Genomic DNA, 230,686 nt, shown 5'->3' on the forward strand with positions numbered 1-230,686 from the left:
TCTTTTTGGCCTTGCTCACAATGTTCAGTTTCTCAAACAAAATGGGCCCCAGCTGCTTGGGCGACGAAACATTAAATTCTTCGCCAGCCAGTTCAATAATTTCTTTTTCGAGCGCAATGATTTGCGTGCGTAATTGATCTGCAAACACATCCAGCTCTTTCGTATTCAGGCTTACTCCGGTCATTTCCATGTCGGCCAAAACCGGAATAAGTGGCATTTCAATTTCTTCGAAAACCGGGCGAACACCCGTTTTATCCAAATCCGGATCGAGGGCCAGCTTCAGCTGCAAGGTCAGGTCAGCATCTTCGCAGGCATAGTCTTTCAGCTTGTCCACCGGCACCTGACGCATGGTTTGTTGCTTCTTCCCTTTCTTGCCAATCAGGCTTTCGGTTTCCACCTTCTGGTAGCCCAGGTAAGTCTCGCACAGATAATCGAGGTTGTGCCGCAATTCGGGCTGAATAAGGTAATGCGCTATCATGGTATCGTAAAGCGGACCGCGAACCTCTACCCCATAATGTTTCAGCATCAGGATATCGTACTTGATGTTTTGCCCGATTTTACGCACGTTTTCATCCTCAAAAACCAGGCGGAATTCTTCCACCACCTTTTGGGCTTCTTCGCGTTTGCGCGGCAGCGTTACACAGTAAGCTTCCCCTTTTTTAAAGGCAAACGACAAACATACCAGCTCAGCCGAATGGGTGTCCAGCCCGGTGGTTTCCGTGTCGAAACAAAACTCTTCCTGTACCGATAACTCAGCGCGGAGGCTGGCCCGTTGCATCGCATTTTCAACCAGGAAATACTGGTGCGGCGTATTCTCAAGATTGTTTAAGTCTTTTCGCATAACCGGTTCGGTGCCTTGGCTTCCGCCAAACAAGGTTCCTTGTTCAAAACTGGCCTGAGCCGGCTTTTCGGGTACCCCCAGCTTTTGAGCCATCGTACGAAACTCCAGCTCGTTGTAGATATCGCGCAGCACCTCCAAGTTAGGAGCATCTTTGGTCAGTGACTTTTCATCAAAGTCAACCGGAACATCCAGCACAATGGTGGCCAGCTTACGCGACAGGCGCACCTGCTCTTCATGGTTCTCCAGGTTTTCCTTCTGCTTCCCTTTCAGCTCGTTAATGTGCTCGTAAATGCCGTCGATGGAATGATAGGCCGAAATGAGTTTCATGGCCGTTTTCGGGCCAATACCAGGGCATCCGGGAATGTTATCGGCCGAGTCGCCCATCAGGCCCAGAATATCGATTACCTGCTCCGGTGTTTCAACCTCAAACTTCTCCTTCACTTGCTCCACTCCCCACACTTCCACATCGTTACCGGCACGTCCGGGTTTATACATGAAAATATTGTCGGAAACCAGTTGCGCATAATCCTTGTCCGGAGTCATCATAAAAACCTGGTAACCGGCTTTTTCGCCTTTCTTGGCCAGGGTGCCAATCACATCGTCGGCTTCAAAACCTTCTTTTTCCAGAATCGGAATGTTATAGGCTTCAATAATCTTCCGAACCCAGGGAATGGCTTTGCGAATGTCTTCGGGCATCTCATCACGCGTGCCTTTGTATTCATCAAACAGCTCGTGCCGGAAAGTGGGCGCATGCACATCGAAAACCACGGCAATGTGCGTGGGGTTTTCCTTGTTCAGCAACTGCTCCAGCGAGTTGACAAACCCCAGCATGGTAGAAGTGTTTAGCCCCTTCGAGTTGAAGCGCGGATTTTTGATGAACGCGAAATACGAACGGTAAATCAACGCGTAGGCATCGAGTAGAAAAAGTCGGTTATTTTGTTCATTCTGTTCAGGCATGTTGCTATTTTTTAAGGGTTATCGGAAGCGAACCACTCGGCAAACGAGTTCTTGGTTTCATACAGCCGAACACTAAATAATTCAAGATGTTCAGGCAAAATATGCTTAAGCTTATCAGCAATAAAAATAACCATATTTTCCGTTGTTGGCTGAAAATTAACCAAGTGCTGCCGCCTATACAGCTCGCCCAGCTCGCTTAGCTTATTGTGGGCCGCCACATTGTTGAGCATGATGGAGTGATCCAAGGGCTCGACAATATGCTTTTCAACCAGCTTTTTCAACACACTAAAATCCATTACCATCCCGTCTTTGGGGTCGCCTGCCTTGTACAATGGTTCTCCCATAATGGTCACCTGCAGCTTATAAGAATGCCCGTGCAGGTTACTGCACAGCCCATCGTAATTGGTCAGGGCATGAGACATTTCAAACCCAAATTGCTTGCTTACTCTGATTTTTGTCATCGATAAATATTAATGCCGCGAAATTAAGAACTTCCAGTCAATAAACGAAAAAAGCCGGCTTTCCGCCGGCTTTTAAACTATCGTAGTTTTCATCCATTATTCTCCGCAAGTACAGCGTTCCAGGCAATCCACCACCTGGCTTAACACATCATGTTTCAGGTAGTAAAACGTGTTTTTACCTTCACGACGTGAACACAAAACACCTTTATCTTTCAAGATACCCAAATGATGGGAAGTCGTGGATTGTTCAATCCCCAAAAGCTCATGAATTTGCGTAACGGTCAATTTCTTGCCTCCTTCCAGGTGTTTCAATATGGCAATCCGCATGGGATGTGCAATTGCTTTCAGCATATTGGCGGCCATTTCCAACCGGTCGGGGTCTATTTCCTGAATCTTTATCATGTTGTTTTCTAATTACAAATGCAAATATATAAATATTTAATATTCAAGTGAAATAAAAGTTTCGGAATAGCCCCATTTTAGAAAGAATACAAATATCCCTCAGCCAGCCAGCCATGAACAAATCCAGTTGAAATTTGTGTTAGACGGAGACATTCAAGCAAAAACTTAATTAATTTACTATTTTTGAACCGTTCCAAAATCAAACAGATGACTTCTTTGGATATCATTAAAGCCCCCATACAAACTGAGTTGGAAGCCTTTGAAGATTACTTCAAGGCAACAATCCAAAGTGATATCCCCTTTTTATCACTCATCATCAATTACCTTTTGCGAAAGAAGGGCAAGCAAATGCGCCCGATGTTCGTTTTTCTGGCGGCCAAAATGAATGGTGACTTCAATGAATCCACCAACATGGCGGCCTCATCCATTGAGCTTTTGCACACCGCCACCCTGGTGCACGACGATGTGGTGGACGAATCGTATGAGCGACGCGGAAGCTTCTCCATCAATGCGTTGTGGAAGAACAAACTGGCCGTGCTGGTGGGCGACTACATTCTGGCCAAAGGCATGCTGCTGAACATCGACAACAAAAAATACAATTTCCTGCATTTAATCAGCCGTTCGGTTAAAGACATGAGCGAAGGCGAGATTTTACAGATGCGCAAAAGCCGCAAACTCGATATTGATTACGATACCTACTTCGAAATTATTGAAAAGAAAACCGCTTCGCTGATTGCCACCAGTATGGCTATTGGGGCTGCTTCGGTTACCGACGACGAAACGGTGGTTGAAAAAATGTTCCGGATTGGAATTGACGCGGGAATTGCCTTCCAGATTAAGGATGATATTTTCGACTACCAGGCCAAGGGCTTGCTGGGCAAACCCACCGGAAATGACATCAAGGAGAAGAAGATTACTCTCCCCTTGCTTTATGTGCTGAGTAACTCGGACGACAAGGAAAAACGCCGGATTTTGCACGAGGTGAAGCGCAAAAACAAAAACACCGCCAAGGTGCAGGAACTGGTTAAGCTGGTGGTGGAACGCGGCGGACTGGATTATGCCACCGAGCAAATGAATTACTACCGCGACCGCGCCATTACGGCCATCAACGAATTCCCAGAATCGGACTCCCGCACCGCGCTGATCGAGCTGGTAAACTACGTAACTACCCGAAAAAAGTAGGGTCGCACAATCGGTTTTTTGGATTTTCGGATTGCTGGATTTGAAGAGCCAAGACAGAACAGATGGCTTTCCCTTCGCCTATGCCTGCGCCTTATCTTCCAAAAACAAGGAGCGGCCAGCGAGTCTTCTGAATTGAAATACATTTTTCCTAACCGCAAAGGCGCAAAGAGAACCGCGAAGAAAAGAAGGCACGAAGCTAGCAAAACCTAACTCCCCAACTTCACCGCCAGGTGAAAAGGACGGCCTAGGAGGCTTTCGAGCTAAAAAACACGCTGTTAACCGCAAAGCAAGGTACTCAGAAACATGAGTTCAGATGCAAGACTACGGCTGAGCCTCCCCGCTACCGCACGATTGTATCGTGTGGTATTTCCAGCTAGCCTTAACCACGCGATACAATCGCGCGGGAGCAACAATTGGGCTTGATGCAACAGGAAACCAAGATTCTGAAACAAGTTCAGAATGACGCTCCGGTTGGGGCGGTTTGGTTGGACTACGAGGCTTTCGAGCTAAAAAACACGCTGTTAACCGCAAAGTAAGGTACTCAGAAACATGAGTTCCGATGCAAGACTACGGCTGAGCCTCAGCGAGCACCCCAAAAAATGAAAATGACTCAAAAACTTTTGAAAAAGCAGGCTTATGATCAGCTTGTTTTGCTATCTTGCCTCTTGCTGCCGCTGAATTAGATTGTGTGGCGTTTCAAACTAGCCTTAGCAGGAACCCATAAGCAGTAATTGGAGAAAGCCCCCAAAAGATTAAGTTTAATTAGTAAAAAGAAAAAGATGACAAAACAATTTTTGACAATCGCTTTAGTTGCAATGGTATTAATGACAGCTTGCAATCAAAAAACAATTAAAGAAAACCCAGGAAAAACAAAAACCGAAACAATAACAACGGATTCGGAAAACATCATAAGCCAATCACTGACTGATAAAAATGGCAACACACTTAAAATGACTTTTGACAATGCAAAAGATATTGTAACCGTAGATTTTGAGGGAGAAAAGACAGAGCTTATCAGAAAAAGAGCGGCATCTGGTATTTGGTATGCAAATGACAGATTTGAATTGAGAGGGAAAGGCAACGACATACAATTTAGGAAAGATGGGAAACTGATTTTCGAACATCAGGACAACTAGAGCAAGGAGCGATAACCTTTAGAAACATACAAAGGAAGGATAAGCCCGAGCCGATGCAGCGATTACCAAAAAACAAACCCACCAGTGAGAACCGGCGGGTTTATTTTCATAGAAAATGAGGATATTTCACCTTATTAGTTCGGACTTAAGGCTTCTTCTTTCGGATTTCGGCGGGCTAACATATTCGCGTAGTAATTTCGTCCGGCGTTGATTAAATCCAGGGCCTCTTCAAACAACGGAGTGCCTTGGGCCTTAGCCATGGCCAACACGTAATTGCAGAAATCCCGATAGGTTTGAAAGGTTTCCCGGCGGATGATCTTCATATCGTAATCTTCCGTTTGGGCTTCGGTTTGAATACGCTGACCAAACAACACTTTAAAAGCTTCATTGTCGGCCTTTAAACGCGTAATATAGCGCTCCATGTTTAGGGTACTGACATGCGCCGCAGCCGTTGGTTCTTCTAAATCGCTGATCAATTTGTCAATGGCAATCGTTTCGGCTTCGTAATTCAGGTTGGGCAAATTTCTAAAGTTTTTGAAAATCAGGTTCAGGCTACGGCTGGCAGCCACTTCCTCCGGGTCGTCCGAAAGGGCATAAAGGGCCAAACATCGCCGGCAGGCCTGGTTCGACTTATCGCGTTTGGTATCGGCATTGGCAATATTCAGGGTTATTTCACTCGCCCTGATCTGTGCCATGGCCTTCTCGAACAAATCACTATGATCACTTAACTTACTCATGTAGTTGTTAAATGGCCCATCGGTCATCAGGGCCTGATCAATCGTTCCCAAATCGGCTAAGTGCCGGTTAACTAATTGGCCTGCTTCGAGGTTCGAAAGCGCAGAAACGCGCAAAGATTCTAGAAAATGTTTCATCGTTAGGTCGTTTTATGTTTATAATTAACTACAAGTTATGACCTTCTGATGAAATAAAAAACATTTCTACTGATAAATTGCCTTTTTAAAGCTGCCTTTTCTACTGAAAATCAAGCCAAACACCCGATGCAAACCACGGCTTAGCCGACTTGCCATTTTTTGACTCCGGCCGAGCCTCAGCTAAGCCCAAACCAATTAAAAACACCCTGGCTGAGCCTCAGCTGAGCAGAACTGAAACAAAAACAAGCTGGCTGAGCCTCAGCTAAGCAAAACCGGAACAAAAACAGCCCGGCTGAGCCTCAGCTGGACAGAACTCAATAAAAAACAAGCCAGCTGAGCCTCGGCTGAGCAGAACTGAACCTCAGGCAACTTTTCTGAGCCTCAGCCAGCACCCCAAAAAATGAAAATGACTCAAAAACTTTTGAAAAAGTGAGCTTATGATCAGTTTGTTTTGCTAAATTGGCTCTTGCTGAGGTTGAATTAGATAGTGTGGCACTACTGGTTAGCTTTAAACAGGCGAAGCAAGTACACGGGAGCGTTGAGTAACTATTAATAAGATATAAGTGTCGCACATACATACGTTGCGGTAATGTCAGAAAAATTATGAGAAACTTATCGAAAATAGAAAAAGAAATTATTAAGAATATAAATGCTCATAAGTCGGGCAATATGCTTACAGGCTTGTTAGGCTGTATTGCTAAAGAGATGATCATTGAGGTTAATAAAATAACAAGAGTCGTTACTGCGACAGCACTAAACTCAGAATTGTTAAGTGGTGCAGGAGAAAAAGAGCTTGAAGATTTCTTTTTTAAACGAATATACTTTATCAATACACTTTTTACGCTTTTGACATATTTGGAAAAGGAGGGGTATATTGTTACTTACACTTTGTCAAATAAGCATCCAGACTCCCGGTTAATTGGTGAATCCGATTCGATACATCAATTTAAAACCCAAGGTGCACAAGCTGGCAGGTATAATTTTGACAATGATTTCATTATTAATTCCTTTATAAATTATCGAGATTCATTAATTGTAAGTACGGAAGAACTGAGGCTCTTTGAAAAGAATAAATTTAAAACCAAAGAAGAAAAGCGATTTAGAATAAACGTGAGAATATCAATAGCTGCAATTATTGTGGCATTTCTAATGGGACTATTCGGTTTACTTGCATCAATAGAAAATCAAGGTAAACCTTTAAAAATAAATCAAGCTCAAATTGACTCAATAGCAGTACGATTAGACCGAATAATAAAAAATCAAAAAAAGATAGAAAGACACTATCGCCAATCAAGTAGAAGGTCCCTGCTAGAAAAGCCGGGAAGCGCCTCTCACCTCCCGCTGCCGCACGATTCTGAAACAAGTTCAGAATGACGCTCTGGGTAGGGCGGTTCGGTTGGCCGACGAGGCTTTTGAGCTAGAAAACATTCTTTTAACCGCAAAGGCGCAAAGAAAGGAAGCCAAGAACCAAGACTGAACGAATGGCTTTCTCTTCGCCTGTGCCTATGCCCTAGCCTTTTTAATTCAAGCCCTCGTTACAAAGACGAATCCTTAAGTTTCACCCCAATGCCCGGCCAGTCATTCAAGACCACCTTACCATCCACCACCTGAACACCTTCAAAGGGATCGTTGGCGATAAGGAGGTTGCCATCCAGGTCGGCCCAGTCTACCCGGGGCGACAATTGGGCCGCAGCAGATACGGCGCAGGAAGTTTCAGTCATGCAGCCCATCATCACTTTCAGGTCGAGTGCTTTGGCCAGGTTAATCATTTTGTGGGCCTCGCGCATTCCCGTGCATTTCATCAGCTTGATGTTAATGCCGGCATACACCCCGTGCGCTTTTTGAACATCATCCAACCGCTGCAAAGCCTCATCGGCAATGGTTGGTAGCGGACTGTGCTGCGTTAGCCAGGCCATATCGTCCAGCGCCGTTTTGGGCATCGGCTGCTCAACAAAGACCACCCCTTTTTCCTTCAGCCAATAGATCATATCCAAGGCAGCTTGCCGGTCGTGCCAGCCTTGGTTCACATCCACACACAAGGGCACGTCCGTCACTTCACGGATGGTTTCAATCATCGCCTTATCGTTGTCGCGCCCCAGCTTCACTTTCAGAATTTTATAGGGTGCCGCCTCCTTCACCTTCTGGAGAACCACCTCGCGGCTGTCAATCCCAATGGTAAATGAAGTATTGGGTGTCAGCGCCGGATCGTAACCCCAGATTTTATACCAGGGCCGCCCCATCAACTTCCCGAGCAGATCATGCAAAGCGATATCCACCGAGGCTTTGGCGGCACAATTTCCTGCTGCTGCCTCATCCACATAGTCCAGTATCTTTTCCACCTGAAAAGGGTCTTTAAACTGCGCCAAATCGAGCGAGGCTAAAAAGCGGGTGGCTGTTTCATGACTTTCACCCAAATACGGGGGCATGGAAGCTTCGCCGTAGCCTGTAACACCATCATACTCCAGCTCCGTCAGCATCACCGGCGTGGTTATGCGTGAACTTCCTGCCAGGGTAAACGCATGCTTCAGCGTCAACTCAAAAGGCTTAAAGCGCAATTGCAAGCCCCGGGCAACGGATTGGTTCTTCTTTGGATTCATGGTCGCTGCTGTTTTAAATCCGGACAGCCCCAAAACGGTAGCCAATCCGGTGGTACGAATAAAATTCCGTCGGTTGTGTTTCATAATTGTTCAGTTATACCAGGGATGATCCCTGACAAGGGTAATTTGCGTTGTTCCCAAGGCATTGAATACCCGGCATGCGGAAACCAGATCATCTTTTCGCGCCGCATCAAAATTGGCATGCTCCGGGTTCAGACTATTGATTTTCACCCTTCCGGACGCATGAATATAGTGGTCATTCTCCAGGTACAAAGCGACATGGGTAATCCGCTCTTTACTGGCCCCAAAAAACAACAGATCGCCCGGCTCAAAACGCGTGGAATCCGTCAATGGCAAAACTTGGCCATAGCGGGCTTGTTGCGAAGCATCGCGGGCCAGAATAAGGCCTTGCGACAAGTAGGCGGTCTTGATCAGTCCCGAGCAATCGACGCCTTTAGCGGAGGTGCCGCCCCATAGATAAGGCCGCCCCAACAAGCTTTTGGCGGTAGCTATAACCGCCTCAACCTGCGGCTGATCAACGGCCCATTGTTCAAAGGTCATCCAGTCAGCTATTTTGACAAAGCCCTGGCGTCCATCGGGCAATTCAACCTGCCAATAACCGTTTTGCTTGCCAAGGCCCTTCACCATACATCCCAGCACCAAGTCGGACACCGGGTCGCTCAATTCATCCGCATCGCTATAAACCGTTCCGCTAATTTCCGTAAAAACGAGGCGGGTGCTCTTGATCCCGGCCTTTAATTCCTTGTTTGTTAGTCGTTGTAAGCTGCTTCCCGTTATCCAGCCCACATACTGGTCGGGCGTTTGAATCAGGTACCAGCTGCCCTTCCGGTCGAGCAAAGCAACCGGGGTGCCCATAATTGCCTGCGAAACCATTTCAGCAGCAAAAGAAGGTCGTTTCCGAATGGGGCTAACCGACAGGTTTGTTACCGCCCAGGTGTGCTCGCCCAACTCAGCAGCCGGAAGCTGCTTCAGCGAGTCAATCACCGAGAGTCCCAGCACTTCCAGGCTGTCCAGAAGCGCCCGATGCGCCTCAACAACATTGGTTTTACCACGAAGGACCACCTGCCCCGCTTCCTGCCGGGCTTCTACCTCGAACACCGCCACCCGATGATCAGGCACAAAGTGCTTGTCCACATTCAGCACTATCCGGTTAACCGGCTCCTTTAACGGCTCAACCATGCAACCTGCCCCAATACCCAGGCAGACAATCCAAAGGAAAACGAAACGCAGCATTTTAGTCATTTCAAATTCTTAAGTTATTCTCAGACTCCCTTAAAGTTACACCCTCTGCTTTAAGAAAACAAAGCCTTTGCAGCCCCAGCGGTGCGTAAGGTACGTACTCGGTGTCAGCTTAGCCTAATCGTATTCTAAACAAGCGACCTTGCCGTCAAGCACCGAAACCAATACCCGGTTTTTTCCCACAGGCAGCACATGGTTAATCAAGGCATGCGACACTTTGTACTTCCAAAGCACCTGGTGGCTCGTTTTATCGATGGCGCAAACCACTCCTTCCGTAGTAGGCACAAACACCACATTTCCATCCTCCGTGATGGGTGAAGGGGCTATTTCGTAGCCCAAATCTGCCTGGCATTCCCAAGCCAGCTCCTGGGTATCAGCAGCCGTATAAAAAGCATTCACATTGCCTTCGTACATGCTTTTGATGTACACCCACTGGCCATCCTCCGAAATCCCAATAGACTCGCGACAACTGTATTCGCCCGAGTCCCAGATTTCCTCACCTGTTTCGGCATTCAGGGCAGTCATGCGGCGGTCGGGAGCCACAATAAAGATTTTATTGTTGGCTGCAACAGGCCATACAACCGCCGGCGATAACATGCGATTAGTGTATTTCTCCCGCTTCCAGATCAGCTTCCCAGTCAGGGCATCCAAGGCATAGAAAGTATTGCCCCACGAGCCAAAATAAACCCGGTTTTGATAAACCAGCGGACGGCACTCCACAAAGTTTCTCACTTGGTCAAACTGCCAGTTCAGTTCACCTGTCATCAGATCGATCGACCGAAAAACTCCTTCGGAAGAGCCAATAAAAACAGACTTACCGTCAATGGCCGGAGAGGCCACAATTCCTTTGCCCGTGGAAAATGCCCATTCCTGTTTCCCCGTTTTCAGGTTTAAACAGTAAATCTTCTGGTCAGTGGAAGCACACACAACCCTGTTTTGCGCAATGTCCGGAGTGGAGTATACCTTGCCTCCGGTAGAAAAGCTCCAGATAAGCTTCCCGTTTCGAATGTCACGCGCTACAATTTTACCGGATGTTGTGCCATACACGGCATAATTCTCTGATCGGCTAAGCCCCGTCCCTATGTCGCTGTCATCCTGAATTTCCCAACGGCTTTTCACCCTTGATAATTGCTGATTAGACATATAGTCTGGCCGCGGGTAAGAAGTCGTATCCTTACTGAAATAATGATTTTGAAGAGGCACCCAACACCATACAGGATGTGTTTTACCTCCCGGCGTACGTTCGGCATAAAACAAGGTATCGCGCGTAATGGTTGCTATATTATAGCCGCCGGTATCGCTTTGGGCACGCAAATTCGAGCGGCTCATAACTCCCGGGATTCCTTCAAAATTGTACAATTTATTCTGATGCCCGTGCCCCAAAAGTGTTGCCTGAATATTGCGGGTTTTGAATTTATCGATTAAAACATGCCAATTGGAAAGTGATTCGTTGAGTGGGTAATGGTTAATCGAAATAATGGGCTGATCCGGCCTGGCCATATTCGTCAAAACCGAATCCAGAAACACCACTTGCTCGCGCGGCACCAAACCGGGTGCCATGCGCATGTTTGGGCCACTGGCTGTACCGATAAACAAATATCCTCCTTGTTCAAAAGCAAACTCTTCGCAGCCAAACACCTCCACAAAGCTGTTGTTCCCACTTTCCGACCATTTCGAGTCGTGATTGCCCGGCACGATGTACCAGGGTTTAGTCAGCTTATCCAAAATACGCTTAGCCAGCTCCAGTTCGTCATCAGATCCAAACTCGGTAATATCACCGGATAGAATCACAAAATCAAGGCTATCCTGCCGGTTAATGTCGTCCACTGTTCGTTCCAGGTCTTCTGCAGCGTTGGTTCCTCCAATATGCGTATCCGTAATATGTGCAAAATGCAGTGCTTGCGCCCAGCTAAAAACCGTAGTCAGACAGAGCAGCAACAGAAAATAAATTCGCTTCATCATTTCAATTGGCTTTATCAAAAGAAAGACCCACCGGATGAAAAATCCAGTGAGTCTTTCAAAGTTCTTTTAATCGCTTATTCCCAACCCGGAGTTTGACTCAGGGTGTATCCTTTATCCATATACTCACTGATCTGGGCATTGCCCACAGGAGCCAGGTAAACCCGGTCAGTAAAAGGATCGCGGTCTGAAACATTCTCAGGAACATAGTAGCCAACCATCTCGGCCGCGTTGGAGCCATTGTAGGTTACAACAGTTCCATCAGCTGTTTCAACACGCAGAACACCTTCTTTTTCTTCAACCAGCCACTCAGGGAAATCGGCTTCAAAATCAATCCAAGGGCCGCGAAGAATATCCGGATTATCGGCACCACTCATATAGTCGATCTTATTCCAGCGCTTAATATCCAGCAGGCGCGAATGCTCATAGACAAACTCCATTCGGCGTTCGCGGCGAATTTCCCAAATCAGTGCTGACACATCAGCATCTCTTGCCGGGTCATCAGGCAACTCGGCCAGAAGTAGTGGTGCAGTTTGCTGAATGCCCTTCTCAATGGCTACTGCGTCCAATGGACGACTGCGAATTGCATTAATCGACACATCCAAGTCGGCTTGAGTAACCGCTGCTCCTCCCATGGTTGCAAGCTCTGCTTTGGCTTCAATCCAGTTTAAAACCACTTCACCCAAACGCATCACAGGCGCATCATTGGTGTTGGTGTTTGATCCATACATCGAAGGATAAGTTGATCCATAATAAGTAACCCCTACCCGATCAATAAACTTGCAAGCATACAGCAAGGTGCTCGACTCTTTTTTGGGCGCATCCCAAAAAGTAGCTTCAAAACGAGGATCGCGCGTGGCTGCCAGATTTTGAATGCTGAGTTCATCGGCATTGGGAACTGCCGACAGCTGATACGGCTTGCCATCGGTACAGATAAATGCTTTGGCCAAAGAAAGGTTAGGCGCATTATACTGTCCTTCTGTTAGGTTGGAATAGGATGCAACATGGTGAGTAATCCCAATTGAAGCATCGTAATGCCGGAACAGGATCACTTCTTTATTCCCGGCCAAATCCTGAGATCCAAACAAAGAACGGAAATCGCTTGTAAAAGAATACATACCGGAAGACATGACAAAGTCGGCAGCATCAGCAGCCAGCTCCAGATACTTGCTTGCTTTTTCCGTATTGTTCAGGTGGTATTTCTGCCAGGTTCCTTCAAACAACATCAGGCGCGAAATGAAACTCGCCGCAATGTAACGGTTCAGGTATTGTGCATTACCGTCCGAAGTACGCATATTATCCATCACATACACAAAATCATCATAAACCTGATCCATCACAAAGGTCCGGTCGTCCCGGTCCTTGTATAGCTCATCCAGGTTCGAATCATTGATCACTTCGCCATAGTAAGGCACATCGCCAAACACACTCACCAGCCGGCTGTATTCAAATCCCCGGAAGAAACGAGCTGCAGCAGTCCAATGCTGGAAAGTCTCTTCGCTCAGCTCAACTCCGGCTTCCTGCATCGCTGCAATTCGCTCCATAAAGACATTGGCTTTACGCACCCAGGCAAAGTTCCAGGTAGGCCCGGCGTAGCTATTCATCATCGATACTACCTCGTCATCATCAGCCCGGGAAGAAGGCGCCTGAGTTTCAAAGCTCCCCAGCTTGCCGGTGGATGAGAAATCATCTGAAAAATAGTAACCACGTAATGGCGCATAGGCACTTCCCCATCCCGAGTTGTACCCCACAAAATAGTTGGAGTAAAAGCCATTGGAGAATAATCGGAGGTTGTTCTCTGTTGTCCAGTAGGTATCATCGTTCATCTCGGTTAAGGAAGACCTATCCAGGAAATCATCACAGGCTCCCAGCACAAGTATAACCAAGGGTAAAATAAGTAATATCTGTTTTTTCATAACTGTTTCGTTTTAGAAGTTCAACTGAACGCCAACCGACGCACTTTTAAAGGTAGGCGTACCCACTCCGGTACGGCCCAAATTGTAGTTCGAACTGTTCCACATGGAATAACCGGCAATTTCTTCCGGATCAATCGGCAGATCACGCAAGTTATCCTTGGTGAAGAAGTTTTCCAGCGCCACATAAACGCGCAGGCTTTTCAGATACATTTTGCTCACCAGGTTCTCCGGAAGGCTGTAACCAACCGTAATATTTTTCACCCTTAGGTAAGACATGTCAAGCAAGTAGCGGCTTTGCGGAACCATGTTTAAAGAAGTGCTGCTCCCAGCCAGGTTATAGGGAGCCGGGTAGAACGCATCGGTCCGGTCTTCTCTCCAGAAATCGCCGGCAATGGCCAGCGGCATAGCACCGTCAGAGGCTTGAAATCCGGGGATAGCCAGGAAGCCACTTCCCCATACATCGCGTTTGCCTACTCCCTGAATAAATACAGACAAGTCGAATCCTTTATAGTCAGCGCCCAAGCGCAAACCATATTCGTAGCGAGGAGTGCTGTTTCCAATCACTTTCAGATCTCCGTGATCATCTGTTAAGCGATTTCCTGCATTAATTTCACCATCACCATTCAGGTCTTTAAATTTCACATCGCCAGGGCCAAACCGGAAGTTACCCGATTGGATATAGCCTTGCGTTGCCGCTTCTGAGTCCGACAGCTGATTAATCGTATAACCATCTTCTGTTACCGTAGTGACCAGGTCTCCGTTGCTATCATACACAAAGTCATCTTTCTGGTACAGCCGGTCGGTCTCGTAGCCCCAAATTTCGCCGTAGGTTTTTCCAACATACCAAGAGTTGATACTGGTAGTTGATCCATACTTGGTAATTTTCGTTTTGGCATCGGCCAGAGTTGCAACTACGTTAATGCCCAGGCCATTTTTAAACCGGTGGTTGTAATCCAGCTGGACTTCGAAACCATTGGTTCGGAGTGAACCAAAATTGCCTTTAGGAGCACTGGTTCCGTAAGTTACCGGCAAACCTTCCTGAGGCACAATCATGTTTTCCGTATCGCGACGATACCAGTCGAAGGTAAGGCCAAGTTTATTGTCAACAAAACGAGCATCGAAGCCCAGGTCGAGTGTTGTAATATCCTGCCAGGTAATGGAAGAAGACACCGATGTTGGGGTGCCGAATTCATAAAGCCGTGCGCCACTAATTACCCAACTGTTGTAACCGCCACTCATCGTTGGAATGTACAAGGAGTTGCTGACCGACTGGTCACCGATTGATCCCCAGGATCCCCTAAATTTCAACGAGCTAAGCGCTGGCTGCAGGGCCTCCATCCAAGGTTCTTCACTTACACGCCATCCGGCAGAAAATGAAGGGAACCACTGCCATTGCAGGTAAGAAGGAAATTTGGAAGTTCCGTCGTAGCGAAGGTTAGCTTCAAACAAATATTTTTCCTTGAAATTATAGTTTACACGCCCGAAAAATCCGAGTTGAGACTCCCAATATTCACTTCCGCCTGCCGTTTGTGTCCCGGTTGCCAAATCAAACTGCGGATTCTCATAATCCACCAGTTCCAGGCGTTGCGAGTAGTTTGACCCCAATTCATAGCCCACACGGTTCAAACCCAACATGAAGTTGAAGGCATGGATCTCATTAATATCCAAATCATAAGTGGTACTTAAATTGATGGTATTCCATTTCCGGTTTCGGGCATAGCGGTAAACCCGGTCAGGGTTTGAGCCCACACCTGTATAGGTCATCATATTCAATTCGTAGGCGGCCATAGCTCCCGGAGCAGTTGAAGAAACGGGTTGCCCGGCATCATTCACATAAATCCGGTTTCCGCTTTCATCATACTTAGGAATTCCTGCCGACCAGCTGTTGCGGGCCGTATAGCGTGTTCCCGGATTTTTGTTGATGTATTCCTCATTGGCATGTGTGTAATCGAAATTGATATTCCAATCTTCAAGCGGAGTTAAAACAAAACCTCCGTTTAAGCTGGTATAATTGGTTTCCTGGAAAGCCGTATTGGCCTGTTGCACTTCTGAAACCGGGCTCCGGATGGGATCTCCGTCTTCCGTAGAGAGCGGATAGATTGGGCTCCAACGGTAAAGATACAACCAAGGGTCAGCAGTTGTTGAAGCTGTGGCAAACGGATAACGCTTAACCCGCTTGGAAAAGATTGTTCCTCCATGGACCTTCAGAAAGCTATTCACTTGCGTACCAACACGCACCGAGCCATTGTAACGTTTAAAACCATCCTCTTTGGCTGGCTTCAGCATACCTGTTTGATCCAGGTAACCAAAACCAATGTTGTAATCCGTAGCTCCTGATTTACCACTCACCGACAAGTTATGTTGCTGCGTAGGTGTCCACTCCTTAATCATGTAGTCGTACGGATCATAGGTACGAAGTCCCAATTTGCGGTTATCCGCATCAACATACCAATCGCGTCCATATAGCATCGGATCACCTGTTCCTACTTGATCTCCCCACGTTTCTTCCCAAGCTTTGGCCTTTTCATAACTATCTCTGGTTACTTTCCAGAAAGCTCCTATTGAAGTGGCACCAACACGCTCCATGGCCAGCACCGAGTACTCCAAAGCATCAACTCCGGCCATTTCTATTTTCTTCGAAATATTCTGGAAGGACAGGTTGCCGGAATATGAAACATTAACGCTTTCCGTTTTGGCTCCCTTTTTGGTGTTAATAAGAATAACTCCAAAAGCCCCTTTTGATCCGTAAATTGAAGCTGAAGCGGCATCTTTCAAAATAGAAATCGATTCAATATCATCAGGATTAACCAATTGAATGGAAGGAATTTCTACGTTATCCAGCAAAATCAAAGGGGATGAACCTCCTTCTAAAGAACCAAGTTGTCCACGAATTTTCAAAATCGGGTCAGAACCAACCTCTCCACTGGGAACAACCACGTTCAACCCAGGAGTCGATCCCTGCAATCCACGCCCGACATCGGCAATGGGTCTTGCTTCCAACACCTTGGTATCCACCGAAGCAACAGCACCGGTAAGGTTCGCTTTCTTTTGTGTGCCATAGCCCACTACCACAACTTCAGTCAAATCCTCAACTGAAGCTTCTAATTCAATATTGATCGTTGAAGCATTGCCAACCGTAACTTCCTGCGGTTGCATTCCAATAAAGCTAACTTGAAGAACTGCACCTTGCTGCACAGAAAGGCTATACCGACCATCAACGTCAGTCACCGTACCCTGGGTGGTTCCTTTTACCACCAACGATACGCCGGGAAGAGGTTCGTTGGTCGATTTGCTGCGGACTTCTCCACTAATCGACCGGGTTTGTGCCTGGGTGAGCTGTATCACCAAACACAGAAGAAAGATAAGTAATAAGCTTTTTTTCATAATACAAGAGATTTTGAAAAGTTAATGTAATCAGAAGAATAATTCCTAAGATTAATAGTTTAGTAGAGCACATAAGACAAGGATCATATAGTGAGCACTTTAAATAAAGATGCTAATCAGTCAGGACGACACAAAATCAACTTCACCATCTTTTAATTGCCAACTAAGTTATGAAATATTATTCAATTGGTAAGATGTAATACATGTTATTGAGCAAGTTCATCGTAAAAAATCTGAAGGAGGTCTGTTCGAACATTCATTCGACCTAATAAATTGCCTTCGCGACTGGGGTAAACCCTATTGCTCAAGAAGATATAAACCAGTTGACTTTCGGGGTCGGCCCAAACAAAAGTGCCGGTAAACCCGGAGTGTCCAAAGCTTGCAGGGCTGGCTCCGATACAAGGATAAGCGGCATCGGGCGTTAACTCCCGGTTGTTGAGTAAGGGCTTATCAAAGCCCAGCCCCCGTCGGTTGTCATTTTCCGGAAATTGCACACGGGTAAACTCCTGCATTGTTTGAGACTGCAGATATTGGTATCCGCCGTATGTGCCCATCTGCAAATACATCTGCATCAGCTTGGCCAGGTCGTTGGCCGTGCCAAACAAACCCGCATTTCCGGATACGCCACCCAGCACAGCCGCTGCTTCATCATGCACCGTGCCGTGTATCTGACGTTTGCGGTAGTACTGATCGTATTCTGCAGGCACAATTTCGTTTACTGAAAACTTTTCAAGCGGGTTGTAGGTCAAGCGGCCAGCCCCCAGGCGCTGATAATAGTTTTGATCCAGAAAATCGACGTAATTCTGGCCGGTTAGCCGCTGAGTCAATTTTGGTATGACCAAAAACGAAAGTCCGCTGTACACATACTTACCTGGTTCATTCAGGCTGGACTTCCGAATGGTGCGATACATTTTCTTTGTAAACTTTTCATTCAGAAACAAGCCCGGAGCCACCTCCAGAGTATAATCCTTCTGCTTCTGAAAGGAATACCAACGCGGTTTCAAGCTGCCATCGTCCACGGTTTCAGTCCAAAAGTTCAGGTAGGGTATCAATCCTGCCTGATGCGCCAGAATTTCCCGCCAACTCAGTGCTTCTTTATTGGAACGATGGAACAAACGTTTTTGCCAGTCGGGCCAGGCCTTTGAGAACGGCTCATCCAAATCAATCAGTCCATCATCGGTCATTTTCAAGACAGCTGCCAGCGCGCCGGTAATTTTGGTCACCGAAGCCAAATCATACAAATCGTTTTCCCGCACAGGCACCAGTTGTTCATAGGTGTGGTACCCATAGATTTTATTGAAAATTACTTTCCCGTCCTTGGCAGCCAACACGCTGCAGCCCGGAGTGGCCTTTTTGACGATGGCTTCTCTCACCAAAGAATCAATGCGCCTATTCAGCCGGCTGCTGTTAAAACCCACTTCCTCCGGAATGGTATACTTCAGACGAATCGGTTCAAGAATGGTCAAACCATCGCCTGCCGCGTAATAGTCTCCCAGGCTAACCGGCAACTTCCCGGACGAGCTAATGCCGCCAAAAATTAACTGAGCCGCGAGCTCCTGCACCAGTGAATCATTCTGATAAGCCATAATCAGGCCTTTGGGTGCCTGAAAGTTCTTCACCTCAGCCAAGGCATAAGGACTGGAGAAGAATACCTCAATGGACTTTTTATCACTGGCCAGGTAGTTCAGCAAAGCTTCTGTCTGTCCGCTTAATCCATAGGGACGTTCCGGTCTGGTGCGCTGCATGTTGCCCACCTGCATCGAACGCCTTGTCTTACTTTCATACAAGTGAAGGCCTGCCACCACCAGGTTAAAGTCCTGCAACTGCTCCTTTACGGCTTCCAGCTCCTCTTTTGAAAAATGCTCCGGAAGAAAAAAATCGTGGATCTCCGTGTATTTCGCCAACATCTTCTGGAAAGGCGTCACCGGGGTACTTCCCACCGTCAGGCAGGCTATGCGAAGGGTATCGAGCCGCATCAGCGGAATCAGCTCCTGGCTGTTTTCAAGCAAAGTAAGCGACGACTCAATCACTTTCCGCTTTACCAATTCGGTTTGCGGGGCATTCAGGTCCTCAAGCAAACCATGCGGATCAACCGGCTCCAGTTGATCAAGTCCGGCCCAACGCTTAGCTGCCAAAACACGCCGGCATTTGCTGTTCACTTCTTCCCAACTAAGATTCCCCTGCTCAATTGCCCGTTTAATGCCTGCTATCGCCTGCTCGATGTCTTTCGGAAACTCCACCACATCATTGCCTGCTTTTAGTGCCAGTGCTTCTATCTCGCCCGGCGCACCATAGGTATTTGCCCCGGCCATGTTCATGGCATCAGTAACAACTAAGCCATCGTATTGCCATTCATCACGCAAAACTCCTTGAATAATGCGGGCAGACAAGCTTGAAGGAATTCCCTTCAACGTATCCAGTTGCGGAACATTCAGGTGAGCCGTCATCACGCCTGCAATCCCTGCATCGGCCAACCGACGAAAAGGAAATAGCTCAACAGAGTCGAGTCGTTCACGTGAATAAGGAACCAGCGGAAGGCTGTAGTGCGAGTCAGTTTGGGTGTCGCCATGCCCAGGGAAATGCTTGGCTACTGCCAAAATACCATTCTCCTGCAAGCCCTGCATATACGCCAAACTGAAGTCGGCCACACGTTGCGGAGATTCACCAAAAGAACGCATCCCAATAATCGGATTCAACGGCTGCGTGTTGCTGTCGGCAACAGGCCCGAAGCTCATTTGCACACCCAGCCGTTTCATCTGCCGGGCCATCTCTTTCCCGACTTCCCTTATCAATTCAGGATCATCCGATGCGCCCAACATCATATTGTATGGGAAAGCAATAACTCCTGGAAGCCGCATTCCTACCCCCCACTCTGCATCCATGGCAATCATCAGAGGCGTTTGAGCAACCGATTGGTACAAGTTGGTTAAACGAGCTTGCTTAACCGGGTCGCCGGTGAAAAAAATAGCTCCGCCGAGGTTATATTTTTCAATCAGTTCTGCAACTTCAAATTGTTTCTCCAGGTCTGCGTTGGCTGCCGTGTTAATCCAAACCAGCTGTCCGATGCGCTGTTCGGGTGTCAGCGATTGAAACACAGAGTCAACCCAATGGTCCTGCAGCAAGGCATTCATCACAAACTGAGCCTGTGCTTTTACCGCAAGAAGAATGAAAAGCAAGCTAAAAAAGAGAATCCGTTTCATACCGAAAGCTGTTTTGGTTTCCGCAATTTAATCATTAAACCTTGATGAATATTTTCTTCTTGTAAAGCACATAGCCTATAAACCAGAAGAAAACAATGTGGGTAAGGGCAAACAGGAGCGACCCGTTCAAAGGGCCAGCCAATGGAACAAAAACCTCTTGATAAAGCCAGCTGTAAGCATTTTGCATTTCGCCATTCCGGCCTTCCCAACGAATAATCCGGCTGATGGTAATGGCCCACAAGCCAGACAGCGCGAAGATAAACAAGGGGTTCATGCCGAATACTACAAAAAAGGAGGTCCACTTCTGATAATGCTTCAAGTCGATAATCCAGACCAACACACCCAGGAAAATACTGGCCAGCCCTCCCGTATAAAGCACATACGAGCTTGTCCAAAGGGCCTTGTTGATTGGGAAAAACTGTCCCCAGACCAATCCGCCGATCACCCCTGCAATGCCCCAAAGCACCAATTGTTTGGGTACTTGCAATTTTTCATGCTGCTTGATTAGCGAACCGGCCAAGTAACCCAGTATTGCCGTTACAATAGCCGGCAATGTACTCAACAAACCCTCCGGATCGAAAGGAATACCAAAGCCCCGGTACAGGTGTTGCTCACCCAGAATCATTCGGTCAAACGGGATGGTGGCATTGCTCTCCAGACTGTATGGGTCACCCGTTCCCATAAAATATATTATTCCCCAGTAAACCAACAAAATAATGCCTCCTATGTATGGCAGGTACTTCTTTTGAACCGATAAGACAATCAAGGAGGCGAACCCATAAACCAGTGCAATCCGCTGCAGTACGCCCATAATCCGCAACTGAGAAAAATCCTTACTCCACTGCGGAAAAGAATTCAGGAACAAGCCGATGGCAAAGATCAACACCGTTCGCCGACTCAGGCGCACCAGCGACTCCCTGTTCAGCTGATTGCCGTATTTTGAAAAAGAGAAAAACATGGATACCCCAACCACAAACAGGAAAAATGGAAAGACCAAATCGGTGGGCGTACATCCATGCCAGGCTGCATGGCGCAAAGGAGCATAGATATGCGACCAGCTGCCGGGAGTATTCACGGTTATCATCGCAGCAATCGTAATGCCGCGGAGCACATCAAGTGCGAGGTAGCGTTGCGTTGTTTTCATTTGTATGTTTTTTTGTCAACAAGAGTAATCCAATAAACGTAAGTAAGCCATTCAGCAGCAAAAGTTCAAATCCAAATTGGTAGCCACCCAGCCAGCTTTCCGAATTGCGGTCAATCACCAAAGATAACACAGGCGACAGCAAGCCTACAATAGGAACATAGCGATCCTTCACCTGTCGTTTGGTCAGAATTCCGAAAGTAAACAAACCCAGCAAGGGACCATAGGTGTACCCAGCCACCCGAAACACAGCAGTCACCACACTTTCGTCGTTAATGATACGGAAGAGGACTATAACCAGGAAAACCAGCAATGAAAAGGCAATGTGCACCTTAAAACGAGTGGCTTTGCTATTATTCGCCTCAGCATCAATATTTAGAAAATCAATGCAAAACGAAGTTGTCAGCGCCGTCAGGGCGGAGTCGGCACTAGAGTAGGCTGCAGCCAGAATACCAAGCAAAAACAGTGCTCCGGCCAATGGCCCAAAATATTGCATCGCCAACATCGGAAAAAGGTCATCGCTACGCTCGGGTATAGCCAGCCCTTTTTGCTGCACGAAAAAATAGAGCATTACGCCGAGGCACAGAAAAAGCAGGTTGGCAATGATAAAAGCCAGGCTAAACCAATAAATATTCTTCTGAGCATCCTGCTGCGTTTTGCAGGTCAGGTTTTTCTGCATCATATTCTGATCCAATCCATTGATCGTGATCACGATCCCCAAACCAGCCAGAAACTGCTTGAAAAAGTTGGTTTTCGACTGCCAATCCCAATCGAAGATCCGGCTGTACGGATGATTGGCCACTGTTTCCACCAAGCCCCCGGCACTCAGGTCCAGTTGTTCCGAAATAACCCAAATGGTCATCCCTACGGCCCCTAAAATAAAAAGTGTCTGTAAGGAGTCGGTCCACACAACCGTCTTAATTCCGGCCCGGTGCGTATAAATCCAGATTAATAGCAGGGTGAGCAAAACCGTCAACCAGAAAGGAATACCCAGCGCATCGAAAAAAGCCAGTTGAAGCACACCAGCCGCCAGGTAAAGCCGAAAAGAGGCTCCAATGGTTTGAGAAAGCAGGAAAAAGAAAGCTCCTGTTTTGTATGAACGAAGGCCAAAACGCTGATCGAGATAAGTATAGATGGAAACGAGCCGAAGCTTGTAATACAGAGGAATTAAAACCAATGCAATGATCCAGTAACCGACAAAGTTGCCTAGCAAAAACTGCAAATACGTCCAGCCCGTGTTGCCCACCTCGCCCGGCACCGAAATAAAAGTCACCCCCGAAATGGTAGAACCAATCATGCCAAAGGCCACCAAGTACCACGGAGACCGGCGATTTCCCGTAAAAAAAGTATCGTTGCTGGCATTTCTTGAGGTCAGGTAAGAAATCACCATCAACAAGCCAAAAAACAAAAGAATAACAGTCAGAATCAGCGAATTAGTCATAGTATAAATTCAGCATAAAAAATTTCAACCCTACATCCTCATCACAAACGGCTTGGCTGGTAGCCTTTATTGGTCAGGAAATCCAAAAGTTCATCCAGATGATGATAAAACTTATCGGTTCGTTCAGCAGCTGTTCCCAGATGAATCAAAATAACAGCCCCATTAAGTCCGGCCAGTTGATCGTTTTCAAAGCTTTTCAGGTCATTTAGAATCCTTTCTGACGATCGGTAGTTTTTCATGTCAGGAGTTGTGTAATCTGCGTTGGTGCGTATCCCCGGTGTAAAATTAACCACTTGTAAACCCAGCTGCTTACTCCAGTTGACAATGGCTTCATTGTACCATTCGTAAGGCGCCAAAAAGTAAGGTGCTTCGGATGGATCAATGCCCAGCTCGGCCATTTTATGATAGTTGGCTACCAGATCCTTTTCAAACACTTCGCGCGTTACCAGCAGTGAGTCGCGTTTCTCCCAGTCAGCGTAAAGCAAATGCTTATCCGAATGGGCCCCCAGATAATGGCCATCCTTCATCAACCGGGCAATTAATTTCTGGTTATCCTGATTTTCATAAAAGTCTCCGGTAAAGAAGAAGGAAGCCTCCTGGTTGTGTTTCTTCAAGGTTTTAGCAATCAGCTCGCAGCCATCGTTGTAGTCATGTGCGGAGAAAATCAGGTAAACCTTCCGGCTCGTGGTATCCATCCGCACCAATGCCCCCTGAGTGTCTTTTACCACCCGGCTCATGGTTTGGCCTTTTTGCCCCTCAACTTCCAGCGAAGAAAATAAAAAGCTCAAGCTCGCCGTGCCATCCATGGTCGGTTCATTCGATGAGTAATCGCCAATATCATCATGATAAACGGCTTTCCCCTTCTGGAAATTGGCATATTCATCCGGTTCCAAAAGCTGAATCCCACGCAGACTCTCGTAAATCGATCGGTAAACCGGTCCATCCACCAGCCCGCCAGTGGTGGTTTCATGCATCAGAACCGTGATGGAAGAATGCGGTTTTTCCGGGTAATCACCTCCCTCAGGAAGTCCGCAGATCATACTTGTCCCCCAGGGATTACAGCCTAAAAGCCAGTCGACCAGGGCCGCTTCAAGCGTTGCGAAAGTCTCATCGCCACTGAGCTGACGGTACAGCCGGGCCTGAGTAGCTGCCCCGGCTACAAAATTGTTGGAACACCACTGAAAAGGAATTCCAAGCTGAAAAGGATCATTGCCTGCAAAGTGCTTTAAATGGCTCAGTCCTTGTTTCATCAGGGCCAGAAATTGCTCGGAAGTGGATTCATTGGCGGATTGTGCCAGCAAAGCATGTCCCAAGTTAACAAACGGGTAGTACTGGTAATGCCTTGCCCGATGCAAAGCCATCCAGGGGGTAACCGGTTCCAGCGCACCCCAGTAACGCGCCTGTTGCTGATAGTCATCCTTACCAGACAATTGGTAAAGCGAAGCTGCTGCCAACTCCATATCATCGATGTAATTTTCCTCTTCATAGAAATAAGGAGAAACCATGCAGGCTGTTTGACACACCCCAGGATCAGAAAGTGCAAAAGTCCAGGCGTCTTCAGCCTTTTGGTGTATCACCTCAGCCAACTGAGGGTCTATATCGTCAAACAACTGAGCGCCCAATGCAAACGCCGAAGCATACTTGGCAGCCGTAGAAGCCACCCCAGTACTCCGATTTTTATGTTTTCCCAAGCCTTGTGGTTTTCCGGTAACAAAATACACCGGACGTGCTTTCCCCAGCCCATAGCTAACCGTATCCTTGTTGGGCAGACGATACCCTCTATGATCGCGATCATCAGCAATTTGGTTGTACATCTCATCTTTTGCCGGATTCATTTTCAAAAGCCACTCCAGCCCCCAGCGCGCTTCGTCCAAAATATCAGGTATTCCATTAGCTCCGGCTAAGCCATTGGCCTGGTATTTATCGCCAAAAGCCTCCGGATTTTGCTGGTAGGCAAATAGCATCTGGTAGGTTGCATTGGCTGAAGTCGTTAAATATTGCAGGTAATCAGAGGCGTCATGCCAGCCACCGGTCACGTCAATCTGCTCGCCGGAACGGGTCGGATGATCGACAATAACACCATCGTGTAAGTGGCAAGAGTCATTTAAAAACGGGTTGAAACCACAACGTTGCTGACGCATGTAGTTCAGCACAAAGTCGGCCGTTCCATCGTAAACATCGTTTCCAATGCGAAAGGAAGGCGATTGCGCTGCTCCTGCCTGAACAAAGAAACCACCGGCTTCCTGGAAAGCTGAAAAATCGAGCCGGTAGGCAGACTGCATCCCCCAAAGCGAGGCATCTGCAATTTCAGCCGAAGCTTCATAAACTTTCTCTCCGGAAATTTTGTCATACAACTCAAACTTATCGATTATAAGCTCCTCAGGGCTCAACAAAACAGCTGTTTTAAATGCCTTGGGAAGATAGCCCAGTTGATTGATACGAATAACAGGCTGTGCCGAAAGCCTTAAAGCCCCACAAAATACAAAGAATACAAGGAGCGTAATTAGCTTATAGTTCATATGTCAGGTTTTTAAAGAAAACTTTTGATCCTTGGACGGCTCAAAAACTCCAGTTAGGTTTCTCCTTCAAAAATAAGTTTTTAATCACACAAAAGCAAAATCTGTAATACATCTTATAACTTTCTTTATTATGAACCAAAATTCCTTATATTTGCTTCATGATTCGATTAATTGCTGATAGTGGATCAACCAAGACCGATTGGTTGCTGACAGGTAAGGTTTCCAAAGAGCTGGCCTTTCAAACGAAAGGAATTAATCCGTTCTTCAGAACCAGTGAAGATATCTATGAAGAACTTCGCGAAAAATTGCTTCTTCCCGCCGGAACCAGTGTAGACAAAATCGAGTTCTACGGGGCAGGCATTATCAACCAGGAACGAGGCGATGTTATCAAAAAAGCCCTTGAACGGCTATTCCCCAATGTTTCAATAGAAACAGCCAGCGATGCTTTGGGTGCAGCCCGGGCATTATTTGGCACCGAAGCCGGAATCGCCTGCATTGTGGGCACGGGCTCCAACAGCTGCCTGTACGATGGTCAGAAAATCGTTAGCGGCATTCCTCCGCTAGGCTTCATTCTTGGAGATGAATTTAGCGGGGCGGTACTCGGAAAAAAACTGTTGGGCGACTATTTCAAAAACATCATGCCTGCCGATTGTAAAAAACTGTTTGAAAGCGAATTTTCACTCGATCAGGCAGAAGTATTGACACGAGTCTATCGGACCGAACGGCCAAACAAGTACCTGGCTGGCTTTGCTCCTTTCCTATCCAGGCACCTGGCAGTCCCCTACTGCCACAGGCTGGTGACAACGAGCGCCAAAGAGTTTTTTGAACGCAATATCCTTCAGCTGCCCGAAGCCGGAAATTATCCACTTGGCTTTGTGGGCTCTGTGGCCTGGCACTTCAAGCCAATCATTGATGAATTGGCTCAAGCTTATGGGTTTCCGACACCAATCATTCTGAAGGGGCCCATCGATAAGTTGAAAGAGTATCATGAACATACCGAAGAATAAACTTGAAAAGATGACAATAGAAAGTGTAACTGAAGCCGATTCGCATTACAACAACCTCGAAGAAATGGATGTCAGGCAACTGCTTGATAATATTCATCAAGAAGACCAAAAGGTACTTCCTGCCGTGCAAAAAACCATTCCTCAAATTGAGAAGCTGGTGACACAAACCGTGGAACGGATGACCAAAGGAGGACGTCTTTTTTATGTTGGCGCCGGCACCAGCGGACGTTTAGGCATTCTGGATGCTTCAGAAATTCCTCCAACTTATGGCGTTGGCTATGATTTGGTTATTGGAATGATTGCCGGTGGAGACCAGGCTATTCGAAAAGCGGTTGAAGCTGCTGAGGACAACGAAGAGTTGGGCTGGCAAGAGCTTCAAAATTACAAGGTCACCCCGCTGGACACGGTGATTGGCATTGCAGCGTCAGGCCGTACGCCTTATGTCATCGGAGCGGTGAAGCAAGCACGCAAACATGGATTGCTGACCGGCTGTGTTACCAACAATCCCAACAGCGAACTGGCCAAACAAGTAGATATTCCCATTGAAGCTATTGTTGGACCAGAGTTTGTTACGGGTAGCACACGCATGAAATCAGGCACTTCTCAAAAGCTGATTCTGAATATGATTACCACCACGCTCATGATCAAACTGGGACGTGTAAAAGGAAATAAAATGGTAAACATGCAGCTGACCAACCAAAAACTCATTGCACGAGGCACCCGCATGATCATGGACGAGCTGGGCTACGACGAAGCCAAGGCCAGACGCTTATTGCTCTTGCATGGTTCGGTCAACAAAGCACTGGAGGCCAGCAAAGAGCACTAATCCTGTTCGGGAATTTTCATGAACTTATTATAAACCTGCATATTCCGATCCAGGTGGGCTTGCATTTTTTCGTAAGCCCGCTCGGCATCGCGCTCGCGTATGGCGTTTACAATTTCTTTGTGATAACCCAAGGTAATTTCCTTTTCACCCTCAATATTGGCATAAATAAAATTCCGCATGCGAGGCAGCAGGTTGTGTACCGGTTCCATGGTTACAATCACAAACGGGTTTCCGGTAGCCCGGGCCACATTTAAATGAAACTTATTGTCCATGTCTGATTCCAGCTGGGTATTGTCCGGATCGCAGGCTGCAAAATCAATCAGGTTTTGCTCCAGATTAGCCAGGTCCTCATCTTTCCGGTTCAAAGCAGCCATTTTTGCAATTTCCGGTTCAAAAGCCAGACGCAACTCAATGATCTGACTAATCAGGTTCATGTCAAATTTCAAGTCGTAATACAGGTTCAGCGAGTCAATGGCATCTTTCATGTTGATCTTTTTCACGACCATGCCACTCCCCTTTCTGATTTCGATCAACCCCCGGGCACTTAAGCGCCGCAAGGCTTCGCGAAGCGCTGTTCGACTCACGGCAAACATCTCACAAAGCTCCCTCTCTGAAGGCAACTTAGAACCAATCGGAAGTTTCTTTTCCCGAATAGCCCGTTCGATATTCCGCTCAATTTTTTGACTTAAAGTTTGTGTCGTACCAATCTTTTTAAAAATATCATTCATGGCGTTTTGCATTTCCAAAGCATTGTGCAAGATAGCACAAATAAGCGAGTATCAGGCCTGATTTTTTTCACCTATGGTTCTTTTGACTTTCAAGTTTATGAAGCAGAAAAGCCCGGTTCAGGCCCTGAAAAAGGTCAAATACACATTCGGAATTAAAAAAGTGCAGCCCAATTTCAGCAATTGGTCACACCAGAAAGAAACGGTATTTGCAAGCCAAGTGGATCTCCCGGTTGCATTCTGCAGGCAGTCAATCTCCGTCAAAGTCAGGCTTTCCATTTCTGGAATTCCATCGAATTCGGTAACTTCGCAGGATAAAAAATTGAAGTACTATGTTTTCAGGAATCGTTGAAGAATACGGCGTAGTTAAAGCCATTGAAAAAGAGCAGGAAAATTATCATTTTACACTGACCTGTTCATTTGTTGACGAATTGAAAGTCGATCAAAGTGTATCGCACAACGGTGTTTGTCTGACTGTTGTGAAAGTGGACAATGAGGCGAAAACCTACACGGTAACAGCCATCAAGGAAACCCTGTTAAAAACCAATCTGGGCTATTGGGAAGTCGGATCAAAAGTTAACCTGGAACGTAGCATGATGATGAACGGACGCCTGGACGGACACATTGTTCAGGGGCACGTTGACCAGACTGCAACCTGCACCAAGGTGGAAGAAGCCGATGGCAGCTGGTATTTCACATTCGAATACGAATTCGACAAGCAAAAAGCACAGCAAGGTTACATGACGGTGGAAAAAGGGTCGGTTACAGTGAATGGCGTAAGTCTTACGGTAGTCAATTCGAAAGACAACTCCTTCCAGGTGGCAATCATTCCCTACACCTACGCAGAAACCAATTTTCACACCTTCAATCCCGGCACTGTTATCAACCTTGAATTCGATATTATTGGCAAGTACCTGGCTAAATTGGCTAGCTTCAACTAGCCAGCATCAAGCCTTAAAAAAATACAGGAAGTTATGTTGAAGCGAACTTCACGATAACTTCCTGTTTTCTTTCCTTTTAAAACCTCAGAAATCACTAGGCATGAAATACCAGTAAGGGGGTTTTTAGGTGAAACACCATTTTACGGGCAATACTCGGGTTAAAAATCCGTGTAATCATGTTTCGTTTATGAGTCGTTAAGGACAAAATATCAATGTCCTTTTCCTGAATGTATTTTTCCAGGTCAACCAACACGTCATTGCCAGTCATAATCTGACAGGTCAGCGAGTCATCCGGGTACTTTTTCTTCAACACTTTCCGCATACTTTTCATCCGGGCTTCGCTCAGCTCCTTGTATTCCTCATCGCCAATGTGCAGGCAGGTTACTTCGGTGTTAAAGGGTTTTAGCAGCCCCAGTAACTTATCAATGGCATGAAAGTCCTTATCATCAAAATTGGTGGCATAAACCACTTTTTTAACCGACGATAAATTCAACAAAGGCGCCTTTTCGGGAATTACCAAAACAGGAACCTTCGCCTTGTAAATCACCCCTGCCGTTGTACTTCCCATCACGGCATCCAGCTCATTCGAGGGTCCCTTAATACCCATAACAATCATCCGTGGAGGATGAAGTTCCGTGTAAGCCAGGATGTCTTCTTCCGGATAGCCCATCTTGATAATTTGTTCCATTTTTAATGCATCCCAGACTTCCTGCCCAACCTGTTCCAGCAGCTTTTTCTGAAACCGCGCAAACTCCTCGTGCACATATTCTTCCCGCTCCTTCAGGTGATCGTAAAGACCGGCATCGAAAGCCATTACATCGGAATACGGAATGGTAAAATAATCAGGCTGAGGAATGACATGGTAAAATACCACGCCGGAGTTCAGTTTTCGGGCAATTTCAAATGCCATTGCCGCCGCCTTTAAAGAGTAGCTGGAAAAATCAACAGGAATGAGGATAAAATCTTCCGGCTTTTTATAGTCTTCATCAATCTTACCCAACACTTTATCCAAAACCGGATACGCCTTACTCGCATCTTTGGCATTAATACGCACTTTTACCCCGGAAGCCACCGCCCCCTGAATCAAATTCACATTCTCCAGAGAACATTCAATTCCTTTGGCTTCGAGCATCGACCGCAAAACCTCTGCGGTAGCGTAAGGCAACATGGCAATAGTGATAATTTTTTCTTCCATAATAAATCTCTTTTATGAACATTAGCCCTGTTTTATTTTTCGGAATTTGTGACGTTTTAGTTTCAAAAATTTATCAGAATCTTACGAAAGCTATTCTTAAACATCAAGTAGAGGGAGGTGCCGGAATCTATAATGGGCTACAAACAAATTCCGTGTTCTCCTGTTGTCTTTATTGACATAAAACAATACCTTTAATCAGTTAATTCTGCGGTTTAATAGAATTGAGATTCAAGTTTTACCTGCCGCAAATTAAACGTCAAACGGATGAGAAAAACAGCACTGATCACAGGAGCATCAAAACGTATTGGCAAGGCCTTGGCCCAGCATCTGGCATCACGCGGCTGGAATATCGCGCTTCATTACAATACTTCGGCTGACGCTGCCCAAAAGCTTCAACAGGAATTAAACCAACAGTTTAGCGAAGCTTGTTTCCGTATTTTCAAGGCCGACCTATCCAATGAAGAAGAAGTTCAACAGCTCATTCCTGCCGTGCTCGCTGAATTTTCAACGCTTGATTTATTAATCAACAATGCTTCTGTTTTTGAACCTTCGAGCATCAAGTCCACATCAATGGATTTGTTTCATCGTCAGCTGGCGGTCAATTTCCAAGCTCCTTTTATCCTGAGCCGCGATTTGGCAAACAAGGGTCAGGAAGCTTTGATCATTAACTTTGTTGACACCCGAATAACAAGCAACAAATCTAATTTTGCGGCCTACTCCCTGTCCAAAAAAGCCCTTTGGGAACTGACCAAGATGACAGCACTGGAGTTTGCTCCACACATCCGCGTCAACGCGATTGCACCGGGCGTAAGCTTAGCTCCCGAAGACAAGGATGAGGATTACTTGTGGAAGCTGGCTCAAGCCATCCCCATGCAAAAGCCCGGCGGACTAGCTCCTATTTTGCAAAGCCTCGACTTCATCATAGAAAACACGCATTTAACCGGCCAACTGCTTTTTGCTGATGGCGGTGAAAACCTGGGAAAAAACGAATAAAACTATGGCACGAATACGCGTAAAAGACCTCTTAATACGAACCTATATTGGGTTTAACCCCGAAGAACTGGTCAACAAGCAAGATGTAGTAATCAACCTCGAAATTGAGGTGGACATTCCGGTAGAAGCGCTGGAGTCGGACGAGCCGGATGGCATTTACGACTACAAGCTGATTACCAAGCGAATCATTGCTTTTGTGCAGGAAGGACGTTTCAAGCTGCTGGAAGCCTTGACCAAAAATCTGCTGCAATTAATTATGGAAGACGAACGTGTTCGCCACGCCAAAGTAGAAGTAGATAAACCTCATGCCCTGCGGTTTGCCGAATCGGTCTCTTTTGAAATGGAAGCCCAGCGATGAACACCTGCATAATTGGCATCGGATCGAATATTGACGCGGAAAGAAACATTGCACAAGCCCTGCAGCTGATCGGGAAATCCTGTACCATTTTACAAACATCGACCATGCTAAAAACCAAGCCCATTGGCTACACTGCACAGAGTGATTTTACAAATGGAGCCGTTAAAATTGAAACCAACTGGTCGCAAGAGGAGTTAAACCTATACCTGAAGGAAGTTGAAGATCAACTTGGACGCGATCGGACTCAACACAAATACGGTCCCCGAACCATTGATTTGGATCTTATGGTGTGGAACGGCCAGCTCATTGATCAGGATTATTACACGCGTGATTTCCTGCGCCAATCGGCTGCTGAACTGGGATTTCATGCATCAAACAAAGAATAAACTTAAATTAAACGATCAACGATGAATCAAAAATATTACCGTTTCCTATTCGCCCTTTTTCTGGCACTTCTCCTTATTTCCTGTGGAAAAAACGACGATCCTACACCTACTGAAACGTCCTTTGTCTTCCTCGAATCAGAAAAACAGCTTGGCACCATTACCCAAAATTCGGCCCAGCTTTTGTTTAATTTGCTGGCCGCACAGTTCGATGATGACGGTACCATGGACAATGAAGTCAGCTCGGGCGCGCAAGTGTACAAGGTAACTTACAACACCACTTTCGAGGACGATCCGCTGCTGGTTTCCGGCTTAATTTCCGTTCCGGACAAGCCGGGCAACTACCCGGTAATTAGTTTCCAAAACGGCACGAATGTGGAATACAGCAAAGCCCCAACGGTGGATGAATCCAACGAACTTTTTCTGGTTCTCAAAAATTTCGCTGCGCTGGGGTTTATTGTGGTTATCCCCGACTCCCCAGGTTTTGGTGAGTCCACCCAGGTTTTTCACCCCTACCTTGAAAAAGACAACACCTTGCCCAGCCTGGTTGACTTGCTCAAGGCAACCCGTGAATTTGTCAGCCAGGAGCATATTTCGGCCTCACTTAACGAAGATTTATACCTGATGGGCTACTCACAAGGCGGATGGTCAACCATGCAGCTGAAACACGAAATTGAGCAAAACGGCCTGGAAGATTACCAGCTGAAAGCCACTACCTGTGGTGCCGGCCCGTATAATTTAAACCTGTTGAATGAACTGATTGTGGAACAAGACAGCTACCCCATGCCCTATTTTTTGGCTTACCTCATGCAAGCCTACCACGTTCACAACAAATACCCCAATCCGCTGAATGAAATCTTTGCTGATCAATATGCGGCCAAAATTCCGGAACTTTTCAACGGAGTTACCCCCGGAAATGCAATCAATGACGAGCTTACCACCCAGGTTGAAGACTTGTTTCAAGCCGGTTTTCGCACAGGCTATGCCACCGATGCCCAATACATGTCGATCCAAACTGCCCTAACGCAAAACAGCGTACAGCCGTGGAAAACAACAAGCCCTACCCGACTTTTCCATGGCGAAGCCGACACCTACGTGCCTCTTCAACTTTCGGTTCAGATGCATGAGGGATTTAAAGCTTTAAATGTGAGTGACGATCTGATTAAGCTGGTTAAACTTCCCGGAGCCGATCATCAATCTGCCATTTTACCTTTTGGCGTTGCTTCCATCAATTGGTTTATCGACCTCAAAAACAAGTAAGCAAAACTGACATTTTTAATACTTTTTGACGGGTCAAAATCCTATTTTTGCTTGTATGTCAACACCTGATGTACAAGCAAAAACAGACCAATTCAAAAACATCAAAAACCGTGATGCTTTTCATTTCCAGTTCATTTAACTGATATTAATGTAATCTTTAACTTCAAATGAATTGAGAAATGGATTTACCTTTTGCTGAAAACTATAAAATAAAAATGGTAGAGCCCATCTACCGAAGCACCCGTGAAGAACGGGAACAATGGATTCATCAGGCGCATTACAATTTATTCAACCTAAAAAGTGACCAGGTTTTTATTGACCTGCTGACCGATAGTGGCACCGGCGCCATGAGCGACCGCCAATGGGGGGCCTTAATGACCGGAGACGAAAGTTACGCCGGATCATCATCCTATTTTCACCTCAAGGAAAAAGTCAAAACAATCTTTGGATTCGACTACTTTTTACCTGTCCACCAAGGACGAGCGGCCGAAAATGTGCTGTTTTCGGTTCTGGTGAAAGAAGGCCAGCTGGTGCCGGGAAACTCCCACTTTGATACGACCAAAGGACACATTGAATTTCGAAAGGCCAAAGCCATAGACTGCACCATTGATGAAGCTTTTGACACCAACGGACCCCATCCTTTCAAAGGCAATATTTCAATTGACAAACTGACTCACGTGTTGGAAGAACATCCACGCGAGCAGATTCCCATGATCATTGTTACCCTTACCTGCAACAGCTCAGGCGGGCAGCCCGTATCTATGGAAAACCTCCGCCAAATCCGTGAGCTTGCTGATCAATACCAGGTTCCGGTGATTTTCGACTCTGCCCGTTTTGCTGAAAATGCCTGGTTTATTCAGAACCGGGAGGCGGGTTACCAAAACAAAAGCATTCGCGAAATTGTAAGCGAAATGTATCAATATGCCGATGGGATGACCATGAGCAGTAAAAAGGATGGGATTGTAAATATCGGCGGTATTTTGGCTATACGCCACAAAGATTGGCACCAGCAAGCTACGGTTTACAACATCATGTACGAAGGTTTTATCACCTACGGAGGGATGGCCGGACGCGACATGAATGCACTGGCCATCGGGCTGGAAGAAGTCACCAACGGAGATTACCTCGAAAACCGCATTCGCCAGGTTCATTACCTGGGTAACCAACTGATTAAAATGGGCATTCCGGTTCAGAAACCACTGGGCGGACATGCTGTCTTTGTGGATGCCAAGCGCTTCCTGCAACAGGTTCCGAAGGAAGAGTACATTGCACAAACCCTTGCGGTTGAGCTGTATTTGGAAGCCGGAGTGAGAGGTGTGGAAGTGGGCACTTTGCTGGCCGACCGTGATCCGGTAACCAAAGAAAACCGTTATCCAAAGCTGGAATTCTTGCGACTGGCCATTCCGCGTCGGACGTATACCAATAACCACATGGATGTTGTAGCAGCCGGATTGAAAAACATTTTGGATCGACGGGACCAAATCACCAGAGGCTTCCGGATTGCGGAAGAAGCCCCCATTATGCGCCATTTTACGGTAAAACTGGAACGAAGCTAAGAACACTTTGATAACTGCCTTTTCCAAAGCAAAAACCACTAAAACAAATAGCCTGGTTGGGAGGAAAGTCCTGATCAGGCTTATTTTTTCAGAAGTTTAAACGCGTGTCTCCATTCATTGTGCTGAAAACCCGGAATACACCAAAGCATGCAAAGTGGTTCAATCGCTCGGGCAGCCTCAGCTTTTCCCATATCAGCAATCTCCCAGCCAAAAAGGTCAAGCACTTCTTTTACCTGATTTTTAGAGTTTTCATTGTTTCCACAAATGAACATGGTCGGTTTGCCGCCCTCAAACTCCGGGTTCACCATGAACTCATTCCCCACACAACTGAATGCTTTGACAAAGTGAATCCGCGAATACTTCTCCTGCAGGTGCTCCATCAGCGAAAAATTCATCTTGGTGAAGAAATGCAAAACGCCATGAACCGGCTGATCATCACTAATCGGATTGCAGGTATCAATCACTGTTTTTCCATGCAAAGTAGCCGCTCCGGCCAGGTCGAGCACAAACTCCACCGCACTGCCTTTAACGGCCAAAACAACCAGGTCGCCAAAGTGAGCTGCATCTGAAAAGGAACCAACGGAGGCTTTTTCTCCGGCTTGTTTTAACCAATGGGCTAGCCGAAGTCTGTCGCGCGTTCCCACTTTTACCTCATAACCATATTTTAAAAAGCCGTCAGCCAATGTCCGGCCCACGCTTCCTGATCCTAAAATACCGACTTGTTTTCTCATGGCACTTCACCTAAATAATTAATACTGATTACGTTATTACTGATACGCTATATTTCTGAATTTGGTTTTCGCCATTACAGGAAGATTTGTACCTTCAAATGAAATTTAGAACCCCATGTTGAGACCCGAATATTTGCAGCCGGGAGACCGGATCCGAATTGTAGCCCCTGCAGGAAAAGTAGTGAAAGAGAAAATACTGGACGGCGTGAATTTACTCCGCCAGCAAGGTTTTGAGGTAATCCTGGGCGATCATGTTTTTGATGCTCATTTTCAGTTTGCCGCAACCGACCAAAACCGCCTGAATGACTTGCAGCAAGCCCTGGACGACCCGCATTGCAAAGCGATCATCTGTGCCCGCGGAGGCTATGGCACCATACGCCTGATTGACCAGATCGACCTGTCTGCTTTTCGCAAGCACCCGAAATGGCTGGTAGGCTTTAGTGACATTACCTCCCTGCACGCCCGGCTTCAACAGGAAGGCTTTTGCAGCATACACGGGGCCATGCCCGCCTTATACCTGAAAGATAATCAATCGACTGAGAGCTTTAACGAACTGGTGAAAACCCTGACAGGTAAACTTCCGGCGACAACCGTTGCCAACCACCCTTTTAACCGGACTGGGCAAACCTCCGGAACACTTATTGGCGGCAACCTGTCCATTCTTTACAGCTTGCTGGGCACTCCGCTCGAACCTCAAACCGAGGGCCGTATTTTATTTATTGAAGACGTGTCGGAATACCTCTATCACCTTGACCGGATGATGCACAGCCTTAAGCTGGCAGGAAGACTAAGCCAGCTGAACGGCCTAATAGTAGGCGGTTTCACCGAAATGAAAGACAATGATTCACCCTTTGGGCAAACAGCGCGGGAAATCATTCGTGACGTGCTGAAAGACGAGCACTTCCCTGTATGTTTTGATTTTCCGGCCGGTCATATTGAACGCAATTTACCACTTGTTTTTGGTGCCAATTATGAGTTAAGGGTTGACACAAAAAAGGCCGTACTGACCACCACATAAAAAAGAGGCTGTCCAAAAGGTCGCTTTAGCATGTAAAACTGTCATTGCGAGTGAAACAGAGCAATCTTATGAATAAGAGATTGCTTCAGTCGTTCCTCCTTCGCAATGACGAAGAATTATACTTTTTAGACACCTTCTTTTATCTAGGTCGTCAATGGGTTCGCTTCAGGGTTGTCCTCCGGCTTGTTTCGTCGTTTTTCCACCCACAAGTAAATCGTTGGAAGCACCAGCAGGGTCAGCAAGGTGGAGGTGATTAAACCGCCGATAACCACCGTTGCCAAGGGCCGCTGAACTTCTGATCCCGGCCCCGAGTTAAAGGCCATGGGAATAAAGCCCAAACTGGCCACCAGAGCAGTCATTAAAACCGGTCGCAAGCGATCTACCGCCCCGGTAATGACCGTTTCCTTAAGCGATTTTTTAGTCTCCTTACGCACTTCATTGATATGATCAAGCAGCACAATGCCGTTGAGCACCGCCACGCCAAACAGCGCAACAAATCCAATACTTGCTGAAACCGACAGATACAGGCCTCTCACCCACAAAAGAAAAACTCCACCAGACAAGGCAAATGGCAGGTTCAGCAAGATGATCATGGCATAACGCATGTTGCCAAAATTAAGGTACAGCAAACCAATAATGATAAACAAAGAAAGCGGCACAACCAGCAAGAGGTGGTTCATGGCCCGGCGCTGATTTTCAAATGTTCCACCGTATTCGATAAAATAGCCCGGCGAAACAACAGCCTTTTCACGAATGGCTTCCTGCAACTGGCCTACGTAACTTCCGATGTCCATGTTTTTTATATTAACACCCACAATCAGGCGACGCCAGCCATTCTCACGCTGAATCTCGCGTGGCCCTTCCTGTGCAATGATCTGACTGACCCGCTTCAACGGTATCGACTGACCATTAGCCAGATAAACCGGAATTTCCTGAATCTGCTGCAATTGCTGACGGATGTCTTCCGGGTAACGAACCAGAATGTCAAAGCGCCGCTGGCCTTCATATACTTGACCGGCCACTTGTCCGCCAATCCCGGCCTCAATAACTTGCTGCACTTCATCAACATTCAAACCAAATGAAGCCACGGCTTCGCGGTCAATAGCAATGGTTAAGTAAGGTTGTCCGATGGCCTGCTCCACAAAAAAGTTATCTGTGCCATCCAGGCCAGCCACCACCTGCGAAATAGACTCACCAATCCGATTCAGTTCTTCCAGGTCTTCACCATAAATCTTCACGGCCAGGTCCGATTTCACCCCACTGGTCAGCTCATCCACCCGCATGGCTATGGGTTGGGTAAAGTTGTAAGCCAGCCCGGGTTCTGTTTTCAGGTAAGGCTCAATTTCAGCAATAATGTCCTGTTTGGTAATTCCACGACGCCATTCATCAGGGTTTTTCAGCACCACCCACACATCGGTTTGATGAACGCCCATCCAATCGTTGGCTAAATCGGAACGTCCGGTTTTGGGAACCACCGTTTGAATTTCCGGAATATTTTTCATGAGCTGACCACCCAGCCAGTTGGCATTTTCAATGGATTCTTCGAGCGTAACGGAAGGCATTCGCACTTGTTCCACCAAAATAGAACCTTCTTCGAGCTCAGGTAAAAACTCACTTCCCAGTCGTACCATCACCACCATGGAAAGGCCAAAAACCGCAAGCGCCACGCTTAGTACCAAAACGCGCTTTTGAATGTTGCGCTCCAAGAACCGCTGATAAATGGGTTGCAACCAGTTAATCAGCCAGTTTTTTCGGGGCTTGACACCTCGTTTGAAAATCAAGGCTGAAACCGAGGGAATAAACACCAGTGCCAACAGCAACGATCCCAACACTGCGGCAGCCACCGTTATGGCCATCGGCCGGTATAAAATGCCTTCCATTCCGCTGAAGGTCATGATGGGCACATACACCATCAGAATAATAAGTACGCCAAAAAAGATGGGGCGAACCACTTGCCGGGCCGCCTTGATAATCACCTCATCGGTGTCTTTTCCGCCCTGCTTTTCGCGCAGCCTTTTGATGATATTTTCCACCATCACCACAGAGCCATCCACCACCATTCCAAAGTCAATGGCTCCTAGACTCATGAGGTTGGCAGCGAGCCCAAACTCGCGCATGCCAATGAAAGCGAACAACATGGAAAGCGGAATAACCATGGCTACGATGATAGCCCCGGAGAACTCACCCAACAACAGCAACAAAACCACAATAACCAAAAATCCTCCTTCAACCAGGTTGGTGGTGATGGTTCCGGTGGTTCGTTCAATCAAATCGGATTGATCGTAAAACTTCTCAATCGTCACGCCCTCGGGTAGGTTTTCATTGACGGATGCAATTTTTTCTTCAATTTCAGCAATCACTTCCCGCCCATTTCCTCCGCGCAGCATCATCACAATACCGGTAACCACCTCGCCTTTCCCATCGCGGGTAACACCGCCTTGCCGAATCTGTGTTCCCAACTCCACATCGGCCAAATCCTTGATAAAAACCGGTTTATTGTCGAGCTTGGTAACGACGATGTTGAGAATGTCCTCCTTCCGGTTAATCTGACCAAAACCACGAACAATGTATTGCTCCCGGTTATGCTCCAAAAAGTTACCTCCCGACACGCTGTTGTTTTGCTCAATGGCCGTGATGATTTCCTGAATGCCGACCCCGTAATTGCGCATTTTGCCCGGCTGAATGACCACATTGTACTGCTTGACAAAACCTCCAAATGAGTTGATCTCGGTAACTCCTTTAACGATTTTCAGTTGCGGGGCAATCAGCCAGTCCTGAATCTCCCGGAGCTCAGTCAGGGAATAATTCTCGCCCTTCACTTCATACTGATAGATTTCGCCCAGGGCCGTCGAAATTGGTCCCAACTGGGGTGTTGAAACGTCTCGTGGCAGCTCATCGCTAATGGATTGCAAACGCTGGCTAACCATTTGGCGTGCAAAGTAAATATCGGTGTTCTCCTCAAATTCGACCGTCACTGCCGACAAGCCAAACTGAGAAATGGAGCGCACCTCTTTTACATCGGGTAAGCCGTTCATAGCTGTTTCGATGGGATAACTCACCAGCTTTTCCACATCGTAAGGCGAATACCGACCCGCCTTGGTAATCACCAATACCTGAACGGGAGTAACATCAGGCAGGGAGTTGATGGGCAGTCTCAGTAAAGAGAACACCCCGGCAGCCCCCATCAAAACAACTAAAGATAGTGCTACGAATTTTTGTCTGACTGAAAACTCTATAATTTGATTGAGCATAATCGTGATGGTTAAATTATTCTTCCGCTATCATTTCAAAGCGTGAAAGGGCCTTCAAACTAAAAACCTGCGAAATGGCCACTTCCTCCTCCTCCTGCATGCCTTCATTCACAATGGCAAACTGATCCTGAATCTCCGTAATCTCAATCCCTCGCTTTTCGTAGGTACTCTCATCCTTTTTGACAAAGACAACAGCCTGATTGCCATCGTAAGTCACCGCTTTTAATGGAACCGCAAACACTTCGCCCAGAGAGCGGGTTGCAATCTCCATACGCACGGTTTCCCCGGGCTTGGGCCAACCGTCCTCCGGATGAACTTCGACATTAACCACTACCGATCGATTTTCTTCGTCCAGCCCCGGATTTACCGAGCTCACCACTGCAGCGATTCCCAATTGGTCATTGTCGCGTCGGCCAATCCGGACAGAGTCCCCCATTTGGATAGAACGAGCATCTTCCGGGCTCAGGTAACCCTTTATGAGCACTTTGTCGGTATCGATGATGCGACCGAGCTTTTCCAGTGCATTCACCGATTGCCCCAACTCCACCATTCGCTGGTCAAACTTGCCGCCAATGGGAGCATGAATTTTCAAACTCGGATCGATGTTTTCTGCGCTTTTCAAGGCTTCAATTTCATGGTCGGGCACCCCAATGGCTTTCAGCTTGGCGAAAGCGGCAATAGAGGTCGCAGAAGCCCGCTGGTAATCCGACATGGCCCGATCCAGTTCAGCCTTCGAACTAATGGTTTGCTCGACCAACTGTTTCAGCCGTTCCAGACGGGTGGTTTGAAAACGCTCCTCAGCCAGTCCCTGTAAATATTCGGCCACGAGGTTACCAAACACCAGGCTTTCAATTTTAAACAGCTCCTGCCCTTTCCGAACCGGATCACCATCCCGAATCATGACTGCGCTCACCCGTCCGTCGAGCGGGGTACTGATGATGCTAACATAGCCCGATGCCGGAAATACCACCCCGGGAACCTGTAAGCGATAATTCTGAATGTTGCTGCTTACCCTGGCTGTTTCAATCTGCAATTCATCTTTCTCTTTGTCCGACAGCTGAATAATTAACTTCCCTTCCGGCATTCCGGAAACTGATGGCGGTGATTCCTCAATCTGAACCGGGACTTCCTTGCTGGCCTTATCGTTGGAACACCCAACCCCAAGGGTCAGAAGAAGCAAAAGCATGTTTAAAGGATAAAAATGTTTTTTTAGTATCATGATGTGTGTGTTTAATAGACTAGTTCCTGATCCAGAAATTTCTCCAACTGCGCCAGCTGAAGGTAGTAATCGCGTAAAGACAAGAGGTAGCGCTTTTGATTGAACAGATAGGTTTGCTGCGCATTAAGCAGATTCAACAAATCAATTTCACCAAGCTGATAGGCTTTTAAACTCAATTGCTGCAGCTTTTGCGACTTCCCACTCATGGTTTCGTTGTAGCGATCAATAATCTGTTTGCTGCTTTCATAGCTATGCCAGGCATGTTCAATTTGTTGTTTCATATCCAGTTCAATGGCCTTTTGCTGCCACTCCACTTCGGTTTGCCGCGCTTCAGCCATGCGTATTTTGCCTTTCTGCTCAAAAGGAAGCCAGATGGGAATACTTAAGCCCACTTCAAAACCATTGAAGTTGAAGCCATCGCCGTAATTCTGCTTGTAAAGATTGAACCGGATGTCGGGAAGAATATTACTTTTAGCCTCTTTTAGCTTGTTTTCAGAAGCCTGATAGTCATACAAGGCAGCCAAATAGCTTGGTTGCTCCTGCAAAACCGCCAGGGCCTGAATCTGGCTGATATCGACCACCCGGCTGTTCAAGGTGTCCGAAAAATGAATGTCATAGCTGATTTCAGCAATTTCAAGCCCAATCAGGTAGAACAAACTGTAACGAGCCTGGTGCAACAACCGATTGGATTCGCTCACCACATTCTGGGCTTCCGAAACCTGCAGCTCGGCATTTAACAGCTCCATCCCATTGCCCATGCCGGTTTCAAAACGGGCATAGGCCGCTTTATACAGCTCTTCGGCCAGCTTGCTTTGTTGCTTGCCCAACGCCTGCAGGTGCAGAGCATAAAGAACTTCAATGTAGCGGGATTTCACCTGCGATTTGATCTCATTCTCCAAGGCCTTAATTCGAAAGCTTAAGGCTTTGGCTTCCTGCTTAACCGCTTTTAACCGATAGATGGTCGTCAGCGGAAAATCGACGGATTGCGAAATGGTCCATCGCCTTTCTTCAAAAGGTTTGGCCGCGCGGGAGTTCATTCCCTCTTCAAAATAGCTGATTTCAGGGGCCTCAATGCCTGTCAGGGTTCGCCATTCATTTTCCTTTTGGCTGAGCAACGCTTTGGCCTGATTGAGGTCGGGATTATTCAGTAAGGCTGAATCAACCGCTTGCTGAATCGACAAAACAGGGTTTTGCCCATAGGCAACAGCAGCACAAAAAACGAGTAAAATCGGGAGCAGTTTAAGCATAGTACGGCAGTTGAAATGAGAACAAATGTTTATTTTAAAAGACAATCCAGAGAGTAAATTGTTTGCCAACTAATTTACCAATTTTGCCAATCAAAACCATTCCCTTAACTTGCTTAAAATCTTTGGGTCATGAGTCGTCAAAAAGAAATCGGGAATAAGGGTGAAGAACTGGCGCAAGAACACCTGCGCACCTTGGGCTACCAAATACTGGAAACCAATTGGCGGCATCATTACTACGAGATTGATATTATCGCTCTCGACCGGGATGAGCTGGTGATTGTAGAAGTGAAAACCCGAAGCACTGACAGCTACGAACACCCCGCTGAAGCCATAAGCAACCAGAAAATCCGGTTTCTGGTCAATGCGGCCGAAGCCTATATTCTGGAAAAAGACAGCAACCGGGACACCCGGTTCGATGTCATTTCAATCATTTTCTACGGACAAAACTTTGAGCTGGAGCATTTTAAGGATGCCTTTTATCCAACCTCCTGAAATTGATCATTTAATCCTATTTTTGGCCCTTACAAAAGCAAGGTGATGAACATTGAAGAACTAAGAGATTACTGCCTTTTGAAACCAGGTGCAACAGAAGATTTCCCTTTTGACGAAACCACACTGGTTTTTAAAGTCATGGGTAAACTGTTTGCATTGACAGACCTGGAAGGAGATTTAAGCGTGAACCTGAAATGTACACCCGAAAAAGCCATTGAGCTTCGCGAACAACACAGCTGTGTTTTGCCGGGTTATCACATGAATAAGAAACACTGGAACACCGTTTTGGTGGATGGCACCGTCTCCGACCAACAAATCCGGGAATGGATCGACCACTCTTATGGGCTGGTTGTTGAAAAACTAAGCAAAAAACAGCAAAACGAATTATCAAAACTTTAAAAGCAAAGCATGATCGAATTTGAATTAAAAACAGACTATATTGAACTGATAAAACTCCTGAAGCTGATGCGGCTAGTAGAGTCAGGGGGCATGGCCAAACTGGTTGTTGAAGACGGACTGGTGAGCTTAAATGGCGAAGTTGAATACCGCAAACGGGCTAAAATACGGACTGGTGATCAAATTGAGTTTGAAGGACAGACGATTCTTGTTAAATGAACCGTATTACAATTACCCTCCATAAAGCAACTCTCTCGTCCATCCGCTAAGCCATGCTTAGCTCAATTCTCTGTAAAACCTATTCCAAAAGAAAGCCGGCGAGAATTCGCCGGCTTGAAATGCTTGTGTGCTTAAGAGAACAATTAAAGAGAGTAAGAAGAAAAGGTTTACGATTTTCCTCTCTTGAATCAATTCAAAATTACTTCAAGTACCACCATATTCCAAGTTTTTTCACCTAGATTATATGAACTGGCACTTTTAGGCCCGAAACAGGCCCTGTGGACTCATGAGTGAAATTATTTTGTAAAGCAGAAAATCTAAAAACACCTTCAAAAACCCTCCTTTTAGAATTTTACACTCAGTCCAACACCAAATAATTGCTTAAACTGGATCCGTGGGCCTGTTGAATCAATCACTCCATCATCATTGTTATCGACGGCAATGTTGACATCATCATCATAAATCATGTTGGTGATTAAATTAGCCGAGAGGTAATCATTAATTTTCATATTCACCAAAACATCCCAATGAATGTCAATATTCTGCGGTGTATCCAGATAGTTGGAAAATAAGTCCAGCTTCGATTCCAGGCTAACGTTCTTTACCACCGTTGTTTTAAACTGGGTCTTAATAAAAGCACCAAGCTCCGATCGACTTTTCTTGCCCGCATCAAGACCATAATTTTCAGCCAGTTCCTCATCCGACACGACCGTCATTTTACCGGTCAGTGGCGACACCAACAACGAGAACTTATCATTCGGCTTATAGTCGGCCCCCAAGGCCAATGTAAGGTATCCCGGCGCCATAAACGAAGAGATGACTTTTTCCGTATCCGGATATTTATAGCCATCGGTCATTTGTGTGCGAAAGTTAAACAAGGCCGAGTAGAAGATCTTGCTTTCAGGTGAGGGTTTCAAGCCGAACTTTGAGCTGAAATCAATTTTATCATCTGTTTTTACTGGCTTATCATCTTCTTCTTTTAAAAGCCCGTAACCTAAATCCAAGGCATTTTCCCAACTCAAATTATCCTTTCTATAATTGGCAAAAACATTGAAAAGTGCTGTTCCCGACGCCGAACTCTTACCTCCGGCTGCCCAGTTGGTGAGCGAAACCTGCGAAAAATTGATTGAAATGGTTCCGCCCTTGGTCCACACTTTTGTGGTATCGTTTGCCGATTGTGAGAACCCGATGAAAGGAATTAACAGCAAAATGCTTAGTAAATATTTCATTGAAAAAAATAGTTTCATAACCAGAGTAAGTCTTTATTTTTGAACATGTACATCCAGTTGGGGAAACGGAATGTTCAGTCCTGATTTTGGGAACTCTTTATACACCTTCTCCGTCAAATCAAACTTGATGCTCCAGTAGTCGGCAGCTTCAGCCCATACCCGAACAGTAATATTGACCGAACTGTCAGCCAACTCACTTAAAACAATAAACGGAGCAGGATCTTTCAGTATTCGCGTGTCCGCTTCAACCAAGCGTGTAATTAAGGCCTTCGCCTGATCGTAATCATCGCCATAGGCAATACCAAAAACAAAATCAACCCGGCGACGCGCCTCTGTTGAATAATTTTTTACTGACCCCGTAGATAAGCCTCCATTAGGAATAACAATAGTAATGTTATCCGGCGTTTTCAGAACGGTATTGAAAATCTGAATCTCGCGAACAGTTCCGGCATACCCTTGGGCCTCAATATAATCGCCCACCTTAAAGGGTTTGATAATAAGAATAATAACTCCACCTGCAAAGTTCTGCAAAGTACCAGACAAAGCCATGCCAACTGCCAAACCGGCCGCACCGAGAATTGCAATAAACGAAGTCATCTCGACGCCCATCATTCCGATAACCGAAACGATCAATAAAACCTTCAGGATAATACTGAACATACTTTTCAGAAAGCCTCGAAGGGAAATGTCGACTTCCCTTTTGTCCATTAAGCGGGAGAAAGCATTCGAAATAATATTAATCACCCATAAACCAATCAGGAGGGTAACCACTGCTGCAATCAGCTTAACACCATAAAGAACAGCCATTTCAGTTAACCATTCTGTACCTTGCTGTAAAAATTCCATAATCTGATGAATTTAAAGTTTCCTAAATAACATTCAATTTACAACTCTTGCTTAAGATAAATTCAAAAAAAAACAAAAAAGACGACCTGGGGCCGTCTTCTGTAGATTGCTAACTAACATTTAGCATTATGCCATTGTTTCCATCATATTCAAAGTATCTTTCACTTGACGCATGCGGGAAACTTCTTCATCCTGTACATTGATTTTGAAACATTCTTCCAGATAAAAAAGGAATAACGCCCAATCGACGTGATCAAAATTTAGGTCTTCATCAAAGGCTGCGTCCAGTTCGATCTCCTTTCTAGGCACACCTGTTTTTCTTAAAACCCGGTATAAGGTTCTTCTAATTGTCTTGTTTTCCATCATGTTTAATTTTAATCTATGCCCAACTATTCATTGGCTCAAGGACATAAATTCATTGCAAATATAAAATAGTCGAACAAACCACTAAACGATTCAAAGATTAAAATAGTTTTGGGAAATCGAAAAAATTAGAAGGAAAATTTATGTGAATAAGTTTAAAAGTAACATTGGTAGCTTACAATCCATTAGCCCATTCTTTCCGAAGCAAGCTATACACTTCCAGATCTATGTACCTGTTCTGATGCTTTTCACCGTCCCGTTCAATGCCTTCCATTTGGAAACCAAGCCGTTTCGGAACCGCTGAACTCTTGTGATTCCCCACCCCACAACGAATCACGATCCGGTTCATCTTTAAATGCGAAAAAGCGAACTCAATTAAAGCCTTGGTTGACAATACAATGATTCCTTTTCCGGTCATCGATTCAATCAACCAGTAGCCAATTTCAGTTTTCCGGTTCACCCGGTCACTATCTTTAAAACCAATTAAACCAGCAAACCGATCATTATACCAAATCACAAATACCTCGTCGCGGTCTTTGGCAGCAACAGATGTAACCGACTGAATAAAGGATTCAGTATCTTCCTGAGTCTCGGTGTCCTGCACAAAAGGAAGCCAGGGTGATAAAAACCTGCGGTTTTGATCAATCGCCTGAAACATTTGAAATGCATGCGAGAATTTCAGTGGTTCCAAGGCAATTTTGGAGTTTACAATCAGCTTTTCCATGAGGCCGTCAAGATACTTATTTTTAAGAGACGTCCTGATTTTCGCAATTACAATCTTCGTTTCGCGACACTCCCAAGTTTAATTATATTTGTGCAAACGCTAAAGCAACAGCATCTTAAAATGATCTCAATAATTAAAGCAAATTCTATGAAAAAGCTCCTGATAACCTGCCTTGCCGGATTCTTGTTTTTCCAGGTTTCATGTGTAAACTCGAAAAGTAACAAAGAAAACGGCAGTGTGGTAAAGATAGAGACCTCCTATGGCGACATCACCCTCCGTTTGTTTGATGAAACGCCTATTCACCGCGATAATTTTATCAAACTGGCCAATGAAGGTTTTTATGACGGATTGCTCTTTCATCGGATCATTGAGAATTTTATGATTCAGGGAGGCGATCCGGATTCGAAGAATGCGACACCAGGCCAGCGGCTGGGTGGAGGCGATCCGGGCTACACGCTGCCAGCTGAGATTAACGATCAGTTTTTCCACAAAAAGGGCGTGCTTGCTGCTGCCCGGCGGGGAGGCCCTGACAACCCGGAAAAGCGTTCATCGGGTTCCCAGTTTTATATTTTGCAGGGAACGGTATTCACGCCAGGTGCCTTAGACACGCTGGAACAAAAGATGAATCAGCAACAACAGCGAGCCATCATGAAAAAACATTTGGATCAGGCTCAACAAGAACTGAACGAGCTTCGGAAAGCCGACGATCAGGATCAATTCAATATTCGTGTCGCTGAAATCAGAGAAGAAGCCAACGCAGAAGCCAGCCAGCTGCCTGCGAAAAAACTGTCAGCCGAGCGCCGTGAGGCTTACACCACTGTTGGAGGCTATCCCTCACTGGATCAGGAATACACCATCTTTGGCGAAGTGATTGATGGACTGGATGTGCTGGACAAAATTGCTGCCGTTGAAACAGACCGGTATGACCGTCCGGTAGAAGATATTCAAATGAAAGTGAAAGTACTGGATTAATGAAGCAACTAACACTGATCATACTCTTTTTACTGAGCCTGCACAACGTGAGTCAGGCGCAAGACCGGGTGGTTGAAATTAAAACCAACCTGGGCACCATGAAGTTTGAACTGTACAACGACACGCCCAAGCACCGCAATGCCTTCATCAAGCTGGCCAGCGAGGGCTACTACGATGGAACCTTATTCTACCGTGTCATTCAAAACTTCTTGATCCAGGGAGGCTCCAAGTCATCGCGCAACGCACCTCCCGGCAAGCGCATTGGTTATGGCGATCCGGAACATACGGTAGATGATGAAATTCTGAAACACTATTACCATCAAAAAGGTGCCTTGTGTGCTCCCCGTCAACCCGATGAGGTTAACCCCTTCAAGCAGTCCGATATTTCGCAATTCTACATCGTAAAAGGCCAGGTTTTTACAGAAGGACAGCTGGATACGCTGGAAATGGCTGTTAACCGTCCCATTCGTAAAAAGATTACGCAACAGATTTACACCCCCGCTATCCGGGAGGAGCTAAAACAGTTGAAAGCCGAGAAGAAAGTGGATGAGTTTCGGGCCATTGCCGAACGGGTTAAGAAAGATATTGAATCAGCCTATCAACTCAATCCAAATGTACTGGAGTTCTCCGAGGCTCAGCGCAAAGCATACACCACCGTGGGCGGTTATCCTGACCTGGATGGCAAGTACACCATTTTTGGCAAGTGCATCAGCGGTTTTGAGGTGATTGATAAAATTGCTGCGCTGGAAACCGATGAAAACAACCGCCCCCTGAAAGATGTAACCATTGAAGTGAATCTGATCGAATGAAATACCTAAAGTACGCCTTGTTTTTTCTGCTCATTTGCGGATACCTGATTAGCTGCACATCGTCTTCTCAAAAAGAGAAAAACACTTCGCCTGAGGCGAAACAAGCAAAAGCGAAACCAGCTGATTCGGCTCAAAACTATGCTCAATTCGTTCCATCGCTGGTTAAAATTGAAAGCTTCAACAAGGGGCGTTTTTTAGAAAGCGAAACGGCATTCTTTGTTGGCAAACAGGAGATTGTATGCCGGCTATCCATGCTCAAGAATGCCACAGATGTCCGCATCACTCCATTTGATGAAGAGAAGACCTATGCCATTTCAGGGTTTCTGGCCGTTGACCGGATCAACAATCTGGTGCTGCTAAAGGTAGAAGGCATTGAACGCACCCCCATTCCGCTTTATCCGGGCATTGTTCCCAAAACCGCCAAAAGCATCTACCTGACCAAACCTCAAAGCAACACCCTCCCCCTGCATCGCGGCCAGGTGCTCAATTACGGCAAGGTTGCCGGGGTTAACCAATACCGCGTTGACAACCTCTTCCGATCAAAATCTTACGGAACTCCGGTCTTTGTTTCCAACCTTCAGTGCATTGGCCTGGGTTATGCGGAAGTTGTTACCTACGAAAACCAAAATTTGGTTATTCCGTCAACCTACATTGCAGCCCTACTGCAGAAGCAATCAGCAACCGTGCAAAAACTGGAAAACTTGCGCACCCAGGCGAGCGAGGCCATGAGCAAAGCCAACAGCAAAGTTAAAGGCTTGCGCATGGAAACCGACTATGGCACGATTCAGATCCGGCTGTTCAACGAAACGCCCGAATACCGTGATAATTTTATCCGGCTGGTGCGTGAAAACTACTACGACAGCCTGCTGATTCACCGTGTAATTAAAGGCTTTGGCATTCAAAGCGGTGCTGCGGACACCCGCTACGCCGGCCCCAATGACATTGTAGGCTGGAAAGGTCCCGGTTACACCCTGCCGGCTCATATTGTTCCAGGCTTCTTCCATCGGCGGGGCATGATAGGCTCCCCCCGAAAGCCCGATCGCGGCAACAGCAAACGTCGTTCCGATGGCTCCCAGTTTTACATTGTCACCGGCCGGGTGTACTCCGACAGTGAACTGGATGCCATTGAAGAAGAGAATGGACAACGGTTTACGCCCGAACAACGGCGGATTTACAAAATTGAGGGCGGTGCTCCTCACCTGGACGGAACCTACACCATTTTTGGTGAAGTGGTCGATGGGTTGCAGGTAGCCGATGAAATAGTAAAGCTTCAAACAGACGAAGATTTCAGGCCCTTGAACGATATTCGTGTGAAAAAAATCACCATTATCGACTAGGCTTTTGGTATTTCCTTCCATCCAATTTACGTTTTCCCCCTTGAATGATTATCTTTGCCGATCTATTTCAACAGGACAGACGATGTTAGACAAAATTAAGCAGTTACAAGAGGAAATTGAAGCCTTGAGTGCTTCAGGTAAAGACGAAGTGGAAGAACTCCGCATCAAGTACATCAGTAAAAAAGGATTGGTTAGCCAATTGTTTGCTGATTTTAAAACGGTACCTGCCGAGCAGAAAAAAGCTGTTGGACAAGCCATCAATGTTTTAAAAAATAAAGCCCTCGATAAGATTAACGAGCTAAAAGAAAGCTTTGAGAATGCTGATCAGGGAGATGGAAGCACTGACTTGAGCCGCCCGGGTGAACCCATGCGACTGGGAACGCGTCACCCACTGGCCATTGTTCGTAATGAAATTGTTGAAATATTTGCCCGTCTTGGATTTACCGTGGCTGAAGGCCCCGAAATAGAAGACGACTGGCATGTGTTCTCGGCCTTGAATTTCCCGCCGGAGCACCCCGCACGCGACATGCAGGATACTTTCTTCATTGAAAAAGATCCGGATGTGCTGCTACGTACCCACACGTCCAGTGTGCAGGCCCGTGTGATGCAGAAAACACAACCTCCCATCCGCGCAATTTTCCCCGGACGCGTTTTCCGCAACGAAGCCATTTCAGCTCGTGCCCACTGTATTTTCCACCAAATTGAAGGACTGTATGTGGATGAAAACGTATCGTTTGCCGATTTGAAGCAGACGCTGCTCTATTTCTCACGTGAGTTGTTTGGCGAAAAAACCGAGATTCGTCTGCGCCCATCTTACTTCCCATTTACCGAGCCATCGGCTGAAATGGATGTGAGCTGCTCCATTTGTGGCGGAAAGGGCTGTAACGTTTGTAAATACACCGGATGGCTTGAGATTTTGGGTTGCGGAATGATTGATCCAAACGTTTTGGATTCCTGCGGTATTGACTCAAAAAAATATACAGGATTTGCCTTCGGAATGGGAATTGAACGAATCACCATGTTGAAATACGGAATCAAAGACATCCGCCATTTCTTCGAAAACGACGTTCGTTTCCTACGTCAATTTGAATCAGCATATTAGAATAAAAATAAATTCACACAAAGAAATCCTGGACTCCGGTTCGGGATTTTTTTTGACCACCATTTGAAAACCAATTCCAGAGAACCTCTGCTTTTGTCTCCAAAGTGAATGGCAGGTAGTAAATGAAAAACTGGCCGATGGTCGTGGTAGTTGGCTAAAAGTTAAACTTCATCAAGCCAATAAATCAAACAAGTCTTCGGCCTCTTCGACAAAATAGTCCGGATTTAGGCTTTTAAGCTCCTCGTTGTTGCCAAACCCATAGGCCACTGCAATCGTGCTTATTTCATTGGCCTTTCCGCCTACAATATCGAATTTGGTATCGCCAACCATCACCACTTCCTGGGAAGGAAAAATTTGGTTTCGATCCATCACCCGGGTAATCAGCTCGGCTTTGGTATGTTTTTCACCACTTCCCGCCCCTTCGGCATCTACCAGGTACCGATCCAATTCGAAGTGGCGCAAAACCCGCTTCATAAACTCATTTTTCTTCGAAGTGGCCACATACAGCTTTCGCCCCTGACCATCCAACTCCTGCAGCAATTCCAAAATACCGGGATACACTTCAGCCTCGTACATGCCACGCTCACTGTAGTACTCCCGAAAAAGCTTCATAGCCAGCTGGCTTTGCTTCTCGTCAAAATTCAGAATATGCTTCAAGCCATCCTGAATCGGGGGACCAATCAATTGATCAATAACAGCCTCACTATCCAGGTCGAGCGACATGGCATCCAACACATAGTTTAACGCATTATGCAAGCCAAGCTTCGAGTTTACCAGCGTTCCGTCCAAGTCGAAAATAAGGTGCGAAAAATGGATCATATCGTCTGTTTTAGCAACAAAGTAAGTGGAAAATATTGAAAGCTTAAAAAGCATCATTCGGGTTTTACCAAATCAGGCTGCAAAGTACTTGCGACTCATGAGATTATGTCTTAATTTCGCTGGTAATTTAACCAAATACAAAACCTTATGGAACTTCTCTCACCCTCACCAAAACCTGTAATTCCGTGGCAGGGAACCGTATTGGGGCTCATCGGCGTCGCTCAAATTCTATTCTCCATCCTGTTTTTCTTTGTCATCATGTTAGGCCTCACCGTAGGGGGTTTATTCTCCGCCTTTGCGCTTCCCGATGTAGAGTCTCTTCTCCCCTCACTGGCTATCGGTTCCATTGGCGTTCTGGTCGTTATATTCGGCCTTCCTTTCTTCATTCTAAAGGTATTGGTAACAATCGGTTTATTCAGAGGTAAACGCTGGACGGTTATCGTTACCATTGTGTTTGCAGCCCTCGGCCTGATGATGCATCTGGGATCGTTCAATCTTTTTTGGCTCACCTTTACGGCCATCGAATTGGGTCTGGCCATTGTCTGCCTGCGCGATCCGTTTTACAACCAGAACAATCCCGCATACCGGCCTCACGCCTGATTGAATTAACGTCCCGTTTGCTGGCTGCTCTTCCGGGGAATTCGCTTAACACTCCTGAATCATTATCTTTGCGCCTTATTTCAGGGAAAAGCAAGCGTTGACACTATGAATGAGTACTTTTTGCAAATCATCCGGGAAGCAACCGGAGCCAGTAAACTGACCAACAAAGAACACATCCAAAGCCTTTGGAGTGGCTATGGCAGCATTGATCGTTATCAGCTACAGGGATCGCCCCACAGCAGCGTGGTGGTCAAGCATGTTCGCCTGCCCAACCAGGACCATCACCCACGTGGCTGGAACACCGACCTCTCGCATCAGCGAAAGCTGCATTCGTACCAAGTTGAAACCAATTGGTATAAAGACTGGAGCAAGCAATGCGATGAAACTTGCCGCATTCCGCATTGCCTGGCACTGGAAAGCCAGGGCGACGAAGTGTTGATGGTGATGGAAGATTTAGACGAAGCCGGATACCCGAAGCGGAAATCGTCCGTTAGCTGGAACGAAATGGCAGCCTGCCTGCAATGGCTGGCTAATTTCCATGCCACTTTCATGAATGAAAAACCAAACGGACTTTGGGAAGTAGGTACTTACTGGCACCTGGATACCCGCCCTGATGAGCTGAAAGTGCTGGATGATCTTCCGCTGAAAAAAGCGGCCCGAGCCATTGACCAACAACTGCGCGAAAGCCCGTTTCAAACTTTTGTACATGGCGATGCCAAGCTGGCCAACTTCTGCTTTTCACCCGACGGAAAAAACGTTGCAGCCGTCGATTTTCAATATGTGGGCGGCGGATGTGGTATGAAAGATGTGGCTTATTTTATTGGCAGCTGTTTGTACGAAGAGGATTGTGAACGCCTGGAAAGTCAGCTGCTGGACACTTACTTTCAGGCTTTGCGGCAAGCGCTGACCTCCAAAAAACCAGCCATCGATCAGGATGCCCTGGAAGCCAACTGGCGCGAACTTTTCCCAGTAGCCTGGACCGATTTTCACCGGTTTCTGAAAGGCTGGAGCCCCGGCCATTGGAAAATAAACAGTTATAGTGAACGACTGGCCCGTCGCGTTGTTAAACAAATTAATTCGTAAGCCCATTACCATGAGACTAAATCAACAGGATCTTCAAATACTCAGCAAGGCTGCTATTCATGCTGCTCAGCAAGCCGGCCAATTAATATCAAGCTACAGCCAGCAAAAGATGGCTGTGAAGAATAAAGGCGTGGGCGACAGTCTGGCTTCGCAAGTAGTAACTGAAGTTGATCTGATGGCTCAGGAAATGATTCTGAATTCCTTGGCAGAAATCACTCGGAAATATGATTTAGGCACTTTGGGCGAAGAAAGTCCGGACAACCAGGAACGCTTCGAGAAGGATTATTTTTGGTGTATCGACCCCATGGATGGCACACTGGCCTTTATTAAGCAACGGCATGGCTATGCCGTATCCATCGGCTTGGTTTCGCAAGCCGGCGAGCCGGTTATCGGGGTTATTTACGACCCGCTGACCCAAACCCTGTATGACGCGGTAAAAGGGCAAGGCGCTTATCGCAACGGGCAAAAATGGCAAGTGTCCATTCCTGAGGAAAGCCCGCTACACCTGATTAGCGATACCAGTTTTCAAGATTTGCCGCAATTTGAACAAAGCCTTCAAGAGCTGGAAATTATTAGCCAAAGAATGGGTTATCAGGGACTTCAAACACGCTTTCAGGGGGGTGCCGCACTCAATGCCTGCTGGGTGCTGGAACAAGCCCCGGCCTGCTATTTCAAATATGCCAAAAAAGAACCGGGGGGAGGTAGCCTATGGGATTACGCTGCCAGCGCCTGCATCTACCAGGAAGCCGGAGCCTGGGTTAGCGACATGCATGGCAATCCGCTGGATTTGAACCGCCCGGATTCCACATATCTCAACCATCGGGGAATTCTTTACGCCACCAGCGAAAAGCTTGCGCGGGAAATTATTGCATTAGGCGAAAGAATGTGTAAAGAAAATTGAAATCAGCAGCTTGAAGAGCAGACTATTCATGCAGTTTAACTTTTGATTTCTTCCCGACAATCACCTGCAGTTGTTGTGGTAAAATTTCCAGCTCGAACTGATGGTTTCCCAGGTTTTCGCCGTCCGCTTCACCTTCAATCTGGTTTTCAGAAGCTACGACCACCTTGCTGGCCTGAAAGACAGATACCCGCTCATCGTTCACAAATTGGCCATTGAATAGGCCCGGCAAGTTTTTTAGAATACCGCCCAAGCCAATTTCACGAATGACAGTCACCTGAAAAACCCCGTTATTGGGAATGGCTCCCGGCGCCTGCATCATGCCTCCACCATTGTATTTTCCAATACCAATACTGGTCGAAAAGATCAGATCTTCCACCTTTTCGTCATCCAAACGAAGGCTCACTTTTCGGGTTTGGTAATTCAGGTAGCCGGTAACCAGGCTTTGCAAGTAAATTCGCCAGCCAGTACGCCCCTTTTCTTTCAACCGATTGGCTTTTTTGGCCACTAAAGCATCAAAGCCAAAACCGGCCATATTCGTAAAAAAACGCTGTTTTTGCAGCTCTCCTTCCTGGTAGTTGATCAAGCCGACATCCTGCAAAATGGTTTTGCCTTTTCGAATCCGCTTGATCGCTTTTTTGTAGTTGTTGGGAATACCAAAAGTTTTGATCCAATCGTTGCCTGTTCCTACCGGAATCATCCCTACAATCACTTCCGATGGCGCACAAACCTGCTGCTGAAGCACACCGTTTGCCACCTCATTCATTGTTCCATCGCCCCCAGCCACAATCAGTTTCCGGTAGCCACGCTCAATCCCTTTCATCGTTAGATGGATGGCATGTTGCGGATAGTTCGAGATAAATAATTCAAACTGAAAACCTGCCTTTTGCAGCCGTTTTCGTATTTTCTCCACGTCTTTGCGTCCCTGTCCGCTTCCGGCCTGCGGGTTCAGAATGACCATCCAATTTGTAAGTTTGGCTTTTCCCATGATTCAGTCTTTGATCAACCGACGGCAAGATACACAATATCCAAAGTTTAGGAGAAAAGCGAAACAATTCTTTTAGCCATGGAAAAACATCAGGCATTTAGCCAGAGCAACACAAAAAGCACAATTCCTCCGGTCATCAGCAACGCAGATGCGGTATTGACAAAGGCCGTCAGCCAAAAGTCGCGGTCTGCAATTGTTTTTTCATGATGTCCGATGTAGGGTTTGTCCACCAACCGCCCATGATAAATATTCGGCCCACCAAAGCGACATTTCAGAATTCCGGCTAAGGCAGCTTCCGGATAACCGGCATTGGGACTGGCATGTTGATGCCCATACCGAAAAACATGTATCAAACCACCCGGACTAAAACTCACCAGCACCATCAACAGGGCTGTTAAACGGGCGGGAACAAGATTGAGCAGATCATCCAAGCGGGCGGCAAACCAGCCATAGGCCTTGTAACGCTCATCTTTGTAGGCAATCATCGAGTCGAGGGTGCTGGCCATTTTAAAAGCAAAAAGCGCAGGAACACCGCCTAAAGCATAAAAAAACAGGGGTGCAATCACCCCGTCGCTCAGGTTTTCGGCCATGGTTTCCAACACAGCCGTGCGAATTTGCTGCTCATTCAGTTGGGAAGTATCGCGCCCAACAATGAAACTGAGTTGTTTGCGCCCGGCTTCCAGTCCTTCGGTTTTCAAGGCCCGGATCACCAGCCACGATTCAACAATCAGACTCCGGTTAGCCAACCCGAAAAAGACAGCGACTGATGCCACCACCCAATAAACCACTGGAAAAGCCTCCAGCCAGCGAAACAGCGCAAACAGGATTAGCCAGGTGCCACCCACCAAAAAGCCGGAAGTAAGAGCCCCTTTCAACCTGCGATAGTCTCCGCGGTTGAACCGCTTTTCAAACCAGCTGATCAGCCAGCCAAACAAACGAATGGGATGCGGCAACCACCGAGGATCACCCAACAGGCTATCGAGCAAAAAGCCAACCAATAAGGGTACTATGATGAAGTAAATTTTGTCCATGAATAATAGCCATGTTTTTAATTACGAGTTATCCCGAACTCATTTCGGGACCTGTCTGCTATTAATGCAGATCCTGAAACAAGTTCAGGATGACGCTCATTTCTTTTTCATGTTATACTTCATCACCGAATACAGGTAATCCATATCGACACAAGCCCGCACATGATCGGCCAGCTTGTCGTACTGTTCCTCTTTGAAAGCAGCATAATCAAACTCAGTCACATCGGCCTGCAGGCCATTCGCCTTAAGCAGGGCTTCTATCACCGTTTTGTTATCCAGAATTCCGTGTAAATAGGTTCCCCACAACTTAGGCGAAACCATACAACCATCCTCTGTTCCATCCTCCAGGCGACATAGCGACTCTGCTCCCATGCGCCGGGTTTGCCCCATGTGAATTTCGTAGCCCGAGCAAACTTCGGCCCGATTCTGAAAACGAAAGCGGGTTTGTTCGGTCCTTTTTTCTTTGCTCAGTGTGGTAATTACCGGCAACAATCCCAATCCAGGCATGGTTTCCACATCGCCTTCAACATGATCCGGATCACGAATTTCTTCGCCCAAAATTTGGTAGCCCCCACAAATGCCATACACGCCTTTGCCGGCTTCCGAGGCCTGTATGATTGCTTTGGCCAGTCCCCGCTCACGCAGGTGTATTAAATCGGAAATGGTATTTTTCGACCCGGGAACCAGCACGATATCTGCCTTGGAAATCTCGGCTGCATTGGCCGAATAGTACAAGTTGACATCCGGCATGCGCTCGAGCATGTGAAAATCGGTAAAGTTGCTCATGTGCCGCAGCAACACCACGGCCACATTAATTTTTCCGGCTTCAGTGCTTCCGTGTTTATAATCAATCACCACGCTGTCTTCCTGCTCCACATGAATATCGTTAAAGTATGGAACCACACCGATCACCGGAACTCCGGTCAATTCCTCCAGCATGGTTCGTCCTTCGTCAAACAGACTGATATCCCCCCGGAATTTATTGATCAGAATACCTTTGATCAATTTCCGTTCGGCCTCGGGCAATAGCTTGATGGTACCATAAACACTTCCAAACACGCCTCCCCGATCAATGTCGGCAATCAGAATGGTTGGTGCCCCGGTTTCAAGCGCCACCCGCATATTGGTAATGTCTTTGTCCCAAAGGTTAACTTCCGAAATGCTTCCCGCACCCTCCATCACAATGGGATTGTATTGTTCGTTTAAGGATTGCCAGGCTTTCATCGCTTCAGCAAAGAGAAAATCACGGTCGGTTTTCAGAAAATACTCCCGGGCCGACTGGTCACCCATCGGTTTCCCGTTTAAAACGATCTGTGCACTTTTAGCACTGGTGGGTTTCAGTAAGATGGGATTCATAGCACTCAGGCAGGGAATGCCACATGCTTCGGCTTGTACGGCCTGCGCACGCCCCAGCTCCAGCCCTTCTTCGCTGGCGTAAGAGTTCAACGACATGTTTTGCGCTTTAAACGGCGCCGGAGCATAGCCGTCCTGCTTGAAAATACGGCAGAAGGCCGCATTAATCACCGATTTACCAACATCGGACCCCGTCCCGACAAACAGGATGGGCTTGAGTTTCTGTATGTGTTTCATTTGATTTCAAATTCATAAACACCACCATACGATGGTGCAAAGTTGGAAAAAACAGCCTCCATCGATTGGTTTTCCAGCATGGATTTTAACAGCCGAATAACCCCCGCATGCGTTACAACAACCACACGTTTGTGGGTTGATCGACTGAGTTCATGGACAAAATCAGCCACACGCTGATGCAATTCCGGTAAAGACTCGCCTCTTACTGTTGGCAATTCCTGATAATGATTCATCCAATGCCTGCCTTCCGGTGTGGCATAAATCGCATCCCAGGTTTGCAGTTCCCACTGTCCAAAGTTCATTTCTTTCAACCGATCATCCTGTACAATGGGATGATGCGTAAATACGGCTTTGGCCAATGTCTGGCAACGGCTTAGCGGACTTGAAAACACCGCATCGACCTTTAGTCCGGCGGTAGCTGCCTGTACCTCGCTCAATTCTTTCAGGAACGAATCAGCCAAAGGCACATCGGTTTGTCCGTAGCAAATTCCAGCAGGAACAGCCACACGGGTATGTCGGATTGCAATGAGTTTCATCTCTAACAGTTTACAAAACAGCCAGCAGACACAGGTAAAAAACCACTTCAATCATCTGTTGAAGTGCCCCCAGACAGTCGCCCGTATAACCTCCAACCTTACGTTCAATGTACTTTTTGAACTGAAAAGTAATCAGCAATGAAACCGGAAGAGCAAGCGCCATGAGTTGCCACGGTAAAAAAGCAGCAGGCAACAAACCAAAAAGTACGGCCAAAACCAGGTCTGCATTCTTGCCCCGCTTGCCAATGGGCTTGGTTTTACTCAATTCATCTTCGCGCGAGTACCAGCTGGTAAAAATGATGATGACAGGCATCAGCCGGCTAAAAGCATGGCCAGCAACCAAGGCCAGCAAAATCATTTGGGCTGAAAGACTTTGCAAGGCCAGAAACTTGGTTCCCAACATGCCAATCAGTCCCACTGTGCCATAGGTTCCGATGCGGCTGTCTTTCATGATGGTGAAAATCTTTTCGCGGGTATAACCGCCTCCAAAGCCGTCGCAAAAATCGGCAAAGCCATCTTCATGAAAAGCGCCCGTTGCAAAAATGGTCGCCAGCATACTCATAAAAACAGCCAGTTGAAATGGCAGGAACAAGCTTAATCCATAGCATACCGCAGCCCCAATGCCACCAATAATCCATCCAATCAGAGGGAAATAGCGGGTAGAGCGATTCAGCCGCTCATTGGAGAATGGCAGGTTTCGAGGCACCGGAATCCGGCTATAAAACATGACTGCTGTTAAAAACAGGTTGACTTGCTCTTTCATTATTCAAGACTTTGGATATTAGATTTTCAGACAACTTCGAGTTCCGTAAGAAAAGCCCTTAAGTTCAAGTTTCAACCTTCGGTCTGCTATCCCAACGCTATCCCCTGGCTCTCTGCTCTTCTGCTACGCTTTATTCGAAACTCCGGCATCCTCAAAGCTAGCCATTTCATTTAAGAAAGTAGCTGCCGCCCGAATAACCGGAAAGGCTACTGCTGCTCCCGATCCTTCGCCCAAGCGCATGCCCAGGCTCAACACCGGCTTGGCTTGCAGGAAGTTGAGCACCAGCTGGTGACCTTGTTCTTCAGAAGCATGACAAAAAATACAGTTTTCACGAACCGATTCATCAAACTGAATAGCCGTTAAGGTGGCCGAAGTTGCAATAAATCCATCAATCAGGATGACCATACCAAGCTTGCGGGCTTCCAGAATGGCTCCCACCATCATGGCAATTTCCAGCCCGCCAAAAGTGGCCAGAGTTTCCAGGGCTGATTGAGGGTTATACTTTTCAGAAACCGCCTTCAAAATGGCTGTTTTATGGTCCAGTTTATCGCCGGTCATTCCCGCTCCTTTGCCGGTGCACTGCTCAATGGGAAGTTTCATAAAACGATGCATCAACAGCGACGATGGCGAAGTATTGCCAATGCCCATTTCGCCAAATCCGATGGTGTTGCATCCCGCTTCAGCCTCCTCCTTTACGAATTGAGCGCCGCGCTGCATAGCCAGCTTACATTCTTCCAGGCTCATGGCAGGTTCGTTCATCATGTTTCTGGACCCGCGAGCTATTTTAGCATTGGTAATCGGAAGTTCCGCAGGAAAATCATAATCCACCCCGGCATCAATCACCTTCAAATCAATGCCATTTTGCTTACAAAACACATTGATGGCTGCTCCGCCTCCACAAAAGTTCATTACCATTTGCCAGGTCACTTCCTTCGGATAAGGGCTCACACCTTCATCGGCCAGGCCGTGGTCGGCAGCAAACACAAGCAAGCTCGGTTTTTCAAGTTTGGGTGAAAGGGTATTCTGAATCAACCCCAGCTGCAAGGCAATGCTTTCCAACTGTCCTAAAGCCCCGTGCGGCTTGGTCTTCAGGTCGATTTTATGTTGTAATTGTTCTTTTAAATTTAGGGTCATTTGTTGCTAAAATTATATGTTGTCATTCAGTAAACATTCATCTATTCGTCGCCAGTCAATGGTTCATACAAAGCGCCTTATACGCCTTCCTTTATTTTGACTGGAATACCGGAAACCATCAGGTAAACCGTGTCGGCTTGCTGGGCTATAAACTGGTTTATCCACCCTTGCAGGTCGGCAAACTTACGCGCCATTTCATTTTCAGGATGAACCCCCATGCCCAGCTCGTTGCTCACTACCAGCAGGTTCATATCTTGCTTGACAAACTTGGTCCATTCCGCTTTAGCCGCTTCCATGGCCACTTCAAGCTGATAGTCATTGTCGTGGAAAAAGTTGGTCAGCCACAAGGTGATGCAATCCAATAAAACCGTTTTTCCCGTCAAGTCATGCTTTGACAAGAGCTTTTCCTCCTCCAGGGTCTGCCACCGGCCATCACGGTCGCTTTGATGTCGCTTCACCCGCTGGGCAAAATCTTCGTCCCAAATACGGGCTGTTGCCAGGTAAACCGGCGATTCGGATTGCGCCTCGGCCAGCTGTTGGGCAAAACTGCTTTTTCCCGATCGGGCACCTCCTGTTATCAATGTAATTGTTGCCATAGCCTATTCGTTTTTGAACTTAAAACGTTCTATTTGCCTGTTTGGTAAGATCAGTTTAAACAAAACAAGAGGCAGACTGCTGTTCCAGTCCCCTCTTGCTCAACACAACTACCTGATTTTCTTAACAAGTTGCATCTATCTATTCTAATCTAAAAAAAGCGCCATTGCCGGTGAAGCCCCTACAGTTTTAGTGCTTAACAGTTCGCCTGCAGTATTGTATATTTTCATCAATCCTGCACCCGTCACACTTTCTCCGGCAAACACATAAATTTTGCCGTCTACAGGGTTCACTGAAACTCCTTTCGCCCCCGAAATATTGCTTATAAATGGTTCAGAGCCAAAAGTCTTTGTGGCCACATCAAATTCTGATAGCGATCCAGTCAGGTTCCATTGGCCTTCGCCATCCTGAACGTAAGAAGCAGCTGTAACGTAGATCTTCGTAAAATCGTTGTTTGCCGCCATAATCGAAGCGTACTCGGTGCTAACCCCGCTCAAGGGGTAAATATCCTCCAGCTGATTCGTTACGGTATTGATATACCCCAAGCCGGTTTGCTCGGAAGGATCAGAGTAAGTATTCAACAAAGAAACATACAGGTTTCCTTTAGGATCTTTTATGAAATAAGAACTTACAGCAGGGGTAACAATGTAAGAAATAGCCTGATCATCGAGATTCATTACCGCCACACTATCTTTAAAGTTTAATGCGGCATAAAGCTTTCCATTCACAATTTCAAGGCCTTCAGGACCGCCAGGAAGACTGATTGTTTCTTCTACTGCACCAGTCACTATATTATACTTGGCGATATAGGATATTGAGTTATCATTCCAAACTTCACCACCCCAGCACGAAACATACAGATAATCGCCGCTGGCCACACAAGCACGTGGCTTTTCGATCTGCTCAGTCAGTCCGTTCACTGTTTGCTCAAACAGCGGGTTTACCGTAATTAATTGATCCGGCATATTTCCCAGTAAAAACACCTGATCATCATACTGATACATATACTGAATATTGGAAAGTAATTCCAGTTCATCATTCTGTTGCTGGTAGTAGAAATTGGTCAGCTTGTCCGAATCATAATCATACTTGGAAATGCTGGCTCCACCCGAACCATAATCTCCATAATTCACAATATAAGCGCCCCTCACCAGTTCACTGGGAAACGGATCTCGTTTCGGCTCATCATCTTTAGAGCAAGAACTCAGAACAGCCAGTGCCAAAAACAGCACCGAAAAATAGCTCAACAATTTTTTCATAAAGTATAATTTTGGATTTTAAATAATATTCAGATTCGTAGACAAACTCAGGCGAAAACTTCGCCCAGGCATGGCGTAATAGCGTTCGTTCTGGTAATCGACATCCAGCAAATTATCCACTGAAAACGACAGGTTAAACCCTTGTTTTCCTAACTTGAGCTGACGCGACACCCCACAATTTGTCAGGAAATAGGGATCCATTTCACGTCCAAATTCATCCGAGTAACGCATACCCGTGTAAGCGCCATCAGCATAAACCAGCCAGGCCTTTCGTTTCAAACTTAAAAAGACATTGCCCATGTGTTTGGGTACGTAAATCAACTGTCGGTGCGTTACGCCGCTTTCCGACACATTTTCAACAGCTTCAACCGGATTGAAATTGTAGTTCAACCGAAAGTTCAAATGATTGTCTCCCAGCTGCCAATCGGTGTTGGATTGAAACTCGAACCCTTTGCTTACCACTTCCATCAGGTTTTGGGCCTGCCAAACTCCAAAGTTGCGCCACTCAATCCAATTCTTGACATCCATATAGAAAGCATTCAGCTTCAGGTCCGATTGAAAATCATCCCGACAGTAGATGTAATTCAAGCCCAGCTCGTAATTCATGCCATCTTCAGCTTTAAGGTTGGGATTTCCTTGTGTTCCCCAATACCGGTCGTTGAAGGTTGGCACACGGTAACTCCGGGCAAGGGTGGATGTCAGTTTCAAAACCGACAAATCATTCGTAAACAGGCGATATTCCGCACCCAGTGAGGGGGTAAAAGGAGCATCAAAATCGGTAACAAACGACTGCCGCAGGTTAAGGGTCAATTTCAATCGGTGCCAAAAGGTGGCAAAAGCTGAAACATAAGCATCCAAATGCTGCTCGTTATCAACCACCTCATCCGAATAGGCATAGACATCGGGCACCATGTATTTGTACTTTAGTCCGGCCTTGTAACCCAGGTTCGAATTAATATCCTGCTTCACCTCCAACTCCGAAACCAACCGGTCGGTTCCAATGCGTTGCACATCGATGCTGTCATAAACCTGCATATCATGCACATAACCAACTCCCAAACGGTAATTTAAGCTTTGTTTGTTGTTTTCATACTGCGACCAAAACCGCACATGCTTGTTATCCAGCTGCTCCGTGGTTTTATAATGAAGGTTGCTTGGCATGTTGGGCTGAATTTCGTGCCAATCGTGTTCCAGCCAAACGGCTGATTTAATAAATTCTCTTGAATTGAACCGGTAATTCAGCTCCTGAACCAGCCCTTTATTTTCAATGGACGCCCCATTTTGCCGGTCAGCTACCGGCTCACGGTTCTCCACATCTCCGGTATACGGATTATCAAAAGGGAAATCATTCTTCTTTTTGTAGTAAAACAGACGGGTAACAGACTCCCAACGCCCATTCCCAACAAATACTTTGGCTCCGTACAACTGCTCTCCAAATGAGCCTTGAGTAATGGTTGATTGCACTTTCATCCCATCCGTCCAGTTACTTTTTAGTCCGAGGTAAATGGCTCCTCCGATCGACCCTGACCCGTTCACCGCCGATGAGCTTCCGTATTGCAAATCCAGCCCGTCAAACAGGTACGAGGGCACCGACGACATGTTACTATGCCCCAAGGTTAAGGAATTGACGTTGAGCCCGCCAAAATTTACGGAAGTATGGTCGGGCGCTGTTCCACGCAACCGGATGGTGGATAAACCACCCGCATTGGACTTTACATAGATTGGGGTAAAACGCATCAGCAACTGATCCAGACCACCGCCTGAAGACAATTGCAATTGCTCGTTTGAAATGGATTCCAACTTAGCACCGGCCTGGTACTTTTTCACGGTGGCGTAGGTGTTTACCTCGTCCAGCAAAATGGTGTCCGAAAGACTGTGCTCCTGAGCATAAAGCCCACCAATAGCGAGCACCAGAAGTCCTGATAATAAAATAAACCGTCTCATTTCTAAATTAGTAGAATGAGCTTAGGATAAGATTGTGAAAAATACGCGATTATTATTCACTAGCTTTATTCCCGAAGCTTTTGTTCATATTCAAAACGGATTTTGGCAGGTCTTCTGGCTCACCTTGCTTTCTGACGCCTTCCCGTTCTGATAAAAGAACAGTGGCATGGGGTTCAGAAAGCTGTATTAAGGCTTACAGCTGCGGGTACAGCTCCGGATTCTAACCGGATTCCCTATTCATCCCGACCGCGGAACGATCGTTGGAACCAAATCCGTGGCAAATGTAGGAATAATTTCTGTTTGAAAAAGGCTTTTTCCACTTCTCCATTCAAAATCAGGAAAAATGAGGCTAATAGCTGAAATTGATTCTCAAGCCCAGCAACAAGTGCTCGTCCTGCTGAGCGCCAGCCGTTTCTAGCCACTGGAGGTGAGGAGAAAGATAAACCCATTGGTTGAACTGATTGCTAATGTAAAGCTCAGCCAGCCGCTCATGCTGGTCGTCGCCAGAAAGCTTGGTATCGCCATAAGCCAGGCCAACATTAAACTCCCGGTTCAGCACCAATTGCTTGAACCCGATGCCGGCACTCCAGGCCCGCTCCACTCCAAACCATTCGGCCAGCTTCGATTCATTTTTAGCATAACGCCCAAATATGGTGAAGGTGCCGGCAATCAGCTCATCCGCCGAAAAACCAAATCCCTGGCTATTTCCTGCTTCCGGATGTTCATAGCCATAAATCCGGAAGTTGGCTTCCCACTTGCTGCCTGGAAACAGCATAAAGCCCGTTTCGGCAATTTTAAAGTGATGCCGCATCAGGTCATTGCCCGAATTATCGAGGCGATTTAAGCCAACCTGAAGGTAAAACCGGTTCAGGAACGAGCTTCGCAGCCGGATTCCGGGAGAGTTTGGAGGTGCTGGCAGTGCCGTGCTATTCACAAAGGCTCCGCTTAAAAACTGGCTGGTTTCGTCGTTGGCATGCAGGTTATTATCGAAGTAATTGGTCACATCAATCTTCCCAAGGTTCACCGTCAGTATGTCTTTCAAAGCCCGAAACTCAGCCCAGGCTTCCAGCACCACCAAGTGGTCAATTCCTTCAGCACTTTGGGAAGAACCGGCATCGGCATTCAAAACACTCCGATTGGGTATAAGCTGATCCGGCCCGTCACCCCCCACGGCCTCCAGATCGAAGAACAAAATGGTATGCGGCCCAAAGCTGGTAAAGGCAAAAATATCAAATGAACCGACGCCCTGGTAATTGGCATCCGACCTTGGTTCTACCTGAACACTGGCGGTAGCCACTCCGTTAAACTGCAGTTTTCCATCGCGTTGGCTAAGCGCTTTCAGCAGCTCGTCCACCTGCTTGCGCTTGGAGCGCTGAGCCTCGGGAATATCAGCTCCTTCCTGGGTTTCAAACAAGCCCAAAAACTGATTGATTAGTGTGGTATCGCGCTGGTCGGTTCGTGGTTCAAAAACAGGTAAGGCCAGTCCTTGCAGGCTGAGGATCACCAACAGCACCGCCCCAAAAATAAGTCGTATTGGTCGCATAGAACTTGCTTTTGCTCAAGCAAGTTAAGTCAATTATGCGAATCTTTCATCATCTTCTCACTCACCAAAAAGATAACGGGTTTGTTGGAGTACGGATTGGTGCGGGTAATAACCGGCGTTTTATAAACTTTTTCGATGGTATCGAAGGAAAGGACTTCCTCAGGTGTTCCCTGGGTAAACAGTCTCCCTTCGTTGAAAAGAATCAGCTGATCGCAATATTCCGAGGCCAGATTCAGGTCATGAATTACCATCAAAACAGTCAGTTTCATCTCTTTATTGAGTCGGTACAAAAGGTCCAGGATCTTAACCTGGTGCGTGATGTCCAAATGCGAAGTCGGCTCATCGAGAAGCAGCAATTCCGGTTCCTGTGTCAAGGCCCGCGCAATGGCCGCCCGCTGCTGCTCTCCCCCACTCAGCTCAGTCATCAGCTTGTCTTTATGCTTCAAAACATCGGTCAACTGCATGTAATGGTGGGCTTTTTCATAATCCCCTTTCGACTCGAAAAATTGAAAGCGGTTGTGGTAAGGCATGCGCCCCATCAACACATAATCTTCTACCAAAATCTGATCGGTATCCACAAACTGACTGACAATGGCAATGTTTTGTGCCCGTTCTTTCAAAGAAAGCTGCTGCAGTTTTTTTCCTTTCAGAAAGACAGCTCCATCCAGGGTGGCAATGGAGTTGGTGATGCCACGAAACAAGGTTGTTTTTCCCGAGCCGTTGGGCCCGATAATTCCGTTGAACGAGCCCTTTTCCAGGCTCAGGTTAATCCCGCTAAGTTTAAAGCCGGGGTAGCCACAGGAGAAATTATCGATGTGAAAAAACGTGTCGCTCATGCTAATTCCCCTTTCTTTTTTGACTCATTAACAACAAAAACACGACTCCGCCAATGATGCCGGTAATCACCCCAATGGGTAGTTCGTTGGGCGAAATAATCGTTCGGGCCACCACATCGGACAACACCAGGAAAATACCTCCCAACAAAAAAGACCCGATCAGTAAAAACCGATAATCCGAGCCAAAAAGCAGCCGCAACACATGCGGAATAATCAGGCCCACAAAACCAATAACGCCGGCTACCGACACGCAAATTCCAGCCAGTAAGGAAGCCAGAATAAACATCACCCTAATCACCACATTCGTGTTGACCCCCAGGTGCATGGCTTTTTCTTCGCCCAAACGCAAGGCATTCAGCGGTTGCACAAACAGGTAGGCAATGACCAATACCACCAAACTCGAAATCAGGGTTAGTTTGATCAGCCCGGTATCCGGTTCATCCAGCGAACCCATGATCCAAAACACGATGCCATGCAGGTTATCCGAACTGGTGGTAGCCATCAGGAACATCATGGCAGACGAAGCAATGAAGCTGACCATTACCCCCGTAAGCAGCATGTTTTGAATGTTGATGCTTCCCTTTCGGCTACTTAGGGTATAAACCAAAAAGATGATTACAAAGGCCCCCGTAAAGCCCGATAAGGGCAACATAAAAGAGCCCAGGGAAACGTGTAAGCCCAACACAATGGTAAAGGCTACCCCGAGCGACGCACCGCCTGAAATTCCGAGGGTAAAGGGCTCAACCAGCGGGTTCCGGTAAATGCCCTGCAAAATGACACCAGCCAGGCTTAAGGCACCGCCAACAGCAATGCCCAGAATAACGCGAGGCAGGCGCACCCTTGAAATCAACAAATACTGTAGGTTGCTTTCATCGCCGCCGTGTAACAACATCCGCCAGACTTCGCCAACACTTAGTTTCAGCTCACCTACCGACAAACCAATGCCTGCCGAAAACAATAAGGCGGCGATTAAGGCCAGCACGGCCCCGATCCATTTAATGTATTTTCCTTGTCCGACCAATGTTTATTTCTTTAGTTCATAAGTTCCTGCGTTCATCATTCCGCCAATTCTATTACGAGTAACCGCAAAAACCGGTACATCTGCTTTTTTTATTTTATTCTTAGAAATGATCCGTTTTACGGGTTTTAAAAACACACGATAAAAACCAATCCTTCTTATTCGTTCAAACTCAACTGTCCTGTAGCCGGACGGACTGATTCTTTTCCATTCGATGAAAAGAATGCAAAAATCTTGTCAAACCGAACCCTCTGCCGGGCGCTTTGACGGCCCCCCACCCGTACCTGACAGGCATATGACTTTCTTCTAGCCTTTCGGAATTTTAAACTGAGCTAAATGTACCAGCAAAAAACCGGTACATCTGCTTTTTTATTTCATTCTTAGAAATGATCCGTTTTCCGGGTTTGTAAAAACACGCGATGAAAACCAATCCTTCTTATTCGTTCAAATCCAACTGTCCTGTAGCCGGACGGGCTATTTAAAATTCAATGCCTTTCCGACTGGGAATCCCCTCATCGAAGGGATGCTTCACCTTGTTAATTTCTGATACATAATTGGCCTTGGCAATGAGTCCGGCTGTGGCACCACGCCCGGTTAATATCAGTTCCATTGTTTCGGGTTTCGATTCGATAAATTGAATCAGATCAGCTTCTTCCAGAAAACCATCGCGTACACAAATCACAATCTCGTCCAGAATCATCAAGTCGGGCGAAGCGGTTTGGCAGTAAGCCGACAAATACACCAGCGCCTCTGCCACCTGCTTTCGAAGGCTTTCCGGGCTCACCGATTTATTGAAATTCGGGTGGCCGTCGGTGAATCCCATAATGGTGGCTCCCAGCTTTTTCAGGCTGTCAATTTCATGATAGCCATACAACTCCGGCCGCTTCATAAAATGGGCATACACCACCTTCAAACCTTGTCCCAGGGCCCGGGTGGCCAAACCAACCGAAGCAGTCGTTTTTCCCTTGCCTGTTCCGGTATACACATGAACCAATCCTTGTTTCATCGTTGGTAAATTTTAGTGATTAAATCCTCCAGAGACTCTACAAACGACAAGGGGGTTGGGCTGCAGGCCTTATCGGCATCCATCATGAAAATCTGATTTTTCTGCACCGCACTCAGGCTCGGATAGCTCATCCACTGGTTCTTTTCCTCTTCTCCAATCATGCCCATCAGCACCACCACAATGATGTCGGGATTTCGGATCAGCACCGACTCCCGGGTAATGCTCCCCACCGTCAGGTCGGATGCAATATTCTCCGTTTTTGAGAAACGGATGAAATCATTCATAAACGTATTGGGAACCACCGAAAACAGCGGATTAGCGCCAATCTGCAGCATAATTTTTTGTGACGGAGCATCTGCCGGAATCCGTTCAAGCGTTTGCTTCATCCGAGCTTTGGCATCGGCAATAAGCGTTTCAGCCTGTTGCTTTCTTCCTACCTGCTCGCCCAGATCAACAAACTGGCTGCATATCTCCTCAAAGGAGCGTGGTGAATCAAACACCAGCACATCCACTCCCAATTTCCTGAAGGTGTCAATGGTTTTGGGTTTGGTGAGCGAAGTGGTAATCACCAAATCCGGCTGAAGCAGCACGGCTTTTTCGTAATTCACCTGAATAGCCGAGGCCACCACTTCGGCCTGGGTGTCACTTTGCAGGGTGCAATAACTGGTACATCCAACCAGCAAATCGCCGGCACCCAGCAGGTACAGGTTCTTGGTCAGCGAAGGAGCCAGCGAAATGATTCGCCGGGGGGCTTGTGCGTGTGTTGCAACCACGGCAACAACCACAAAAACAAGCGTTAACAAATAACTCGAAATTTTCTTCATTCTACTTTTAGGGCTTTGCGCCTTGGAGAAATCGAATTGGCAGGAACCACGTTCCCGACGATCTTTTTTCCCGAAGATCCGGTTAAACAATCTGTTGTTGGCAGGTCTTCTGGCTCACCTTTCTTTTTTTGAGGCCTTCCCACCCCGGAAAACCGGGACAGTGGCTGGGGTTCAAAAAAGATTTTGCAAGGCTTACAGCAGCGGGGACTGCTCCGGATTTGCACCGGATTCCCTTATTAAGGCACTTTCTGATAAACAGAAAGCAGGCCACCACAACACCCGCAAAAGTAGAAAATAAATTTGGGAAAGGAGGAATTCCACGTAAGAGAGAATTTTTTGTGCCCCTGCCCCAAGTATCTTTTCCGCTTCGCTGGCTCTTTTCTTTCGATAAGTAAAGGAAGTCTGCAAGGAATCCAATCTGCACCAGTCCGATGCATCAGAGATTCACTACTTTATCGGCTACTTTCTGCAATTCAATAATGTCCATCATGGTGCCGGCCAAACCAACCTCCATGTTGTCGATCAGCCCAAAATGATTTAAACAGGTTTTACAAGCCATGAGCCGGACGCCTTTTTGCTCCAGCGTTTGCAGGATTTCGATAACCGGTGAGCCACTGCAGATAAGCTGAACGCCCGCATTGTAAAAGACAATTACCCGGGGCAGGTGGGTTTCTTCGTTCAGCAGTTTCAGGTAGTTACTAACCAGCAAAAGGCCCAGCGATTCATCGCCGGCTCCCATGCCGTGCTGTGTAATTTGTATCAGGGTGTTTTTAAAGCTTCCCATTGTAAGTTTCGTTTGACTATGAAGTTTGACTTGCTCCTGCCCTTTCCGGGAAACCGCTCGTTCCTCAGCGCGCAGGATATCAGCAAAGGTAAATCTTCCTTCCTTTTATTCTCCCAAAAAAGAAGTCAACTTCGAACGAAACCGGGCTTACATGATTTTTTTGCGATCAGGCTTCAGGTTTTTCACCCACTGGTTGATGATGTAGTCATGCTTGCTAATCCACTCACGCACACCATCTTCGGGACTGGCTTCACCAGTCATGGCATCAATAAGGCTATTGATTTGTTTTTCAGAAAGCTGCATGCGCTCGAAAAAACGAACCACATCCGGCAGACGATCTTCCAGCCCACGGGTTCCCAAGGCATAGATATTTTCCTTTTCGCCAAACACCTTGAGCGGATCATCTAAAAACCGGATGTCGAAACGGGCAAACAAGCCATGCGGCTCCCACCCTGTTATGATCACCTCTTCGCGACGCTTGTAGGCTTCGGTAAACAGCCTCACCATTTCCTGCTCCGACAGGTTTTTCAGCTGAACCGTTTCAAGCATGTATTGCTGCATGGCATAGCGCGCCTGGTACATCACCCCGGCTTCGGCCTCAATACCAATTATGGTCACATCGGTTCCTTTCAAATCCTCCAGCGAGTGGTAACGGCTGTAGGCGGGCACCAGCAATCCTGTTCGCGCATCGGGATAGATGATTCCCAGTTGTTCAATCGAATCGGCATAAGCCTCCAGATAGTGACCGTGAGTTTCGGGCAACCAGGCATCGGCAAATACGTCTGCTTCTCCCCTCGCCACTTCGGCATAAGCCGACTCCACATCGGTCAGTTTGGTTTGCACGTCAAAATCCATCCGATCCTCAAGCAGTATTTGAGCCAGCGTGGTCAAGGCAACCGCTTCCGACCAATCGGTATAGACCAGCTTTACCATTCGCTCCTGCCGGGGCTCTTGGCTGGATGGCGCACTGCAGGCATTCAACAGAAAAACACTCAACAGGGAAAGCAATATGATTCGAAATTGAACTCTCATAGGATCTGAATTTTAAGCCATTAATTAATCAAAAAGCGCTTCTAAAAAGCCAAGGGTTTGTTTACGGTCTTTCACAATCATTACCGGAATGTTTTTTTCAACTTCCGCCAAGTCTTCCGAAGTCCGGTCAAGAATGACATTCGCCAAATCAGACTTGATCTTGGACCCGATCATAATCAGGTCAGCTTGGTTCATCAGTCCGTAGTGGTATAGCAGCTGGGCTTCATCATAGTTTTTGTCATATTGAAAAGAGCAAGGAATGGCCTGAGTATCCAGGTTCAGTCGCTTCATAAATTTCACATACTCTTTTTCACCATGCTTGCTCATCTTTACCTGCAACCGCTTTTCATCTTCAGGGGCATAGTTCGGAAAATGACTAATTGGAATTTTATAGGCGTGAAGAGCCATGATCCGCGCTCCGGTATGTTTACTTAAACCAACTGCTGTCCGCATAGCAATTTCTGACATTTTCGAAAAATCGATGCGCACCAGGATGGTGTCTATTTTAGCAACCGCCGTTTCACTCACCAAAACAACCGACGAAGGTGTTAAGGGCATTACCCGGCGGGCTAAAGAGCCTCTTCCGAAATAGCCAACTTTCTTTCCAAACAGGGTCAGGTTAATCTTCTTGTCACGTGTAAATTGCAACAAATTGTCCGACTTGATTCCTTCCAGCACCACCACTTCTGTAATGATTTCGTTGTGGTGAGGAAAAGCAGTGGCCAGCTTCTCTTCCAACTCTTCCTGAATCACTTTACTTATCGGCTGTTTCAGATCCGGAAATTCACTTAAAATTTCGCGCGGCAAATCATAGCTCTGCAACAAATGAAGGAAATAGATTTTTTGAGCATTCGTTTGTTCCACCAGGTAACTGGCATAATTAATCAAAAAATCATCCATCTCCGTCAGGTCCATGCAAACCAATATGTTATCTAATTTTTCCATAATCTTTACTGGTTTAAAACAACTATTTCGACTCTCTCTTTTTCAGAATATCGACAATGATTCGCTGATAATCCTTCTGTTCCTTCTCCCGCAAGCGTTCCATCATCTCGACATGCTCACCCCGTAATCCTTTCATCAAACTCCAGGCAATAATAATCAGAATAACAGCAAACGGTAGCCCGGTAGTAGTTGCGGCTGTTTGCAGTGCCTGCAAACCACCACCAACCAAGAGTACCGCAGCAATCGCACCCTCTGTTAGTGCCCAGAAAATACGCTGAGCAACAGGTGCATCCAGCTTCCCACCAGCCGTTAAGCTGTCAACCACCAGTGAACCGGAATCGGAGCTGGTGACAAAGAAACTGGCCACTAACACTACACCAACCATGGAAGTAATCGAGGAAATTGGAAACTGCTCCAGCAGCACATAAAGCGAAGTGGCCACATTGTCTTTTACCGCACCGGTGATATCGGCCAGGCCATTCAACTCAAGAAACATAGCACTGCCCCCAAAGGCCGACAGCCATAAAAAAGTCAGCAAGGAAGGAACAATCAGTACCCCTAAAACAAATTCTTTAAGCGTTCGTCCACGCGAAATACGGGCAATGAACATGCCCACAAAAGGCGACCAGCTGACCCACCAGGCCCAATAAAATACCGTCCAGCTGTTTTGCCAATCCGATTGCTGATAAGTCTCGGTCCAGAAACTCAATTCAAAAAAGTTCTGCACATAACTTCCCAGGTTCTGCACAAAGGAGTCGACGATAAACAAGGTAGGGCCCACCAGAATGATGAACAGCAAAAAGAGACCGGCCAGCACGATGTTGATTTCACTCAGTCGTTTCACCCCCGCACTCAGCCCGGCCACAACCGAACCTGTTGCTGCAAGCGTAATCAGAATTATTAAAATAACCTGGGTGTTGATGTTGTTGGGCAGATCAAACAGGTGAGCGAGTCCGGCACTTACTTGCTGCACCCCCATTCCCAGTGAAGTTGCCAAACCAAAAAGCGTAGCAACCACCGCCAGTACATTGATAATCTTTCCAACAGGGCCATTGATGCGACGCCCCAAAATAGGGTAAAATATGGAACTGATGGTCAAGGGAAGTCCTCTGTTAAACGTAAAAAAGGCCAGTGCCATGCCTACCAAGGCGTATATTCCCCAGGCATGCAGCCCCCAGTGCAAAAAGGTGAGCTCCATGGCTACCCGGGCCGCTTCTACCGTTTGATCTTCAGAGATGGGCGAATTAACAAAGTGATTCATGGGCTCACCCACACTCCAAAACAAGATTCCAATTCCCATTCCTGCACTAAAAAGCATGGCAAACCAAGCGCCCTTCGAAAATTCGGGTTTGGCATTCCGCCCTCCCAGTCTGATTTCGCCATATTTGCTAAAGGCGATGTAAAGCACGAAAACAAGAAAGAAATTGACTGCCAAAACAAAGAACCAGCCACCAGTATCAGAGATGGTATTCTGAATTTTACCGAACACCTCCTCCATGGGGTCGCCTACAATCAAGGTTATGGCAATAAACAAAATGACAACGATCGCTGCTGGCCAGAACACAGGAGCATCTACATCAAAGTATCTTTTCGTCGATTTTAATTCGGGATTAATTTCATAGTTTTCTTCTTGTTCTGCCATAGCTTTTCATATTAAGATTTACATTGTAAAGAGCTAGCAGGAAGTTACTTTAGGCTTTTGATGTAAGATAAGAAAACTGAAAGGCTAATGCAAACATACGGGGAAGCAATTGATTTGAATATAAGAACCATGCCCACAAACAGTGGTTCCAATCGATTAAAAAATCCGATCCTTTTTCAAAGATCGGATCCAATTAATGTCATCCGATAAAGGTGTTTCACCACACACTATCAGCTCGATAAACCATAGGCCTGTTTATGCTGCTTAAATGCTTCCATCACTTCCCGGGTGATGGGGCCCGGCTTACCGTCAGCCACCTGATGATCATCCAAGGTGGTAACCGGCATAATATGCTTGGTAGTGCTCGACAAAAAGACTTCATCGGCTGTTAGTAGTTCTTCCAGGCTCAGTTCAGCCTCTGCAAACGGCAGTTGTTTGGCTTTCAAAATCTCCAGCACTAAGCCCCGGGTAACACCTTCAAGCACATTTTCAGACGGAGTGATTACCTTCCCCGCTTTCACCACAAAAAGGTTACCACGCGAAGTTTCCTGTACTGTTTTTCCATTGTGGAACAGCACATCCGTCACTCGTGGATCGCTTTGTTCGTTCATCCAATATTGTCCGGCCAAGTAGTTCGTCGATTTGGCTTTTGGCAGAAAGCGGTCAAAAGCTTGCAGAACCAAACGAACCCCATCGGCATAAAACGAAGCAGGATAATCAGGCATTTGCGTAGGAAAAGCATACAATGATGCTTCATAATGCGCTTGAAAAACTGCCTCGTGTGGCAAAGCAAACAGCTTGATAAAGCCGTTCCTGAGCTTGTTACGTTCGATCAATTCTACAATGACCTCATTCAGGCGATCATCAAAATTGGTTTTGACCTTTAACAGCCGCATGCTTTTTAAAAACCGACTTACATGCCGATCGCCATAAAAAGGCTTTCCGTTAATCACCTCTAAAAACTCAAATGCACCGTAGCCCCGGTTAATCGAAAGGCTCGTAATGGGAATACTTATTTCCGATAAATTCCGGTAAGAACCATTGTCAAATCCAATCATAGCGTAAATAGTTGTTGCAACGAAATTACAAAGGATTATTCAGTTTCCAGGCGATCTATTTCTGAAAGAAACGATGAGCCAGATTCTTTTTCCAACCCAGATTCAACGCAAAGTCTACCAATCGTTGCTAACTAGGGATCAATCAATCTCTTTGGAGTTGCTACATTTGATCGGACAGTAAGTTAAGGTATGATTGGCCTTAAATTTTATCTTAGTATGATGAACAAGGCAAGAAGGACTTTTACAAGAGAATTTAAGCTTAACGCAGTTGAGCTTAGTTACGAAAGAGGCAACATAGTAGAGCTAGCTAATGAGCTGAAGATCCGTCCAGAGTTAATTTATCGATGGCGTAGTGAGCTAGCCAGTTGTGAGGGAGCAAGTTTCCCGGGAAACGGTAATCCTAAATTAACAGAAGAACAAAGAGAGATTGCTCGTCTTCAAAAGGAATTGGCAGACATGAAAATGGAACGGGACATCTTAAAAAAGGCGGTAAGCATCTTTTCCAAGAGCGATGGAAAGTTTTCCGGTTTATAACCGACAATAGCTCCATGTTTTCCATTGAAATGATGTGTAAAGTATTAGGCGTAAGCAGAAGTGGGTTTTATTCCTGGTTAAAAAGGAAACCTTCAAAACGGGCACTTGAAAATGAAGAATTAATGGTTCAGATACGATCGGTACATAAAAAGAGCAAAGAAACTTATGGCAGTCCACGCATCTGTGAAGAATTAAAGAAAGAATATATTCATGTGTCGCGACAACGTGTCGCTAGACTGATGAAAAAAGCCAATATCCACAGCAAAACAAAGAGACGTTTTAAATGTATCACCGAATCGAAGCATCAGCTTCAGGTGGCACCAAACCTGTTGAATCGGGAGTTTAAAGTGGATGAGTTAGGTAAAGTTTGGGTTTCTGATATTACGTATATACGCACTTCAGCAAGCTGGTTGTACCTGACTGTTATTATCGATTTGTGCGACCGAAAAGTAGTTGGATGGTCAACAAGTAGTACGCTTAAAACCATTGACACAGTTGTTCCTGCATGGAAAATGGCAGTTGCGAACCGTCCGGTAAATGATGATCTTATTTTTCATTCTGACAGGGGTATACAATACGCCTGTACCGAGTTTAAAGAGCTGCTGGCGTCAAATCCATTTGTAACACAAAGCATGAGCAGAAAAGGAGATTGTTGGGACAATGCCGTTGCTGAAAGCTTTTTCAAGACCTTAAAAACAGAATGGATCTACAGAAACAAGTATGCCACAAAAAAGCAAGCGAGAGTTTCTGTTTTTGAATATATAGAAACCTGGTACAATACCCAGAGAACCCATTCTGCTTTAAATTATTTGTCGCCAGTGGAATTTGCTGAATTAATAAATAAACAAAAATTGGCAGCGTAGCTTAACTCAATGTCCACTTTTTTGTTGCAAGTCCACTTCCCTTTTAGGCAATCCTCCATTCTCCCCCACGCCTAACCATCAAACTCAATCTTTCCACAGTTTATTATTACTTTTACAGCTCTAAATATTTAACTGTGAGTCAAAAAATACTATTCATCACGCCACCGTTCGCGCAGCTCAATACGCCGTATCCTGCAACCGCCTATTTGAAGGGTTTTCTAAATACAAAATCCATTCCTTCCCATCAATGTGATTTAGGGATTGAAGTCATTTTAGCCTTGTTCTCCACCAACGGATTGAGCTCTCTTTTTCAAGATATTGAAAGCAGAAATCCTGAGTTGTCCGATAACGCCCGGCGTATTTTTAGTTTACGCGATGAATACATCCATACGATTGATTCGGTCATTGCTTTCCTGCAAAACAAAAACACTGCTTTGGCTCATGTGATTTGCGAAAGAAGTTACCTGCCCGAAGCTTCCCGTTTTGCCCATACCGACGACTTGGACTGGGCTTTCGGAACCATGGGCTTGCAGGACAAAGCCAAGCACTTAGCAACGCTTTACCTGGAAGATCTTTCAGACCTGATTGTGGAAGCCGTCGATCCTCATTTCGGTTTTAGTCGTTATGCGGAACGCTTAAGCAGTTCGGCCAATACGTTTGATGAAATCCACCAATCACTGCTTGAACCAGACAGTTTTATTGATCGGTTGACACTGACTTTACTGGAGCAAAAAATAGCCAACTATCAGCCAACAGTGGTTGCTCTTTCGGTTCCCTTTCCGGGAAATTTGTACAGTGCCCTGAAATGTGGTCAATGGTTGAAAAAACACCATCCAGCAATTCCAAGAGTCATGGGTGGCGGCTTTCCTAACACCGAGCTGCGTTCACTTTCTGATCCTCGAGTGTTTGATTTCGTTGACTTTATTACCTTGGACGATGGCGAAGCAACGACTCTCCTGCTGCTTGAACACTTGGATGGCAAACGCGAAGCCGATTTGCTGAAACGTACGTTCAGACGCGTTAACGGAGAGGTAATTTACAGTGATGGCGCCACTGAAAGGGATATTTCGCAGGCCGATGTGGGCATTCCTGATTACTCCGACTTACCACTTCATCAGTACCTTTCAGTGATTGAAATTGCGAATCCCATGCACCGCCTCTGGAACGATGGGCGCTGGAATAAACTCACCCTGGCGCATGGCTGCTATTGGGGGCGTTGCACCTTTTGCGACACTTCGCTGGACTACATCAAACGCTACGAGCCCAGCAGCGTGCAGCTATTGGTCGACCGCATGGAACAGCTCATTAAGCAAACCGGGCAAATTGGCTTCCACTTTGTTGACGAAGCCGCTCCGCCTGCCTTGATGCGCGCCCTTGCCCTGGAAATTATCCGCCGCAAACTAAGTGTCGTTTGGTGGACCAACATTCGCTTCGAGAAAAGTTTTTCCTACGACTTATGCCAGCTCCTGAGAGCATCAGGCTGCATTGCAGTGTCCGGCGGATTGGAAGTGGCCTCCGACCGCTTATTGGGCATGATCAACAAGGGTGTTAGTTTAACCAAAGTAGCCAAGGTAACTGATAATTTCACCCAGGCTGGAATCATGGTGCATGCTTACCTGATGTATGGCTTTCCCACGCAAACAGCCCAGGAAACCATCGACTCCCTGGAAGTGGTCCGCCAGCTGTTTGAAGCAGGAGTCATTCAATCCGGATTTTGGCATCAGTTTGCCATGACAGCGCACAGCCCTGTTGGCCTTCATCCCGAAAAATTTAATGTCAAAATAGAAAATAAAACAGTGGGCACCTTTGCCAATAACGACCTGGTTCATAGCGATCCGAGTGGCTGCCAGCATGAGCTTTTCAGCGACGGACTAAAAGCATCGCTCTACAACTACATGCATGCTATTGGCTTTGATCTTCCGCTTCAGGAGTGGTTTGATTTCAAGGTGCCACACACCAAGGTCAATCCGCACTTTATCGAACAGGCGATCGAATCGCAGGAATACCAACTGGTCAGCTCATCCGCATCAATTGTTTGGATCGGAGGAAAAGCTACCATTGATTACTTCAGTAAAAAGAAGAAAAAACGAAGTTACCCGATGGCGCAGCTAAGGTTCTCGAATAAGCATTCAGAAGTCAGCATTCAACTGAAAGAACAGGAAGGAAAATGGCTCATGGCACAGCTTCCCAACTTGGCTGTTGCAAACATCAGTTTGCCAACCTTTGAAGAGCTGCAAACAAGTTTTGAGAAGGAAACAGGCGAAGATTTTATCCTTTTCTGGAACAGCAAGCCCATGATGAGCTTGAGAAAAAACGGTTTGTTGATGCTTTAGCAAACGAAATAAGCATTTAAAATCAATCGTTTTTGCATTGGTAATCTATTCTTTCGGCTCAAAATTTCGTTTATCTTTGTAGCCCTTAAACAGAATTGGTTTTCACCATAATAAAAACACCTTGAGATGTCAAAATACAAACGTACCCTAATTACTTCTGCCCTGCCGTATGCCAATGGACCAGTGCATATTGGTCACCTGGCCGGTGTTTACGTTCCGGCTGATATTTACGCCCGCTACCTTCGTTTGAAAAATGAAGAAGTTGCCTTTATCGGAGGATCGGATGAACACGGTGTTCCGATCACCTTGAAAGCAAAAAACGAAGGAGTTACTCCGCAAGATATCGTGGATAAATACCACGGCATGATCAAAGATTCATTTGCCCGCTTTGGTATTTCATTCGACGTGTATTCACGGACCAGTGCAGAAATTCATCATGAAACAGCCGCCGAGTTTTTCAAGAAGCTGTATGATGAAGGTAAGTTTGTAGAGCAAACCAGCGAGCAGTATTACGACGAAGAAAACAAGCAGTTTTTGGCCGACCGCTACATTGTTGGAACCTGCCCCAAGTGCTCGTTTGAAAAGGCCTATGGCGACCAGTGCGAAAGCTGCGGAACTTCGCTTAGCCCAACGGAATTGATAAACCCAAAATCCATGATCAGCGGTAATACGCCGGTGCTGAAAGAAACCAAACACTGGTACTTGCCACTTGACCAATACGAACCTTGGTTGAAAGAGTGGATTCTGGAAGGACACAAAGAATGGAAATCAAATGTTTACGGGCAATGCAAAAGCTGGATTGACAGCGGCCTGAACCCACGCGCTGTGACCCGCGACCTGAACTGGGGCGTTCCTGTGCCGGTTGAAGGTGCCGAAGGAAAGGTGCTATACGTATGGTTTGACGCGCCTATTGGCTACATTTCAGCCACCAAGGAGCTGACTCCGGACTGGGAAAAATGGTGGAAAGATTCGGAAACCAAAATGCTGCACTTCATCGGAAAAGACAACATTGTCTTCCACTGCATCATTTTCCCAAGTATGTTGAAAGCCGAAGGAACTTACATTCTTCCTGAGAACGTTCCAGCCAACGAATTCCTAAACCTGGAGGGGGACAAAATCTCCACTTCGCGCAATTGGGCGGTTTGGTTGCACGAATACCTGGATGAATTCCCCGGAAAAGAAGATGTACTGAAGTATGTATTGACTGCCAATGCTCCGGAAACCAAAGACAATGACTTTACCTGGAAAGATTACCAAGCCCGGAATAACAACGAGCTGGTTGCCGTGTTGGGTAACTTTGTCAATCGGGCGTTGGTGCTAACTCAAAAATATTACCAAGGCGAAGTGCCTGCTTTGGGTGAGCTAAACGAAGTAGACCAAGCGGCCTTAGCTGAAATTGGCCGCTTGAAAGGAGAAGTTGAGAAGAGTCTGGACAACTACCGTTTCCGTGAAGCGCTGAAATTAGCCATGGATTTAGCTCGTTTGGGCAATAAGTACCTGGCCGATGAAGAGCCTTGGAAAGTGGTAAAAACAGACCCGGAACGCGTTAAAACGGTCATGAATATCTGCTTGCAGATCACAGCCAACCTGACCATTATGCTGGAGCCATTCTTACCAATGAGCATGGATAAGCTTCGTCGTTTCCTTAACATGGAGAAATTGGAATGGAGCGAGCTGGGCCGCACGGATTTACTGGCTGCCGGACACCTGACCAACAAACCTGAATTGTTGTTCGAAAAGATTGAAGATGCCGTTATCGAAGCTCAGGTGCAAAAACTGCTGGACACTAAAAAAGCCAACGAAGCTGCTGAAGCTGTGGCCAAACCAGCAAAAGAAAATTGTACGTTCGACGATTTCATGAAAATGGATATCCGCACCGGAACCATTTTGGAAGCAGAGTTGGTTCCAAAAACCAAGAAACTGTTGCAGCTGAAAGTTGATACAGGAATTGATAAACGGACCGTTGTTTCAGGAATTGCCGAGCATTACAAACCCGAGGATATCATTGGAAAACAAGTTTCGATTTTAGTGAACCTGGAGCCACGCAAAATTCGTGGAATTGAGTCACAGGGCATGATTCTGATGGCTGAGGATGCCGATGGCACCCTACGCTTCGTTTCTCCGGAAGAAAAGGTGAAAAACGGCTCAGAAATACGTTAATAAAGACAGTCGTGCCAACACGTGTTGGCGCGCTTCCGTAAGTTGCCGTACTGCCTTTGCGGATCGGCCACCTACTCTACATATAACAAGAACCGCTTTTGTACGCAAAGGCGGTTTTTTTATTGCCCAAACTTCATCACGAATGGTATTGATCAAATGAAAAGCTTCAGTCCAAAGGGCATGTCGAAAATCTGATTACAAACTGTTTAATCCGAACAACGGTCAAACACCCGTAAAAACAGGCTTTCTATTTCTTATTTCAAACAAGAAACATGATTTTTGATCAGGTTATCTCATCTTCCAATCGTTTAATTTTGGCCCCTTCAAAAAATAAATACCATGAAAAAGTTATTGGGTGTTCTATTTTCAATCGTAATAGGCAGTAGCCTGTTTGCCCAACCAAGCGCGATTTACAATCCGGAAGCGAATGCTAAAGCTGTAATTCAACAAGCGGTCGAACAGGCCAAAGCGGAAGGCAAACATGTGTTTCTGCAAATTGGAGGGAACTGGTGCCCCTGGTGTATTAAATTCCACCGTTTTGTTGAAAACGACTCTGAAATCAAAGCTTTTGTTGATGCCAATTATGTGGTAGTCAAAGTGAACTACAGCAAGGAAAATAAAAACCTGGATGTACTGGAATCATTGGACTTTCCGCAACGGTTTGGCTTCCCGGTTTTTGTTGTTTTAGATGACAGCGGAGAACGTATACACACGCAGAATTCAGCCTATCTGGAAAAAGATGGTGCCTACGATCCCAAAGAAGTGCTCCTTTTCTACAAGCAATGGTCCCCCCTGGCTGTGGATCCAAACACTTATCATAAGTAATCAATAAAAAATATGATATTCATTCTTTCTTTTGGGCTGAAATAGCCTTAATTTGTTGAAGCAAAAATGTACTAATTTCATGAAAGCAATTGTAAAAAGTAAACCTGAACGTGGCTTATGGATGGAAGAAGTCCCCATGCCCAAAGTTGGACACAACGATGTCCTGATTAAGATAAAGAAAGCCGCCGTATGCGGTACTGACCTGCACATTTACAAATGGGATGAATGGGCCCAAAACACGATTAAAACGCCTGTAATCATCGGACACGAATACATGGGTGAGGTAGTTGAAGTAGGCTCTGAAGTGGATCGGGTACATGTGGGCGAACGCGTAACGGTTGAAGGCCATATTTCCTGTGGTTTTTGCCGGAACTGCCGGCGTGGACGTCAACACATTTGTGACCACACTGTAGGAATTGGCGTGCAGCGCGATGGTGGTTTTGCTGAGTATATTTCAGTTCCCGCCAAAAACGTATTAAAAGTAGATCCCCGCATTTCTGATGAAACAATGGCCATCATGGACCCTCTGGGAAATGCAACCCACACCGCCCTCTCCTTCCCGCTTTTAGGCGAAGATGTGCTGATTACCGGTATTGGTGGCCCCATTGGAGCCATGGCTGCTGCTGTCTGCAAATTTGCTGGTTCTCGTAATATTGTGGGAACCGACCTCAGTCCTTACCGACGTGAGTTAGCCCGCAAAATGGGTGCAACAAAAGTCATTGACCCCACCAAAGAAAGTGTTCGCGAAGCCATGGGAAGCCTGGGCATGGTTGCCGGATTCGACATTGGTTTGGAATGCAGCGGATCTCCCATCGCTTTCAACGACATGGTAGAGAATATGTATAATGGCGGGAAAATTTCCCTACTCGGCCTATTACCCAAACACACACAGATCAACTGGAGTAAGCTCATTTTCAAGGGACTAACCCTGAAAGGAATTTACGGCCGTGAAATGTACGAAACCTGGTACCACATGGAGATGATGCTGACATCAGGACTCGATATTTCGCCGGTTATTACGCATCGTATGAAAGCCGATAATTTCCAGGAAGCTTTTGACATTATGGAAGAAGGCAATTGCGGTAAAATTATTCTCGACTGGGAATAAAACAATACGGTCTTGTCTTTGAAGCTGAAATTACATAATTTTAGCATGAAATAATTATCACCTTATTCTTCTAATTATGAGAAAAAAACTTGCTTCACTTATTGGCGGCACTTTGCTGTGTGTCTTCGCTTTATCTTCTTGTTACACGTACACCAGCGTAGTTGGAGATGGTGCTCAAGGAAATAAAGAAGTTACTGAATGGAACCATTATGTAATCTATGGTTTGGCTCCGGTTGGCGTTTCAGATTCAAAGGAGATGGCTGATGGCGCAGAAAATTATGAAGTTACAACACGACAAACGTTTGTTAACGGATTGGTTTCTGGTTTAACCTTTGGCATATACACGCCTACCACGACAACCGTGAAGAAGTAGAGAACAGGCTAAGGAAGCCTAAAGTCTTAATGATCGAAAAAAAACATCCCTTCAGTTATTGCTAATAACTGAAGGGATCTCTATTTAAATCTCAATGAAAAAAGCAGCATTTGGTCTCGTTTCTATTGCTTTGATTTTTGTAATCATCCGGCTGATCAACCATCTCTTGCAAACAGATGGTTTTAACAGTTATGACTTCGGATACTTAACAGGCTTACTACTCATTGCCCTCTTACTTATCACCTTCTTGTTTCTTTTGATCAGGCGAATCAAAAAATCGTAACATTTTTAGCACGCGCAACCTTTTGCTAATAAGCCACAGCGCTACGATCCTGTTTTTTCACGTGGAACAAACCTTTTAAGCATCCAGCTCAACCCAGACAGGGCAATGGTCCGAATGAACCACATCGGCCAAAATACCAGCTCCTTTCACCTTTGATTTTAAGGATTCAGTCACCATGTGATAATCAATTCGCCAGCCCTTGTTGCGTGCCCGCGAGCCAGCCCGGTAACTCCACCACGAATATTGGTCCGGCTCGGAAACAATCTCCCGAAAACTATCACAATACCCATCATCAACAAACTGCTGGAACCACTCCCGCTCTTCCGGCAAAAATCCCGAAGTATTTTGCTGCTTCTCCGGATTGTGAATATCAATCCATAAACGACAAATGTTATAATCGCCCGAAACCACCAAATTGGGTCGTTCTTTGCGCAGTTCATTCAAATAAGCCTGAAAATCTGCCAGAAAATCCATCTTATAGTCCTGTCTGGGGCCTCCGGTAGTTCCCGAAGGAAAATAAGCACTCAGCACGCTTAAATCACCAAAATCAGCGCGGATCACCCTTCCTTCAACATCATATTTCGGGTTATTCATCCCATACTCCACATGGTCAGGTTTTTCTTTACACAAAATAGCCACACCGCTGTATCCTTTCTTTACGGCCGAGTGCGCATAAATTTGATAGCCCAGAGATTGAAAAGTTTCTTCCTCCATTTGCCCGGGCTGTGCTTTCGTTTCCTGAAGACAAATAATATCAGGAGCCTCATTGACTAACCAATCCTGAAAACCCTTTTTTATGGCAGCCCGTATGCCATTCACATTATAGCTTAAAATCCGTTTCACTATTTTTCTTACTTTTGAATTAGAATAGAAATCGAAAGATATACATTCTTCACCACAAAAATTTAGAAGTTGAATAAAGGAATCGTTATAAAATCTACCGGAAGTTGGTATACCGTCAAGTCTGAGACTGGCGCCAAAGTCGAATGCAAAATCAAAGGAAAATTCCGTTTAAAAGGGATTAAAAGTACCAATCCCATTGCTGTGGGCGACCATGTCGAATTCAAGTTTGTTGAAGAAGAAAGCGAAGAAAATACCAACGTAAATAATGGATTGATTACGAAGATTATCGAACGAAAAAATTATATTATTCGTAAATCGCCAAACCTCTCAAAACAATCGCACATTATTGCCACCAATATTGATCAGGCTTTTTTGGTGGTAACCATCAACTACCCGGTCACCACAACAACTTTTATTGATCGCTTTTTAGTTTCGGCTGAAGCCTATCGTATTCCATGTACTTTAATCTTTAATAAGATTGATCGTTACAACAGCCAACAACACCAACAAATGGATGAGCTTATTGAACTGTATGAAAAAATAGGCTACCGCTGTTTAAAAACGTCAACCAAGACCAAAGAAGGGATGGATACCCTCAAAAGTTGGATGCAGGATAAAACGAATGTTTTTGCGGGTCACTCAGGCGTTGGAAAATCAACCCTCATCAATACCATCGAACCAGGCTTGCATTTAAGAACAAAAGAAATTTCGGATTACCACCAAACCGGAAAACACACCACCACCTTTTCCGAAATGTTTGAGTTGAAGTTTGGAGGTTACATTATTGACACTCCCGGAATAAAAGGTTTTGGTGTTTTGGAAATGGAGAAGGAAGAAATATCACACTACTTTCCTGAAATGTTTCAGCTTCTTGAAAAATGTCAGTACTACAATTGCACGCATACCCACGAACCCAACTGCGAGGTGAAAAGATATGTCAATGAAGGTGAAATCGCTGATAGTCGCTATTTTTCATACCTCGGCTTGCTTGATAACGATGTGAAGTACAGAAATTGAGCTAGATTAAATAAAAAAACGAACGAATAAAAACAGTTAATAATTCAATCTAAAAATCTATTTATCAGCGGCTTAATTTGTAAAAATCGAACACTTTAACTGCTTTAGAATCGCCTATTTCATCGGCAACCAACCGATAGGGTTGTTTTTTTAAATTCTCAACGCTCTTAAATCGCTTTAAAAGTGCCTGAATGGTCTTCTGGCCCACTCCGGGGATTTTTTCAAGCTCCGACTGGATAAAATTTTTGGATCGTAATTTTCGGTGAAAGGTAATTCCAAACCGGTGAGCTTCATCCCGGGCAAATTGAATCAACTTCAAACTTTCAGAACTTTTATCCAGGTAGAGCGGAACCGGATCACCCGGGAAAAATATTTCCTCCAGTTTTTTGGCAATTCCTATGATGGCAATTTTTCCACGAAGCTTTAAATCCCCCAGCGCGTTCAATGCCATTCCAAGTTGCCCCTTACCCCCATCGATGATGATTAATTGTGGAAGCGTTTTCCCTTCATCCAACAATCGCTTGTAGCGTCGGTAAACAATTTCTTCCATCGAAGCAAAATCGTTAGGCCCCTCCACCGTCTTAACATGATAATGGCGATATTCCTTTTTAGCAGGTTTGCCATTTTTAAAAACAACACAAGCGGCAACCGGATTTGTACCCTGCAAATTCGAATTATCAAAACACTCAATGTGGCTGGGTAACTCCTTTAACTGAAGATCGCGCTGCAGGGTTTCTAAAATCCGACGACTACCATCTTTCGGCTTAGCAAGAGTTTGCTGTTTCTCTTTTTCCAAACGAAAATACTTCGCATTTCGAAGAGACAAATCCAGGAGTTTCTTCTTATCTCCCCTAACCGGAACTTTAAACGTGACTTTGTCCAATTCAAATTCCGGTTCGAAAGGAACAATTAACTCTTTAGCATTTGAAAATATTTTTTGACGAATATCAACAATCGCATATTCTAAAAGCTCCTCCTTTGTTTCATCCAAGGCTTTTTTTATTTCCGTGGTGTAAGTTTGAACAATCGCTCCGTTGATTACTTTCAAGTAATTGACGAAGGCTGCTTTTTCAACCACATCAATTGAAAACACATCCACATCTGTAATGGTAGCACTAACAACCGTGGACCGGTTTTGAAATTTCTCCAGAATTTGCAATTTCTCTTTGACCGAATTGGCCTCTTCAAACTGAAAATTCTCAGAATAACGATGCATTAATTCGCGCAAATAATTAATGACAACAGAAATATTCCCCTTTAAAATATTCCGGATTTCAGCAATGTACTCGTTGTATTCTTCTTCCCGCTGAAACGCCTCACACGGTCCCAAACAATTTCCAATGTGGTATTCTAAACAAACTTTGAGTTTTCCAGTACTTATATTTTCGTGCGAAAGATTGTATTTACACGTTCGCAGTTTATACAATTTCCGGAAAAGCTCCAGCAAGGTACGCACCGTCATAACCGAAGTGTAAGGACCAAAATATTGGGAGCCGTCGCGTATTACATTTCTGGTTTGAAACACTCTCGGAAAACGTTCATTTTTGATGACAATCCACGGGTATGTTTTGTCATCTTTCAAACGAATATTGTAGCGGGGCTGATATTTTTTTATCAGGTTATTTTCGAGCAACAAGGCATCTTGTTCGGTCTCCACCACCAAATGTTTGATGTCTGCAATAGCTCGAACGAGCAAGGCCGTTTTTCGATTTTCATGATTCTTTGAAAAATAAGAGGCTACTCGCTTCTTCAGATTTTTGGCCTTCCCAACGTAAATAATCTTGCCGGTATTATCAAAATACTGATAAATCCCAGGCTGATCCGGCAAGACGGAAACCTGCTTTTTTAAGGCATCCATGTTTCTATTTACGGCAGAATATTTCAACGATAAAAAATGCTAATTAGTACTCAACCAAGGTGTGGGTTTCATATTTCGAAAGGGTCTCTTTTTTTCCGTTTTCAATAAATTTCAAATCGCAGATAAACGAAAAATAGACCTTCTTGACATTCATTTTTTCAACCAAATTCAGAGCTGCCAAAGCCGTTCCTCCGGTCGCCAAAAGATCATCATGAATCAACACAACGTCGTCTTGACACAGGGCATCTTTATGCATTTCAATCGTATCTGAACCGTATTCTAACTCGTAAGATTCGGCAACAGTTTCGGCTGGCAATTTCCCCTTTTTGCGGATTGGAACAAAGCCGGCATCCAACAAATAAGCTGCAGCTCCACCAACAATAAAACCTCGGGATTCAAGTGAAACAATTTTGGTGATTCCTTTATCCTTGAATGTTTCGTATACTTCATTGACCACTTGCTTAAAGGCAACCGGATGTTTCAGCATCGTTGTAATATCTTTAAAACTAATCCCCTTTTCGGGGTAATCCGGCACCTCCCGGATGATTTCTTTTAAATTCATAGTTGATTTCTTTTTTGTGTTCCACGTGGAACATTAGCGTCCTAGCATCACTAAAAGCACGTTTATATCGGAAGGATTAACTCCCGAAATACGGCTGGCCTGCCCGATTGTTTTGGGTTGAATGCGCGTTAGTTTTTGCCGCGCTTCGGTGGAAATAGTATGGATTTTTTCGTAGTCAAACTTACCTTCAATATTGATATTCTCAAGCCGCTTAAACTTGTCCGCCATCAATTTTTCACGCTCGATATAGCCAGCATATTTGATCAAAATTTCGGCCGATTCTACAATCTCTTCAAAGCGATTTTTAGGTACAATCTCCAACATTCGTTTAAAAGGTGTAACCGGTTCGATGACATCAAAAATAGAAATTTGAGGACGAGAAATAACATCTTTTAGCTTTACTCCTTGTTTCAACGAAGAAGTATTTTTAGCTTCTAAAACGGCATTTATAAATTGCGGCTTGATCGAAAAATTGCTAACAAATTCAATAATTTGATCACGCAATTTTAACTTTTCCTCCAGTAAATCCATTCGTTCCTGAGAGGCCAATCCAAGCTCAAAAGACTTTGGCGTTAACCGTACATCGGCATCATCCTGGCGCAATAAAATACGATACTCGGCACGCGAAGTAAACATCCGGTAAGGCTCATCTACACCTTTCGTGACCAAATCATCGATTAAAACACCAATATAAGCCTCATCCCTACCCAAAGTAAATTCGTCCTGATTATGGGCTTTTAAATGGGCATTAATACCACAAATAATACCTTGCGCAGCTGCCTCCTCATAACCGGTCGTTCCGTTGATCTGTCCACCGAAATAAAGGTTGCGGATATGCTTTGTTTCTAACGTGTGGTAAAGCTGTGTTGGATCGAAATAGTCGTATTCAATGGCATAACCCGGACGGTAAATTTTGGCATTTTCCAAGCCAGAAACCAGGCGCAAAGCTTTATACTGAACCTGCCATGGTAGGGAACTTGAGAAGCCATTCAGATAATATTCATTCGTCGTTTCGCCTTCCGGCTCCAGGAATAACTGGTGTTGCTGTTTCTCGGCAAATGTTACCAATTTTGATTCAATACTGGGGCAATAACGAGGACCCGCACTCTGAATCGTTCCATCGTACATGGGAGATTCCTCAAAACCTTCCTCCAAGGCTGCATGAACTTCAGGAGAAGTATAGGTAATCCAGCAACTCCGCCCCTTCAATTCGCTTTTCACATCGGGTAAATAGGAAAATTTATAATGTCCTTCATCGCCCTTTTGCTCCGTTAATTTCGAAAAATCAATAGAACGTCCATCAATCCGCACCGGAGTTCCGGTCTTCAAACGACCAGTTTTAAAGCCAGCTTCTGCTAATTGATCACTGATAAAATAAGAAGCCGACTCCCCTATCCTACCCCCTTCCATCTTGGATTGGCCAATATGCATCAATCCATTCAAGAAAGTACCATTGGTAAGAATGACGGTTTTGGATTCAAATTCGACTCCAATTCTTGTTTTAACTCCCTTCACTTTGCCATTTTTAAGGAGCAAATGAATGACCGCATCCTGCCACAAATCCAGATTGTCGGTATTCTCCAAAACCGTTCGCCAGTATTCCGAAAAGCGAAAGCGGTCACTCTGAACCCGAGGACTCCACATAGCAGGTCCCTTGGAGCGATTTAACATGCGGAACTGAATAGACGATCGATCAGCAATAATGCCGGTATATCCACCCAAAGCATCAATTTCGCGTACAATCTGTCCCTTGGCAATTCCACCGATAGCCGGATTGCAAGACATCTGAGCATATTTGCCCATATCCATGGTTATGAGTAAGGTTTTCGACCCCAAATTGGCTGCTGCCACGGCTGCTTCACAACCGGCATGCCCCCCTCCCACGACAATTACATCATAAATAGGTAACATCATAAAAAATTTAGATGGCAAAATTAATAGAAAAGCTTAGAAATGAAAAGCTTAATACACACTCAGGTAATAATCTTCTTTGCTGGTCATAAGTTGCTTCTCATCTGCTTCCTTATCCTTGTAGCCCAACAGATGGAGAACACCGTGAATAATGATCCGGTTCAGTTCGTTAGCAAAACTAACTTGATATTCATCCGCATTTTCCTTGACCCGGTCGACACTAATAAAAATATCACCTGAAACAATGCCATCTTCAACATAATCAAAAGTGATAATATCAGTATAGTAATCATGGTTCAAATACTGCTTGTTAATCTCCAGCAAATAATCATCACTACACAAAATAAAACTAAGTTCACCAGGCTCCTGGCCTTCTTCGGTAATTGTACTATTAATCCAGCTAGTAATTTTTGGTAAGTCTAATTGAAATTCTTCAATATCCTCAAAGTAAAAGTTGATGTTCACGACTCAATTTAAATTTAATTTTTATCAACGATCCATTATTCACAAATTCAACATCATCCGCTAAATTCCGAATAATGAATATTCCTCTTCCACGCTCATTTTTAATATTTTTAGTATCGGTCGGGTCTGGAATATCGTGTAGGTCAAATCCGTTGCCTTCATCCTCAATTTCAATACAGATCATATTGTCCTGATATTCAGCGCGAATATCAACCAACTTATTAATATTATGTCTGTTTCCATGAGAAATAGCATTATTAACTGACTCACAAACAGTTAACATTACAGATCCAAATTGTGTTCCAGGTAGTCCAGCTTCTTGAAGAAACGAATGTATGAATTTTTCAACATCATACAAATAGGTTAAATGAGATGGTATGCTGAGCCGCTTTTTCAATTTTCCTTTCTTAGATTATTGATATACTCCCTATATTTCCGATCATAGAATTTCCGCAACTGATAGTTATTTCTTTCAATAACTTCCTCCAATTGTTTTTCATGCTTTTTATACTCAAAAAATTCAATTGGGTTACTGTAAAATTTATCCTCGGCAGTTTTAGAATCCCGCTGATCATCTACATCTCTCTCCATTTCAGCCTTTTCAGCCTTTAATAATTTATTAAGAATTAATTGCTGTCTGCTAATCATTTCACTCGTTAAGTTCTTGTGAGCCAAATCCGCCACGTTTTGCTCCAACAACTGGTTGATTTGTTTAAGCTGCTCCTCAGCAGCACTTCCAACTTCTGAATTCATGAGCAATTCACGAATCATTTGCTGCATCATCTCTTGTTGAGCAAGCGTTTTTCCAATCTGTTCACTCCCCTTCCCTGATTGACCCGATTTCAGTTGATCAATCATTTGCTGCAACTGTTCTTTCATGCCTTGCTGGGCTTGCTTTAAAAGATTCATGGTTTCACTAGAATCAGATCCCGGCTTGTCGCATTGCTGATCGCCCGGCATGGCATAAGCCATTTGCTTTTGCAAATTATCCAGGGCTTCATTCAAAAACAGAGCCATGTTATTGGCCGAAGTTATGGCATATTGCTGCTGATTCAAGGAAGCATGCAGCCGGCTTTCCTCCAGTTCGTCCAAAGCCTTGTCCATGGCCAACTCTAATTTAAAAAGCTCCTTGGTAACTACATTGGCGATGGCCGGTGTTCGTTTGGCAACGGCAAACAAGGAATCCTTCACAACCTGGCTTTGCTTTATTAGATGATCCTGCTCCAGTCGAACCTGATTTAGGCGCGGATCGTTCTGATCAAGCAGACGGATTTCATCATACAAGGCCTCTTGATTTAATGAAAGATATATCAAGTTATCCAAAATTTGCTGCAAATCCCGCATATTTTCCATTTGCTGTTGCTGCATATTCATGGCCATCATCTGATCCAAAATGAAGGAAGCATTGTCATAGTTTTCGGCATTGTGCTGAATTTGCTCAACAGCTTTTCGCTTCCGTTTGTTTTGAAGGCTCTCCCCTACTCCATCGTAAGTCGAATTAATTTCCTCAAACTCCTTGTCCAGCGATTGCAAATTCATCGGCTGCTCAAGGGTCTGATTAAGCTCCAAAGCATTTTTCAAATCATTCTGAATATCCTTCAATTTATTTTGATTCTCGATTTCTTTCGAATTGGTCTCATCAAAGTTTCGATGTTCGTCCAGTTCGTAGGCAATTTGCTTTTCTTCTTCACCAAGTACTTTTAATACATCAACAAGCTCTTCCAGTTCCTGCTCCACTTTCATCCGTTTTAGCATTTGAAGATTTCGCTCCAATTGGTTTTCCAAATCTGTCATGGACATTTCCGAACGACGCGACAATTCATCAAATTTGGCTTGATCAAACTCCTTAGCCAACTCATTAAACTCATCAAAAAGCTTCTTCAATTCCTCGTCAAAAACATCATCGAGCAATTCTTCAATCTGCCTTTGTTTTTCAACCAAGGCTGCTTTTTCTTCAGAAAACGAATTTTTGAGGGCATTCATTTCGGCATTCTGCTTCTGAACCTGGTTCAAAATTTCCTCCAGCTGCTTTTTCTTGTTCAGAATTTCGGTAACCAATTGCTGCTTTTCCCAATCCGAGGAATTTTCGCTCCGGCTTTTAAATTTCAACTCATCAATGGCCTGCTGAATATCATGCGTCAACTCAAAACTCTCCTCCATTAAAAGCTCCAAATCCTGAAAATTCTGATCATCTAACTGATCCAATTCCTCCAAAGAAGGAAAAACAAATTGGAACGTTTCGGAAACCGCTTCTTTATAGGAATGAAAATAATCGTTATCGCGCACTGAAAAATAATAATCAACGCGATCAGTCAACCCAACCAACTCTTTAAAATCGAAGGTGAAGTAAAAATCCTGTTCATGAAGATTCTTCAATAGCGGCAATGCAATCAAGCTATCCTGCTGTTTGATCATTAAATGATAATTCAGGTCATGAAAGCCATAGTCATCTGCAATACTTCCTTTAAAGTAAAAACGGGTATAAGTAACCGAATCGCGTAACTGAGCTACATCAATTTTGGGGTATAAATCCGGAATCACATCCAAGCGAAACCGTAGTAAATCGCGATAATCAAAATAGCTGTTTTTGATCGATACCGTATAATCCACATTTTCCTTGGCCATATATTCTACAGTAAACGTTTTCGAATCCGGATTAACAATTATAGGCACTCCATTAACTGCAAAAAACAGTGAATCGGTATCCATCGTTTTAAATACCCATTTGATCTTCGATCCAAAAGGAACTTCCAAATCCCCCAGCATACTTTGTTGTTTTGACTCATAACCGGTATAAGCGGGCGGTTTTATTTCAACCGAGTATTCCAAAATAGCCGGTGACGGTAAAACTTCAACCTGGTAATTCGACGACCGATATTCGAGATTGGTAAAATAGATGCCAAAGCTATTGTTGAGATGTTCGAGTGAATAACTAAAAAGAGTGTCCTTTTTTGTCATCAGGAAATTTGAACCAGCTATATTAATATAGAGAAGATCCGGAATCTTGCTTCCATCACATTTCACTTGAAGTTTTAACCCCGTCCCTTTTTTCACCTTCAAACTATCATTCAAAATTTCGAAAGTAAAAGGTGCTGGTTTTTGAAACGATTCCTTGTAAGCCAATAATCGTTTTCCAGTGTTAGAAAACAAACCTGGAAATGTCATCGCTAATAAAAACGAAAAACAAACTAAAAGAAGAAGCATTCCCAAACTTCCTCGTAATTTTCGATAAGAAACGGCTTCTGAAAAATTGAAAATCTTAAGCTGTTCAATTTTCTTATCGATGCTTGCCCATACCAATTCCTGATGGCTTTCCTGATCGATCTTTGAGAGTTCAATTATGTTTATAAGCTGATCCTCGATTTCCGGAAAATGATCAGAAATAATTTCTGCCGCCTTTTTATACGACATGCTTTTTGTTAGGCCAAGCAAGTTAAAAAATGGCCTTACGAAATAAAAAATGACGACTCCAGCAAAAAACAGAACAGAGAAATAAAAGAGCAAACTGCGGTAAAACGACCCCAAACAGCTAAAATGCTCGATCAATAAAACAATCACCAGGTAACTAAGCAGTAGCAGAGTAGACACGATAATTCCCCTTAAAAACGCATAAAAACTGTGCTTTCTAATGTATAATTCCAGTTTATCAACAAGGTGTTTATATCCCTCAGTCATATATCTTATCTCTCTATTTTAAAGTATTTTGCAACTTTACAAAAATGTTAATATCTCCGTATTTCCTGTTAATTCGACACAAATAAATATCCAAAATTAAATTTTAAAATTTGGTTTCCGATTCTGCCTAGTAATTTAATCTTGGAATAACAAACATAAGTTTTTAAAAATCACCATGAAGATATCAACAGCTATTAACATATCTCACCGTTAAAAAACCACAAAAAGTAATCAAAAACAAGAGATATTAACAGATGTTGATTTCATCGCCATTCAATTTATTTTCAGAAATAAGCCCTGTTCATATTCGGTTAATAACTGCCCAATAACATCAGATTCTCCAGTAAAACAAAAAACAGAGCAAATTTTTATACATGAAATCAACAGGCTATTATAATATCCATTTTTAATTTTTATTAAAACTTATAAATAATAATTAGGTGTTGAATTCAATTTTTTGAAAAAAGAGGGTTTCCTTTTCACTGTTTAAAGGATTAACTTTACAGTGCTTAAATGTATGTGTGAATGGAGGACAAACTTTCAATATTGCTGGTAGAAGATAATGTGCTGAATCAAAGGATTGTAACATTTAGTTTGAAGAAATTCAACCACGATGTTACGATTGCGAACAATGGTTTAGAAGCCCTGGAACGCTTTCAGGAAGCCCAGTACGATGTTATTTTAATGGATATAATGATGCCCGAAATGGATGGTTTAGAGGCTACTGTGAAAATACGGGAAATCGAAAATCAAAATCCACAGAACTTGAGAACCCCCATTATTGCACTTACGGCAAATACCATGGACAATGATCGGGATAAATGTCTCTCTTATGGCATGGATGAGTTTATGGCCAAACCTTTTGATATTGATAAATTGAAACAGATCTTTGAAGAGCTGGAAATCGTAAAATAAATTCCGCTACCCGACACTTCATGAAATAAAGCTATATTTGTTCGGTTAGAAAAGTATAGTTTTATGACAGATCAAATCGATCTTCACGATGAATCTTTTTCCGAGAGAGATGTGGATTTGGACAAGCAATTGCGTCCACTTTCTTTTGATGATTTCAAAGGGCAAAAGCAGATTGTCGAAAACCTGAAAGTTTTTGTACAGGCTGCCAAAATGCGTGGTGAAGCTTTGGATCATGTTTTATTGCATGGACCACCGGGGCTCGGAAAAACCACCTTGTCGAATATTATTGCAAATGAATTGGGCGTAAGTTTGAAGTTAACCTCCGGTCCGGTTTTGGATAAACCCGGTGATTTAGCCGGCTTGTTAACCAACCTTGAGCCAAGCGATGTGCTTTTCATCGACGAGATCCATCGTTTAAGCCCCATAGTGGAAGAATATTTGTATTCGGCTATGGAGGACTATAAAATTGATATTTTGATCGACAAAGGCCCCAGTGCACGTTCAATTCAATTGGAGTTAAATCCGTTCACCTTGGTTGGAGCAACTACCCGGTCGGGTTTATTGACCAGTCCGCTGCGGGCACGTTTTGGAATCAATGCTCATTTCGAATACTACGATCTGAGTATTCTGACCGGAATTGTGAAGCGTTCAGCGAAAATTCTGAATGTGGAGATCAAAGACCAGGCGGCCCTGGAAATTGCTTCCAGAAGCCGTGGAACACCTCGAATTGTAAATGCGCTGCTTCGACGCGTACGTGACTTTGCCCAGGTGAAAGGCAATGGCAAAATTGATTTGGAGATTACGCGGTTTTCACTCGAAGCACTCAATATTGATCAGCACGGTTTGGATGAAATGGACAATAAAATTCTATCGACCATCATTGATAAATTCAATGGAGGACCTGTGGGAATTTCTACCATTTCAACGGCTGTTGGTGAAGATTCAGGAACCATTGAAGAGGTGTACGAGCCCTTTTTAATCAAGGAAGGTTTTATCAAGCGTACACCCCGCGGACGTGAAGTAACCGACCGGGCCTACAAGCACTTAGGAAGAATTAATTACAACGGCGGACAAACACCTAGTCTTTTTTAATCAGTTTGACCTCGTATAAATGGGGCCAAAGTTTTCCAGTGATGTACATCTTTCCGTTGTCGGGATGAATGGCAATACCGTTTAAAACGTCAATGGGTTTATCCGGATTATAAAGCACCGAAAGCAAGCCTTCAAAATTGATATGGCCCAGCACTTTTCCTGTGTTTGGATCAATCTTTACCGCATAGTTGGTGGTGTAAATGTTGGCATAAAGTTCGCCTTGGTAGTATTCCAGTTCGTTCAAATATTTTACCGGCCCGCGGTCGTCATAAACCTGAAGCTTTTTGACTTCCTCGTAGGTTTCCGGGTCAATAAAATGTAAGAATTCGGACCCGTCGGTTTTAATTAAATGCGTACCGTCGTGTGCCAACCCCCAGCCTTCGGGCGTGCTGAAAGTAAATGAATCAATACGGGCAAAAGTGTTCAGATCATAGACAAAGCCTTTTTGTGCTTTGTAGGTCAGTTGGTAAATTTTCTGGTCAAAAATGGTGATCCCTTCACCAAAATACTGGTCTTCCATCTTGAATGATTTCAAAACAGATCCGGAATTCAGGTCAAATTTGAAAATGCCCGATTTTCCGTATTCTCCTGTACTTTCATAGAATTCGTTGTTGTGAATTTCGAGACCCTGGGTGAAGTGTTCGGTATTGTGTGGGTACGTGTTGACCACTTCGTAGCCGTAATTGGCCGGTTTTAAATCCGAAACCACTTCAAATGACTGAAAAGTAACACCTTCTACCCCATCGGTTTTAGTGGCTAATAGCTTTATGCTGTGTTTACCGAGCTCAGTAAGTCGGCCAACAGCAAAGTTAAACTCCAGTTCATCACTGGTTTGAACCAACTTATTGTCCACATAAAGTTTTGAATCTTTGATTTGGCCATCGCTGTTTTTTACTCGGATTGAAATTGAAATGGAGTCCCCAAATTCATAGCGGTTTTTTTGAGGATGAAGGCTGATTTTTGCGACAGGTTTTCTGGATCTCTTGGGAGAATTGGAACAAGAAATAAAAGCAACAAAAAGCGATACCGACAGCAGTAAAAGGGAAAATTTCAATTTCATTTTGAATTCAGTTTATTTTGAATGACTAAAAATACACAAACTTAAAAGATCCGGAATCAAACAAAATCTTTTTGCCTGAAAAAAAACAGCTTGAATCCCTATCTTTGACAAAATTTTGACGCATTGAATTCATTTAAAAAGTTAGCCGGAGAAACAGCCATTTATGGTATGAGCAGTATTGTTGGACGCTTTATCAACTGGTGGCTGGTACCTTACTATTCCTTTATATTTCTGACGTCTGAATACGGCGTAGTGACCAACCTGTATTCCTACATGGCTTTTCTGTTGGTTTTTTTAAGCTATGGCATGGAAACTGGTTTTTTCCGGTTCGCCTCACGGGCTGAAGATAAAGAACGCGCTTATTCAAGTGCTTTAATTTCCTTGTTTGGAACATCCATGGGCTTTTTGTTGGTGGTGTTGGCCTTTTCAAAAGACATTGCCGCCTGGATTGATTACCCCGATCATCCGGAATACATTCAATGGGTAGCCTTGATTGTGGTGTTGGACACCCTTACGGCCATTCCGTTTGCCAAATTACGGATTGAATCAAAAGCCGTGAAATTCGCCGTGCTGAAGTTCGTCAACATTTTTATCATCATATTTCTGAATATTTTCTTCTTCAGCATTTGTCCGTCTTTGCTAAAAAATAATCCTGAAAGTTGGGTGAAGTTGATTTATTCCCCGGAACTGGGCGTAGGCTATGTTTTCATTTCAAACCTGATTGCCTCGGTTATCAGCCTGATTTTGCTGGTACCGGAAATGATAGTCAAACTGCAACTTGATAGACGGTTGCTGAAGGAAATGGTGTGGTACTCCTTCCCCATTCTGATTGTTGGAGTTGGTGGAATAATGACTCAACATATCGACAAAATATTACTTCCAAAACTGTTGCCCGAAAGTCAGGAGCCAATGTCGCAGCTGGGAATTTATGGCGCCAATGTTAAACTCGCTGTCATTCTAAACATGTTTATTCAGGCGTTTCGTTATGCGTTTGAGCCTTTTTTCTTTTCCCAGGTTAAGTCAGAAGATAACAAGCGCGGTTATGCCATTATCATGAAGTATTTTGTGCTTTTTGGCTTAAGCATCTTTTTGGGCATCTGTTTATACATCGATTTGGTGAAACTAATTGTGGATGCCAAATACCACTCGGGTTTAAATGTTGTTCCCATCATTTTAATGGCGAACCTCTTTTTAGGCATTTACTACACCCTTTCACTTTGGTATAAACTGACCGATAAAACCCGCTATGGCGCTTATTTTTCACTGGCTGGTGCCGGAATCAGCTTAATACTGAATATCCTTTTCATCCCACAATTTGGATATATGGCCTCAGCTTGGGCCATGCTGATTTCCTTTGTGGCCATGGTGGTACTTTCCTACAGCTTCGGTCAAAAGTATTTTCCGGTCAACTACCCCTTAAAACGCATTGGCCTTTACTTTGCTGCTGCTTTGCTTATTTACTTTGCGGCAAGTTTGTTAAACCTCACCCCCTCGGTGTGGATGTACCTCATTCATACCTTGCTGATTAGTTTGTTTTTATTGTTAGCTTTTTTATTAGAGCGAAAAGAAATTTATCGGTTTCTTAAGTAAGAAACTCCGAATAAATACTTTTAAGTATTATTTTTGATTATTTTTAGTGAAAATGAATAAGATGAAGATTGCATTGGCTTCAGATCACGCTGGATTTGAAAAGAAACAGGTGATTATGAATTTTTTGAAAGAACAAGGGATCGAATTTAAAGATTTTGGCGCATATTCCGATGAGAGTTCCGACTATCCGGATTGGGCTCACCCCATGGCAAAAGCGGTAGAAGATGGAGATTTTGAGTTGGGAATTTCGCTTTGTGGAAGTGGCAACGGAATTAACATGACAGCCAATAAACATCAGCAAATTCGCTCAGCCATTTGCTGGACTCCTGAGATTGCAGAACTGGCCCGTTTGCACAACGATGCGAATGTTTGTGCCCTGCCTGCTCGTTTTATCAATGATGAAGAAGCCCTTCAAATTGTAAAAACGTTTCTTTCAACGGATTTTGAAGGGGGCCGTCATGTGCGACGAATCAATAAAATGCCTTTAAGCTAGTTATGTCACACGAGAAAAAACAATTTCTGGAGGAATCTGCGAAAATTGCGCCCGATAAACGACATCGGGCTACCATTAAATTCAATATTTCGAAATATGACGCAGCGGTGGATCGGGGACGAAAACGTTATTCTGATCTGGCTTTGGCCAAAGCGCGTGCATCATATATCAAAGGCGAAGCTATTGGTCAATTAGCGGATTACCTGCTGGAATTTGAAAAAAACAGCCAGGCGAACGGCGCCGAGGTCATTTGGGCCGAAGATGCGCACGAAGCCATTCAGGCTGTTCAGCAAATATTGAAAGAGAATAAGGCTAGTTTGTTGGTCAAAAGTAAGTCGATGACCACCGAAGAAATTGAGCTCAATCATCATGTTGAAGCGGTTGGTGTGGAGTCGCTTGAAACCGATTTGGGTGAATACATTGTACAAATAGCAGGTGAAAAACCTTACCACATTGTTACGCCGGCTATGCATAAATCGAAAGAAGATATTGCTGAGCTTTTTCATGAGAAATTCGACACGCCGGAAAAAAGTACACCCGAATATTTAACCAGCTTTGTGCGGGGTTTGCTTCGCGAAAAGTTTACCCAGGCCGAAGTTGGAGTTACTGGTGCTAACTTTTTGATTGCCGATAAAGGTGCCATTGCCTTGACCGAAAATGAAGGGAATGCCATGATGACTTTCTCTTTTCCGAAAATTCACATTGTTATAGGCGGAATTGAAAAAGTGATTCCACGATTGCAGGATTTGGGCTTAATGTGGCCCCTGCTGGCAGCTCATGGTACCGGACAGCAGGTTACGGTTTACAACTCCATTGTTTCCGGACCAAAACAAGCGGGCGAGACCGATGGGCCGGAGAAAATGTATGTGATTTTACTGGACAATAAGCGGAGTGAGTTGTACCAAAAGGATGATCAGTTTGAAGCACTGAAATGCATTCGTTGTGGTGCTTGCTTAAACGCCTGCCCGATTTATAAAAATGTAGGAGGCTACACTTACGATGCCACTTACAGCGGCCCTATTGGTTCTGTCATTACCCCTTTCCTAAAAGGCTTTTCAGAGTATAATCACTTGAGTTCGGCATGCTCCGTGTGTGGAAAATGTAGTGAAGTGTGCCCGGTAAAAATTCCGCTGCACAACATGTTGTTGTACAACCGGCGCGATGCTGTTGAGCGCGGCGATACGCCTGCCTTGTGGAACATGGGAATGAAAGCGTTTGAATTTGCTTTTATGAAGCGGAAACGTTTGGATTTGCTCAATGGAAAAACCAAAAATCAATTGGGTAAACTGCAACAAAATGCCTTGGGCGATCAAAAATCCCTGCCAACATTTGCTAAGGAATCATTTAGTCAACAATGGAAAAATAAACACTAAATTATGCTTTCAAATACATGTAAATATGCCATTAGGGCTTTAATCTATCTCGGTAAATTCAGCGATGGTGATGGAACCAAAATCGGTATCAAGAAAATTTCAAGCGATTTGGATATTCCCACTCCCTTTCTTGGTAAAATTCTTCAAAACCTGGTCAAGCAAAAAATTTTGGTTTCCACCAAAGGACCCAATGGCGGTTTTGGCTTAGGCAAGGCAGCCGAAGAAATTTCACTTTACGATATTGTGACGATTATTGATGGGGAAGATTTCTTTAAAAATTGCCTGATCAGCATGGAACCATGTTCTACCCATCACGAGAGTGGACAACCTTGTCCGGTGCATAAAAGCTTTTCAGAAGTTCGTCAGAAACTTTCAACCTTTTATTCCGAAACAACGTTGGCAACCATCATCGAAGACATGGCCGGGCACGAAGACCTGATTAAAATGTAAACCATATTCATTCCGGCAGGCCGTCGGAGCACGAAAAGAGGAGGATCGAATCATGGCCGGAATTTATATTCACATTCCATTTTGTAAGACCAAGTGTCACTATTGCGATTTTTATAAATCCACCGACTTTGGGGCAAAAACCGATTTTTTAGGCGCGCTGAAACAAGAAATAGCCGAGCGCAAGAACGAGCTTCAAAACGAAGCAATTGCCAGTATTTATTTTGGAGGAGGCACGCCTTCGGTATTGAAAATTGAAGAAATCAACGACATCCTGACCCTGGTGGGTGAACACTATCAGCTGGCCGAAGATGTGGAAATTACGCTGGAAGCTAATCCTGACGATTTATCAGAAGCCTTTTTAGAAGGGCTAAAAACAACGATCATCAACCGACTGAGTATTGGCACCCAGTCCTTCAACGATCACGACTTAAAAAGCATGAATCGCCGGCATAACAGCCGGCAAGCTTTAACATCCATCCGTGCGGCACAGGATGCCGGCTTTCAAAACATCAGCATCGACTTAATTTATGGGTTGCCAAATCAAACGCTGGCTGCCTGGGAAGCCAACATTGATCAGGCTCTGGCGCTGAATGTTCAGCACATTTCGGCTTACCACCTTACTTACCACGAAGGCACGGTTTTTTACGATTATCTGAAAAAGGGAAAAATCAAGGAATTGCCCGATGAATCAAGCTTAGAGCAGTTTAAGCGCTTGTTGAGCCGGTTGGAAGAAGCTGGTTTTGAGCAATACGAAATTTCAAATTTTGCCCGCAATGCCGCTTATTCGCGGCACAATAAGGCCTATTGGGAACGGAAAAAGTACCTCGGATTTGGCCCCTCGGCGCATTCGTTTGATCATCAATCCAGACGATGGAATGTTTCCAGTTTACGAAAGTACCTGCAGGCAATGGAACAAAAGTTACCTTACTGGGAAACGGAAATCTTGTCGGAGCAGGATCAGTATAACGACTACATGATTACCTCGTTGCGAACCAAATGGGGCATTTCAACGGAGTATTTAACGCAGAATTTTGCAGCTAAATATGTTCAGCATTTTCAAAAAGAAGCTGAAAAATATGTCGCCAGCAAACACCTTAGTTGCGAAAATAAAGTCTACAAATTGTCCGTTGAAGGCTTGTTTATTTCGGACAAAATCATGGAAGAATTGTTCTACATTGAATAGGTTTAAATTTTGTTAATTGCGTGATCATAAGGCGCAGACTTGCAATATTTATCTATCTTTGCAGACTGAAAAAATGCAAGCTATGGAAGTGAAAATTGTTAACCAATCGAAGAATGAACTGCCGGCATACAGCACGGCTTTATCTGCAGGAATGGACCTACGTGCTGACCTGGAACAACCCATTGTTTTGAAACCACTGGAACGCACTTTGGTTCCAACGGGTTTGTTTATTGAATTACCAGCCGGTCATGAAGCACAAATCCGGCCGCGAAGTGGCTTGGCAATCAAAAAAGGAATTACGGTTTTAAATACGCCAGGAACAATTGATGCCGATTATCGTGGTGAAATTAAAGTGATTTTGGTTAACTTATCCAACGAAGAATTTGTTATCAATCATGGAGAACGAATCTGCCAGATGGTGATTGGCAAACACGAAACAGTGAGCTGGCAACCTGTGCAGATTTTGGAAGAAACTGAGCGCGGAGCAGGTGGCTTCGGACACACAGGCAAAAATTAATACAAAAAATGACCTTGAAAAGACTGACATATCTTTTAGTATTCGCCCTGATTTTTACGTCCTGTTCAACGGCACAGAAACAATTGGTGGCAGAACCTGTTGTGGAAGTCGAAAAAGGCGATCAGTTATCTGATGATCAGCGCAATGAATTTGAGTACTTGTTTATTGAAGGGCTTAAGCAAAAGAAATTAGGCAATATTCAAAATGCTGTTTCCATCTTTTCCCGCTGTTTGGAAATCGACCCGAATTCCTCGGTGGCCATGTACGAAATGGCAAGTATTCATTACGCCAATAAAGACCTGACCAGCGCCTCACTCCTGCTGGAAAAGGCCATCAGTATCAATTCTGAAAATAAATGGTACAAACTGATGTTGGCCGAAATTTATCGCCAGCGTCAACAGTTTAACGAAGCAGCTGGCCTGTACACCGAATTGAGTACCCTGGAACCGGAAAACCTGGAATATCGGTATTATAAGGCGGTGCTGTTGAGCATGGCTGAAAATTATTCGGAAGCGCTGACAGCCTACGAAGAGCTGGAGAAAAAGACGGGTTTAAACGAACAAATATCGGTTGCCAAGCAACAAATTTACGTGTCGTTGGAGCAACCCGACAAAGCTGTTGAAGAAATCAACCGTCTGATTGAGTCCAACCCTGAAGAACCTCAATACTACGGGCTGATGGCGGAGCTTTATCAGCAGTTGGGCGACTCGGTGCAAGCCCTCAATTATTTCAACAAAATACTGGATATTGACCCGGAAAATGGCTTTGTTCATTTTTCATTGGCCAACTACTACATTGAGCAAGGCAATAAGGAAAAGGCGTTTGACCACATCAAAATGGCGTTTGCCAACGCCGACTTGGATGCTGAAAGTAAAATTCAGTATTACATGCTGCAAACGTCCAACGCCGAAAATTCGGATTGGAGCAATGAGCAAATTGATGAATTGTTGGATATTCTGCACAAAACCCATCCGGATGACAACCGGATGTATACCATTTATGCCGAACACTTGATGCGGCAAAATAAAATTGAAGAAGCCCGCAATTATTTGAAACAATACCTGGAAACGGACAAGGAAAACTTCGTCATTTGGCAGCAGCTGCTGTTTATGGATAATGATTTGATGGATTTCGAAAGCTTGTACACCAACAGCAAAGAAGCCATTGAATTGTTCCCCAATCAGGCCGTTCTTTATGCGCTTCATGCCGTTGGGGCATTGCAGCTCAAGAAGTATGATGAGGTGATTGCCGTGATTGAAGAGGGTGAAACCTATGTGTTGGACAACCAGGCACTGAAAGTCCAGTTTGAACTTTATAAAGCGGAGGCCAACTACAACCTTGGCCGGGTGAAGGAAGCCTTCAAAGCCTTTGATGAGGTGATTAAACTGGATCCGAATAATTACATGGCCATCAACAACTATGCGTATTACCTGTCCTTACGCGGTCAGGATCTTGAAAAAGCCGAGCGTTTAAGTGGAAAGGTGGTGCAGGCTAATCCGGAAAATCCAACCTATTTGGACACCTATGCCTGGGTGCTGTTCCAGCGCGAAAATTACCAACTGGCTAAGTTCTACATTGAATCGGCTATAAGCAATGGTGGCGCTGAAAATTCCGTTTTGCTTGAACATTACGGCGACATTCTTTACAAGCTTGGTGAAACCGACAAAGCACTTGAAAATTGGAAAAAAGCGCATGCGCTTGGCGAAGGCACCGAAGTGTTGGAACAGAAAATTAAAGAATCACGATTTATTGAAAATAAGATCCCTTGAAAACACGTTTTTACCGCCCGTATATCTACCTGATACTTGTTGTGTTGCTGGGTTTTTCTTCCTGCAAAACCAGTAAAATGGTGACCACCGAAAGCGTTCGGCCCATTAGCACCAACCGCCTAATTAAGAAAGTTCAGGAAAAAGCCTTTGACTATGATATGCTGGCTATTAAACGCATTATTTGTCAGTTTGAAGGACCTGATGAGAAGGCCTCCTTTCGGGCTAACCTGAAATCGGAAAAAGACAAGCAAATCCTGCTTACCATCAGTAAAATCAACATTCCGCTGGCGCGCCTGCATTTAACACCGGACAGTGTGAAAATGGTGAATTACCTGAAAAAGGAGTACCTGGAAGAAAATTATCACTTTTTAAGCAATCTCGTTCACATGGATCTGTCCTTTCAGGTGGTTCAATCCATCATTAGCAACGAAGCTTTTTCGTATTACGAAGGTCCGAAAAGCAGTGATTTCAAAGAGTTCGTTTCTTACACGGATTCGGGAATGTACGTTCTGCAATCGGTTAAAAACCGAAAACTGAATAAAATAGAGCGTAAGGGAAAAGACGATAAAATTGACCGGTACCTCAAAAAGATGAACGGTGAAGATTTTATTGTGCAACGCCTGTATATTGATCCGCAAACCTTTAAAATCCGGAAAATTATTCTGGATGATCAGTCCAACGAACGTAAAGTAACGGTTGATTTTTCAGAATTTGTGTCGGTAGGTCGCCAGCTTTATCCCGGTGATATTGACATTCGGTTTGAGAATGCGGAAAAAGATTTGTCGATGCAGATTAAACTGAGTAAATTTTCCACCGAAAAAGACCAATCGTTTAATTTCAACATTCCGGATAAGTACAGCCGGATGAACTAGCCCTATTTAAGCAATGAGAAGCCTTCTGTTGAGCTTTGTGTTCTTTCTTGTCTCTTTGTCCCTGTTGGGACAATCATTGACGGATTTGCGCGCTAAAAAGGTCAATACGTCACAGGTGATTAAATATACTTCGAGTTTACTGGAAAAAGCCCGGCAGAATGAAAAAGCCAGCCTTGGCAAGTTGCAATTGCTGAACTCTCAAATTCAAAACCGAAACCAGCTGATTCAGAATATCAATGATGAAATTTCGTTTCTGGATGGCTACATTGATGAAAATACGGCTGTTTCATCCATGCTCAACGGCGATTTGGAGCAGTTGAAAAAGGAATATGCTGCGATGATTCGTTTTGCCATGAAGAACAAGAACAGCTACGACATGCTGATTTTTCTTTTGTCTTCAGAAAACTTAAACCAGGCTTACAAGCGCATGCTCTACCTCAGGCGCTATGCCCAATACCGGAAATCTCAGGCTGAAGTGATTCAGGCCATAAGCAGTTTGCTGGAGGAAAAAGTTGCGGAACTGCAGGAACAAAAGGCGCAGAAAGCCCAGTTGCTGGCCAGTAAAAATGAGGAAACGCAACAGTTGTTAAGTGAGAAAAAGCAACAAAACCAGCAAGTACAAAGTCTTCAACAAAAACAGCGAACTCTTCGTAAAAAACTGCGCGACCAGCAGAAAGAACAGGAAAAACTGAATCAGGAAATTGAACGTCTGTTAGCCGAAGAAGCCCGCAAGGCACGCGAAAAGGGCTCTTTTGAAATGACCCCGGAACAAAAACTGTTAGCAGCTAGTTTTGAAGAAAATAAGGGACGTATGCCTTGGCCGGTTGAACGCGGTGTGATAACCGAACGTTTTGGCGTCCATGCTCATGCTGTTTTGAAAAACATCCAGGTAAAAAGCAATGGCATTGACATCAGTACCGATGAGGGAGCGCAAGCCCGTTCCGTGTTCAATGGCGAGGTTAGCCGGGTGTTTGCCATTTCGGGTGGGAACATGGCCGTTATCATTCGGCACGGAAGCTTTTTAAGTGTTTATTCCAATTTGAAAGAAGTTTTTGTGACTGCCGGACAACAAGTTAAAACGAAGCAAACCATCGGAGCTGTTTTCACCGATTCTTCGGAAGGAAATAAAACGGTGCTGAAATTTCAGGTATGGCGCGAAAATCAAAAATTAAATCCGGAACATTGGATTAGCCGCTAAAAAAAGAAGATGGAATCAGCCTGTGATCCCATCCTTTATATGATTTGAAGGCGGTTTTCAATCGAAAACAAGTGCCCTCAAAATAGACCTTGAAGAATACATTTTATAAGGTTCCAATTTGACCTGCTTACAGATTAGCCACCCGGCTCAAGGCTTTAATATCAAGCAGCTTAATCTTTCTTCCCTGTAAGTCAATCAGCTTGTCTTGTTTGAACTCAGACAGCAAGCGAATGACACTTTCCGTGGCTGTTCCTACAATGTTGGCCAGTTCTTCCCGTGTTAGCGAAATTTGCAGGGTGTTCGAATTGTCCAAGTCAAAAGCCTCTTTCAGCAAAAGCAATACTTCAGCCAACCGTTCGCGAACGGTTTTTTGAGCAATATCGGTAATGTAATCATTGGCTTCGCGTAATTCTTTGCAAACAATTTGAAGCATATGATGTGAAAATTGCCAGTTGCTTTGAATGAGAAACTGTAGGGTTTGGTAGGGAATATGGCATAAAACAGCCTCTTCGATTACCTTGGCGGTGGTGCAGGCCGACTCCTCACTTAAAAGTGAACGGTAAGCGATGATCTCCCCTTTTTTGGCAAAACGGATGATCTGTTCCTTGCCATCAATTCCGGTTTTCAAAATCTTGACAATGCCCTTGGTAACACAATAGAACCCGGTTAAACGGCTTCCTTCCCGATAAATGATACTTCCCTTTTTGAATAACGAACACGTCTTCTCATAATTAAGCTGAGCAAATTCCTGTTCGGTTAATTTTTTAAATAATTGAAAGCCTGAAAGTTCGCATTCTTCTTCTGTAGGTCTGTTAGTTGAACTTCTCATGAACCGTTATTTGTTAATATTGGATGAATAATGTTGATAATCGATTTTAAATATACAATGAACATTTATATTTGTAAAACTATTTAGTTATATATTTTAATACCTGAATTTTCAGGGCAAGTATAACGAGTTAATTGTTAAAACTGAAATTGTTATGAAACACATTGTTGACCTCGCCTGGAAAGAAAATATGGCTTTTGAAACGGAACAAGACGGACACCCACTAATCATTGATGCCGGGGTTGAAAGTGGCGGAAACAACTTGGGCTTTCGTCCCAAAAAATTGATGCTAACGGCCTTGGCTGGTTGCACTGGTCTGGATGTAATTTCCATTCTGAAAAAGATGAAAGTGGTACCGGAAGCTTTCCACGTGATTGTTGAAGGCGATGTGAGCGAAGAGCATCCCAAGAAATACGTTGAAATGAAGGTGATTTACCAGTTTAAAGGAAAGGATTTGCCGCTTGCAAAGTTGCAAAAGGCGGTGAATCTGTCCGAAGAAAAATACTGCGGCGTAAGCGCTGTTTATAAGGATGCCATGAAATTAACCAGCGAAATCAGGGTGATTGATTAAAGCAGAATGAACCGAACAAATCTTTTTACTGACGAGCACGAAGAGCGGATTTTTAGAATTCTGCCAATCTGCGATTTGAAGGAAGAGGAGCGAAGGCAAAATCAACTGCCTCACCTGCATAATTTTTACTCCATTTTCTGGATTCAGAGCGGACAGGCAGTGCATGCCACCGACTTTGTGGAATACGTCATTGAAAAAGACACCTTACTTTTTGTGCCGCCAGGCCTGAAACACCGTATGGTTTTGGATCAGATTGCAACCGGCTATTCCATTCTTTTTAACGAAGAATTTTTGCGTTATAACCGGAAGGAGTACACCCCAATAAAGGAGTACGACTTGTTTAACAACCCTGAATTTAAGACCCTGATAAAAGTGGAAGGCGATACCAAGGTGCAGCTCAACCTGCTTGTAAAAGCCATGATCGATGAGGTGCAGCAGCCGGATAAACATAGCCAGGATGTTGTCCTGAACTTGTTACATCTGTTCTTGCTGCACTCCATTCGGATTTTTGAAACCCAATACCAACCGATTAGTGAGGAGGAATCGGACAGCTTGACCATTATCCGGTTTAAAAAGCTGATTGAAGAAAACTATACCCGCGAAAAGAGTGTGTCCGCTTATGCAGATATGTTACAACTCAGTCCGACTTGTTTGAGCGAGGTTGCTAAAAAATCGTCGGGGATTACCGCCGGAGAAATGATTCGAAACCGCATTATTGATGAAGCTAAACAAAAATTGTTTGCCACGGATATGAGCGGAAAGGAAATTGCCTACACCCTGGGATTTGAAGACCCATCCTACTTTAGCCGCTTCTTTAAGAAGTATACAGGGTTAACAATCAAGGATTTTAGGGATAGGAGTAGAAAAAAGTACCAGTAAATCCGATTTTTGTCCATTTATTCAGACCTAAAGGTCCTTTATTTTTGTAACTGAATATTAACACTCAAAAATGAAACAGTTATGAAAACACTTAAATTGAAAAAATGGGCCGTTTTAAGTTTGGCTATATTGGTAAGTTCAGCAGTTTTTGCAGGGAATTATGTTGTAGATGCTTCCAACAGCACCGTAAGCTGGAATGGCAAGAAAGTAACCGGTGAACATTATGGTTCGATTGATATAAAAGAAGGTTCGTTAGAAGTGGTTGATGGCGAAGTTAAAGGTGGTACGGTTGTTATTGACATGCAATCGATTAAAAACGAAGACCTGACAAATGAGGAATACAACCAGAAACTGGTTGGACACCTGAAATCAGATGATTTCTTTTCCGTGGAAACCCATCCTACAGCCAGCCTGGTACTCACCGAAGTTAAAAAATCGGGCAACAGCTATACATTTACAGGCGATTTGACGATTAAGGGAACTACCAAACCAGTTAGTTTTCAGGCCACATCAACCACTCAAAGTGGCGGTGTTACTTTGGAAGGAAAGTTGGTAATTGATCGCTCAGACTATGACGTTAGGTATGGTTCCAAGTCGTTTTTCGACAACTTGGGCGATAAAATGATTTACGACGATTTCACTCTTGATTTCGTTGTTGTAGCAAAAAAATAAAGGAAGGAAGGAGGGAACAATGGCTATTGTTCTTTACAGATCAGAAAGCAGGGGGACAGCTGATCATGGCTGGCTCAAAAGCCGGCACACGTTTAGCTTTGCCAATTACTATTGCCCGTCGCGCTTAAATTTTGGGGCCTTGCGCGTGTTGAATGATGATTATGTGGAGCCTAAAATGGGCTTTGGAACGCATCCTCATGACAATATGGAAATCATTTCCATCGTGCTGGATGGCCAGCTGGAACATAAAGACAGCATGGGCACAGGATCCATCATTAAAAAGGGTGAAGTTCAGGTGATGTCAGCCGGTTCAGGCGTAACACATTCTGAATTTAACCCCTCTTCGGGAGAGCCGGTTCGTTTTTTCCAAATTTGGCTGTTTCCGAATAAGAAAAATGTGACACCACGCTATGATCAGGCCTATTTTGATCCGGCGGATTTACAAAATAACTGGCAGCTGATTATTTCTCCGGATGGGGCGAATGATTCCATGTGGATTCACCAGGATGCTTGGTTGTTTCGCGGAAATTTCGAGGCTGGACAATTAATCAATTATCAGCCGAAAAACCCTGAAAACGGTGTTTTTCTCATGGTTATTGAAGGTGAAATTGAAGTAGCCGGTCATGTGCTTTCCCGGCGCGATGCAGTGGGCTTAACCGAACTGGACGGGAAGCTGCCAATTCAAATTGAAAAAGAGAGTCAATTGCTGTTGATGGAAGTCCCAATGGCAATTTAGCAATGAAGGAGAAAGAAACCTGGATGATGATTCATTCAGGTTTTTTAAGGCCAAATTTCAGCCATATTTGCCGGCAGGGCATCCATGCGAACCAGGCGAATATCAAAGTCGGTCCGGTCTTCGCCCTTGACCTCAAAAACAGCCTTAAAATTGGATGATTTAAGCGCTTTCAGCTGCTTGTTGAATGGCTTCATTTTTAAAGGATCGGTAAAGTATTTGAGCAAGGCCATGTTGCCAATGTCATTGTCGCACAGGAAAAAAAGAACCTGGCGTTTATCCGGCAATTTAAATTGAGCCACCACAGCATGCTCATAGTTTAGGTAATCGGTTGACCGGTTATCAAAATGAAGGGTGGTATCTGCAGTGTGATATTCCAACAGGGTTTCTTCTATTCGATAAGTTAAGCCGAGTTTCTCAACGGTACTTTTCAATTCATGCAAGGTTTTAAATGAGCCGACAAACAGCAGATTTTGATCGCGAAAATCATCAATTTTAATGCGCGATGAATAGTCCATTTTTAAACTGAAATGACCTCCGCCAAACACTTGCATGAGGTAGAATAAGCCAATTGGAGCCTGGTTGTTGATGTAGGTCAGGTTGGTTTTTTCCATGTGTCCAACCAATTCGGGGTGGCTTTGAAGGAAAGCATCAAAATCCTGGTCAGAGTTAATCCTGCTGTCCCGGATACTTCCTTTGTCGCTTGAAGGAATGGGGCCACGGTAGAAGTAATGATCTCCTAAAATCAGCTTGGTGGGATGACCACCAGCGAAAAACGCTTTCCAGAAATCAATGGTCACCGGGTTGCTGGAAATAACCAGCTGGAAGAGCAGAATACCAATCAGAAGCAACAAGCTGGAGGCAGCCAACCAAGGTGAAAACCGGTACACTTTTCGCTTCAGTGACTTAATGGGCGAGTGGTTGAAATGAATGGCATATTGTCCTTTGGGAAGCTCAAAGATTAACTCTTCCTCCTGCCCCTCTTGAGCATAATATTCCTCCAGTTTTTTCCGAAGGTTATGCATGTAGACCCGCACATTCACTTCTTTATCCGGGTCATATTTTTTACCAAATACATCGGCGGCAATCTGAAACTCTTTGGGCTTTTCTCCTTTTAAAGAGCAGCTTACCAGGTATTTCAACAGCTCGCGGTTAACCGGCGACTTGGAGAAAGTATGGCTTTCAATCAGGCGGCTGAGGGAGCGTTTGATATGGGAACGATCGTTTTGCAAAGCGTTGACAAACAGTGTTGTAAAATTGATTTTTAACGTTGACTTTACGGCTTTAATCACGTATCTTTTTCAAAAGTAGCAAGAAGCCGGTATATTCCTTACAGAAATCATAATTAATTCCAAATAAATCTCTGCCCTTCAAAACCGACAGAGAAAAACTTAAACGTATGCAAAAATCGAAAAATCTGAATCGTCGCCATTTTTTAGGCGCTGCCGGCACGCTGACTGCCGGTGCACTTTTGGCAAATCCCATGCAAACAATCGCCAAACCGGCAAGTGCTAAAACCAAACTGGCCTTAGTAGGCACCGGAATTCGCGGAACCAGCTTTTGGGGCAAAAACATTGTTGAGAATTATTCCAAAGAAACCACCTTTGTGGGTTTGTGTGATATAAACCACGGCCGGCTTCAATTTGCTTTGAAATACATGGGTGTCAACTGTCCGGTATTTACTGATTTTGAGCAAATGATTCGGGAAACCAAGCCGGATGTAGTCATTGTAACCACTATGGACTCCACGCATGATGAGTTCATCATTAAAGCGCTGGAGATGGGCTGCGATGTGATAACGGAAAAGCCTATGACGACCGATGAGGATAAGTGCCAGGCAATTCTGGATGCCGAGCGCCGAACCGGACGCAAGGTGATTGTTGGCTTCAACTACCGCTACGGACACCAGTTTTCGAAACTGAAAGAATTGTTGGCTAAGCGCGAAGTTGGCCGGGTCACTTCGGTTGATTTTCACTGGTACCTGAATACCTATCACGGAGCCTCGTATTTCCGGCGCTGGCATGGGGAGTGTGACAAAGGCGGAAGCTTGTTGGTTCATAAGTCAACCCATCATTTTGACTTGCTGAACTGGTGGATTGACTCGGACCCGGTAGAAGTGACGGCTTATGGCGAACTGGAACATTACGGAAGTAACAATGAGTTTCGCGGAGCCAATTGCCGTTCGTGCGCTTACACCGACAAGTGTAAATTCTATTGGGACATAATGAAAGACAAGCGTGCGGTAGATCTGTATGTGAACAATGAAAAATACGACGGCTACATTCGCGATAATTGCTTGTGGCGCCATCGCATTGATATTTACGATAAGATGGCGGTGCAGATTAAATATGCCAATGACGTGCAGGTGAGCTATTCACTGACGACCTATTCGCCTTTTGAAGGGTGGCAAATTGCTTTTAACGGCATGGATGGCCGCATTGATTCGTGGGAAGGCATTCCTTGGCGTGCGGATGAGCGCGTAAACCAGGCGCAGCTTCATGCGCAGGAAATGAACCAAAACGCGAAAGAAAACGATTCAGCCTATGACGAAATTATGGTGATGAAAAATTGGAATCCGGACTATGAACTGGTCAAAGTGCCCCGCATTCGCGGCGGACACGGAGGAGGTGATGTTCGTCTTCAGGATAAAATTTTCAAAGATCCGGACATGCCTGATCCGTATAAGCATTCTGCCGGAACGCGTGATGGCGCCATGTCAATCCTCATCGGTATTGCAGCGCGTAAAAGTATTGAAGAAGAGCGGCCGGTACAAATTGCCGAATTGACGGATATTGTTCCAAGTGCAGACCGGACTTAGACAATCCATTTTAGGCTAAAAAATTGAAAGGGCTTTTTTTGAAAGGCCCTTTTTTTATGCTTAATTTTAGGAGAGAAAAAATGAATAGTATGAGATCTGTCAATCCATTTAATAATCAGGTGATCCAATCGTATGCGGCTTATTCGGATGATGAAGCCAAACGGATCATTAAAGCTGTTGATTTGGCTTTTGTATCTTGGAAGGAAACTTCGTTTGAAGAGCGCAAAGCATACCTGCTGAAGCTGGAGAAACAACTGCTTGATCAGCAAGATAAACTGGCTGACTTGATTGTTGGTGAGATGGGGAAAGTGAAAAAGGAAGCCTTGGGCGAGCTGAAGAAATGCGCGTGGGTATGTCGTTATTACGCTGAAAACGGAGAACAGTTTTTGGCGCGGGAAACAATTCAGGCGGACGCTTCAGATTCCTTTGTTAGTTTTCAGCCCTTGGGAACCATTTTGGCTGTAATGCCCTGGAACTTTCCGTTTTGGCAGGTTTTTCGTTTTTTGGCACCAACCCTTATGGCTGGAAATACGGCGGTTTTAAAACATGCCAGCAATGTGCAGGGATGTTCGCTGGCCATTGAAAAACTGGTGAAGGATGCGGGTTTTCCGAAAGATGTTTTTCGAAGCTTGCTGATTGGAGGAAAGTCGGTCAGGCAAGTGATTGAAAACCCCCGAATAAGAGCGGTAACCCTAACCGGAAGCACACCGGCCGGGAAAGCGGTAGCTGCCGCAGCGGGTGCTGTTTTGAAAAAATCGGTTTTGGAGCTGGGAGGCAGCGATCCGTACTTGATTTTGGAGGATGCGGACATTGAGGAAGCTGCCGAACGATGTGTGGTCAGCCGGCTGCTTAATGCGGGCCAGAGTTGTATTGGCGCCAAGCGCTTCATTGTTATGGAATCGGTTTACGATGCCTTCCGCGATGCTTTTGTGCGGCGCATGGAGCAGGCTACGTTTGGTGATCCGATGAAGGATAGCACAAGCATTGGGCCGATGGCAAGAACCGATTTGCGCAATGAGCTGCATGGGCAGGTGAGTGCTTCGGTGGCTAAAGGAGCCAAAATTTTGTGTGGCGGCTATATTCCCGAGCAGGAGGGGGCTTTTTACCCACCCACGGTGCTGGAGAACATTCAACCCGGCATGCCTGCTTACGAAGAGGAATTGTTTGGCCCGGTAGCTTCGCTGTTAAAAGTGAAGACCGAAGAAGAAGCTGTTCGTATTGCCAACGATACTGTTTTTGGCTTGGGAGCTGGTGTTTTTACCGCTGATTTGGACCGTGGAAAACGTCTGGCTGAAAAAGGGCTTGAGGCTGGCTGTGTTTTTGTCAACGATTTCGTGAAATCTGATCCGCGCTTGCCGTTTGGAGGCATTAAAGAAAGCGGCTATGGCCGGGAACTTTCGGTGTATGGAATCCGGGAGTTTGTAAATATCAAAACGGTGGTTGTCAAATAGCAATGACCGTTTAGGAAGCATTGATTTTTCGGGGACTCAGGTCTTGACAGCTGAATGGCGATTCTTATTCAGCCGACCAATCCAACAAGCGTTTTTCACCTTGGAGTTCGCGAATGACACCTATTTCCTGGGTTACTTCAATGGTGCCTTTGTATTCGCCCAGTGCGTTACGTAAGGCAAAGTATTGAATCAGTATTTTTTCATCTTTAAAATTGATCCAGAAACTGGCTTGATTCTGCTTGCCGGTTTTAAATGCCGAAACAATTTCTTCCACTACATGGACACTTTCGGGTGGATGACAGTGGTGTACTTTGCGCCCGATAATGGCTTTGGTTCGCGGAAATATGCGCTTTTTGGGCGTTGAAAAGAAGCGAACGGTACCGTGTTCATCCACAAAGGTAATATCGACAGGAAGATGATTAAAAATCAGTTGGATTTGTTCGGCACTCACTTGTCCGGTTCCTAGGTTGACATGAAGATCGTTGGAAAAGACAGCATCAGAATCTGTTGAATCATAGCTTGGAATAACAAACGGAAGTCCTATTTCACGACTGTCTTCCAACAAACTTTGAATGGTTTTCTCCGGAATTGTTTCCAAAATTTGCGGGAATAGAATGTGTTCTTCGCGAAAACGAATGGCCAGCAGGTTAAAAAACAGATCACCAACCAGTTTATTCATTTGTTGCAGATCCAGTTCAGGGGCGATTAATACCTGTTCCAAATCTTTCATTTGTTGGCGAATGTCGTCATGATAGGACCACATGAGTTGCACACAGTGGAAATCAGGCCAATGCTTTTCTAGTGACGGAAAAAGTACATTTTCTTTGATTTGGTAATGTTTATCAAACAGCTGAAGTTCTTTCAATTGCTCCAATAGCTGCTTCCGGGCTTCTTGGTCGGTTGGTGTTTTATTTAAGCTTTTAATGGCTTTTTTCATTGTTTTAAGCCGGTTCTCCATCGCTTGGTTGCTCTGGGCTAGCCAGTACAAAAAACTGTTTTTAGGGGGCTGAATGGCCGGATAAGCCAACAAGGGCTTATGGAACAGATGAAGCATTTTATTTGTGGCTCTCTTCAGCTGGTCATAGTCTTGTTTGGGGTGTTCCAAAACCAGGCAATCAAAAAGCGCAATTACCTCCGAAGGAACGATTTGACGAATCAATTTTTCATTGGCTTGAACAAGCCGGGCTTTATCCTTGCTTATCATCATTTCCCGGGCAAATTGGAGTAATTGCCTTACTCGTTCATCCTTCTTATTGGTAAATTCAGACATCGTACTGTATGTGTTTTATTTGCGTTTTTTACTCGATTTTGCCTTGGGATTGAAGGCCAGGCAACGATCAATCCATTTTTCCAGGTCTTCATCCATATCTATTCCTTCAGCGGTAACAGACAAATAGCCTTTTAGTGGGCGTTTGGTAAAATCCATTTTTCGTGCACCGGGTTCCTGCAGAAAGTCTGCTTCTTGCTGCGGATCAATTCGTGCCATAAGCTCTTGCTTAATGATTCCGATGCACATTTTATCATCTACCATAAAACAAATACCTCCAAACATTTCCTTCTCATTGAATGCGGTTTTTCTATCTTTCAAACTTTGTCTGATCCGATCAGCGAGTAACTTGTCATATGCCATTTTTCCGTTTAAAATAAGAAAAAATAGGAAGTTTGTTTAATGATTATGATTGTCAGGCACGTATGTTGCCAAGCGATTAGGGAAAAACTGAGGCTGATTAAGAGCCGGTGACTGGATAATTTTCAACTGATATTTGGATCCCAAATGAGCGGTTAGACAAAGGGAAAAGGCATCCAGCAAATCATCATCTTTGACCTTCGTTTTGGGATGAACCTTGCGGAACTTGAAAAAATAGTCCGGCAGGCTGGCATCGTAGCTGGATAGAATGCGTAACCTTTCGTCAATGCCTTGTTTGTTGGGGGCATTTTTTCGGTACTGGAGCAAGTTCCCCTTATTGAAATTTTTGAAGTTGATTTCAGGATGTGATTCAAAAATTCAGTGATGCAGAATTGAATTCTCGCGGATGAACTGATCAACTTCCCGCATTTTGGATACCAGGTTCCAGGATTGAATGGACAGACTTTTTCCCGTACTTTTTAGGTTGATCATTTTGGCTTCTTCGTAGCTTTTTGCTTTTAAAACTTCGTAGCAAGGTGGGGTAAAAACGCTTGAACTATACCCTGGTGAAAGTTCCTGCCGTGCCAGTTGTTCCTGCGCTCTTACTTCTCCCGTGGAGGCTAACCCCATCGGCATATCAATCAGAAAAAGGACGGCAAGAGGATGCTGGGTGAAAATGGAATGAAAGTGGGGGTGTAGTTCAAGAAAATAGTTGCCGTTTTCGAAGCCAATCAGGCACCAACCTGCCCGGCAGCCATCAATACCGATTACTTGTTGCCCTGGATTCATTGAGGTAAAAATAGCACTTTGTGTTAGATTCGTACGAGCATGGGATGACGAGAGTTTAAGTGTTTTTACTTTTTGAATCGTTCAGTTAAGCAGATTTTTCGATGGTTGAAAATGTTTTGAAGTTGTTGACGAACAAACAAATGATGCGCGAAATGGCCAATCAAACCCAAAGGTAGTTTATAGCTCACTTTGTCCGTCATACGCACACCACCGTCAATCGCTTCAAAAAAATGTTCATGATGCCACATGGCATAGGGGCCGAAGCGCTGTTCATCAACAAAAAAATGGCCGGTTTTGACCTGGGTGATTTCAGTTACCCAGTTGGTTTTGAAACCCGGAAAAGGAGAAACACGATAGGTAATTATTTGCCCGGCATACATGGGCTTATAGCTTCCCGAACTAATTTTGAACTGCATGCTTTTGGGCGTAATTTTTTCAAGATTACCCGGATTGGAGAAAAACTCCCAGGCCTCATCCAGGCTGATCGGTAGTTCCAGTTCAGCCTTTAGCGTATAAATTCCTGCGTGTTTGCTAATGCTTATCATCTCAATGGTTTTGATTTCAAATGCTAAACACAGGCGTATTTAAAAATGTTTAATTATTTCAACATTTGATTAAACGAAATGTAAATGTATGATGGTTTTGATTGCTAACTGATCAATTAGTTTCGGGTATTTTCCCACCGGGCAAAATTCAGGGAGGAGAAAAAACCCATAAGCATGCCGTCAAAGATTCGGACAGCCTGAAGACGGGTCAGGGCATACTGAATTTTTTGCTTTTCGGCTTCCATATTTTCCTGGCGGTTACTCAGGAATCGCTGATAATCGGCGAGACTCTGTTCAATGTTGTTGATTCGTTCCTCGGCCGGATTGAAAGCCAGAAAAGAGCGAATACTGGTGTTTTCCCAATTTAAATCTTTGGCGTAAACCGTCAGCAATGATTCAGAATTACCGGGCAATGCTTCTTCCCAGCTGGTGAAAGGCTTAATTTGGCTTAACAAGTTTCTGCGCGTTAGCTTGTCGTCGGCCTTTGTTAAATTATTCAGCTTGATTTGATGTTCCTGAACCAGTTTTTCCAAATCGGACCAGGCGTTAGCCAGGCTTCGAAAATCATCGATGTCACTAATGGCTTTATCACTGGGTAAACCAACAAAAAAGATGTCCGAATGCTTGGTTGGCTCGTTGGCCACCAGGTATTCAATCCGGCTTTCAAGCTGGCCAACGGTGCTTCGAAGTTGTTGGATTTCGCTCATCATCGAGGTAAATTCGAAAGTATTGAGCAAGTTTTCAATTTTGTTGTAGGAATCCTGAATTGCCAGCAAATATTCCTTCACCTGCTTGTCTTCGGTACCGGCTGCCCGAATGTTGGGGCTTGCGAACCACACATTGGTATTGCCCTGAATATCCAAATGAATGAGGGCTTCAGCTGTGTTTTGTTCTGTTTTTGAAGTTGTGCCGTTGCTGTACTGCCAGGTGCTTGTTATTTTAACCTTGATGTATGTTTTTTCAACTTTATCCACCGGAATAAAAACATCGGTTTGTTTTTTATTCTCCAGTTCATTGTTTGCCAAAAGCCTGATTTTGGTGTCCGTTTCCAGATCAATGTTCTCATCAATCATCTCCCATTTGTGAGTGACCCCGTTCTTTTCGTAAATCAGTTTGTTGTAATTCCGGGAGATGATTTTTGCACCATCACCCAAATCGGCATAGGTATCCGGAAGCTGGACAAAATCGGCCCGTCCTCCTTTGATTTGGGCAAACAGGGTAAATTGCTGCCCTTTGTTAACCTTAATTTCGGCACCATTCAGAATCCGCTCTCCTTCAATGAATAGTTCAACAAAAGGAGTTCGCACCGGTTGAGCTGCGTAGAGTTGGCCCCAAACAGCAAGCAGGAATAGCGAGAAAACAACAACTTTCTTCATGTCACACAAATTTTAAGATCAACAGAGCCTGGTTTTTGATTTAAAATTAGTCAAATTGAAAGGCCTATCCAATAACCTGGCTCAGGGCTTGCCGGTTTCCGCTTATCTTTTAATTAGCTTGATCGTTTTTTGAGTTGATTCGGTTTTGATTTTCAAAATGTAAGTTCCTTTTTGTAAGTGAGATAGTTGCATCGTGTGAAAAGTTTCCTGACCAGAAAGCTGGTGAAGTAAGCTTCCTTGAATGGAATATAAACTGGCTTGAACAAGGGGTGAAGGAGATTGGATAGTAACATAATCAGACACCGGGTTGGGGTAAACTTCGATTTCATTGGGAAGCACCAGCTCCGGATTTTCGGTTACAATATCGGGTTGCTCAAACTGCCGGGTCGAAAGCAGGCGATACTCTCCGGGAGCCAAGGTAAATGTCATGGTTGTTGAAGTCACCTCATAGGTTGTTTCATCAAAGTAGTTGTACCAGGTTCCTTTCGTTGGAAAGCTAACGGAAAACTGTTCTTGGGTAACGCCAAAATTCCCAACAGCAATCACGTAGTTTGCGCCTTGCTTGAGTTGGTACCACTTGGTGGTTCCTTCCAGGGAATGGACAATCTCTGGCGTTTGAAATTCCTCGTAGTTTTGTTTGAGGTAATTGAGTTTTGCAACTACGTGGAACAGGTCGGTTCGGTCTTTCACCTCGGTATAGTCCCATCGAATTGGTTTTTCACCCAAACGTCCGCCATCGTCGATGGAGTAATCGTAGGCCAACTCACCAAATTGCCAAATCATTTTAGGGCCTGGAAGTGGAATGAAAAAGACATTGTTCAGTTCCAATCGGTCGGTGGCAATGGGGAGGTTTTTGGTGTTGTAAGTACCGGAATAGTTTCCATATTGAATGAGCTTGAAAGCTAAGCGTTCTTCATCGTGGCTTTCCATATAACTAACCAGGTTGGGCACACTCCAATCCCGTTCACTGTATATTCCCCAGCTTAAATCAGAGTTGGTATTTTGCGTATATCCCATGGCTGCTTCGCCATAATTGTGGTTGATATTTCCCCAAAGGAGGATGCCGTGTTCGGCCAGTTCCTTTTCTTCCGAATTATCAGAAAGGTGCTCAAAAATGATGAGGGCATCTTCGTTGCGGTTCCAAATTTCATCGGCCATTCGTTTTAGGTTGGCAATCCGGTCGGCATCGTAGGGGCTGCCCCAGCTTGATGGTCCATAGCTGGTGTTTGAGAAGCCTTTGGTAAAGTCGAAACGGAACCCATCAATTTGGTATTCACTCATCCAAAAGCTGTTGATGCTGTCTATCAACTGGCGGGTGTACTCACTTTCGTGATTGAAATCGTACCCCCATTGGGCATCTGGGTTTTGGAAGTTGCTGGTTTCGTTGTACCACGGGTTGTTGGCTGCGGGCCGATTCTGTTCGGTGTTCCAGTAGAGCTGAGCCAGGGGACTTTGCCCGTAACTGTGGTTAAGAACCATGTCAATCACAACAGCAATGCCTCGCTTGTGGCATTCATCAACCAGTTTTTTCAGATCGTTTTTAGGGCCGTAGTATTTATCCGGAGCAAAGTAAAATGATGGGTTGTATCCCCAGCTTGAATTGCCTTCAAATTCGTTGACAGGCATCAATTCGAGAACATTGATATTTAGATCTTCGAGGTAGTTAAGTCGGTCAATCACAGCTTGAAAACTGTGTCCTTCGTCAAAGTCGCGAACCAATAGTTCGTAAATGACCAGTTCATCGGTCTCCGGAGCCTGAAAATCGGTTACTTCCCAGGTGTAAGCTGTTTGCCCGGTTCGAAGAACAGATGCAATTCCTTCGGTTTTTCCATCGGGATAGCTTGGTAGGTTTGGGTAAAGGCTATTGTCGATATATTGGTCGTTCCAGGGATCAGACACTTGTTCGGCATAAGGATCAGCAATTTTCAAATCGTCGTCAACCAGGTATTGAAACAGGTAATCCTGGCCGGCTTGCAGGTTTTCGATGGTCAGCCAAAAGTAATCCCCATCTTTTTTCATTTGGTAAGCTTCATTCACCTGCCAGTCGTTAAAATCTCCCAGCAAGTAAACAAATTCTTTTTCAGGAGCCCATAAAACCAGACCGGCCGTAGTTTTATCTTCCGGGTAGTTAATTCCTTTCCGGTAATTGGCTGGTTTTGCTTCCTGGGTAATGTCTTTTTTAATGTAAACAGAAACCGAATCATAGACGGTTTTTCCATTGGCTGTGAGTTGTGCGATGAGCCACTGGTCGCCTTCTCCGGTGAATTGATAGGTGGTTGTAATGGATGTTCCGGTGGTTTGAGCCAATAAGGTTTCATTCAGCAGAAGTTTGAGTTCACCTTCGGCAGAGGCTGTGGCAGAAATGCTTGTATCCTCGTTTTTGGGAAAGATGGTTTGTTGCGATGGGCTTGTCAAGTTGACAATCAAGCCTTCTTCATAAACATCGATAATGATGTCATTGGTTTGCTTTGATCCGTCGGCTGAGCGGAAAACGAAAGCCAGTTGTAAGACCTTTTCATTGTCCGGAACGCTGTAATAGGAATTAATATTCGGCGTGATTTCAAGTGTGTAGATTCCATCGCCCAAATGGGTTAATTTGGGTTGGGCAGCATTATCGCCCCACGATCCAATAACATGTTGCCAGTCGTTGTTTCCTTCAATTTTAACACCGGTATGGGCATACAAATCCCCCGTGTATTTACCAAGCCTGCTGTCTTGCGATGAGTCGAATGTTACCACCACTTGTTTGGTTGCAGCCGGAAACTCAGGATCTGTGGTTATTTGCGCCAGCCCAAATTGACAAATAAACAGGAAGAGTGACAGAAAAATGAAACGGTTTCGCATGGCTTGTTGTGTTTAAGATGGATGAAGCGAGTTTCGGTTAAAATTAAAGAAAGGGGGTACTCAAAACCCAGTGAGTACCCCCTAAAAGCAGCAATTAGTGTGCTGTAATGGTATACGTAAATCCTGTTGCAGAATTTAAGATCAGTTCAATATGGTAGTTACCTGCTGTAACTGGAATATTAGTACCTCCATATTCAAGAGAACCATCGGCATCGGTGTCGCCAAAGTCGATGATCCAGTCACCATTGGCTCTGAATTTGATTTCACCATCAGTCAGGGTGATGTCGGTACTCCAGATATATTCACCTTTGGCTTCGGTGAAGCTCATGTTGGTATCGTTGTCCCATCCGCCTGGATTGGCCGTACCAACAACTCCCCAGGCGGTTTCATCCACTTGGTAGGTGAAATCATTCATGTTTACACGTACGCGGTAGAAGCCGTCAGCAGCAACTTCGAGGTTTTGCTCGTCATCCTGCTCCAACATTCCTGTTGTTACTTTGCTGGCACCCAAATCACCAGCCCAACCATCTGCTGTGTTGACAAATTTGAAACCTCCGCCATCAGCTGTGATGTATTGGTAAGTGTCAAAAACACCGTTTTCAACCATCTGCATGTTCATGGCCAAAGAAGGCTCCCAGCCGGCAATCACTGATCCTCCCAGGATTTTTGGGGCATCAGTTACCGTCAACGTTTTGCTGTTGGTATTTACAATGATCAGGTAGTTTCCGTCAGTGGCTGCATCATTCAGGATGTTGCCATTATCAAGGGCTGAACAGCCGATGAAATTGCTGAATGTCTCGGCGCCTACACCATTGGCCCAGCTTCCTTTTTCAGGGAAGAATTTAAATTCTTTTCCGGCTATCAATTCGAAGGTTCCGGTCCAGATTCCAGGAGCAATAATATTCATCTCCAGTGCATTGTCAATAGTCCAGTCAACGGTTGTTGCATTACCAACAATGTACAGGTACGACTTGGCTTCTTTGATGGTGTAAGTTCCGGTATTCAGGTTAAGAGTCACCAGGTAGTTTTTATTGCCACCATCAAAAGTGATGTTGCCATTCTTTCCTTTTGGTCCCAGATTTCCGGTTGATCCGTCGGCTCCCAGGTTACCCCAGTCGAGGTCTCCCCAGCTTGGCTGACCAACAAATTTTAACATCGCACCGTCCTTAATTTCTGTTTCGATGGTGTAAACTCCCTCTGACTTTTTAGTCATTGCCGGAGAATTTTCCGGGCTCCACTCCGGAACGCTGGCACTATAGCTTCCGACCAGGTACACTTCTGTTGGATCGAAGGTGTAAGTGGTTGATCCCACCTGGAAAGGAGCAATGGTTAATTCACTGTTTGTAAAGTCGGCTTTTACTTCGTACCAACCGGTTTCGCCGGTAAATTTGAAGTTACCATCATCGTCGTCTGCTTCAGCAATGTTTGATGAAACGGTGGCAAACTTGCCAAAGTTGTATTTGAAACCGTCGTCAGCTTGTTTATCGGTGAAGCGGAAGGCTCCATCCGTTGTCAGCTTCAGGTATTTGTAGAAGACATCGCCATCTTTCAGGGCGGCCAAGGCATCGGCGCTGGTAAAACCAACGTCAGTTGCTGTTCCCATCATAAAGAATTCAGTCGGTACCGGAACATCCAGGTAGGGCGTTACTTTCAATGAAAATGGTTCGGTATATAGGTCGGCTAAATGTTCGTTTGAAACAGCGCGGATACGCATTTCAACTTCTACTTTCTCTGCTGGATTGTACCGCTTCATCAAGGCCGTGTTTAGCTGGCCAATCAAAAGCTCCATTTCGGTGGCCGAAATCCGGTCAAATTCAATGGGATCGGCAAAGTTGTTGCCCTTGGTATCCAATTGCAGGATGTAGCGAACACCAATATTATCCGCGTAAACCGGGGCTGACCAACTTAGAGATAACAAGGTATCTTTTTCGTTCCGTTTGAAAAGAACGGTGTCCAGGTCAGATGAAGGTTGATTCACCCAAACCGGAGCTGTTCCTTGAACAGGTGTTTTCACTGGCGGAGTCATAAAATCTTCTTCACAGGAGAATACAACAACTGCCAGAATCAGAATTAGAAAATATCGTAAGTTTTTCATTTCTATTTAATTTTACCAGTTTGATTAATGAAGTCAAGCTCAATGGTTCTCTCTCCTCCATTGATGTTAACTCTTTCCTGATCACCGCCATCTGCCCGGTATTCGATTTTGCCATCTAGGATTATGAATTCAGCATGCCACCAGCCGTCAGCAGAAATGTACGGATGGGTGACGTGAAGTCTTAATTCGCCACCCAGGAACGATTTAGTCAAATACATGGTTTTGTTTTCGGTATCCTGCTTAAACCGGTTTTCTTCGGTTACCGAGCTTACTGGCCAGGCATCTACATTGGGGCCGGTAATATAAACATTGGCTGGTTCAATCATCAATGTGTTTGTTGCCAGATTGACACCCACAGTGTAGTAACCTGCTGTTCCAGGAACCGGAATATCTTCACCTCTGTTATCCGCATTTCCTATGGTGTATTCGCCATTAACCGGATCGCCAACTTTTCCAATGACTCCTTTGAAGTTTACATCAGAACACAACTTGAAGGTTCCGGTCGCTTCCATCCACACAATGGTCCATGAATCATCAGCTTCCTCAGCAACTTTGTGGAGTTTAAGCTTGTTGTTTTGTGCAATGCGTCCCACGCCGTCACCAAAAAGGTAGAAGGTATTTTCTGCAAAAAGAATATCCAAATAGGGGGTTGTTTTAAAGCTAACAACCGGTGAGTACAAGGTATCAACACCCTCCAGGGAATGGGTCATAATCCGTGCTGAAATGGTCTTTTCTTCATCAACGGGTAGGGCCAACGTTTCAGTCAGGAATTCATTTAAAGCACCCACGGTGAATGTAAATGAATTATCGGAGGCATCAACATCAAAGGTTTCCGGATTGGCAAAGTCTTCAGACGTGGCGAATTGAAGTTTGTGTGTTTTAACAATATTTACGCCGTAGGATGCAGGGGTATAGGATACCGTGATCGTTTCGGCCTTTTTCGGTTTTGAGATTTCCAAAGTTGAACCAAACCCTTCGATAATCGATGCTGGAACATACTCTGAATCATTTAATTTTACTATATCATCGTCCTCACATGAAAACAAGGTAACCGCGAGGCATGCGATAAGCAGGTATTTAAATTTTTTCATGGTAATCTAATTAATGAAATTAATAACCAGTGGTTTGCGTTAAATTTGGATTGGCGTTTAGATCAGAGCTTGGGATTGGGAAAACGTTGTACTTATCATTGACTGCTTTTCCCTCAGCTACAGCTCCTTTCCAGGGCCAGGTATAGTCACCACCTGCCAGCTGGCCAAAACGCCTTAAGTCGGTTCTTCGGTGGCACTCCCAGTACAATTCGCGTCCGCGCTCATCCAGCAAAAACTGAAGGGTCAAATCGGCATCTGTAATGTTGCCGGAATCATCGCCATAAGCTCTTTCCCGGATTTGGTTGATATAGCCAACAGCCGTTCCCTGGTCGCCACCTGAGCCACCTCGCACAACCGCTTCAGCATACATCAGCAGTGCATCAGCATATCTGAACAGCGGGAAGTCGGTATCGGGATGTGAAAGGTTTGAGCCCACAACACCGTTGGAAGTCACGTTGCGGAATTTGCGTAGCGCATAGCCATCACGGAAATTGAAAATATCTCCAATCTCCAGGTTTTGGCCTTCCGTCCAAATCAACGCGCGGCTATCTGTTTCGCCGCTGATATCATCAAAAAGATTGACGAATGACTTGGTGGTGCGGTTTCCACCCCAACCTCCGTCAACACCCGATTCGCTGGCTGGCATGTCGCCACCAATGGTTGAGTGAATCAGGAAGGTCATTCCACCCCAGGTTTGTGTGTGTTCGCCATCGCATACCAATGGGAAAATAATTTCATTGCTGCGTAGGTTATTATCAGCCAGGAACAGGTTTTCGTAATTGGACTCCAGGCTGTAGCCTCCGTCAATGATTTTTTGCGTGTAAGTGATACATTCGGTGTATTTCGGAGTGCCAGTATAGGTTTCGGCATTCAGGTACAATTTGGACAGTACCATCCATGCTGCCCCCTGGTCAGCCCGTCCGTACTCGTTGGTGCGTGGTGCCGGCAATTCGCTTTCAATGGCTTTCAGTTCCGACTCGATGTAGTCAAACAATTGTTGGGCTGTTGCTTGTTCGGGGAAAAAGAATGAACCTACCGGATCTTCTTCCGTCACAAAAGGACCTGTTCCGAACATGTCAAGCAAGTGCCAGTAAGCCAAAGCTCTTAAGAAACGGGCTTCGGTATTGTATGCCTTGAATTCGTCTTGATCATTGGTCAACGCAATCAGGTTGTTACAATAAGCCACTTCGAGCGTAATGCGGTAGTACATGGCCGTTACAAACTCGTTGGATGCCGTCCAGTCCATGTCGTGTAAGTCACGCAGATTACCGTCGTTCCAGGCGCAAATAGCCTCGTCGGTCGTCAGTTCCTGGTGGTTCCAAAGCTGGCGTAGGTAAGAAGAGAATCCACCGTCGATACTACTAATATCGGGTTCACCGTCCACTCCTGTTTGTCCGCCAACAACAAATGCCGCATAACACTTAGCCAGCATTCCTTTGTAGGAAGCATCGTCTGTCAGCTTATCCGCCGTTAGTAAATCTTCGTCCAAAGGCAGGGTGTCCAAATCATTGACACATGAACCTAAGGCAAAGAGAAGCATCATCAATGCGATTGCGCGATATTTTCTGCTGTATTTTGTATTCATGATTGTAAAGGTTTATGGATTAAAAGCTTGCACTAAGTCCAAACAAATAAACTCTTGGGCGAGGATAGATGTCATTATCAATTCCTTCATTTACTTCAGGATCCAGTCCGCTGTAGTCGGTAATGACAAATACATTTTGAACGGAAGAGTACAAGCGTAAGTTAAGGTCTAAGCCAACGGATTTTTTAAGCAGTTTCTTGAAATTATAGCCTAAAGTCACATTATCCATGCGCAGGAATGAAGCGTCTTCCAGAAAGTAATCCGAGTATTGCTGTGCAGTGGTGAATTTAGAATTATTGATTTCTGAGGGCAAGTTGGTCAGATACTCATTCACAGTAAGCTCCTGGTAACGGGCACCAACAATGACGTTGTTGTAAACCTGGCCTCCGATGGCTGCTCTGGCGTTAAAGCCAAAATCAAAATCTTTGTAATAAAGCGTTGATGAAAGTCCCATAAATACATCAGGAGCTGGTGATTCGGCATAGTATTTATCATTTTCGTTCACTGTTCCGTCGTTGTTGCGGTCAACGTATAATCCTTCAATGGGTTTTCCTTTAGCATCGTATACTTGTTCGTAAACATAGAAGGTATTTAGCGGGTAGCCAACAGCATGTTTTTGGATGGTGTTACCAACCCCAACCCCACTGATGTTTCCAACATCCACCCCTTTGTAGGTCGGGTCGTCGTAGTTGGTCAGTCGTGTAATTTTGTTTTTGTTGTGTGTCAGGTTAAAGCTAACTTCCCAGCTCAAATCCTTGGTGCTAACCGGTATGGCATTCACTGACAATTCAAAACCGATGTTTTCCAGGTCTCCCACGTTGGTCAGCAGGCGGTCTGTGAAGTTGGTTCCGGCAGGTACCGGAATGGTGTTCAGCAGGTCTTTGGTATCGCGCTTGTAAAAGTCAAAAGCTCCGCTTAAACGGTTTTCAAAGAAACCAAAGTCAACTCCCACGTTGTAGGTAGTTGTTTTCTCCCACTCCAGGCTTCTGTCGTACCCGTCAGGACGAATGAGTGTGTAATATTGGTCTCCCAGTTTGTATTGGGTACGCGAATCACTTAAACGGTAAATTCCCAGGTAAGGATAGTCGCCACTGTTTAGCTCTTGCTGACCGGTAAGTCCGTAGCCTAAACGAAGTTTCAGGTTGCTCACAACATCCTGGTTTTGCATGAATGATTCTTCAATAACCCGCCATCCTAAAGCAGTTGATGGGTAATAGCCCCAGCGGTTATCTTCGTGGAAACGGGATGATCCGTCTGCCCGAACCGTTGCCGTCAGCAGGTATTTATCTTTGTAAGAATAGTTTGCTCTTCCGAAGAAAGAAACCAGGTAGTTTTCCGTTTCGTCTTTTGAATTAACAATTACGGTGCTGAAACGATCCACTTCGTAAGCTGAAGCGTTAGACCAGAAGTGTTGCCACTCATAACCAGCCATGGCATCCACACGGCTATCGATGTTCGTAAGGTCTTTCTTGTAGTTCAGGTAAAAGTTGAAAAGCTTATTGCGTCTTTTTTGTGTGTAATCACGTTTTACGCCTGAGGAAGCTGTTTGTACCCATGAAGCTGAAGGATCTGTATTGGTGAAACCATCACTGTCTGATTCGTCCAAACCAACTTTTAAAGTGGCTGTAATGTCGGGGAAGAAGTGCAGTTTATAGTTTGCCTGGGCATCCACGATGTAGCGATTCACATCCGACTCGTCATGGCGCTGTTGCAATTGGGCTACCGGGTTACGGGTTCCGTTTACGTTGCGTGAGCCATCGCCCATCAACCAGGTGGTGTAACCGCCATAAATACCCGTGTTGTTGAATACCGGTTTGGTTGGATCAAAACGCAGGGCGTTACCAATGGCTGCTTTATCGGCAAAGCGGTTGTCAATGTTCATGTACTTAATACCGGCAGTTACTTTCAGGTGATTGTCAAACAAGCTTGGATTGACCTTAAACGTAGCTGTCTTACGATCCAAGGATGAGGTTCTCAGGATACCGAACTGGTCGGTATACCCCACAGAGGCACGGAATGGGATTTTTTCCACGGCACCTGATACACTTAAATTGTGCTCATGCCCCATGGCATTTTGGAAAATCTCGTCTTGCCAGTTGGTTCTGGCATTGCCCATCAGTGCCGGATTGACTGAGCTATTGACGGCTGCACGTGCATTTACCAGACTTCTGAACTCGTCGGCATTCAATACATCAATATATTCTTTGATTTCGCTGACGGTCATTTTAGATTCCAGCTCCACACGGAAATCCTGGTTTTGCTTGCCTTCCTTAGTTGTAATCAAAATAACCCCGTTTGAGGCACGAGAACCATAAATAGCTGTTGATGAGGCATCCTTCAACACAGTGAATGAAGCGATATCGTTAGGGTTAATTGACGTCAATACGTTGCTCATTCCGTCAATGGTACGGTTGTCAATGGGCATTCCGTCAATCACGATCAACGGATCGTTACTGGCAGACATGGATGAACCTCCACGAATTCGGATTTTGGCTGAGGAACCGGGGGCGCCACCTTCTGTTTGAATCAGTACACCAGCTACTTTCCCTTGAATCAGGTCTTGTGGGGAGCTGGTAGCACCTTGGTTAAAATCAGATGAATTCACAGAGGCGACAGCTCCGGTAGCATCTTCTTTGCGTATTTGCCCGTAACCAATGACCACAACTTCTTCCAGCTGTTCTGTATCGAGCCGAAGGCCAACATTTAGAGTTTGAGCATTTGAGATAACAAATTCGGATGTTTCATAGCCAATGTAGGAGAACTGAACCGTTACTCCTGGTTCAACACTCAAAGTATAGTTGCCATCAAAATTGGTGATTGTTCCATTGGTTGTTCCTTTCACAAGGACGGTTACCCCGGGAAGTCCTTCTCCGGTTTCCTGGTCGGTGACCGTACCGGAGATACTGACAACCTGAGCAAAAGAAATCTGTGAAATGATCAATCCCAGGATCATCAGCGAGATCTTTAGGTTTTTGCGAATAATCTTCATAATGATTTAATAATTAGTTTTTAAACTCAATTAGATTAGCATTTTTGTCATTTAAATTCTTGATTTTTTAATGTTTGGTTAATTCTTTTTCACTTCCTTTTTTGTATTCCGATGGGCAATGATAGCCTTTTTAACAGGACTTTCTTTTGTTTTAAAGCAGGCCTCCAGCTGCAAACGTTTGCGGTGTCGTTTGCAGTTAATATGTTTCACAACAGGTAGTCACTGGTAGGTATCATCTCTCTTTTCATAATTTTGAGACTATTTTATAAGCAGAGAGTGATTATCAAGCTCATCTGGAATGGGTTGGCAATTCTGGTAGCTATTTAAACAGGTGTCTGTCAGAAAAATAAGTATTGATTTGCTTCTGAAGATAGAAGGAAATCAAATCCAGGATAATTCGATGTCAACTAAATAAATTGCTATTTTTAACGACAGATAGTAAGGATTAACAGTTCTTTTAAGCATGAGCAGTAACCAGGTCACCATAAAAGATATTGCACGTATTTTGGGCATATCTGCATCGACGGTATCGCGGGCGTTGAAAAATCATCCGGATATTAGTGAGGCCACTAAACAGGCGGTTAATGAGTTGGCTCAAAAGCTGAACTATGAGCCGAATGCGGTGGCTTTGAGTCTAAAGCATAACCGAAGCAATACCATTGGTATCATCATTCCAGAGATTGTCCATTACTTTTTCTCTTCAGTAATTAGTGGGATTGAAGATGTGGCCTATGATGCGGGTTTTACGGTAATCATCTGCCAGTCGAACGAGCGTTACGACCGGGAGGTGGCAAATGTGAAAGCCTTGCTTTCTCACCGGGTTGATGGTGTTTTGGTGGCCATTTCAAAGGAAACGCATCAATACGATCATATCTATGGAATTCAGGACCGCAAAGTGCCGATGGTGTTTTTTGACCGGGTGATTCCGGAAATAGAAGCTGATCATGTGATTATTGACGACCGTAAAGCATCGTACGAAGCAACCAAACACCTCATTGACGGGGGCAGAAAGCGCATTGCACACTTTGCCGGACCTCAAAATTTATCAATCGGTATTGAGCGCCGTATTGGTTATGAGCAAGCCCTGAAAGATGCAAATTTACCTGTGATCCCTGAGCTCATTATTGAAGCTGACAGCTTTGAAAAGGCGATAAAAGCAACAAATAAGTTGTTAGATCTGGAAAATCCGCCTGATGGTATCTTTGCCGTTAACGACCTGACAGCCATTGGTGCGATGCAAACCCTTCAGAAACGGGGCATTAAAATTCCAAAGCAGATTGCCGTAGTCGGTTTTAGCGATGGCCGCTTTTCCGGAATAACAGATCCAACATTGACCTCGGTAGATCAACATGGCTATGAAATGGGAAGCGTGGCTACTAAAATGTTGCTTCGACGCTTGCTGAATCCGAACTATGATGCACCGGCGCAAAGTCATGTTTTGGATGCGAATCTGATTGTTCGTGGGTCTTCAATATAGCGGAAATAAGGTTTTTCCCTTCTCAATTGATTACTCGTATTCATACCTGTTTGGGCTTCTTGCAATCCGTATTTTTCTTCGAATCGTGCTAAAAAGCAATTTTTTTGAAAAAAATAGGATCTTGCTTGCAAACGTTTGCAACAGGGGGTTGCGCTTGTTTACTGGGGTTACGGGGCAAAAAAATGCCTGTGTAGCATGCCCGGAGGCTTGACTTTTTCGAAATTACATCTTTATATTTGTAGCGTATTTCCGATTACATACAATTCTTTTTTACTTCCTGAGAATGTTAACCGCTTAGGTTAGCACCTTTATGTACCTTTTGTTGGGATCAAATTAATATAGTCGATGACTCATTGTGGAGTCAGGAATGATGATTGCATCTATTCGACTGTTCAATTGATTTTAAACAAAACCTGATTTTAAGAACTAATTCATTCTGTTATGAAACGAAAACCAGTGCTGAGTTTTTGGCAAGTGTGGAACATGAGTTTTGGCTTTTTGGGGATCCAGTTTGGCTTTGCACTGCAAAATGCCAACGTGTCCCGGATCTTTCAAACGCTGGGTAGTGATGTCGACCGGCTTGCTGTGCTTTGGTTGGCAGCTCCTGTTACGGGCCTGATTGTACAGCCAATCATTGGGCATTATAGTGACAAAACATGGGGAAAACTGGGGCGTCGGCGTCCTTATTTCCTGGTTGGAGCAATTTTGGCTTCGCTGGCCTTGTTTGTTATGCCTAACTCTCCGCTATTGTGGGTGGCTGTTGGAACGCTCTGGATTATGGATGCTTCCATTAATATTTCGATGGAACCCTTTCGGGCTTTCGTTGGCGATATGCTGCCAAGTGAACAACGAACCCAGGGATTTGCCATGCAAAGCTTTTTTATTGGCACCGGCGCTGTTGTGGCTTCTTTGCTGCCTTACATGCTTAGCAATTGGTTTGGCATTGCGAATGTGGCTTCGGGCGATGAGTTGATTCCACCTTCCGTAAAATGGTCGTTTTACATTGGAGGTTCAGTCTTCTTCTTAGCAGTGCTTTGGACGGTGATTCGAACCAAGGAGTATAGTCCGGAAGAACTGAAAGCTTTTGAAGAAGAGAAAATATTGAGCAACCCCGAAGCGAAAGTCACAGCAAAATCAGCCATTGAATTGCTGGGTGCTTTCGTTCGTAATGGGGTGTTGTTTTCAGTTGCTGGAATCGTAATGAGCTTCCTGTTCTACCACTTTGATCTGGAAAAGGAACTCTACATTTTAAGTGGAGGCCTGCTTGTTTTTGGAATGGTTCAGTTGCTGACAGCTTTCTTGTCAAAACAGCGGAAAACCAACAATGGCTTGGTGGAGGTGATTACAGATATGATGAATATGCCTAAAACCATGGGGCAGCTGGCAGTGGTTCAGTTCTTTTCGTGGTTTGCCCTTTTCTCCATGTGGATTTACTCTACGCCGGCGGTTACCGGTTATGTGTTTGGTGCTACCGATACCACCTCGGCTTTGTATAACGATGGAGCTGATTGGGTGGGGGTTTTGTTCGGTGTTTACAATGGCTTTGCGGCTGTTGTTGCGTTCTTATTACCTGTGATTGTGCGGTACACCAATCGAAAAGTAACACACGCCCTTGCCTTGGTACTTGGAGGTTTGGGACTGGCTTCTTTTTACGTCGTTCGCGATCCCAATATTCTCATCATTTCCATGCTGGGAGTTGGTGTAGCTTGGGCCAGTATTTTATCCATGCCTTACGCGATTTTAACAGGTTCACTTCCGGCTGAGAAGATGGGAACCTACATGGGAATCTTCAACTTTTTCATTGTCATTCCACAGATTTTAGCGGCCAGTATCTTGGGGTTTTTCATGACCCATGTTTTTGGCGGTGAATCGATCATGGCCTTGTTACTGGGCGGGGCTTCGATGCTGATTGCAGCAGTAACCGTGTTGTTTGTCGATGATGTTGATAGCCCGGATAAATAAACGATTAAAGAAAATAGGATGTATGTAGTTGTAGGCTACTGTAATTAAACAATTGATGGATGGAAATAAAAGCATGTCTTTTTGATTTGGATGGTGTAATTGTCGATACAGCCAAGTATCATTATTTAGCTTGGCAACAATTGGCCAATGGGTTGGGAATAAGCTTTACTGAGGAGCACAACGAGTTACTGAAAGGAGTAAGTCGGATGCGGTCTTTAGACATTATTCTCGAATTGGGAAACACGACTTTGGCTGATGACGAAAAAATGAAATTGGCAACTCAAAAAAATGAGGTTTACCTCAGTTACATTCAACGGATGAAGGACGATGAGTTACTTCCCGGGGTGAAGGAGTTTATCGAAGAAATTAGAAACAAAGGAATAGTTGTGGCTTTAGGATCAGCTAGTAAGAATGCCCGGTTAATTCTAAAGCAACTACACATCGAAGAATTATTTGATGCCATTATTGATGGTAACGAGGTGACCAAAGCAAAACCCGATCCGGAAGTATTTCTGAAAGGTGCAGAGGCACTGCAGGTAGAAAGCCGGAGTTGTGTGGTATTTGAAGATGCCATTGCAGGGGTTGAAGCAGCTAAAAATGCAGGCATGGCTTGCATTGGCGTTGGTGATCCGAAAAACCTGTCAGAAGCCGATCAGGTTATCTCCGGCTTCGAAGGGTTCAACTTAAAGCAATTAGCCACTTTTTTAAGCGATAAGAATTAACGGACTAAAAAGCATTACCAGTGAAAAATTACATCATACATTGCGATTGGAAGGTCATTGAAGAAGGATTTGACCCCAAAAACAACCGGGTTTCCGAGAGCTTATTCAGCTTAGGAAATGGGCACACAGGACAACGCGCAAACTTCGAAGAAAAGTATAGCGGCGACAGCTTGCAAGGGAACTACCTAGCTGGGGTGTATTATCCTGATAAGACCCGGGTTGGTTGGTGGAAAAATGGTTATCCCGAATACTTTGCCAAGGTGTTGAATGCTGCCAACTGGATCGGTATTCACATTCAGGTTGATGGTGAAGAGTTGGATTTAGCCACAGCCCAAGTGGACGAATTCAAACGCGAACTGGACATGCATTCCGCTTTGCTGACCCGTTCATTTGTGGCAAGCTTACCTTCCGGGAAAAAATTGGAAGTTGAGGTCAAACGCTTCCTGAGCATGAAGAATCAGGAGGTTGGGGTGATTCGCTACCAACTTAAAAGTTTGAATTTTTCAGCTCCAGTAACAGTCACCTCTTTCATCGATGGTGATGTTATGAATGAAGATTCCAACTACGATGAGAAATTCTGGGTGGAGCTTGAAAAAGAAGTGGAGGGAGCAAACGCTTTCCTGTGCATGGAAACCAAAAAGACGGGTTTTCATTCCGGCAATCGACAGTTAACACGCGTACTGCTGAATGGAAAAGAGCAGCTTGATCAGCCAGAGGCATTGGAAAAGGAGAAATTCGTTGGCTCCGTGTTCCATAGCCAGCTTCAGGACGGTGATACCTTGGTGGTTGAAAAGTACGCGGCTATCTGCTCGTCACTGCAAACACCAAAGGGAAAGATGAAAGCCTATACCCAGAAGCTTGTTGAGGAGGCTTCAGCCAAAGGGTTTGAGCATTTGTATCAGGAGCACAGCAAAGCTTGGGAACTACGCTGGGAAACCAGTGATATTGAGATTAAAGGAGATCGGGCTGCTCAGCAGGGAATACGCTTCAATATTTTCCACCTGATGCAAACTTATACCGGCGATGATGAGCGCCTCAATATTGGACCAAAAGGTTTTACAGGCGAAAAATACGGAGGTGTAACCTATTGGGACACCGAAGCGTACTGTTTGCCTTTCTTTTTGGGAACTGCACCGGAGCGTGTGGCAAAGAACCTGCTCATGTACCGCTACAAACACTTGGGTAGAGCCATTGAAAATGCTGAGAAGTTGGGCTTTAAAAATGGGGCTGCTTTGTATCCGATGGTGACCATCAATGGTGAAGAATGCCACAATGAATGGGAAATCACGTTTGAAGAAATTCACCGAAATGGAGCAATCGCCTATGCCATTTACAACTACATCAACTATACTGGCGATCGCCAGTATTTGGCTCCTTATGGCTTTGAAGTGCTGCTTGGAATTTCGCGTTTTTGGGCCCAACGGGTAAACTGGTCCGAAGAAAAACAGGCTTATGTGATTCTTGGAGTTACTGGACCCAACGAATACGAAAACAACGTAAATAATAATTTCCATACCAACAAAATGGCGGTGTGGACACTGAAATATACCTTGGATGTTATTGCTTACATCAAGCGCGAACATCCTTACCTGTTCGAAGAACTGATTCAGAAATGGAAGTTCAACGAATTGCAGGAAACAGATCATTGGAAGGAAATCATTGAGAAAATGTACTTTCCTTATGATGCAAAAAGGGAAATCTTTTTACAGCAAGATGGCTTCCTGGATAAGGAGCTTATTCCGGTTGATTTGCTGCCCGAGGACGAATACCCAATTAATCAAAACTGGTCCTGGGATCGCATTTTGCGTTCGTGCTACATCAAGCAGGCGGATACCCTTCAAAGCTTGTATTGGTTTCAGGAAGAGTATGATGAAGAATGCGTGAAACGGCATTTCGATTTTTACGAACCAATCACTGTTCATGAGTCTTCATTATCGCCTTGTGTTCATAGTATTTTAGCCTCACGAATTGGCCGCGAAGACAAAGCATATGAGTTTTATTTGCGTACAGCACGCTTAGATTTGGACGATTACAATAACGATACAGAAGATGGTTTGCACATCACCAGTATGGCCGGAACATGGATGTCGTTTGTGGAAGCTTTTGGTGGTATGCGTGTTAAAAATGGCCAACTGATGCTGGATCCTTTCATCCCGGAATCATGGGAATCATATTCCTTTAAGATTAGTTTCAGAGGCTCACACCTCGAAATTCAAATGGGAGAGGAACTAAAAATCATCAACCATAACCCGGGAATGGTGTCGGCCATTATTTGGGGCAAAAGTTATGAGTTACAGGAAAAACAAGAACTGATACTAAATAGAGAAGAGAAATGATAAAACAAATAGCAATTGTCTTTTTACTGGTGTTAGCCGGATCGGCTCAATTACTGGCCACTTCTGTTGAGCGGGTAGAACCAATGTTTTGGTGGGTAGGCATGAAGAATCCAAACCTGCAATTGATGGTGCACGGAGAGGATATTGCCCAAGCTGATGTTAGCTTTGATTATCCCGGAGTGAGCTTGGAAAGTGTGAGTCGGGTAAAGAACCCCAATTACCTTTTTATCAACCTTAAAATCGATGAAGAAACCCGCCCTGGAACCTTTGATTTAACCTTTACAATCGGCCGGAAGAAAACAACTTCATATACCTACGAATTGCGGGATCGGGAGGCTAATTCGGCTAACCGAATGGGCTTTAATAGCTCGGATGTCATTTACCTGATCACACCGGATCGTTTTGTCAATGGCAATCCGGATAACGATGCTGTTGAGGGAATGAAGGAGCTCCCAAACCGAGCTGATAAAGATGGCCGTCATGGTGGTGATATCCGGGGAATTATCAATAGCCTGGATTATCTGCAAGGGCTTGGCTTTACGGCTGTCTGGTTAAACCCGGTGCTGGAAAATAACATGACTCAGGTATCCTATCATGGTTACTCAACCACCGACTTTTACAAGGTCGATCCACGCTATGGTAGCAATGAAGAATACCTGGAGCTGTCGAAAGAGCTGAAGAAACGGGGCATGAAGTTGATTATGGATATGATTTTCAACCACTGCGGTTCGGAGCATTGGTGGATGGACGATATGCCTATGGATGATTGGATTCATCATTTCCCGGACTACAAAATTACGACGCATCGGCGTACCGTGCATCAGGATCCGCATGTGTCTGAAGCGGATCGCAAAGCCATGCTGGATGGTTGGTTTGTACCAACAATGCCTGACTTGAACCAGGAAAATCCATTCATGGCTACTTACCTGATTCAAAACAGTATTTGGTGGATTGAATATGTTGGTTTAGAAGGAATTCGTCAGGATACCTGGCCTTACCCGGACAAACACATGATGGCCGACTGGACAGAGCAAGTACTGGAAGAATACCCAAATTTCAACATTGTAGGCGAAGAGTGGAGCATGAATCCGGCCATTGTGTCCTACTGGCAAAAAGGCAAGCAAAACTCGGATGGCTACCATTGTAGCTTGCCTAGCTTGATGGACTTCCCGGTTCAAAATGCGACAAGCCGCGCTATGCAGCACGAAGAAAGCTGGGACAAAGGTTTGCAGGAATTGTACGAAGCCTTATCCAACGATTTTCTTTACCCGGATGCTGACAACTTGGTGGTCTTCCCGGACAATCATGATATGTCACGCTTTTACACGCAAGTGGGAGAGGATGTTGACAAGCTGAAAATGGGCTTGGCTTTCTTTTTAACCACCCGTGGGGTTCCACAAATCTTCTACGGAACAGAGGTGCTGATGTCCAATCCGGGCACGGAAGACCATGGGATCATCCGAAGCGATTTTCCTGGAGGATGGGACGGTGATGCGGTGAATGCATTTACTGGCGAAGGCTTAAGCGATGCGCAAAAAGACCTTCAAAATTACATTGGAACCATTCAAAATTGGCGGAAAAACAAAGAAGTAATTCATACGGGCAAACTCATGCATTTTGTGCCTGAAAATGGCTTGTACGTGTACTTCCGCTACAACGAAGATGAAACGGTGATGGTTGTTTTGAATAAGAATACGACTGATAGTCAGCTGGAAACTGCCCGTTTTGAAGAGCTTATTGGAAAGTTTTCACGTGGAACAGAAATTATTCGTTCGAAACCAATCAATGATCTTTCAACCATCACGGTTCCGGCAAAAGCTGCCATGATTATCGAATTAAAATAAACCGATTGAAATCAAGAAAAATGACCAGAAAAATACGACTGTTAGCAGTCATCCTATTGGTAAGTAGTTTTATTGCCAAAGCTCAGCAAATCCAATCGCCTGATGGGCAACTGATTCTGTCGTTTGAGCTTAAAAATGAGGTGCCTTTTTATACCCTTTCTTACAAAGGACAACCGGTGATTCAGCCTAGTTCTTTGGGAATTGAATTGTTTGACGACCAGTGGGACTTAACCGACGGGTTTACCCTTGGTCAAACCGAAACATCCACCTTTGATGAAAACTGGGAGCCTGTTTGGGGTGAGTACCGGTCCATTCGGAACCACTACAATGAATTGGCTGTCACGCTGAATCAAGAGGAAGCCTCGCGCCATATTGTTCTCCGTTTTAGGCTGTTTAATGATGGGCTCGGATTTCGTTACGAGTTTCCGGAGCAGCCTAACTTAAACTATATGGTTGTCAAAGAGGAGCATACCCAGTTTGCGATGACAGGCGATCATAAAGCCTTTTGGGTTCCGGGAGACTTTGACACCCAGGAATACGATTACACCGAATCAAAGCTTTCTGAAATCAGGGGCTTGATGGAAACGGCAATTACTCCAAATGCCTCGCAAACTCCATTCTCACCAACAGGGGTGCAAACCTCGTTGATGATGAAAAGTGACGATGGCTTGTACATCAATATTCATGAGGCTGCCTTGGTTGATTATTCCTGCATGCACCTGGAATTGGATGATCAAAACATGGTTTTTGAATCATTCCTAACGCCTGATGCGCAAGGGAAAAAGGGTTACTTACTGGCTCCATGCACTTCTCCTTGGCGGACGGTCATTGTTAGCGACCAAGCGGCTGATATTCTTCAGTCAACCCTGACGCTGAACTTGAATGAACCTTGTAAAATTGAGGATACTTCGTGGATTAAGCCCGTTAAATACATGGGTGTTTGGTGGGAAATGATTACCGGAAAGAGCAGTTGGGCCTATACCGATGTGCCTTCGGTTAAACTGGAAACATTTGATTACTCCAAAGCCAAACCGAATGGAAAGCATGCTGCCAACAACGATAAAGTAAAAGCTTACATCGATTTTGCCGCTGAAAATGGTTTCGACCAATTGTTGGTTGAAGGTTGGAATACTGGCTGGGAAGATTGGTTTGGCAAGTCGAAAGACTATGTATTCGATTTTGTAACACCTTACCCTGATTTTGATGTAGATATGTTGCAGGATTACGCCGAATCCAAGGGAATTCAATTGATGATGCACCACGAAACATCAGGCTCGGTGCGTAACTACGAGCGCCACATGGATCAAGCCTACCAGTTCATGGTTGATCATGGCTACAATTCGGTAAAAAGCGGTTATGTAGGAGATATGATTCCGCGAGGAGAGTATCACTACGGGCAATGGATGGTGAATCACTATCATTACGCGATCGAAAAAGCAGCTGAATACAAAATCATGGTTAATGCGCACGAGGCTGTTCGTCCAACGGGTTTATGCCGAACTTATCCGAACCTGATTGGCAATGAGTCGGCCCGGGGAACCGAATACGAAGCGTTTGGTGGAAGCAAGCCATTCCACACCACAATTCTTCCATTTACCCGATTGATTGGCGGCCCAATGGATTACACTCCCGGTATTTTTGAAATGGACATTTCCAAACTGAATCCGGAGAACAATTCACATGTAAACACCACCTTGGCGCGTCAATTGGCTTTGTATGTAACCATGTACAGCCCCTTGCAAATGGCAGCCGACCTTCCGGAACATTACCAGCGTTTTGAAGATGCTTTTCAGTTTATCAAAGATGTGGCCATTGACTGGGATGATTCACGTGCGTTAGCGGCAGAGCCCGGGGATTACATCACCATTGCACGGAAAGCCAAAGGAACCAACAACTGGTTTGTAGGAACTACTGTAGATGAAAATGGGTACCAGTCAGTCCTGAAATTTGATTTTCTGGATGAAGGCAAGAAATACATCGCGACAATTTATGCGGATGCTGCGGATGCACACTACAAAAATAATCCACAGGCCTACACCATTCGGAAGGCTGTGGTTACCAATAAATCGGTCTTGAAACAAGCTTGTGCTCCGGGCGGTGGTTATGCCATCAGCATTGTCGAAGTTACGGATAAAGCACAAACGAAAGGATTGAAGAAACTATAAGCTAATTGGAATAACATGCAGTTAAAAGCGTTTAAACTATTTACGATTTTGTTTGTGGCGGGAGCCTTGGTGTCCTGTCAGCCAAAAACAAAGCCTGAATCAAATCAGGAGCAGGTGATAACCGGTCAGCAATTGCCGAATCCGGATTGGGTAAAAGATGCCGTGCTCTACGAAGTAAACATTCGCCAATATACGCCAGAAGGTACTTTCAAGGCATTTGCCGAGCATTTGCCCCGCTTGAAAGATCTGGGAGTCGATATTTTGTGGATCATGCCCATTCACCCAATTTCGGAGAAAAACCGGAAAGGAACTTTGGGTTCGTACTACGCGGTGAAAGACTACAAAGGAATCAACCCAGAGTTTGGAACGATGGCAGACTTTAAGAATTTGGTTAGTGAAGCACACGACCTCGGGTTCAAGGTAATTATCGACTGGGTGGCAAATCATACAGGCTGGGACAATCAGTGGATTTTTGATCATCCGGAGTGGTACACCAAAGATTCAACCGGCGCTATTATTGCACCGAATCCGGACTGGTCCGATATTGCTGATCTAAACTTTGATGTTCAGCCCATGCGCCGTGCTATGATCGATGCCATGGACTTTTGGCTGGAGGAAGCCAATATAGATGGTTTTCGCTGCGATGTGGCTTGGGGAGTGCCTCAGGACTTTTGGGAAGAAGCTCGTGCTTCATTCGACTCCATTAAGCCCATCTATATGCTTGCCGAGGATGAAGATCATCCGGGCTTGCTGAAGTATGCGTTTGAATCGAATTACACCTGGAAACTGCATCATATGATGAATGCTGTTGCTAAAGGCGAACAAACGGCACAGGATCTGAGAAACTATTTCGTCGAAATGGATGACGAAAAATACACACCGGGTTCTTTCCCTATGCAGTTTATTACCAACCACGATGAAAATTCATGGGCTGGAACAGTGAGCCAACGCATGGGGGACGCGGCTGATGCTTTTGCTGTGTTTAGCTTCACCGTACCTGGAATTCCTTTGATTTACAGTGGGCAAGAAGCTGGCTTGGATAAGCAGCTGGCATTTTTTGAGAAAGATGAAATTGATTGGTCAAAGCTCGATAAAGAGGAATTTTATCGTCGTTTAATTGAGCTGAAAAAGACCAACGAGGCGCTGTGGAATGGTTTGGATGGCGGGGATATGAAGTTGCTCAATACCAATCATAACGATCAGGTTTTCGCCTTTACCCGCGAAAAAAACTCAAACAAACTTTTGATCATTATGAACCTTTCCGATACTCCTGTTGTTTGTAATATCAAGTTCGATGTTCATGAAATGTACGAGGGAATTTGGGAAGAGAGCGATTTGGTAGCAGAAGAGAAGGAGAGCATCGAACTTCAAGCTTGGGAATACAAAATATACAAACGCAAATAGATTTTTTAGGTTTAGTTTAGGTTTAGTTGGTTTATTAGTTTGAGAAGGGACCGCAGATTGCGGCCCCTTTTTTATGCGCTTTGGTTTTGTTCCAAAGCATTTGTGGTGAAAATACTAGCGGGCTGATGCGTTTTAATGGGTATGGTTATGAAAGTAACTGTGTGAAAACTTTTCGAGCGTAGTCCGTAAGTTTTCAATGACCTCCAGGTCGGTGCTTTGCTTGGCCTTCATCGAATAAACCAGCAACTGGTGCAGCAATGCTAACTGGTTGGTATATTTTGCGTAAGCTTCTACCTCCGTCGGTGAAACAGGCTTGATGCGCTGGTGCAAAAAGTACTGGCTCACAATACCTTGAATCTTTTGCGCATGCTCTTCTTTATTCACCACCCAACGAACCAGCTGGTTGTAATTTTTATCCCCGGCTTTGGACAATTCGTTGATTTGATTCATTGATTTTTCCAATGTCTCAATATGCTCAGCAATGAGTGTTACACGTACCGAATCGCCGTAAATGCCACAGGGGATTTCACAGTGAGCAAAGCTTTTCTGGCTAAAAGCCAAAAGACCGATAAAAAGAGTAAGAATGGCTAATTTTTTCATAACTAGTTTTGTTTAAATTTCTATCAGTAAAACAATTGTAAAACGAAGTGGTTTGTTAAGTTTTTGATTATATGTCTCTTGTTACTCCTGATAGCAATGAACTGTTTGGGATATTAGACGTTGATTAAGACGGTTTTATCTTTAATTAATTGTCATGAAAAAAATATTGATTACGGGCTGTAGTTCAGGGTTTGGCTATCAGGCGGCTAAATACTTGGCAGAAAAGGGACATCACGTTTATGCTACCATGCGAAAGGTGGCCGGTAATAATGCAGGAAAAGCTTCAGATTTAAAGGAGTTCGCAAAGGCTAACAAGCTCAACATTGATGTTCTCGACATGGATGTTACTTCTGATGAGAGTGTCAATTCTGCTGTCAAACAGATTCCGACACTAGATGTTGTTATCAACAATGCCGGATATGGATATGGCGGACCTGTGGAGGCATTTTCTTCCGAAGAAATATTACAGCAGTTAGATTTAAATATCGTTGGAACCATCCGTGTTGCTAAAGCGGTATTACCTAAGCTGCGAAAGCAAAAATCGGGTTTGATTATTCAGGTTAGCTCTACGGCCGGGAGAGCCGCTTTTCCTGGCTTTGGTGTATATCATGCCAGTAAGTGGGGACTGGAAGGAGTTAGCGAAGCCATGCGTTACGAATTAGCTCCACTGGGGATTGATGTGGTGATTGTTGAACCAGGACCATTTTCAACAAATTTCTTTGGCAACATTGTGCAGCCCAAGGATGCTGAGATTGCTTCAGCTTATGAACATGTTGCAGGATTTATTCAAGACTTTGGAGGTCAGGTTCAAAACTTCTTTGAGGATGAGAATGCACCGACTGACCCGATGGTCGTTGTTAAGATTTTCGAAGATCTGATCAATAAACCAGCAGGCAGTCGTCCTCTTAGAACGATTGCAGGATTGGATTTCGGTTTTCAGGCATTGAATGATGCAGTTGAGCCAATTCGGGTGGGAGCTCTTGCCGCAATGGGAGTAGGCGATTGGGATGGTCCTAAAGCCTAGTTATTGCTTGTTTTGATAAAAATATGGTTGCCCGACTGATAAAATAGCCGGGCTTTTTTTATTTCAACTCCCAGCTGGAACCATCTTTGGTGTCTTTCACCACAAAGCCAAGTTTACTGAGTTCATCGCGAATTTTATCCGCAGTTCCCCAATCCTTATTGGCTTTGGCTTCCTGACGAAGCTGCAACAGCAAGTCGATGGCATGTTCGTAGGCTTCCGTGTTTGCATTATCTTGTTGTTCTGGTTGCTGCAGACCAAATAAGTCAAACAGGAAGGTGGAATACAAAGTCTTCAGCTCTTTCAGATCATCAGCTGAAATGCTTGCTTTTCCATCGGCCAGAGAGTTAATCATCTTCACACCGTCAAAAAGGTGAGCAATGGCAATCGGGCTATTCAAGTCGTCATTCATTGCCTGGTAACATTTGCTCTTCAGTTCAGCAACCTGAACCGTTGATGTGGCTGAGCTTTCCAGCTTATCCAGTGTTTCCACAGCTTTAAGCAGCCGCTCCATGCCTTTCTCGGCAGCCTGCAGTGCTTCGTTGGAGAAGTCCAATGTACTGCGGTAGTGCGCCATCAGCATAAAAAAGCGAATGGTCATGGGCTTGTAGGGTTTTTCCAGCAAAGGATGATTTCCTTCAAAAAAGTCATCCAGTGAGATGGCATTGCCCAGGGATTTACCCATTTTCTGGGCGTTCAGCGTCACCATGTTGTTATGCATCCAGTAGCGCACCGCATCGTGTCCGTTGGCTGCTTTGGCCTGAGCAATCTCTGCTTCGTGGTGTGGGAAGGTCAGGTCCATTCCACCACCATGAATATCGAATGTTTCACCAAGGTACTTGCAGCTCATGGCTGTACATTCCACGTGCCAGCCAGGGAATCCGTCTCCCCATCTGGAGGGCCAGCGCATGATGTGCTCGGGTGCCGCTTTTTTCCAGATGGCAAAATCCAGCGACGACCGTTTTTCGTTTTGTCCGTCCAGCTGGCGGGTATTGGCTTGCAGGTCTTCAATTTTTCGGCCCGAAAGCTCGCCATAAGGATAATCTTTGGCATATTTCTCGACATCAAAATAAACTGAACCGTTGCTTTCGTAAGCATAGCCGGCGGCCAATATCTTTTCTACCGTTTCAATCTGTTCAATGATGTGTCCGGTAGCGCGGGGCTCAATGCTGGGTGGAAGAACATTGAGTTGCTGCATGTTTTTATGGTAGTCGTTGGTGTAAATCTGAACGATCTCCATGGGCTCAAGCTCTTCCAGCCGGGCTCTTTTGGCAATTTTGTCTTCACCTTCATCGGCGTCATTCACCAGGTGCCCCACATCGGTAATGTTGCGCACGTAGCGAACCTTGTAGCCAATGTGTTTGAGGTAGCGAAAAAGCAGGTCGTAGGTCACTGCCGGACGCGCGTGTCCCAAATGGGCTTTGCTGTAAACGGTAGGGCCACAAACGTACAAGCCGGCTTTACCCGGATGAAGCGGTTCAAAAACTTCTTTTTTGCGACTTAATGTATTGTAAATCTGTAGTTGATTTTCCATGGATTCGAGAAATTTTTGCAAAGTTAAAAATTTTAACTCAACTGTGGCTAAATGAGCCGGTGAGAGTCACCCCGAATCTAAATTGGCCTAATCAACTGGTTTACTGGCCAGTCATTTTTGCCGGATCAACCCATGCATCATACTGCTCAGCCGTTAGAAGCTTCAGCTTAATGGCTGCTTCTTTCAAGCTGGTATTTTCTTCGTGTGCTTTTTGTGCAATTCTGGCTGCATTTTCATAGCCCACGTAGGGATTGAGTGCCGTTACCAGCATCAGGGAATTGGTGAGGTGGGTATCAATCCGGGCCTGATTGGGTTGAATACCAACAACGCAGTGTTGGGTAAACGACTTACAAGCGTCGCCCAGCAGATTGGCCGATTGTAGGAAGGCATGGATCATGACCGGTTTGAAAACATTCAGTTCAAACTGTCCGTTCGATCCGGCTATGGAAATGGTGGTGTCGTTGCCCATCACCTGAGCACACACCATGGTGAGTGCTTCCACTTGGGTAGGGTTGACCTTTCCGGGCATGATGGAAGAGCCAGGCTCGTTGGCCGGGATGGTAATTTCGCCAATACCGGCCCGGGGGCCTGAGGCCAGTAAGCGGATGTCATTTGCAATTTTCATCAAGCTGACGGCCAGTTGTTTCAAAGCGCCATGCGATTCCACCAACGCGTCATGGGCTGCTAATGATTCAAATTTATTTTCAGCGGTTACAAATGGCAGGCCGGTGAGTGTGGCAATGGTCTGAGCTACTTCTTCGGCATAGCCCTCAGGCGTATTGAGGCCGGTTCCAACTGCCGTTCCTCCCAAAGCCAGTTCCGATAAGTGGGAAAGCGTGTTTCTAAGGGCTTTCAACCCATGATTGAGTTGCGAAACGTAGCCGGAGAATTCCTGCCCCAGGGTGAGCGGGGTGGCATCCATCCAGTGGGTGCGACCAATTTTGATCACGTCCTTCATGGCTTCGGATTTGGTTTCCAGCGCGTCTCGCAGCAGTTCTACCTGTGGAATGGTATGTTCGACCAGTGTTTTATAGGCGGCCAAGTGCATGGCGGTTGGAAAGGTGTCGTTGGATGATTGTGATCTGTTGGCATCATCATTGGGGTGAATTGGAGATTCTCCAATCCCCAGTTGGTTTCCAGCCAGCACATGTGCCCGGTTTGAAATCACCTCATTGATATTCATGTTGGTTTGTGTTCCTGAACCGGTTTGCCAGATCACCAGTGGAAATTCGGCATCCAGTTTTCCGGCGATAATTTCGTCACAAACCCGCTGGATCAGTTCGCTTTTGGTTTTGGGCAATACACCTGCTTTTTCGTTTGTTTGGGCGGCTGCTTTTTTCAGGTAACCAAAGGCATGAATCACTTCCAATGGCATACTGGCTGCTGCCCCGATCTTGAAATTTTCGATAGAACGCTGGGTTTGTGCACCCCAATAGCGTTCAGCAGGCACTTTAACTTCACCCAAGCTGTCCTTTTCCATTCTGAAATTCATAATCAGTGTGTTTTGGTCCTGTTAATTCAGACAATCCAGAGCTTCATTTGTTTGGTTTTCAACAGAACCATAAAAATGAATAAAGCTGTTTTTTGAAATCAAAATGGAACTATATTTACGGCCAGTTATTTGATGTTTTGAATGAATAGGTTAACACCTTTAAAAGAGCGGCACCTGCTGAGGAATCAGGAGGAGTACCAGGTGAAATACAACTATTTGAAATTCCCTTCACCGGAAGAAGCAGCGACTGCTATGCAGGAACGACAAGCCATTTTGTCGGCCATTGAAAGCAGGATCAAGTGGGGATTTCATAACAGCAAAGTGGATGTGACAAAACTTTCAAAAGGATGTCAGCTTTGTGGAGAGGGGCAGTGGTCCTGTCTTTTTATCAATAACCTGTGCAACGGGAAATGTTTTTATTGTCCCACACAGCAAACCGATCTGGGCAAGCCGCAGACCAATACGCTGACGTTTGACGATCCGCAAAACTATGTGGACTACATTCGTCGGTTTGGGTTTAAAGGAGTCAGTATTTCGGGGGGCGAGCCGCTGGTTTCGTTCGAGAAAAGCCTGGCTTTTGTGCAAGCGGTAAAAGAGGCTTTTGGCGATGAAGTGTATGTTTGGTTGTATACCAATGGCATTTTGCTAACCGAGGAAAAGGTTGCCGCTTTAAAGCAGGCAGGTCTGAATGAAATGCGCTTTGACATTGGTGCTACGGAATACAAAACCGATAAAATTCGGTTGGCTGTTGGTCAGATCCCGGTGGTAACGGTGGAAATTCCGGCCGTGCCGCAGGAAGAAGAATTGCTGAAGGATAAAATCAGGGAGTTGCATCAGTTGGGTGTCAACCACCTGAATTTCCACCAGATGCGGCTTACACCCTACAATTTCAATCAGCTGATTGAGCACGATTATACGTATTCGCATGGCGAAAAGGTGATGGTCATTGAATCTGAACTGACCGCTTTGCGCCTGATTCAATTTACTTTGGATGAAGGCATTGATTTGCCCATCAATTACTGTTCGTTTGTTTATAAGAACCGGCATCAGAAATCGGCTAATCGCATGAAACATGCGCCACAGGTGGTTAAGCCCTGGGAGCGAGTCACCGAAAACGGCTTTATCCGTCGCTTGTTTGTGAAGCTTCCCGTTGAGCAGGAAGCCGCTGTTTTGGCTGAGCTGGATTCACTGATTGAGCAGCAGTTGGCTTTTTATTATCCGCAAAAACGGGAGTTGAGTTTTCACCACTACATTTTGGACGAAATAAAGCAACTGGCTCTGCCTATGTTTCTGGAGTACCACGTTAGTCATATCTTCCCGCAGGAAACGGGCATCAATGAGTTTGATCCGATTCCCTTGAATGAGGAGTGCCAGGTGGTGATCGAACGCCGGCCTGCTATTTTACCCATTGAGTTGAATGCTGAAATGCTTCAACTTTTGGAAGAGTTGCTGGATGGTCAACTCAGTTACCAGGAAGCGGATTCGAAGGCGATTCAGGAAATCATGACTCACGAATTTATCCCGGAAGGACTGGGCGAGTACCATTAATTGAAGGATCCGGTCTTCCCCACAGACCGGATCCCTTTAAATGCTTTTGAGCCTTTAAACTACCCGGATCAGATCGTTCTGCGGAGCGACCAGTTGTCCAAATGGTTCGGCTGTAATGTTGTGTTTTTTCAGAATTTCCTGCACCTGTGGTAAGGCATCCGGTTCAACAGCGACCAGTAATCCGCCACTGGTTTGTGCATCGCACAGCAACAGTTTGTCCGACTCATTTTTCAGTTTCACCTTGCTGCCATAGCTGTCCCAGTTTCGATGTGTACCGCCGGGAATACAGCCCAACTCAATGTATTCGGCCACTTCGGCAAAACGTGGAATTTTATCCAGTTCAATTTCGGCCGAAAGCTGGCTTCCCTCGCACAGCTCGGTTAAATGGCCCAGCAGCCCAAAGCCTGTGACGTCAGTCATTGCCTTGATGCCCGGCACAGCGGCCAGTTCAAAGCCCACCTTGTTGAGTTGCATCATGGAATTTGGAGCCAGGTGTTGGTGCGCTGCTTTTAACTTACCTTTTTTCTGTGCTGTGGATAGCACACCTACCCCGAGGGGTTTGGTTAGCAACAGTTGGCAGCCTTGGGTCGCCGTGTCGTTTCGTTTCAGTTGGTCCATAGCCACCTGGCCGGTAACGGCCAAGCCAAAAATAGGCTCAGGACTGTCGATGCTGTGTCCGCCTGCCAGCGGAATGCCTGCTTCCTGACAGGTCTCACGTCCGCCTTCCAGCACTTTTTGGGCCACTTCGGGGGCCAGTTTATCGATGGGCCAGCCCAAAATAGCAATGGCCAGCAGGGGTTTGCCGCCCATGGCATATACATCGCTGATGGCATTGGCTGCTGCAATCTTCCCAAAGGTGAACGGATCATCAACAATGGGCATGAAAAAGTCGGTTGTGCTGATGATGGCTGTTCCGTCCTGCATGTCGTAAACCGCGGCATCATCGCGACTGTCGTTTCCTACCAACAAATTGGGCGAGTTAAAAGGTGCCAGATTGGTTTGAAGAATGGAGCTGAGAACTTTGGGTGATATTTTGCAGCCACAGCCGGCGCCGTGACTATACTGTGTGAGTTTTATTTCGTTCATATTTTTCAACTAAAGTGATCAGTGTTTTTGCATTATCTTCGTGGTTCATGTCGGGAAGTGGAACCATGCAAACCAATTCCGGGTTGCGGTTCTGCACTCCTTTCAGGTAGGCTTTATCGTAATACTGAAGGGCCAAAAGCGCCACCTCGTAAAATTTTTGTTGGCCCAGGTATTCGTGGGCCAGTTTTACATTTTGCCCGCCAAGCCGCTTGGCAATGCCATTGATGGCGTAAGCCAGCTCGGGCGTTTCGCAAACGGTGTATTGACCAACCAGATGCCGGGCCCGCTGTTCTTTGCTGAGTTGGATGAAGTAAACCATTTGCTGGCGCATTTGCCGGAACAGCGGGATGGGAATTTTTACCTTTCCAATGCTGTGGCTCTCATCCTCCAGCCAAATTGGCTGCTGCAGGTTGAGCTGCCGAAAGGCTTCAAACAAGTTGTTTTCGAATTGCTCTACGGTGGGCTGAGGACTTTCGCCGATTGCTCCAAAAGCAGACCCTTTGTGGTGGGCCAGCCCTTCCAGGTCGACGACTTGCTGCCCTTGTTGCTGCAGGTTTTTCAGAAGCAGGGTTTTGCCACTGCCTGTAAAGCCGCCCAGAATGCGCAGCTGGAGTGGCTGAGCAAAAAAGTCAAGCACATAATTCCGATAGGCTTTATAGCCACCGGTAATTACATAAACCTCATCAAAGCCGTTTTCGTGCAAGTGTTCGGCAAAGGCATGACTGCGCATTCCTCCGCGCCAACAGTGTACGGCAACCGGGGAATTTACGGCTACTTTCCGGCTTTCGCTGATAAACCAATCCAGCTTCGGTGTAACAAACTGATAGCCCAGCTCAACGGCTTCGTCGCGCGATTGCTGAACGTAAACGGTGCCTACCTGCGCCCGCTCCTCATTGGAAAATAGGGCAATATTGGTTGCACCCGGGAGGTGTCCTTTTTCATATTCTCCCGGTGAACGTACATCAATTAAAGGCAGGCGATGTTGCTGGCAATAAAAATCGTGGATGCTGATTTCAATAATCATGACCACAAAAGTAGCTGATTTTCGATGACGAAAGGAAGCCGGAAAAAATTAAATCATCACCCTTTCCATTTTTATTCCGGCGAAGGTTACCATTCCTTTTATTTTAAAGCTTAACCCGTCCATTTCTTGATAATTATCAGTTTACACACTACATTTGCATGAAATTATCAAATGTTCCCATCGTTTGGGAATTCTTGGTTATAAGGAAGAGTGGAGAGAGCGGGCTCCTGGAAACTCTGGCAACCCTCTGTTCAACAATGGAAACGGTGCCAAAACCCGGCCGGAAACGGAATTATAATTGATCTTAAAAAATGAAACGAGTGAAGAAACAAGCCAATTCTCTTTTTCTGCTGAGCTGTATGCATTTTGCAAACTGCTGCATGCGCTGATCGGCGCACGATCTTTTTTCCATTATTCGGACCATTTCAGTCAAAACAAATGAGTTTTTCGTGAATTCGAACCTCAGGCTTTGAAACAGGAACTCAATAGCTTATAAGAACGATGTTATTTAAACCCAAAACATACCGCGACAGCTTTTCCAAAGAACGTTTTCAATCGTTTGTAGTTACCTACAAGGAGTCCGACTTATGGATCGGAATGAATGCGGATTCGTACAAGGAAGAGATGGAAACTCTGGCCCTTGAAACCGTAAAAAGCCTGGCTGACGCGCTGGAACAGTATATGGCTGAAGAGCCCTTTTTTAAAAAAAGCCTGAAGCCGTGCCCGGTGAGCGAAAACGCCCCGCAGGCGGCTCAGCAAATGGCGGCTGCAGCCGAAAAAGCTGGCGTAGGACCTACTGCTGCCTGGTCGGGAACGTTTAGCGAGCAGGTCGGAAAAGCCCTTTTGGAGAACTTTTCAATTCAAGAGTTGGTTGTTGAGAACGATGGTGACTGTTTTCTGAAGCTGCAGAGCGCCCTGGTGCTACCCATTTTTGCGGGAGAATCGCCTTTGTCAGGCATGGCCGGACTGGAAATTCAGGCTGCGCAAACCCCACTGGGGATATGCACTTCCGCAGGAACAAGTGGCACATCACGCAGTTTTGGCAAGGCCGATGCCGTGCTGATTGCCTGCAAGGATGCCGCCCTGGCTGATGCTTTGGCTACCGGCCTGGGGAACCTGATCAAGAAACCGGCTGACGTGGAAAAAGTACTGAATCGGGCCGAACGCATGGAGGAAATCATTTCGGCGGTATTGATTTGCGATGACCAGATCGGTATTCGGGGGGAGTTTGAATTAAATATATTAGGTTGAAACGAAAGTGTCGGGAACATTGGCAATGAGCCGACACGAAAATAGACGAGGATGATAACAAAAAACGACATACGCGAGGAGTTAAAAAGCAGGGTGCTGGTGTTGGATGGAGCCATGGGAACCATGATTCAGAAACACAAGCTGACAGAGGATGATTTCCGCAACGAGGAGATGGCGGCCATGACGAATGATTTGTTTGGAAACAATGATTTTCTGTCGCTTACACGTCCGGATATTATTCGGGGCATCCATGCCGACTTTCTGGAGGCGGGTTCTGATATTATTGAAACCAATACCTTCAATGCGAACCGGATTTCACAGGCTGATTACCACACCGAAAAATGGGTGTATGCCATGAACAAGGCCTCGGCCGAACTGGCGCGCGAGGTGGCCGATGAATATACGCTAAAGGACCCGTCGAAACCGCGTTATGTTGCCGGTGCATTGGGACCAACGAATAAGACCCTTTCGCTGTCGCCCGATGTGAATGACCCGGGCTACCGGGCCGAGTCGTTTGATGGCATCAAAGAGGCCTACCGGGAGCAGCTGGAAGGCCTGCTGGATGGTGGCGTGGACCTGTTGCTGGTGGAAACCATCTTCGATACCCTGAATGCCAAGGCTGCCCTTTTTGCCATTGAAGAAGAGCTGGAGAAACGCGGTCAACGCTTGCCGGTGATGGTTTCCGGAACGATTACCGACGCCAGTGGACGAACCTTATCGGGGCAAACCGTGGAGGCATTTTTGAACTCCATGCGCCACATCGATTTGCTGAGTATTGGTTTGAACTGCTCGCTGGGAGCCAAAGATATGCGCCCGTACCTGGAAGAGCTGGCGAAAAAAGCCCCTTTCTTCATCAGTGCCTACCCCAACGCCGGTTTGCCGAACCAGTTTGGGGAGTACGACGAAACTCCGGAGGAAATGGCCACCCAGGTGAAGGATTTCCTGGACAACCATTTTGTCAACATCATTGGAGGGTGCTGCGGAACAACACCTGACCATATCCGCAAATTTGCCGGAGTAGCTGCGGCTGCTCAACCGCACATCAAACAAAAGAATGACGAATTAACTCGATTCAGCGGACTGGAGCCGGTGACCATCACGCCCGAAACCAACTTTGTAAATGTTGGCGAACGGTGTAATGTGTCGGGATCACGCAAGTTTGCCCGCCTGATTCGGGAAGAAAAATACGAAGAAGCGCTGGCTGTTGCCCGCGACCAGGTGGAAGACGGTGCCCAGGTGATTGATGTGAACCTGGATGATGCCATGCTGGATGCTAAAAAGGAAATGGTGCGGTTCCTGAACCTGTTGATGGCCGAACCTGATATTGCCAAGTTGCCGGTGATGGTCGACTCCTCGAAATGGGAAGTGATTGAAGCCGGACTGAAATGTCTGCAGGGCAAGGCCATTGTGAACTCCATCAGCATGAAGGAAGGGGAGGAGCAATTCCTGGAGCAGGCGCAAAAGATTAAACGTTATGGTGCTGCGGTGGTGGTCATGGCTTTTGATGAAAAAGGCCAGGCCGACAACTACCAACGGCGCATTGAAATATGTGAACGGGCTTATAAACTGTTGACTGAGAAAATCAACTTTCCACCCGAAGATATCATTTTCGACCCCAATATTCTGACCATTGGGACAGGGATGGAAGAGCACAACAATTACGCGGTGGACTTCATTAATGCCATTCGCTGGATTAAGGAAAACCTGCCGCATGCCAAAACGAGTGGTGGGGTGAGCAACGTGTCGTTCTCTTTCCGTGGAAACAACCTGGTGCGCGAAGCCATTCACTCGGTCTTCCTGTTTCATGCCATTAAAGCCGGGCTGGACATGGGAATTGTGAATCCGGGAATGCTACAGATTTACGATGAAATTCCGAAGGATTTGCTCGAATATATTGAAGATTTGGTGATGAACCGTCGCCCCGATGCAACAGAGCGTTTGCTGGATTTTGCACAAAACCTGAAGGAAGATCCGGCCAAGGCTGTGCGGAAAGATGCATGGCGTGAGTTGCCGCTTGAAAAACGACTGGAGCATGCTTTGGTGAAAGGATTGCCTGACTATGTGGAGATTGATTTGGCCGAGGCCTTGCCGCACTATCAGCCCACGTTAAACATTATTGAAGGTCCGCTGATGGATGGAATGAATGTGGTGGGTGACCTGTTTGGCTCCGGAAAGATGTTCCTGCCCCAGGTGATCAAATCGGCCCGGGTAATGAAAAAGGCGGTGGCTTTCCTGCTGCCTTACATTGAGGCCGACAAGGCGAAGTTTAAGAACCAGCAGAGTAACCAAAAAAAGGTGCTGATGGCTACCGTAAAGGGCGACGTGCACGATATTGGTAAAAACATTGTTGGCGTAGTGCTGGGCTGTAACAATTACGAAGTGATTGACTTGGGCGTGATGGTGCCCACAGAAAAAATATTGGAAGTGGCCAAAAAGGAGCAGGTTGACATTATTGGCCTGAGTGGTTTGATTACCCCTTCGCTGGAAATTATGGCCAGCGTGGCCGTTGAAATGGAACGTCAGAACTTCCACCTGCCATTGTTGATCGGCGGGGCAACTACGTCTAAAATCCATACCGCGGTTAAAATAGAACCCCATTATTCGCATCCGGTGGTGCATGTAAAAGATGCCAGCCGCACGGTGAATGTGGTGGCCAACCTGTTGGCAAACAACCAGGAGTATATTCAGTCGGTAAAAGATGAATATGCTAAAATTCGCGAGTTCCACGGGCAGAAGAAGAAAAAGGAATACCTGACTTTGGAGCAAGCCCGTGCCAATAAATTCCGGATTGACTGGAGTAAAAATGAAATTTACAAACCCAGACAAACCGGGGTTTTCGAGCTGATCGACTTCCCGATTGAAGAACTGCGCAAGTACATCGACTGGAACTTCTTCTTCTTTGTGTGGGAGTTGCGTGGCCGGTTCCCGGAAATTCTGGAAGACGAACGCCAGGGCGAACAAGCCCGCAAGGTGTATGAAGATGCCCAAATCATGCTCGATGAAATCATTGAGAAAAAGATGCTTCAGGCGAATGGTATTTACGCCATTTGGCCGGCGCATACCGAGGGCGACGACATTGTGTTGTTTGAAGATGAAGCGCGCAGCAAGGAACTGGGCCGTTTTTACCACCTGCGTCAGCAGGAGAAGAAGCGCGAAGGCTCGCCTAATTTCTGCTTGTCGGATTTTGTAGCTCCCAAGGAAATTGATCAAACCGACTACTGTGGCGCTTTTGCCGTAACGGCGGGTATTGGCATTGAAAAGTGGATGGCTGAATACAAGGCCGATCACGACGATTACAAGGCCATTATGCTGGAAGCACTGGCCGATCGGCTGGCAGAGGCCTTTGCCGAGCTGCTGCACGAAAAAGTGCGTCAGGAATATTGGGCATACGCCCCGGATGAGAAGCTTTCGTGGGACGATATTCTGAAGGTGAAATACCAGGGAATCCGTCCGGCCATGGGCTACCCGGCTTGTCCGGAGCACCACGAAAAGGAGAACCTGTTCAACATCCTTGGAGCCGAGAAGATCGGCATCACCTTGTCGGAACACTATGCCATGTACCCAACAGCAGCGGTGTGCGGACAGTTTTTTGCCCATCCCGAATCCCGCTACTTCAGCCTGGAGAAAATTGGCAAGGACCAGGTGGAAGATTACGCCAATCGTAAAGGCGTTCCGGTGGATGTGGTGGAGCAGTTTTTACCCGTTAACCTGAACTATAAAGGAATTTAAAATACCAACAGTTCGTCATCCTGAGCTCGTTTCAGGATCTCTAAAATAGAAAGGACAGTCCCTGAAATGAATTCAGGGAGACGGTTATAAAAAGGATCAAAAAACAGATAGATCATGAAGAATTCGGCAACAAAAGTTCTTATTGCCTTTGTGTTAGGAATGGCTCTTATGTTTGTATTGGATATGGTTTTTCATTTCAACAATTCGATTGAAAAGGAACTGGAACGCGAAGCCCAAAGAGCGCAGAAGAAAATAGAAAACATTTTTAAATAATCAGAGTAAGTGAAAGTATGACTCACAGCTCGAAATGCACGACCCGACTATGAAAGTGATAGACATCATCAAGCAGAGCGATCAAACGGTTTTTTCATTTGAATTGCTTCCCCCTTTGAAAGGGAATGATGCCAGTAATATTTACCGGACCATCGAAAGCTTAGTGGATTACAACCCCAAGTACATCAACATTACCACCCATCGCGACGAGATGGTGTTTAAGGAGTTAAACGATGGAAGCATTGAAAAACGCACGGTTCGCAAACGTCCCGGAACGGTTGCCATTGCAGCCGCTATTCAGCACAAATACGGCATTCCGGTGGTACCCCACATTTTGTGTGGTGGTTTTTCGAAAAGCGAAACCGAACACGTGCTGATTGACCTGAATTTTATGGGAATCAGCAATGTGCTGGCCTTGCGTGGCGATGGCCTGAAAACCGACAACATGTTCCGCCCCAACCCCGATGGGCATGCCAATGCCAACGAGCTGGTGGAGCAGATCGTGAATTTGCGTGAAGGCAAGTATCTGGAGCCTGACCTGAAAAACAACGCTCCACTCGATTTTTGCATTGGGGTGGCGGGTTACCCCGAGAAGCACTTCGAAGCGCCCAATTTCGATACCGATATGGCTTATTTGAAGCAAAAAGTGGATGCCGGGGCCGACTACATCGTAACGCAGATGTTTTTTGACAACCAGGTGTACTACAATTTTGTGGATAAATGCCGCGAAGCCGGAATCACCGTGCCTATCATTCCGGGTATTAAACCCATTAACCTGAAGAATCAGCTGACCGTGCTGCCCAAAATTTTCAGCATTGATTTACCGCAGGAACTGGCGACCGAGCTGGCCAAATGCAAAAACAACGACGATGCCAAGATTGTAGGAACCGAATGGGCCATTCTCCAGTCGAAAGACCTGGTGGCCAACAAAGTGCCCAGCTTACACCTATACACCTATGGCGTGTCGGACAATGCCCGCAAAATTGTGGAAGCCGTATTTTAACAGGCTATAAAAGAGAATCAAAATACAGGAATCCGGTCTTTAAAGGCCGGATTTTTTGTTGGGGAAATGTTGTGTTTCAGGAGAATTCTCAGGCGTACATTTTCCATTGTAAATGGGGCGTTGCCCCTGAACCCCAATTCCTTTTTTGCCTTGATGCCAAAAAGGAATCAAAAATGATCAAGGCTCGCAGGCCAAACGCCCTCCTAAACGGAGCGTCATTCTGAACTTGTTTCAGAATCTGCCAACGAGTTAATGGATGGTCGCGCAGTATTGGGGAAGATTGCGGAAAGGCCCCTCTGTATGCTAGCAGGCGTCTATTCGACTAATCAAAGACAGTTACTCCTTATTCAAATGTATCGTTTTTTGATTTCCATAGCCTCGTAATACGATACTGTCTTGGTGAATTTCAAGTATTGCATAAGAGCTAACCCTGGTGTCTACCATTCCGGATATCGTAATGTAGTGTATCCCATTTTTGAATTCATAGCCTCCGGCATGATTGTGTCCATTAATATAGGCTACAACATTCGAACTCTTCTCGATGAGGTTGATAATTTCATCATCATTCCATAGGTTATGCGGATCATCCTCCGGCTTTAGTGGCAAATGCGAAAAGAGAATCACCTGTTGATTCAATGATTTTGCAGCATCCAATTCCTGTTTAAGCCAGCTTTGCTGGTCTTTTCCGATTGCACTGTTCCAACGGTGATTATTTGATTTTCCTTGGGTTTTATCCAAATAGGAATCTATTTGATTGATATCGTGATGATGCAGCAAATTTGAATAGTACGAATAATCAGTAGCGTCCAGCACGATAAATCTGTAACCTTCTTTTGAATAGGAGTAATAATAGTTTGGCATTGATAACCTTTCAAGTAAACCGTTCAAATGAGTTGAATCAATATCAAAATCATGATTTCCCAGAAGATGGTAGTTTTCAATACCAGGGGTAAGTTTATCGTAGACAGATAAAATGGAATCAAAACTTTCCCATTCTGTATCTATAATATCTCCAAGGTTTTGAACAAAGTCAACCTTGTGATAATTAAAGGTGTCAATGGCTTCTTCCAGTTTCCATAAGGATTCCCTATAATACCTTTTTCCTGCAGTTGGTTTATTCGCATACTGAGGGTCAGCAACCAGACCAATTTTTAGAACGGGTTCTTTTTTTGAACAAGAACTGAGAAGGATGAGTACCGATACCAGGTAAAATGAGAAGTCTTTCATTGGTGTATGAGGTGTTTATTAATGATTCGGTATATCGTGTATTACGTTTGCAGTTTTTGCTACTGCGTGTAATTGCCTCGGCTGCTTAAGGCGAGTAAGTAGCGCTTCACAACCTGGTTCAACCTCAGCAAAAGCCAATTTAGCAAACAAACTGATCATAAGCTTACTTTTTCAAAAGTTTTTGATCGATTTTCATTTTTTGGGGTGCTGGCTGAGGCTCAGAAAAGTTGCCTGAGGTTCAGTTCTGCTCAGCCGAGGCTCAGCTGGCTTGTTTTTGATTGAGTTCTGTTCAGCTGAGGCTCAGCCGGGCTGTTTTTGTTCCGGTTTTGCTTAGCTGAGGCTCAGCCAGCTTGTTTTTGTTTCAGTTCTGCTCAGCTGAGGCTCAGCCAGGGTGTTTTTAATTGGTTTGGGCTTAGCTGAGGCTCAGCCGGAGTCAAAAAATGGCAAGGCACCCAAGCCGTAGCTTGTATCGGGTATTTCGCTTGATTTTCAATCGAAAAGGCAGCTTTAAAATGGCAATTTATCAGTAGAAATGTTTTTTATTTCATCAGAAGGTCCTAACTTGTAGTTAATTATAAACATAAAACGACCTAACGATGAAACATTTTCTTGAGTCTTTGCGCGTTTCAGCGCTTTCGAACCTGGAAGCAGGCCAATTAGTTAACCGGCAATTAGCCGATTTGGGAACGATTGATCAGGCTCTGATGACCGATGAGCCATTTAACAACTACATGAGTAAGTTAAGTGATCATAGTGATTTGTTCGAGAAGGCCATGGCACAGATCAGGGCGAGTGAAATAACCCTGAATATTGCCAATGCCGATACCAAACGGGATAAGTCGAACCAGGCCTGTCGGCGATGTTTGGCCCTTTATGCGCTTTCGGACGACCCGGAGGAAGTGGCTGCCAGCCGTAGCCTGAACCTGATTTTCAAAAACTTTAAAAATTTGCCCAACCTGAATTACGAAGCCGAAACGATTGCCATTGACAAATTGATCAGCGATTTAGAAGAACCAACGGCTGCGGCGCATGTGAGTACCCTAAACATGGAGCGCTATGTTGAGCGTTTAAGGGCCGACAATGAAGCTTTTAAAGTGTTGTTTGGTCAGCGTATTCAAACCGAAGCCCAAACGGAAGATTACGATATGAAGACCATCCGCCGGGAAACCTTTCAAACCTATCGGGATTTCTGCAATTACGTGTTGGCCATGGCTAAGGCCCTGGGCAGTCCGTTGTTTGAAGAGGCCCTGGATTTAATCAACGCCGGACGAAATTACTACGCGAATATGTTAGCCCGCCGAAATCCGAAAGAAGAAGCCTTAAGTCCGAACTAATAAGGTGAAATATCCTCATTTTCGATGAAAATAAACCCGCCGGTTTTCACTGGTGGGTTTGTTTTTTGTGATCGCTGCTTTCGCAGGCTTGCATCCTTGCTTTGCGCTTTCTTCGCGCCTTTGCGGTTATATCGCGTGGTCAAGCTTAGCAGGAAATACCACACGATACAATCGTGCGGTAGCGGGGGCCTTTGCGGTTAAGAGCGGGGTTTTCAATTCCAAACAAACTTGTCCTTTTGACTTGATTCAAAAGAACGAAAAGATCAAGGCTGACGAGTCTTTTGAGAGAAAACGTCGGATTAGTCACTCCCCGAAAACCAACTCCTCCCTTTGGGCGTCAAACAGGGTTTTCTTAGCGAGTGCCAACGCTGTATCCTTCCCTTGTTTTCTAGCTTAAAAGACTCGTAGGCCAAGCGAACCGCCCCAAGCAAAGCGTCATTCTGAACTTGTTTCAGAATCTTGGTTCTTCAAATCCAGCAATCCAAGCATCATTTGCTCTTCTTCCTTGACTGGATTGGCAAAACCTCGTGCCAGGGGGTGGCGGGGCGGTTGGCAGGATAACCGTGCTCCAGGCGGTAAGCTTTGCGTTCGTTGGTAAAGTCCCACCACTTTTTGGTTGCGTCGTGAGTAGTGGCATAGTGCACCACCAGGCGAAACTGATCTTCCACGCAGGGATCGGTCCAGAAGCCTTTTTGAAGCTCGTAGGCATCGGTCAATCGGGCGCCATCCAGGCCCTTCAGCTCATCGATGGCGTAGTAGCCCAGGAAAACCAAGTCTTCGGCAAACCTGGGGCCAACCCAAGGGATGCTCTGAAACTCGGCCAAAGCATGAATTTCCCGGGCACGTTCGGGGCTGGCGTCCAGTAAAACTTCCAGCTCATCCACGGCAAAATTAAGAAGTTCACCCAAGCGTACTTTATGCGCTTTGAGTGCGGCTTTTTCGGTTTCTAGCAGTGGTAGTTTGATGGTAGACTTGGCTTTCATGTTCTGTAAATCTTGGTTGATGTTCTTGCCTTCATTCGGATTTCTAAGTTACAAAAAATCCAAAGGGCTCCGACTGTGCTGATTTTAGAGAGGTTTTCAAGGTCACCCTCATTTTTTTACGAAAAAAAGTAGGGTATAGGCTCTTTGCTCAGGATACAATGAAAGAACAGCTTAGAAATCGGGCTTTCGCCGGAAAGTCTTCATCTTAAAATTTGGTACTATGACTAAAAAAATTGGAATGCTCATCTTACTTTGGGCAGCACTTATCCCCTCCGTTCTGGCCAAGGAATGGTTAGCCAACCTGGATGTGGCTAAATCAGAAGCCGTAGCAACAAAGCAGAACATTTTATTGGTTTTTTCCGGTTCCGACTGGTGTATTCCATGTATGAAACTGGAGAAGTTTATTTGGAGTTCCGACGAGTTTAAAACCTTCTCGGAAGATCATTTTGTGTTGCTGCGGGCCGATTTTCTGAAACAAAAGAAAAACAGGCTGAGCAACGAACAACAAGCCTACAACGAGCAGTTGGCTGAAAAGTACAATCCGAATGGCTTTTTCCCGCTGGTGCTGGTGTTGGATCACCAAGGAGAGGTGCTTGGCCAGACCGGCTATAAAAATGTCTCTCCGTCGGAGTACATCAAACACTTGGTTGAACTAGAAAAATAAGCGATGGTACGATTCATTTCAGCTTTAATTCTGGTAAGTCTTTCCTTCAACATGTTTGCTGCGGAAACGGTTATGCGTACGCTGAAACTGATGGGATCGCGCTACGAAATCTCAGTGGTGGCCGCCAACCAGGCCGAAGGTGACCGCTATATTGATCTGGCGGTGGCCGAGATCAGCCGCATTGAAAAAAGCATCTCTTCCTGGGATGTAGCTTCCCAAACGTCCGAAGTGAATAGGAATGCTGGCATTGCCCCGGTGAAAGTCGATCCCGAGCTGTTTCAACTGATTGAACGGGCCCTGCAAATCTCGAAGATTACGGATGGGGCCTTCGACATTTCGTATGCGGCCATGGATCGAATCTGGACGTTCGATGGAAGCCTGCAGGAAATGCCGGAGGAAGAAATCATCCGGCAGTCTGTGGCTAAGGTGGGCTACGAAAACATTGTGCTTAACCGGGCTGAGCAAACCGTTTTTTTGAAGTTGCCGGGCATGAAAATTGGCTTCGGCGCCATTGGGAAAGGCTATTCAGCCGATCGGGCCAAGGCGCTGTTGATGGAAAAAGGCGTGGTGGCCGGTATGATCAATGCTTCGGGCGATCTCAACTGCTGGGGGCAAAGGCCGGATGGCACTCCCTGGCTGGTGGGAATCACCAATCCGATGAATAAGAACCGGGTTTTTGCCTGGTTTCCAATTGAGAACAGTGCCGTGGTCACCTCGGGCGATTACGAAAAGTTCGTGCTACTCAAGGGCAAGCGTTATGCGCACATCATTGATCCCCGAACGGGGTATCCGGCATCCGGTCTGGTGAGTGTCAGCATTTTTGCGCCCAAGGCTGAATTGGCCGATGCCTTGGCTACTTCGGTTTTTGTGATGGGGATTGAGGCTGGAATCAACCTGGTTAACCAGCTGGCCGGTATTGAATGCATCCTGGTGGATGATCAGGGGAAAGTGTACTATTCAAAAAATATCAAGAAGAATGAACAGGAAATGGAGATTGCAGCGCGGCAGAAATAACCTGAAGCACGTGTTGCTGATTGGTTTGGCGATGTTGGCTTTGAGCTCATGCGTGGCAGTAAAGGAATACGAGAAAGTGTACATCAACGACCCGAATATGAAGCTGAGTGCTGCCAGCGATCAGCGGTTTGAGTTGAATTTTCAGGTGTATCGCGAAGCCGCAGCAGGAGCCAATGGCGGAAAAACAGGTGGAGGATGTGGATGTAATTAATCGATTATGAAAAGAATACTGTTTTTATTGACCTTGATGCTTCTCGTTCATTTTGGGAAGGCGCAATCGACCAGTCCCAATGCGTATCAAAAACGGGTGCTGGAAACACCGGAAATTGAACTTTTGATGAGTTACTACCAGCAGGATGGCGATCATTCGGCTGTTGGGGGAGGCATTGGCGATGAGTCGCTGGATGATGTGACGCCAACAATCGTGATTACGCTTCCCTTAAATGACAACGATGTCTTGACGATTGATGCCGGCTTGTCGGCTTACACCTCAGCCTCTTCCAGTAACATCAATCCGTTCAACAGTACCGGAGCTTCAGGCCGCGGAGGAGATGACGAAGAAGATGAAGATGATTACGAGGGGGATGATGAAGATGACTTTCGGCCGGGGACATCCGGAGCCGCGGTTGGCACACCCTGGCTGGCTTCGTCCGGCGCTTCAAAATCCGACGTGCTGGCCAGTGTCAGCCTGGCTTACAGTCACAGCTCCGACGATCGTAACTGGATTTTAGGCTTGCATGGTTCTGTGTCGAAAGAATACGATTACCATTCGCTGGGATTTGGCGGTAGTGTCGCCCGGCTTTTTGCGGAGAAAAACACGGAGCTGAGCTTAAAAACACAGGTTTACCTGGATGCCTGGAAACCCATTTACCCCACAGAGCTGCACGAGTACAGCCAGTACGGGAGTAATTTTCTGAACTCGGGCTATTTTGAAGGGATGACGGTGCTGAACGAACAAGGCAACCCAACAACGGCCTATTTGCCTAACCTGTTCTCCGAATGGGATTCTAAAAAGCGCAATTCGTATTCGGCCTCGCTGGGCCTATCACAAATTTTCAGCCGGCGTTTGCAGGCCTCTTTCTTTGTTGATCTGATTTACCAGAAAGGACTGTTGTCCACGCCTTATCACCGCATCTATTTTGCCGATCGACCCAATTATTACATCGGCAATGCCAGTGATATTCCGGTTTACACCAGCCGTGAAAATACCGGTGTTTTTCGCCTGGCCGATGAGGTGGAGCGCCTGCCTGACACCCGCCTGAAAATACCCTTTGGTGCCCGCATCAATTACTACCTGAGCCAAACCTTCAAGCTACGAACCTATTACCGCTATTACACCGATGATTGGGGAATTACGGCGCATACCGGAAGTGTGGAATTGCCCGTCAGTTTGTCGCCCAGCTTCACGCTAACACCTACTTACCGGTACTATGAGCAAACAGCGGCAAGCTATTTTGCCCCGTTCGAAACGCATGTTTCTACCGAGCAGTATTACACCTCGGACTACGATTTAGCCGACTTTCAAAGTAACCAGTATGGAATTGGGCTGAGCTACACCAACATTTTTTCGAAGCCCAAACTGTTTAATCTGGGCCTGAAGAATGTCAACCTGCGCTTTAGTCATTACGACCGCAGCGATGGACTGAAAGCCAACATTGTTTCTTTTGGCTTGAAGTATGTTTTTGAATAGGGTAGGGTTTCCGGCCCTTCGTCAGGATAAATTATAAACAGCGTTCTAATCCGTTGGTCTGAAAAAATTGGTTGGCGTGAGGAGGCAAGGTATTTTCATTTATCTTTGGTTGTGATGTGAAAATATGCAGCCATTGACCAGAGAAGATTTCAATTTTTTATTCCACACGTATTTTGAAGAAGTCAGGCGATACGTGTTTTACCGCTCAGGCAATGAGGAGGTAGCCACCGATATTGCGCAGGACACTTTTCTGCGGCTTTGGGAAAAGCGGGAAGAGATCAGGCTGGAGACGGTGAAAGGTTTGCTGCTGAAAATAGCGTCAGACCGCTACATTACAAAGTACCACAAGGAAAAACTGGCTTTCAACTTCTTCAATACGTTTGTGCCCCGGGAACATGCTCCTACACCGGAAGATCAGCTGAATTACGAGGAATTGAAGAAGGCCTATGAAGAAGCTTTAAAAAGTATGCCGGAAAAACAACGGGTGGTATTTCTGATGAATCGCGTTGATGAACTGAAGTACCGGGAAATTGCTGAACAGCTGGGCTTGAGCGTTAAAGCCATTGAAAAGCGGATGAGTCAGGCACTGGAACACCTCAAGCAGCAGTTGAAAGATCAATTGACCAATATTGTTTTGCTGATTCTGAATAGTTGTTTTTTCCGCAGATTGAAACATTGAACCGTGAAAGACGATAAGGAACATATCAAACTCAAAGCGATTGACAGGCAGAGCCAGGCTTTTTTTGCCGGAGGAACTTTCCGCTGGAAAAAGAGTGAGGCTGAAGTACTGGCCGAGCTGAACAGGCAACTTGACCGTAAAGCTGCTGGCCGGTCGTTTCGTTTGAGCCGACGTTGGGTGGCTGTAGCCGCCAGCTTGTTGCTCATCGTTGGCTTGGGAAGCTTGCTTCGGTTTTATGCCGTTAGCGTGGATGTTTCGGCCGGAACACATCAATTGGTGGATTTGCCCGATGGCTCAAGCGTGGAGCTGAATGCCGGTTCCAGCCTGAGGTACTATCCTTATTGGTGGTCGTTTAAACGCATTGTAACCCTCAATGGGGAAGCTTTCTTTGAGGTTCAAAAAGGCCGGAGCTTTGTTGTTCGCTCGTTGCAGGGTAGGACAACGGTATTGGGCACCAGCTTCAATATCCTGGCGCGGGGCAGCAACTACCGGGTCACCTGTTTGAGTGGGAGTGTTGGGGTACGTAGCAAGCAAAGGCAAAAGGTTGTTTTACTGCCGGGAAGCCAGGCTGTTGTTCAGCCTGATGGTAAAATAGAAGTCCGCGAAAATATTGAAACCTACCCCGAAATATCTTGGCGCGAGCATGTTTTTGTGTTTACCAAAACCCCCATTCAGGAAGTGTTTGAAGAAATAGAACGCCAGTATAAAGTGACCATCCAGTCAACCATTCAAGAGAAGATTCTGTATACCGGCAATTTCACAAAAGAAGAGGACGTTGAAAACATACTGGAGTATGTGTGTCCTGCCGTTGGTTTGAAATACAGCAGAAAATCACCTACCTTGTATTTCATTACGCAGGCGAATGAATGAAACGTATTTTAATAATCGGAAGCCTTTTTTTGATTTCGAGCCTTGCCGTGTGGGCGCAAAACCAACCCATCGTTATTGAGGCAGATAACCAGCCGCTGACCGAGGTTTTGGTCCAGCTGCGTGATCGGTATGGCTTTTTGCTTTCCTACAATGCCAGCGAACTGGCCACTTACACGATTTCTCTTTCCGAAAGTTATCCGAACCAGGAAGACGCTTTGCGCGGACTTCTGGAAGGCTTGCCTTTACGACTGAAAAAGTCGCGGCAGGTGTTTATCATTCTTTCCGATCGGTCAAAAGCTAGCGAGCCGCCGGAAAGGCGACCGGTTTCCGGGCAAATTGTGGAAGCCAAAACCGGGGAACCTTTGCCTTTTTCAGCACTAACCATCAATCAGAAGCAACTCTTTGCCGATGTTAACGGCTCGTTTAACTACACCACCAGCGGAGACAGTCTGGTGCGGTTGAAGGTTTCGCATTTGGGCTATTATGTGTTGGATACCCTGCTGAAACCGGGCATTAACCAGCGTATTGAGCTGATTCCTTCGTTTAAGCATTTACCGGAAGTCAGAGTAGAAAACAACGTGGTTGAAAAGGCCGCCATTGTTGGCGAAAAGTCGGGCAACATGAAGTTGAATCACAGCATCTCCCGGTTTCTGGCGGGGCAGGGCGACAACGCCGTTTTTAACCTGCTGAAGCTGATGCCTGGCATTCAGGCTTCGAATGAGCAAACCGTGGATTTGTACATTTGGGGAAGCTATGAAGGACAAAGCCAAATCTCATTTGATGACTTCACCCTGTTTGGCTTGAAGGAGTTCAACACCAACATCAGCCTGATCAATCCATTTCTGGTTAAAAACATTGAAGTGTATAAGGGAGGCTACGAAGCGCGTTATGGCAACCGGGTTGGAGGTTTGGTCAATATTCAGGGGAAGACCGGAAACCCTCAAAAGCCGGGCTTTCAGTTTAACATTAACCCGATGACCTTGAATGGCATGGCCGAACTACCTGTTGGCGACCATTCGTCGCTTATTGTGGCCTATCGCCAAACCTATTACAATCCGTATAGTCACAATGATTTCAACCTGTTTGGACTGAAGATTCACGGGAAGCAAGATAATGCCGGACGAACCTATGAGGAAGGAGAAATTGCCAGTGTCAGCGTGTTTCCCGACCGGTACCAGTTTCGCGACTTCAATGTGAAATATACCGCGAACATCAGTGCGAATGACCAACTGGGCGTAAGCGCGTATTATGGCGGGGACGATTTTAGCTTGAGTACGGCCAACCGCCTGGTAGAAACCCATTACGATGAAGAAGAGGATGAGGAGCAAGAGACTTCGCTGGAGGTTTTATTTTCGAGCCAGGAAGAGAACCGGCAACTGGGTACTTCCCTGTATTACAGCCGGGACTGGGCCAATGGAAATCGCTCGCGTTTGGTTTTGGCGCATTCCAGCTTTCGCCAAAGTATTCTTGATTTAATTGAAGCCGATAACCTGGACGATGGTGAAATATATAACCGCGACTGGATTGAGATTGAGAATGAAGCCCGCGAAAGTGCTGTTCGGTTGGAAAACAGCGTGACCATTGCAGGAGCCCACCAGCTGGAGTTTGGCGGTGGTTTTTTTGCCAACGAAGGGTTTGTTGAAAACAGCAACTTGTATGAGGATCCTCAGCTTGCCGACTCGCATGTAAACTTTAAGAATCAACGCTTTTTTCTGTTTGTACAAGATAACTTACCCTTGATGGGACGGCTGACTCTACGAACCGGGTTGCGGCTCAATAAAATGAAAAATAAGCTTTTAATGGAGCCGCGGATGAACCTGACCTATCAACTCAGTGAAAGCCTTAAAATCAACGGTTCGTGGGGAATTTACAACCAGTTTATTTACAAAACGGCCTATGTTGACCGCGATGACAACTATACCTATCTGTGGACCACGGGCGATGAGCATTCCGGGATTCTGCATGCCATGCACGGGAGTTCGGGGATTAACTTTTCGAAGCCGGACTTTACCATGAGCGTGGAAGCTTATTACAAAACCACCGATAATTTGTCGCGCTACCGGCAGGAGAGCCGGCTTGTTGGCACTAACCCAAGGGAAGATTACTACCTGTACCGGGGCGATTCCAAAGCCTACGGACTTGATGTTTACCTGAAAAAGGATTTCGGCAAACACGCCATTTGGGGAGCTTATACGCTAAGCGAAACCCGCGAGCGCCTGGCCTATGAACCGGATGCTTTGGGCGCCTACCAAGCGGCTCCGCACGACCAGCGGCATGAATTGAAACTGGCCGGTTTGTACAACTTAAACCAATTCTATTTGTCGGCCAACTACGTGTATGGTTCGGGCCTGTATATTCTTCAAAAACAAGCCGGGAAACCGGTTCACTACAAGCGTCTGGATGCGGCGGTCACCTACCGGTTCAACTGGAGACTGGTGCGTGGCGAAACGGGCTTGTCGGTGCTCAACCTGCTCGATACCCGAAATGTTATTCGGGGCTACCTCACCAATGTGAAAATTAGCGAGGAGCTGGGAACCTTTAAGATTTATACCGATGCCATGCCACTCATGCCCATCTTATTTCTGAAGCTGGCTTTTTAGAAGATATGGGGACGGCTTAATATGGGGCTTTATCCGGACTTTTGGGTTTCTGCTATCCCCACAATTAGTTTGTCAAATGCTTCAGAATCCTTGCTTGGGGCGCGTATCAACGGCCTCTTTTTCACGGTTTAAGTTATGCCTGTTTTTGCCGCTCTTAAACTGATAGCTGACTCGGAACATCAACGGAATGGTGGGTAACGTTAGGTTGCCGGTATACTTGCTGGTGAATCTGGAAGCCTGAATTTCGGAGCCTTGGTAAACAAAGGATTTGGCAAAAGGCAAGGGACTGACGATCCCTATTTTCAGCTTTTTATGAAATGTTTTGTCCAGCGAGATGAAGTAAAGTGGCTCATAAAAAGCGTTGTCCTGAATGTTTTCGCGGGCCGTAGCACATTGAAAAATCGCTGACAAGGCAAAGTCCTTTTTAAGGGATAGAATGGAGGAAAGGCTTGATTCAAGCACCAGCTCGTCTTTGTTGGTGATCCCGAATTGTTTTGCCGTACTGTTTCCGGAAGTGCTTAGCCGATACAAACGAAAGGATGGATTGATGGAGACGATCCCAAATTGGAGTGCCCCACTTAGTTGCAGGCCATATTGGTGAATGTCGCCAAGGTTTTCTACCTGTTTGACGAATAAACTCGTGTCGTCTAAGTAGGTCAGCTGGTTGATGGCGTTGGATTGTGTTTCGTAAAACAACTGAGCCGAGAGGTAGTTACTATTGAAACGCCTGGTATACTTAAACTGCACCTGGCTGCGGAACTCCGGCTCTAGCCGTGGATTGCCTTTACGGATGGTGTACGGATCGTCTTGATAAACTGAGGGATTAAGCGAATAAACCGATGGGCGATTGACCGAACGGCGGTACGATACATAAAGGTTGCTGTGCTGGTTTAGGGGGTAATGGCTGGCCATATAGGGCAGCAAGGAAAAGGATGACCGGTGCTGATCGTCGTTGAGCTTTGTTTCTGCATTTTCGGCCCGTAGACCGAGTTTTACATCAAACTTGGGCCGTTGGTAGCTTAGCGTGCTGTACAAAGCATAAACGTGCTCCTGGTACGAAAAACGATCCGATGTTTTGTCGTGCATTGTACGGGTTTTTAGCTTAATGCCGGTATCCCATTGGAGGTGCTGCTTGAGCGGGTTGGTAAAATCAACCTTCAGCACAAAGCTTGATTGCCTGGGGGTTTCGGCATTGGTCTGGCGACCAGTATCAGTTCGGTAGCTTACCGTATTTTCCGAACGGCTATGGGCGTGGCTCAGATCCATCATCAGGGCTCGTCCTTCGGCGTGAAACAAGCGTTTGTAGTAAAGAGAATTCAGCTGATTGAGGTTCTTGTCGCTTTCTTCTTTCTGAGCTTCCCAATCCGCACTTCCGCTTGCTTGCGAGACAACATGGCCATCTTGCTCATAAGAGTAGGGATTAATAAAGCCGTAAAGGTTGAAAACATCCTTGGGGCTGAGGTGGTAATCCAGCCCATAATGAAATTTGTGCGACCGGTTTTTCTGTCGCACATGCTGAACGGAGGACAGCTCGGTAAGGGCATCGTTGCCAATAATCTGGCGGTTAATTTTCTCATCAATATCTTCGGAATTAATCTCGCCATTGTACGAGGTGTATAGGTTGATTTTGTTGTGGCTGTAGTTGAGTTGGTAAGTCGGAAACAGGTATACCACCTTGGACGAAAGGGGAATTTCAGAAAACAGCCGTCCGCTAAAACCACGAAGCTGCTCTTTTTTCAGAACGATATTGATCACGCCTGACACATTTCCCTCGTAGTTGGAAGGAGGCGTATCCTGCACCTCAATCTTATCGATACTCGACGGGTTAAGTTGGCTGAGATAGCTTTTGTCGCGCTCTTTGCCATCCACAAAAAGGAGGATGTTTGATTGTCCGTTAATCGAAATGTTTTGCTTGAGGTCAACCCGTACTCCGGGAAGCTGTCTCAACAGTTCGGGCGCATTTCCCGTCGCCGACAGCATTTTGTTGTTCACGAAGTAAATGGTTTTATCTGTGGCTGATTTACCTTGAATGCGGTCGGCTACCACCACCGTTTCGGCAATAAACAGTAAGGAATCCCGAAGGTAAATGGGCCCGGCCTCAATTGTTGAGGGACTGGCTATTTCAAAGGTTTTACGGGCCTTTCCGTAGCCCACGGAACTGACCAGTAGCTGGTAGTTGCCATTGGGCACCTGGCTGATGGCAAAAGTGCCTTGCTCATTGCTAATGGTTCCTGCCAGCAATTGCGGTGTACTGCCGGAAACATTCATCAACCGAAGGGTTGCAAAAGGGATGGGCTGATGGCTTTCGGCTTCGAGAATGCTTCCGGAGATTGTGGATGTGCTTTGAGCAAAAAGGGTCATGGCGACGAATAGCAAAAGGCTCGTTAGGACGTATTTGATAAAGCTTTTCATGACTGTGAGATTTTGGATTTTTACACAAAGAAAAGCTGGAGAACGCCTGCTCTGCAAGTTATTGTGACCGATAGCTCTGAATTGGGACAGATGACAAAGTCACTTTAATAAATGCTCGGAAACGCAAGCTTTTTGGGATGGGGAGTGGTAATTATTTTACAGCATGGCTTGCTCAAACTGGCGGGCATTTTGCCGCGAAACCGGAATAAGGTCGGTGCAATTGGCCAGCGATAGGCGATAGCCCAACGCATTCCCTGTGCGGGAGGTAATTTGCTTGAGATTGACAATGAAAGCGCGGTGTGTTCGCATAAAATGGGGGATGGCTGCAAGCTGCGTTTCAATGTCGCTGATGGAGTTCCGAATGCTGACAGCGACGGGGCCATCCGGCTTAATCAGGTGAAAAACGACGTAGTTCCCTTGAGACTCGGCAAACAGAAATTCGTGGGGGTAAAATTCCAGATGCTCCTTCTTGGCCTTCGACTCAATTTGGATCAGCGTCTCTTGGCTGTCGTTTGCCTGATCCCGAAGTTCATAGCTTTGAAAGGTTTCCTGGGCAAAGGCATAGCGAATGTTGAACAAGGAGGGCAGGAGCACCGGAACCAACCCAACTAAAACGGCACGGGAAAAGGAGTCGAAAAAGGTTGGCCAGTTCCATCGCGAGCTGGCGGGTTCCATGACAAAGCCGGCAAAATACGTGGAAATCCCAATGCCCAAAAGGAGAAGCGTCACAGCAAGAAGTTCGGAGCTAACCGTCCAGTTGCCTTTGGGCGAAAAGCCATTGGTTCGCGCAATCGCACTGGCCACCAAAAGCTCGGCCATGGCAATAAGGGCGCAATAGGCCAGCACTGTCAGTTGAAAGCTGAGTAAGGCTGTTTCGTGCACCTGGAGCGGGTGATAGGCGACGATAAACACAAACAGTACCGCCAAAAACAGCAAGGCACCCCAGACGGGTTTCCGAATGAGCAGGTTTTGTGGAAAGGGCCGAACAAATAGCTCTTTGATGGTTTGCATCCTTTTTTCTATAGTGTGTTGGTTTGACATTGGTTTCGTTTGTGCGTTTTAAGGAAAATGATAGCCCCGGTTCCGGTTCTGTTGTTTGAGGCTGCGGAAGCGGTAGGGTTGCATGTGCTGATAAGCCTGGAAGAATTGCGTAAAACTGCTCGACGAAAAGCCCATGATTTTTCCAATCTGCTTAAACGGGAGTTGGGTGTGTTCCAGCAAATCGCAAGCCACCAGCCGCAAATATTCATTCATCCATTCGTGCGAACTGATGCCCGACATGCACCGGATCGCTCCATCGAACTGGCGCGGCTCGGCTCCCAGCAAGCGGGCATAACCTTTAGCCGGCTTTTTCCCATGCTTTCGAATCAGCTCGGCAAACAAATCCATGTAACTGTTGCCGCTGGGGTGGTTCTCGCGCAGCATTTCTGCAAGAACCGGGGCTTTTGCGCTCAGGTCTTCTGCCAGTCCGGCGTAAACCATTTGCGGGAGAATGGGCGTGTATTTCAGGGACATAATGGTGAGATTTGCTCTGTTCTTGTGCTCAATTTACGCCTATTTTTTATGAATTTCAACATTTCCCTAAAATCAAGAGACCTATATTTTAGGAAAGTGTACTAATTGATAAAATGACTAAACATTCATTTTATGAGAATGGGAGTTTTCCTAAAATATGCAAACGTATTTTTTAGGAAAATGTAACAGGTCCTAAAATCTCACTTTGCACACTTTAGGAATGTGTTCTTTTTGATAAAATCTATGGAAGGATCAGAACCACCCACTTCTTCAAGCGGGCGTGTTCAGGCCGGACTTGGTTTTCTTCTTTGAAAATTCCTACCTTTCGTGTCTTAAAACAACGGAAACCATGAATCTGCCCAATATCACCCATACCAATGTGGATGTTTTTCTGAACCGCGAAGACATCATTCTCGATACCATTGCCCAAATTATGAAGGACTTCGGGCTGTTTGGGGTCGAAATTCACTTTTCGGGGCACATTGATGAGGCTTACCATGAGTTGCACCAGCAGCTGGTGGAGCAGATTGATTCCTTGCTGATCAGCAACTCCGACCTGCTGATGTCGATCCTGTATCAGGTCGATATTTCGGATCGTGATATTGCGCGTACACAGCTCGATTTTCCGCGTTACAACCAGGTAGAGGTAATTGCCCATCAGATTATCTTCCGCGACCTGAAAAAGGTCTTATTCCGCCGTTATTTCAGCAGTAAAAGTTAAGCCTCAATTTGGGCTGAAGCGCGATCGGATTTTTGGCGTACATCCCTGTTCAGGATACGGACTTTGCCGGGGAAAAATCCTTGGCAGTAAGACATAAAAAAAGCCGGACAATTGTTGTCCGGCTTTTATTTTTATAGTGGTAGTATCTATCGTTTGCTCAATTCCACAAAGTCGCGTTGCGATTTGATTAAGTTGATCGAATGCAGAATCAGGTTTTTGGTCTCCTTAATGATGTTGAAGAACAGCAGCGAATTACGTGTGCTCACGTCTTTGCCTTTGATCCGCTTGATTTGCTTTTTCTCCAGCTGAGTCAGCATATCAGTCAGTGTTTCTTTCTTCACCAAAACTTCCTCAAACTTCTCGTATTGATCTTCCTTCACCAGGTGCAGGGCCAAGTTGAAGAACTCGTCTACCTGGTTGATCAGCTCTGTCATTTCCTCCAGCTGAATTTCAATGAATGGCTTGTGGTTATTGCTCAGGTGCTTGTACAACGGTTCAACCAGGAACTTCAACGAGTGTGAAACCTCGCGCTGGTAATCCACAATCTGAACATAGCAATGTCCGCTTTCCATGGATTCCTGCTGAAGTGTTTGGATGGTTGGGAATACCTTGTCTTTCGCTTTCTTGACCTTTTTCAGGAATTTCTTGTTAAGATCCAGTGATTCTTTCAGGTGAGTCCGGTCTTCCTTGATAAAGCTGTCAATACTGATGGAATAAACCTGGTTGGCGTTCAGGATGGTGTTGAACACTTGCTTTTTGGTTTTTTCAATAATCCGGTCTGATAACTCAATCTCTTCTTCCTCTTCTTCCTCTTCTTCCTTGGCGCGTTTTTTAAAGAGCAGGTAAGTGCGTCCGACCATGATCATGGCCACAATGATGAAGACAAAGATCATGAAATTGCCGCTGATTGAAATGATCCAGGCGATGAAGCAGGCAACGGTAAAGGCCACCAAGGCCGTCATAAACCAGCCTCCAATAACCGTGAAAACTCCGGAGATCCGGTAAACAGCACTTTCACGATCCCAGGCGCGGTCGGCCAGCGAGGTTCCCATAGCCACCATAAAGGTGACGTAGGTGGTGGATAAGGGCAATTTGTATGAGGTTCCGATGGAAATCAGAATACCGGCAACCACCAGGTTCACTGATGCTCTGATCTTATCAAAAGCCGGGCGGTCTTTTTCTTTGTATTTGGAATACTCTTCCGTGTTGGGTTCAAAGCGCTTGTCCAAACTGTCGATGACGATCTTCGGAGTAATCTTCCGAAGGGCTTTGTTGATCGACATGGTGCTGCGTACCATGGCGCGTGAAAAGGCCGATGAGGCAAAACGCTCTTCGCCTTCACTTTGCCGCGAAAGGTCAACCGAAGTGGCGACAACCGAACGTGCTTTACGTGAGGTAATCAGGGTGATAATCATGATGAAACCAGCAATGGCCAACATATAGGTTGGTGTAGGAACGGCACCACTCAGCATCCCCATTTCGAATGAGTCAGCCGACATGCCACCACTGGCAGCCCAGGCTTTAAACGAAGAGAAACCGGCCAGCGGAACGCCGATAAAGTTAACCAGGTCGTTCCCGGCAAAGGCCATAGCCAGACCAAAAGTACCCACCAGCACAATGACTTTCGGGATATCGATTTTGAACACCCAGTACAGCAGTTGTAACAGAATTGTCCAGCCAATGAAACTGTACAGCAGAATATTGGTGATGTTGTTTTTCAGGTAATCAACGGTTGTTTCCGACATGAATGAAGCACCTTTGGCTCCTTTAATGATCATGAAGTAAGTCATGGCTGCAATTGCCACACCACCAAAGAGCGACCCGTAATACTTGAGTGTTTTATGATGCTTGAACGAGAAAATGACCCGCGCAATGTATTGAACCACTGCTCCGACAAGGAAGGCAATAAAAACGGAGAGCAAAATACCTGTGATGATCGCCAGGGCTTTTTCCGAGTTGATGTACTTGTGTAGTTCGGCGATGGATTGTCCGGCCTGGTTGAGTTTTACCACCGAAACGGCGACGGCTGCTCCCAAAAGCTCGAAAACAATCGATACCGTTGTTGAGGTGGGTAGACCCAGGGTGTTGAATAAATCCAGCAGAATCACATCGGTAATCATGACGGCCATAAAAATGATCATGATTTCGGAGAAGAAAAACATGTCGGGATGAAAAATCCCTTTCCGGGCTACTTCCATCATTCCGCTTGAAAACGTTGAGCCGACCAAAACTCCCACACTGGCAACAGCAAAGATGATCCATTTGGGGGCGGCTTTTGATCCAATTGCAGAATTCAGAAAGTTAACCGCGTCGTTACTTACTCCGACGATTAAATCAGATATTGCCAGGGCAAAAAGTACGACAACAAGAATAAGGTAAAATTGTTCCATTTTTTTTAGTATGATTGACGGAGGCAAAAATAACGCTAACAATTTTTCCACTGCATCTGGGACGTTAAATAAATGTTAACGAACCGTCAATTTACTATTAATGAGAATACAAGCAAAATTTTATTATAAATTAGCCACAAAACAGTTGATTTTATGAAGACTTATTCGCCACAAAAGTTGGCTTTCTATTTGGGATTGGTTTTAACCGTTTTAACGGTTGTTTTTGTCATTGCCTTCTCAGTGTTAACCATTTCCCACTGGGTTTTTCTGGCACTGTCGCTTCTGTATTTCGGGATCATTTATGCGCTGATTGTTTACATCATGCGTGAATATGTGGACAACCGCATTGAGCCGATTTATAAGATTATCCGAAAAATCCCCATCGAAGGGAAAAAAATCAAAAATCAGGATGACCGGGTTGATTTGGTTTCCCGTGCCCGGATTGAAGTGGAAGAATGGGCCAAAAATCAAACCCGCGAAATTACCCGTTTGAAAGACCTCGAACGCTACCGTAAAGACTTTGTCGGGAATGTGTCGCACGAACTGAAAACCCCGATTTTCAACATCCAGGGGTATATTCTTACCTTGCTTGAAGGCGGAATTGATGATCCGAAAGTAAACAAGCTATACCTCAAGCGAACTGAAAAAAGCATCGATCGGATGATTTCAATTGTTGAAGACCTGGAGTCTATTACCAAGCTGGAGTCCGGAGAGTTGAAACTGAAACTGGAAGTTTTTGATTTGGTGCGTTTGGTTGATGATGTGCTGGAAATGGAGCAAATGATGGCTTCGGAACGCAAGATTCAACTGCAGTTTAACCGACCTGAAAAACCGGTGAAAGTACTTGCTGACAAGAAGCGGATTATGGAGGTGATGACCAACCTGGTGGTGAATGGAATTAAGTACGGGAAGCGAAAAGGGTTTGTGAAAATCTCCTTTTACGACCTGAAGCAAAGTTTGATGGTTGAAGTGGCGGACAATGGCCTTGGAATTGACAATAAACATTTGTCACGTATCTTTGAGCGGTTCTACCGGGCAGACAAATCCCGTTCGCGCGAGCAGGGAGGAACCGGCTTGGGACTTTCCATTGTGAAACACATTATTGAAGCGCACGAGCAAACGATTAATGTTAAGTCTGCAGTTGATGAAGGAACAACTTTTACCTTCACCCTTGAAAAAGCCAAATGAAAGTAGTAATTTCCCTTGGTTTTCAAGTTTAAAGTATAATTAACAATCTATTTACGCTATAGGTCTACTTTAGCGGCGGTTAAAGCTACCAACTATGAGTGATACGAAATACAAAATTTTATTGGTCGATGATGAGGTCGACATTCTGGAATTCATTAGTTACAACCTCGAAAAAGAAGGCTACAAGGTTTACACGGCACAAAATGGTGTAGAAGCCATTAAGCTGGCCGAGAAGAAAACACCTGATCTGATTATTCTGGATGTGATGATGCCGGAAATGGACGGTATTGCCGCCTGCGAAGAAATCCGGAAAATCCCGACCCTGCCCAATGTGGTTATCGCCTTTTTAACAGCACGTGGTGAAGATTACTCGCAGATTGCCGGTTTCGAGGCCGGAGCCGATGATTACATCACCAAGCCTATTCGTCCGAAAGTACTGGTTAGCCGGGTAAAGGCTTTGCTGAAACGCACTGGTGGCGGAATTGCTCCGGAGCAGACTGTTGAAAGTTCAACCACCATTACCATTGGTAACCTGGTCATCGACAAGGAACGCTACCTGATTAACACGAATGGTGTGGAAATGATTCTTCCCCGCAAAGAGTTTGAACTGCTCTCACTTTTGGTTTCCAAACCCGGGAAAGTATTTACCCGCGAAGAGATTTATTACTCGGTGTGGGGTGATAATGTGGTGGTTGGTGACCGTACCATCGATGTGCATATTCGGAAGCTTCGCGAGAAGATCGGTAATGATCATATTAAGACCTTAAAAGGTATTGGTTATAAATTTGTTGAATAGCCATTAATCCCTTAGTTTATAAGGGATTTTTTTATTTCTTTCCTTACCTTTGTTTAAAAGCACGTTGGATATGAAATCAAAAAATCTATTCGTATTAATAGTTTTAGTGGTATTGGTAGCCTGTAAAACCAAAGAGAAAAAAGAAGAGCTACAGGTTGAAGTAGCACCGCAGGATACAGTACAGGTGGCTGAAGTGGTTGAACCCGAGCCGGAACCCGTTCCTGAAGTGGATATGGGGGTTAACCTGGACGATAAATACTTTTTGATTGCCGATACCTATACGGTCAAGGAATTTGCCGAAAGCTGGAATAAGAAGTACCAGCAACAAGGCTACAAATCGGCCGTTATTATGCGCAATGAAGATGGCTATTACCGCCTGGCTTTACAATCATTCAACGATTTCGATTTAGCGCAAAGTGCGTTGGAGGTACTTCGTCAGGAAGAGGACCTTAAAGACGCCTGGATTATGGTTATAGAAAAATAATCACCAGGTAGTTAATTGCAAATCCCAGAAAGAACCCGGCATAAATCTGAATCGGATTATGCTTGTTGAGTAGCAAGCGCGAACTTCCGATCAGGCCGGCCATGCTGATCAATCCAATCAGAAGAAAAGAACTGTTCATTCCCAGGCGAAAAGACAAAGCCAGTACGGCTCCAATCAGTCCGCCTATGCCCGCCATATGGGCACTGATTTTCCATTTCATGGAGATCAGTAAAAGCAGAATGATAATGAGGATGGTGGATAGCATGAAAATGCGGTAGATGGGATAAACCTGTAGCTTACCCAGGTAAAAATACCCCATGTAAAAATAAACCGCAGTAAATAGAAGAGGAATCACCCGGTCGGTACTCTTATCCATTTTTAGGTTGAATCGTTTATTAAACGACAGGATGCCCAGGCTGATCAAAGGGAGCAAAAAGGTACTCATGAAGATAATCAGCAAGAGTAGTTTTTTCGCTTCAAAGCTAAGCATGGCAAAATAAAAGTCGGAGTTCATCAGCAACAGAAAACCATAGGTCGGAATCAGTAGCGGATGAAACAGCAGCGATAATAACTGGGCAATGCGTTGATTAATCTTCATGCGTTGTTTTTAGAGTTCTTTTCTTAACCGGGCTACCGGAATGCCCAACTGCTCGCGGTATTTGGCAACGGTTCGTCGGGCGATTGGGTACGACTTTTCTTTTAAAATCTTGGCCAGACGATCATCCGTCAAGGGTTTCCGTTTGTCTTCCTTCTCAATACATTCTTCTAGAATTTTTTTGATTTCCCGGGTGGAAACTTCCTCGCCTGTGTCCTTTTGCATACCTTCGGAAAAGAAATATTTAAGCGGGTAGATCCCGAAGTGAGTTTGAATGTACTTGCTGTTCGACACCCTCGAAATGGTGGAAATATCCAGTTCGGTGCGGTCGGCAATATCTTTCAAAATCATGGGGCGAAGCTTGGTTTCATCGCCTTCCTTGAAGTATTCTTTTTGAAACTCAATAATCTCCGACATGGTTAACAGCAAGGTTTGCTGGCGCTGCTTGATGGCATCGATAAACCATTTGGCCGAATCCAGTTTTTGCTTGACAAACTGGACGGCCTCCTTCTGGTTTTTCGAGGCACTTTTCCGGTTGCTGGAATAGCCTTTCAGCATGTCCAGGTAGGAATTGTTCATACGCAGGTCGGGGACGTTGCGTTGGTTCAGCGACAGAATAAGTTCACCGTCCACATTGTCCAGCGTAAAATCGGGCACAATAACCTGGTTCGAGCGGTTATGCGGATTGTTCATCGAGCCACCGGGCTTGGGATTCAGCTTCAGAATCTCATTCAAGGCCTCTTTTAGCTCTTCCTCGGTAACTTCGTACTTGTGAATGATCTTGTCGTAGTGCTTTTTGGTAAACTCGTCAAAACTGTGCTGTAGGATGCGTGATGCCAGGCAGGTGGAGTCATTGCCTTTTTTACGTTGAATTTGCAGCAACAAGCATTCCTGCAGCGTACGCGCACCAACTCCGGCCGGGTCAAAATCCTGAATGACTTCAAGAATTTCTACCAGCTCCCGTTCGCTTACGTTCATGTTGAGCGTAAAGGCCAGGTCGTCGCTAATGGACATTAAATCGCGGCGCAAATAGCCGTCTTCATCAATGTTGCCAATGATATATTGTGCCAGCATTTTCTGCTGGTCAGTTAATTCTGTTAAACCCAACTGCTCGGTCAGCGATTCATAAAAGCTGGTTCCGGTACTGAATGGAATATCGACTTGCTTGTCGTCTTTCGAATAATTATTGGCATTCAGCTTATAGCTTGGAATATCGTCTTCGTCCATGTAATCTTCCAGCGAAAATTCATCACTGTCATTGCTATCCGTGTCTTCGCTATGATCAATGGGTTCGTCATCAATCAATTCCAGAACCGGATTTTCTTCAATCTCTTTTTTGATGCGCTGTTCGAGCTGAATAGTAGGGATCTCCAAAAGCTTAATCACCTGAATCTGCTGAGGTGAAAGCTTTTGTAACAGTTTTTGCTGTAAACTTAATTTCTGAGATGGCATACTATCCTATTTTCTTCAAAGTTAACTTTTATCGGGATAACAAATATAAGCTTTGTAATCAAAAAGAGGCCATCCTTTGCGGACAGCCTCTTTGATTTATTATCAATGAATAATTCTTTCGTTTAGAACTCAGCATTTTTGGGTGTCCGTGGAAAGGCAATGACGTCGCGAATATTTCCCATGCCGGTAGCAAATAAAATAAAGCGTTCGAAGCCTAAGCCGAAACCAGCGTGAGGCACGGTTCCGAAGCGGCGGGTGTCGAGGTACCACCACATTTCATCAGTTGGAACATCCATTTCCTCCATGCGCTTAACCAGCTTGTCGTAGTCGGATTCGCGCTCTGATCCACCGATGATTTCCCCGATTTGAGGGAACAATACATCCATGGCGGCCACGGTTTTGCCATCATCGTTCTGCTTCATGTAGAAAGCCTTGATATCCTTTGGATAGTCAATAAGAATGACGGGTTTTTTGAAATGCTTTTCAACCAGGTAACGTTCGTGTTCACTTTGCAGGTCGATACCCCATTCTACCGGATATTGGAATTTACCTTTTTTGAATGGTTTTGAGTTGCGCAGAATGTCAATGGCTTCGGTGTACGTGCAGCGGATGAAATCATTCTCCAATACAAACTGAAGCTTTTCAATCAACTCCATGGAACGCTGATCCTGTGGCTTGTTTTTCTCTTCTTGCTGCAGGCGGTTGCTCAAAAACTTCAGGTCGTCCATGCAGTTGTCAAGGGCATAACGGATCAGGTATTTCAAAAAGTCTTCAGCCAGATCCATGTTGTCCTTCAGCTCATAAAACGCCATTTCCGGCTCAATCATCCAGAACTCGGCCAGGTGACGGGTGGTGTTTGAATTTTCAGCACGGAAAGTGGGGCCAAAAGTGTACACTTCACCCAAAGCAGTTGCTCCCAGCTCGCCTTCCAGCTGGCCCGAAACGGTCAGGTTGGTCGGACGTCCGAAAAAATCTTGGGTATAGTCAATTTCCCCTTCTTCATTTAAAGGAGGCTCAACGGCAGGCAGGGTGGATACCCGAAACATTTGTCCGGCGCCTTCAGCATCCGAAGCTGTGATGATTGGGGTATGCAAATAATAAAAGCCTTTGTCGTTGAAATATTTATGAATGGCAAAAGCCATGGCATGACGAATGCGAAAAACGGCACTAAAAGTAGCCGTACGAAAGCGGAGGTGAGCGTTTTCACGTAAAAACTCCAGGCTGTGTTTTTTGGGTTGAATGGGGTATTTTTCCGGATCGGATTTTCCGTAAATCGTAATTTCCGAAGCCACCAGTTCTACGGCTTGTCCGCTTCCCATTGATTCAACCAACTCACCGGTAATGCCCAGTGCGGCGCTGGTATTGATGTTATGCAATAATTCTTCACCAAACTTTTCAACATCAGCAACAACCTGCAAATTATTGATGGTTGATCCGTCATTCAGGGCGATAAAATTGACATTCTTACTGCCGCGCTTGGTTCGTACCCATCCTTTTACCAACACTTGCTGACCCACTTGGCCGCCAGTCAATACTTCTTTAATTTTCAGTCGTTTCATGTTGTTTTTCCTTTTTTGCAGATTTTGGTGTTATCCCTGACTTTCAGGATTTAAAATTGAACAGCAAAAGTACATTTTTCTGTTGAAAAACATGAATTGCCCCTTGGAAAAGTTCTAAGCCAGATGGATTGTGATCAAAAAACAAGTGAGGAGCCACAAATATCAAAAGCGGATCGCCGTTAGATATTGCCGCATGATTTGGTATAGAAAGCAAAAGCCCTCCAAAATTGGAAGGCTTTCTTGCTTGGGTTTTATCTTTTTCACTTAAAAATTATCTGCTTTGCGGTAGGCTTCAATGAAGGCCAGTTCGCCTTCTTTGCCGGGCAGGCTGCGGCCGTGCTCACAACAAAGTACACCGTCGTAGCTTTTGCTGTGGATGTGTTTAAAGACATTCACAAAGTTGATTTCGCCGGTGCCTGGTTCTTTGCGGCCCGGGTTGTCGCCAATGTGGAAAGCAGCGATGGAATTCCACGCTTTGTCGATATTGGGGATCAGGTTGCCTTCGGTAATTTGTTGGTGGTATAAGTCATTCACCAGTTTACAGCTTGGGCTGTTAACGGCCTGGCAAATCATGTGTGTTTGCGGAATTTTGGTGAGAAATAGTCCGGGATGGTCTTTCCAGGCATTCAGTGGTTCCAAAACCAATGTCAGGCCAGCAGGTTCCACGATGTCGCAGCACATGCGCATGTTGTCAATGACGTTGGCGGTTTGGTAATCCCATTCCAGGTTGTCGGCAAAGCGTCCGGGAACCACCAGCGCGGTTTTGGCGTTGGTTCGTTTGGCGCATTCCAGACCTTCCTTCATTTTGTTTTTCAGCATTTCTTTGATCTCCGGATCTTGCGTAACAAACGATTTCACGCTAAAATCGGCATACAAAACGAACGGACCTAAATCCATCCCCAGCCGGGCCAGTTCGTTGGCTATTTTTTCCTGCAGCGCCGGATCTTTGTGCATCAGCCCATTGTCGAAAATGGCGCGAAAGCCTTGGTCGTGCATAAATTTTATCTGGTCAATGGGATCATTGCCGGCAAGTTCTTTAAAGGTTCCCAGTCCGGGAGCATATTTCAGTTTAAACTGAGCGGAGTTTGACTCTTTTGAAGTTGAAGCGGTGGCCGAAAGCCCTGAAACTAATCCTGTGGCAGCAAAGCCTCCGATGGCCGTGTTTTTTATAAAATTACGTCGTTTCATGTTGTGTTTGGTTTAGTGAGAACTCAAAAATAGCTTTATTTCTTGCAGATTACAAGTAGATTTTACGAGTCCTTTCAGCTAATTTCGTTTAGTTCTATTCCTTTGTGGAATAGGATCCTTGGTAAAGATAGATTTAGTTTTGGGAAAGAAGCTAGTAGTTTTGTAAAAAGTATAAGTGGTTTGATAGAATGCAGACTATGGTTTTTTGAATGAAGTAATACCTCTTGAAAATTGAGAACAAGTTTTGCCGGAACTTGATCAGGATTCGAACAATGTTAAATTGAATTTGATCAATGCATAAGCGTATTTGTACAATTTAGGAATGATTCGCATTAATAAAGATTTGATTTTCAAGAATGAAGAATTAGTTTTAACTTTAATGAGCTTATCGTAACTCACTAAAACTATTCTTCGTCATGTTACACTACAACCTACGCTATTTACTCGAAATTAAAGGAATTGCCAATCCTTACAACTTCTTAATTAAGCAGGGACTGACCCCCAATGTGGCCACGCGCTCGCTCAACGGGAAAATCACCCAGCTGAAGCTAAATCACCTCAGCGCCATTTGCCGGGCATTGCATTGCACGCCCAACGATTTAATGGAATGGGAGGATGATGGGCAGGAGCCTTTGCCGGAAAATCATCCCTTGCAGGCCCTGGTGCGCGAACAGATTCCGCTGAATATACGCGGACAATTGCGCGAGTTGACGTTTAACCAGCTGAAAGAAGTCCGCTCGTTAATCACCAGGTTGAAGGAAGCTGAAAACAACCCGGGCAAGGACGCCGAAAGCTAAAAGAAGGGCTTTGGGGGAGTCTTTCAGCCTGACCCGAAGCTTTTGTCTTTCCCGATACTATTCTGGTCTGTTTTTTCCGTCTTCAACAGAAGTTTTATACATTTGAGAAGTACTTAAAATCTAATAAACCAATTACTATGAATCGTAAACTTCGCATGGGAATGGTCGGAGGAGGCTCAGATGCCTTCATTGGTGCCGTTCATCGTCTTGCCGCTTTTATGGATAACCAGATTGAACTGGTGTGTGGCTGTTTCAGTGTTGATCCGGAAATCTCGAAAGCTTCGGGTAAATCGTATTTTCTTCCCGAAAACCGGGTGTACACAACCTACCAGGAAATGTTTGAACAGGAAGCCCGCTTGCCCGAAGGCGAACGCATGGACTTTGTGACCATTGTAACCCCCAACTTTGTGCATTTTGCCCCGGCCATGATGGCCCTGGAAAACGGGTTTCATGTGGTTATTGACAAGCCCATCACCTTTACGCTGGACGAAGCACTGACGCTTCAATCGAAGTTGCAGGAAACCGGCCTGACCTTGGCCCTGACGCATACCTATTCCGGTTATCCGGCAGTAAAAGAAGCCAAAGAGCGCGTGGCTCGTGGCGAACTGGGCGAGATTAAACGCATTTATGTGGAATACCCGCAAGGATGGCTGGCTTCGAAGCTCGAGGATACCGGGAATAAGCAAGCCAGCTGGCGTACCGACCCCAAACGATCGGGCAAAGCCGGTTGTATGGGCGATATCGGAACACACGCTCATCATTTGGCAGAATATATTTCAGGATTGAAAGTGACGGAACTATGCGCCGAGCTCAATGTTTTTGTACCCGGACGTTTGCTGGACGATGATGGTGCCGCTTTGCTGCGTTTTGACAACGGGGCGCGTGGTGTTTTAATGGCCACACAAATTGCTGCCGGCGAAGAAAACGCGCTGAAAATACGGATGTATGGCGACAAAGGCGGGCTGGAGTGGAATCAGCACGAACCCAACACCCTTTGGATGAAATGGGCCGACCGTCCGACAGAGATGGTACGCGTAGGAACGGGACAAATGGGCGCTGTTTCGCAGCACAACACCCGCACACCCGGCGGGCATCCCGAAGGCTACCTCGAGGCTTTTGCCAACATTTACCGCAACTTCTCTTTAACTGTTCGCGCCAAAATGAACAACGAACAACCCACCGCTGCCATGCTTGATTTTCCGGGCATTGAAGATGGTGTTCGGGGCATGCGCTTTATTGACACGGTGGTGGAAGCGGGCTACAGCGATACGGTAAAATGGGTCAAGTTTGAGGAGTAAGCAGACCACGCTTCGTTGTTGGGGAGGCATTCCTTGAAGGGCTTCAGCCAACAACGCACGTTCAATAACTAATTATCTAATCAGAATAACCACTTAAAAATAAAACTATGGGCAGACCAGTAACCTTATTTACCGGACAATGGGCTGATTTACCATTCGAAACCATGTGTCAGAAAGCCAAGGATTTTGGCTACGATGGCCTGGAACTATGCTGTTGGGGCGACCACATGGAAGTTGATAAAGCCGACCAAGAGTATTGTGACGAGCGGAAGGCGATCATGGAAAAGTATGATTTGCAGTTATTCGCCATATCCAATCACTTGGTGGGGCAATGTGTTTGCGATAATATTGACGAACGGCATAAAAACATTTTACCCGATTACATTTGGGGCGATGGCGACCCGGAAGGCGTACGCCAGCGTGCGGCTCAGGAAATGATTAACACCGGGCATGTGGCGAAACGACTGGGTTTGGATACGGTGGTTGGATTCACCGGCAGCTCCATCTGGCACTTGTTGTATGCCTTCCCACCGATGTCGCAGGACATGATTGACCGGGGGTTTGAGGATTTTGCCAAACGTTGGAAACCCATTCTGGATGAATACCAGAAAATAGGGGTGAAGTTTGCCTTGGAAGTGCATCCAACTGAAATCGCCTTTGACATTGAAACCGCCGGAAAGGCTCTGAAAGCCTTGGATTATCATCCGGCTTTTGGCTTTAACTACGATCCCAGCCACCTGGGCTACCAGCATGTTGATTATGAGCGCTTCATCTACGACTTTGCCGACCGCATTTTTCATGTGCACATGAAAGACGTGTATTGGAGCGATGTGCCTACCACTATCGGAGTATTCGGAGGCCATACTCCTTTTGGAGATCATCGTCGCTACTGGGATTTTAGAAGTGTAGGACGGGGAAAGATCGATTTCGAAAACATCATCCGCGCGCTGAATACCATCCAGTATTCAGGCCCATTATCCATTGAGTGGGAAGACAGTGGCATGGATCGTGAAGCCGGCGCTGCTGAGTCCTGTGAGTTTGTGCGCTACAGTGACTTTGCTCCTTCGGACATTGCCTTTGATGATGCCATGCAGAAGGAATAATTAATAACCGAACCAATGACTAGTAGAAGATCATTTATCAAGAAGACCACTGCGGCAACAGCTGCAGTGGGCCTGGCGGCCTCGATGCCGGCTGCCATGAGCGCCTGCTCGCCCAACGAGGTAATCCGTTGTGGGTTGATTGGCGCAAAAGGCATGGGTTTTGCCGACTTGCGTGCGTTTTTGGGGCAGCCCAATACCGAGTGTGTGGCCATTTGTGATGTGGACCAGCGGGTGCTGGATGCCCGCCTGACAGACACCGAAAAGTTGCAAGGCAAGAAACCCAAGGCGTATAACGACTATCGCCAGTTGATTGCTGACCCGGAGGTGGATGTGGTTATCATCGGAACGCCGGATCACTGGCACTGCCTGCCTTTTGTTGAGGCTTGTCAGGCTGGCAAAGATATTTATTGTGAAAAGCCGCTGGGGAATTCCATCGAGGAAATCAACCTGATGGAAGCCGCAGCTCAAAAGTATAAAACCGTGGTTCAGGTGGGGCAGTGGCAACGAAGTGATCCCCATTGGCGCGATGCTGTTGAGTATGTTTATTCCGGGAAGCTGGGCAAAATCCGCACCGTGCGCACCTGGGCTTATCAAGGTTGGATGGAGCCCGTTCCGGTGAAACCTGACCGGGAAGCTCCGGAAGGCGTGGACTATGATTTCTGGCTTGGGCCAGCCGAAAAGCGCCCGTTCAATCCCAATCGTTTTCACTTCAATTTCCGGTGGTTTTGGGATTATGCCGGCGGATTGATGACCGATTGGGGCGTGCACATCATTGATTATGGTTTATTTGGCATGCAGGCCAAGGCCCCCAAATCGGTGATGGCCATGGGCGGTAAGTTTGCCTACCCCGATGACGCTGCCGAAACGCCTGACAGCTTGCAGGCTCTCTATGAATTTGATGGGTTTACCATGCTTTGGGACCACGGAACCGGCATTGATGGCGGCCACTTTGGACGTAACCATGGCGTGGGCTTCGTTGGCAACAACGGCACGCTGGTTGTTGACCGCGAGGGCTGGGAAGTGATTCCCGAGCGCAAAAATGATAAAGATTTGGTGGAGCGTGTGGAGTTGCAAAAAGGCTCTGGCAAAGGCCTGGACCTGCATATGGCTGACTTCCTGAATGGGGTTCGCAATCGCCGGCGCGATTTGAATTGCAGCATTGAAATAGCTGCCAATACCGCGCGTGTGGCACATTTGGGCAACATTGCCCTGAAAACCGGCCGCCGCTTGTATTGGGACAGCGAAAAGAGCTTGTTTATAGACGATCCGGAAGCCAATGAATACTTGGTTCCGACTTACCGAAGTCCATGGACCTTACCAAAAATTTAAGCGTACAACTCATTCAAAAATCCGAAGGCAATTTTCCTTCGGATTTTTTGTTTGTAATTCTAGCATCCATTCACCATTTTTGAGTCTACAAATTAAACATTATCATCAAATGAAAAGGTATCGATCCTTATTATTCACGCTGGCCAGTGTGCTTTTGTTTGCTTGCCAGCCTAAAGACCCTGCTCTTATGACTTCAACCTTACTGAATGGAGGATGGCAATTTTCGGAACACGGAAAAAATGAATGGCTGCCGGCCACGGTGCCCGGGAGTGTTCATACCGACCTGCTGGCTAACGGCAAGATTGAAGATCCGTTCTACCGGCTGAACGAGCGCGATGTGCAGTGGATTGATAAGCTGGACTGGGATTATAAAACGTCATTCACTGTTGACAAAACGCTTCTAAGGAAAGACCGTATTGCGCTCGACTTTAAAGGGCTTGATACCTATGCGCAGGTGTTTGTGAATGGCCAGCAAGTAATCGCAACGGACAACATGTTCCGGGAATACCTGGTCGATATTAAACCCTACCTGGAAGAGGGGGAAAACACCTTGCTGATCACTTTTCTTTCACCCATCAAGGAAGGAATCAAAAAATACGATGCCAATGGCTTTGTTATCATGGTTTCAGACAACGATCTGGCTGAAATTGGCGAGGTTGAGGGAGGCAAGAAAGTGAGCGCATACGTGCGTAAAGCGCCTTATCATTTTGGATGGGATTGGGGGCCACGCCTGGTTCCCAGTGGTATCTGGCGGCCGATACATCTGAAAGCCTGGGATGAAGCCCGGATAGAGAACCTGCAGGTGGTTCAGCATGAAGTTCAGGATGATTTAGCCAAATTCTCAGCGATTATTGAAGTTGATTCGGAGACTGAGAAACCCGCCACCTACCGGGTTGAGGTGGATGGCCAAAAGGCCGGTTCTGTTGTGGTCAACCTTCAAAAAGGGGTACATACCTATTCTGTCGATTTTGAAATTGAGAATCCGAAGTTGTGGTGGACCAATGGGCTTGGCGAACAGCCGCTTTATACAATTACAGCCAACCTGACGGTTAATGACCGGACCACTCAAAAGACCGATCGGATTGGAATTCGAACCCTGGAGCTGGTTCGTGATCAGGATGAAGATGGAACCTCGTTCTATTTCAAGCTCAATGGAGTGCCCGTTTTTATGAAAGGAGCCAACTACATTCCCAACGATGTTTTTGTTGCGCGCGTGTCGGATGAGCAATACCGCAAGGTGGTCAATACGGCAAAAACGTCGAACATGAACATGCTGCGTGTCTGGGGAGGTGGGATCTACGAGAACGATATTTTCTATGATTTATGCGATGAAGCCGGAATTCTGGTGTGGCAGGATTTTATGTTTGCCTGCTCCATGTATCCGGGCGATGAGGCTTTTCTGAATAATGTGAAGGAAGAAGCCATTGATAACATCAAGCGTTTGCGTAATCACCCCAGTATTGCCTTGTGGTGTGGCAACAATGAAATACTTGCGGCCTGGTATGGTTGGGGCTGGAAACGCGATGAAGAAGCGAAAAGCCAGGCGAATGCCGACAAGATGTGGAAAGCCTATGAGGAAATTTTCCACAAAATTTTGCCCGATGCGGTGGAGGCTTTTGATGCTTCCCGGTCCTATTGGGCATCCAGCCCATCGTCAGGCACCGGTGTACCGGCAGACCTGGTTAATGGTGATGAGCATTATTGGGGCGTTTGGTGGGGAAAAGAACCCTTTCAAACCTACGCCACGCATATTGCCCGTTTTATGAGCGAATACGGTTTCCAGTCGTTTCCGGAGTTTAAGAGTGTGAAACAATACGCGCTCCCTGAGGACTATGACATTGTTTCCGAAGTCATGAATTCTCATCAGCGTTCGTCAATTGGCAATAAAACCATTGAATACTACATGTTGCAGGATTATGACCAGCCCAAGGATTTTGAGTCGTTTCTGTATGTAAACCATGTGTTGCAAGCCGAAGGGATTAAGTTTGCCGTGGAGGGACACCGAAGAGCGATGCCTTTTTGCATGGGGAGCTTGTACTGGCAAATCAACGATTGCTGGCCGGTGGCCTCATGGAGTTCAACCGACTATTACCAGCGATGGAAAGCCTTGCAGTACTTTGTAAAGAAAGGCTTTGAGTCCGTTCTGGTATCACCTTATATCGATGAAAACTTCCTGAAAGTGGGCATTGTAAATGATGAGCTTCGGGAGATTAATGCCCAGCTGAATCTTCGGATGGTTAACTTTGATGGGGAAGTTGTTTGGGAAAAAGCCGTATTGGCCGATGTTCCTGCCAATTCCAGCGCCTCTTATTTCGATGTTAACCGCTATGATTTTTTACGGGATAAGGACAGCTACCGCCAGGTATTGGTTGCTGAAGTGATTGAGGGCGGAAAGGTAATTGCCAGTAACGTGTTTTACTTCCGGCCGGTAAAGGAAATGAAGCTTCCAACGCCTGAGGTGACTTATGAAATTGTACCTGCAGAAGGTGGTTATACAATTTCGGTTAAAACCGATAAGTTGGCCAAAAACCTGTTCATGACGATTGGTGATGAAGAGGGATTTTTCTCGGATAATTACTTTGATTTGCTGCCGGACGAAACGGCCGAGATCACGCTTTCAACCAGTGTTTCAGAAGAAAAGTTGCGGGAAGTGTTCAACATACAAACCTTGGACGCAGCATTCAAATAAGGTAAAAGCCAATGAATGAATAGCCTGAAGGGCTAAAAAAGAAAATCTCCAAAGCACGTTACTTTGGAGATTTTTGTTTTCTGGTTCTAACTAAATTGTTTTGTTTAATTGTTTCCACGGCTAAGTGGCGTATATGTTGTTTTCTCTTGACTTGGTATTAACAATTACTGTGCCAAACTCACCGGCTGCCGATTGTGTTTCTTATAATTTTTGACTTGTTTGATTTATGCTCCTTGTTGTCAGTTATTTATCTTTCATAGTTTATTTTTCAGCCGATTAGGACAAAAGCAGCTTGATAATTTCCACGGATATCTGACTAATATCTTCAAACAAAAACTTGGAAAATGAGTCATGAGCCTCTTCGTCGGCATGGTCTGAAATAATTCGTATGACCGTGCATGGAAGCTGGTAATCAGCACTCACCTGGGCGATGGCTGCTCCCTCCATTTCAGTACACAAAATTTGTGGGAAGCGTTCGTTTATGCGCACTTTTCCTTCTTTGGAAGCGATAAACTGATCACCCGTACCAATGGCTCCGACATGTACTGTGGGGGAATAGCTGGCATTGATTGCCGGATACTGGCCGTTTTTCAAATTGAGAACAAAATTATCAACAGCAGAAAGTGCTTTGGCACCGGAATCCGGAAAAACATTGAATTCAAAGGTCTTCCAAAATGGTGATTCAACTTTCGGAAAGCCCTCCAAGCGTGTCAAATCAACATCGTGTTGAATAAGTTGGTTGCCTACCACAATGTCGCCAATGTTGAGTTGTGGCTGAACCGAACCGGCCAGCCCGATAAAGACCAGTTGATCCACCTGGTAGTGGTTAATCAGGGTGGTTGCAGTTGAGGCGGCGGCAACCTTTCCCCAGCCCGATAAGGCCATGACCAGCTCCTGCCCGTTAAGGGTGCCGGAATAAAATTCGCGGGAACCAAATTTGTCGGTTTTTAACTGTTGGATGTCTTTTTTTAAAAGCAGGATCTCTTCCCGCATCGCGCCAATTAGTCCGGTTTTCATCATTTTATATTTACAATGTTTGGACAAAAATACAGCTCTGCCCTGATTTTAGGCAATTGGTCGGTGTAAAATCTGATTTTAACTATATTTGTTTCATGCCTACTAACTATCTGCGATATCTGATGCTTGCCTGTATCCTGACGATAACCAATTTGTCGTTTGGGCAATTGAAAGATGTGGGGATTCCCGACATCCAACACTTTTCGAAACAGGAATATCGAGGCAGTGCGCAAAACTGGCACATTGCTTCCAACCACTCTAACTTCATGTACTTTGCCAATAACGATGGGGTCCTTGAATTTGATGGTAACCACTGGCAGCTTTATGGCTTGCCCAATCGCTCCATTGTTCGGGCTTTGCAGATTGACGATAATGGGCGTATTTATGTGGGGCAACAAAATGACTTTGGGTACATGGAGCCCGATGCCAAAGGAGAGCTTCAATACCGTTCTCTGTTGGATTTGGTGGCGGTTGACGAACGGAATTTTGAAGAAATTTGGTGTATTCACTTAACCAGTTTTGGTGTTGTTTTTCAGTCGTACACGCATTTGTTTATCTATCGGAATGAAGCCATTGTAAGTGTTCCCTTATCCAACCGGATTCGATTTTCATTCTATGTTAATGGACACCTGTGGGTACAGGATGAGGTGGACGGATTGTGCGAATACCGTCAAGGGCATTTTTTCAAGCTGAAAGGGCTGGATGAGCTTGATGATAAGGAAATTTGGGCGATACTGCCCGTTTATAATAACCGGGTGCTTATTGGTACGGCCAACCATGGGGTGTATAGTTATGACGGGGAAAAGTTAACGCCATGGAAAGGCCCGGCCAATGATTTCTTGCTTGAAAATCAGATTTTTTCGGCCACGCGGTTTAACGAGGCTTACTATGCTTTTGGAACCATTCAGGGAGGTTTACTTATTACCGATGAGTCCGGGCAAATTATTCAGCATGTGAACAAGAAAAAAGGCTTGCAGAATAATACGATCCTTAGCATTGGTGCTGATCAGGAAGGTAATTTATGGCTCGGACTGGATAATGGCATTGATTACATTGATGTGGGATCTCCGTTTACGTTCATGTTTGACCCGGAAGGACTGGGGGCTACTTACACGTCTTTGGTTCATAATGGGAAGTTGTATGTGGGCACCAATCATGGCCTGTATGTAAAAGACTGGCCTGAAGATGTGACGATTGATCCTAAAGGCTTTCGGTTGATTCCAAAAACCATTGGTCAGGTTTGGTATTTGGGGGTTCATAATGGGGTTGTGCTGTGCGGACATGATAATGGGACTTATGAGATTGCGGGTGAAACGGCCCGAATGATTTCGGATGTTCGTGGAGCCTGGATTTTCATCGAACTCATGCAAGATGACGATTACCTGCTTGGTGGAAATTATAACGGACTGACTCTTTTCAGGAAGACCGCCGATGGGCAGTCCTGGGAGTTCGTGACTCAGGTCAAGGATTTCTCTGAGTCGTCTAAACTGATGGCTCAGGATGAAAATGGCGATATTTGGATGAGTCATGGTTTTAAAGGTGTTTTCCGGATGCGTTTAAATGAAGCGCTCGACCGGGTTGTTCATTACGATTTTTACAACTCAAACGATGGGCTTCCTTCTGATATTTATATCAACCTGATGACCATTAAGGGTGACATTCTTTTTACCTCGCCCAACGGAATCTATACCTACGATCAGGCTTTGAATCGGTTTGAGCGCTCAGTCGAATATAATGAACTCTTTGGAGAGGGAAATAATGTCGATTACATCAAAGAAGATCAGTACAACAACATTTGGTTTATCGGAGAAAACGGACCAGGGGTGTTGCGGTTTCTTGAGGATGGAAGCTATACGAAAGTGGTGGGGCCTTTTGAAAAGATAGCGGGACTTACCATTTCCGGCTTCCAGCATATCAATGTGGTTGATATGGAGCATACTTTTATCTCGCTTGAAGATGGCCTGGCCCATTATTCTCCCAGTTACCAGCCGAAAAAAGACCGTCAGGAACAGGTGTACATCCGGGAGGTGGTGAATCAGCTGAATCAAAAAAGATTCCATCCCAATTTGATGGACGAAAACTTTCCGGAGGACTCCCTGGCCTTTAGATTTAAAGGAAACAACTTGAAGTTTGTCTATTCCAGTCCGGATTATAAAAACTTGAATCGGATTCGGTTCAGTTATTTTTTGGAGAACTACAGTACCGAGTGGTCAGAATGGTCGGAGGAGGCGAGCTCGGAGTTTATGAACTTGCGGGAAGGTGATTACACCTTCAAGGTGAAAACCGTTAATCCATTTGGGCACGAAAGTCAACCAGCAAGTTTTTCATTTAGTATCAAACCGCCTTGGTATCGGTCAGCTTTGGCTTGGTTTGTTTACATGCTTAGTGGCCTGCTATTGATCGCGGCTATTATTTGGTGGGTTTACTACCGTATGCAGGTATCCAAACGAAAGGAACGGCTCAAAAACCTGCAGGAATACCGGAAGCGGATTCATCAGTATCAGCGGGAAGTGTTGGTTTCAGAGCGGGAAATCGTGAAGCTCAGGAATGAAAAGTTGCGGGGGAAAATGATTCATTTGGATAAGGAGTTAGCCAACCAAACAATGAGTCTGGTTCAGAAGAACAAATTTATGGGCAAACTGAAAACGGAGCTTAAAAGTCTGCAAACCCTGGTGACTGACAGCACCGTGAAATCAAAAATCAGCCTTATAATTAACCGGATTGACCGGGAATTTGATAACAAGAAGCAGCAAGAGCTTTTTGAAACCTACTTTGATGAAGTACACGAAGATTTTTTTAAGCGACTAACCGAAAAATTCCCAACGCTAACCCCCCGAGAGCAAAAACTCTGTGCCTACATTAAAATGAATATCTCCACCAAAGAGATTGCGACACTGCAAAATATAAGTTCTCGTGGTGTTGAAATTGGCCGGTACCGCCTTCGAAAAAAATTAGGGCTGGATCGCGACACCAATTTGAGCTCTTTTATCTCCAGTATTTAAACTTCTGTTGTAAAGCATATTTTCAGCTGATGTATATAAAAACAAACATTAGTCAAGTTTAATCGGCTGAATGTTAGCTGTGTGCGTTTTGTGTTGATGTATTGTTGTAGGGGTAATAATAATGGGCCTGTAGCATTATTGAAGTGTTAAAAAATTTTAAAATGAGGTTTGTTTGCTCCATTTTCGCTTATGGATTTGAAATTCCTAAGTGAAGAATAATTATTTGCTATTTAAAAACTTAACGCATGAAAAGAATCTTATTTTTCTTATTATGTTCTTTCTTTAGTCTGAGTTTATTTGCCCAGGAAATTGCGGTTTCGGGCATTGTAACGGCTAAAGAGGATGGACAACCTGTACCTGGGGTTTCCGTGTCTATTCAAGGAACAACGACAGGTACGGTTACTGACTTCGATGGTAAGTATGCCTTGGAAGTGCCAAGCTCTGGAACCCTCGTGTTTTCTTTTGTTGGAATGAAAACACAACCGATTGAGATTGACGGCCGTTCGGTTATTGATGTGGTGCTTGTTGAAGACTATACAGACCTCGATGAGGTGATTGTTGTGGGTTACGGCGTGCAAAAGAAAAGTGTTGTGACGGCCGCCATTAGTAGTGTGTCTTCTGAAGAACTGGAGAATTCAACTCCAACACGGATCGAAGATGTCATGAAAGGGCGCGTTTCCGGAGTTCAGATTACGCAAAGCTCTGGTCAGCCGGGATCAGACTCGAAAGTTCGGATTCGGGGTATCGGTACGATTAACAATAGCGAACCCCTTTATATTGTAGATGGAATGGCTGTTGGTGGCGGTATTAGCTACTTAAACCCAACCGATATTGAATCCGTGGAGGTGCTGAAAGATGCGGCTTCTGCAGCTGTATATGGAGCCCGTGCTGCCAACGGCGTAATTCTGATTACCACCAAAAAAGGTAAGTCCGGAAAAGCCTCTATTAACTATGACTTTTCGTATGGGTGGCAAAACCCATGGAAAAAGAAATCGGTTTTGAATGCTAAGGAATACATGCTGATTATGAATGAGTCGGAGCTCAATGATAACAAAGCTCCTCGTTACTCAGCCGAACAAATTGCCAATGCTGGAGCCGGAACGGACTGGCAGGATGAAACGTTCAACTACGATGCTCCGGTGCAGTCACACCAAATCAGCATTAACGGAGGCAACGAAGATGTTACTTACTTCTTATCCTTTGGTTATCTGAACCAGGAAGGTATTGTAGGGGGCGACTATGGTCGTTCAAATTATGAGCGTTACAGTATTCGTTCGAACACCACTTACAATGTGTTTGAAGCCGATCGTTCTTTCCTGAACAATGTGAAGGTAGGCGTGAATGCCGGTTATTCCCGGGTGTTGTCCAGTGGTATTGAAACCAACTCTGAGTATGGTTCCATTTTGGGAAGTGCCCTGACGTTCAATCCTCTTGTTCCGGTGTATGCTGAGGATCCGGATGGGGTTCTGGCTGACTACCCCAATGCCGTAAAAGATAAAAACGGAAACGTATTTTCGATTCCGCCAGCAGGTTTCCAGGAAATTGCCAACCCGGTAGCGATGCTTAATGCACCAACCGGAGCTCAAAACAATGAAGATAAATTTGTTTCTTCTTTCTGGGGAGAAATCAATGTGATCGAAGGACTGAAATTCAAATCAAGCTACGGTGTTGACCTCGCTTTCTGGGGAGCCGATGGCTATGAATTTGAACACTTCTTAGCGACGCAGGGGAAAGACCTGACGCAAAGCCATGTATATTCAAACATGCATCGAGGTTTCGTATGGCAGCTTGAAAACACATTGACCTACAACAAAACGATCAACGAAAAACACAGCTTTACGGTATTGTTGGGTCAATCGGCTCAGGAGTACACCGTTCGTCACCTGTCAGGCGATGATTACGACTTGCTGGAAAGCGATCCGAATAAAGCCAATATCGACTACGCGATTGCTCCTCCTACCGAAGGACGTGTTAGCGGTGGAACAGGAGGTTTCTCCAATGAAACTCTGGCTTCTTACTTCGGACGGATAGACTATAACTATGATGAAAAGTATATGTTGCAGGCGACTATTCGCCGCGATGGTTCTTCTTCATTTGGACCCAACAACAAATGGGCGGTATTCCCTTCTGTTTCTGTGGGATGGAATGTGACCAACGAAGCTTTTATGGAAGATATTCCGGAATGGTTCAACTACCTGAAGCTTAGAGCAAGCTGGGGGACAAACGGAAACAACCGGATTGGAAACTTCTCTTACACCAGTTTGATGGATGGTAACCAAAACTATTATTTCGGTGCAGGTGATGCCATGTATATGCAGTATGGTAGTGCCCCTTCAAAATTGGCTAATGCCAATGTGAAATGGGAAGAGTCGGAGCAAATTGACCTCGGTTTTGATGCCCGGTTCTTAAACAGCGCTTTATCCTTTGGTTTCGATTATTTCAAAAAGACCACCAATGGAATGTTGATTGATCAGCCGATTCCTGGTTATGTAGGAAAAGGTGCTCCGATTGCCAATGCCGGTGATATGGAAAACAGCGGATTGGAGTTTGAATTGGGTTACCGCGGAAGTGCTGGTGATTTTAGCTACAACATTTCGGCCAATGCCACTTACCTGAAAAATAAGCTGATCAACATGGGAAATGAATCAGGTGAAGCTATTTATGAAAATGCTGGAGCTTCAGGTGTAGGAAGTTATGTGAAAGGGATGAACGGCGAAGTATTCCCGTATTTCTACGGTTTCCAAACTGATGGTCTTATTCAAAACCAAGCCGAAGCGGATGCTTACAACAGCTTGTATGGCGAAAATGCCAGGCCTGGAGATGTGCGTTTTGTAGACCTGAATGGTGATGAAAGCATTACCGATGATGATAAAACGAAAATTGGAAAAGGTATGCCGGACTGGACCTATGGATTTACGGTTGGCGCAGAATGGAAGCAGTTTGACTTCAATATGTTCTGGCAAGGTTCTTTAGGCAACGACATTTTCGACTTCTCACAACGTGGTGACATTCCTGCCATGAACCGTCCAAGCTGGATTTTGGATCGCTGGACTGGCGAAGGAACTTCCAATTCAATTCCGCGCATGACGAATCAAAACAATAACCGGAACTGGCGCTCATCTGATTTGTACATTAAGAATGGCTCCTATGCCCGCCTGAAAAATGTTCAGCTGGGTTATTCGCTGCCAACAGAGTTGTTGCACAAAGCATCAATCTCCCGTCTGCGTGTATTTGTGTCGGCTGAAAACCTGTTTACAATTACGGATTATGATGGTTTTGATCCTGAAGTTGCATCGGGTGGCTATACTACCATTGGTATTGACCGGGGAATCTATCCTCAATCAAGAACCATTAACATTGGTGCCAATATTACTTTCTAATCAATAAAACAGAAGAAGTTATGAATAAATATATCAAAGCAATAGCGTTTATTGCGATCCTGGGATTTACATCTTGTACGGATGATTTCCTGACCAATTACCCGACCGATTCGCAAGAAGCCGGTGGCCCGGCAACGGAAGGTGCTATTTTATCAAACTTAGGCTCCTGCTATCAGGTGCTGCTGTTTGATAGCTATGCCAACCAAAACTACAACAGTATAGTGCTGATGTCTGACCTGCGTTCAGATGATATCTTTAAAGGTGGTGGTGACGCTGGTGACCAGGGACAGTTGTACCGTTTGTCACAACTCGATGCTACTCCGGACGAATTGCCCGAAGGCCTTTGGATCATTTACTATAATGCCTTGGCTCGGTGTAACAATGCCATTTCAGCATGCGAAAATGCCGTTGATGTCGATGAAACCCGTCTGGCTCAATACAAAGCTGAGGCGCATTTCCTGCGCGCTTATTACATGCATTGGCTGTGGAAATTCTGGGGCAACATTCCTTATTTCGAAGAAGATTTGGAAGAGCCTTACTTTGCCCGTCAGTACTCCGCTGATGAAATTTATGCCGAAATTATTGAGGATGTCAATTTTGCACTGGAAGGCGACAAACTGCCTATGAGTGTTTCAGGTGCAGATCAGGGTCGGGCAACTAAAGCTGCTGCCATGTTGCTGAAAGCCCGCGTGGTGATGTATCAAAACGATGAGTCAAGATACGCTGAAGTACTGGCTGACATGAACGAAATTTATGAAAGTGGTGCTTACAGCCTGGTTGATTTTGCATCGATCTGGACCCGGGAAGGTGAGTTTGGTGCTGAATCTATTCTGGAAACAAATCATCTACCGGGAGAATATGGTGGTAAAACATGGGGTGACGGTTGGACTGGTTTTGGAACCAACTTGCCTGCTTTCATCTCGCCAAACGGTTTGAGTGGTGCTGACGAACTCAGTGGCTTGTCGGTGTATAAAGGCGGCTGGGGTTTTGGGCCCGTACGCCCAGAAATCGTGGATATTTATGAAGATGGCGATAAGCGCCTGAGTGCATCTATCAATCATTTTGCAGATGGAACCTATACGCCACGTTTCCAAAATACAGGATACTTTATGGCTAAATATGCCGCTCGCGAAGGGTATAACGAGCCACCGGGTGATGTTGACCTGAACTACGAAAACAACCTGCGTATTTTCCGTTACGCCGAAGTACTGTTGAATGCGGCTGAATTGATCGTTGTTCACGGTGTAGCGCCAGTAGGACAGTTGACAGCTGAAGTAGCTATTACCGAAATCAGAGAGCGTGCCGGCCTGGCCACTGCTGCACCTACAGCAGAGTTGATCAAACTGGAAAGACGCCGTGAATTTTTAGGTGAAGGCATGCGTTTCTGGGACCTGGTTCGCTGGGGCGAAGCCAATACCTTAACTGAGAACCTTCCAGAATACTCTTCAAACCGTACGTGGGCACCCACTAAAAAGTACCTGCCGATTCCTCAATCTGAAATCGACAAAACAGAAGGTGAGTTCAAGCTGGTTCAAAATGATGGTTATTAATCGCTAAAAACGAAAAAACGATGAAAAATATATTTAAACTAGGCTTGCTGATGTCCATGTTGACGATGTTCTTCATTGGCTGTGAGCCACAAGAATTTGATTCGGGCGACGCCAGAGAGAGCTATCCGCCTTCGGCCGAGGAAGTGACGGCAACTGTTAGCCAAGGGAGTGATGCCTATCATTTCAATATGGTTAGTAATGCGGGTGTTTCGGGGATTCATATGATAAAGTGGGATTTAGGAAATGGAAATGTTGCTGAAGGCAAAGAAATTGTGGCCTATTACCCGCTGCCCGGAACCTATGACGTAACATTGACGATTACCACCAATACCGGTGCGTTTACTGAAAAAGTTGTCGCTCAAGTTGTTCAGGAAGAAACGGACTACTCCATTTTTACCAGCGAAAAGTTTATTTTCCTGAGTGGTGGGGTTGATGACCTGGATGGAAAAACCTGGGTGTTGGATAGTCTGGCTCAGGGGCACTTGGGGGTTGGAGCTCCTGGAACTGTTGGTCTGGGATATTGGAGTGCTCCGCCATTGGCAAAGCAAGGTGTTGGTGAGTTGTATGATGATGAAATCAATTTTAACATTACCGGATTTGCAGCTACGCTAACCAATAATGGTAAGAGCTATGTGAAAGATTTTATTGCAGGTAATCCTGAGTACTCCAATGGCTATGAGGATGATACCGATTATGTTGTTGACTTTACACCTGCTCCCGGAAGTTGGTTTATTGAAGAACGGGACGGGAAATCATTCCTGACGCTTTCAGGAACAACCCGACTATTCCCAATTTTTGATGTAGATGCAGCTAATGGGTCGTACGAGATCTTGAAATTGGAAGAAAACCTGATGGAGCTTGTTGCTCTTGGCGGTGATGGTAATGCATGGCATTACCAACTGATTCCAAAAGGTTATGTGAAACCTTCGGTAGCTGCCGAGCTTTTGGTGGCTGATGTGTCTGCAACTGATGTCAACACGTATGAGGCTTCATTGACTAACCTGGATATTCCTGCAGGTCAGGCGATCAACGGGGTAACTTTCGACTTTGGTGATGGTACAACCATGGTGGCTGACAATTATACAGACGTTGTTTCACATACTTACATGCGTGCCGGAACCTTTATGATTTCAGCTGTTGTGAACACTTCTATCGGGGAATTGAATTTGTCTGAAACGGTGACCGTTACGGCTAATCATCCAGACTATGTTCCATTCTTACTGGATGAAATGGTCATGTACAACGACTTTAGCGAAGTGGCTATGGCTGCTGTTGTTGGCGAGGATTGCTCTGTCGTTACGATGGCAAATCCTGCCCGGATCTATCCAAACCGAAGCGCCAGTGTGGCGATGTATTCCAAAACAGATAACCAATATGCGAATGCCAATATGAAGTTACCTTCCGGCTATCGCTTTGATCTGAGATCAATCTCAACATTCAAAATCATGGTGTATGGAAAAGCGGGTGATGTGGTACTGTTGAAGTTGGAAAATACAGATATGGAACAGGCTTGGCAAACAGGAGTGGAACTTACTTATACCATTCAGAATGACAATACTTGGGAAGTGGCTGAGTACGATTTCTCGGGAGCACCAACTGCTGATTTATCCTGGGATCCAGGACTGGTTCCATTGATGGCAGGTGATGTTACTACTGACGATCGGTACAGTCATGATTATTATGATATCGTACGTATCATGCTGAATCCAGGTGTTGGAGAAGGAACTCATGAATTCTATTTCGATGAATTGGCCGGTCCTCACGTAGAGGGAATCAAATCGGCACAAATCAAGTAATTACAAATTGAATCTTAACTAAAAACCGACCTGCCCGATTGGGGCAGGTCAGGTTTCTTACACGCTACAAACATGAAAGCAATCTCCTTATTTTTAATTGGACTGCTCCTGCTAACCGGAGCCTGTGCACCAGTTTCTTCGGACAAGAAAGAACAGACAGACAAAAGGATAAAGGAACTGATTTCCCAAATGACCCTGGAGGAAAAGCTGGGACAGATGTCGCAGTTTGATCCCGGGCAGTTAGGCGGACCGGAAAATGCAAAACAAGCCATTAAAGATGGGAAAGTGGGTTCTATTTTAAACCTGGTTGGTGCCGAAACGATCAATGAGCTGCAGAAAGTTGCAGTAGAAGAAAGCCGTTTGGGAATTCCTCTGGTTATTGCTCGCGATGTGATTCATGGTTACCGTACCATCATGCCCATTCCATTAGGGTTGGCGGCTAGCTGGAATGCTGAGATAGCAGAAAAAACGATGGCTGTATCTGCCGTAGAAGCCGCTTCTGAAGGCATTCATTGGACCTTTGCCCCGATGATTGATGTGTCGCGTGATCCGCGCTGGGGGCGTATTGCCGAAAGCTGTGGCGAAGATACTTACCTGACCTCTGTTATGGCTAAAGCCATGGTTAAAGGGTTTCAGGGCGATGATTTGAGTGATCCGAAAACCATTGCTGCCTGTGCCAAGCATTTTGTGGGCTATGGAGCAGCCGAAGGCGGACGCGATTACAATACGACTTTGATTCCGGAAGTTCAGCTTCGGAATGATTATTTACCTCCTTTTAAAGCTGCTGCCGATGCCGGCGTAGCTACCTTTATGTCAGCCTTCAACGATTTGAACGGCGTTCCGACCAGTGGAAACGAATTTACCCTGAAGCAGATTTTGCGGCAGGAGTGGGGCTACCAGGGAATGGTAGTCAGCGACTGGGCATCCATCGCCGAAATGATTCCTCATGGCTATGCCGCCAATAAGAAAGAAGCTGCAGAACGAGCATTAATAGCTGGTGTTGATATGGAAATGGCCAGTGACTGCTACGCTGGAAATGTAAAAGCGCTGTTGGACGAAGGCAAAATCGATATGGCTACCATTGATCGGTATGTGGCTAATATCTTGCGCTTAAAATTCGACCTGGGCTTATTTGAAAATCCCTATACCGATGAAACATTGGCCGAAAAAACACTTCTGGCCGAAAAACATAAAGAAATTGCCCAACAGGCAGCCAGCGAAAGTTTTGTGCTGCTTCAAAACAAGAATGAATTACTGCCCTTGTCGAAAGACATTAGCTCGGTTGCGGTGATTGGCCCTTTGGCCGATTCGCCACACGACCAGATGGGAACCTGGGTGTTTGATGGGAACAAAGAAAATTCGGTGACTCCGCTTACTGCTTTGAAAGCCAAGCTGGGCGACGCTAAAATTAATTTTGCAAAAGGACTGGAGATTAGCCGTACCACATCGACAGAAGGCTTTGCCGCCGCTGTTGAGGCTGCGAAAAAATCGGATGTGGCTGTTCTGTTTCTGGGTGAAGAGTCGATTCTTTCGGGCGAAGCCCATAGTCTGGCCAACCTGAATCTTCAAGGCAGCCAAACCGAACTGCTGGAAGCTGTTCAGGCAACCGGGAAACCAGTGGTGGTGGTGATCATGGCCGGACGCCAACTGACTATTGCGCGCGAACTGCAACTGGCTGATGCCGTATTGTACGCCTGGCATCCCGGAACCATGGGTGGTCCGGCTATTGCTGACATGTTGTTGGGCGAAACGGTTCCGTCCGGTAAACTGCCGGTTACTTTCCCCAAAACAGTTGGGCAAATCCCTATCTACTACAACCATAAAAACACCGGACGTCCGGCTGATTATGAGCAATGGACCGATATTAATAAAATTCCGGCTGAAGCCACGCAGCACTCGCTGGGAAACACCTCGCATTACCTGGATGCCGGCTTTGAGCCACTTTTCCCGTTTGGCTTTGGATTAAGCTATAGTTCGTTTGATTATTCCAATTTGGAATTATCGGCCAACAGCATGGGAACCGATGGCGTTATTGAAGTGTCAATTGATTTGAAAAATACCGGCAAGTACGAAGCTGCAGAGGTGGTTCAGCTCTACATTCGTGACCGATTTGGAAGTGTTACCCGCCCGGTCAAACAATTGAAAGGGTATCAGAAAGTCACTTTAAAACCCGGAGAAACCCGGAAAGTCACGATTAATCTGAAGGCAAAAGATTTGGAGTTTTTTAACGGCAAAGACTATGTTGTTGAAGCCGGCGATTTTGATGTGTGGGTGGGAACCAATTCACAGGAAGGCTTGCATGCGGAGTTTTCAGTTAACGAATGAATCAGTCAACGTATCGATATATGAAGCGAACGCATTTTACTTCAGTCGTCCTGTTTTTGTTAGCGGTTGTTAGTGTTTCCTGTAGCAATTTCAAATCGAATCGGGAAGAAGCTTACCCCGGCTATAAGCTGGTGTGGTCGGATGAGTTTGATTACCAAGGGCTGCCGGATTCCTCGAAATGGAGCTACGATACCCATGGAAATGACTGGGGATGGGGAAACCAGGAGGCACAGTTTTATACCAGCCGACGGCTGGCCAATGCCGAGGTGAAAGAGGGGAAGCTATTCATTACGGCTATTCAGGAGTTTTATAAAGACCATAAATACACTTCGGCACGCCTGGTAACCAAAGGGAAAGGTGATTGGCTTTATGGGAAGATAGAGGTTTGTGCCAAGCTACCGAAAGGACGGGGTTTGTGGCCAGCCATTTGGATGTTGCCAACAGATGGGGCGTATGGCAGCTGGCCGGCTAGCGGTGAAATCGACATCATGGAAAATGTGGGTTACATGCCTGATACCATTCTGGCTTCGTCACACACCAAAACGTACAATCATAAGATTGGCACTCAGCGGTCTGACACGATCATTGTGCCCACCTGCTATGAGCAGTTTCACGTTTACCAGCTTGAGTGGGAGCCCGGAGAATACCGGGTTTATGTAGATGGGCAACACTTTTTCACCTTTGAAAATGAGGGGACCGGGCCTGATGAATGGCCTTACGACAAGCGCTTTCACCTTATACTGAACCTTGCTGTTGGGGGCAGCTGGGGCGGATTGAAAGGAGTTGATCCGACTATTTTTCCGAGTACAATGGAAGTGGACTATGTTCGTGTTTATCAGAAAATTTAACATCGTGTGTTCATGAATTACCTAAGCTTTTTCCTGCTACTGTTTGCTTTCCTGCCAAGCCATGGAGTATTTGCCCAACAAGATTGTGAGAAACTGGTGTGGTCGGATGAATTTAGCACGGACGGAGCTCCTTCCGAAGAAAGATGGGGCTACGACATTGGTGGTGGTGGCTGGGGAAACAATGAGTTGCAAACCTATACCAATACACGCACCAACTCCTGGGTTGAAAACGGAAACCTGTACATTAAGGCGGTTAAGAAGGATAACAGCTGGACATCAGCGCGTTTAATTACCAAAGGAAAAGCGGATTGGCGATATGGGCGGATTGAAGTGCGGGCCAAGTTGCCTTCGGGTAAAGGAACCTGGCCGGCTATCTGGATGCTGCCTACCGACTGGGAATATGGTGGCTGGCCGGCCAGCGGCGAGATTGATATCATGGAGCATGTGGGTTATGACCCGGGCGTGGTGCACGGCACTATCCATACCGAGGCGTATAATCACGGCATTGGAACCCAGAAGGGCGGAAGCATTACTATTGAGGATGCCATGGCCAATTTTCATGTGTATGCCTTGGAGTGGACCGAGGAAACCATGCGCTGGTATGTGGATGACGAACTGTATTTTACTTTCAATAATGAAAACAGAACCTATAAAGAGTGGCCGTTTGACAAACGGTTCCACCTGTTGCTGAATATCGCCATTGGAGGAAACTGGGGAGGAGCAGAGGGCATTGACCCAAACCTGACGGAAGCAACCATGACGGTTGATTACGTTCGTGTGTATGCCAGTAAGCTGCCCAAGCCGGTGATTCAGGGATCTAAGCTGAACAGCTTGAATGAAGAGACTAGCTATGCTGTTAATGCCATTGAAGGAGCGCAATACAATTGGCTGCTGCCCGAAGGTGTAACTGTGCTAAGTGGAGTAGGTACCTCAGCCATTACCGTACAATGGAATGATGCTCCCGGCGACATTCAGGTGGAAGTGTCAACCGCTTGTGATGCGGTGGTGTCGGATGTTTTTCATGTTGATTACCTGATTCAACCGGATGCGGAGGGGTTTGATGTTGCTCCGGTGAATGAGGATCAGGAGCTGCTGTGGCAGGCCCATGCCGGTACCGATAACAGCTTGGTTTTAACTGAATCGGATGGCGTATTACTGGTGGACTTCGATATCAATAACCCTTCTCAAAATGCCTATTTTTCTTACGTCTTTAATGGCCTGATTGATCTGACTGCACATAATGAACTGGCCCTGGAACTGAAGGTTGATCCGGCCAATCCGCCTTCCAATATGCGCTTCGATTTGGTAGATGTAAATGGGCACGTAGAGTTGGTGGATCTGTTTAAAATGGAATCGTTTGATCAGGACGACAGTTTTCATTTTCATTACCATCATTTTGCGTCCAAAACCGACGGCTCCTTTCTGCTGGATAAAATTGCAGAAATCCGGGTGTACGTCAACTACGGAATTTTTGGGAAGGCTGGTAGCGGTCAGCTTCAACTTCAAAATGTCCGGTTGCAGGAAGCAAAAAGCACAGCGGCAGAGGATTGGTTCAGTGCGCCCGAATTTTTGGTGTACCCCAATCCGGCACAGCAGTTTGTCAATATTAACTCGAACGAGCCGTTGAATACCGTGCAAATTTATGGCATGAGCGGGCAGTTGCTGATGGTTAAGTCAGGTCTTCGGGCCAGGAATTATCGCCTCGATCTGAATGGCTTGCAAACCGGAATGTATTTGTTGAGAATCAACCAGCTGTCTTCGCAGCTGATCTCGGTTCGCTAATCAGGAGAACGAAAGACCGGCTATTTTCTGTTCGGGAAACAATCCTTAATTTTGCCGGCATGAAAAAGATTCCTCAAGAAGTAAATAATATCATCTTTGATTTAGGTGGCGTGTTGCTGCATATCGATTCGCAGCGGTCCATCAAAGCCTTTGAGTCGCTGGGATTGACGAATGCCATTAACCATGGTGGTTGGGGCTATCAGCACGAGGTTTTTCTGCAAATGGAAAAAGGCTTGCTGTCGGATGAGCAGTTTCGGAATGGTATTCGGGAATTGTTGCTGGAGCCTGCCAGTGATGAAGCGATCGATAAAGCCTGGTGCGCCATGATCATTGATTTTTCAGACGACCGGATTAACTTGCTGCATGAGCTGAGGAAGAGCTACAAACTTTACCTGTTTTCCAATACCAATAACATTCATCTGAATCATTTTCAGACCCTGTTTCAGCAGCGGTTTGGCTTTCCCATTTCAGAATTGTTCGAGAATGATTACTACTCGCACGTGCTGAATCAGCGGAAGCCAAGTGTGGAATCTTTTCAGACGGTACTTAACCATGCCGGGCTAAATCCGCAGGAGACATTATTCATCGACGATTCGAAGGAAAATACCCTTGGGGCACAAAAAGCAGGCATGCATGCTGTTCACCTGACAATGGAACAAAACCTTCAGGCACTTTTTGGACGGAACTAGTTCTCTTCCGGATCGTTCCAGTCGCCACTGTCGCGAATGAGTGTTTCCAGTTCATAAACGGCATTTTCAAAGGGAATGTGTCGCTTCTTAAGGGTTTGTCCCTTGTAGAGGTTTACTTTGCCTGGTCCGGCTCCTACAAAGCCGTAATCCACATCGCCCATTTCGCCGGGCCCATTCACCACGCAACCCATTACGCCAATCTTCAGGTGGCTCAGGTGCTTGAAATGCGCCTTGATGTTCTTGGTTGTTTCATGCAGGTCGAAAAGCGTACGACCACAGCCGGGGCACGAGATAAACTCGGTTTTAGTTACCCGCATGCGGCTGGCCTGCAAAATGGAAAAACTCAGGTTTTTCAGGTCGGTAAAGGTGATGTTGTCGCCGTCATTGGTGATGCACAAACCATCGCCATAACCATCCAGCAATAAGCCACCCAAATCCACCGAAGCTTTAATTTGAAGGTCATCCAGGCTTTGTTCGTTGTAGCGGCGGTAGATGATTACCGGTACTTTCCAGATGTGCGTTTCCAGATTCATAAAGAACGCGCGCAACTCGGCCAGCGGGTTTTTATTAAAACTTTCCAGAATAAGAACCGTTTTACGGGTTTGTTTCAGCTTGGTGATAATCTCCGGGTTCTCGGCCATGAAACGGTCAAACTCCGGCTTGTTGGTGCGGATAAACTTCATCTGTCCCCAGTGTGAGCCACCAAACAGGTACTCATCAATCGAAAGAATGGGGTATGCGTTTCCTTCCAGATCCAGCACTTCATCATTTTTCAGGAAGTACTCCGGTATTTGCTTGCCGCGCAGTGGAAGAATTTCAGCCATGCTGCGGTCGCGCAGGTCGGCAACGACCACCGGAACTTGCTTATCGCCCATGTTCATGACCGGACGTACCGAGCGACGTTCGTATTCAAATGGGTTGGTTTGCGCAAAAAGAGGCGCTTTTATAGGGGCGTGACCTTGATAGGAGGTCACATGATTGATAATTTTCTGAGCCACCGGAATTTCAGCTTCCGGCGATTCGGTGAGCGAAACCCGAATGGTATCGCCAATTCCGTCAACCAGCAAGGCGCCAATGCCAACGGCCGATTTGATGCGGGCATCTTCGCCTTCGCCTGCTTCAGTAACGCCCAGGTGAAGTGGAAATTTCATATCTTCCAGGCGCATTTTTTTATTCAGAAGCCGAACCGTGTACACCATCATCCGGGTGTTGCTCGACTTGATGGAGATGACTACGTTGTTGTAATCTACTTTTTTGCAGATGCGCAGAAATTCCATGACCGATTCGGAAATTCCGGCCGGGGTGTCTCCAAAACGGCTCATAATCCGGTCAGAAAGAGAGCCCTGGTTGGCTCCAATGCGCAAAGCCGTGTTGGTTTTTTTCAACATTTCAAGGAACGGAATAAATTGCTCTTCAATTTTACTCAGCTCGGCTTTGTATTCCGCATCGGTGTATAAATGATGCTCAAAACGAGCACGTTTGTCGTAGAAATTTCCGGGGTTAATCCGGATTTTTGAAATGTACTTGGCTGCCACTTCTGCCAGGCGCGGGTTAAAATGAATGTCCGCGATAAGCGGTGTTTCATAGCCCCGGGCTACCAGCTCCTTCTTAATGTTTTTGAGGTTTTCCGCATCATTGATCCCTTTGACGGTTACCCGCACATAGTCAGCACCAGCCTTGATAATCCGGATGATCTGTTCAACAGTTGCATCGGTATCCCGCGAGTCGGTGTCAGTCATCGATTGAATGCGAATCGGGAAATCACTTCCCATTGGCACTTTCCCAATCGTAACGGTAGACGTTGATTGGCGCTGGTATTTTGTTAAATCTTTGATATAATTAAAATTCCGATCTTTCATCTTCAGCCATGCATTTTTTGAGCGCCACAAAGTTAATTTAAAGTTAAGAAATAAAAAATCCCCAAGCCGAAATTCCTGCGCTCAGTGAAAAGAATTCTGGAGGAGTGTTTTCTGACTGAAAATCACTAGTGTTATTCGCGTTTGAAGAACGCCTTTTTTCCCATTTGACGAACCGATTTTTAACGTCCGAAAGAAAGGCATTTTTTTGCAGTCAGGTATTAGGTTAAACTTAATTCTTCGTGACTTGCTCAACTTTCTGTTTTGCCCGAAATCACGTACTTTTGAGAAAACTAAGTTTGAAGTCATGCCGGTAAAAGTTGACAAGATATGCAAAACTTATGGAGTTCAAAAAGCGCTGGACGAAGTAAGCTTTCAGTTTGAAGAAGGAGAGTTGGTTGGTTTTCTGGGGCCTAATGGTGCTGGAAAATCTACCTTGATGAAAATTATGACCGGTTATTTGGCGGCCGATTCAGGAGAGGTGCTGCTGAATGGTGAGCAGATGACTCCAGAGAACTATGCCTTGCGACGGGAAATTGGCTATTTGCCCGAGCACAATCCGTTGTATACGGACTTATATGTCAAAGAATTTTTGGGGTTTGCTGCCGGTTTTTATCAGCTTCAAAATAAAAAGCAAAAGATTGCTGAAGTGATTGAAATGACCGGTTTGGGCCTGGAGCAGCACAAAAAAATACGGCAGCTGTCGAAAGGTTACCGCCAACGGGTGGGGCTGGCCCAAGCACTGATTCACGATCCTTCGGTGTTGATTTTGGACGAGCCAACCACCGGACTTGATCCCAACCAGTTGGATGAAATACGAAGCCTGATTCGCACGATCAGTCGGGAGAAGACCGTGCTTTTTTCTTCTCACATCATGCAGGAAGTGGAAGCCATCTGCAACCGGGTGATCATCATCAACCGGGGAAATTTGGTGACCGATGGCTCGGTCGATCTGGTCAAGTCGGGTCAACTACTGAGTCGGCAGCAGGTGCTGGTCGAACTTTCCACCCCAGTGAATGAAGCAAGTTGGAAGCAGCTTCCGGGCGTAGACAGCCTGCAAGTTATTTCCGAGAATGTTGCGTTGTTGACCGCTTTGGATGAGCGAGATTTGCGTCCGTCCATCTTTCACTTTGCCGTTGAGCACGGATTGGTTATTTTGACCATGAATGAAAAACAGGCTGGCCTGGAAGATGTTTTCCGGGAATTGACCCGCACAATCCGTTAATTTCTGCCTATGAGTTTTTGTGCTGTTTCCGTTGTCCTACCTTTTTATCAGGCCGAAAATACCCTAAATCGTGCTGTTACCTCTATTTTGAATCAGACATTCACGGATTTTGAGTTGTTGCTGGTAGATAATAATTCGACCGACCGCGGTGGCGAAATTGGCCGCGAATTTGCTCAGACTGATGCACGTGTCCGAGTCATTCAGGAAAATCAGCAGGGGGTTGTGTTTGCCATGAACCGAGGCATGCAAGAGGCCCGGGGAGCATTTATTGCCCGAATGGATGCTGATGATCTGTCGCTGCCCGAACGCCTGGAAAAGCAATTTCAGTTTTTACAGCAGCATCCGCATATAGGCTTGGTGGGCTGCCAGGTAAAACATGTTTCCCCCTTGCCATCAAAGGGGCTGGAGCGATTTGTCAATTGGGTTAATTCCTTTCACACCTCTGAAGCCATTTTTCAGAACCGGCTGGTGGAGATTCCAATTATTCAGCCCACGGTGATGTTTCGGGCCGAACTGGTTGGAAAGCACGGAAACTACCGGGAGGGGGATTTTCCGGAAGATTATGAGTTGTTCCTACGATGGTTGGATGCCGGAGTCCGGTTTTACCAACTGCCCGAAATGCTGCACGAGTGGCATGATTCGGAAACCCGTTTAACCCGTACCGATGATCGTTACAGTGCTGAGGCGTTTTACAAAACCAAGGCGTACTATTTTGCCCGTTGGTTTGTGCGTACGCATCCGCAAAGGGAATTGTGGGTGTGGGGTGCCGGACGCAAAGCGCGGCAGCGGGCCCGGTTGCTGGAAGAGCAGGGCCTGACGATTTCGGGCTACTACGACTTGAAAGCCGGTAAAACCACAGAAAGAGCCTGTCGCTCGTATGTGGATATTCCAGCTCCGGGGCAGCAGTTTATCCTGTCGATGGTGGGTAATCGTGGAGCCCGCGAAAAAATAACCAACTTCCTGCTGGAGCGCAACTACCAGGCAGGTTCCGATTTTCTGCTGATGGCCTAGCGGAGCTGCTTGAACCTTATTGCTGGCGTGTGTAGCTCCATTGTCCTTGTCCCCTTTTTAAAATGAGTGAGTCGGCTGTAATTTTCTGAATTAACAGGGTGTCGGTGAAATCGAAGCTTACTCCGTTGCCAATGCTTTTTCCTGAGAGTATGAGCTGTGTGTCGGTATTGCTCCAGCTTTTGTATTGTAAGGTGCTCATGTTAATCGATGAAGCCTTGCCATCTTCCTTCAATTCAAATCCTTGTACTTTGGGTTCCTGTCCGGGAATGGATTGTGTCCACGATCCAATGAGCTGATCTTTGGGATTGCTGCATGCTGAAAGTAAAAGTAGGACTGCTGCTGCCAGAATACCGAGTCCGGCACGGATTTTTGGGGAACTGTTTTCGATGTGTGTGTTCATGGCTTTCTTATTTTTAGTTGACAGGCAAAGGTAATAGGCGGAATTAATTTTTCACCGATTGGAAAAGCGATGGTTGGAAGAAAAACTTGTTTATGCAACGTGCTGGCTTCAGCCCTTAGCCTGGCGTATTCTCGTTCTGGTGATTGAATACCGGCAAAGTAAAGGTGAACTTACTGCCTTTCCCGGGTTCGCTTTCAAGCCAGATTTGTCCCTTGTTCTTTGTAATAAACTCTTTGCTAAGGATAAGCCCCAAGCCGGTTCCCTGTTCGCTTTGGGTGCCGTGTTGGGAGATCATTTGGGTGATGTCGAAGAGTTTGTCGCGGGTTTGTTTATTCATGCCGATACCGTTGTCTGACACTGAAATTTCAATGTAGTTTGCTTTTTTCACGGTTTCGATCACCACCTCACCTCCCGGGTTGGTGTATTTGATGGCGTTGGAAACCAGGTTCCGAAGAACACTGGAAACGGATTTTTCGTCGCCATAAGCCAAGGTGTCTTTCTGAATTTTACGGACCAGGCTGATTTCTTTCTGGGCAGCGTTGCTTTCAAGTAGCTGACTTACACTCATTCCAATTTCATGCACATCAATCTTTTCAAACTGGTATTGCATGGTTTCCGTTTGAACTTGTGCCCATTGCAGTAAACTTTCCAACAAGGCATACAGGTTGGAAGAAGAATCTTTGAGGGCTACCAGGAACTTCTTGATGGTACCGGGGGGTAGGTCGTCAAAATTATTGACTAGCAGATCGGTGGTTCCCAAAAATCCATTGAAAGGGCTTTTCAGGTCGTGTGCAATGATAGTGAAAAACTTGTCTTTATCGGCATTTACTTTTCGCAATTCGGCTTCCGACTTTTCAAGACGCACACTCAGCTTTTTCAAGGATATGCGACTTCGGGCTACAACAACTAAAATCAGCAAGACCAGCACACCACCGGTAATGAGAATGTGACTGACCATTTTTTGTTGCCGGATGGTTACCCGCTGAAGCTCATTGTTTGTCCTTAAAATCTGGTTTTCCTTTTCCTGTTGTTCGGTGAAATATTTGACCTGAAGGTCATTAAACTTCGTAAGTTCTTCTGCACTAAAAAGACTGTCTTTCAGGGCTGATGCTTGTTTGTAATACTTCAGGGCATTAGTCGTCTGTCCTTCTTTTTCGGCCATTTCAGCTAAAACAAAAAGGTTGTCGCGAATCAATCCGGCGTAGTTTTTTTCTTGCGAAAGCTTCAGGCTTTTTTGCGTATAGTACCGGGCCGAATCCAGCTGGTTAAGGTGCAAAAAATTGTGTCCCAGGTGATGTTCAGCAATGGCAATCCGGTTGAGGTTGTTCATTTGAATGCCGTATTTCACGGCTTGCCGATAGTGATACTGAGCCGAATCCAGCTGATTCATTTTGCTGTATACATTCGCAATATTGACCGATACAAACGAATAGGAAGGATTGTCGTCCTCCTTTTCCGTAAGAATATCCAGCGCCTGAGTGTAATTTTCCAGCGCTTTGTCCAGCTCATTCATTTTTTCGTAGCAATTGCCAATGTTGGCATACGAATAAGCCACCGAACTCATGCTTTTTATTTGTTTGGCTTGTTCCAGTGCTTGGTAATGAAGTTCGTAAGCTTTGTCGTACAAGCCCCATTCCTGGTAAACCAGGCCCATGTTGTTCATCACTTTGGAGACGCCATTCGTGTCATTGATGGCTTCGCGGATGGTAAGTGCTTTCTGGTAATGCCTGAGTGCATCGATGCTGTTGCCCATGCCCCAATTGACGACGGCGATGTTGTTAAGTACCTTCCCCAGCCACAGGCTGTCATTCAGCTCGGTAAAGAGGGCATGGGATTGGTTGAAATAATTAATGGCTTCCTGAAAGTTGCCCAGTTGCCAGTTGAAAACCCCAATTTTATCCAGTATGAATGCGCGTTGGAAAGAGTCTTTCTCAAACTCCAGGGCTGAGGTGTAGAAGTATACGGATTTGTTTTTTTCCAACGAAGACTGCGCCAACTTCTTTAAAAGTTCTGCTTTGGCCGAATCTCCCTGTGTATCTGCTAACAAGTCATTCAAGTTTTCCTGATGGGAGCTATGCGCTAACCCAGTGTAAATAGTTAGGAAAAAAACAGCAAAAAAAAGCAGGCGCGTATTAATTGGTATAAGCATCAATGTATATTCTCAAAACAGTGTAAATCATAATCTTTGATCAGGCTAATATAACTATTTATCGGCTAAAATAGTTCTCGGTTAAGATTGATTTAAATCAAAATAAAAAAGACGTGATTCTTCCCTGTAAATGTCTGTCACTTCATCAATCTGAGGGCATTTTTGAGCCTGGAGAATGGCTCCTAAAACGCTATTAAGAACACAGGACCTAATAAACCGGCATCCTTAATTTCCCAGGAAGAAGCGTCAAAGGGCTGGTAGTTGATGTTTACAAAATTGATGTCATGAAACTTACGCCAGACAATTCCCCGCTGATCCAGGTCACGGATGCGGTTTGCAGCCACGTTGGTCACTTCAACCTGCAGGGTATTTTTCCCGGGCACCAGGTTATCTACTTTCACCTTGTACACGGGGCCCAGCAAAGTTCCAAAGTCTTTGCCATTAAGGATTACCCGGGCACAATCTTTCACAAGTCCCAAGTCTAGCAAAGCCTCTTTTTCGGTTTGGTCGCGGTTAAATTGGGTGGTGTAGCGCACTGTTCCGGCAAAACGACGGGTTTCCATGTCGCCCATCTTAGTCCACGACAGCAGCTCGTCGGTTTGCAGGTTGCCGGGGAATACGGGGCCGCCCTCAATGAACTCAACTTTCCAGAGCGAACCAGCTTTATGGGGCATTTGGTCGGAATTTTCGTAGCGATAATCCGGTGCCTTTGCCTTGTTCCTGGAGCAGAGGATAAACAATGCCTGTTCTGATTCGAGTTGAATCCGGACCGAATCTCCTTTTTGTCCGGCGAGGGTAATTTCGCCGTTCATCGGATTCATAAAAACATAGGATTGGGCAGAAGCATTCAAGCTAAGCCAGGCGTCTTTCTGATCGGTTGTGGAATTGACAATCCAATACAAATCATCATGGCCCAGCTTCATTTTGCGATAATGAAATCCGTTTTCGGTCAGCGAAACTTCTCCCCGAATCCCGGAACCTGCAAGTAGTTCCAGTACTTTCCCAGTCGTTTTTTCGGGCGAAAGGGCTGACTGAAGTTTCATCAGTTGCTGTTCCCGCTCGTGAAGGTTGGCCAGGCCGGGAACGCTTTTCGGCAAGCTTTCATCAAAAAATACCTTTGCACCACTTGCCACCAACTGCACCAGTTGCTGCATGGTTGCCAAAGGCATATAAGCCGTTTTGGGAACTACCACGGCCTTATACCGGGCTTTTCCTTCCGTAGCGATTTCACCCTCCTGAATCCGGCAGTTTAGCAATTGCTTGTCGGAGATGTAGTCGAAACTGTATCCGGCCTTGGTCAGTTTTTCGGAAAGCCCGGCCAGTGGAAAGTCGCTAAACCAGGAGGCCTGATCACCTTTATCAATGTTCAGGTTGTTGAAAAGCCGTCCTTCGCTGGCTGCCACGTCAAAATAAGGCCAATACACCAGCAGATCGTTTTGCGGACTGGCTTGCTGAAGCAGGCTCTGAGAACGTTCGATGTATTGAAACAAGGCAGGTAGTTCACGCCACAAGGGGTTGCGGTTGTTCACCTGGGTAGAGGCATAGAATAACCATCCGGGCCATGGGGCATCAGCGGGCGAATAGCAGGTGCCATGAAAAAACAGGTGATTTACGCCTGCCAGAAAAAGTCGGTTGCTTGCCCGCACCATGTCTGAAGTATTTACTGTCCAGTGCTCATTAAGCCAAGTGAAGCTTTCTGCTGAAACCAGCTTTTGACCGGTAACATGGGCGGCTGAAGACGCAAATTTATTGACAAAAATACGGACCGTACCTGGCTCAATTGTTTTGAAAATCTCTGTTTCGGGAATGTCGCAGGCAGCATACAAATCTAGGATGTTTCCGGGCGAACCGTGTGCCTGGTTGCGGTTCATACTTTGATGGCTGTTGGCCCAGGCAGTCATGGGCTGGATAAAGGACTCCAGCACCAAGTCGGACAGCGTTTGCCGGTAATCTGATTTGACACGGGCAACCAGCTCTTTGTCGGGATAGTCGTCGGTCAGCACGTGCAGGTATTGTGCGAGGTTGTAACCTCTTCGTTTGCGGAATTCCTCGGTGAAATGGGGGGTAAAGTCACCGGTATATTCAAACGAATCGTGAAAAAAGCAACGAAGCAATCCTTCGTCAATCCCCAGTTTGTTCCAGAATTCATTGAAATACCAGTTCGAAATTGTTTGGTCAAAAGTATCAATTGCCCAACCTTCACCTCCTTGCGCGGGCCGTTTTACCTTGTCATTGTTTTTCTGGCGTAGTGCCAGGTAAACGGTGCCGTTTTGAGGTGCGGTAAATTGCCCGGTAGTATTCAGTACCCTTGTTTCTCCTTTGGAATTGACAAAAGAAGCGGCAGCCACCCGGCCGGATGACTTGTTTGGTGCTTGCCACTTTTCACCTTCACGCAGTTCCGTTTGCTGTATTTCCAACGACCACAAGCCTTTTTCTTCCGGAACAAACGGACCTCCGCAGCGCCAGCCACTTCCGGGAGGAAGGTCCACACCCATTCCCAAACCGTGGGCTTGGTTGACGGTGTAGCGAATCAGGTCTGAAAATTCGGGCGAAAGGAATTCAATAAACCGGTGTTCTTCGCCTTGCACCCCGTAGATGGGGGTTATTTCAACCCCGCCAATTCCTGCACGGGCCAATTCCTGCAACTCGCGTGTGATGTTTTCCTGGTCAACCGCGTTGCCCATCCACCACCAGCGTGTCCATGGTTTTGATTCGCGGGTTGGTGTGGGCCAGGAGACTTGCTGAGCTGAGCCGGAAGTGACAAGACATAGGAAAACCAGTGTTTGCAGAAACCGTGAAAGAAGAGTGTGCATCGTGTTGGATTAAATATTTGGCACAGTAAGTTTACAAAGTTTTTGTGAAGGATGAATTCCTGAAGAGCTTTTATTTCTTCCACACAATTGGGGACGAAAGCAAGTATAGCAGCGGGGAGGCTTGCCGGGCTTGGGGCTAAACAACAATGGCCACATTGCCTTTTTTATGTCCCTGGTCGACATAGGTGTGCGCCTGAGCAATTTGCTCCAGCGCGTAAGTCCGGTCAATGACTGGTTTTACTTGGCCGGTTTCCAGCAGTTCTTTCAGCAGAAGCAGGTCTTTGGCTCTTTCTTTTGGAGGGCGCAAGCCTGTGGCGGCAATCTTCACTTTTTGTTTTCCAACGAGCGAAGTCCATAGCACGTTTGGAAGAACGCCCAGACCAATAGCCACTTCCAGAAAGGTACCGTTCGGACTCAGTACTTTCTTAACTTGAGGAAAGCGGATTTTTCCCACCGCATCCAGTATGATATCGTAAGTTTGCCCGTTTTGCGTAAAATCTTCTGCAGAATAGTCAATGGCCTTGTCTGCTCCAAGCGATTTAACCAACTCAATATTGGTGCTGCTGCAAACAGCTGTTACTTCTGCGCCGAAGTACTTGGCCAACTGAACGGCCGAAGAACCAACACTTCCGGAAGCTCCGTAAATCAGCACGCGTTGGCCTGGTTTGATTTTGCCGGTATCGCGGAGAAAGGGTAGAGCCGTTAAAAAGCCATCCACGCTGGCAGCGGCTTCTTCCGGACTAATCCCGGCCGGCTTTGGGGCCAGAACCCCTTCCTCGGGGAGGCAAATGTATTCGGCATTGGCTCCAAATTCGGGTCCTGCTGTTCCAAATACCAGATCGCCCTTTTTAAAGCGTTGAACCTCTTGCCCTACGGCTTCAATTTTTCCCGCCAGCTCTTCTCCCAGCCGGTTGATTTTGGGTTTCACAAGTCCGGTGAACAGCCGGGTCATGAGTGGTTTGCCTTGGCGGAAGTAGCATTCGGTGGTTGTTACGGTAGTGGCCTGTATTTTTACGAGCACCTCATGGGCTTTCGGGCTTGGCTTTTCTACCTCTACCAGTTCCAGCACTTCCGGTCCCCCGTATCTTTTATAAGCTATGGCTTTCATTTTTTCCATTTTTTAGATTTTCTTTGGCGAATTTCCCGGAGCCTGGATTTCACCAGTCAGTTTGTCGTTAAGTTTGTTGCATATTAGTAGCTAACGTTTTCGGCAATAAAAGGTTGCCGCGAGATGTGATTCGTCCTGGCAGCTTATGTTGAAGCCAGAGATTGGCAGCTATTCAGGTTTGAAGGGACAAACAAAAAGCGCAGCAGATGCGTTGCACCTTAGGAAGGAGATTATTATGGAGCGAGATAAATATAAAAATTTGCGGTATCGGTTGATGGAGAGCGAAACCTGGCCGTTGGAATACATGTTTAAGTTCATTACCCCAAACAAAGATGGCAATGTGGAGCAAATTAAGGCCTTGTTGCCTGAACATGGCAAAATTTCCTACAAACATACTTCCAACCTTGCGCATGTGGCCATTACCTGCGTGGCGACCATGCAAAATGCGGATGAGATTGTAGAGGTAACTGAGAAGGTTGGGCAAATTGAAGGCGTGATCGTCCTGTAAATTACCATTTAAATTTCGTGTGAAGATGCATGGTATTTTTCTGATTTTGAGGTTGTCGTGAGTTTAGATCCAGTGTCTGGCAAGGATACCGTGGATCAACCCAAGTATGTCGGGAAAATCTTTTAAAATGCGACGATTGATAATTCGAAGCAGTGGTTTTTGTGGATTAACTTTCCCGAGAAATGAGTTTGCTGAGGGAATAACTTTTGCTTGAAATTTTTAGGCGAACCGGTTACTCCCTGAATAATATGCTTTTTCTTTCGTTTTAGGCCATCAACTACTTCGCTTAACTTTTTGCTGATGCTCTGATTCTGATTGTTTTGTATCCCAAAAAAAGATTGTACATTTGTGCCATCATTGTGGAAAGATTTGAGATTGATTGCAACCACACTAAAAAAATGCTAAAGCAATCGGCTTTACCTTTTGGATTTCCATTCAATCTCCTTTTTTACCGCTGATTTTAGACTGACGCAATGAGTTTGTGTCAGGCAAAGTTGTTCATTTAATACACTTCGATATGAGTTATTTATTTACAAGCGAATCAGTATCCGAGGGGCATCCGGATAAAGTTTCTGATCAGATTTCAGATGCCTTGCTGGATGAGTTTCTGGCTTTTGACCCCAACTCTAAAGTGGCGATTGAAACTCTGGTAACAACCGGACAGGTGGTATTGGCCGGCGAGGTAAAATCGAAAACTTACGTAGATGTGCAGGAAGCTGCCCGTAAGGTGATTAACGAGATTGGCTACACCAAAGCCGCTTACCGCTTCGATGGGGACTCTTGCGGCGTATTGACGGCGATTCATGAACAAAGTCCCGACATCAACCGTGGGGTGGATAAAACCGATAAAATGGATCAGGGCGCCGGCGACCAAGGAATGATGTTTGGTTATGCCAGCAAGGAAACCGATGACTACATGCCGCTTCCTCTTGAATTATCGCACCGTATTTTGATGGAACTGGCGGTTGTTCGTCGCGAAGGAAAGGAAATGACCTACTTGCGTCCGGATTCCAAGTCGCAGGTAACCATTGAATACAACGACGATCATAGCCCGAAACGTGTTGATACCATTGTGGTTTCAACGCAGCACGATGAGTTTGATGCCGATGAGCCCATGTTGGCAAAAATCAAGGAAGATGTCATTACGATTTTAATGCCACGGGTGATTGCTCAACTTCCTGAGCGTGTGAAAGCCTTGTTTGGCAGCGATATTATCTACCATGTAAACCCAACCGGAAAGTTTGTGATTGGCGGACCTCATGGCGATACCGGCTTGACTGGCCGTAAAATTATTGTGGACACCTATGGTGGAAAAGGAGCTCATGGTGGTGGTGCTTTCTCCGGGAAAGACCCTTCCAAAGTAGACCGTTCGGCGGCTTATGCAGCCCGTCACATTGCCAAAAACCTGGTGGCCGCTGGCGTGACCGATGAGGTGTTGGTTCAGCTGGCTTACGCAATTGGTGTGGCTCAGCCGGTAGGTTTGTTTATCGATACCTATGGAAAAGCCAACGTGAAGCTGGATGACGGACAAATTGCCAAAAAGGTACAGGAGATTTTCGACCTGCGTCCGGCAGCCATTGAAGAGCGCCTGAAGCTTCGTAACCCGATTTACCGCGAAACAGCGGCCTACGGACACATGGGACGTACGCCTGCTGTGGTTACCAAAACCTTTGATTCCCCTTATTTTGGCAAGGTTGAGAAGAAAGTGGAACTGTTTACCTGGGAAAAACTCGACTATGTCGATACCATCAAAGCAGCCTTTGATCTATAGGTCGAACAGCATACAATAAAAAAATAAAGAGGCTGTCCAAAAAGTAAAATTGGACAGCCTTTGTTTTTGTTGTCCCTTTAAGATTTGGTATCTTGAAGGTCTCAATGACAAACAGATCAAACGTACGATTTAAAGCGGTTACTTCCCAACAATCAGTGTTGTTTCCAAGTAACCTGAGCGATAAAATAGCGGCTAATCACCCTGTTCGTCTTGTCAACCAGATTGTTGATCAATTGGACATCGACGATATTTTATCGACCTATAAAGGAGGAGGCACCAGTTCCTATCATCCGCGAATAATGATCAAGATTCTGTTTTACAGCTATCTGAACAATGTTTATTCCTGTCGAAAGATCGAGCGTCAGCTACAGGAAAACATTCATTACATGTGGCTTTCGGGGCAGGCAACGCCAAATTTTAGAACGATCAACAACTTCCGAAGCCAAAAACTTAAAAGTAAAATCCAGCAGTTATTTGCCGGCATGGTCCGGCTAATGAACGAAATGGGCTTTGTGAGTTTGGATGTTCAGTATATTGACGGAACCAAAATTGAGGCAGCCTCCAACCGCTACAGCTTTGTTTGGCGCGGCTCGGTTGAGAAATACAAAGCCAAGCTGGAAACCAAAATCAACAGCGTTCTAAAAAGTATTGAATCGGTGATGAATGATGAACAGTCTCAGGCAGAAGATGATCACCTTCCGGAGGCAATTGATTCTAAGCTGCTTGAAGAGAAAATACGCTTACTGAACGCCAACCGACTGGAACTAACCAGGAAGCAGCAAAAACAAATAAAAAACCTGGAACAAGACGCCTTGCCCCGAATGAAAAAATACGAACAGCAGCTGGATATTTTGGGCGAGCGCAACAGCTTTTCAAAAACCGATACCGATGCCACCTTCATGCGCATGAAAGAAGATCACATGAAAAACGGTCAGCTAAAGCCGGCTTGCAATGTGCAAATCAGTACCGAAAACCAGTTCATTACGGGCTTTTCACTCCACCGTCGGGCAGGTGATACGGCAACACTGATCCCGCACATGGAGCAGTTTCAGAAGCTCTATGGCAAACAGTCCTCCACTATTGTTGCTGACTCCGGTTATGGCAGCGAACAAAATTACCAGCATCTGGAAGATCAAAATATCGATGCTTTTATCAAGTACAATTACTTTCATGCCCAGCAAAAACACAACTATAAAAACAATCCCTTCCTCCCTGCCCACTTATTCTACAACAGCGAAAAGGACTTCTACGTTTGCCCGATGGGACAGCATTTAACCTTTCAGGGCGAAGGAAGGCGAAAAACAGAACTGGGATTTATGTATCGTGTGAGTATCTATCAGGCTCATAATTGCAAGGGCTGTCCGCTTCGGGGAAAATGCCATAAAGCCAAGGGAGAGCGGACTATTGAAGTCAATTATAACCTAAACAGGTTGCGCCAAATTGCCAGGGATAAGCTGACAAGTGAGTCCGGAATTTATCACCGGAGCATGCGCCCTATTGAGCCTGAGGCCGTATTCGGACAACTAAAATGGAACAACAAATTTAACCGCTTTTCGTTCCGGGGATTACCCAAAGTGGAGATCGAAATGGGATTAATGGCTATCGGCCACAACTTACGCAAGTTAGTTGCCCGGATTTTGGTCTCTAAACCCAATAAATCTGCTTTCTACGTCCTTGTTTTCGAATTTGAACCCCAAATTGATGGAAGGAAATTGCTCCTCCAACCAACTGGCAATAATTTTGGAAATTTGATGACTGCCGCATAGAAAAAGAGACCGTCCTTTTGGGACAGCCTCTTTATTGTAGTCGATTGCGCTCCTATGGGAGCAGGTTCATTACTAGGATAACCATTATTTCGACAGTTATGCGAACTGTTAAATTTTCGGCTACCTGCTGAAAAAGATGTTTCAGCTTTTGTTTTAGTCGGTTTTTTGCCCGACTTTTACCACTAGAAACGCTTGGCGATCCAGGTGGTTTTTCGTTACATTTTAACATAGAAAAAGTATTAGAACCAGTGATAGATTGAGCCCTCTCGCTGGTTTTTGCTTTAGTAAAATTGGGGAAAAAGGGATGTCCCTGCAATGCTTGTTGATAACTTAAACGAACTAGTTATCAACTAAAAAGTGTTAATGAGCATTAAGTCAACTCCTTAGTAATTTGATAAGTGTCCGAAAGTTTCCCAGTTGTTAGAGTTAAATGTCAGGCCATTAAATAATTATCTTCTCCAAAGACCTTCAATTCATCATCCTGCTTAAGTTTGCAATAGAGGAGGTTTTTTTATTCAAAAATTACTTCTACCTTGTTGGTTATTGTTAAAACAAACTCAGCTAAATGGCACAATTTGACCTGAAACACTACCTGCTATGGGGATATGAAACTGAAATCGAAGATCAGGACTATTTGGATCTAAGAAACTCTCTGACAGCCTTTCAAAAATCAAACAATCAAAAGAGTGAAAAAGAATTAACAGAGGCTATTGTGAAAGATTATCCGCAATTAAAGGTACTCCACGATGCTTATTTAAGAAATCGATTGAATAAGATTACCTCTGCTGTAGGAACCATAAAAACAATTGTAGTGGTTTACTTTATTTGTTCATTGCTTGCAGCATTGCTTTTTTTCGTGTAGTAACTTAAAAAGCAGCCCAGGTTCGACTAAACCTGGGCTTAAAATGAATTAATTCATTTTAAGAAGCAAGTCAGAGAAATAAACCGACTCATAAACCCTCCAACTACTAATCATGCCCAAGACTGTATTTATTCTCGGAGCTGGTGCAAGCGCTCCATATAAATTCCCTTCAGGAGTAACTCTTGTTGACTTAATCATCGATGAGCTCGAAAAAATCTTTACAAGAACACAGCGACAAAAATCTCTTCTCGGTCGACTACTTGAGAAGGAAGGTCAGTTGGATTTGAATTTGATAAGTAGCTTTAAATCATGCCTATTTGAATCTCAGGCTTACTCTATCGATGCCTTTTTGTCAAGAAGGCGAGAATTCCGAGAGATTGGAAAGCAGTTGATCGCTTCAATTTTGTTAGAGTATGAAAAACATTGTTTGGACAATCGTTACCTTTTTAGACCTGAAAAGCCTGAGGAACACTGGTACCGATATTTTTTTAATGAAATAAAAGATCAGTTGGACTATGATTTTCGTATTTATACGTTCAATTACGAGAGATCGTTGGAGTATTTTCTTGTTCAGACATTTCGAAATTACTTAAACCTAACAGATGAGCAGATTTGGGAGAGGTTGAAGAGAATGAATATTACGCATCTTCACGGTTCTTTAAAAGGGATTGAAACATTGAATGATTTGAAAAATTTTGACTTTGGAAATACATCCAAAATTACCGAATATTCACACCTTGAAATTTTGAGCGATCGGATTGAAGTTATTTATGAGGTTGCTGAATCGAAGTTTGATGAGCTTCGTGAAGACATGAAAAAGGCTAAAAATATTGTTTTTATTGGTTTTGGTTTCGACCGAACCAACATGCAAAACATGAGGCTAAGTGAGATGAATTTCGAAGAAGGCACAACTAACATTTATGCAACAACTTATCGCATGAGCCATAACGAAGTCCAGCATCGTTTTTTTAAGTATATTAATATGTATTCCAAGCAGACGGGTTATTCGATACCCAATCAAAAAGAAGACATTATTAAAGCGTCAAATGAAACGGCGGCTGAGTTTCTAAAAAATACATTGCCTCACGATGCTTATAGCAAGTAAGCTTATCCCTTTCCTTCCATTCACCCCGCTTTTTGGGGTTTGTGCTAATGTAATACAAAGCAGCTGGATCGGATTTGCAATCCGATCCCTTATAATCCAGGATTTGTAATCCTGTTAACCCAACAGTCCTTCTCATACAAATTCAATTTTGACCAACCCTTCCTCACCTGCCTAATCCCTTGCTGAACTGTACAAATAATCTTCCGGCCTCGCCACAATTCTTCCGGGCGCGTAAACAAATCAATCCACTCTACAACCGTTAATGTCAGGTAGTAAGTATATCCCGGTGATATTTTATTGCGGATTCCCATGAATGGATGAAAGTACAATTTTTGGGGTTTATATGGGTTGCAAATCCATTGTTAAAAAGAACTGGATTGCAAATCCAGTCCAGCCAATGAGAGCTTCCGATATATCCTGAAGGCACGGATTGAAAAACCGCGCCCGAGAGGGCTGTAGTTACCGTGTCTAACTACTGGTAGTTATTACTCCCTGTTGCTGGTAGTTACTACTCCTTATTATTGGTAGTTACCGTGTCTTGTTGCTGGTAGTTAGTACTCCTTATGGTTGGTAGTTACCGTGTCTTGTTATCGGTAGTTACTACTCCCTGTTGCTGGTAGTTACTGGTACTTGTTTTGGCTTTGGCAAAATAGAAAGGGCGGTAGCCACTTGAAGCTACCAACCCTTTTCTAAAACGAAGCTCCGCTGGCGCAAATTTGTAAAGCGTGCCGTGATGTAATTCTCCTCAGCTGTTCCGGGTTGGCAGTTCTGATCTTGTAGCCTTAATTATGCAATGCCGCTGTTTATGGTCGTTACAAACGCCCCACAGCTTACCCCTCGTTTGAGCAATTGCGGAAACGAGGGGTAGGTGGGCAGGCTTTCATTGAAACAACTGCTAAAACTCTTTTTCGCCAAACTCACTTTTGGGGAGTTTGCTGTTGATGTTTTTCTTGTTCAGGTTGAAGCTGAGGTTCACCAAAATCATATCTGTTTCATAGATGTAATTGGTGGTGGTATAGAAGTCTTTGCCCCAGGTAGTGATGCGCTGCCGGTTGCTCTCATGCATGCCCAGGTCAATGTTTTGCCATTGCACACTGGCGGTGATCCGATTGTTGAATAAACTCTTCTTCAGGCTGAGGTTGGGGCTTAAAAAACGGGAATCTTCGCCTTGTGCTGTTGGACGCACCGAAAGGTAATTCACATTGGCATCCAGGCTCCAGGTGGGAGCCAGCGTAAAGTTGGTGTTTGCATTGATGGAATACACCCAGTCGTCTTTCGGATCAATCCGAACCGGCTCGCCCAGAATGACCAGGTCACCTTCGTATTTCTGTTTGTAAACTGTGGTTCCCAGGTAAAAATTCCACCAACTGACGGGCTGCACATTTACACCCAGTTCAAGGCCCAAGGCGGTTGCTTTTTCAACATTGGTATACACCCGGTTCAGGATGGTGTCGGCATATACGCTGTTAACCCGTTGCACCGGATCTTTGCTTGAGCGGTAGTAGGCTGTGGTAAACAGGGAGCCTTTGTCAAAGGTTTTAATCAGCCCCAGTTCGAAGGAATTGATCAGCTCCGGACGCAGGTCAGGATCACCAATTTCCAGGGTTTCGGAGTGCTCACGCTCCGGAATTGGGTTGAGTTGGTTGTTGGACGATCGCTGAATCCGACGGCTGTAAGCTGCTTTCACTTTCCAGTCGTTATCTAATGCATAAAGCGCACTGACCGAGGGAAACAGGTTGGACAATTTCAGCTTGTGTGGGTTGGGATCGGTCGATAAAACAACGGTACGGCTTGAATACTCGTAACGCAAGCCCGCCGAATATTCCAAGCGGTCTCTTTGTGCCGAATACTGGACGTAGGCCGAATTGATCCGGTTTTTTGAAACGGCTGTTCCGCTAAATTGATCCAGGCCGGGTTGGTTCGGATCAAAGGGAGTCACCAGGTAGTCGAATACCCCATCTTGGCGGTCGTTGCGAAACTGGTACCCGGTTTCCAGCATGCCACTGGCCACGGGCAGGCGGTAGTCGGCTTTCAGGCGGTAGCCTTTAATGGGTTTCTCGTACGGATTTTGGACGTATTGCAACACCTCGCCTCCCGGTCTGCTCAGGTTGTAGTTGTGGGTGTTGCCATACAAATCATCGTATTCATACAGGCCCGAAAGCGTCAGGTCGGATTGATTGGCAAAGGTATGGGTGTAATCCAGGTTCCCCAGGGTAAACGTTCCTTGCTTGATCTGCTTGTTGGGGTTGTAGTAGTTGAAATGGTAGATGAAGTTATCCTGCAAATCGGTTTGCGAGTTCTTGTAAAAGATGTTGGCATCGCGTTCCTGGTAGCGTTTGCCGCTGTACACGCCCAATGAGATCACATTGTTCTCGTCGGCAGCATAGCTGACAGATGCCCGCCCCATGTAGTTGTAGCGGTAAAAACTGCGTTCTCCGGCACTCGGAAAATGATTGATGGTGCCATTCTCCGTATTGGTAATCCGGACATAGCCATCGCGAAAGCCGGCCAGGTCATCGCGGGCGTAATTTCCGCTTAGGGTGATGTCCCACTTATCCTTTTGGTAGCTGAAACTGGCATCGGCCGCATAACGAACAGGTTGATCTTCGTTACCAAAAGTGGTGGTGCTGGGCAGGCCTCCTTTAAGGTTGACGCTAAAGCCGGTATGGTCGCTGCTTCCTTTTTTGGTGGTGATGTTGATGATTCCACCCTTGCCATCCGGATCGTATTTGGCTGACGGAGAGGTGATCAGTTCGACATTTTCGATGGTGTTGGCCGGCAGTTGACTTAACATGCTTTGCGGATCAGCCAATACCGGCTTGCCATTAACCAAGAGCAGAAAGCCGGAGGAGCCGCGCATGGAAATTTCACCCAACCCATTGACCGAAACGGAGGGCATATTTTTGAGTACATCGATGGCCGAACCGCCTTGAGCAGACTCAAACTGGTCGGCTTTATACAATTGCTTATCGAGCTTGTTAAATGCTTGTATTTTGGTTCCGGTTACCGCAATCTCGTCAACCAGCACCTGTGAAGGAGTCAGGGCAATATCGCCCAGCGCTACCGGTTTGTCGGCACTTATCCGGAATACTTCGGATGCTTGTTTCTCATAGCCCATAAACTGAATCTGCACAAAGTAGCTTCCGGCTTTAATTTTAGTGAAAGCGAACTTGCCCGATACATCGGTGATTCCGCCAGCTACCAGCTCCTGGTTTTCGGATTGATACAAGGCCACACTGGCATATTCCATGGGTTCTTTGGCCTCGTAATCAATAACCCTTCCGGTAACATTGGAAGCGGTTGTATTTGCTGCCAGCAGCAAGCAAATAAAAAAGAGAACATTTCGTAAAATCATAATGGATTGTAATTGAGTTAGCAATGAAGGAGGAGCAAGGTTCAACAGAACATCATGCTTTTATCCTACCATTTCACTTGGATAAAAAAAACATGCAAATCTAAAAATAGTTTTGGATTTCTGTGCCCGTCTGAATGCGATGTCGGAAATTGCCTGGCTGATTGTGGTGGGGATGACAATTCAAAATTACAAGTAGGGCTTCAACGGTTGATAATTTTCCGGAGTACGAAGCTAGGGGTTTAAAACAAAATCTTTCTGAACTGATACGGAAAGCCAGTTCTTCTGATTGTGAATGAGCTTTTGTTTTTATAGTGCTTAGAGGGTCCAACTGGCGCTCAGAGCCATGCCAAAGGATTGTAAACGAACTTTGGCATACCCGATATCCTGTGTCGGAATTTTCAGAAATGGTTGCAGGTTGACACTCATTCTCGAACTTATCTGTTGCTGTACGCTCATTTGCAGGTTGAGCACGCTTAGCCAATGTTGATTCTCGTTTACAAGGTGGACATCCTCTGTGTTTTGACCATAGCCGTTACTGTTTTCAAAATAGTAGTCTTCCTTGAGCATAAGATAGGATGAAATTCCGGTTCCCAGGCTAACGGTGGTTTTTCCTTTGGTGAGGATGGCATAATGGATGTTAAAAGGAATATCCAGTACCCGACAATCGGCATTTACCATTTGAGTGGCATAGGTGGTTTCAACCTTATAATTGTTAAGGCCGGTTTCGTATACTTTTTTGGCATAAACGGCACCTGTGCTAAATTGCCATCTGGGCGTTAAGTTCCAACTTAGGAGCAGACCGATGTCGCCTCCAAAGCTTCCATCATTCAAGTTGTCAACGCCATTGTAGGCAGGAGCCACCAGGACACTTAAGGCAAGTGGCCTGTCTTTAGGACCGGAGTCAAGATGAAGTGGCTTGTCTGTGGCTTGCCCAATGAGGGGTACTTCTTTTTCCTTAGTTGTTGATTCCAGTTCACTTGTGCTTGGCAGTTCGGCCCCGAGGAGTTCTCTGAATATACTTTCGCGTTGGATAAGTTCTGAATAAGAAATAAGCTCGCTGGTATCTGTTGGCTCTGTTGACCCTTGTGTTTTGGTGGATGGACGATCTTCCTGAACCTCGGTTTCAGTGCGGGATACTAAATCAGGATAGTTTATCCCGGGTTGAATGAGTGAATCGATCAATTCCTTTTCAGTAGCAGGTGGAGTAGGTATCTCTTCTTCCTCAGTTGGTGTTTGTTCCTGCTTTAACTGCTCTGTTACGGGTTGTTGCTGGCTGGGCCAAAGCTGCCAAATGCCAAGAGCCAGGACAAGCAATGCTGCTATACTGCCAAGTGGTTTAAGCCAAAACACAATGCTTTTTCGCAGTGAATGCTTTTTGAGACGCATTTCAAGTTTTTGCCAGTCATCGGAGTTAAATGAAACCGGATCAAATTCAGGGTTTAAGCCTTCCCGAAACAATTTATCGATATTTTGAAGGTCCTTCGGTTTCATAATTCGTGCGATTTGGAATGAAATCCCGGGTGGTTTAGGAATTGTATCGTTGAGGCTATCGTGCTCTTCCAAAGTAAAAAAACAACAATGGATTGAGGGTGAGCAAGCATTTGTTGTAGCTTTTGCCTGGCTTTGTATAGGTTTGAGCGGGAGGTGCTGGCGCTGATTCCAATGAGTTCAGCAATTTCATCATGCGAGTAGCCATCAATGGCATATAAGTTAAATACCATCCGGTAAGTTGGTGGAAGCCGTTGGACCATGGCCAGCAAGTCTTCGTAGCGAAGTTTACGTTCAGCTGTTGCCTCGTTAGGAAGATCGTCTGATTGTTCCAGCTTCTCGATTCGTGTCCATTTTAGATTAGCCCGGTAATAGTCGATGGAAGCGTGGTAAATGATTTTACTCAACCAAGTTGTGAAAGGTCGGTTCTCGTCATATTTCTCAATGTTTGTTAGTGCTTTGAAAAAGCCATCATTTAAAACTTCGGTAGCTTCCTGGTAATTATTGGCATAGCGCAGACAAATCTTCATAGCAAACCCGTAAAGCTTTTGGTACAATAACTTCTGACTCTGCCGGTCTTGTTTTTTGCAACCACTGATCAACTCCTGTAATTCTTGTTCTATCATGGAAAGAATGACTAATTAATGCCAGTAGTAACTCTTCTTGCTTTGGTCATAGGCGCATAAGATGTAATTTAAGACATTATTTTTAATTGATCACGTTGGTTAAAGAGTAAAGTCGTCGCTCGTAGTTTGTTATGGTTCGTTTCTCGCGAGCGAGAATGTTCGGGTAATTGTAAATCCCCATCGGAATTCACCACTTCCCCATGAGCTGCTCGTGGCAGGAATAAATTGGTTTTCGAGGATTGCTGCTGAATTGGTGAAAATAGCGTTAAACACGTGCCCTCCGGTCTCAATTTCAAGGCCAATCCCCAGAGGATGGTGGAATTGAAAATCTTTCTGTTCCAGAAAATAGTCTTTACTGTTTTGACCTCTGAAAGGAATAAAGTAATCAGCTATGATGGCCATGCCTGAGCTTATTTTTACACGTGTCCCAAGGCCAAGGGCAAAGAGATTGTTTTCGTCCCTATAAGACACATAGTTGCGTCGAATATAGGTAGGAAGAATGGCTAATGAGAGACCATGACTGAATTTTCGGGTAACGATAAGTTGAGCCAGGTAACTCATTCGGTCTCCAAGTGAATGAAAGGATGCATCCGAAGTAGCGATAGTTGATTTTTCCATGGTCGAGATGACACTGTTTCCAAAAAAACTAACAGAAAGAGGAATGCGGTTGTCTGTACTTTGACGAACGATCCGGAATTTTGAGTTTAGGTAGACCAGCTCTCTTTGATTGGTGCTGATGCCATTGGGAGAGCCCTTCGCTCTTCCGATCCCAATGCTCCAGTGATCGGATATGCCGTAATCAAAACCAATCAAAATATCCGTGGAGTTGTCCAGCCCATAAAGGGTTTGAATGCCTCCTGAATTTCCGGCAATATCTCCAAAGCGGTGCATTACCACAAAAAGTAGGTCATTCTTATGGACCGTTTCATTCGACTGACCATTGATGATTCGGGATGAATTGAAGGTTCCAAGAACCGGTAACGAAGCTTGATCTTTGTCCGAATTGGGAAAGAGTTGGGCTAAGTCCTGCCCCTGGGCTAAAATGATTAGTGAAAAGGATAAAAGAAATGTGAAGAGTCGCTTCATAATACAAAGTGGTTTCGTTTGTCAATTTTGGATGTCAGTAACTAATTGATTGAAGGAGAGAAGTCAATGCTGCTTTGAAAAATGAACAAGGCAGCATTGAGCTTAATTCCAAAATACTTTTTGTCATGGCGGTTGTTCTATTTTCTTCATCATAGGGCATTAATCATTTGATAATTGGTAGCGTGCCGAAACAGTTACTTCTACTTCTTCTGCAATATTCTTGATAACCAATCGTGGAATGCGGATGTGATGATCCTTAAGACGAACAGGAAAGGTGGCGTTTGCTGCCAGAAATTTTCCATCGGTTTGCAGTTGAGCCTCTACGGTATAACTTTTAGTTACATTGTGGATGGTTAGTTGGCCATGTGCGACAACTGTAGCAATACCTTTCTGCTGCCAATCAACAGGTTGTTGGATGCTTCCTTTAAATTCGGCATAAGGATACTGATCGCTTTCCAGGTACTTCTCATTGAAATGTTCTTGCATCAACGGCTTCTCAAACTCAAAGGTTCGGATAGCAACCTTGAAGTAAACCGATTGACTGTCCATGTCAATGGCTGAAACTCCTTGGTGACTGATTGCATAGATGTTTTCTAAAGGAGCTTCTGAGAAAAAGCTTAAGCTTACCTTGTCTGACAACCATAGCTGTGCCTGGACTGTCAGCGTAACAGAAAGGATCAGAATAACTAGAAGCACTGTTTTCATCACAATTGTTTCAACTATTCATCAAGAGGTGCACAGTTGGCAATCCAAATCGAGAGCGAATCCCTGATCGCCTGAGGCAGGGGAGCATTGCCCTGAGGCATATCTGCATTGTTTGTAAGCACGCGGGCATTGAAAGAGCTCAGGTATTGGCTAACCCCGTTGTAGGTACTAAAATCTCCCGGCCCCTGCGAATTCCCTGTATGATGACATTCAATGCAGTATTGAGTCATAATTTCTTTGACGTAGTTTGTGTAGGTGATATCCATTTCCGGATATTGAGGAACACAGTCCATCGGATCCGGATCCGATGGAACTATTTCCGGTGCTGTATTCTCACAGCTACCGAAAAGAGCGACCAGCCCAACTAAGCCTATAAGAATTGGGTTCTTCATTTGTCAGAATTATCAGGTTGCATTTACTTGACTTCTATCGTTAATACCCACTTCCGCCTCCGGAATTATTTGAGCCAGAATTGTCTTTGGTCAATGTAGCCAGAACCTCGCCGGCAGGATAGTCCTGAGTGTGGATCTGAGCGTAAATCTTTCCGGCTGCTAAATCATTGACTTGTTGATTTGTCAAGGTTGCAGTACCTGATACGGTCCCCGCTGTTGCGGTTGCAAATCCTGTAATTTCAACAATAACAGGTCCATCGTTGTGGAAATGCATGTTCACGGCATTGGATCCTAAACCTGACCAGCTAATGGTGTAAGTTAGTTTTTTCGTGATGGGATCGAGCGTTCCCATTGCGGTTCCCGTTGCTGATGTGGTGACGTTGTCAGAGGATTTGACAAAAGTTCCGGCATAAGAAATCTTTTGAGTTGACTCCATATCGGTATTGTCATTGTTGCTATCGCTACAGGCGAAGAGTCCGCTGATGAGAAAGAGAACGATTAAAACCACTATCGGTGATTTGCGTTTCAATTGGATGTCTGTTGTTTTCATGATTCGATGTTTAATGCGTTAATACTGAATTGTTAATTCGATCGAAAAGGTTTTGCGCGCAAATTTTCGAATCGCTTCTACTTAAGGGTACGATTGCAAAACAGAATCTGCTGCCTGATAAAATACTTTTTTATCCTTTTTTAGGAATGCGGGTTGGAAAGTACTTCTATTGCTTTTATTATTTTTGAATGGTGTAGGTTGCTGCATCTGCAGATGTGTGTTGGGGTGAAGCGCAGAGCTTCCTTGATGGGAGGTCTGGAAGAGGAGCAGATTTCAGCCTTTGTAATCCGTTGGTCGAAAAAAGTTTGATTTGTAATCTTTTTGCAACAATTTGCAAGTATTAGGCTGTCAGGGGTATAGGTGTGTTTCTTGAGAGGTGTTACCAATCCTTAATGACGAATTTAATCGAATTGTAATATTTCATTAATGGACCTGTAATGATTTAGGTCTTCATTTGTCAGTGAATTCTGTTAAAGGAATTTGAAAAATTCAATCTTAAGTATATGAAACGTATTGGCGTATTACTAATGGTCATGTTGAGCATGATCGCCTTGGGCCAGGCCCAAACAACCAATGAATTTAAACCAAGTGGAAAACCAGTTATGCGGATTTACAGTAATTATCACAGTACATTTTCGGATGGTGAATCTGCTTCCACCTTTGAACTGACCCGGGTTTACCTGGGCTACCAACACCAGTTTAGCAAGGAATTGTCTGGCGCAATCGTTCTGGATGTTGCCGATCCTGGTGTTGGCGGACTGGAAATGACCGCTTTCGTGAAGAACGCTTACCTGAAATACCACACCGGAAACCTCACGGCAAATTTCGGGATGATTGCAACAACCCAGTTTAAAGTACAGGAAAATGCCTGGGGCTACCGGTATTTGTACAAATCGCTTCAGGATGAGCACAAATACAACGCCAGCGCGGACCTGGGAGTTAGCTTGGCTTACCAATTTTCGGATGTCTTGAGTGCCGACGTGATTGTGGCCAACGGTGAAGGCTACAAGAAAGTACAGGCCGACAGCACCTTCCGTACAGGCTTTGGGGTGACACTTACCCCGACTAAAAAGCTGACCGGACGGGTTTACTACGATTTTATTTCCAAAGAAAATACCCAGTCGTCGCTGGCCACCTTTATTGGTTACGCCGCCGACAAGTTTTCAGTCAATGCCGAATACAACCACCAGTTTAATGCCGGTTTTAAAGATGGCCAGGATTTAAATGGTGTTTCGTTCTACGGAACCTGGAAAGCCGCCTCTAAAATTAAGGTGTTTGCCCGCTATGATCAGCTTTATTCCAACACCGTGGATGGAGCCGCCAACGACTGGAACCTGGGCAAGGATGGTCAGCTGGTCCTGGCAGGTTTGGAGTTTGCTCCGGTTAAGGGAGTAAAACTGTCGCCTAACTTCCAGGGATGGAGCCCGGCGGACAGCAACAAAGATTTTAGTGCATCAGTCTTTTTGAATTGTGAGATCAAATTCTAATCTATAATTGATTTTAGTCATGAAAGTAATTGTATCCTTTGTTTTGGCGCTTGTTCTGTTTAGTGCATGCCAAAATTCAAGTAAGAAAACCAATGATTCAGGTAACGAAAGCGTTAGTCTGACTGCCGCTGGAGCAACCTTCCCACTACCATACTACAACCTGGTATTTAAAAACTACACCAAAGCAACCGATGTGCTGGTCACTTACGGAGGTATTGGTTCAGGCGGAGGTATCCGTAGTTTGAAAGATAAAGTGGTGGATTTTGGAGCCACTGACGCCTACCTGGAAGATGGTAAATTAGGCGAAATGCCGGGTGAAGTAGTCCACATTCCAACCTGTATTGGAGCTGTAGTAATTGCTTATAACCTGCCCGGA

183 protein-coding genes, 1 pseudogene and 3 riboswitches (2 of these 187 only partly in view) are annotated in these 230,686 nt (G+C 45.5%); of the genes and pseudogenes, 93 read left to right on the forward strand and 91 right to left on the reverse strand.

Translation table 11 applies throughout. The annotated features are described in order from the left end of the window. The 3 genes from polA to ACRD6K_RS09200 form a co-directional block, all read right to left on the reverse strand. Positions 1-1,798, reverse strand: partial view of a DNA polymerase I gene (gene polA / locus ACRD6K_RS09190; protein ID WP_430973007.1) — the 5' portion only. 986 nt of this gene lie to the left of the window's left edge; the window shows 1,798 of its 2,784 coding nt (coding positions 1-1,798); the start codon lies at positions 1,796-1,798; its stop codon lies beyond the left edge, outside the window. Between the two features lie 11 nt (positions 1,799-1,809). Further along, entirely contained in the window at positions 1,810-2,259 is a 450-nt protein-coding gene (locus ACRD6K_RS09195; protein ID WP_299578550.1) for a 6-pyruvoyl trahydropterin synthase family protein, read from the reverse strand. Between the two features lie 96 nt (positions 2,260-2,355). Further along, the gene (locus ACRD6K_RS09200; protein ID WP_299578549.1) at positions 2,356-2,661 is read right to left on the reverse strand and encodes an ArsR/SmtB family transcription factor; all 306 of its coding nucleotides are present in this window, start codon (positions 2,659-2,661) and stop codon (positions 2,356-2,358) included. 207 nt (positions 2,662-2,868) lie between these two features. Here ACRD6K_RS09200 and ACRD6K_RS09205 point away from each other — a divergent pair, with 207 nt between their 5' ends. Continuing rightward, on the forward strand, positions 2,869-3,843 hold the full coding sequence (locus ACRD6K_RS09205) for a polyprenyl synthetase family protein (RefSeq protein ID WP_430973008.1): 975 nt from the start codon (positions 2,869-2,871) through the stop codon (positions 3,841-3,843). 779 nt (positions 3,844-4,622) lie between these two features. Next, on the forward strand, positions 4,623-4,979 hold the full coding sequence (locus tag ACRD6K_RS09210; protein ID WP_430973009.1) for an MliC family protein: 357 nt from the start codon (positions 4,623-4,625) through the stop codon (positions 4,977-4,979). 134 nt (positions 4,980-5,113) lie between these two features. On the opposite strand, the gene ACRD6K_RS09215 is transcribed toward ACRD6K_RS09210, so the two are convergent. After that, positions 5,114-5,851, reverse strand: coding sequence for a DUF6261 family protein (locus ACRD6K_RS09215; protein ID WP_430973010.1), 738 nt, complete (start codon positions 5,849-5,851; stop codon positions 5,114-5,116). Positions 5,852-6,454: 603 nt separating this feature from the next. Between ACRD6K_RS09215 and ACRD6K_RS09220 the strand changes: the two genes are divergently transcribed. Further along, the gene (locus ACRD6K_RS09220; protein ID WP_430973011.1) at positions 6,455-7,225 is read left to right on the forward strand and encodes a hypothetical protein; all 771 of its coding nucleotides are present in this window, start codon (positions 6,455-6,457) and stop codon (positions 7,223-7,225) included. 161 nt (positions 7,226-7,386) lie between these two features. Here ACRD6K_RS09220 and ACRD6K_RS09225 read toward each other — a convergent pair whose 3' ends face one another. The 9 genes from ACRD6K_RS09225 to ACRD6K_RS09265 form a co-directional block, all read right to left on the reverse strand. Further along, a complete protein-coding gene (locus ACRD6K_RS09225) occupies positions 7,387-8,532 on the reverse strand; it encodes a dipeptide epimerase (protein ID WP_430973012.1) in 1,146 nt (381 codons plus the stop codon). Positions 8,533-8,538: 6 nt separating this feature from the next. Next, positions 8,539-9,711 carry a C40 family peptidase gene (locus ACRD6K_RS09230; RefSeq protein WP_430973013.1) on the reverse strand — a complete coding sequence of 391 codons (1,173 nt, stop codon included), beginning with the start codon at positions 9,709-9,711 and terminating at the stop codon, positions 8,539-8,541. 114 nt (positions 9,712-9,825) lie between these two features. Continuing rightward, positions 9,826-11,670, reverse strand: a complete 1,845-nt coding sequence (locus tag ACRD6K_RS09235) for an outer membrane protein assembly factor BamB family protein (RefSeq protein ID WP_430973014.1) — start codon at positions 11,668-11,670, stop codon at positions 9,826-9,828. A 74-nt stretch (positions 11,671-11,744) separates the two neighbouring features. Further along, positions 11,745-13,583 carry a RagB/SusD family nutrient uptake outer membrane protein gene (locus tag ACRD6K_RS09240; RefSeq protein ID WP_430973015.1) on the reverse strand — a complete coding sequence of 613 codons (1,839 nt, stop codon included), beginning with the start codon at positions 13,581-13,583 and terminating at the stop codon, positions 11,745-11,747. Positions 13,584-13,595: 12 nt separating this feature from the next. Next, positions 13,596-16,967: a SusC/RagA family TonB-linked outer membrane protein gene (locus tag ACRD6K_RS09245; RefSeq protein WP_430973016.1), complete on the reverse strand. Its 3,372-nt coding sequence runs from the start codon at positions 16,965-16,967 to the stop codon at positions 13,596-13,598. Positions 16,968-17,173: 206 nt separating this feature from the next. Continuing rightward, a complete protein-coding gene (locus ACRD6K_RS09250) occupies positions 17,174-20,167 on the reverse strand; it encodes a serine hydrolase domain-containing protein (protein ID WP_430973017.1) in 2,994 nt (997 codons plus the stop codon). A 34-nt stretch (positions 20,168-20,201) separates the two neighbouring features. After that, positions 20,202-21,311 carry an acyltransferase family protein gene (locus ACRD6K_RS09255; protein ID WP_430973018.1) on the reverse strand — a complete coding sequence of 370 codons (1,110 nt, stop codon included), beginning with the start codon at positions 21,309-21,311 and terminating at the stop codon, positions 20,202-20,204. Then, a complete protein-coding gene (locus tag ACRD6K_RS09260) occupies positions 21,280-22,749 on the reverse strand; it encodes a sodium:solute symporter (protein WP_299578540.1) in 1,470 nt (489 codons plus the stop codon). Before ACRD6K_RS09260 ends, ACRD6K_RS09255 begins: the two co-directional genes overlap by 32 nt. Positions 22,750-22,790: 41 nt before the next feature. After that, a complete protein-coding gene (locus ACRD6K_RS09265) occupies positions 22,791-25,268 on the reverse strand; it encodes a bifunctional glycoside hydrolase family 9 protein/polysaccharide deacetylase (RefSeq protein WP_430973019.1) in 2,478 nt (825 codons plus the stop codon). A 158-nt stretch (positions 25,269-25,426) separates the two neighbouring features. Between ACRD6K_RS09265 and ACRD6K_RS09270 the strand changes: the two genes are divergently transcribed. Beyond that, a complete protein-coding gene (locus ACRD6K_RS09270; RefSeq protein ID WP_430973020.1) occupies positions 25,427-26,275 on the forward strand; it encodes an ATPase in 849 nt (282 codons plus the stop codon). A gap of 10 nt (positions 26,276-26,285) precedes the next feature. Further along, positions 26,286-27,101 (forward strand): N-acetylmuramic acid 6-phosphate etherase, encoded by an 816-nt coding sequence (gene murQ / locus ACRD6K_RS09275; RefSeq protein ID WP_430973021.1) that lies wholly within the window; start codon positions 26,286-26,288, stop codon positions 27,099-27,101. Here the strand turns inward: murQ and ACRD6K_RS09280 are convergent. Then, entirely contained in the window at positions 27,098-27,829 is a 732-nt protein-coding gene (locus tag ACRD6K_RS09280; RefSeq protein WP_299578536.1) for a FadR/GntR family transcriptional regulator, read from the reverse strand. The genes murQ and ACRD6K_RS09280 overlap by 4 nt on opposite strands. A 329-nt stretch (positions 27,830-28,158) precedes the next feature. On the opposite strand from ACRD6K_RS09280, the gene ACRD6K_RS09285 reads away from it, so the two are divergent. Continuing rightward, positions 28,159-28,767 (forward strand): riboflavin synthase, encoded by a 609-nt coding sequence (locus tag ACRD6K_RS09285; protein WP_299578535.1) that lies wholly within the window; start codon positions 28,159-28,161, stop codon positions 28,765-28,767. 94 nt (positions 28,768-28,861) lie between these two features. Here ACRD6K_RS09285 and ACRD6K_RS09290 read toward each other — a convergent pair whose 3' ends face one another. Next, on the reverse strand, positions 28,862-29,962 hold the full coding sequence (locus ACRD6K_RS09290; RefSeq protein ID WP_430973022.1) for a universal stress protein: 1,101 nt from the start codon (positions 29,960-29,962) through the stop codon (positions 28,862-28,864). 264 nt (positions 29,963-30,226) lie between these two features. Between ACRD6K_RS09290 and ACRD6K_RS09295 the strand changes: the two genes are divergently transcribed. The 5 genes from ACRD6K_RS09295 to tnaA all read left to right on the forward strand — a co-directional run bounded on the left by ACRD6K_RS09295 (position 30,227) and on the right by tnaA (position 34,512). Further along, complete coding sequence (locus tag ACRD6K_RS09295) at positions 30,227-30,955, forward strand: SDR family NAD(P)-dependent oxidoreductase (RefSeq protein WP_430973023.1); 729 nt, start codon at positions 30,227-30,229, stop codon at positions 30,953-30,955. Between the two features lie 4 nt (positions 30,956-30,959). After that, a complete protein-coding gene (locus ACRD6K_RS09300) occupies positions 30,960-31,313 on the forward strand; it encodes a dihydroneopterin aldolase (protein WP_430973024.1) in 354 nt (117 codons plus the stop codon). Next, positions 31,310-31,699: a 2-amino-4-hydroxy-6-hydroxymethyldihydropteridine diphosphokinase gene (gene folK, locus ACRD6K_RS09305; protein WP_430973025.1), complete on the forward strand. Its 390-nt coding sequence runs from the start codon at positions 31,310-31,312 to the stop codon at positions 31,697-31,699. The genes ACRD6K_RS09300 and folK overlap by 4 nt, the downstream gene beginning before the upstream one ends. A 21-nt stretch (positions 31,700-31,720) precedes the next feature. Then, positions 31,721-32,956, forward strand: a complete 1,236-nt coding sequence (locus ACRD6K_RS09310; RefSeq protein ID WP_430973026.1) for an alpha/beta hydrolase family protein — start codon at positions 31,721-31,723, stop codon at positions 32,954-32,956. A 179-nt stretch (positions 32,957-33,135) separates the two neighbouring features. Further along, positions 33,136-34,512 carry a tryptophanase TnaA gene (gene tnaA / locus ACRD6K_RS09315; RefSeq protein WP_430973027.1) on the forward strand — a complete coding sequence of 459 codons (1,377 nt, stop codon included), beginning with the start codon at positions 33,136-33,138 and terminating at the stop codon, positions 34,510-34,512. An 80-nt stretch (positions 34,513-34,592) separates the two neighbouring features. Here tnaA and ACRD6K_RS09320 read toward each other — a convergent pair whose 3' ends face one another. Then, positions 34,593-35,243: an NADPH-dependent F420 reductase gene (locus ACRD6K_RS09320; RefSeq protein WP_430973028.1), complete on the reverse strand. Its 651-nt coding sequence runs from the start codon at positions 35,241-35,243 to the stop codon at positions 34,593-34,595. A gap of 115 nt (positions 35,244-35,358) precedes the next feature. On the opposite strand from ACRD6K_RS09320, the gene ACRD6K_RS09325 reads away from it, so the two are divergent. Beyond that, positions 35,359-36,261: a S66 peptidase family protein gene (locus ACRD6K_RS09325; protein ID WP_430973029.1), complete on the forward strand. Its 903-nt coding sequence runs from the start codon at positions 35,359-35,361 to the stop codon at positions 36,259-36,261. 143 nt (positions 36,262-36,404) lie between these two features. On the opposite strand, the gene ACRD6K_RS09330 is transcribed toward ACRD6K_RS09325, so the two are convergent. Genes ACRD6K_RS09330 through ACRD6K_RS09340 form a run of 3 tightly spaced genes read right to left on the reverse strand, consistent with a single transcriptional unit; the run spans position 36,405 to position 41,978 of the window. Beyond that, positions 36,405-39,512 (reverse strand): efflux RND transporter permease subunit, encoded by a 3,108-nt coding sequence (locus tag ACRD6K_RS09330; protein ID WP_430973030.1) that lies wholly within the window; start codon positions 39,510-39,512, stop codon positions 36,405-36,407. A 16-nt stretch (positions 39,513-39,528) separates the two neighbouring features. Beyond that, positions 39,529-40,731, reverse strand: a complete 1,203-nt coding sequence (locus ACRD6K_RS09335) for an efflux RND transporter periplasmic adaptor subunit (protein WP_430973031.1) — start codon at positions 40,729-40,731, stop codon at positions 39,529-39,531. Positions 40,732-40,742: 11 nt separating this feature from the next. Further along, positions 40,743-41,978 (reverse strand): TolC family protein, encoded by a 1,236-nt coding sequence (locus tag ACRD6K_RS09340; RefSeq protein ID WP_430973032.1) that lies wholly within the window; start codon positions 41,976-41,978, stop codon positions 40,743-40,745. Between the two features lie 129 nt (positions 41,979-42,107). On the opposite strand from ACRD6K_RS09340, the gene ACRD6K_RS09345 reads away from it, so the two are divergent. The 3 genes from ACRD6K_RS09345 to ACRD6K_RS09355 are packed head-to-tail and all read left to right on the forward strand — an operon-like array spanning position 42,108 to position 43,085. After that, the gene (locus ACRD6K_RS09345) at positions 42,108-42,470 is read left to right on the forward strand and encodes a YraN family protein (RefSeq protein WP_430973033.1); all 363 of its coding nucleotides are present in this window, start codon (positions 42,108-42,110) and stop codon (positions 42,468-42,470) included. Between the two features lie 45 nt (positions 42,471-42,515). Further along, a complete protein-coding gene (locus ACRD6K_RS09350) occupies positions 42,516-42,869 on the forward strand; it encodes an MmcQ/YjbR family DNA-binding protein (protein ID WP_430973034.1) in 354 nt (117 codons plus the stop codon). A gap of 9 nt (positions 42,870-42,878) precedes the next feature. After that, positions 42,879-43,085: an RNA-binding S4 domain-containing protein gene (locus tag ACRD6K_RS09355; RefSeq protein ID WP_299578521.1), complete on the forward strand. Its 207-nt coding sequence runs from the start codon at positions 42,879-42,881 to the stop codon at positions 43,083-43,085. A gap of 344 nt (positions 43,086-43,429) precedes the next feature. On the opposite strand, the gene ACRD6K_RS09360 is transcribed toward ACRD6K_RS09355, so the two are convergent. The 4 genes from ACRD6K_RS09360 to ACRD6K_RS09375 all read right to left on the reverse strand — a co-directional run bounded on the left by ACRD6K_RS09360 (position 43,430) and on the right by ACRD6K_RS09375 (position 46,247). Next, the gene (locus tag ACRD6K_RS09360; RefSeq protein WP_299578520.1) at positions 43,430-44,314 is read right to left on the reverse strand and encodes a DUF3078 domain-containing protein; all 885 of its coding nucleotides are present in this window, start codon (positions 44,312-44,314) and stop codon (positions 43,430-43,432) included. A 33-nt stretch (positions 44,315-44,347) separates the two neighbouring features. After that, entirely contained in the window at positions 44,348-45,160 is an 813-nt protein-coding gene (locus tag ACRD6K_RS09365) for a mechanosensitive ion channel family protein (RefSeq protein WP_299578519.1), read from the reverse strand. A gap of 126 nt (positions 45,161-45,286) precedes the next feature. Beyond that, complete coding sequence (locus ACRD6K_RS09370; protein ID WP_299578518.1) at positions 45,287-45,523, reverse strand: acyl carrier protein; 237 nt, start codon at positions 45,521-45,523, stop codon at positions 45,287-45,289. A 175-nt stretch (positions 45,524-45,698) separates the two neighbouring features. Continuing rightward, positions 45,699-46,247 (reverse strand): GNAT family N-acetyltransferase, encoded by a 549-nt coding sequence (locus ACRD6K_RS09375; protein WP_430973035.1) that lies wholly within the window; start codon positions 46,245-46,247, stop codon positions 45,699-45,701. Positions 46,248-46,394: 147 nt separating this feature from the next. Between ACRD6K_RS09375 and ACRD6K_RS09380 the strand changes: the two genes are divergently transcribed. The 4 genes from ACRD6K_RS09380 to pheS all read left to right on the forward strand — a co-directional run bounded on the left by ACRD6K_RS09380 (position 46,395) and on the right by pheS (position 50,467). Further along, positions 46,395-47,219, forward strand: coding sequence for a peptidylprolyl isomerase (locus ACRD6K_RS09380; protein WP_430973036.1), 825 nt, complete (start codon positions 46,395-46,397; stop codon positions 47,217-47,219). Continuing rightward, positions 47,219-48,028, forward strand: coding sequence for a peptidylprolyl isomerase (locus ACRD6K_RS09385; protein WP_430973037.1), 810 nt, complete (start codon positions 47,219-47,221; stop codon positions 48,026-48,028). The genes ACRD6K_RS09380 and ACRD6K_RS09385 overlap by 1 nt, the downstream gene beginning before the upstream one ends. Then, on the forward strand, positions 48,025-49,365 hold the full coding sequence (locus tag ACRD6K_RS09390; protein ID WP_430973038.1) for a peptidylprolyl isomerase: 1,341 nt from the start codon (positions 48,025-48,027) through the stop codon (positions 49,363-49,365). The genes ACRD6K_RS09385 and ACRD6K_RS09390 overlap by 4 nt, the downstream gene beginning before the upstream one ends. 82 nt (positions 49,366-49,447) lie before the next feature. After that, positions 49,448-50,467, forward strand: coding sequence for a phenylalanine--tRNA ligase subunit alpha (gene pheS, locus ACRD6K_RS09395; protein WP_299578513.1), 1,020 nt, complete (start codon positions 49,448-49,450; stop codon positions 50,465-50,467). Positions 50,468-50,638: 171 nt separating this feature from the next. Here pheS and ACRD6K_RS09400 read toward each other — a convergent pair whose 3' ends face one another. Next, a complete protein-coding gene (locus ACRD6K_RS09400; RefSeq protein WP_430973039.1) occupies positions 50,639-51,286 on the reverse strand; it encodes an HAD-IA family hydrolase in 648 nt (215 codons plus the stop codon). Between the two features lie 147 nt (positions 51,287-51,433). On the opposite strand from ACRD6K_RS09400, the gene ACRD6K_RS09405 reads away from it, so the two are divergent. The 3 genes from ACRD6K_RS09405 to ACRD6K_RS09415 all read left to right on the forward strand — a co-directional run bounded on the left by ACRD6K_RS09405 (position 51,434) and on the right by ACRD6K_RS09415 (position 53,870). Then, positions 51,434-51,886: a hypothetical protein gene (locus tag ACRD6K_RS09405; protein WP_430973040.1), complete on the forward strand. Its 453-nt coding sequence runs from the start codon at positions 51,434-51,436 to the stop codon at positions 51,884-51,886. A 105-nt stretch (positions 51,887-51,991) separates the two neighbouring features. Beyond that, on the forward strand, positions 51,992-52,969 hold the full coding sequence (locus tag ACRD6K_RS09410; RefSeq protein WP_430973041.1) for an oxidoreductase family protein: 978 nt from the start codon (positions 51,992-51,994) through the stop codon (positions 52,967-52,969). A gap of 10 nt (positions 52,970-52,979) precedes the next feature. Beyond that, positions 52,980-53,870 carry a 3'(2'),5'-bisphosphate nucleotidase CysQ family protein gene (locus ACRD6K_RS09415; protein WP_430973042.1) on the forward strand — a complete coding sequence of 297 codons (891 nt, stop codon included), beginning with the start codon at positions 52,980-52,982 and terminating at the stop codon, positions 53,868-53,870. Positions 53,871-53,892: 22 nt separating this feature from the next. On the opposite strand, the gene ACRD6K_RS09420 is transcribed toward ACRD6K_RS09415, so the two are convergent. The 19 genes from ACRD6K_RS09420 to ACRD6K_RS09510 form a co-directional block, all read right to left on the reverse strand. Next, a complete protein-coding gene (locus ACRD6K_RS09420) occupies positions 53,893-54,855 on the reverse strand; it encodes a diacylglycerol/lipid kinase family protein (RefSeq protein WP_430973043.1) in 963 nt (320 codons plus the stop codon). Between the two features lie 89 nt (positions 54,856-54,944). Next, positions 54,945-55,886, reverse strand: coding sequence for an adenosylcobinamide-phosphate synthase CbiB (gene cbiB, locus ACRD6K_RS09425; protein ID WP_430973044.1), 942 nt, complete (start codon positions 55,884-55,886; stop codon positions 54,945-54,947). Positions 55,887-55,982: 96 nt separating this feature from the next. After that, on the reverse strand, positions 55,983-57,476 hold the full coding sequence (locus ACRD6K_RS09430; RefSeq protein ID WP_430973045.1) for a cobyric acid synthase: 1,494 nt from the start codon (positions 57,474-57,476) through the stop codon (positions 55,983-55,985). Next, the gene (cobC, locus tag ACRD6K_RS09435; RefSeq protein WP_430973046.1) at positions 57,473-58,012 is read right to left on the reverse strand and encodes an alpha-ribazole phosphatase; all 540 of its coding nucleotides are present in this window, start codon (positions 58,010-58,012) and stop codon (positions 57,473-57,475) included. The genes ACRD6K_RS09430 and cobC overlap by 4 nt, the downstream gene beginning before the upstream one ends. A 10-nt stretch (positions 58,013-58,022) precedes the next feature. Further along, positions 58,023-58,775, reverse strand: coding sequence for an adenosylcobinamide-GDP ribazoletransferase (locus tag ACRD6K_RS09440; protein ID WP_430973047.1), 753 nt, complete (start codon positions 58,773-58,775; stop codon positions 58,023-58,025). 123 nt (positions 58,776-58,898) lie between these two features. Then, the gene (cobT, locus tag ACRD6K_RS09445; protein ID WP_430973048.1) at positions 58,899-59,909 is read right to left on the reverse strand and encodes a nicotinate-nucleotide--dimethylbenzimidazole phosphoribosyltransferase; all 1,011 of its coding nucleotides are present in this window, start codon (positions 59,907-59,909) and stop codon (positions 58,899-58,901) included. A gap of 77 nt (positions 59,910-59,986) precedes the next feature. Further along, complete coding sequence (cobU, locus tag ACRD6K_RS09450) at positions 59,987-60,505, reverse strand: bifunctional adenosylcobinamide kinase/adenosylcobinamide-phosphate guanylyltransferase (RefSeq protein WP_430973049.1); 519 nt, start codon at positions 60,503-60,505, stop codon at positions 59,987-59,989. A gap of 144 nt (positions 60,506-60,649) precedes the next feature. Next, a complete protein-coding gene (locus ACRD6K_RS09455; protein ID WP_430973050.1) occupies positions 60,650-61,762 on the reverse strand; it encodes a DUF5074 domain-containing protein in 1,113 nt (370 codons plus the stop codon). Between the two features lie 18 nt (positions 61,763-61,780). Then, positions 61,781-63,706 (reverse strand): TonB-dependent receptor plug domain-containing protein, encoded by a 1,926-nt coding sequence (locus ACRD6K_RS09460; RefSeq protein ID WP_430973051.1) that lies wholly within the window; start codon positions 63,704-63,706, stop codon positions 61,781-61,783. An 86-nt stretch (positions 63,707-63,792) separates the two neighbouring features. Next, a riboswitch (cobalamin riboswitch) is annotated at positions 63,793-63,992 on the reverse strand. A gap of 63 nt (positions 63,993-64,055) precedes the next feature. Continuing rightward, positions 64,056-65,249 (reverse strand): hypothetical protein, encoded by a 1,194-nt coding sequence (locus ACRD6K_RS09465; RefSeq protein WP_430973052.1) that lies wholly within the window; start codon positions 65,247-65,249, stop codon positions 64,056-64,058. Between the two features lie 29 nt (positions 65,250-65,278). Next, on the reverse strand, positions 65,279-66,085 hold the full coding sequence (locus ACRD6K_RS09470) for an ABC transporter ATP-binding protein (RefSeq protein ID WP_430973053.1): 807 nt from the start codon (positions 66,083-66,085) through the stop codon (positions 65,279-65,281). Position 66,086: 1 nt separating this feature from the next. Next, complete coding sequence (locus tag ACRD6K_RS09475; RefSeq protein WP_299578497.1) at positions 66,087-67,106, reverse strand: FecCD family ABC transporter permease; 1,020 nt, start codon at positions 67,104-67,106, stop codon at positions 66,087-66,089. A 475-nt stretch (positions 67,107-67,581) separates the two neighbouring features. After that, a complete protein-coding gene (locus tag ACRD6K_RS09480) occupies positions 67,582-68,109 on the reverse strand; it encodes a cob(I)yrinic acid a,c-diamide adenosyltransferase (RefSeq protein WP_430973054.1) in 528 nt (175 codons plus the stop codon). Further along, positions 68,106-68,933, reverse strand: coding sequence for an ABC transporter substrate-binding protein (locus tag ACRD6K_RS09485; RefSeq protein ID WP_430973055.1), 828 nt, complete (start codon positions 68,931-68,933; stop codon positions 68,106-68,108). Before ACRD6K_RS09485 ends, ACRD6K_RS09480 begins: the two co-directional genes overlap by 4 nt. A gap of 82 nt (positions 68,934-69,015) precedes the next feature. Next, positions 69,016-69,220: riboswitch (cobalamin riboswitch) on the reverse strand. 149 nt (positions 69,221-69,369) lie between these two features. Beyond that, on the reverse strand, positions 69,370-69,795 hold the full coding sequence (gene yedF, locus ACRD6K_RS09490) for a sulfurtransferase-like selenium metabolism protein YedF (protein WP_430973162.1): 426 nt from the start codon (positions 69,793-69,795) through the stop codon (positions 69,370-69,372). Positions 69,796-69,864: 69 nt separating this feature from the next. After that, positions 69,865-70,749: a glycine betaine ABC transporter substrate-binding protein gene (locus ACRD6K_RS09495; RefSeq protein WP_430973056.1), complete on the reverse strand. Its 885-nt coding sequence runs from the start codon at positions 70,747-70,749 to the stop codon at positions 69,865-69,867. Between the two features lie 24 nt (positions 70,750-70,773). Next, positions 70,774-71,694 carry a universal stress protein gene (locus ACRD6K_RS09500; protein ID WP_430973057.1) on the reverse strand — a complete coding sequence of 307 codons (921 nt, stop codon included), beginning with the start codon at positions 71,692-71,694 and terminating at the stop codon, positions 70,774-70,776. Between the two features lie 22 nt (positions 71,695-71,716). Then, positions 71,717-73,336, reverse strand: a complete 1,620-nt coding sequence (locus ACRD6K_RS09505; protein WP_299578492.1) for a BCCT family transporter — start codon at positions 73,334-73,336, stop codon at positions 71,717-71,719. Positions 73,337-73,566: 230 nt separating this feature from the next. Beyond that, positions 73,567-74,394, reverse strand: a complete 828-nt coding sequence (locus ACRD6K_RS09510) for an aminotransferase class IV (RefSeq protein ID WP_430973058.1) — start codon at positions 74,392-74,394, stop codon at positions 73,567-73,569. Positions 74,395-74,583: 189 nt separating this feature from the next. Between ACRD6K_RS09510 and ACRD6K_RS09515 the strand changes: the two genes are divergently transcribed. The 6 genes from ACRD6K_RS09515 to ACRD6K_RS09540 all read left to right on the forward strand — a co-directional run bounded on the left by ACRD6K_RS09515 (position 74,584) and on the right by ACRD6K_RS09540 (position 82,590). Beyond that, a protein-coding gene (locus tag ACRD6K_RS09515; RefSeq protein WP_430973059.1) for an IS3 family transposase occupies positions 74,584-75,791 on the forward strand; the annotation gives its coding sequence in 2 pieces (ribosomal slippage) (positions 74,584-74,869 and positions 74,869-75,791; 1,209 coding nt in all). Positions 75,792-75,925: 134 nt separating this feature from the next. Next, positions 75,926-78,124: a B12-binding domain-containing radical SAM protein gene (locus tag ACRD6K_RS09520; RefSeq protein ID WP_430973060.1), complete on the forward strand. Its 2,199-nt coding sequence runs from the start codon at positions 75,926-75,928 to the stop codon at positions 78,122-78,124. 126 nt (positions 78,125-78,250) lie between these two features. After that, positions 78,251-80,284, forward strand: coding sequence for a methionine--tRNA ligase (gene metG, locus ACRD6K_RS09525; RefSeq protein ID WP_430973061.1), 2,034 nt, complete (start codon positions 78,251-78,253; stop codon positions 80,282-80,284). 339 nt (positions 80,285-80,623) lie between these two features. Beyond that, complete coding sequence (locus tag ACRD6K_RS09530) at positions 80,624-81,109, forward strand: thioredoxin family protein (protein ID WP_430973062.1); 486 nt, start codon at positions 80,624-80,626, stop codon at positions 81,107-81,109. Between the two features lie 79 nt (positions 81,110-81,188). Next, on the forward strand, positions 81,189-82,217 hold the full coding sequence (gene tdh / locus ACRD6K_RS09535) for an L-threonine 3-dehydrogenase (protein ID WP_430973063.1): 1,029 nt from the start codon (positions 81,189-81,191) through the stop codon (positions 82,215-82,217). Positions 82,218-82,293: 76 nt separating this feature from the next. Then, entirely contained in the window at positions 82,294-82,590 is a 297-nt protein-coding gene (locus ACRD6K_RS09540; RefSeq protein WP_299578486.1) for a Bor family protein, read from the forward strand. 358 nt (positions 82,591-82,948) lie between these two features. On the opposite strand, the gene ACRD6K_RS09545 is transcribed toward ACRD6K_RS09540, so the two are convergent. Further along, the gene (locus ACRD6K_RS09545) at positions 82,949-83,716 is read right to left on the reverse strand and encodes an exodeoxyribonuclease III (protein WP_430973064.1); all 768 of its coding nucleotides are present in this window, start codon (positions 83,714-83,716) and stop codon (positions 82,949-82,951) included. Positions 83,717-83,785: 69 nt separating this feature from the next. Between ACRD6K_RS09545 and rsgA the strand changes: the two genes are divergently transcribed. Then, complete coding sequence (rsgA, locus tag ACRD6K_RS09550) at positions 83,786-84,733, forward strand: ribosome small subunit-dependent GTPase A (RefSeq protein ID WP_299578484.1); 948 nt, start codon at positions 83,786-83,788, stop codon at positions 84,731-84,733. Positions 84,734-84,797: 64 nt separating this feature from the next. Here rsgA and uvrC read toward each other — a convergent pair whose 3' ends face one another. From uvrC to ACRD6K_RS09580, 6 genes are read right to left on the reverse strand one after another with little or no spacing between them, the layout of a single operon-like run. Next, entirely contained in the window at positions 84,798-86,591 is a 1,794-nt protein-coding gene (uvrC, locus tag ACRD6K_RS09555) for an excinuclease ABC subunit UvrC (RefSeq protein ID WP_430973065.1), read from the reverse strand. 43 nt (positions 86,592-86,634) lie between these two features. Further along, complete coding sequence (locus ACRD6K_RS09560; protein WP_430973066.1) at positions 86,635-87,153, reverse strand: adenine phosphoribosyltransferase; 519 nt, start codon at positions 87,151-87,153, stop codon at positions 86,635-86,637. 33 nt (positions 87,154-87,186) lie between these two features. Continuing rightward, positions 87,187-89,067, reverse strand: a complete 1,881-nt coding sequence (gene mnmG, locus ACRD6K_RS09565) for a tRNA uridine-5-carboxymethylaminomethyl(34) synthesis enzyme MnmG (RefSeq protein WP_430973067.1) — start codon at positions 89,065-89,067, stop codon at positions 87,187-87,189. Positions 89,068-89,115: 48 nt separating this feature from the next. Next, positions 89,116-89,529, reverse strand: coding sequence for an rRNA maturation RNase YbeY (gene ybeY / locus ACRD6K_RS09570; protein ID WP_430973068.1), 414 nt, complete (start codon positions 89,527-89,529; stop codon positions 89,116-89,118). Continuing rightward, positions 89,507-89,926 carry an ATP-binding protein gene (locus ACRD6K_RS09575; protein WP_299578479.1) on the reverse strand — a complete coding sequence of 140 codons (420 nt, stop codon included), beginning with the start codon at positions 89,924-89,926 and terminating at the stop codon, positions 89,507-89,509. The genes ybeY and ACRD6K_RS09575 overlap by 23 nt, the downstream gene beginning before the upstream one ends. Next, positions 89,923-92,487, reverse strand: coding sequence for a coiled-coil domain-containing protein (locus ACRD6K_RS09580; protein ID WP_299578478.1), 2,565 nt, complete (start codon positions 92,485-92,487; stop codon positions 89,923-89,925). The genes ACRD6K_RS09575 and ACRD6K_RS09580 overlap by 4 nt, the downstream gene beginning before the upstream one ends. A gap of 1,242 nt (positions 92,488-93,729) precedes the next feature. Between ACRD6K_RS09580 and ACRD6K_RS09585 the strand changes: the two genes are divergently transcribed. Both ACRD6K_RS09585 and ruvB read left to right on the forward strand, forming a co-directional pair. Continuing rightward, positions 93,730-94,119, forward strand: coding sequence for a response regulator (locus ACRD6K_RS09585; RefSeq protein WP_299578477.1), 390 nt, complete (start codon positions 93,730-93,732; stop codon positions 94,117-94,119). A gap of 63 nt (positions 94,120-94,182) precedes the next feature. Beyond that, positions 94,183-95,211, forward strand: a complete 1,029-nt coding sequence (gene ruvB, locus ACRD6K_RS09590) for a Holliday junction branch migration DNA helicase RuvB (RefSeq protein WP_299578476.1) — start codon at positions 94,183-94,185, stop codon at positions 95,209-95,211. On the opposite strand, the gene ACRD6K_RS09595 is transcribed toward ruvB, so the two are convergent. Next, positions 95,198-96,271, reverse strand: coding sequence for a glutaminyl-peptide cyclotransferase (locus ACRD6K_RS09595; RefSeq protein ID WP_430973070.1), 1,074 nt, complete (start codon positions 96,269-96,271; stop codon positions 95,198-95,200). The genes ruvB and ACRD6K_RS09595 overlap by 14 nt on opposite strands. A 123-nt stretch (positions 96,272-96,394) precedes the next feature. Here ACRD6K_RS09595 and ACRD6K_RS09600 point away from each other — a divergent pair, with 123 nt between their 5' ends. The 9 genes from ACRD6K_RS09600 to ACRD6K_RS09640 all read left to right on the forward strand — a co-directional run bounded on the left by ACRD6K_RS09600 (position 96,395) and on the right by ACRD6K_RS09640 (position 105,716). After that, a complete protein-coding gene (locus ACRD6K_RS09600; RefSeq protein WP_430973071.1) occupies positions 96,395-97,861 on the forward strand; it encodes a lipopolysaccharide biosynthesis protein in 1,467 nt (488 codons plus the stop codon). Positions 97,862-97,922: 61 nt separating this feature from the next. Next, positions 97,923-98,354 (forward strand): ribose 5-phosphate isomerase B, encoded by a 432-nt coding sequence (gene rpiB, locus ACRD6K_RS09605; RefSeq protein ID WP_430973072.1) that lies wholly within the window; start codon positions 97,923-97,925, stop codon positions 98,352-98,354. A 2-nt stretch (positions 98,355-98,356) separates the two neighbouring features. Then, positions 98,357-99,727 carry a lactate utilization protein B gene (locus ACRD6K_RS09610; RefSeq protein WP_299578472.1) on the forward strand — a complete coding sequence of 457 codons (1,371 nt, stop codon included), beginning with the start codon at positions 98,357-98,359 and terminating at the stop codon, positions 99,725-99,727. Positions 99,728-99,730: 3 nt separating this feature from the next. Then, the gene (locus ACRD6K_RS09615; RefSeq protein WP_299578471.1) at positions 99,731-100,177 is read left to right on the forward strand and encodes an RrF2 family transcriptional regulator; all 447 of its coding nucleotides are present in this window, start codon (positions 99,731-99,733) and stop codon (positions 100,175-100,177) included. A gap of 52 nt (positions 100,178-100,229) precedes the next feature. Continuing rightward, a complete protein-coding gene (gene hemW / locus ACRD6K_RS09620; RefSeq protein WP_430973073.1) occupies positions 100,230-101,360 on the forward strand; it encodes a radical SAM family heme chaperone HemW in 1,131 nt (376 codons plus the stop codon). 82 nt (positions 101,361-101,442) lie between these two features. Further along, complete coding sequence (gene dut, locus ACRD6K_RS09625; RefSeq protein WP_430973074.1) at positions 101,443-101,877, forward strand: dUTP diphosphatase; 435 nt, start codon at positions 101,443-101,445, stop codon at positions 101,875-101,877. An 8-nt stretch (positions 101,878-101,885) separates the two neighbouring features. Further along, positions 101,886-103,646 carry a tetratricopeptide repeat protein gene (locus ACRD6K_RS09630; RefSeq protein WP_430973075.1) on the forward strand — a complete coding sequence of 587 codons (1,761 nt, stop codon included), beginning with the start codon at positions 101,886-101,888 and terminating at the stop codon, positions 103,644-103,646. After that, positions 103,643-104,518, forward strand: a complete 876-nt coding sequence (gene lolB1, locus ACRD6K_RS09635) for a lipoprotein insertase outer membrane protein LolB1 (RefSeq protein WP_299578467.1) — start codon at positions 103,643-103,645, stop codon at positions 104,516-104,518. The genes ACRD6K_RS09630 and lolB1 overlap by 4 nt, the downstream gene beginning before the upstream one ends. Positions 104,519-104,531: 13 nt before the next feature. Then, complete coding sequence (locus tag ACRD6K_RS09640) at positions 104,532-105,716, forward strand: murein hydrolase activator EnvC family protein (RefSeq protein WP_430973076.1); 1,185 nt, start codon at positions 104,532-104,534, stop codon at positions 105,714-105,716. Between the two features lie 127 nt (positions 105,717-105,843). On the opposite strand, the gene ACRD6K_RS09645 is transcribed toward ACRD6K_RS09640, so the two are convergent. After that, entirely contained in the window at positions 105,844-106,545 is a 702-nt protein-coding gene (locus ACRD6K_RS09645) for a Crp/Fnr family transcriptional regulator (RefSeq protein WP_299578465.1), read from the reverse strand. 154 nt (positions 106,546-106,699) lie between these two features. Here ACRD6K_RS09645 and ACRD6K_RS09650 point away from each other — a divergent pair, with 154 nt between their 5' ends. From ACRD6K_RS09650 to ACRD6K_RS09665, 4 genes are all read left to right on the forward strand, one after another. After that, positions 106,700-107,116 (forward strand): OsmC family protein, encoded by a 417-nt coding sequence (locus ACRD6K_RS09650; protein ID WP_299578464.1) that lies wholly within the window; start codon positions 106,700-106,702, stop codon positions 107,114-107,116. 6 nt (positions 107,117-107,122) lie between these two features. Continuing rightward, complete coding sequence (locus tag ACRD6K_RS09655; RefSeq protein ID WP_430973077.1) at positions 107,123-107,995, forward strand: helix-turn-helix domain-containing protein; 873 nt, start codon at positions 107,123-107,125, stop codon at positions 107,993-107,995. A gap of 81 nt (positions 107,996-108,076) precedes the next feature. Then, positions 108,077-108,667, forward strand: a complete 591-nt coding sequence (locus ACRD6K_RS09660) for a YceI family protein (protein WP_430973078.1) — start codon at positions 108,077-108,079, stop codon at positions 108,665-108,667. 19 nt (positions 108,668-108,686) lie between these two features. Next, positions 108,687-109,403, forward strand: coding sequence for a pirin family protein (locus ACRD6K_RS09665; RefSeq protein WP_430973079.1), 717 nt, complete (start codon positions 108,687-108,689; stop codon positions 109,401-109,403). Positions 109,404-109,447: 44 nt separating this feature from the next. Here the strand turns inward: ACRD6K_RS09665 and ACRD6K_RS09670 are convergent, their stop codons facing one another. After that, on the reverse strand, positions 109,448-110,692 hold the full coding sequence (locus tag ACRD6K_RS09670; RefSeq protein WP_430973080.1) for a helix-turn-helix domain-containing protein: 1,245 nt from the start codon (positions 110,690-110,692) through the stop codon (positions 109,448-109,450). 107 nt (positions 110,693-110,799) lie between these two features. Here ACRD6K_RS09670 and ACRD6K_RS09675 point away from each other — a divergent pair, with 107 nt between their 5' ends. Continuing rightward, complete coding sequence (locus ACRD6K_RS09675) at positions 110,800-112,218, forward strand: Gfo/Idh/MocA family protein (protein ID WP_430973081.1); 1,419 nt, start codon at positions 110,800-110,802, stop codon at positions 112,216-112,218. An 89-nt stretch (positions 112,219-112,307) separates the two neighbouring features. Then, positions 112,308-113,669 carry an NAD-dependent succinate-semialdehyde dehydrogenase gene (locus tag ACRD6K_RS09680; protein WP_430973082.1) on the forward strand — a complete coding sequence of 454 codons (1,362 nt, stop codon included), beginning with the start codon at positions 112,308-112,310 and terminating at the stop codon, positions 113,667-113,669. A gap of 64 nt (positions 113,670-113,733) precedes the next feature. Here ACRD6K_RS09680 and ACRD6K_RS09685 read toward each other — a convergent pair whose 3' ends face one another. The 10 genes and pseudogenes from ACRD6K_RS09685 to ACRD6K_RS09730 form a co-directional block, all read right to left on the reverse strand. Beyond that, positions 113,734-114,939 carry a PAS domain-containing protein gene (locus tag ACRD6K_RS09685; protein ID WP_430973083.1) on the reverse strand — a complete coding sequence of 402 codons (1,206 nt, stop codon included), beginning with the start codon at positions 114,937-114,939 and terminating at the stop codon, positions 113,734-113,736. Between the two features lie 15 nt (positions 114,940-114,954). Then, complete coding sequence (locus ACRD6K_RS09690) at positions 114,955-115,299, reverse strand: TfoX/Sxy family protein (RefSeq protein WP_430973084.1); 345 nt, start codon at positions 115,297-115,299, stop codon at positions 114,955-114,957. Between the two features lie 36 nt (positions 115,300-115,335). Continuing rightward, positions 115,336-116,085 (reverse strand): annotated as a pseudogene (locus ACRD6K_RS09695) (DUF429 domain-containing protein). A 65-nt stretch (positions 116,086-116,150) separates the two neighbouring features. Next, positions 116,151-116,630: an SRPBCC family protein gene (locus ACRD6K_RS09700; RefSeq protein ID WP_430973085.1), complete on the reverse strand. Its 480-nt coding sequence runs from the start codon at positions 116,628-116,630 to the stop codon at positions 116,151-116,153. 116 nt (positions 116,631-116,746) lie between these two features. After that, positions 116,747-118,006: a hypothetical protein gene (locus ACRD6K_RS09705; protein WP_430973086.1), complete on the reverse strand. Its 1,260-nt coding sequence runs from the start codon at positions 118,004-118,006 to the stop codon at positions 116,747-116,749. Positions 118,007-118,108: 102 nt separating this feature from the next. Beyond that, positions 118,109-120,850: an alpha-amylase family glycosyl hydrolase gene (locus ACRD6K_RS09710; protein WP_430973087.1), complete on the reverse strand. Its 2,742-nt coding sequence runs from the start codon at positions 120,848-120,850 to the stop codon at positions 118,109-118,111. A 94-nt stretch (positions 120,851-120,944) separates the two neighbouring features. Next, entirely contained in the window at positions 120,945-122,945 is a 2,001-nt protein-coding gene (locus tag ACRD6K_RS09715; protein ID WP_430973088.1) for a SusE domain-containing protein, read from the reverse strand. A 2-nt stretch (positions 122,946-122,947) separates the two neighbouring features. Further along, positions 122,948-124,036, reverse strand: a complete 1,089-nt coding sequence (locus tag ACRD6K_RS09720; protein ID WP_430973089.1) for a SusF/SusE family carbohydrate-binding protein — start codon at positions 124,034-124,036, stop codon at positions 122,948-122,950. 19 nt (positions 124,037-124,055) lie between these two features. Next, positions 124,056-125,621 carry a RagB/SusD family nutrient uptake outer membrane protein gene (locus tag ACRD6K_RS09725; protein ID WP_430973090.1) on the reverse strand — a complete coding sequence of 522 codons (1,566 nt, stop codon included), beginning with the start codon at positions 125,619-125,621 and terminating at the stop codon, positions 124,056-124,058. Positions 125,622-125,640: 19 nt separating this feature from the next. Further along, positions 125,641-128,610 carry a SusC/RagA family TonB-linked outer membrane protein gene (locus ACRD6K_RS09730; protein WP_430973091.1) on the reverse strand — a complete coding sequence of 990 codons (2,970 nt, stop codon included), beginning with the start codon at positions 128,608-128,610 and terminating at the stop codon, positions 125,641-125,643. Positions 128,611-129,073: 463 nt separating this feature from the next. On the opposite strand from ACRD6K_RS09730, the gene ACRD6K_RS09735 reads away from it, so the two are divergent. The 7 genes from ACRD6K_RS09735 (at position 129,074) to ACRD6K_RS09765 (ending at position 140,520) form a co-directional block, all read left to right on the forward strand. Continuing rightward, positions 129,074-130,087, forward strand: coding sequence for a LacI family DNA-binding transcriptional regulator (locus ACRD6K_RS09735; RefSeq protein ID WP_430973092.1), 1,014 nt, complete (start codon positions 129,074-129,076; stop codon positions 130,085-130,087). 441 nt (positions 130,088-130,528) lie between these two features. Further along, positions 130,529-132,049, forward strand: a complete 1,521-nt coding sequence (locus tag ACRD6K_RS09740; RefSeq protein WP_430973093.1) for an MFS transporter — start codon at positions 130,529-130,531, stop codon at positions 132,047-132,049. Positions 132,050-132,108: 59 nt separating this feature from the next. Beyond that, complete coding sequence (gene pgmB / locus ACRD6K_RS09745) at positions 132,109-132,771, forward strand: beta-phosphoglucomutase (protein WP_133465217.1); 663 nt, start codon at positions 132,109-132,111, stop codon at positions 132,769-132,771. A gap of 20 nt (positions 132,772-132,791) precedes the next feature. Beyond that, positions 132,792-135,107: a family 65 glycosyl hydrolase domain-containing protein gene (locus tag ACRD6K_RS09750; RefSeq protein WP_430973094.1), complete on the forward strand. Its 2,316-nt coding sequence runs from the start codon at positions 132,792-132,794 to the stop codon at positions 135,105-135,107. After that, on the forward strand, positions 135,104-136,951 hold the full coding sequence (locus tag ACRD6K_RS09755; RefSeq protein ID WP_430973095.1) for a glycoside hydrolase family 13 protein: 1,848 nt from the start codon (positions 135,104-135,106) through the stop codon (positions 136,949-136,951). Before ACRD6K_RS09750 ends, ACRD6K_RS09755 begins: the two co-directional genes overlap by 4 nt. Before the next feature lie 20 nt (positions 136,952-136,971). Then, the gene (locus ACRD6K_RS09760; RefSeq protein WP_430973096.1) at positions 136,972-139,116 is read left to right on the forward strand and encodes a glycoside hydrolase family 97 protein; all 2,145 of its coding nucleotides are present in this window, start codon (positions 136,972-136,974) and stop codon (positions 139,114-139,116) included. A 15-nt stretch (positions 139,117-139,131) separates the two neighbouring features. Next, a complete protein-coding gene (locus tag ACRD6K_RS09765; protein WP_430973097.1) occupies positions 139,132-140,520 on the forward strand; it encodes an alpha-amylase family glycosyl hydrolase in 1,389 nt (462 codons plus the stop codon). Positions 140,521-140,652: 132 nt separating this feature from the next. Here ACRD6K_RS09765 and ACRD6K_RS09770 read toward each other — a convergent pair whose 3' ends face one another. Beyond that, positions 140,653-141,120 carry a superoxide dismutase [Ni] gene (locus ACRD6K_RS09770; RefSeq protein WP_430973098.1) on the reverse strand — a complete coding sequence of 156 codons (468 nt, stop codon included), beginning with the start codon at positions 141,118-141,120 and terminating at the stop codon, positions 140,653-140,655. Positions 141,121-141,274: 154 nt separating this feature from the next. On the opposite strand from ACRD6K_RS09770, the gene ACRD6K_RS09775 reads away from it, so the two are divergent. Continuing rightward, on the forward strand, positions 141,275-142,144 hold the full coding sequence (locus ACRD6K_RS09775) for an SDR family oxidoreductase (protein ID WP_299578439.1): 870 nt from the start codon (positions 141,275-141,277) through the stop codon (positions 142,142-142,144). 58 nt (positions 142,145-142,202) lie between these two features. On the opposite strand, the gene cysS is transcribed toward ACRD6K_RS09775, so the two are convergent. Next, positions 142,203-143,675: a cysteine--tRNA ligase gene (cysS, locus tag ACRD6K_RS09780; RefSeq protein WP_430973099.1), complete on the reverse strand. Its 1,473-nt coding sequence runs from the start codon at positions 143,673-143,675 to the stop codon at positions 142,203-142,205. A gap of 100 nt (positions 143,676-143,775) precedes the next feature. Continuing rightward, positions 143,776-145,167, reverse strand: a complete 1,392-nt coding sequence (gene fumC / locus ACRD6K_RS09785) for a class II fumarate hydratase (RefSeq protein WP_430973100.1) — start codon at positions 145,165-145,167, stop codon at positions 143,776-143,778. 141 nt (positions 145,168-145,308) lie between these two features. On the opposite strand from fumC, the gene ACRD6K_RS09790 reads away from it, so the two are divergent. Next, positions 145,309-146,715 (forward strand): radical SAM protein, encoded by a 1,407-nt coding sequence (locus tag ACRD6K_RS09790; protein WP_430973101.1) that lies wholly within the window; start codon positions 145,309-145,311, stop codon positions 146,713-146,715. 54 nt (positions 146,716-146,769) lie between these two features. On the opposite strand, the gene selD is transcribed toward ACRD6K_RS09790, so the two are convergent. Next, positions 146,770-147,801 (reverse strand): selenide, water dikinase SelD, encoded by a 1,032-nt coding sequence (gene selD / locus ACRD6K_RS09795; protein ID WP_430973102.1) that lies wholly within the window; start codon positions 147,799-147,801, stop codon positions 146,770-146,772. Continuing rightward, positions 147,773-148,825 carry a tRNA 2-selenouridine(34) synthase MnmH gene (mnmH, locus tag ACRD6K_RS09800; protein ID WP_430973103.1) on the reverse strand — a complete coding sequence of 351 codons (1,053 nt, stop codon included), beginning with the start codon at positions 148,823-148,825 and terminating at the stop codon, positions 147,773-147,775. Before mnmH ends, selD begins: the two co-directional genes overlap by 29 nt. A 195-nt stretch (positions 148,826-149,020) precedes the next feature. After that, positions 149,021-149,126, forward strand: a riboswitch (SAM riboswitch). Positions 149,127-149,326: 200 nt separating this feature from the next. Here mnmH and ACRD6K_RS09805 point away from each other — a divergent pair. The 4 genes from ACRD6K_RS09805 to metF all read left to right on the forward strand — a co-directional run bounded on the left by ACRD6K_RS09805 (position 149,327) and on the right by metF (position 155,081). Continuing rightward, positions 149,327-150,076 (forward strand): UPF0280 family protein, encoded by a 750-nt coding sequence (locus ACRD6K_RS09805; protein ID WP_430973104.1) that lies wholly within the window; start codon positions 149,327-149,329, stop codon positions 150,074-150,076. Between the two features lie 51 nt (positions 150,077-150,127). Then, positions 150,128-153,805, forward strand: coding sequence for a methionine synthase (gene metH / locus ACRD6K_RS09810; RefSeq protein ID WP_430973105.1), 3,678 nt, complete (start codon positions 150,128-150,130; stop codon positions 153,803-153,805). A 114-nt stretch (positions 153,806-153,919) separates the two neighbouring features. Further along, the gene (locus ACRD6K_RS09815; protein ID WP_299578431.1) at positions 153,920-154,078 is read left to right on the forward strand and encodes a hypothetical protein; all 159 of its coding nucleotides are present in this window, start codon (positions 153,920-153,922) and stop codon (positions 154,076-154,078) included. A gap of 49 nt (positions 154,079-154,127) precedes the next feature. Continuing rightward, positions 154,128-155,081, forward strand: coding sequence for a methylenetetrahydrofolate reductase [NAD(P)H] (metF, locus tag ACRD6K_RS09820; protein WP_430973106.1), 954 nt, complete (start codon positions 154,128-154,130; stop codon positions 155,079-155,081). A 336-nt stretch (positions 155,082-155,417) separates the two neighbouring features. On the opposite strand, the gene ACRD6K_RS09825 is transcribed toward metF, so the two are convergent. Then, positions 155,418-156,308: a metallophosphoesterase gene (locus tag ACRD6K_RS09825; protein ID WP_430973107.1), complete on the reverse strand. Its 891-nt coding sequence runs from the start codon at positions 156,306-156,308 to the stop codon at positions 155,418-155,420. A gap of 596 nt (positions 156,309-156,904) precedes the next feature. Here ACRD6K_RS09825 and ACRD6K_RS09830 point away from each other — a divergent pair. Continuing rightward, positions 156,905-157,642: a DUF6261 family protein gene (locus tag ACRD6K_RS09830; RefSeq protein ID WP_430973108.1), complete on the forward strand. Its 738-nt coding sequence runs from the start codon at positions 156,905-156,907 to the stop codon at positions 157,640-157,642. 488 nt (positions 157,643-158,130) lie between these two features. Here the strand turns inward: ACRD6K_RS09830 and ACRD6K_RS09835 are convergent, their stop codons facing one another. Further along, on the reverse strand, positions 158,131-158,625 hold the full coding sequence (locus tag ACRD6K_RS09835; protein ID WP_430973109.1) for a helix-hairpin-helix domain-containing protein: 495 nt from the start codon (positions 158,623-158,625) through the stop codon (positions 158,131-158,133). A gap of 220 nt (positions 158,626-158,845) precedes the next feature. On the opposite strand from ACRD6K_RS09835, the gene ACRD6K_RS09840 reads away from it, so the two are divergent. The 7 genes from ACRD6K_RS09840 to ACRD6K_RS09870 all read left to right on the forward strand — a co-directional run bounded on the left by ACRD6K_RS09840 (position 158,846) and on the right by ACRD6K_RS09870 (position 166,142). After that, positions 158,846-159,289 carry a thioredoxin family protein gene (locus ACRD6K_RS09840; RefSeq protein ID WP_430973110.1) on the forward strand — a complete coding sequence of 148 codons (444 nt, stop codon included), beginning with the start codon at positions 158,846-158,848 and terminating at the stop codon, positions 159,287-159,289. Between the two features lie 3 nt (positions 159,290-159,292). Then, positions 159,293-160,303: an FAD:protein FMN transferase gene (locus tag ACRD6K_RS09845; RefSeq protein WP_430973111.1), complete on the forward strand. Its 1,011-nt coding sequence runs from the start codon at positions 159,293-159,295 to the stop codon at positions 160,301-160,303. Further along, entirely contained in the window at positions 160,266-160,514 is a 249-nt protein-coding gene (locus ACRD6K_RS09850; RefSeq protein ID WP_430973112.1) for a DUF4266 domain-containing protein, read from the forward strand. The genes ACRD6K_RS09845 and ACRD6K_RS09850 overlap by 38 nt, the downstream gene beginning before the upstream one ends. A 6-nt stretch (positions 160,515-160,520) precedes the next feature. Continuing rightward, the gene (locus ACRD6K_RS09855; protein ID WP_430973113.1) at positions 160,521-161,993 is read left to right on the forward strand and encodes a DUF3570 domain-containing protein; all 1,473 of its coding nucleotides are present in this window, start codon (positions 160,521-160,523) and stop codon (positions 161,991-161,993) included. Between the two features lie 133 nt (positions 161,994-162,126). Continuing rightward, entirely contained in the window at positions 162,127-162,672 is a 546-nt protein-coding gene (locus ACRD6K_RS09860; protein ID WP_430973114.1) for an RNA polymerase sigma factor, read from the forward strand. 3 nt (positions 162,673-162,675) lie between these two features. Then, positions 162,676-163,542: a FecR family protein gene (locus tag ACRD6K_RS09865; RefSeq protein ID WP_430973115.1), complete on the forward strand. Its 867-nt coding sequence runs from the start codon at positions 162,676-162,678 to the stop codon at positions 163,540-163,542. Beyond that, the gene (locus tag ACRD6K_RS09870; RefSeq protein ID WP_430973116.1) at positions 163,539-166,142 is read left to right on the forward strand and encodes a TonB-dependent receptor; all 2,604 of its coding nucleotides are present in this window, start codon (positions 163,539-163,541) and stop codon (positions 166,140-166,142) included. The genes ACRD6K_RS09865 and ACRD6K_RS09870 overlap by 4 nt, the downstream gene beginning before the upstream one ends. 81 nt (positions 166,143-166,223) lie before the next feature. Here the strand turns inward: ACRD6K_RS09870 and ACRD6K_RS09875 are convergent, their stop codons facing one another. The 3 genes from ACRD6K_RS09875 to ACRD6K_RS09885 all read right to left on the reverse strand — a co-directional run bounded on the left by ACRD6K_RS09875 (position 166,224) and on the right by ACRD6K_RS09885 (position 170,069). After that, entirely contained in the window at positions 166,224-168,554 is a 2,331-nt protein-coding gene (locus tag ACRD6K_RS09875) for a TonB-dependent receptor (protein ID WP_430973117.1), read from the reverse strand. Positions 168,555-168,710: 156 nt separating this feature from the next. After that, positions 168,711-169,565 carry a LytR/AlgR family response regulator transcription factor gene (locus ACRD6K_RS09880; protein WP_430973118.1) on the reverse strand — a complete coding sequence of 285 codons (855 nt, stop codon included), beginning with the start codon at positions 169,563-169,565 and terminating at the stop codon, positions 168,711-168,713. A 48-nt stretch (positions 169,566-169,613) separates the two neighbouring features. Continuing rightward, entirely contained in the window at positions 169,614-170,069 is a 456-nt protein-coding gene (locus ACRD6K_RS09885) for a helix-turn-helix domain-containing protein (protein ID WP_430973119.1), read from the reverse strand. Between the two features lie 349 nt (positions 170,070-170,418). Between ACRD6K_RS09885 and ACRD6K_RS09890 the strand changes: the two genes are divergently transcribed. After that, positions 170,419-170,790, forward strand: coding sequence for a hypothetical protein (locus ACRD6K_RS09890; RefSeq protein WP_299578415.1), 372 nt, complete (start codon positions 170,419-170,421; stop codon positions 170,788-170,790). 146 nt (positions 170,791-170,936) lie between these two features. On the opposite strand, the gene ACRD6K_RS09895 is transcribed toward ACRD6K_RS09890, so the two are convergent. Next, positions 170,937-173,180, reverse strand: a complete 2,244-nt coding sequence (locus ACRD6K_RS09895; RefSeq protein WP_299578414.1) for an inorganic phosphate transporter — start codon at positions 173,178-173,180, stop codon at positions 170,937-170,939. A 153-nt stretch (positions 173,181-173,333) separates the two neighbouring features. Here ACRD6K_RS09895 and ACRD6K_RS09900 point away from each other — a divergent pair, with 153 nt between their 5' ends. The 3 genes from ACRD6K_RS09900 (at position 173,334) to ACRD6K_RS09910 (ending at position 175,648) form a co-directional block, all read left to right on the forward strand. Next, complete coding sequence (locus ACRD6K_RS09900; RefSeq protein ID WP_299578413.1) at positions 173,334-174,368, forward strand: sensor histidine kinase; 1,035 nt, start codon at positions 173,334-173,336, stop codon at positions 174,366-174,368. Positions 174,369-174,462: 94 nt separating this feature from the next. Next, entirely contained in the window at positions 174,463-175,164 is a 702-nt protein-coding gene (locus tag ACRD6K_RS09905; protein WP_299578412.1) for a response regulator transcription factor, read from the forward strand. Positions 175,165-175,234: 70 nt separating this feature from the next. Further along, positions 175,235-175,648: an SPOR domain-containing protein gene (locus ACRD6K_RS09910; protein ID WP_299578411.1), complete on the forward strand. Its 414-nt coding sequence runs from the start codon at positions 175,235-175,237 to the stop codon at positions 175,646-175,648. Here ACRD6K_RS09910 and ACRD6K_RS09915 read toward each other — a convergent pair. From ACRD6K_RS09915 to ACRD6K_RS09930, 4 genes are all read right to left on the reverse strand, one after another. Next, entirely contained in the window at positions 175,635-176,246 is a 612-nt protein-coding gene (locus tag ACRD6K_RS09915) for a phosphatase PAP2 family protein (RefSeq protein WP_430973120.1), read from the reverse strand. The two genes, ACRD6K_RS09910 and ACRD6K_RS09915, sit on opposite strands and share 14 nt — an antisense overlap. Positions 176,247-176,255: 9 nt before the next feature. Then, positions 176,256-177,695: an RNA polymerase factor sigma-54 gene (rpoN, locus tag ACRD6K_RS09920; protein WP_299578409.1), complete on the reverse strand. Its 1,440-nt coding sequence runs from the start codon at positions 177,693-177,695 to the stop codon at positions 176,256-176,258. A 122-nt stretch (positions 177,696-177,817) separates the two neighbouring features. Beyond that, positions 177,818-179,254, reverse strand: a complete 1,437-nt coding sequence (gene asnS / locus ACRD6K_RS09925) for an asparagine--tRNA ligase (protein WP_430973121.1) — start codon at positions 179,252-179,254, stop codon at positions 177,818-177,820. Between the two features lie 264 nt (positions 179,255-179,518). Then, entirely contained in the window at positions 179,519-180,442 is a 924-nt protein-coding gene (locus ACRD6K_RS09930) for a hydroxypyruvate isomerase family protein (protein WP_430973122.1), read from the reverse strand. Between the two features lie 416 nt (positions 180,443-180,858). On the opposite strand from ACRD6K_RS09930, the gene ACRD6K_RS09935 reads away from it, so the two are divergent. The 5 genes from ACRD6K_RS09935 (at position 180,859) to ACRD6K_RS09955 (ending at position 187,658) form a co-directional block, all read left to right on the forward strand. Beyond that, complete coding sequence (locus ACRD6K_RS09935; RefSeq protein ID WP_430973123.1) at positions 180,859-181,239, forward strand: helix-turn-helix domain-containing protein; 381 nt, start codon at positions 180,859-180,861, stop codon at positions 181,237-181,239. A 137-nt stretch (positions 181,240-181,376) separates the two neighbouring features. Continuing rightward, on the forward strand, positions 181,377-182,537 hold the full coding sequence (locus tag ACRD6K_RS09940) for a Gfo/Idh/MocA family protein (RefSeq protein WP_430973124.1): 1,161 nt from the start codon (positions 181,377-181,379) through the stop codon (positions 182,535-182,537). Positions 182,538-182,644: 107 nt separating this feature from the next. Then, the gene (locus ACRD6K_RS09945) at positions 182,645-183,640 is read left to right on the forward strand and encodes a sugar phosphate isomerase/epimerase family protein (protein ID WP_430973125.1); all 996 of its coding nucleotides are present in this window, start codon (positions 182,645-182,647) and stop codon (positions 183,638-183,640) included. A gap of 15 nt (positions 183,641-183,655) precedes the next feature. Continuing rightward, positions 183,656-184,969, forward strand: coding sequence for a Gfo/Idh/MocA family protein (locus ACRD6K_RS09950; RefSeq protein WP_430973126.1), 1,314 nt, complete (start codon positions 183,656-183,658; stop codon positions 184,967-184,969). Between the two features lie 109 nt (positions 184,970-185,078). Continuing rightward, positions 185,079-187,658 carry a beta-mannosidase gene (locus ACRD6K_RS09955; protein WP_430973127.1) on the forward strand — a complete coding sequence of 860 codons (2,580 nt, stop codon included), beginning with the start codon at positions 185,079-185,081 and terminating at the stop codon, positions 187,656-187,658. A 276-nt stretch (positions 187,659-187,934) separates the two neighbouring features. Here the strand turns inward: ACRD6K_RS09955 and ACRD6K_RS09960 are convergent, their stop codons facing one another. Next, positions 187,935-188,678, reverse strand: coding sequence for a 5'-methylthioadenosine/adenosylhomocysteine nucleosidase (locus ACRD6K_RS09960; RefSeq protein ID WP_430973128.1), 744 nt, complete (start codon positions 188,676-188,678; stop codon positions 187,935-187,937). A gap of 92 nt (positions 188,679-188,770) precedes the next feature. On the opposite strand from ACRD6K_RS09960, the gene ACRD6K_RS09965 reads away from it, so the two are divergent. The 8 genes from ACRD6K_RS09965 to ACRD6K_RS10000 all read left to right on the forward strand — a co-directional run bounded on the left by ACRD6K_RS09965 (position 188,771) and on the right by ACRD6K_RS10000 (position 204,047). After that, positions 188,771-191,677 carry a ligand-binding sensor domain-containing protein gene (locus ACRD6K_RS09965; RefSeq protein ID WP_430973129.1) on the forward strand — a complete coding sequence of 969 codons (2,907 nt, stop codon included), beginning with the start codon at positions 188,771-188,773 and terminating at the stop codon, positions 191,675-191,677. A 245-nt stretch (positions 191,678-191,922) separates the two neighbouring features. Then, on the forward strand, positions 191,923-195,057 hold the full coding sequence (locus tag ACRD6K_RS09970; protein WP_430973130.1) for a SusC/RagA family TonB-linked outer membrane protein: 3,135 nt from the start codon (positions 191,923-191,925) through the stop codon (positions 195,055-195,057). Between the two features lie 20 nt (positions 195,058-195,077). Beyond that, positions 195,078-196,607, forward strand: coding sequence for a RagB/SusD family nutrient uptake outer membrane protein (locus ACRD6K_RS09975; RefSeq protein ID WP_430973131.1), 1,530 nt, complete (start codon positions 195,078-195,080; stop codon positions 196,605-196,607). A 20-nt stretch (positions 196,608-196,627) separates the two neighbouring features. Continuing rightward, positions 196,628-198,403 carry a PKD domain-containing protein gene (locus ACRD6K_RS09980; RefSeq protein WP_430973132.1) on the forward strand — a complete coding sequence of 592 codons (1,776 nt, stop codon included), beginning with the start codon at positions 196,628-196,630 and terminating at the stop codon, positions 198,401-198,403. A gap of 72 nt (positions 198,404-198,475) precedes the next feature. Further along, positions 198,476-200,728 (forward strand): beta-glucosidase BglX, encoded by a 2,253-nt coding sequence (gene bglX, locus ACRD6K_RS09985; RefSeq protein WP_430973133.1) that lies wholly within the window; start codon positions 198,476-198,478, stop codon positions 200,726-200,728. Positions 200,729-200,748: 20 nt separating this feature from the next. After that, positions 200,749-201,576, forward strand: a complete 828-nt coding sequence (locus ACRD6K_RS09990; RefSeq protein ID WP_430973134.1) for a glycoside hydrolase family 16 protein — start codon at positions 200,749-200,751, stop codon at positions 201,574-201,576. 12 nt (positions 201,577-201,588) lie between these two features. Beyond that, on the forward strand, positions 201,589-203,358 hold the full coding sequence (locus ACRD6K_RS09995; protein ID WP_430973135.1) for a family 16 glycosylhydrolase: 1,770 nt from the start codon (positions 201,589-201,591) through the stop codon (positions 203,356-203,358). A gap of 59 nt (positions 203,359-203,417) precedes the next feature. Next, complete coding sequence (locus tag ACRD6K_RS10000) at positions 203,418-204,047, forward strand: HAD family hydrolase (protein ID WP_430973136.1); 630 nt, start codon at positions 203,418-203,420, stop codon at positions 204,045-204,047. On the opposite strand, the gene ispG is transcribed toward ACRD6K_RS10000, so the two are convergent. Beyond that, entirely contained in the window at positions 204,044-205,906 is a 1,863-nt protein-coding gene (ispG, locus tag ACRD6K_RS10005) for a (E)-4-hydroxy-3-methylbut-2-enyl-diphosphate synthase (RefSeq protein ID WP_430973137.1), read from the reverse strand. The genes ACRD6K_RS10000 and ispG overlap by 4 nt on opposite strands. Positions 205,907-206,210: 304 nt before the next feature. Between ispG and gldA the strand changes: the two genes are divergently transcribed. Together gldA and ACRD6K_RS10015 are read left to right on the forward strand one after the other, a co-directional pair. Next, positions 206,211-207,128, forward strand: a complete 918-nt coding sequence (gene gldA, locus ACRD6K_RS10010) for a gliding motility-associated ABC transporter ATP-binding subunit GldA (RefSeq protein ID WP_430973138.1) — start codon at positions 206,211-206,213, stop codon at positions 207,126-207,128. 9 nt (positions 207,129-207,137) lie between these two features. Then, complete coding sequence (locus ACRD6K_RS10015; protein WP_430973139.1) at positions 207,138-208,139, forward strand: glycosyltransferase family 2 protein; 1,002 nt, start codon at positions 207,138-207,140, stop codon at positions 208,137-208,139. Positions 208,140-208,155: 16 nt separating this feature from the next. Here the strand turns inward: ACRD6K_RS10015 and ACRD6K_RS10020 are convergent, their stop codons facing one another. From ACRD6K_RS10020 to ACRD6K_RS10035, 4 genes are all read right to left on the reverse strand, one after another. Then, positions 208,156-208,539, reverse strand: a complete 384-nt coding sequence (locus tag ACRD6K_RS10020) for a lipocalin-like domain-containing protein (RefSeq protein ID WP_430973140.1) — start codon at positions 208,537-208,539, stop codon at positions 208,156-208,158. Between the two features lie 115 nt (positions 208,540-208,654). Then, the gene (locus ACRD6K_RS10025; protein WP_430973141.1) at positions 208,655-210,586 is read right to left on the reverse strand and encodes a tetratricopeptide repeat-containing sensor histidine kinase; all 1,932 of its coding nucleotides are present in this window, start codon (positions 210,584-210,586) and stop codon (positions 208,655-208,657) included. A gap of 284 nt (positions 210,587-210,870) precedes the next feature. Then, positions 210,871-213,501 carry a glycosyl hydrolase gene (locus ACRD6K_RS10030; RefSeq protein WP_430973142.1) on the reverse strand — a complete coding sequence of 877 codons (2,631 nt, stop codon included), beginning with the start codon at positions 213,499-213,501 and terminating at the stop codon, positions 210,871-210,873. A 136-nt stretch (positions 213,502-213,637) separates the two neighbouring features. Further along, entirely contained in the window at positions 213,638-214,609 is a 972-nt protein-coding gene (locus tag ACRD6K_RS10035) for an NAD(P)-dependent alcohol dehydrogenase (RefSeq protein WP_430973143.1), read from the reverse strand. Between the two features lie 235 nt (positions 214,610-214,844). On the opposite strand from ACRD6K_RS10035, the gene ACRD6K_RS10040 reads away from it, so the two are divergent. The 5 genes from ACRD6K_RS10040 (at position 214,845) to ACRD6K_RS10060 (ending at position 220,621) form a co-directional block, all read left to right on the forward strand. Further along, positions 214,845-215,117, forward strand: a complete 273-nt coding sequence (locus ACRD6K_RS10040; protein WP_299578385.1) for a DUF493 family protein — start codon at positions 214,845-214,847, stop codon at positions 215,115-215,117. 517 nt (positions 215,118-215,634) lie between these two features. Further along, positions 215,635-216,888 (forward strand): methionine adenosyltransferase, encoded by a 1,254-nt coding sequence (gene metK, locus ACRD6K_RS10045; protein WP_430973144.1) that lies wholly within the window; start codon positions 215,635-215,637, stop codon positions 216,886-216,888. A gap of 104 nt (positions 216,889-216,992) precedes the next feature. After that, the gene (locus ACRD6K_RS10050) at positions 216,993-218,654 is read left to right on the forward strand and encodes an IS1182 family transposase (protein WP_430973145.1); all 1,662 of its coding nucleotides are present in this window, start codon (positions 216,993-216,995) and stop codon (positions 218,652-218,654) included. A gap of 565 nt (positions 218,655-219,219) precedes the next feature. Beyond that, positions 219,220-219,516, forward strand: coding sequence for a hypothetical protein (locus tag ACRD6K_RS10055; RefSeq protein ID WP_430973146.1), 297 nt, complete (start codon positions 219,220-219,222; stop codon positions 219,514-219,516). A gap of 112 nt (positions 219,517-219,628) precedes the next feature. Then, positions 219,629-220,621, forward strand: coding sequence for an SIR2 family protein (locus tag ACRD6K_RS10060; RefSeq protein ID WP_430973147.1), 993 nt, complete (start codon positions 219,629-219,631; stop codon positions 220,619-220,621). Between the two features lie 895 nt (positions 220,622-221,516). On the opposite strand, the gene ACRD6K_RS10065 is transcribed toward ACRD6K_RS10060, so the two are convergent. The 7 genes from ACRD6K_RS10065 to ACRD6K_RS10095 all read right to left on the reverse strand — a co-directional run bounded on the left by ACRD6K_RS10065 (position 221,517) and on the right by ACRD6K_RS10095 (position 228,823). Next, the gene (locus ACRD6K_RS10065) at positions 221,517-223,976 is read right to left on the reverse strand and encodes a TonB-dependent receptor (protein WP_430973148.1); all 2,460 of its coding nucleotides are present in this window, start codon (positions 223,974-223,976) and stop codon (positions 221,517-221,519) included. Positions 223,977-224,291: 315 nt separating this feature from the next. Beyond that, complete coding sequence (locus ACRD6K_RS10070; protein ID WP_430973149.1) at positions 224,292-225,467, reverse strand: porin family protein; 1,176 nt, start codon at positions 225,465-225,467, stop codon at positions 224,292-224,294. Continuing rightward, complete coding sequence (locus tag ACRD6K_RS10075) at positions 225,464-226,090, reverse strand: RNA polymerase sigma factor (RefSeq protein WP_430973150.1); 627 nt, start codon at positions 226,088-226,090, stop codon at positions 225,464-225,466. The genes ACRD6K_RS10070 and ACRD6K_RS10075 overlap by 4 nt, the downstream gene beginning before the upstream one ends. A gap of 129 nt (positions 226,091-226,219) precedes the next feature. Continuing rightward, entirely contained in the window at positions 226,220-227,176 is a 957-nt protein-coding gene (locus ACRD6K_RS10080) for a DUF5777 family beta-barrel protein (RefSeq protein ID WP_430973151.1), read from the reverse strand. Positions 227,177-227,335: 159 nt separating this feature from the next. Then, positions 227,336-227,881 (reverse strand): YceI family protein, encoded by a 546-nt coding sequence (locus tag ACRD6K_RS10085; protein ID WP_430973152.1) that lies wholly within the window; start codon positions 227,879-227,881, stop codon positions 227,336-227,338. A 14-nt stretch (positions 227,882-227,895) separates the two neighbouring features. Further along, the gene (locus tag ACRD6K_RS10090; protein WP_430973153.1) at positions 227,896-228,273 is read right to left on the reverse strand and encodes a hypothetical protein; all 378 of its coding nucleotides are present in this window, start codon (positions 228,271-228,273) and stop codon (positions 227,896-227,898) included. A gap of 40 nt (positions 228,274-228,313) precedes the next feature. Then, on the reverse strand, positions 228,314-228,823 hold the full coding sequence (locus ACRD6K_RS10095) for a CHRD domain-containing protein (protein WP_430973154.1): 510 nt from the start codon (positions 228,821-228,823) through the stop codon (positions 228,314-228,316). A 503-nt stretch (positions 228,824-229,326) separates the two neighbouring features. Here ACRD6K_RS10095 and ACRD6K_RS10100 point away from each other — a divergent pair. Together ACRD6K_RS10100 and pstS are read left to right on the forward strand one after the other, a co-directional pair. Continuing rightward, positions 229,327-230,310 (forward strand): hypothetical protein, encoded by a 984-nt coding sequence (locus ACRD6K_RS10100; RefSeq protein WP_430973155.1) that lies wholly within the window; start codon positions 229,327-229,329, stop codon positions 230,308-230,310. A 19-nt stretch (positions 230,311-230,329) separates the two neighbouring features. Next, positions 230,330-230,686 carry the 5' portion of a phosphate ABC transporter substrate-binding protein PstS gene (gene pstS / locus ACRD6K_RS10105; RefSeq protein WP_430973156.1) on the forward strand. 708 nt of this gene lie beyond the right edge of the window, so 357 of the gene's 1,065 nt are visible here — the first part of the coding sequence; the start codon lies at positions 230,330-230,332; its stop codon lies off the right edge, out of view.

Origin of the sequence: Sunxiuqinia rutila, from assembly GCF_050589705.1 — a bacterium.
GTDB lineage: Bacteria > Bacteroidota > Bacteroidia > Bacteroidales > Prolixibacteraceae > Sunxiuqinia > Sunxiuqinia rutila.

Coding starts and splice junctions, on each gene's coding strand:
- ACRD6K_RS09405 (WP_430973040.1), top strand. CDS start 51,434: ATGGAACTTCTCTCACCCTCACCAAAACCTGTAATTCCGTGGCAGGGA.
- ACRD6K_RS09320 (WP_430973028.1), bottom strand. CDS start 35,243: ATGAGAAAACAAGTCGGTATTTTAGGATCAGGAAGCGTGGGCCGGACA.
- cysS (WP_430973099.1), bottom strand. CDS start 143,675: ATGGAAAATCAACTACAGATTTACAATACATTAAGTCGCAAAAAAGAA.
- ACRD6K_RS09210 (WP_430973009.1), top strand. CDS start 4,623: ATGACAAAACAATTTTTGACAATCGCTTTAGTTGCAATGGTATTAATG.
- ACRD6K_RS09715 (WP_430973088.1), bottom strand. CDS start 122,945: ATGAAAAACTTACGATATTTTCTAATTCTGATTCTGGCAGTTGTTGTA.
- ACRD6K_RS09870 (WP_430973116.1), top strand. CDS start 163,539: ATGAAACGTATTTTAATAATCGGAAGCCTTTTTTTGATTTCGAGCCTT.
- ACRD6K_RS09660 (WP_430973078.1), top strand. CDS start 108,077: ATGAAAACACTTAAATTGAAAAAATGGGCCGTTTTAAGTTTGGCTATA.
- ACRD6K_RS09685 (WP_430973083.1), bottom strand. CDS start 114,939: ATGTCTGAATTTACCAATAAGAAGGATGAACGAGTAAGGCAATTACTC.
- ACRD6K_RS10075 (WP_430973150.1), bottom strand. CDS start 226,090: ATGATAGAACAAGAATTACAGGAGTTGATCAGTGGTTGCAAAAAACAA.
- ACRD6K_RS09440 (WP_430973047.1), bottom strand. CDS start 58,775: ATGAAAGAGCAAGTCAACCTGTTTTTAACAGCAGTCATGTTTTATAGC.
- ACRD6K_RS09455 (WP_430973050.1), bottom strand. CDS start 61,762: ATGAAAAAATTGTTGAGCTATTTTTCGGTGCTGTTTTTGGCACTGGCT.
- ACRD6K_RS09960 (WP_430973128.1), bottom strand. CDS start 188,678: ATGATGAAAACCGGACTAATTGGCGCGATGCGGGAAGAGATCCTGCTT.
- ACRD6K_RS10080 (WP_430973151.1), bottom strand. CDS start 227,176: ATGAAGCGACTCTTCACATTTCTTTTATCCTTTTCACTAATCATTTTA.
- folK (WP_430973025.1), top strand. CDS start 31,310: ATGAACACCTGCATAATTGGCATCGGATCGAATATTGACGCGGAAAGA.
- ACRD6K_RS09255 (WP_430973018.1), bottom strand. CDS start 21,311: ATGAAAACAACGCAACGCTACCTCGCACTTGATGTGCTCCGCGGCATT.
- ACRD6K_RS09400 (WP_430973039.1), bottom strand. CDS start 51,286: ATGATCCATTTTTCGCACCTTATTTTCGACTTGGACGGAACGCTGGTA.
- ACRD6K_RS10060 (WP_430973147.1), top strand. CDS start 219,629: ATGCCCAAGACTGTATTTATTCTCGGAGCTGGTGCAAGCGCTCCATAT.
- ACRD6K_RS09250 (WP_430973017.1), bottom strand. CDS start 20,167: ATGAAACGGATTCTCTTTTTTAGCTTGCTTTTCATTCTTCTTGCGGTA.
- selD (WP_430973102.1), bottom strand. CDS start 147,801: ATGAACGAAATAAAACTCACACAGTATAGTCACGGCGCCGGCTGTGGC.
- hemW (WP_430973073.1), top strand. CDS start 100,230: ATGGCCGGAATTTATATTCACATTCCATTTTGTAAGACCAAGTGTCAC.
- ACRD6K_RS09885 (WP_430973119.1), bottom strand. CDS start 170,069: ATGTCCCTGAAATACACGCCCATTCTCCCGCAAATGGTTTACGCCGGA.
- ACRD6K_RS09895 (WP_299578414.1), bottom strand. CDS start 173,180: ATGGAACAATTTTACCTTATTCTTGTTGTCGTACTTTTTGCCCTGGCA.
- ACRD6K_RS09990 (WP_430973134.1), top strand. CDS start 200,749: ATGAAGCGAACGCATTTTACTTCAGTCGTCCTGTTTTTGTTAGCGGTT.
- tnaA (WP_430973027.1), top strand. CDS start 33,136: ATGGATTTACCTTTTGCTGAAAACTATAAAATAAAAATGGTAGAGCCC.
- metF (WP_430973106.1), top strand. CDS start 154,128: ATGAAAGTGATAGACATCATCAAGCAGAGCGATCAAACGGTTTTTTCA.
- ACRD6K_RS09240 (WP_430973015.1), bottom strand. CDS start 13,583: ATGAAAAAACAGATATTACTTATTTTACCCTTGGTTATACTTGTGCTG.
- ACRD6K_RS09375 (WP_430973035.1), bottom strand. CDS start 46,247: ATGGAAAAGCTGATTGTAAACTCCAAAATTGCCTTGGAACCACTGAAA.
- ACRD6K_RS09955 (WP_430973127.1), top strand. CDS start 185,079: ATGAAAAGGTATCGATCCTTATTATTCACGCTGGCCAGTGTGCTTTTG.
- ACRD6K_RS09910 (WP_299578411.1), top strand. CDS start 175,235: ATGAAATCAAAAAATCTATTCGTATTAATAGTTTTAGTGGTATTGGTA.
- ACRD6K_RS09580 (WP_299578478.1), bottom strand. CDS start 92,487: ATGACAAAAAAGGACACTCTTTTTAGTTATTCACTCGAACATCTCAAC.
- ACRD6K_RS09790 (WP_430973101.1), top strand. CDS start 145,309: ATGAATAGGTTAACACCTTTAAAAGAGCGGCACCTGCTGAGGAATCAG.
- ACRD6K_RS09345 (WP_430973033.1), top strand. CDS start 42,108: ATGAGTCGTCAAAAAGAAATCGGGAATAAGGGTGAAGAACTGGCGCAA.
- ACRD6K_RS09725 (WP_430973090.1), bottom strand. CDS start 125,621: ATGAATACAAAATACAGCAGAAAATATCGCGCAATCGCATTGATGATG.
- ACRD6K_RS10085 (WP_430973152.1), bottom strand. CDS start 227,881: ATGAAAACAGTGCTTCTAGTTATTCTGATCCTTTCTGTTACGCTGACA.
- ACRD6K_RS09840 (WP_430973110.1), top strand. CDS start 158,846: ATGACTAAAAAAATTGGAATGCTCATCTTACTTTGGGCAGCACTTATC.
- ACRD6K_RS09420 (WP_430973043.1), bottom strand. CDS start 54,855: ATGGGAAAAGCCAAACTTACAAATTGGATGGTCATTCTGAACCCGCAG.
- ACRD6K_RS09500 (WP_430973057.1), bottom strand. CDS start 71,694: ATGGAAAAATTAGATAACATATTGGTTTGCATGGACCTGACGGAGATG.
- ACRD6K_RS09740 (WP_430973093.1), top strand. CDS start 130,529: ATGAAACGAAAACCAGTGCTGAGTTTTTGGCAAGTGTGGAACATGAGT.
- ACRD6K_RS09890 (WP_299578415.1), top strand. CDS start 170,419: ATGAATCTGCCCAATATCACCCATACCAATGTGGATGTTTTTCTGAAC.
- ACRD6K_RS09595 (WP_430973070.1), bottom strand. CDS start 96,271: ATGAAATTGAAATTTTCCCTTTTACTGCTGTCGGTATCGCTTTTTGTT.
- ACRD6K_RS09460 (WP_430973051.1), bottom strand. CDS start 63,706: ATGAGACGGTTTATTTTATTATCAGGACTTCTGGTGCTCGCTATTGGT.
- ACRD6K_RS09675 (WP_430973081.1), top strand. CDS start 110,800: ATGCAAAAATCGAAAAATCTGAATCGTCGCCATTTTTTAGGCGCTGCC.
- ACRD6K_RS09335 (WP_430973031.1), bottom strand. CDS start 40,731: ATGATACTAAAAAAACATTTTTATCCTTTAAACATGCTTTTGCTTCTT.
- gldA (WP_430973138.1), top strand. CDS start 206,211: ATGCCGGTAAAAGTTGACAAGATATGCAAAACTTATGGAGTTCAAAAA.
- ACRD6K_RS09385 (WP_430973037.1), top strand. CDS start 47,219: ATGAAGCAACTAACACTGATCATACTCTTTTTACTGAGCCTGCACAAC.
- ACRD6K_RS09760 (WP_430973096.1), top strand. CDS start 136,972: ATGACCAGAAAAATACGACTGTTAGCAGTCATCCTATTGGTAAGTAGT.
- ACRD6K_RS09815 (WP_299578431.1), top strand. CDS start 153,920: ATGAAGAATTCGGCAACAAAAGTTCTTATTGCCTTTGTGTTAGGAATG.
- ACRD6K_RS09290 (WP_430973022.1), bottom strand. CDS start 29,962: ATGGAAGAAAAAATTATCACTATTGCCATGTTGCCTTACGCTACCGCA.
- ACRD6K_RS09825 (WP_430973107.1), bottom strand. CDS start 156,308: ATGAAAGACTTCTCATTTTACCTGGTATCGGTACTCATCCTTCTCAGT.
- ACRD6K_RS09965 (WP_430973129.1), top strand. CDS start 188,771: ATGCCTACTAACTATCTGCGATATCTGATGCTTGCCTGTATCCTGACG.
- ACRD6K_RS10095 (WP_430973154.1), bottom strand. CDS start 228,823: ATGAAAACAACAGACATCCAATTGAAACGCAAATCACCGATAGTGGTT.
- ACRD6K_RS09980 (WP_430973132.1), top strand. CDS start 196,628: ATGAAAAATATATTTAAACTAGGCTTGCTGATGTCCATGTTGACGATG.
- ACRD6K_RS10090 (WP_430973153.1), bottom strand. CDS start 228,273: ATGAAGAACCCAATTCTTATAGGCTTAGTTGGGCTGGTCGCTCTTTTC.
- ACRD6K_RS10065 (WP_430973148.1), bottom strand. CDS start 223,976: ATGATTTTACGAAATGTTCTCTTTTTTATTTGCTTGCTGCTGGCAGCA.
- ACRD6K_RS09950 (WP_430973126.1), top strand. CDS start 183,656: ATGACTAGTAGAAGATCATTTATCAAGAAGACCACTGCGGCAACAGCT.
- ACRD6K_RS10030 (WP_430973142.1), bottom strand. CDS start 213,501: ATGCACACTCTTCTTTCACGGTTTCTGCAAACACTGGTTTTCCTATGT.
- ACRD6K_RS09615 (WP_299578471.1), top strand. CDS start 99,731: ATGCTTTCAAATACATGTAAATATGCCATTAGGGCTTTAATCTATCTC.
- ACRD6K_RS09465 (WP_430973052.1), bottom strand. CDS start 65,249: ATGCGACCAATACGACTTATTTTTGGGGCGGTGCTGTTGGTGATCCTC.
- ACRD6K_RS09945 (WP_430973125.1), top strand. CDS start 182,645: ATGGGCAGACCAGTAACCTTATTTACCGGACAATGGGCTGATTTACCA.
- ACRD6K_RS09655 (WP_430973077.1), top strand. CDS start 107,123: ATGAACCGAACAAATCTTTTTACTGACGAGCACGAAGAGCGGATTTTT.
- ACRD6K_RS09720 (WP_430973089.1), bottom strand. CDS start 124,036: ATGAAAAAATTTAAATACCTGCTTATCGCATGCCTCGCGGTTACCTTG.
- ACRD6K_RS09390 (WP_430973038.1), top strand. CDS start 48,025: ATGAAATACCTAAAGTACGCCTTGTTTTTTCTGCTCATTTGCGGATAC.
- ACRD6K_RS09935 (WP_430973123.1), top strand. CDS start 180,859: ATGTTACACTACAACCTACGCTATTTACTCGAAATTAAAGGAATTGCC.
- ACRD6K_RS09270 (WP_430973020.1), top strand. CDS start 25,427: ATGATTCGATTAATTGCTGATAGTGGATCAACCAAGACCGATTGGTTG.
- ACRD6K_RS09855 (WP_430973113.1), top strand. CDS start 160,521: ATGAAAAGAATACTGTTTTTATTGACCTTGATGCTTCTCGTTCATTTT.
- ACRD6K_RS09280 (WP_299578536.1), bottom strand. CDS start 27,829: ATGAATGATATTTTTAAAAAGATTGGTACGACACAAACTTTAAGTCAA.
- ACRD6K_RS09755 (WP_430973095.1), top strand. CDS start 135,104: ATGATAAAACAAATAGCAATTGTCTTTTTACTGGTGTTAGCCGGATCG.
- ACRD6K_RS09850 (WP_430973112.1), top strand. CDS start 160,266: ATGAACAGGAAATGGAGATTGCAGCGCGGCAGAAATAACCTGAAGCAC.
- ACRD6K_RS09585 (WP_299578477.1), top strand. CDS start 93,730: ATGGAGGACAAACTTTCAATATTGCTGGTAGAAGATAATGTGCTGAAT.
- ACRD6K_RS09220 (WP_430973011.1), top strand. CDS start 6,455: ATGAGAAACTTATCGAAAATAGAAAAAGAAATTATTAAGAATATAAAT.
- ACRD6K_RS09560 (WP_430973066.1), bottom strand. CDS start 87,153: ATGAATTTAAAAGAAATCATCCGGGAGGTGCCGGATTACCCCGAAAAG.
- ACRD6K_RS09365 (WP_299578519.1), bottom strand. CDS start 45,160: ATGGAATTTTTACAGCAAGGTACAGAATGGTTAACTGAAATGGCTGTT.
- ACRD6K_RS09325 (WP_430973029.1), top strand. CDS start 35,359: ATGTTGAGACCCGAATATTTGCAGCCGGGAGACCGGATCCGAATTGTA.
- ACRD6K_RS09610 (WP_299578472.1), top strand. CDS start 98,357: ATGTCACACGAGAAAAAACAATTTCTGGAGGAATCTGCGAAAATTGCG.
- ACRD6K_RS09285 (WP_299578535.1), top strand. CDS start 28,159: ATGTTTTCAGGAATCGTTGAAGAATACGGCGTAGTTAAAGCCATTGAA.
- bglX (WP_430973133.1), top strand. CDS start 198,476: ATGAAAGCAATCTCCTTATTTTTAATTGGACTGCTCCTGCTAACCGGA.
- ACRD6K_RS09215 (WP_430973010.1), bottom strand. CDS start 5,851: ATGAAACATTTTCTAGAATCTTTGCGCGTTTCTGCGCTTTCGAACCTC.
- ruvB (WP_299578476.1), top strand. CDS start 94,183: ATGACAGATCAAATCGATCTTCACGATGAATCTTTTTCCGAGAGAGAT.
- ACRD6K_RS09630 (WP_430973075.1), top strand. CDS start 101,886: ATGACCTTGAAAAGACTGACATATCTTTTAGTATTCGCCCTGATTTTT.
- ACRD6K_RS09260 (WP_299578540.1), bottom strand. CDS start 22,749: ATGACTAATTCGCTGATTCTGACTGTTATTCTTTTGTTTTTTGGCTTG.
- pgmB (WP_133465217.1), top strand. CDS start 132,109: ATGGAAATAAAAGCATGTCTTTTTGATTTGGATGGTGTAATTGTCGAT.
- mnmH (WP_430973103.1), bottom strand. CDS start 148,825: ATGATTATTGAAATCAGCATCCACGATTTTTATTGCCAGCAACATCGC.
- ACRD6K_RS10070 (WP_430973149.1), bottom strand. CDS start 225,467: ATGAAACCGAAGGACCTTCAAAATATCGATAAATTGTTTCGGGAAGGC.
- ACRD6K_RS09480 (WP_430973054.1), bottom strand. CDS start 68,109: ATGAAACAAGGATTGGTTCATGTGTATACCGGAACAGGCAAGGGAAAA.
- ACRD6K_RS09830 (WP_430973108.1), top strand. CDS start 156,905: ATGAAACATTTTCTTGAGTCTTTGCGCGTTTCAGCGCTTTCGAACCTG.
- ACRD6K_RS09530 (WP_430973062.1), top strand. CDS start 80,624: ATGAAAAAGTTATTGGGTGTTCTATTTTCAATCGTAATAGGCAGTAGC.
- ACRD6K_RS09510 (WP_430973058.1), bottom strand. CDS start 74,394: ATGATTGGATTTGACAATGGTTCTTACCGGAATTTATCGGAAATAAGT.
- ispG (WP_430973137.1), bottom strand. CDS start 205,906: ATGAAAGATCGGAATTTTAATTATATCAAAGATTTAACAAAATACCAG.
- ACRD6K_RS10040 (WP_299578385.1), top strand. CDS start 214,845: ATGGAGCGAGATAAATATAAAAATTTGCGGTATCGGTTGATGGAGAGC.
- mnmG (WP_430973067.1), bottom strand. CDS start 89,067: ATGATGTTACCTATTTATGATGTAATTGTCGTGGGAGGGGGGCATGCC.
- ACRD6K_RS09640 (WP_430973076.1), top strand. CDS start 104,532: ATGAGAAGCCTTCTGTTGAGCTTTGTGTTCTTTCTTGTCTCTTTGTCC.
- ACRD6K_RS09805 (WP_430973104.1), top strand. CDS start 149,327: ATGTTATTTAAACCCAAAACATACCGCGACAGCTTTTCCAAAGAACGT.
- ACRD6K_RS10050 (WP_430973145.1), top strand. CDS start 216,993: ATGACAAACAGATCAAACGTACGATTTAAAGCGGTTACTTCCCAACAA.
- cobT (WP_430973048.1), bottom strand. CDS start 59,909: ATGACCCTAAATTTAAAAGAACAATTACAACATAAAATCGACCTGAAG.
- ACRD6K_RS09225 (WP_430973012.1), bottom strand. CDS start 8,532: ATGAAACACAACCGACGGAATTTTATTCGTACCACCGGATTGGCTACC.
- ACRD6K_RS10000 (WP_430973136.1), top strand. CDS start 203,418: ATGAAAAAGATTCCTCAAGAAGTAAATAATATCATCTTTGATTTAGGT.
- ACRD6K_RS09230 (WP_430973013.1), bottom strand. CDS start 9,711: ATGACTAAAATGCTGCGTTTCGTTTTCCTTTGGATTGTCTGCCTGGGT.
- ACRD6K_RS09975 (WP_430973131.1), top strand. CDS start 195,078: ATGAATAAATATATCAAAGCAATAGCGTTTATTGCGATCCTGGGATTT.
- metH (WP_430973105.1), top strand. CDS start 150,128: ATGATAACAAAAAACGACATACGCGAGGAGTTAAAAAGCAGGGTGCTG.
- fumC (WP_430973100.1), bottom strand. CDS start 145,167: ATGAATTTCAGAATGGAAAAGGACAGCTTGGGTGAAGTTAAAGTGCCT.
- tdh (WP_430973063.1), top strand. CDS start 81,189: ATGAAAGCAATTGTAAAAAGTAAACCTGAACGTGGCTTATGGATGGAA.
- ACRD6K_RS10035 (WP_430973143.1), bottom strand. CDS start 214,609: ATGAAAGCCATAGCTTATAAAAGATACGGGGGACCGGAAGTGCTGGAA.
- ACRD6K_RS09900 (WP_299578413.1), top strand. CDS start 173,334: ATGAAGACTTATTCGCCACAAAAGTTGGCTTTCTATTTGGGATTGGTT.
- ACRD6K_RS09730 (WP_430973091.1), bottom strand. CDS start 128,610: ATGAAGATTATTCGCAAAAACCTAAAGATCTCGCTGATGATCCTGGGA.
- metG (WP_430973061.1), top strand. CDS start 78,251: ATGTCAAAATACAAACGTACCCTAATTACTTCTGCCCTGCCGTATGCC.
- ACRD6K_RS09470 (WP_430973053.1), bottom strand. CDS start 66,085: ATGAGCGACACGTTTTTTCACATCGATAATTTCTCCTGTGGCTACCCC.
- ACRD6K_RS09710 (WP_430973087.1), bottom strand. CDS start 120,850: ATGCGAAACCGTTTCATTTTTCTGTCACTCTTCCTGTTTATTTGTCAA.
- ACRD6K_RS09430 (WP_430973045.1), bottom strand. CDS start 57,476: ATGAAACACATACAGAAACTCAAGCCCATCCTGTTTGTCGGGACGGGG.
- ACRD6K_RS09995 (WP_430973135.1), top strand. CDS start 201,589: ATGAATTACCTAAGCTTTTTCCTGCTACTGTTTGCTTTCCTGCCAAGC.
- ACRD6K_RS09765 (WP_430973097.1), top strand. CDS start 139,132: ATGCAGTTAAAAGCGTTTAAACTATTTACGATTTTGTTTGTGGCGGGA.
- ACRD6K_RS09200 (WP_299578549.1), bottom strand. CDS start 2,661: ATGATAAAGATTCAGGAAATAGACCCCGACCGGTTGGAAATGGCCGCC.
- ACRD6K_RS09235 (WP_430973014.1), bottom strand. CDS start 11,670: ATGATGAAGCGAATTTATTTTCTGTTGCTGCTCTGTCTGACTACGGTT.
- ACRD6K_RS09915 (WP_430973120.1), bottom strand. CDS start 176,246: ATGAAGATTAATCAACGCATTGCCCAGTTATTATCGCTGCTGTTTCAT.
- ACRD6K_RS09940 (WP_430973124.1), top strand. CDS start 181,377: ATGAATCGTAAACTTCGCATGGGAATGGTCGGAGGAGGCTCAGATGCC.
- ACRD6K_RS09905 (WP_299578412.1), top strand. CDS start 174,463: ATGAGTGATACGAAATACAAAATTTTATTGGTCGATGATGAGGTCGAC.
- ACRD6K_RS09355 (WP_299578521.1), top strand. CDS start 42,879: ATGATCGAATTTGAATTAAAAACAGACTATATTGAACTGATAAAACTC.
- ACRD6K_RS09835 (WP_430973109.1), bottom strand. CDS start 158,625: ATGAAAGCCAAGTCTACCATCAAACTACCACTGCTAGAAACCGAAAAA.
- ACRD6K_RS09875 (WP_430973117.1), bottom strand. CDS start 168,554: ATGAAAAGCTTTATCAAATACGTCCTAACGAGCCTTTTGCTATTCGTC.
- cobC (WP_430973046.1), bottom strand. CDS start 58,012: ATGAAACTCATTGCAATCCGACATACCCGTGTGGCTGTTCCTGCTGGA.
- ACRD6K_RS10015 (WP_430973139.1), top strand. CDS start 207,138: ATGAGTTTTTGTGCTGTTTCCGTTGTCCTACCTTTTTATCAGGCCGAA.
- ACRD6K_RS10020 (WP_430973140.1), bottom strand. CDS start 208,539: ATGAACACACACATCGAAAACAGTTCCCCAAAAATCCGTGCCGGACTC.
- ACRD6K_RS09370 (WP_299578518.1), bottom strand. CDS start 45,523: ATGGAAAACAAGACAATTAGAAGAACCTTATACCGGGTTTTAAGAAAA.
- ACRD6K_RS09330 (WP_430973030.1), bottom strand. CDS start 39,512: ATGCTCAATCAAATTATAGAGTTTTCAGTCAGACAAAAATTCGTAGCA.
- ACRD6K_RS09735 (WP_430973092.1), top strand. CDS start 129,074: ATGAGCAGTAACCAGGTCACCATAAAAGATATTGCACGTATTTTGGGC.
- cobU (WP_430973049.1), bottom strand. CDS start 60,505: ATGGCAACAATTACATTGATAACAGGAGGTGCCCGATCGGGAAAAAGC.
- metK (WP_430973144.1), top strand. CDS start 215,635: ATGAGTTATTTATTTACAAGCGAATCAGTATCCGAGGGGCATCCGGAT.
- ACRD6K_RS09245 (WP_430973016.1), bottom strand. CDS start 16,967: ATGAAAAAAAGCTTATTACTTATCTTTCTTCTGTGTTTGGTGATACAG.
- ACRD6K_RS09195 (WP_299578550.1), bottom strand. CDS start 2,259: ATGACAAAAATCAGAGTAAGCAAGCAATTTGGGTTTGAAATGTCTCAT.
- ACRD6K_RS09770 (WP_430973098.1), bottom strand. CDS start 141,120: ATGAAAAAATTAGCCATTCTTACTCTTTTTATCGGTCTTTTGGCTTTT.
- ACRD6K_RS09880 (WP_430973118.1), bottom strand. CDS start 169,565: ATGCAAACCATCAAAGAGCTATTTGTTCGGCCCTTTCCACAAAACCTG.
- ACRD6K_RS09485 (WP_430973055.1), bottom strand. CDS start 68,933: ATGAAGAAAATTTCGAGTTATTTGTTAACGCTTGTTTTTGTGGTTGTT.
- ACRD6K_RS09410 (WP_430973041.1), top strand. CDS start 51,992: ATGAATGAGTACTTTTTGCAAATCATCCGGGAAGCAACCGGAGCCAGT.
- ACRD6K_RS09700 (WP_430973085.1), bottom strand. CDS start 116,630: ATGATAAGCATTAGCAAACACGCAGGAATTTATACGCTAAAGGCTGAA.
- ACRD6K_RS09775 (WP_299578439.1), top strand. CDS start 141,275: ATGAAAAAAATATTGATTACGGGCTGTAGTTCAGGGTTTGGCTATCAG.
- ACRD6K_RS09350 (WP_430973034.1), top strand. CDS start 42,516: ATGAACATTGAAGAACTAAGAGATTACTGCCTTTTGAAACCAGGTGCA.
- cbiB (WP_430973044.1), bottom strand. CDS start 55,886: ATGGACAAAATTTACTTCATCATAGTACCCTTATTGGTTGGCTTTTTG.
- ACRD6K_RS09415 (WP_430973042.1), top strand. CDS start 52,980: ATGAGACTAAATCAACAGGATCTTCAAATACTCAGCAAGGCTGCTATT.
- rpoN (WP_299578409.1), bottom strand. CDS start 177,695: ATGCCATCTCAGAAATTAAGTTTACAGCAAAAACTGTTACAAAAGCTT.
- ACRD6K_RS09705 (WP_430973086.1), bottom strand. CDS start 118,006: ATGAAGAAAGTTGTTGTTTTCTCGCTATTCCTGCTTGCTGTTTGGGGC.
- murQ (WP_430973021.1), top strand. CDS start 26,286: ATGACAATAGAAAGTGTAACTGAAGCCGATTCGCATTACAACAACCTC.
- asnS (WP_430973121.1), bottom strand. CDS start 179,254: ATGAAACGACTGAAAATTAAAGAAGTATTGACTGGCGGCCAAGTGGGT.
- ACRD6K_RS09690 (WP_430973084.1), bottom strand. CDS start 115,299: ATGGCATATGACAAGTTACTCGCTGATCGGATCAGACAAAGTTTGAAA.
- ACRD6K_RS09380 (WP_430973036.1), top strand. CDS start 46,395: ATGAAAAAGCTCCTGATAACCTGCCTTGCCGGATTCTTGTTTTTCCAG.
- pheS (WP_299578513.1), top strand. CDS start 49,448: ATGTTAGACAAAATTAAGCAGTTACAAGAGGAAATTGAAGCCTTGAGT.
- rpiB (WP_430973072.1), top strand. CDS start 97,923: ATGAAGATTGCATTGGCTTCAGATCACGCTGGATTTGAAAAGAAACAG.
- ACRD6K_RS10100 (WP_430973155.1), top strand. CDS start 229,327: ATGAAACGTATTGGCGTATTACTAATGGTCATGTTGAGCATGATCGCC.
- ACRD6K_RS09205 (WP_430973008.1), top strand. CDS start 2,869: ATGACTTCTTTGGATATCATTAAAGCCCCCATACAAACTGAGTTGGAA.
- ACRD6K_RS09495 (WP_430973056.1), bottom strand. CDS start 70,749: ATGAGAGTTCAATTTCGAATCATATTGCTTTCCCTGTTGAGTGTTTTT.
- ACRD6K_RS09340 (WP_430973032.1), bottom strand. CDS start 41,978: ATGCTTAAACTGCTCCCGATTTTACTCGTTTTTTGTGCTGCTGTTGCC.
- uvrC (WP_430973065.1), bottom strand. CDS start 86,591: ATGGATGCCTTAAAAAAGCAGGTTTCCGTCTTGCCGGATCAGCCTGGG.
- ACRD6K_RS09650 (WP_299578464.1), top strand. CDS start 106,700: ATGAAACACATTGTTGACCTCGCCTGGAAAGAAAATATGGCTTTTGAA.
- ACRD6K_RS09930 (WP_430973122.1), bottom strand. CDS start 180,442: ATGAAACGACGTAATTTTATAAAAAACACGGCCATCGGAGGCTTTGCT.
- ACRD6K_RS10055 (WP_430973146.1), top strand. CDS start 219,220: ATGGCACAATTTGACCTGAAACACTACCTGCTATGGGGATATGAAACT.
- ACRD6K_RS09645 (WP_299578465.1), bottom strand. CDS start 106,545: ATGAGAAGTTCAACTAACAGACCTACAGAAGAAGAATGCGAACTTTCA.
- ACRD6K_RS09265 (WP_430973019.1), bottom strand. CDS start 25,268: ATGAACTATAAGCTAATTACGCTCCTTGTATTCTTTGTATTTTGTGGG.
- ACRD6K_RS09970 (WP_430973130.1), top strand. CDS start 191,923: ATGAAAAGAATCTTATTTTTCTTATTATGTTCTTTCTTTAGTCTGAGT.
- dut (WP_430973074.1), top strand. CDS start 101,443: ATGGAAGTGAAAATTGTTAACCAATCGAAGAATGAACTGCCGGCATAC.
- ACRD6K_RS09845 (WP_430973111.1), top strand. CDS start 159,293: ATGGTACGATTCATTTCAGCTTTAATTCTGGTAAGTCTTTCCTTCAAC.
- ACRD6K_RS09540 (WP_299578486.1), top strand. CDS start 82,294: ATGAGAAAAAAACTTGCTTCACTTATTGGCGGCACTTTGCTGTGTGTC.
- ACRD6K_RS09665 (WP_430973079.1), top strand. CDS start 108,687: ATGGCTATTGTTCTTTACAGATCAGAAAGCAGGGGGACAGCTGATCAT.
- ACRD6K_RS09360 (WP_299578520.1), bottom strand. CDS start 44,314: ATGAAATATTTACTAAGCATTTTGCTGTTAATTCCTTTCATCGGGTTC.
- ACRD6K_RS09680 (WP_430973082.1), top strand. CDS start 112,308: ATGAGATCTGTCAATCCATTTAATAATCAGGTGATCCAATCGTATGCG.
- ACRD6K_RS09300 (WP_430973024.1), top strand. CDS start 30,960: ATGGCACGAATACGCGTAAAAGACCTCTTAATACGAACCTATATTGGG.
- ACRD6K_RS09310 (WP_430973026.1), top strand. CDS start 31,721: ATGAATCAAAAATATTACCGTTTCCTATTCGCCCTTTTTCTGGCACTT.
- ACRD6K_RS09295 (WP_430973023.1), top strand. CDS start 30,227: ATGAGAAAAACAGCACTGATCACAGGAGCATCAAAACGTATTGGCAAG.
- ACRD6K_RS09505 (WP_299578492.1), bottom strand. CDS start 73,336: ATGGCAGAACAAGAAGAAAACTATGAAATTAATCCCGAATTAAAATCG.